Here is a 230686-nt window from a genome sequence, read left to right as displayed (position 1 = left end):
AACCACGCTGAACTCTGCATCAAAATTATTTGTCGCTTCGTACGCAGGTCTGTAGCTCCTTGCGTCCTCCGCATCCACGCCGAAATAGTAATCGGATACTTTATCTTCACGATAGGTAAGCATTAAAGATGGCATCACAATGAAATTATTGATTCGATAGGGTTTGGATATTTCCAGTTCCGCCAAACTGGCACCGTGACCATTCGCGACATCGGTCAACAGGTTCAATTCAAATTCAACAACCTTTACATCCAACATCAGTTGAACCCCACCTTCATAACCAAACCCGGTATCATCTAAACCTTCGTATAGCAAGGAACCGTCTTCCGCATCGGCCACTTCATAGCCGGAATCAGGGTCGATCTTAAACATGGGGGAAATGGCAAAATAGTCGTTTTTCCAGGCATAGTATCCATACCGGGTGCCACGAAACCAAAAACGTTGATAGTTACCAATAATAAGGGGAATTAATTCAGCTTCTTCTGACTGTTGCTTATAAATTTGTGTATCAAGGGAAGCTGCCAGACCAAAAATCACGGGCAACCCGCCGCCTGTTCTGCCGTCATCTTTATAGTTTTCTATTAGCGTACCATCAGGTTTTACAATCGCTTCATATTCCTCACCATTAAGGACGTACTCAATTTCATAGACCTGCGTGCCTTTACGTTTGTATTTTCTTACCTCAGTAGCTTTACCACCAAGATTCAAAGCATCAATTATTGACTGTGCTTCTTCCAATGACATAGCGAATGATTGCAGCGGTATTAACAACATGTTCGCCAAAATCAAACTAATCAAAAATTTCATGATGTCGCTCCTAGTTTTTTCTTATTTTGTTATCACAGAGGTGACAAAACGGTAATAAAAAACAAATAAAAACACTAAAAAGAAAGTCGATATTGCAGGATCAAAAAGTGGTTAAAAAATAGCAACCTGACTCTATTCAGGTTCATCGAGCAGTGCCTGATGTAGCAGATTAATGAATGTGGGACAGGACCACAGAAGCCCCCTTCCCGACAAGAAGAAACCTTTAATGCCAAGAATGAAGAAAAAGAACTAGAAGTGAATAATTAATAGGCTGCCGACACCGCATTCACTACGAACATCAAGACGCCAACCGGTCAACTTACAAATTCGTTTAATAATATTCAACCCAAGACCAACCCCTTCGCCGTGAAACGTCTCATACGGCATGGACAGGCGATCGATTGCAGACTGATCAAAACCCCGTCCCGTATCCGCAATCGAGATAAACTCCTTATTGCCTCGTATAGTGACATTGCCCTCATCAGTATATTGAAAGGCATTACGTAAAATATTGTCTATCACAACCAGTAACAGTTTTTTTGGTTGTTTAACTTCGATTTTTTCATCCACATGACTCACGACATCCAACTTTTTAACGCCAATCAAATACTGGTTTCGTGTTATCGATTCATGCACCACATCATACAAATTGGTTTGAGTGACAGAATCTTTGGGGATGTTTTCACGGCCGATTAACATAAAGGTTTCAATCAAGTGAATCATATCCCGATTCGCATCGCCAATACGTTGCAACACACTTCTCAGTTTGGTATCACTTTCTTTGGTCATTTGCATTGCCAGTTCCAAAGACACCTGACTACTCGTGATGGGCGTCCTCAGCTCATGGCTGACATCTCTTGAAAAAGCTTTTTCCCGATCGATAAAACCACCGATCCGGGCAACAAGTTGATTAACCTTACCAGCCAGAATACCCACCTCATCTGGGTAATAGCTATTCAATTTGGTTCCAACATCAGCTTTAGCCACTTCATCCGCAAGCTGTTTAAGCGGTGAGATAACTTTTTCCGAAATGACTTTACCGCTGACAATGGCGATAATAAAGAATAAAAACAGTAAGACAGAAAGACCGAAATAGGTTCCCTGAACAGCGGAAACGGCATAGGTGTTATATCCGCTGACATCAATTATGTAGTAAAAAAACTGATTTTTATTAAAGCTATCCCGTAACGGAATTTTAACCATATGGTAGTTTTTGTCTGGTAGCGTCAGCTCATAAACCTCATAACGACCACTGTCGCCGCGGGAAACGTGCCGCACATGATCCCAGTCATCAAGAGACATTGAATCAGAGATCGTGTTTTCATGATTATCGTGTTCCGCCAGAACTTTTCTGATGACTTGGGCATCCGTACCGACAAACATTTCGCTATCTGCTATATAAAAATCGGTTTGATGCAGTAAATCGTGTTGGTTATACAACCCTTCGGCGAGCCGAACGATGTACCAGTTAAACAGCTCGTCATCGCTTATTTTTAATACTGTAAGAGCACAGATCGAATAGCATACCGTAGTAACCAGGCAAAAAATAACATAACCAGCATTGATTCGAAAACGCAGGCTCTTACTTATATTCATTTTACAGCCATCCTGAATCCCACGCCCTGAACAGTATGAATCAGGGCACTATCAAACGGTTTGTCGATTTCCTGTCGCAAGCGATAGATGTGACTCTTAAGTGAATCACTATCTGGAAATTCGTCTGCCCATAATTCATGATTTAATGTTTCGCGAGTCACAACCGCTGGAGCATTTTTCAAGAGTATTACTAACAGTTTGTAGCAACTCTTGGTCAGGGAAATATTTTTGTTATTTCTCTGCACTTCACAGGTATCCAAGTTAACATGAAGGTTTTCCAAAGTAAGAACTTTTGTTCCCGGCCCGGTACAACGGTTATATATAGCCTCGATTCGGGCTTTAAGCTCTTCCAGGCGAAAAGGTTTGACTAAATAGTCATCCCCACCACAGGAAAAACCAATCAACTTATCTTCAAGCGTATCCCGGGCGGTCAAAAATATTACACCAGGGTTTCTGTCACTGATTTGCTTTAGTTCTTTACATAGATCCAGACCATTCATCTTTGGCATGGAAATATCCAGAACATATATATCATATTCATTTTGACGAGCCATTTGTAACCCGGCCAGCCCATCATAAGCAAAGTCACAGACATAACCAAACAAGTTCAGGTATTCCGAAATGCTCTCAGCAATAGCGCGTGCATCCTCAACTATTAAAACTCTCACCCTACTCCCCTTTTAATTCGCCTTAGCCATAACACAACATCGCTTTGTAGACCGTATAGTATAAAAAAGCGTGTAACAATATTGTGATATTTCATACAGTTAAAAAGGTGCCACCGTTTTATTAAAAGCATAGAAAACAAACTGCGTTTCAAAACAACAATGCGAGGCCACAAAAAAGATTTATACGTCAAAAAGATGAATTTGTTCGGGCTTAGATATAAACCCGAACGATAAGTTAAGCGGGTTCTGAAATTGTTACATCATCCCAGTAGGTCTTTTCAACCATTTTCCCATAGAGCGCTGTATCAACTTCCACACCCAAACCCTGCGACTGAATAATATTTGTATTAAGAATACCTCTTCGGCCAAACATTAGCGGTTGGCATGTCAGGTCATGAGATAAGAGCATTGTGCCAAATGCACCTTCATGATAGACACAGTTACCCAAGTGATTGGCAACGATGATTCCTGCACTGGTTAATAAGGATGTTTCCCCAACCTGAGATCCGAGTTGACAGGACAGTCCTGCCTCCTCCGCAATCAACCCCAGAGAAATAACATTGAGTATCCCACCGTTTTTAGAAACACGCAGATTAAAAATATCCGCGCCGTCGTTATCCACAAACCAATGCGCGTCTTCGATGGTACAAAGAGACTCGTCAATGCAAATATTCATGGCTGAATCCAGGGATTTTTTCAGCGCAGGATAATCATGCTTTTTTTCTGCCGGCATTGGCTGTTCGCAACTGGTGACACCCAGTTCGGCTAACGCAGCTAAACGCACTTGAGCGGTAGCCAAATCCCATGCCTCATTTGCATCAACCCTTATGGCAATATTCTCGCCACAAGCATCCTTAAGCATTTGAATATTGCGTAGATCCTGCCCCCAATCGCCACCGACTTTCACTTTAAACTGCCGAAGGTCAAGTTTTGCATAGGCAGTTATGTATTTTGAAACAATGTCAGGGTTACCTGCGGTAATAACACCGCTATATACAATATCGCGACCGGTGTTACCACCTAGCAAGGTGGCAACAGGTTGTTGAATTGTTTTACCGTAAGCATCGAGCAAAGCCAAATCAAAAAGAGTTCGAACACATTGTTCATGCTTTAACACATCAGGAAAACGCTGATAAAAAACAGACAGCCAGGTGGCAATCTCGGAAAAGTCTGCAAACTCGGCCTCCGTCAATGCAGGTAGTACCGATTGCACGGCATGTTCAATTACGGATTGATTCGTTTCCCCGGTAACATAATCCCGGGGAAGAACTTCACCATAACCAATCACGCCAGCGTCCGTATGAATCTCAAGAATCACCGCTTCAACATGGGCCCGGCTTTTGGTTGTATGATTAAAAGCGATGTTGAACGGAAGACTGGTTTCATGCAGTCGAAAGCCAACTATTTTCATTAAAATACCTCTGCACCAGCAACAGTTTGCCCGGTTAAAAACACATCAACATCATTCAACACCTGTTGGGCATCTTCGGTAAAAGTCAGAAAATGACGATTATCTGCACCACCGTTATATAATTTTAGTGTTGCATTCGAAGCATGCTGAGAAACATAATCGATGGTTTTTTGCGTGCTCATCATTGGATCACCGTTAACAACCAGGTAGAAACGCTTTGTCTTATCCAAATAGGAACCCGGTTGGGCAGCTTTACCAAAATGGTAGTTTTGTATACCCAGAATATTAAAATAAAATTCCTTAGTAAAATCTCTTTGCGAACGTCTATCCCGTGTAATGGCGTTTTGATACTCGGGAATAGAGGTAAAGAGATACGCGCCCTGATCACCATTTTGCTCCGGGATAGTGGTAGGAAAATAGGTGCCAGGTTGGGAGTTAATTAGATCATCGATAGGAAATGGCAGCGGCAAAATGGAGAAAAGGCCTGGACTTGTGAAAACGTAAGCGGAAACATCTTCCGGTTCATATTGCAGGATATACGCGGTGACAATATTCGCCGCATAGCTGTTTGCCCAGATGTTGATCGATTTTCCCGGATTTTGTGCTTTGGCCAGCTGTTTCATCAAGTGAATAGTTCGGGTATACACTTTCCAGTTACCGGTGTGACCAGCACCCCGGTTTAACATTGTCATTCCCTCATCTGTCTGGTCGGCCGTCAATAGAGATTTACCATCACCGGAGGTGCCTGTGCCAATACGATCGAAGGCATAAACCGTATAACCTAAAGCTGACAGTTTTTCCGCCGTTTCATTAAACCAACCGGAATGACTTTGTAAACCGTGGTTATATATCACAACCTGATTGTTCGATGTCATTGGTGTCCATTTGGTGTAACGAATTTTGTACTTAGTAAAATGAGGCATTCTGGGATAGGAGATATCAAGAGTATCTGTTTCCAAATCATGAATAAGCCCGCCTTCCCAAAAAATATCTTCATCCTGCTGAATGAAACGATGGTGCTCTCCCGTCAAATTATATTGATCGAATACATTGCCAGCTGAAACCAGCAGTGAAATCTGCGCCAGAAAAACGAAAACAGTAATTTTTATTGCCTTTTTCATTGTGACATCCTTATTTAATTTCAATTATTTTTGTTACTGATAAAGGTTCTACCAAACTGATATCTGACGAAAGAGGTACATTTTTTATTTGAGCCTCACGCACACCATTTTCAACACGCCATTTTCTGAAAGACTCAAATGAATTTTCGCCAAGAACATGTAGCTGCATAGGACTCAATCGCAAAGAATCTCTCTTGGTTTTATACTCGAGATTCATTTCCCGCATAAACAACTCGACTGTTTCAATAAATTCTCGAAGCGTTATATCTTCATTTACTACCGGCCGTTCAAATTCACAGAAAAGGTCGTAACGGCTCAACTCAACTCTCGCCTGCATTTGGAAGTACACCACTTTGACGCCCACCGCTTCCGCCGCCCTATTCATGACATCCAACACTTGCTGTTCGTATAGTTTTTCTCCAGTAATACTGGTGACGCCTTTTCCTTTTTGAATAAAATCTATTTTTGGTATGCCATTAAAAAAGCCTTTGACCTGTATAATGTCGTTAATATCGTAGCGATATAGCCCGCCTCGATTTGTGAAAAATAATCGATAACGTTTTCCCACTTCCAGCTGATTGATTAATTTATAGTTTTCGTTGTATAAGGTGCTCTCTCCCTCTTCAACAAATTCAAAGAAGTTTTCATCAACGGTTAGCACACCCTCACTTTTATTAATATCCAGAGGCACAGAGCCACGAATTTCTGAAGCCAGGTAACCAAGGTCTTTGATATTGACCTGGCCATACCATTGGTGCATACGGTCAAGGAATACCTGAGAATTCCCCCCGGTCCAACACGCCACGACAACCAAGTCACGCCAGTAGTGTTTTGGTCTTAACAAAGAATCCGGGTCTTTTTCGATACAGGAAAGCAGATAATCCGCCCGCTCAGGATTTGGCGTTAAGCGTGATTCCACCAATTGTCGAATATGCGGTTCCAACTGCCACCTGGCATTCAGTCTTCCATATCGAATATCTTCAATTAATTCATCACGATGCTGGTTACCTTTCTCGCCAAGCAAGCTAAGTGTTGAAGGATTAGTTGACGAGAGCATGGTGACATTTTCAGCAGCCATACCTAATAGCAAAATACAGTAGTAGCGGGTTTCGTAATCCTTAACTTCATACAGTTCATAGGGAACCGCATATTTTGAACGAATATTTTCATTGAGGTTCTTTATATACTGGCCAGATATTGAACCAAAGGGCACGCCCCCTTCGGTATACCCCTCCACCGCAGGCGAAACAATCACAACAATTTGTCCGGAATAGGATTTGGACTCATTCTTATACAATGAATAAGACCAGAGCCGCGCACTGCCTTCATGCGCATCTTTTTCAATTTGACGGGTAACGGGAATAAACTTTGGTTTACCGGTGGAACCGCTGGTTGTGGCGTAATAACAAGGGCTTCCTGCGATAAGCGAATCCGCTTTACCCTGAAGATGCGCTTCAATATACGGCATTAGATTTTCGTAGCTATTTATCGGAACTTCATTGCGATACTGTTCAACAGTTTTTATCCCGCTAAAGTTATGATCTTTTCCATATTGGGCACAACTGTTCTCGGTGATAATCTGCTTTAACAAATTCAGTTGGGTTTCCATGGGGTGTTTAGATACCAACATCAACTCGGAAAATAAACGTTCTCCACCAATCACAAAAGTGGTCGCTTGCCGATAACGCTGAAAAAAACCAGAGATATAACCCCGCATTTCGCCTTTCATCAAAGCAGAAGGCGCTCTAAATAACTCCATCAACAAAATTACTCCGTACATACATCCAGATTTTGCAGCAAACAGCACTTGAGATATTAATCTTCTGAATTTATATCCTGTGCTATACCCTTCTGGTAAAACAACTTCACTCTGACGCTCATCAAACATCGAAGATTCAGGCTTATCAATTATTATCGAATTCTTTTCCATAAAATGTATCCTCAATAATGTTTTTTCTCGCTGTATTCAATCCGCAAACTGACTCACAATCGAAAAAATGCTTTCCGGTGGTGAATGAATATAAAAGTGGTCACCTTTAACACTGTGTAATTCAAACGATAATTGCGTGTAGTCTCGCCAGGCACTAATGCTTTCAAAACTAACCAAGCTATCCTGTTCAGCACTGATCGCAGCAATGGGGCTATTGATTTTTATTGGCTTCACCATGTTTTGAGCACTTTCCAGCACACTGAAATCGGCTCTTATGGTTTTCATAGCCCGATCTAACAACGCCGAATCGTTAAAAATCGACTCAGGTGTACCCCCCATTCGTTTTAACTCTTGAATAAGTTGAATTCTGGGCAAGCTAGAACGTTTTTTTTGTCTGGAAACGTGGGGAGCTGACTTTGCTGAGACAATCAAGCCTAATGAAGGTAATTCGTAATTCTCCAGCTCCTGCTGCAGAGAGTACGCCAAAACACTGCCAAAACTATGACCAAATAAAATGAACGGTCTGGCATCCTGAAAAATAAACGGCACAATATTCAGAAGCACATCATCAACTGACTGACACAATCGGTCATTGCTTCTATCTTCTCGTCCGGGAAGTTGAATGGCCGCCACCTCGATATTATCAGTCAAATGACGATGCCAGTCTTTATAGGTTGATGCGCCTCCACCAATATGCGAGAAACAATACAAGCGTACTCTCGCATTTTTTCTCGGTTCATATATTTTCAACCAGGGCGAATTTGTCTCTACGATTGTGCTCTCGGAATGCAACTCATCATAAGGGTCGATTAGATCGTACATAGCATCACTTCATTCAATTACTTTTAAGTAACATGCATGATGTCGACGCAGTAACGTATATATTACCGTCGTCATCACGTAATCGACCGCTGGCAAACCCTATTTGTGCAGTCATTTCATCAACCTGACCTTCCGCGTAAAGATCCATATCTACAGGAATAGGCTTCACATATTTAAGGCTGAGATCAATCGTACAGACACCCGAATTGGAATTAAGCATGGTATGCACCGCACACGCCATCGCGGTGTCCAGTACCGTTGACGCAAATCCACCGTGGACGGCATTCTGACTATTAAGATGATTTTCATTGGCACGCACACGAATTGACATTTTTCCTCGGGCGGCTTGTCCATCCAGCATGGGAACAATGTTCGCAATATTGGGCAAAGGAATTTCTCTGTTCGCCATGGCTTTCATTAATTGTAAACCGTTCATATCACTCACGTTCATATTCATCGCTCCTTCTTATGTTCATTTGAATATCGGTTAAATATAAAAATCAAAAACCCCCAAGCCAGGCATCTACGATATTTGTCGTAGACGCCTAGCTCTGCATTAGATGCTAAATATCAAAGAATCAGGTGGGTTCAGCTTCCATTTCATCTTCTTCAGTGAAGTTCATTCGAACCAACTCGAAAGATAAAGCCGAGATAGATGGGCTATTCAGTAGTGTCATGCTGTTGACACTTAAACCGTAATCTTTTTTCAATTTACCACTGAGTTCACCAGTAACAATTGAATCAACCCCCAAATTAGTCAAACTACTACCGGAATCAATCCGATCCATCGGCATGCGTAACAACTGGGAAATTTTTTCTTTAATGACATTTTCAATGGACGACTGGCGCTCCTGAATCGACAGCTCTTTTAATGAGATTAAAAACTCATTGAGCCCTTCTTCTTCGCCTTCCGTAGCCAGCCCTTCAATTAGATATTGATAACGCGGTGAGTTTTTGGAATTGGGATTGGACTTAAACCACGCATTCCAGTTGATATCCAAAATGCCTACCTGGGTAAGCTGCTGTTCCAGCGCGTTTTCCATTTGCTGTAACGCATAGTCGTTGGCAATACCAAATATGCCCTGCTCTTCCAATACGGTTTTCACGCCAGCATCTCTCGCCACCATACCGGTTTCAGAAAGTGCACCCCAATTAATGACGGTAGACGGTAACCCCAATGCACGTCGGTAGAAAGCAAAGTTATCAAAAAATGAGTTTGCAACAACGTAGTTAGCCTGCTGTTGGTTACCCATCATCGAAGACACAGAAGAAAACATGACAAACAGTGCCAACTCAGAATGCTTGAGACTTTGTGTCGCATAGTGCAGGTTCCATGCACCTTTCACTTTAGGTTTGATCACTTTATTAAAGCGTTCAGCAGTCATACTAAGTAACGGGCCATCATCCAGAACACCCGCGCAATGGAATATGCCTTTTATAGGTGCAGCCACTTGATCGTATGAGGCGACAAGATTCGCAACCGAGTCTTGGTCACAAATATCTGTTTTCTCGACAATCACCTTACAACCTGTTTGTTCGATCTGATCAATAATTTTTTCTTCAGAATCACCAGGTATACCACTGCGACTGACCAGTATTAATTGCTCAGCACCCAATTCAGCTAACCGCAATGCAACAGATAAACCAAAGCCACGAGTACCGCCCGTCACAATAAAACTACCATTTCGCGGTAGCCAGGTATGGCGCTTAACGACATTTACCGGAATGCGTTTATCTGAATATTCAATACGCACCACTTCAGCGCGTGCTCTGCCATCCTGAAAATATTCGTAGGCATCATTCACGTTACTGGCATCATACGGTGATTGCATAAGCACATTCAGATTGTTGTTTTCACATAGCGACACCGAACTTGTAAGACATTCATGAACAGAATCCGGCTGTGAAGCCAACCATTGACCGAGATTGACAGAATGGTAATTGAGCTGTTTAGCCAGTACGGACTCAGGTATGGTTTTGTTTGCGTTGTTTGCCACAACATCCAGGTCAATAAATCGTCCAAATGGGCTGAGCACTTTGAATACGTTATGCCTAAGCGAACCTGACGCCAAGTTGACCACAAGCCTCACACCTTTCCGGTGCGTACTATCGAGCAGCTTCTCCACATACTCCAGACTATCTAAATCGTAGACGCCACCAAGATGTTTGTTTTCCAGTAGATTTTTATTTGATTCATCCACAGTCGTTACATGAACGTTTGCCCCCATATTGACTGCGAAATCAATTAAGTACATTCCCAAATAGCTATCTGCATTGTGGATAAGGATGTCGTCGCCCTGACCTAGCTGCCCCAAATTGTTTAAACAATAAAAAGCACAGGTAGACCAAAGCGGATTAAATGAATGAATACCAGCAGGTTTTAACGCGACATAGTTCTGCCAAATGACAAGATTAGTTTGCGCAGCTTCAACACCGGATATTGCGACGACCCTGTCACCCACCTTAAATTGACTGCTCTCACCAACGGCCACGACTACACCCTCACACTCGTAGGCAAGTTGCTTATCTGAAAATAACGGTAACGCAGCATCTTTCATCTGGTTAATCAGAGAGAGTTGGTTATCATTCAATAATGATGCCTTAACGGCGATTTCAACTTGTCCTTTCTTCACTGAAAGCTTGGGCTGGTCATAAAGTTCAAGAGTGGCAACACCGTCACGTTTTACTTCTCGCGCAACTGCTGGTGTGGAGGTAGAGGATTCAATTATCGTATATGGGCTGGTATCCGCGTGACGACGGGTAACTTTGCGTAGATATCGCGCTCCATCCCGATAAACCACTTCCGTTTCATTTGATTTGTCAGCCAGTTCACTGAGAATGATGTCCGGTTCATTGCCTCCGTGATCAAAATCAAAGTCAATCATTCGGCATAAAATGTGGTTAAACTCATTGATAACCAAAGGCCCAAGTCCAAGCAATGGCGCAACGGCAATATTTTGCTGCTGAGTTGAACTCGACATAGATTGCGCGCCACGGGTAAACTTCAACCAATTAATTTTTTGTGTCTGAGATTTCAACACATCTAACATATTTCTTAACGACATGCTTTGTTCAGTAAGATAATCGGTTGTCGCATCGACCTCAGCAAAAGACTCACAAGACCATAGGTCAATCACGGTATTAATTTTAATATAATCGAATTCGGCAATCGCTTTCTCAAGTTGCTGCACATTCAGCGGATCCACTATGATGGTATTAAGGTCGATTTTCCGATACTTGGCACCACGATATAACACAGCATAATTCAGCGAGGCATACTCTAACTCTGAAACCAGAGATTCGGTCAACGAATTATCATTTGCCAAGACCAATATTTGTTGATTGTTTTTCAAACTTGGATCGCTAAAATCAATTTCACTGGCTTGCCATTCAAAGCCGTACAACCATTTTTGTTCTTCATCCTGTTGACTATTCTGGCCTATGCTCTGGCAGGTGAGATTTTTTATTTCTGCCAGGGTTTCTCCCTGTTCATTAAATAACTGTACCCGACACGTTATGCTATTTCCTGCCCTATGGGTGATCTCGCCATAACTCCAACAACGCCCTTCAGGTGCCCGATAAAAATCCAATCGCTCAAAACCAACCGGAACAAACGCTTGGTTGCTATTTATTAAGGTAATAAGTGATTGAAAGCTGGCGTCAAGAATCGTTGGATGAAGCAAGTAGTCTTTAGGCTGAGAGTCGAGTTCCTGAACAGGAATAATTTCGGCCAAAACACAATCGGAGTTTACAAACAAGGATTTAATCGGTTGAAAATAATGGCCATAGGACAGACCTCGTGCCTGCATATTTTCATAAAATTTCTGCGTATCTAACGCTTGGCTAACCTTTGTTTTAATATCAACAATGTTCACAACCGGAGAAGTCGAGTGGAATTTTCCATCGATCACCCTGCCCGACACATGTAAATTCCAGTTATCCGATATGCTTCCTTCATCAGAACTGTAGATGCGAAATTCATTGCTTTCTCTATCTAACGAGGAACGCATAACGGGCACTTGTCCAGGCTGAACAGCAAGCATTTTATGTATGGCAAAATTTTCGATTGAACATGCAGTACTCTGATATTGTTCATCGTGCATGACCAAAGCAACATCGATATAACCTGCTCCAGGGAATACCACCAGACCTTCAACTTTATGGTCTTCCAGATAGGGCAATAAGTATTTATTGACCTCCATTTTCCAGGTTGGAACAGGAGATCTGACCTGTTCGTTGAGGTAAACATAACCCGCACGCCCGAGACGCTTCTCCATAGAGGTTTCCGTTTCGTGCCAATAGTGTTCCCGTTGCCAGGGGTAAAGTGGCAAATCAAGAAACTGGGGATTGTGATCGAAATAGTTTTCCCAGAAAATTTCGATACCGTTAGCGTGTAGCCCCGCCAACGTTCGATAAAAGCAGTCCAGCTCCGGAAGTTTTCGATTTAACGTGGAAACAATTGAAGAACCGGTAATACCGTGATGATCCAAAAATTCTTTAATCGATGCTCGTAGTACTGGATGCGGCCCTATTTCAATAAAATGATAGTCACCAGAATCGGTAACTGATTTGATTCCCTGAGCAAACCTTACAGGTTCTCGGACATTTTTACACCAGTATTCTCCATCGACCGCCTCTCCATCGATTAACTCACCGGTCACGGTTGAGTATAGTGGCAGGTGCGTTGAATTTGGTTTAAGTGAACTGAGTTCCGCCAACAGATCAGCCATGATGGGATCCATTTGACTCGAATGGTAGGCAATATCGACGCGAAGGAAACGATTAAAGATTTCCTGATGGGTTAACTCTGTAGCAATCAACTCCAGTTCACTGCTGTCCCCCGACAAGGTGACTGCGGACAGGGAGTTGATTGCCGCAATAGCCACATTAGGGTAATTTTTAATTAGGGCTAATGCTTCTTTTTCTGCCATACCGACGGCGAGCATACCGCCACCCATGTTGGCACATCGTTGTTGTTGCTGACTGCGAATGCAGCTTACCAATACAGCATCTTCCAGAGAGATTGCACCGGAGATATAAGCCGAGGAAACCTCACCGACACTGTGTCCGATAACACAATTTGGCGTTACGCCCCAGTACTCTAGCAACCGGGTCAAGGCTGCTTGAATGACAAAATTTGCGGGCTGAGCAATGGTTGTAGATGCCATATTGGATTCGTCTTCCGGCTTCATCATCTCATCCAGAATTGACCAACCATTTACCTTTTTAAATACGGATTCAATTTTATCAACTTCCGCTTTGAACACCGGTTCGGAGGCATAAAGCTCTCTACCCATTGCCCACCACTGGGGCCCCATCCCGGTATAAACAAAACACAATTTCGTTCCAGACTGGTGCGCCTTGGCTTCCACCATATCTTCATTAAAATTACTTTTTGAATAATCCAGCAACTTACGTGATAAGTCTTGCTTGTCTTTGACAACAAAAACTGTTCGCTCAGCAAGCTGAGTCCGCCGCCGACTTAGCGAGTAGATTAAATCCTCCATAACAAATTCAGGAGTGGAGCTCACGTAATCGTGATAACGTTCTGCCAGTGCTTGTAAGGCATCCATACTTTTAGCTGAAACAGGCACCAACCAATGAGATCGTACTTCACCTTCTTTTTTTACAAAAATACTGTCTTCATTTTCCTTGGGTGAACGCAAAATGACATGACCATTGGTGCCACCATAGCCAAAAGAGTTCACACCGATGTAATGAACTTTTGATTTGTCCAGTTGAATCGTTTCAGTGGGAACCTGCAGCGGAATAGAATCGAAAGGAATGGCTTCATTTGGTGTATTAAAATGTAAATTCGCCGGAATGGACTTTGTTTTTGCAACCAGAGCCGCCTTCATAATACCAGCCATGGCCGAGGCCGCTTCCATATGCCCGATATTACTTTTTACAGAACCGACATAACAGGTGTTATCCAGGCTTCTTTCTTTCATGGATTCTGTTAGCGCTTTAATCTCAATCGGATCGCCGGCCTTGGTTCCGGTCCCATGTGCTTCAATAAAACTCACATCACTGGGAGCGATATTGGCCTTACCGTAAACATAACGAATTAGTTTTTCCTGCGCTTTTGCATTGGGTTGGGAAATGCCATTTGTTTGGCCACCATCCTGGTTAACGCCCGACTCAATAATAACACCGTGAACTCTGTCACCATCTTCCAACGCTTTACTCAGTGGTTTGAGTAACAGTACCCCGGCACCTTCAGCACGAACATAACCCGCAGCTTCATTTGAAAAAGCTTTACACCGACTATGGTGTGATAAAAATTGACCTTTACACATAGCAACAGGATACCCTGGTGTCAACATCGCATTCGCGCCACCGACAAATGCCATTTCGCAATCGCCATTTCTTAAACTTTGAATCGCATAATGTGTCGCCACCATTGAGCTGGAACATGCCGTGTCGATGGATAAACTTGGCCCTGTCAAATCGAACACGTAGGACAAACGATTGGATAACATAGCCAAAGTTATTCCAACCGCAGAGGTAGCATTAATAATCTTTTGATTTTCAGAGTCCAGTTGAATAACTTTGTTATCCTGAGCAAACCCGCCGACAAAAACACCCGTTTTTACTTTCTGGAATTCCTCTAACGGTATTCCTGCATGTTCCATTGTTTCCCAGGTAACTTCCATGAGTAGACGCTGCATGGGGTCTATGACATCGGCTTCACGGGGAGAAATGCCAAAGAAAAGCGGGTCGTAAGTTTCCAGGTTTTGCTTTAAAAAACCCGCCTGTTTTGTGTACATTTTCCCAGGTTTTTCTTTGTCTTCATCGTAGTATTTGCGAATATCCCACCTATTCACAGGCACATCCGATATCCCGTCCACTTGGTTTAATAAACTTCGCCAAAACTCTTCGGGTGAGGTTATATCATTGGGAAAGCGACATCCCATACCAATAATTGCTATCTCTTCACTACCAATATCAACTTGTTTTTTTGAGGCTAGGATATTCATAATCGTCCTTTTTTTGACATTTAGACAACCATCTCCATTACGGCCACGAGACCAATTGTCTTTGGGTTGACACAAACTAATACGGAAAAAGTCAGGTCTTGCATTAACAAAAACTAATACATGACTCTTGATATACGGATATAAGACCTATTACCCGCACAAACAGATAAACTAGAAATCAATTCATTAAAATCCCTTAATTAACGCTTGTGCAATCACTTGCACACAATTAAACACATAAGAATTCTCATCTAGAACAAAGAATACCGAGCAACAAATAGGTGAACTTTTTATTTTTAGTTTTTTGTATTTCACCAAACTCTTATATTTACAAAAAAAATAGAGTAATATCTATCACTCAATTTTCACCGGCAATTTACTTTTCAAGAAGTGACAAAATAGTGAAAAAAAATCCTTTCTTAAATTATTCATAAAACAATAAAAAGAAAATAACGACTCAAAAATATTTGCCACGCCAAGGTAATTAAAACTTTATTTTATTTTTACCAATTTATAATTAAGCTGAGAAAAATCTTTAAATAAGCACACAAAAAACAGGCGAAAATCACTAAATAGAAACGTCACCACATTATTTTTTTGACGAAAATCAACTATTTTTCAGATAGGTTATTTATCACAAAGAAGTGAAAACAAACGATTGACCAATATTAAAAAGGCGAACGAGATGGACTTGATAACCAAAACACCCATTTGGGTTTACCCACTATTTATCGGGCTTTTTTTCTTAGGTATGCAACAAAGAAAAGATAGAAACGTACCAATAGCGATGGCATTTTTATTTCCAGTACTCATGTTTCTATACTCTGCCTACGAATCAACCAACCTTATTCAACTGCGGCTGCAATCCATCACACTCTGGACTGTTGGCTTCGCTGTTGCCTGGTTTGTTAATGATCGTTTTTTTCTTAGTAAGGAAATCAGTTACAGTAAAATAACTGGAAAGTTTTTCATCCCTGGCAGCATTATTCCGTTTATTCTTATTATGGCTATTTTTACATCAAAATATATCCAGGGTGCGATACAAGCCTTGTATCCAGACACTTTGAAAACGACAGCATATATAAGTGCCTACACCCTGTTAAATGGTGTTTTCTGCTCAGTTTTTCTCTCTCGAATTCTGCACTATCTCAAAACTATACGACGCTATATGTCTGAAGAATTTGACATAGTAGATAATGAAGCTTAACAAGGTGACAATCTACTTACAGAAAAGTGACGGGATGAAGTGATGGAAACTTATGGTTATGGTGGTAACTTACTTAAGCACAACCACATCCAATTTCCATCAAATTGAATCCTTAACACAAAAGAGTGAACGGGTGGAAATGGATGTTTCAGCAGGATAACCATACGCGCTATTAATATAGCGTACACCGCCAATGGTGACATTTCTGTTCACATGACTGTGCCCATAGATATGAATTTTCGATCCTGCCCGCCGAAGTTGCGCATCTAGACGTTCGCACCCTAGGACCGGGTACACCATTCGGTGCTTTTTCGGAATAAAAGACGGCATGATATCCAGCCTTGGCAAAAAATGAGAAAAGGAAATGACATCTACTGCGGAAGGCATTAAATAGTCACAATTTTGTTCTAAAAAGAATTCTGTGATTTTATTGTGACAATTCAGTTCTTCTGGCCATTTACAGGCCCGAAAGTCCATCCAGGATTGATATAAATTATTGCATGGCTGACCAAAACTCATATCGTACCAGGCATAAAGAGGGAGAATATCTGTTTGCCCCACTCGTTCTCGACGGGTACGGACCTGATATTGATCCGCAAGCGCGATCACTTTTTGAAACTTGTCTATGGAGTGATCTGCTTCCCCCTTTAACACCCACAAATCATGGTTGCCAGGTACAAAAAATATGCGGTTAAACTTTTTACTCAGTTGATAAAAGCACTCCTCAAGTAAGGACAAGGAATCCGAAACATCACCAGCAAGAATGACGCAGTCGTTAACATACTCACTATTGGATATTTGCTGCAACCATCGAAGGTTGGATTGGTAATCAATATGAATATCAGAAAAAGCAAAAAGTCGCATACACACTCAAAAACAATGATTAAAAACCACATATCCCATATAAGGGATATATGGCCAAATTACGGCATATATGGCTTTTTATATCTTAAGACTGCGTGTTAAGCAACTGCAGCGCGCTCAGATGAGAGATTATGCAAGATATGAATCACGTCGTTTATGCGGTTGGTTCGGGTAAAAATGTCCAGAGAGTGCTGTATCTCAAGGTTACCCATAACCATAGACACCACTTCGGCATAATCAATTGAGTTAATACCAAGGTCAATTAGGTATGTATCTTTTACTACGTCCTTTTCCTTGTTTTTAAGAAACTCGGCAGCATAAGGTGAAACCTCCTTAATTGCCGACTCAACCAAACTATAAATATCACTCTTATCCATGAAAGCCTCCTTATTATGGCTACAGTACCTTGCAGATTTTAACTGGCAACTATGACAAATTATTAAAAGATGGCGAGAATTATGATGCCTTTCTTGTTATAAAACACAGTTTTGAAAATTTCATCCTCTATTCTGTGAGAATGAGTGATTACGTGTTTCACATCAAGTTTTTTATCGTATCAGCGATGCATTTTTATAAAACACAGCCTGCTTCGACACCCTATACATCACAATGAATTATATGAAATATTTATTGTAAATATGAATTCGTATCCATCCTTGCAGACATCATAACCACTGCAGTAAAACCAAAACCATATTGAATTCACTAACGCGTACTACTGCGCGCATTTAGTCACACAGAAAAACACAAAAACAAAGGCGTCATTTTTACGGGGGAACTGGCATTGTAGAGAAATAACCATGTCACTTTGATGACGAGACTTAAGATTAGAAGAGTCTAATTTTACTTACCGAAAGTAGCACATTATTGTTTTAGCATGGTCTTTATTGATTTTATATTCCACCCGACATTCCGTGCCGGCATTTACAACGGTCTCTTCGCCAATATCTTTTAATAAGTGAAAGACGAGCATGGACGAGTCCTCGTCCCAATGCGTTAACTCAGCATCCAAAAAATCAAAATACACCTTAACACTTGGGTAAAGCGCTTTAAATAGCGCTTCTTTAGCAGAAAAAATAAGCGTAAGGATTTGCTCTTTCGAAAAGGATGATGAATTCATCAATGCATGTTCTGCATCTGTCAGTATGTGGCTGTTGATATTATGGTAGGTTTCTTCCTCGACCCAATGCTCAATATCAATTCCTATGCCCTTGCATTGCGCGGATTTGGCAACAACGGCACTGGCCATTTTCACCGTGTGTGTTATTGAACCGATTACGCCCTCAGGCCAGATTGGCGCTCGGCGATTTCCCACAGGAAGAGTAAAACCAACTGATTCATGGTTTAACAAACCAGCGAATTGAAGGCAGCATTTTGCCGCGATACGACCACATAAAAAATCCGCTTTGCGTTTTGCAACTGCATTGCTTAAATTCTCGGGGAACGATACACCATACTCATCGTATAGCGAATCCTGATAGTGTTGAAGATCGTAGTGAATTTCACATTCATAATATTGATCGAACTGGCGCTGTTCCATCTGTTGAATAAAAGCCTGTTGCACAATTTTCCCCGATTTTTACGCCTATATAAAGATCGGGGATTTTAAACGATAACTCAGTTGCACAACAGGCTTATGTTTTTACTTATGAAGGTATCGTTTTTTCCATAAAAAGTAGATAACCGGTAACACCATCAGCGTAAGAAGCATAGCACTCACCATGCCCCCAACCATAGGCGCGGCTATTCGGCTCATCACTTCGGCACCCGTACCGGAACCGTACAATATCGGCAGCAAACCAATAATCACCGATATGGAAGTCATCATCACCGGTCGCACACGCAACCCGGCACCGGCAATAACCGCCTGATTTAACGCCTCCGTATTCAGCGTGCCTTTACTCGTCAGTCGATTCCATTCCTGATTAAGGTAGACCAGCATAATCACACCGATTTCCACCGCCACGCCGGCCAAAGCAATAAAGCCAACGCCCACGGCAATGGAGAAGTTAAAGCCCATTAAATACATGAGCCAAATACTGCCTACCACGGCAAAGGGTAACGTACCCATTAAAATAATCACTTCGGTAACACTTTTGAAGTTCATATAAAGTAACAACGCAATAATTGCGAGTGTCAAAGGCACCACGTAACTTAATTTTTCCTTGGCACGCTGCATGTATTCGTATTGGCCAGACCAGTTTATTGAATAACCTGCCGGTAGATTCAATTGTTCTGAAATTACCTCCCGCGCATTATTGACATAACTGCCAATATCAACATTTTCAATGTCAACAAATACCCAACCATTGATTCGAGCATTTTCGCTTTTTATTCCCGGCGGCCCATCTTCGATATACACATTCGCCACATCACCAAGCGCAATTCGCTGTCCGGTTTGGGTCACGATAGGCAACAAAGCAAGTTGTTCGGGCGAATCACGATAGGATTGCGGATAGCGAATATTCACGGGGTAACGCTCCAAACCTTCTACGGTTTGGGTCACATTCATCCCCCCGATTGCCGATGCAATAACCTGTTGTACATCAACGATATTCAAACCAAATCGGGCGGCTTTTTCCCGATCAATGTCCACTTTAAAATAGCGGCCTCCGGCAACCCGTTCAGAGTAAACAGATGCCGTACCAGGAACATCTTTTAGAATTTTCTCAATATCCAGACCGATATTTTGAATCACATCCAGGCTGGGTCCGGCTATTTTAATCCCCACCGGGGTTTTTATGCCTGTTGCCAACATATCGATGCGGGTTTTAATGGGCATGACCCAGGCGTTGGTGACACCGGGTAATTTAACCAACCCATCCAGTTCCTTTTTCAGGCTTTCCGTAGTCACCCCTTCACGCCACTCATTTCGAGGTTTTAATTGAATGAAGGTTTCGATCATGGTTAATGGTGCCGGGTCGGTTGCTGTTTCCGCTCGCCCTATTTTGCCAAAAACACTTTGCACCTCAGGTACGGTCGCAATTAATTTATCTGTTTGCTGCAAAAGTTCCCGTGCTTTACCGATGGAGATGCCTGGGTAAGTGGTAGGCATATACATCAAGTCACCTTCATCTAAAGGTGGAATGAACTCGCTGCCGATCTTGCCCATTGGCCAGTATGTTGACAAGGTGACTAAAACCGCAATGAGCAACGTTGTTTTAGGATAAGCCAAGGCTTTTTTCAACAGCGGAACATAAATAGCGGTAACCACTCGGTTAATTGGGTTTTTATGCTCAGGCAATACATTACCACGAATAAAATACCCCATCAGAACCGGAACCAATGTCACCGCCAACGCCGCAGATGCCGCCATCGCGTAGGTTTTAGTGAAAGCCAATGGGGAAAACATTCGCCCCTCCTGCGATTCCAAACTAAATACCGGAACAAAACTGACGGTAATAATCAGCAAACTAAAAAACAGCGCAGGGCCAACTTCGGTTGCGGATTTGGCCACTATTTTCCAGCGATTTTCTTCCGTTAACGGCGTTTTTTCCATGTGCTTGTGCATATTTTCAATCATGACGATTGCGCCATCGATCATTGCGCCGATGGCAATTGCGATGCCGCCGAGAGACATGATGTTGGCGTTTATACCCTGAATATGCATCACAATAAATGCTGCAAGAATGCCGACTGGTAAGCTGATAATCGCCACCAGTGATGATCGAACATGAAAAAGAAAAACCACACAGACTAGAGCAACAACAATAAATTCTTCCAGCAACTTATGCCATAAGTTATCGACTGCTCGCTCGATAAGTGCGGACCGATCATAAACTGGAACAATCTCCACGCCTTCCGGTAAACTATCTTTTAATTGTTCCAGTTTTTCTTTCACTCCGTTAATGGTTTCTTGTGCATTTTCGCCAAAGCGCATAATGACAATACCACCAACGGTTTCGCCCTCACCGTTTAATTCAGCAATACCGCGACGCATTTGCGGCCCGGTGCCAATATCAGCAATGTCTTTCAAAAGCACAGGCGTACCGTTTACATCGGTGATTAACGGAATATTTCCCAGATCTTTTTCACTCTGAATATAACCGGATGCGCGAACCATATATTCCGCTTCGGCCATTTCGACCACCGAGGCCCCAACTTCCTGGTTGGCCCGCTTTATTGCCATTTGCACATGAGCGAGCGGAATACCAAATGCACGCAGTTTTTCCGGGTTAACAATAACCTGATACTGCTTGACCATACCGCCAACCACCGACACTTCCGATACACCAGGCACGGTTTGTAATTCGTATTTTAAAAACCAGTCCTGCAAGCTGCGGAGTTCACTGATATCCATGTTGCCGGTTCGATCCACCAGAGCATACAGATATATCCAGCCTACTCCGGTTGCGTCCGGCCCTAACTGCGGTTTGGCGTTCGAGGGTAACGAGGGAGCAACCTGACTCAGATATTCCAGCACCCGGCTTCTTGCCCAATATAAATCCGTGTCTTCATCAAAAATGACGTAAACATAGGAATCACCAAAAAATGAATAACCGCGCACGGTAACCGCACCAGGAACCGACAGCATTGCGGTGGTTAATGGGTAGGTAACCTGATCCTCCACCACTTGCGGTGCCTGTCCTGGATAGGAGGTTTTAATAATAACCTGAACGTCTGATAAATCCGGCAGTGCATCGACGGGGGTTTTCTGCACTGAGTATAAGCCCAATGCAACCAACAATATGGTGCTAAGTAATACCAAAAAGCGGTTCTGAATCGACCAGAGAATGATACGCTCAATCATGATGACCTCCATGATTCATGTTCTGCATATCATGGTTCATATCCGGCATATCGTGATTCATTTGGTGTGTATCATGATTCATGTGCTCGTCAGACATACTTTCCTGCCCACCAGACATCACATGAACATTATGAATCACATAATCACCATCCGTATTTTTTTCAATAGTGATATGGGCATGCATCCCTGCGGATAAAACTGACAAATCCACTTGATCGGATACAAGAAAATTCATTGTCATTTCCGGCCAATTCCATTCAGGAATGGATTCATGTTTGGCTTTTATCATGCTCATGTTTGGCATCACATCGATTAAATCGGCAAGTACTCGCACTTGCTTTGGCATATTTTCCTGACTATTTAATCGTTTAAAATCCGATGTTTTACTGGATTCCGAGTCCAACAAAAATTGAGCGGAAGACACAATGCTGTCTCCGTCATTTAATCCTGCAAGAATCTCAGCATAGTCCTCGGTTAACCGCCCCAATTTAACTTCGACAGATTTAAAGGCACCCTTCCCCAAATTTAAAACCACACGATCCTGGCGACCGGTTCGAATCACAGATTCTCTTGGAACAATTAATGCGTTTTCGACACTGTTTGCATGAATGACAACTTGAGCAAACATGTTGGGTTTTAACTGGTGATCGATATTTTTAAATCGCAACCTAACCCGAGCCGTCCGGGTTTTTTCATCCAGGGTTGGATACACGTAACCCACTTCTCCCGACCATACTTTACCTGGGATATAATCCAGCGTCATGGTCACCGGCAAACCAACGTTAAGCAATGATGTTTGCCGTTCAAAAACTTCTGCCTCAACCCACACTTCATCCAGGGTTCCAATGGACATCAATGTGGTGCCGGGTTTTACAAAAAAACCTTCTCGAATATTGAGATTATCCACAACACCAGATTTAGGCGCATAAAAAGTAACACTTTGTTCCACTTGACGATTACGCTTAAGTGTATTGATAAATGCACTGGGAAGCTGCAGCGCTTTTAATCGATCCTCTGCCGCCTGAATAAGACGCTGGTTATTTCGATTCAGGGCCAGAATCAGCTCCTCCTGAGCATTCACCAACTGTGGCGAATACAAGGTGTAAAGGGCCTGCCCCAGATCCACGGGATCACCCGATGCCGTGACATACAGTTTTTCAATCCACCCCTCTACTCGCGGGTGAATATGTGTGAGTTGATCTTCGTCGTACTTAACGTAACCCACAGTACGAATTTCCGTATTTAATGGTGCTCGCCTTGCCTGCACACTTCTCACCCCAAGGTTATTCACCACACTGGGGTTAATCTGAATGGTGCCGGGGCCTTCATCGACACTATCGTTACCACCAGCATAAACAGGGATTAAATCCATGCCCATTGGCGATTTACCCGGTTTGTCCCGCTTATAGTTTGGATCCATAGGGGCAACCCAATAAAGAATTTCTTTTTCTTGATCCGTACCCGATGCGCTGGAGGTTTCATCTTTACCTGAGAATAAACTCGTGCCGACAGCAAGCCCCAACAGCAGACATACGGCACCAACAATATAAATAGAATTAATTTTTTTCATCATGCTCTCCAGCGTAATTCACGGCCTCTGCCCCCGCCAAAAAATAATTGAGTTCTGCAATGGTTTTTAATCGATCCACGTCGATATTCAGCGCATCAATATGCGCATTCAGTTCCGCAATTCGTGCTCGTACCACTTCGGAAAAATCACCATCGTCATTGGTGTAAGCCGTGAGCGAGGCCTCAGCCTGTTCGTGCATTTCTTTCAGCAATCGAGCGGAATACAATGTTTTTCTTTGCTCCATTCGTTGCAACTTCGCCTGAGCCGATTCAAAACCGGAGACTAGCTGACGTAACTGCAATGCTTTTTGTGTTTTGATGGATTCGGTTTTTGTTTGCGCAGCTTTTACTTTTTTGCTCTTTTTACTTCGGGAAAAAATAGGCATATCGAAAGACACACCAACAGAAAAGAAGTCTGCCCTATCTTGTCCTGTCGGATCAGTATCGCGATACCCATACCCGGCATTGATTCCCCATTGGGGTTTGTATGCTTGTCGGGCAAGTTCAATATCGGTACTACTTGCCTCAATTTGCGTATCCAACCCCATCAGTACAGGATGTTGTTGTATATAGTGTGCCAACAGATTTGAATTTTCTGATGTTGCTGAAACGGATTTATAATTTTGCGACACAGCTATTTCTGGTAGTTGATCGGTAAGTTTAAACACCTCACCTGTTACACCGACTTCCCCCGCAGATAACCACTCTTTTAACCGCGCCTTTTTTTCATCCTGATGCTGGTGTAAACGAAATAATCGGTCTTCCAGACGGGTGAGTTCTAACTGAGCACGCACCAAATCCTGCTGTTTAGTATTTGCCATTGCTGTGGAATAGCTGGACTGAGCCACATCCACCAAGTGCTCAAACAAACTGCGGTCTTTTTCAATTAATTGAATCGATTTGGCCGCCCGAAATGCTTCCAGCCAAAGGTGTGTAACCGTCACCTTCACTTTCTGTTTGCGATCTTCCCGTTTAAAGGGTTCTTGCTGACTCATTCGCTGCAGCTTTTCTTCCCGCAGGCGCAAAGTCGCTCCACGGGGAAACATTTGAGCCACGCCAATTTTTGCCTGAGTCATCGCTTCCTGGGAAAAATCAAAACTATCCAAAGGTAAATTCGCAACACCCACGGAGACAACCGGGTCTGGCAAAGCACTTACGAATTCACTCTCCGCTTTCTGCGATTGTTCAAGTAAAACACTTTGTTGAAGCCAGGGGTCGATTTCCTGCGCCCGTGCAACAGCCTGCTCAAGAGATAACACCTCAGCAGCATGAACAAAACCGGTAAGCAGCCAGGTAAACACCAAAGGCACACTAAAAAGATACTGCCGTTTCATTAATACTGATCCTTAGCTGCATGAATTTCGGCATACACCTTAGTACTGCCGTCAGTGTTTATCTGGTAGATGGTGTAAGCAGAGAAGGTGTCTCCATACTCCATACCAGGGCTGCCCATCGGCATATTGGGCACCGCCAAGCCTTTAGCATGTTCGGGCACATTGGCTAAAAACTGACGAATAAATTTGGCTGGGATATGGCCCTCAAAAATGTAGCCAGACTGGGTTATTGCCGTGTGACATGACCAAAGGTCGCTACTCACCCCCTGCTCCGACTTGAACAAATTCAGGTCTTGAGGGTGATGAGTACCCACAGTAAAGCCGGCATCTTTAAGGTGATTAATCCACAGCTCACAACAACCACACGTGGGACTTTTGTAGACGGTAATATCTGTTATCTGGGTTCCGTCTTCTGATTTTCCTGCCTCTGGTGATGAAGAAATAATGGAAATAGTGACTACGGACGCCATACCAATAATAAGAATGACGAACCCTAACCAAGTCATAGGTTTTACTTCTTTGCGAATAAACACGCTGCCTCCCTAATCCCATGGTTATGAAATATAAACCCTGGGCAAAATAGCGTTTGAAGAGTTAAGTATATGATTTAAAAAGAATTATAGCGGCTCAGGGAAAAACCCCAGGCGCAACTTGGGTGTGTTAGCAAAAAACGGGGGGACGAAAGAGAGCGGAAGCGTCAGACTCGTTATCGGAAAAACGGTACAGATCAATTTTGCTTTTGTTACAGCTAAAACCATTTTCCCTGGAAGATGACACAACGGAAATCAGGGACAAGCAGCCCTTCATTGTGCATACGCCAGCATCATCACAGCAGTTATCCACTGCATCATCATCGGCTTGATCTACCATCATCTGATGCATAGCCGCCATATCACCGCTATCCATTTGACAGGGCATCTCCGCCGCCAGAGAAACCTGGGTAACCAGGCTAAAAAGCAGCAGAAGGATAAAGGTGTATGCGGTTTTGCTGGATCTCATCGGGATAACGGTTTATGAGGTTACAAGAACTAGGGCTCAGACTACTAGATTATAGGAAAAGTTCAAGCCCTCTACACACTTCCAAATCATATGGGCAAGCTCCGCGTGAACAAGAACAATATCAGTACAACCATAACCGGCAAAACAAGGGAACCATTTAGTCTGCACTAAAGAAGAACTAGCGTTAATGTAGACTAAATAGCGAGCTTATCTGAGTTTTCTATGCTTGGTAATATAAACACCTTCAGTTGCCACTATAGCCCAACGCCGTACTTTTGAGCTTTTTGCTTGTCGAGCAACTACTTTAAGGAACTTATAGTTTTGGTCGAGATCTCCACCAAGATATTTGCATGCCCACGCTTGAAATTCTAGCGCATCATGGTCATATGTTTTCGTCTTATACATGCCCTGCAAACGATCCCGAACCAGTTGAGAAAAAACTTCATCTTCATAGCTAAAGGCATTATAAGCACTACGAATTGCATGGGCCCACATTGCCGGGTCATCTTGATGCAGAAAACGCATCCACAACGCCTGCTCTTTTGTTCTGTCATCAGTCAGAAATTCGTCACTGACGATAACAGGGTTCCATTTTGAAAACTTAACCAAGTCCTCTCTTGACGCTTTCGCCACACGTTTTACTTTAGTGTCTTTTGCCTTTTCCGCCAACATATCCAAAGTGTTTTGATATTTTATATTTCCAGAAGAGGCTAAAGCTTTAATCCCCCAAATAGTCTCTATCTGCCTACGATCATCGGAAATTTTTCCATAACCAAACTTTTTTAAATCTAGTTCAACCAAATCAAACAACTGCGGATCCGAAACGCCAGACATGTCGGCAAGTTCTTTATACAGATTGGTTTTTGCAGCCCAATTATTTCCCTTTACAATATCAAGGTACCTGAAAAGGTCATTCTGCTCACTTGCATGTATAAAAACACTTATAAAATAGAGCACAGAAAATAAGAAATACTGTTTTTTCATTTTCCCCCCAAAAAAACCACCCAAATTTATGGATGGTTTTCTGTTAACCGACTCTTCAGTTTATTTAAGCACTTTTTTAGCCCAACGTTGCACCGCAGGGTTAGGGCTCTTGTTTGCGACACTAACAACAAGTGGTCGATGTTTCTCCGCCTCGATATCAAGCATCAAATACTTACACACCCACGACTGAAACTGAACCGCATATTTTTCATTTGTTTTATGAAGATACATATCCGTTAACTTCGTTTTAACAACGTTAACAAACTCTCTATCGTCAAATTTCAAATTTTTATATGCCTGACTGACCGCCATTGTCGCCATTTCAAAATCACCGTTATGAATGTATCTCATCCATAGGGCTTCATCTTTCGTTCTATTGGGGGACTCATATTCTTTGCTATTAATAACAGGGTTCCATTGACTAAACTCTGGCAAACGACGACTGGCCAGTACGGCATGACGCTTTGTTTTATTACTATTGGTAGTCGATGCTATTCGATTTAACACCGTTAAATATTTTGGATTGCCTGAAGATGCTAAAGATTTTATTCCCCAGTGAAACTCTTCCTGCTCAGGCTTCGTGACAAGTGCAACACCTATGCTTTTTTCGACCTGCTTTTGAATTTCATCGAACAATCTTTCGTCAGTTACGCCGGAGAACTCATAAAGCTTCTTGTAAACAACTACTTTCTCAGCCCAACTACCGTTTTTTACAATATCGATATATTCATCAATATTGTGGTTTTGGCCGAAGGAAAACATACTGAAACACACCAACACTATAGCTAAAAGCACCCTACTCATTGGACCTCCCAAATAAAGCCACATATTTTTTAATACCAGAGGCACTATGCCATAAGTCAAATGTAAAGAGAATAAGTAGCAACGAACAGGTATTAAAAGCGAATGAGTCGCTTTTAATACCTCACATTCCACTACTTTAATTCAAAAACAGGCAGCCTTAGAATAGTTTTTAAGCGCTCTGGAGGAACACGCCTCGGATCAGAAATGTACACTTCACAGTGCTGAGGTTTTACCTTTAGATTATTTGCTTGCGCAAACTGTATCATTTCATTAACAGTACGGAGTTCGTCTTCATAAGCGCCAATGTGGAGCATTTGAATACAGGGGCCCAACTCAACCTGCTTTAGCTGCACATCAGCCACTTTAGGTGTTTTCTTTTTTGACAACAGAGCTTGTCGTGCTAAAAACAGGTCAGCACTTTCTACACATTCAGGTGTTCTAATCATCAACCTCCACTGCCACTGATCCTGAGGGATCGCCTCCAATATAGTACCTTCGTCAAACTGATATACACACTCCAGTTTACAGACAACATAATCTCCCTTGCCCTGTTTTTTCCTAGTCATTTTGACGGTATAAGCAACGCCATATAAAGCCTCAATTGCGGCGATAAACTCACTCTCACCCGGCGCACCCACGCCATCAATGGCGAGGTAAGTCGCCATTGACACATCGACTAGCTGGGGACGTTTTGCAGCCACATACTCGTCTTTATGTAGCTTAAACAAATCCAGCTTTTCCATTACTTTTCTCCAAGAGGAAGATAGATATCCGTGACTAAATCTTCCGGCGCTGTCGACTCAGGGTCGTTCATGTAGATTTCTATACAAGGTTTATCGGCAGCTTCATAGCCACTGTCTTTTAACCATTTACCATAGAGCGCTCGATATGTATCCGATAATTTTTCATAAGGGCCAAAATGTGTAATGGTTGCGTAACGTCCGCCTTCTAGAGTTTTTACATCTACTCCCTCACCAGAGGCTTGGTAATTCTGCGGTACCGTGACACAAGCGTCATAACGAATTTCTTCACTCGGAGTTTCATCGGGGTCGTCATAACAAACCCCCAGGAATTTTATATCGCCCGCCAGCATGCCTTCAGGACCCAACACCGAACACAGTTGATCCCAAGCTTTACTGCATTCTCTATAGGGGCCGGTGTGGCGTACACAAGCCACATGGATATCGTTCATTTCTTTAATTACTACATTCATTACTGCGTCCTCATATTGAATCGGTTTAAACGCGGTAATTCGCTCGGAAGTACGATAGCGAATACCGTTGTCGATCAAACAAGGAAACATCCACTGTGAAGATGCACGGTATGCGGAAGGTGTTATGCCGACAATTGCTTTAAACGCACGGGAATATGCCATGTCACTTTCATAACCCGCGCGCTGAGCAATATCCAAAATCGTATCCTGGGTTGCCCGAAGTTCAATTGCTGATCTTTCCATTCGTAAGCGCCGAATCAACTCCTTGACTGACTCCCCGAGAAACCCTTTAAAAATACGATGAAAATGATAACGAGAAAAACAGGCGACGCTGGCCAACTCCTCTAACGCTAACGGCGAGTCCAAATGCGAATAGATATAATTCAACACGTGAATTAAACGTACCTGATAATTTTTCTCTGTTGCCAATTTCAAACTTCACCTCTACCTGAACCATCACACAAATGTTGTTTAACCTTGCTGTGTACACAGTAAGGAAAATCGCCTCTAAGAGCCTGACCGTTTTTGCGCATTTTTGTTAAAAATGTTTTTTCCAAGAACCAATATTCATGGCAAAAAATGACATAATCAATTATTCATTGTAAATTTATTCGACAAAAATATTTTTGTTTTAAAAAAATTTTCCAATAATAATTCCAGTTTAGATAAACAATCTGTAAAAGCCTTCGACACTTAAAATTCATTAATAAAATGCCTTTTTTCTACGCTAAAAAAACACGCAAAATAGTGTGACACAGTTCAAATTTGCAAGGGTTTAAAACGCTCGCTCCAACTGCATCAAAAACAAACTGTGATACATTTGACGACGTATTTCACACTCCATGTGAACAAAATTTAATCGGCACAAAAGCTCTCTTTTTGTCACCATGCTAACGGAACGTATTACCTGGATCTATGACAGCTCAAATTCGCAAGGAAGATAAATCCTACACACTGCTCACACGGAAAAACCTATCCAAAGCCACTGACGGCTGGGAGGTAGCACCGGACAAGTTGGCACACTTGATCAATGGCGCAAAACCGGAGTCTCCCTCCAATTGGAAAGCCATATGGTTAGCCCTGCAATTCGACGACGACCCCACGCTTACCGAGCAACACATTAAACGTCGCCTGCAGGAAGAGCTAAATCGCAAAAACCTGTTTGCCCGACGAGTCCGTATCGTTTCCACTGAAGCCCTCACAGGCAACACCAACTCCGGAGGAAAGCAAGGTTCTGGCGGCGGCGCAGGCGGTGGTAGCAGTAACAGCGAACAACAAACAGAAAGCGTCAGCAAAAAAGATAAAGAAATTGCGCCACCACCACCGGCTGACAATAACAAACAAAAGCCGGTAGAAAGCAGCAAACCCGCGAAGACAGAAAAAAACGCAGAAACCGGTGCGGCACCAGAATCCGAAACCGAAACCCGTGGCTGTCCCATCAGCATGGTATCCGGCGAAGAGCTGCTATCCATTAACGATGCCAACCTACCCGGCCCAGTCCCCTTTACCTGGAAACGCACCTACCGCTCCAGCCATGCACGAGATATTGGCCTTGGTTGCGGTTGGACTCACAGCGCATGTGAACGCCTGACCGTTACCGCCACCGATGTAGAATACTATGATGACGAAGGTCGATGTGTCCCCTTTGCTCGCCCGAGAGTTCATCAAGACAGCCGCTACATTCCTGGCGGCATGACACTGGAACACCCGAACGCCGAGTGCTTTATTCTGAAACAACCCGGCAAACCGGATTACGTGTTCACCACCTACGGCGGCACCACAGCCTTCCGCCTCAGCCAGATACGGCACCATAACTATCAACCGGCCAATAGCGAATTAAAAACCCCGGCACGGGGTTACGCCATAGACCTGCACTACGACGCGCAAAACCGTCTGCGCCGTTTAGCCGGCAACTGGGGCAAAACACTTTACATAGAACGAGATCACCAAGGCCATATCAGCCAGGTTGAACTCGTCAATGAAGCAACTGGCGACCGCAAGCAGATGGCGGAGTACCACTTCAATGCCAACGATGATCTGATCGCCCATCGCAACGCCAATAATCTTGGCGAAGATTACAGCTACGACAACCACCTGTTGTTACAACGCACCTTAGTGACCGGCTTCAGCTACTACTACCAATGGGATGGTAATGACCACACCGCCCGCTGCCTGCGCAACTGGGGTGATAATGGCATCTACGATTATAAGTTTGAATGGGACCCGGCCAACAACACCAGTAAAGCCACCGATAGCCGAGGCTACACCACCACCTTCAAATACAACGACTACGGTCAGATAACCGAAGAAATCGATAACGAAGGCGCGCTACATCAATACCGTTATGATAACGGTCGAAAAGTCAGTTACATCGACCCGGAAGGTAATGAAACCCATTACTTCTACGATGGCGACAACAACCCGCTGGGCTACCGAGACCCCTTAGGCAACCGCGAAAGCTACTCTTACTTCAAAGGTAAAGTCACCGGCTATACCAATAAAGAGAAAGCCCACTGGAAACACGAATACAACAACCTGGGCCAACTGGAAACCACCACGGACCCTTACGGGCTAAAAACCCATTACAGCTATAGCGCCCAAGGCTTACTCAGTAAAGTGGTCGCCCCCGGCAACAAAACCACAATCTACCAATGGAATGCTGAAGGCGATCTAAAAAGTATTACCGACCCGCAAGGCCATAAACGACTCTTTACCTACAACGGTTTTGGTCAGGTGGTGGAATCCGAACTCCGCCTCAAAGGCGCCATTCTGGCTGGTGTAACCCGCTACACCTATACGGCGACCGGTTTAGTGGACAGCATTACCGGCCCCGACGGTAAAACCACCCACTACCAGTACAACGAAAACGATCAACTGGTTAAGCATACTGACCCGCAAGGTCGTATTACCCGTTTTGAATACGATGGTTTAAGCCAGGTCGTTAAGCGTATCAACCCAGAAGGCCACAGTCTCAGTTACGAATACGACAAGGAACGTAACCTCACCGCGTTGATTAATGAAAACGGTGAACGTTACGAGTTCAAATACGACGGCAACGAGCGCCTGATTAAAGAAACCGGCTTCGACGGACGCATCCAACACTACAAATACAACCAGGCGGGTCAACTCATTCGCCATATGGATGCCGGTTCCGTTATTACCGAGTTCGAACGCGATGCCCTCGGCAACATGCTGAGTAAAACCAGCCGTTCCGTCACCGGTGAAAACAGCTACCAGGAACAAAACCGCTACACCTACGACGCCCTTGGCCGCTTAAAAGAAACCTACAACAATCATCAGTACCTGGCATTTGAGTACAACCTGCTGGGCAACATCACCAAAGAGCACAGCTCAGAACTCAACAACCAAAAGCAGCGCATTAAATCGTCTATGCGCGATATTGCTTACCAGAACGTATGGCCGGGCCAGCGCTCCCAAATCGCCCTGCCCGATGGCCAACTCATTGATTACCACTTCAATGAGCAACACCAACTGGACAAGGTATCACTTAACGGCCGAGCGATTACCCAAATCGAGCGGGATGATTTCGGACGGGAAGTTTCGCGTACACAAGGGGCGTTAACCACACACACCGAATATGACCCAAGTGGTCGATTGCAAAAACAATACGCCATAAATAAAGGCAACAAACAACCCTCACCGATACTGCGTGAATACGGTTACGATGAATTCGGTAACCTCAACCGCGTACAAGACGGCCCGGTAGAAACCAAGTACGTCTACGACCTGCTTAACCGCTTAAAACAAACCGAAGCGGTTAACGATGGTCAACTCAGCAAAGAAGAATTTCACTTCGACCCCGCAGGGAATTTGTTGGATAGCCCGAACAACCAAAACACCGGCAACCGATTAACCATTCAGGGTGACCGTAAATTTACCTACGACAAACGCGGCAACTTAATACGAGAAAATCGGGGCAAAGACGGCAAACTGGTTACCCACTACCACTACAACCTGAACAACCAGCTGGTTAAGGTAGAAAAAAACGGCCAGAGCATCGAATACAAATACGACCCCCTTGGCCGGCGCAACAAAAAAATCGACGAATTTGGTACCACCACCTACCTATGGGCTGGCGACCAACTTATTCAAGAGGAACGCAACAACCTCAAGAAAACCTATATCCACGAACCAGAAAACTTCAAACCCGTGGCCATGGTGCAGGATGGCGAAGTCTACCACTACCACCTAGACCATCTGGGCACACCGCAAGAACTCAGTAACGCCAAAGGCAAAATTGTCTGGAAAGCCCGATACAAAACCTACGGTAACGTCGCCTACAAAGAAGTCGACGACATCGACAACAACATCCGCTTCCAGGGCCAATACTTCGACGAAGAAACTGGACTACACTACAACCGACACAGGTACTATGACCCCAGTGTTGGGCAGTTTATAACCCAAGACCCAATTGGGTTGTTGGGTGGGGTAAATAATTACCAATATGCGCCGAATCCTACTGGATGGATTGATCCGTTTGGGTTGTGTAAGGAACAAGGCGACAAACCCGCTAGAAAAAAACCAGATTTTTATGTTGGGCCTGCCGGACCAGAAGCGACATTACCAAGCACTGGTTACAGGTACATGAGATATAAAGACGATGATGGGAAAGTTAATAAATTCGCCCCAATGACAGTGGAAAACAAATCTGCCCCTACCACCTATTTTGGGTTTGAGAAGTATGACACAGGCACTGAAGCCAGAGATGCTTTTCAAGTAAAAGGACCTGAAATAGGATCAGATCACACAGGTGAAGGATCTTGGAGTGATGCAAGGCTTAGGGGAGAATTTGACACGCTACAGCTGTATGAAAATGGAGAGCCTCTGGTTAGAGTGCCTTATATGTACGGAGACACAGACAAAACACAGCTAGAACCTATTGCAGAAGCTTACCCCGAATATGGGAAAGGTGGAGCAGCCCAACTACATGCTGAAGGGAAAGTAATTCAGTTCGATAAGGTCGACATTTTGCCGGAAAAACAAACATGAAAGATAGTTACTATGTCATTGCAGAAATAGATAAGAGGCGGCCAAACGAATCTAATAGTAGTACCTGGCCCAAGTTGGTTGCATACTCACCTAAATGGAAAAAATTGTATATCGAAGAGGGCTATGGACATGGTTTAATGGGTGGAACTATTTCCCTCTCTAACTTCAACGTATCTGACTGGCTAATAACTTTTGAAGAATCAGGGTGCGAGTGGTTTGGCAGATGTATTTCCAACGGCACTTTAGAAAAAATACAAACAGAAAAAGAATTAGAAAAGGAGTTAATTGCTAACGGGTGCGAAATAAAAAAAATAATTAAATAATTGTCGACATATAAATAATCCAATTCAATAACACGCAGATAGAGTCACATACATATTCAGATAAGCAGCACATAATTTGAGGCCGACATATCTGTTAAGCTCTCTGAGGATAAAATCAGTAGTATAAAACAAGAACCTGAGTAGGTATCAGGGCTTATGAAATTATTTAAGAGTGATCAATCTTTATACGACAAAAGAAGAGTTATCCCATCCAAAAGACCGAATAGAAGTAAATAAAGATCAATTGGAAAAGCAATACAATAAAAACCCATTATTATTAGATTATTGGGTTGGACAAATAACTACTAAATATGCGCCTAACCCTATCTCCTGGATTGATCCTTTTGGATTGACATGTAAGGAAGAACAAATAACAAATTCCTCAAAGAGGTGACCAGATCCAAAATCATTCTGGATAAGGGGTATTGATTCAATACTTCAAACCCTAAACACTAATGATACCGATGCTTTAAAAAAAATCGTTTAACACATATATCAATATGAGTTCAGGAAAAGAAAATTTTACAGACTACTTCTGTTGGGATAGCAACAAAGCGCTTATGCAACAACATAATCAAAGCTGGGATCACTTAAAATAAAAATAAGAGAGACATTCTCTGTTTGCGTAAAAACGTCGTAACATTGAATTAGTTGAGCTTAGGGAGCTGAAATAATGGATATATACATAGAAAACAAGGCCGTGTCATTTCTTGGCAATATAACGGGAAAAAAATAGAAAAAACTACACTGAACCTCTTATGGGGTATGAACTACTTCCCGACAATTCCGGCATTATTTTACTAGAATCATACACAGTAGTTGGCAATAGAAACGCTGTCATAATTAATCTAAATGGGACAGAACGTTGGAGGCTTGAATATACAAGAGAATCTGGTGAGGGAAAATTATTTGACCGTGTTGGCTTGTCAAACGGAGAGTTAATTGCAATAGCAATAATATCAAATAGAGATGTGCTCTTTTCTATTGATTATAACAACTGCAAATATAACAAAATTTCTGCCACTAGGTGAATCCGGCATAAAAAAGGCAAGCTTTTAATTAAATCCGTTACGCTCGCAAAACTTGCTGACTTTTGTATAGATGTGTTTATAGTTCGTTGTGAAATCAACTGGGACGTACCCAAAAAAATCTGGGACGTATCCCACAAAAACATGGATGTTCGCATAGTGCCAGTGGTGGTACGGCATAATTATCAAACGCCTAGTCACCTGCCTAGTGGTGGTCAGCCACAGGGAGGCTAACACTGACTTAACCCCGCAAGCTGGATTGGCGGTGGCTCACTAATCACATTTAAAGACAACAAAGCATGGGAAAATGCTCGACCAAACAAATACAACAGTAATACGATAGATCCGTTTTTAGAGGTGGAACCAATAAAACCACTATAGTTAAAAGTATGAAAATTTATTTAAGAAAAAACCAGACCACCAATGAATACGACACTATTTCATGGGAATCGAGTAACAAAGATATTTCTCTTTCCTTTCCATTTGAGATTAGCGCTGTATACGCAGACAAGATATCCAAAGTAATTGTAGAAAAATATGAACTGCAAAAAATCGGCTTTTACGTCCTTAACGGCGAACTGGAGTTTGAAACAGACATACCAAGCATAAAAGGGTACAAGTTTAGAGGGTTAAATAAGAACTTATCCTCTAAAACAGGAGTTTCCTTACTCTTTTACCCAGATGAACCAGGGAAAGGAAATCAGTGGGGGGATATAGAGCAATATGAATTAGTTGAGGGAGCTGATTGCTTAGGTAAATACTTAGATATTTATAGATAATAATATACTCAAATCGTTTACTAATACAGCGCGCACAATTCCCGTCATATCTTGGCGGCTTCCACGACACACCTAATCAGGAAAAATCATAGACTGGTTTTACCCCGCTCTAGCGGACACTTGGTTAAGAGTGGATAATCCACATTAACGAGGTGTTACATGACAAGAACAAGAAAACAATATACTCGCGAGTATAAACAAGAAGCGGTTGTGCTGGTACAGCAATCCAAACAATCTATTGGTCATATAGCCAATAGTCTTGGTATCAATGACAACTTGCTAAGGCGCTGGGTTAAAGAATTTTCTGAACCCACTAAGACAGCTTTTCCTGGTCATGGCAATGCAAGGGATGAGGAAGTCACTCGCCTTAAGCGTGAGTTAGCCGAAGTAAAACGAGAACGGGATTTTTTACGAGAAGCGGCAGCGTACTTCGCGAAACACCCCAAGTGAAGTACCACATGATAGAACGCTGCCGCGATGCCTTTCCTGTCAGAATGATGTGTCGCTTACTTAAGGTTTCTCATAGCGGCTATTACGATTGGCGAGATAGAAAACCAAGCGCCAAAGCCCAAGATGACGCTCGCTTATCCAGAAAGATTGCACAAATACACCGTGATAGTGATGGCGTGTTTGGCAGCCCCAGAATTTGGGAAGAATTACGTTACGCAAGCGAACGCTGTGGTCTAAATCGCGTTGCTCGTTTGATGAGAGTGAATGGCCTGAAGGGTATTCCTGCTGTCAGACAATGGCGCAAACGCCCATCAGCAGATCGACCAGCCCATGTACTCAATCACTTAAATCGTGACTTCAGTGCATCAGAAGCCAACATAAAATGGGTAACCGACATTACCTATATTCGAACGGGTGAAGGATGGTTATATTTGTGTGTTGTCATTGACCTGTTCAGCACAGTGGTGGTCGGCTGGTCTATGAGTCATGTAATGGAAAAGCAATTGGTTCTTCAAGCGGTTTTGATGGCAATGTGGCAGAAAAGTCACGATCGACCGGCAGTACTTCATTCTGACCGGGGCTCACAATTTACCAGCCACGAATATCAGAAATTCCTGAGGGACCATAATCTGATATCAAGTATGAGTGCAGTTGGCAATTGTTACGATAATGCGGCAGCGGAAAGTTTTTTCGGCCTGCTGAAAAGAGAAAGAGTTAATCGGCGACGATATCTGACTCGATCAGAAGCCCGAGCGGACATTTTTGATTATATTGAGCGGTTTTACAATCCAAGAAAGAAACGTAAACTGGGGTTACCCCATCAAACTGCTCTTAACTGACTGTCCGCTGGATCGGGGTAAAACCATAGATCTTGGTGAAGACGAACATAAGCATTCATCTACTCAACTGACACTAAATCGCATTCTTCCCGTCCTTGTTGTAACACAGAGAAAACCACCCAAATCTTGAGCCTACAGAACACTCAAGCTATATTATGCGACAAATCAAGAATAATTAAAGGAGAGGTATATGCGAAAAGATATTGCGGAGGAACATATCATCCAAAAATTGAATAAGGATGATACCTTAATCGGTTTCTTTCAGGCAATTACACCAATTCGGTTTTGGATGTTTTTGGTTATCGGCCCCTTTGCTGCACTAGGGATACGCACATACTTCGTGGCTGTTTCTGAGCAAGGTATCTACTTTCACTTACTCAGTATGTTTGGCAAGATTCGACACATGGACTTTTTCACTTTTGATGAGATACACAACCTAAAGATTGGAAAAGGAATGATCCAACGCCCCATGCAATTTAGTTTTTTTAATGGTCGCCAGTTAAAAGTCAAAGCCCAACTTAAAGGTTTAGACAGAGTTGCCAAGATAAAGCCCGAGGTCCAAGCATATTTAGAAAATAAGGTGAGGATCGTTCAATGATTATCTTCATCATATTCCTATGCCTGTTCACTGGATTACTGTGCTTTATTCGGCCAGCACCAATACAGCTAAGAGCCCCCATGCCTTCATACTATGAGAATAGTAAGCAGATAGTGGGCACACTATCGCTTGGCATATTGGTTATGGGTTTATTTTGGTTCATGACGGATTTCACCTTCCTAAAAACCAACCACACCCTCTATACTCTGCTTTGTTTGAGTATTCACAAAGAGCTTTTGACCTATTTGCCTTTACAGCTAATCAGTCATAGTTTTGTGCATTTTGATATTTCTCATCTTGCATCTAATGTTTACCTTCTGGCTTTACTATCTGTTTATGAACGACGTGTCGGCACAAAACGCTTTTTAGCTGTTTTTATTGTTGCTTGCATAGCAGCCACACCCTCTGTGCTTTTTTATCCATCAGGCACCGCAGCAGCAGGGATGTCAGGCGGTGTAATGGGGTTACTCGCAGGCTACTTTACAGATGACGAAAAAATGGACTTTAAAGAATGGTCTGTAGCTTTAGCCACTCTTTCACTAGTTTCCATGTTTCTAACATTTAGATCCATATCCCATGAGGAACTTTCTTCCAGCATGGAAGCTATAGGAAAAATTGACCATATAGGTCATGCTCTTGGAGCAATTGGTGCTGTAATTTATTGTCGATTTATATCGGCAAAGAAAAAACAAACGGTGAAAGAACATAACATTCCGTCCTCCCCTGGCGCCGAACCAAAGCAAATGGCGAGCAATGCGCAAGCAACTCCCAGTAGTATTATCGACACACATCCTATTCAGACCAAAGTAGCGAACAAACCGTTAGTACAGAGTAATACCCAAGGCCAAGCTTCAGAAGATATTAACGACCTAGTACCAGAACTCTCGCCCCCATTACTTAAAGCAATGGAGCGACACCAAGAAAACGGTAACGAACATCAATTAAAAGAAGCTGTTTTAAACATGTTTTTCAGGTTGGAACACAGACTAAACAACAATAGAGAGAATAAACTTAACTATAAAGAAGTGATCGACCTGTTAGAACAAACAGAATTAGCTATGCACGTACCATTGTTTAGAAAAATTCTCCTTTAAAATAGTAGCGTTAGATATATATTCACTGTGCTAGAGTTTATTTCTCTAGCACATGTCTGACATAAAAAGAGAACAGACAAATGTCATCATCGTTCGATACGGTATGTATACATCTACAACCTATCATTAATCTTTTGGAAAGCAATCAATGTCGGTTTGACTGGAAAACTGGAGTTATCCCAGATCGAAATGACGGCAGCATTTTTCTTAGCGTGGACGAGATTGATTTTGATTTAATAAAGAGTGAAATTGATATACCTAACTTTGTAATACTCTCACCAGATAAAGAACGAGTATCTTGTTTAAAATGCTGGTGCAGTGTAGAAAGAAAAATTCCAGGAAAAATTTATTCATCATCGAAGCAGCCAAAGTAACGTAAAAACTGAAATTCTCGTACAGAAAACACTCTCGCTCTTAATATAACCAGTAGCCAACCCCCAAATTAAAGCTTGCAAGACACTTACACTCTGTCTCCAGCAAAGAATGCATACGATTGAACACTGCGTGACACTTTTGTGGCAAAAACAGGCCATCAGCGTGACATGATCCAACAATAAACAGGCAAGCACGTCAAAATTTGGGCTCTGGGATTATAATTTTTCAATTTATGATTCAAAAACGGCCTAAGACGTGGTTTAATCAGGCGTGACACCTTGTTCTTTTTGCGCAAAATGAAGCCAGATTCAGACAAATCAGTAGCATTACCGGTAAACCGCATTACATTTGTATGCGTAATAAACGAAGTTAGCGCATATATTAGAGAATACTAAAGCCTAAGTTATGGAAAGGCTTTACTGAACTGAAAGGCGTTCGCATGTTGCCTGTTATCGTTACGGCATAATTGCCTAACGCCTGCGCCACCTGCCTAGTGGTGGGCATGTCGGGGGCACCCCGACACCCATTCTCTCGACCCATGACCTTATCGCGGGTTTGCTTGAATATGTATTAACCTCCCCTATTTCGATTCAACCCCAGCAAGTACTTAAGTATCTTTTTTTAGCTCATCCAGACCAGCTAAAAGCAATCTATATTTTGTTCAGACCCCAAGTAATTACCTTACAATATCTTGCCAAAGGTTGGTTGACATCCCCCCATACGCGAGTTCTAATAAAATTCATCGATGCCATATTACAGAGCCGAGGTTACGCGACAAAACAACTGTAAACCGTGCCATATGTTCTGAAAGTATTGCGGTGTAAACGAATAAACCTTTTACTGAAGAAAGTGATTTCGCCTGACGAGAAATGGATTGAACAAGGAAGCTATGTCTGCCGACGACGGAAAAACCACAATTAAGCCCCGCTCTTCTTCCACTGCCCCTGTTGACGAAAAAACACGGTTTCAAGCCAATAATCGTGCAGCAAAAAAACCCGTGGAATCTCAGCAACAAGACGCGCAACTCCCGGCATCCACTTCCACTGAAAAACTTCTCGCTGACGAACAAAAGACGCAATATAAACCGAGAAAATCGACAGCCGCACCAGCAGATAATGCACTTACCCGCATTGGCGAAGCCATTCGCTCCCACCGAGACAACAGTCAAGGCTTTATTAAGGCGAAAAAAGCCGCTGACAAAGCATTAGCCAATAACAAAATTGTTTTGAATAATCGTTTCGTTCTGGAGTCTACCCTTGGTGCCGGTGGAATGGGTACGGTTTATAAAGCCAAAGATTTACGAAAAGTCGAAGCCGAGGATTTAAACCCTTACGTTGCAGTGAAAGTGTTAAGCGATGACTTCAAAGACCACCCGGATGCTTTTATTTCCTTGCAACGGGAAGCCAGTCGCTCGCATTTACTCTCCCATCCCAATATCGTGAATGTGCATGACTTTGACCGGGATGGTGATTCAATTTACATGACTATGGAGCTGCTTAACGGTCAGGGGCTGGATACGGTATTAAATCAGCACCGAACCACCGGCCTCGAAAAAGAAGAAGCCCTAAAAATTATTGCTGAGTTTTGCAGTGCTCTCTCCTATGCTCACAACAAGGATATTGTTCACAGCGATTTAAAACCAGGAAACCTTTTTATAGATAAAAACGGTGCAAAAGTACTGGACTTTGGTATCGCCAGAATTGCTAACGACTCCTATAACGAAGAAGATTTTGATGCAGGAAGCCTGGGAGCCCTAACACCCGCCTACGCCAGCCTGGAAATGCTTGAGCGACAACCGCCTCACCCTGCCGATGATGTCTATGCAGCAGCCATCATTGCTTACGAATTACTTTGTGGCAAACACCCTTATGATCGCCTACCTGCCGATCAGGCTTTACAAAAAGGGCTTAAACCCAATCGCATTGAAGGCTTGAGCAAACAACAATGGAACGCGTTAGACGCGGCACTTAAGCTAAGAAGAAAAGATCGAACCAATAATATTGATGAATTTGTTAACCATTTAACCAATAGAAAACGCATTCCTGTTTTTAAAATCAGCAGCGCTCTCTTAGCTATTATCATTATGGGTTTTGTCTATCAGTACTATTTTGCTCCTGATGAACTCAGCGCCTTAGTAGACAGCACCATGGATAAAGCTGATCGCTGCTATCAAAATCAGAATTACAGTTGCGCCATTGAAGCAGCCAAATCGGTGCTAAATATGGACTCCAATCATTTCTCAGCCAGGCAACTGCTAAGCCAGGCAGAAACTCAGTATCAGAAAGCCCATATTGCCACCATATATAGTCGAATAGAAAACTGCCTGAAAAATGACGAAAGCATCACCTGTGCGGAAGCAGAACTCATCAACATGAGAAAACTAAGCCCGGAAAAACACTGGCTGGAAAAAGCAGAGAGCACCATCAACCAATTTCAAATCGAGCAGGATATTAATAACAAATTAATTCAGGCCGAATCCTGCTTGAATAGCAATACACTGGATTGTGCGATTTCTTATTCGGAGCAAATACTTGAACTAGACGCTGCTCATGAGCAGGCTTTGAGCATACTTCAACAAGCCCAGATTCACAAAGAACAGCAACAGCTTGCAGAACAAAAACAGAAGCAAGAGTTGGAGCAGTTGTTCACACAAGCTGACAACTGTTTTAAGCAGAAAAACTATACATGCAGTATAGAACACGCAAAACAAATACTTCGCATACAACCAAACAACTCAACAGCAGAAGCCTTGTATCAAAAAGCACTGTTCGCCCAAGTTCAGGATGAGAAAAACAGAGAAAAAGCCCAGGCTGTGCTAGAAAAAGGTGAGGCGTGTTTTCGCAAAAAGAATTATAGCTGCGCGCAATCGAATGCGGAATCCGCTTTAGCATTTATGCCCGGCTATACTCCTGCCATACAGTTGCGGGAAAACGCGATATCAGCATTAGAAAAAGTAAAACGGGATTGGTCAATTGAATAAACGTAATAAGGACGAGTTATGAAAACAAAATTACAACTACTATCTGTCGCTTTTCTGTCTTTCTTTTTGCTAACAGGGTTTGGCATTAAAGACTTAAAAGATAATATCAAACCTAAAACCGACAAATGTCAGAACTCGGATAACAAAAAAGACTGCGAGTCACGTAAACAGCTTCAATCTGCAGCAAAAGTGGCTGCCATTGGTATTGCAGCCAAGATGATTTACGACATGGCCATTGACTACAAAAGCGAAACCACCAGCGAAGAGAAAGCAGTAATCAACGCCTATAAGAAGCAAAACAAACGTGTCCCAAGAGACAATACCGTGGTTTCTTATGAGTCCAGTTTAACCCCAGGGCAAGTCGTAAAAGTTGGTAAAAAAGTCGCGGTTGTTTCTGACTTGAAGGTAATTCGGGGTAGAGATAAAAAAGAGGTACTGATTCAAGAACGGATAGAAATCTTCGACAATGAAGACCCCAAGCGTTCAATCAAAACTCTGCTAAAAACCGTTAACAAGGAAACCAAGAAAGGCGGCGCTTTCAAGAACTCATTTGCCTTTGTACTTCCCCAAGGTATGCCTCAAGGCGTCTACCCCATCAAAACCAACCTGGTTATTGACGGAAAGAAATCAACCATAGAGAAGAATGAAATGCAGCTCGTTCTCCACATTATGGAGAACGGTGACTATAGAATCGCGCAAGCAAACAGCCAACAACACTTAGCAAGCTTAAACTAGCTTACCCAGAGAGCATAAACCAACCTCCCCCGGTTTATGCTCATCGCGCCTTTGCCTATTTCCAAAACTGAAAGAGCTTGCCTATCACGCTTCTGTCGTGTGTGGTGCTGGCTCCGCATCGAATAAAATGTGGGGTATACAGTTTATCTTCCGACATGATGTGCTTGGTTAGCCAGTTTTTTAGAAAGTGCAGCAATTCAAAGCCTAGCTTTTTGTTGTCTTTGATCACCTTCTGGTGCATTTCCAGCACTTGATCAATTAATTGTTCATGATGCTCTTTATGTGTTTCAAAATCGGGATAATTCAAGATACGCATCAAACTTTCTTCCACAGCAAAATGTATGCGCGTGTATTCAATTAACCGATTCAAAATCGGTAGTGCCACGTCGTTGCCTCGCCGCTCATGAATTGCAGCATGAAGCTGGTTCAACAGATCCACCAACACCTTATGTTGATCGTCAATTTCTTCAATACCAACGGACAACTCATCAGACCACTCAACTAACAGATCGCCTTTTACTTCTGTTGCGTTTGTATTCATTTTGCCTACCTCAAAGTCTATTGATCAAACTCTATACGGTAAGCAAAAAGACTCTTTGACGGGCGTCAAATTCGGTATGCATGGCACAGGTAGAACAAATTTACGACATCAAAAATGTACGAAATTTGCAAGCAGCAGATAGAAAACGAACTCAATACCAAAATTATTCCTGCTGAATATTTTTGATTAACTGAGCGGCAACGTTTTCATTCTTTAATATACCTGTGTGATCGGCCTTATAACCGATAACTCGTCTAGCCTGTTCCTGAGCCTTAGGCTGTAGCATGCTTTCAATGGTCACCACACCATCATTGCTCTCAAATACCAAAGTGCTTTGTGGTTGATAACCAAACATTAGATAGTGAGGTAAATGCGATGGGTAAGGTTGGTCAAATAACTCAGTTAAAAACTGACTGTTTGTGGCCATATCTTTCCATACTGGAAAAACAAAGGGAGAACGACTTGCGCCCTTAGTCGCATCCGCATTGCCACCCCAAGGTGTTGAGATACTGGTAAAAGAATGCACCTTGTTGCAGTTATCATAGACATTACAGCGGTTAATATAATCTCGCACCACTAACCCTCCCATGCTGTGGGCAATAACATCAATCTTGGGAATACCATAACGTTTTTGCAACTGCGTTACTTGCGTAAACAACTCCCGGCCATTAATGGCTATCGACTCCCCTGATGGGTAAAAGTAAAACCATATCTGGGCATGTTCGTTCTGTAGTTTTTCAGCAAAATAATTAAACGTCAGTGGGGAATCATTAATCCCATGCACAAACAGAATTACGGGTTTATTGGTGTCTACTTCAGAGGTTGAATAAATCCCCCGCATACCTTGATGAACAAAATGGACAGGCTTCCACATCCCCAGCTTTATTACTTCGGCATTAAAGATTGAATGGTGTGGCGACGCTTCGTATACAAATTGTTTGACTGATAGCTGCGCAAAAGGATTATGAGATTGATTGACTCGTGCGTATTTCTGATCGACTTGATAATTAGGCTTTTCCCTATGAAGCTGCAATACTGAGGTCAGAGGTTCATCCGTCTCAATCGACTGATCAACGCGAACCAGAGCATGGGGTTCATTCAATTGAAACACCATATCCCGGTTTTCATCACAAAAGCCGTGAACCCAACTCGGCACGGAATGACTGCGAAATACTGTGTTTTGCACTTGCTCCAGGTACACTGGCGTGGTCACAACATGATTTAACTCATAGCTGTAAAACGTTAAGCCGAGAGGTGAATCACAAGTGTCAGGGTTTGCAACTTCAACTTGAAGCTCCAGACCAAAGTCGATAATTTCGTTAATCACACCATTTTTTATAAACTTAGGCGTGCAAGATATAAGAAAGACCGTAATACAACTCAGTCCGAATAGCGCTGCCTTCTTAGGCAAAGAATTTCCCATCGTCATAAGTTTCCTGAGAACCAGTAGGTATCTAGGGAGTATATCCAAGTTCTCAGGAAGATGAATATACCCGGCTCGCATTATTCAAGAAAAGCGTACTGTGTGTTCACTACCGCTTTCATTTCCTTAAGAATATTGGTTAAGCCCATGTATCCCCGATCATAACTTAACTGCTCTTCCCTGAATGCCTTCATAAACCTCGAATATTTTTTGCCTTCATTTAAGGTATGACTTGGATGACTGACCATATTGGTAAAATCAAATGAAGAATGAACATACGGCTCAATAAACCATTCACACACTTCCGCCATCATTGGTTCTAGGTATTGATTAAACGTTGCAACATCCAGGTCGACCGCCAACATATTGATCTTTTTTAACCCATCCAGAAGCACCTGAGCATTCTTATTCAGGTGATACTCTTTAAATGAATGAAAGAGTTGCTTGAGTAAGCCCCGATATTCTTGATCAAAACTACGGACAAAACCAAAGTCCAAAATACCTAAACGACCATCCGCCATAAACAGAAAATTACCCGCATGAAAATCCGCGTTAATTTTTCCATGCACAAAACAAGTTTCATGAAAATAATCAAACAATAATTGACCAAAGTGATTTCTATCGGACTGACTTGGATTGGTTGCCAACCATTCTTTCAGATGTTTTCCATGAACAAATTCCGTTGTTAATACTCTCTGTCCACTGTATTCGGAATAGATTTGAGGAATACAATATTTTTCAGCACTCAGCTTTTTCTTAAACCACTCCGTCTGCTTAGCTTCCAGCGTATAATCCACCTCTTCATACAAGCGTGTTTCCACCTCCTTGAGCAAATGATCTAACACCTCTTTTTTGGGGACATAGCTGGTGGTGGTAGCCAGAGTTTTTAGCAATCCCTTCAATAATGAAATATCACTGGCAATTGCAGTAGCAACACCGGGATACTGAACTTTCACTGCCACAGGCACATATTCATCGTTAATAACAACAGTAGCCTTGTGCACCTGACCAATACTAGCCGCAGCAAAAGCATCCGCTTCAAATGTGTGAAATAAATGACTAGCGGAATGACCAAACTCCTGAACAAAAACTTTTCGAATATGCGCTCGGTTAAGGGCAGGCACTTCATAACAGGCTTTAGCCAATTCAGACCTTACTCCTTCAGGCAAAAACTCGGCTTCGGTACTCAGAATTTGAGATATTTTTAATGCCGTCCCCCGCAACTGGCTCAGCACGGAAAAAACAAGTCGCCCCAGGTCTTTTTCATGAGAAAGTTTCAACGCCTCGCGCCGTTCAGGCGCACTTAAGGCCACGCGGCTGACATAACTCAGGTGCTTAACACCGGTTTTTGCTGCACCGACACCCGCAATCATTCCCCGAGCAAATCTACGCTCAGGTAACGTGCTTTTATCGCTTACTTTTCCCATGTATTCTCCGCCTCCATTGAATTCATCTTGTCGGCAAAACCGCGAAACATATGCCCACCATTTTGGATAAATTGAAATAGATGACGCTTAACAAAAAAGCCAACAAAATCCATCAACTGATTAGCAATACCACTTTGTAGAATATTTACTCCAAGGTTTAATGACATATCCACCATTTGTGTCGTATTACTGAACTCTTCTGAGTCATCTTTAATCCAGTACAGTAAAACCCCAATTAGAAATTCATTCATCAACCCAACCAATGCTCCACGAAATGGAAAGGCTGGAATCTCCTGATCAAACTCTGCTTCATCCAGAAATCGATTGATAATTGGCGCGAACTCCTGCCGAATGGGTGCAACTTCCTGCCACATAAACGACTGAGAAGTAAGAATATACTTGGCAGAGGATGCCACAAACTCCCGATCCGGGAGCAGTTGCTGCAGATAGATGTCGACTAATAGTTGGAGCTTCTCCCTCAGGCTATACTCATCAATCTCTTCTTCCCAGAGCTCCGCCAGGGTGTCATCAGCTTTAAGCTTGTAGTACCCCAGAATCAGCTTTTCTTTGCTCGGGAAATACTTGTAGATAGTCGCATCCCCTATTCCCGCCTTACGGGCAATTCCTTTCATCGTTGCCTTATCAATTCCTTTCTCAACGAACATGTCTATAGCCGTATCGACAATGAGCCGGCGGGTTTTCTCTTTTTGCTCTCTTGATACTTTCATCAGCCACCTCCTTAATTTATATACATACTATCCTTTAGGTGCGATTTTTTCAAACATTAATAGATAGCCAGTATCGTTTAACAAGAAAAAAATGATAAATTTCACCATTAGGACGACCTTGTTTCATGCTTATAGCCCTGCTTCTTAGGAGGGCCGTTAAACAGCCAGTGAAATAGATACGGCTGCTAACAAAGAGACTTGCGATGGGTCAAAGTATGCTCAGGGCTAGCCCCATGATTACCTGGGCTCGGGTATAATTGCCGCCGACGCGTACATGACTAAAACCAACCATATTATCTTTGAGTATTCTGCAGTTGATTCTACGCAACTTGCCCCCATACTAAGGTTGACGTTTGGTTCTATTACTGTACATTAGCGACCGAATTTTTTAGCTCCAATCACACACCTAATATAGGGGATTCTAATACCATGACCATCAAACTAGGTATTAATGGTTTTGGCCGAATTGGCCGTTTTGTTTTCCGTGCTTCTTGTGAGCGTGATGACATTGAAGTTGTTGGCATCAACGACTTGATCGACGTTGAATACATGGCTTACATGTTAAAGTACGACTCTACTCATGGTCGTTTCAACGGTACCGTTGAAGTGGATGGTAATAGCTTAATTGTTAACGGCAAAAAAGTACGTGTAACTGCTGAACGTAACCCAGCTGACCTAGCATGGGGTGACATTGGTGTAGACGTAGTTGCTGAAGCAACTGGTATTTTCCTAACTGACGAAACTGCACGTAAGCACATTGAAGCTGGTGCGAAAAAAGTTGTTCTTACTGGTCCATCAAAAGACGCAACTCCAATGTTCGTTATGGGCGTTAACCACGAATCTTATGCTGGTCAGGAGATCGTTTCTAACGCTTCTTGTACTACAAACTGCTTGGCTCCAGTTGCTAAAGTATTGAACGACAAGTGGGGCATCGAATCTGGTCTAATGACTACTGTTCACGCTACTACAGCAACTCAAAAAACTGTAGACGGTCCTTCTGCTAAAGACTGGCGTGGTGGTCGTGGTGCTTCTCAGAACATCATCCCATCTTCAACTGGTGCTGCTAAAGCTGTAGGTGTTGTACTTCCAGAACTAAATGGCAAACTAACTGGTATGGCTTTCCGTGTACCAACTGCTAACGTTTCTGTTGTTGACCTAACTGTTAACCTTAAAGAAGCTGCAACATACGAAGAAATTAAAGCTGCTATGAAAGCCGCTTCTGAAGGCGAGCTTAAAGGCATCCTAGGTTACACAGAAGACGCTGTAGTTTCTCAAGACTTTATCGGTGAAACTCAAACTTCTGTATTCGATGCAGACGCTGGTGTAGCGCTTACTGATAAATTCGTTAAAGTTGTATCTTGGTACGACAACGAAATCGGTTACTCCAATAAAGTATTGGACCTTGCTGTACATATTAGCAAGTAAGCTTCTAGCTCCGATAAAAAAACCCAGCATATGCTGGGTTTTTTTATGCCTGCATAAAATGCTATTGCATACTTGTCGTACCAAAATCAAACTCAATATTTCCAGTAGAAAATTCAAAGACTCTCCCATCATCTAAAGAAATATTTAAAGTTAAATTCAATGGACTTGTCTCTGGAAATTCAATAGGAACTATACGCATTCCCAGAGAAATTGTATTTTCATTGGCCACAAACTCTATTATATTCTCACCAAGATTAGGGTATTTATTTGTAATAACTGAAATCAACTTTAAAAACCCCAGCCAACTCATTTCCAGCAAGGAACTGAGCCGAATAATCAGTATTACTTGTAATAGAAAACCCTGTCACAACCTGATTGCTGTATGGTAAAACCGATGAACAGGCATAAGCCTTTGGGAACAGAGAAAACTCTAACTTTGACTCAATTTTACTATTTTGCGTGATAACAACCTCCTTATTTCCATTAAGCTCAATAACCAATAGCTTTGGATCAAACGCTACATCCCCATCTCTCCAGAGAGTATTTTCAGCATGAACATCCGCTTTCAGTGAAGTAACAACATACTGCGGATAGTAGTCTCCTTCTACACACGAATCCATGCTATCACTTTTACACCCAACCAAGACAAGAACAACGTATCCAATTGAAGCAAATTTTACTATTGAGTTCATCCACAAATCCTTCCTATGAATATAATAATACGTAACTGATTCTAACAAACATCAATATTCAACACGAATTATTATTCTAAAGCTTCGACCAACCAAGCTACTCCAGTTTCATACATCATGATTTAATGTACAGCCTACCTTGTCGTATCTATATAGTTCAGAAAAAACTAACCAAAATAGATATAGCTATAGTTTCTTTGAAGATCGAGAAGAAATTAAACAGGAAAAATAATCAAATGTACTAACAATTTAACTTTAGGAAAAAGTATTAAGCTTGATAGCGCCCTCTCTAAAGAAGGCGCTTATAGAAATTAGCAACTATCAGCACCAACAGATGTTGTACCAAGAATTGCTTTAAAGTTATTAAAAGAATTAATCCGACTCTGAACCTGAGATGGGTTACCACCATTGCATTCCAACGCACCATTAATTGAACGAATGGTACAACCGAACCCATTATTGCCCACGATACATTGATGCGCAGGCATCGTGCCGGGTCCATTTTGCGTCATCCAATACCAAAGCGCGGTTTTCCATGCAACAGCGGGATCTTGTGCGACCAAGTCAGGGTTACCCCATAAATCAATTCCCAACGCTTGACCCGCTGAACAGTAGTTGTAGTTCCAACTTAACTGAATAGGCCCACGGCCATGATACTGCTTACCGGATGCGCACACACCACAAGGTGTGCTGGTTCCAGAACAGTATGTACCACCGGCAATTTCGTTAATGTAAACCAAGTTTCCTGTTTCGTGGGCAAAGTTAGCCATCGCAGCAGCCGCTTCACGCCTTCTCATGGCTATATCGCCGGTGCCAGCGAACTCAGGATAAAAAGCTGCCGCCTCAACTAAACCTTGATAGGTATAGAACGGATTCCGATTCGGGAACATCTGATCAAACTGCGCTGAACTCACTACATCGGAAAACCCACCCGTGGTACCGCCAGAACTTGAAGAAGAACTGCTGGAACTGGAAGAGCTACTGGATGATGACGAGCCACTTGAACTACCACACTGTGCTGCTGAAATATCGGTCCAGGCGTATTGGTAGGCCCAACCAACGCCAGGCTCATACGCAGCAGAGCCAGAGGAACACCAACCGGCAACGGTACACTCATAATTCCCGCCCGCGTTCGTTACCTTATCGCCAACGGCATACGTCGCACCCGGAGAATACGCAGCGCAGTTACTGGAGCCTCCGTTAGAAGAGGAAGACGAACTTGATGAAGAGCTGGATGATGAACTCGACGAACTACTGGAAGAACTTGAAGAAGAACTGGATGATGAACTACTGGTACTGGAGCCACATACACCCAGATTATTCCACACCTGCCAAGGGCCCGAGTTATCAGACGGATTAGCATTTTGATTCCACCATCTGGCTTGGTACTTGGAGTTGGTATGCACCACTTCCTGACCGCCAGTATACACAGCCGATGCTGACCAATTGCTTACGCCTGTGCAATCAACAGCATTCACCAGAGGCGAAAAAGTCATTACAGAAAAAAGGCCCGTAGCAAAAACGGCGATCTTTTTCTGTCGAGAAAAAAAATCATTATTTATTCGGAACATCGTTATACCTCGTAGCTTATTGTTATTGGTTTTGGATAAACGAATAGAAATATATTCAAAAAAGAAAAAAGCAGCCCACGGATAAATTACCATTTAGAATATAAACCGTTACGGCTGACAAACCTTACCGTGTAACCTTCAACATGTACAGCATGTTCAAATTTTTACTGTCTCCAGAGCCAAATAAATATTACAGAGAATAGGCAAGCTAATAACCATACAGATGCTAGACTTTTAATAAGCAAGAACAAAAAGCGGGTATCTATGATCGAGCGCTCGGTGATCAACGGCCTGACGGAAAACGAATGGCACTTCATGTATTTTGCTGGTGTAAGCGAAGTTTCACCAGAACAACTCACCATCAGTCAAAATCAACTATGTGGTCTGCTTTCTGTACTTGATATCCACTCAGGTATTGGCTGTGGTGCAGCCATAAATCCACTCTATTTGTACAACGAAAAAAAGGCTACCCCATGGCATGCCGCCTTTGCTCTTATTTTTTCACATCAAAAAACCGCATTAACAAAAGCCGCCAACTGCAATGCTCTGCTATATATACCGCCCGATTATTTTCATAAAAGCTTCCATACTCATATCAACTGGCCGAATGAAGCAATTCGTAAATATGATCTGCATTTAGAAAATAAATATTTGTTTCTTATCCCATTTATGGTTCACGCAAATATTCCGGCTATCGCTAACTTGGCGCAACCATTAAAAACGGCGGATGAATTATTTGAAATCTATGGTGCATATGAATTTATTGAAGAGGAAGCAGATAAGTTACTTGCCGAGTTTGCCCAAATAGCCCATCAGCAAAAACAGTGTTAGCACTTGGCCTCATTGTAGAGGCCAAGTTTGTGCCCTAATCAAATCCACCACACGCGCAAACCTTTTATTTCCGTAGACCAACTTGCAGGAGGATTACCATGCGCTATTGCTTCACCAATTAGCCAGCTATCAAAGTATTGTGGATTGCCAAACACAGAAGTGTCATTACCTTCCCCAATAGGAATGGACTGAAATCGATACCCGACCAAATTTCCCCAGGTATCTTTTATCTGATACGAAATCCAGGTTTCATGAGATTTAACCACCACGCTATACCAGGTATTATCTGATAAAGATGTACAAGTATTCGGGTATAACTGACGAGGCAGAGGAAGCGGGTTGCCATTGGGATTGGTAACGTTTCGGTAGGCGTGCTCAACTTGACTGATTGTACCGTATTTACATGCATCAGGGCTCGGGTGCATAGTCAGGCCACCAATAATCAGACCGCGATAATTATATGATGCATTCAAGCGGGCATCTTCATTACTAAAAGGTATGTGCACATATTTTCCACGTAAACCAATGAAAAAGTGCGCATTGCTATTGTCTGTAAAATAATTATTGGACCGAAAACGAAACGACATCACCTGAACCGTTTTACCAGAAGGCTTAGGTGTCCGACCTTCCAGCGTTCTGGATGCAGGAACATGTCCCGTTGAAATTCGCTCGTAAATAGGCTCAGACGGGAAATCGTCCCCGTGAAACACTTTCTGCGATACCACTTCCAGGTAATGATGTTTAAATACTGCATCGACAGGAAAAGCATAATTCGGTGTCGAAAAATCCGAAAAGCTTTGACTACTAAACATCAATGTAACCGCTAAGAAAAATATTTTCTTTAACATGCTGCAATCTCCATAAAACCAATAAATGACGGAACTAATTTCTGTCGACCCAGTCTTTCAACTTAAGAGTTTGGTGGGAACCACACGTCCTCGTCGACAGTATGAACATCGTCTCACAGCGCTCAGAGTAACAATTGATACATCGTCTAAATGAAAATACTCAAGGTCTACAATAATGACTGAACTAATCGATCATCTACTGAATGATATTGAGTTATCTGCCAGGATTATTCAGAGTGGCCAACTCAATCATTCAGCAATCTACGATGCCAAAACTGGATTCAGTTTTATTCATGTATTAAAACAAGGCAGCATTCGATTTCAGTCACCGAAACATAAAACCATCCACCTGAGCAAACCGACTTTAACCTTGTACATCCGGCCATTAACTCACAGCCTAACGCCCGTCTCCTGCGGTGCAGAGCTGCAATGTGCATCGTTTAAAATTATTAATACCCAACACCCGATAATCCAACTCCTACCCGATGTAGTGTGTATTGAGTTAGATGATCTTAACCAGCTATCACCAACATTGGCACTTATTGAAACAGAATCAAAAAATACAGGTTTTGGCGACAAATTTATCTGTGATCGCGTCATTGAAATACTGATAGTCAAAACCCTCAGACTTTTAATTGAACAGGGAAAAATCAGCACACAAGCCCTGGCAGGATTTTCTCACCCCAAACTTGCCAAAGCCTTATTGGCCATTCATCAAAATTACGAAGAAAATTGGACACTGGAAAAACTTGCCAACTTGGCTGGCATGTCCCGCGCCAGCTTTTGCAAATGCTTTCATGAAGTATTAAGCGACACACCTAATATGTATTTAGCGAAAATCCGCCTATCACAAGCGAAAAACCTATTAAAACAGGGCATATCACTAGAATTAGTGGCGGAAAAAACAGGATATGCTACGGCCAGCTCATTATCCCGCAGCTTTAAAAAGCGCTACCAACACACTCCAAGCCAATGGATAAAACAATCGCGAACGTTAGCTTAATTTACTGCGCAAAATAAATCATATTGTCGCGATATTTATTTTTTAATCTACCCTAAATAGATATATCTACATTAGACACTTATAACATAGTGTTTTTTTGCGATTAAACCTCAAGTATTCATTTTGATTCTTTGACAAAGAAAGAAACACAAGGAACAATCCCTCTTCTGGTCTTATTCAAAAAAATCGGGCATTAATTACCTGGCTCGACATGAATAGTCTCTATCGCAATAAGGAAGGTTCACTGTGTTATTCCGCTCATTATTTTCATACATACACCTGATAACGCTTTCTGTTTCCTTCTTTTTCCGATCACTCAAACTACGCAACCAAAACCGTGTGCATTCACTGGGTGTCAAAGGCAAACTTATCGTCCCTCCAGGCACCACTTCAGATATATTCAAAGGCTTCGTTTCGTCAAAGTTTAATCCAGATGGGTTACAAGTACAGTTTCATCGAAATGAACGAGGCGGCGTCTGTTGTGACTGGAAAAGTAAGCGTCAATTTGAAGGCTATCCCAACATACTGCATGGCGGCATTGCAATTTCTCTTCTCGACGAACTCAGCGCTTACGCGGTGTTTGATGCGTTTGACGCCTACGCCCTGTCCGTCTCCTGTAAAGTTAGATGGCTAGGTAAAGTTCATATTGGCAAAATCATTCACGGTAAAGGCCGTGTTCGTAGACGCCTTGGAAGATTGATAGAAGTGGACAGCGTACTGATGAATTACGATGGACGGGAGTTGGTAACCATGACCAGTGTTTTTATCATTCCGACCAAAACACAATTTAGAAAGTTTATTGATATTTCAATTCTTCCGGAAGAATCTCATCCCTATTTTGGCATAGATCGTTTTTAATAATAATTACTGAGCTGAGGAGTAGAGAAATGCAGGGTGTTTTTGAACGTATTATGACTACGCCCCACAAGCCACAACATCTGTATCCTAGATACAGTCAACGAGACAAATCCGAAACCAACTCTCCACGCTTTGTACCAAACCCACACTTTTTCACCACCATCGTTGGAGGACAATGGCACACCTATTCCTGCTCTGTCTGGCACGGTGCCAGCACAATTACTCAGGCACAAGAAAACAAATTAAATATCTTTGCCAAAAAAATGCAGCTGAAAAAAGGGGACCGGATACTTGATGTCAGTTGCGGTTGGGGTGGGCCAATTAGCTATTTTTGTAAGCAATTCGGCGTTGAGGGTGTTGGTATTACCACTGTCCCGGAGCAATACATCTATGCGGAACAAAGGGTAAAAGAAAATCGGGTTCAGGCTGATATTCGTTTTCAGCATTGGCAAGAACTACCTGAGGATGAAATCTACGATGCGATCTATGCCGATGAAGCCGTTGTTAACCTGGCCGATGCACAAGGTTTCTTTGAAAAATGTAAACGCCTGTTAAAGCCGGATGGAAAGCTGGTCATTAAAGAACTTCACTTTACTCATTCAACCCACGCCCCCAAAAAGAACAAACCAAGATGTTTGGCTAATGCCATTTACGGTTTCACAGGTAAGTATCGAACACTTCATGAAGAACTGCAGTTAATCGATAATGCCGGCCTGCAGCTAGAAAACATTGATCAGATTCCAATACAAAATTATTGGATAACCGTTCACGACCAGTGGTTGCGTGCACTGGAAGACAATAAAGGATTTTTATGTCACCTTACCAACGCGAAGTATGTAAAGAATTTCTCGCTTTGTCTGTATGGCTATTTACGACGCTTCAATAATGACGTATTTCGCCTTCATATGATAACCGCCTCCCCCAAAGGGCAAGCAAACTAATATAGAGAAAAACCACCCAGCTACACCGGGTGGTTATGTCTAACGCTTTTTATGTTGTCGAATCCGATGCTTCCCTGACAAACCAAAATCCCCTACTGTTCGATTCACTCAACCTCAGTATTAAAACCGATACACACCCCATAGCCGCGCACAAAGCAACGCAGAGCATACCGTATTTAATGGAAGAGGCACCGGAGATAAAACCAATCACCGGAGGCCCAGCAAGAAAGCCTGCTGTCCCCATTGAGGCAACAGTTGTCAGCACAAACGCGCTTCGTTTTGCCGCTGCAGCGTAGACACAGGGTGTGACTGGTGCCATCCCCAAACCGACTAAGGCAAAAGCGATGAGCGCCGAATACAACGTGCCTAGGCTAACACCAACCAATAAACCGATCGCGGCAATAAAACACCCAGCTGAAATCATCGTATGATCGTCAATACGATCACGAATTCTATCGGAAAACAATCGGCCTATTACCATCGAAAGGGAAAAAATTGCAATACCAAAAGGCATCAAAAACGCGGAGGCTTCCACTTCGCGAGCAAGATACAACGCTGACCAGTCATTCATCGCCCCCTCTACGATAGTGCCAAAGAACATCACTGCTCCCAATCCCAATACAGCGCTAAAAGCGGATTTCTCTGAGGGAGAAACACGCTGCTCTGAACTTGGTTTTTGTGGCAAAAGCCCTCGAACGCCAAAAATCAACACAATCATTAGCAGGGCCACTGAGGAAAAATGAATTAACAAATCCGAAAAGAAATAGACAACAAAAGAAGAAAACAGTGCTGACGCGAGTAAACCAAAGCTAAATGCGGCATGCAAAATCGACATCCGTTTGCTCTCCGTCACCTCTTCCAAACGCGCTCCCTGTGAGTTCATGGCCGCGTTGAGGAATGCACAGGCAACGCCTTCGAGAAACATCCAAATAATGCCGACATAAAAGCTATTCACAAACGCCAAGCCGCTGAGCAATAACGCTAAGGTTGCTACGGCAAAATAACAGACGATATGACTCCCCCACCGGTTTAAAGAAAACGCAATAAGCGGGAAGGAAACCACTGCCCCAATACCACATGCAAGTAGAACCATCCCCATTTGCGCGGTATTAATGCTCATTGCATCCATTAATTGAGGAATACGCGACGCCCAGGTTGCAGCGTTCATCCCCAAAATAAGGAAAAGCAATAAAATTGAATAATGTGTCCGTCTATACCGGCCACTAATTGATTGAAATTTCATAAAATATTCCGAATGATTTATTGTAAGGTTAAGGTCATGTAATAAGCATTACTGCCGTAACCCAAACTTTTAGATGCTTGTTTTTCCAAACTAAAACCTTGCTGCTGCCAGTATTTTTTTGAGTTATTCACAGACACCAGAGAGGCGGTTAAAAAGCCATTTTGCTTTGCTTGAGAAAGTGCATTAGATAACAAGCCTTTTGCCACACCCTGCTGACGATATGACGTCGCCACCACAATATCGTGAAGATGCAGATTGAAACGCTCATCGATTTGTCCACGGTCAGTCAGATGTGGAATCTCTCCCCGAGGAAACGGGTACGCAATCAGATAACCCACAACATCATCCGCTTTTTTTGCAACAAAACATCCCGGTGGATACACCAGAGTTTTTCTTGCTAAAGCAGATTCACCTTCCACCAAGTCTGTCGGGTAAGCCTTCGTTTCCAGCATCGCTATGCCAGGCCAATATTTTTTGTACATTGGTTGTATATCCCAACTCATACCATTACCCCACACTCGCAGCATATTGTTCACTAACAAATGGAGACTGCAGAGATGACGGAACCGATGAGGTGTCCTGAGTAACAATGGGTAACTGAGTAAAGGAGATAGGTAAAGGCGCAAATCCGTTAAAGCCTTGTGTTGAGTAACTTGAAGCATAGGCACCGCAAGACAACACCCACACCGGATCGCCCGATTGAATCGACGCTGGCACGTCAATTAAATTGTGCTTAAAACAAAATACATCATCGCTGTCACAAGTTGGTCCGGCAACAACAGCCGGTAACATTTTTTGATCGCTGTGATGTGGAAAAACCAATCGATAACGCAACTCATCGGTTTCGTATAATCCATTAAATTTTCCGCAACTTAGATATAACCAGTACTGATGACTGCCATCCAGTTGTTTACGTAACGTTAATCGGGAAACATGCGCTCGAATTGCGCCCTGATCAGCCACCATAAATCGGCCTGGCTCGACAATAAACTTAAGTTGTTTTCCGGCAACACTATTCAACCGCGCCATTCCCTGCTGCATAGCCTGAAAAATACAGTTGAGCGATGGGGTTAAAGGCGACCCGGTTTTATCCAGATAACCCAACGCAGGTAAACCGCCACCCAAGTTAATATACTCCAGCATAATTCCCTGTTGCCTTAACTGGCCCACCGTTTCTTCCAAAACCAAAAAGGTCTCATCCCAGGAGGAAGCCTGCATTTGCTGGGAACCAATATGAACCGACAACCCGGCCGGATTAACGCCCAACGTTTTGGCTTTCAGCATGACCTGAATTGCCTGCTCTTGGGAACAGCCAAACTTTTTGCTTAACCCCCATAACGCACCGCTACCGGTTGTCGACAAACGACAAAATACATTAACACCGGGCGCATTTCTGGCGATGGCAGACACATCCTCCATCGAATCTGTGGCAAAGTCTCTGATCCCCAACCAGTACGCATGTAAAATCTGCTGGTCGGATTTAATGGTATTGCCATAATGAACACGATGTATATCCGCACCGTTACTCAGCGCCTGAATAATTTCATTTGGACTGGCTGCATCGAAGCCCGCCCCCTTGCGCCTTAAACACCGAACAATCTGATCGACCGGCCCAGCCTTCATGGCAAAACGAATATCCACTTCAGGTAACGCGTTGTGTATTTGGTCATATTGTTGTTGTATACCACCAAGATCGTAAATAAGACGGTCTTCGTCGGCCAAGGTCAACGCCTCTTTCATTGCTGCTGAAATCATAATTTTTTCCTCTTAGCTGACAGCTTGTAGTTCTAGTTTTAATGCATAGCTTTCGGCACTGGACATCAATCCGCGCCAGGATAAAATCAAGTGAATATAGTCTTTAAAACCCTGCTCGGTTTTTTCTTGCCACGCCTCACAAAGTGCAGGAATAGTTTTAGCAAACTCCGCATATCGCCCACCTAACCTTTGATAGGTTTCATAAGCAACGGTGAGTTTTTTGCGATTTTCCGCATCACCTAAGCGCAACGACTGCTTGATAAAACGGGTTAACCTGGGAATATCAATTTGGCCCGACTCAGTAAGCAGCTGTTCACCACACCTCTCCAAACTTGAATAGATGCTGTGAAAATATGGCATGGACATAAGAAAACGGACATAACGAGTGTGATACTTTATAAAACCCTCATCGGTTTTTCGTTCTTTCGTATAATAATTTTCGATATGACGATTGTGGTACACACCCGGTGTTTGAGTGTGCTTTAACACATGCATCAAAAAGTAATCACTACCAATGGTTTCGGTTACCGGCGGCAGAGGCAGCTGTTCCTGAATATCAAAGAAACAAATATTGCACATATCGATACGCATTGGGTCGACCACGCCAAGCAGACTGTAGTCCTGCTTAAAACGTTCAGTTCCAGCTCCTTTAAACGAAACCGAAACCAACTCATTTTTTTGTTCCTCTGTTGTTTCAGAGTCCGCCCATAAGGCCACCAAAGTACGATAAGCTTCTGCATCAATACTCTGTATATCGGCAAGGTCAACAGACATCTCACCAATAAAAGAGCCAGCCACCATGGCAACACGTTTATCGTTAAGTGAACCAGATAATGTGTGCTCAGTGACGTTATCCACACAGGTTGCGGCAACTTTCCCAATCGAATTCAGTTCATGATAAATGGGAAACATATACTGACCATTGTGCTTTTGATAATGACTGTCTGAATCCCGTCGGTGTACACTGCAACAGCCTAACGCTTTAGCCAATAAAAAAACGCGATTGGTACAAGCTCCATACGATACGGTTTGCGGCAACATTAACTGAATTAACTCTTCCGTTTTTAAACCACACCTCTGTGCGCCTTCAGTCGCATCAATAATTGCTCGCAAATGTGTTTGCTGTTCTTGTTCATCCATATGAATAATTTGCAAGCCCGGAATGCTACTCGTACTCAAAACTGCATTGCGATTATCGATCAGATCATTCCCCTCTGATGTATCCAAAACCAGTAAACAAACTTCTACGGCAAAGGTATCGATCGCGTATTTTGCTTCTTCGGCTAACAAGGCAATTGCTTCGACACAACGCCGATTAGTTGGTAAACTCAAGCATATTTTTTTCATTATTAGCTCCTCAACCTGCCAACTTTTCTTGTTCAACCCAGGAATCCAGCCCCAATATTTTCCTGCCAAGCGCATTCAATGATGCCCTGCCATATCGTTCGGATTCATGAAGTCGGGAGTCACCAATAAGTGTTTTATTCCACTCCGGGGTCTGCAGGTTTTGCCAGGAATTGATTCGGGACTGTCGCAAACCATGATGCGTTTCCAGTGCAGGCATCATCGACAAATACTGCACAGAGCGTACTTTTTCATCGGATACATTTTCACCCACTCCGTGAGCAAGAAGTCCGTTAAATATCAGTAAATCACCGGCTTTAAGTTGAGGAGCAATAACCGGGTATTCATTCCAATCTATTTTTGGACGAATCGGATCTCTATCAGCCGGCTGGTTTTCCCGCCATTGCTCAAACTCATTAAACAATCTTGGGCAGCACTGAAACCCACCGGTTTCAATACAGGTATCATTCAGCGCAATAATTCCCTGAACCCGCTGCGGCGGTATGGGTTGAGAAGTGTCCACGTCCCAGTGCAGATTTATATCAAACCCTTTTTCTGTGGTTGCAATAAGAGATCGACTTCGATTGTGACGATTCGGCGGATTAAGATTCAACCTATCCAGTGTTGTCCAAAGTTCTTCACAATCCCAGATATCAACAAATGCGTCATAAACTCTTTGGCTCTGACGACTATCCCAAATTAATTGGTGATGATAGGCCTCAATAAATCCATAGATGTATAACTCACGTTCCAGATCACCAGTAAAGGACTTCTCCTCATACCATGATGCAGGATCCTCCCGTCTTAAGCCTTGAAACTCCCAAGCGAAATCAAATAGCTTATTAGCGTGTTCAGTGGAAATAGCATTGCGAACGATAACGTATCCATCATTAATCCATTGATTCCAGTCGCTCTCAGAAAGAACTCTCAGCGGCAAACTTTTTTTTATTTTGTGCAAATAAAAATCACACGCATAAGTTTCACCATCACTACTGTAAAATTCACGCTCGGTGCAAGCACGATGCTTTTTTTGTTTTTCGGTATTCATAACCTTTTCCTAATTAATTAATTTTTAGAACTTTGACAGCCCTACCATCAAAGCCCCGCAGCAAACGCCACAAATTAAGAAATACCGACACACTTTTTTTTAAGCGACAAAACAAGGACAAAGCTAGCACTTTGTATTTGAAAAAACACTTTTAAAAACAGCACAAAATAAGTAGGAATAAAAAATAAAACTACCAACTTTGTATCAATTAATTTAATAAAAAGAAAACTGAAAAAAGAAAAAATAAGACAATTTAATTACTGAACACTCATTCAATAAATTAAAAAACACACAAACAAGACACAAAAGATTCAAGCAATAAAAAACCAACTAAAACAATCAAAAATAATTATGCGATTTTTGTACAATAAGAATTAAAAAAACATTAACCCTGGCAGAGAAAAATTTATTGATACCTATATACGCTTAGTCAAATAAAATAAGCGATATCTAAAATACTGCCTTTAAATTTGCAGAAAAGCTTTAGCGTAAAATACGTAGGAAGAGCAGAAGAAATATCGTCCAAAACTGAGTCAAAAAAAAGCCCGCTATAGCGGGCTTTTTTTACGGGTTGTTAAGGTATTCCGGCACTATATAAATAGCAACATAACGCCGAGCACCATGGCAAAAGTTGCTACACCGCCGATGATTGCGCTGAGTAGCGGATGCTTGGTATAAAATTGGCTAATGGGTACAGGAATCCAATCTTTTAATGTAACTTCGGCACTCATCTGCTCCGACCTTTTCGATTCAACATCGGTACGGAATTGGAAATTGACCCTGCCCAGTAAAATCTTATCTTTATGGCGTAAAGCGGATTCAGTCTTTTCCACACCGTTTATCTGCAGTCCGTTGCTCGCATCCAGTGCAGTGATCTGATACCCCTCGAACACACGGGTAATTTTTGCATGGTGACGGGATACTGTACTAACATCAACCTGGCAATCGGCATCCTCTGCTCGCCCAATAACCCAACTGGCACCATGATCGGTACCTTCCAGGTTATATACCTTGCCACGTATAGGCGCAGTCATCACAATCAAACGTGGACCGCTGCCCAATGTAAGTTCACTGCCATATTGTTCATTGATTGAACGAATACTGCTGCGCTGCCCCAGACTTAACATCTCTGTTTTATCCGAATCGTCTCCCCTTGCTTCCATACGGGCAGAAACCTCGCCAGAAGCCACCTTGGAACGAAGCATCTCAGCGAAAGGATCAATATCCTCATCCAAAGATGTTTCAGGCTGGGCAACCGGGGACGGTTCTGGCTCAGGTACAGGCACGGGCGCTGGGATCGCTTCCTTTCGGTTTCGGGAACTCTTAGGTGGCGTAATTGCAGGAATAACAGAGGAAACGACTTCGTCCGTTTTGCGGCCTTCAGAAGACAGGTTCATCTGAGTAATATCGGCATCCCCTGCGATTGCAGTGGTAATGCGAAATTCAACAGAATCGAAACGAATCTGGTCTCCCACGCCAACCGGTGTACGTGAATGTACTCGCCGTCCGTTGACAAAGGTACCATTAGAAGAGCTTAAGTCCTCGACATAAATGCTGTTTGGTGCAACCAGAATCTTGGCGTGATAGCGGGAAATATTCAGGGATCTCAAGACAACCGTGCAATCGACCTCCCTTCCTATCAACATCTCTCTCTGGATGGCAAAAGACTCTCCCGTCTCTGACGACCTTAAAAACAATGACGTGATCATAAGTTTTTTATGTATATGTCTGAGTGTTGCTGTTCTGAGAAGGCTCTCAGGGCTTGCGCGCCATTAGAGCATATCTTTATCGAGGTGTCATTTTTGTCATCCAAGAAAGCAGACAAGGAACACTCAAGACCCGGCACATGAATAAAAAACGCTCAAACATACCCTTTGGAAACCCGAATGGAGCAGCTCCAGATTTTTGCTGTTTGTCTATTGACCAGTCTTTCTGCCTAGCAGCTTTTGATTAGAGAGGTAGGATAAAGCCTATATCTTTAAAGCGCGCACAAAAAAGGCCACCCGAAGGTGGCCTAGTCAGGAGATACCCTGCTAATTAATCGTCATCACCTTCGAACTCTAATAGAGTACGACCGTTCAAATCTTGAACAGGACGGTAGTTATTGTGATAAAACTCGGTGAATTTTGCCAATTGCTCAGCAGAAACTTCGATACGGTCTTTCATCACATACCACTTCACACCCTCTGTACATGGAGGCGTTGTAAGAGAACCGTCGAAGTGCACATAGCCCTTCTCTTCAGGAAGAAGCTCGCGCGCGTTAATAAATTCACCAGGGACAGTCACTGTTTCACCATGATGGTGAGGCAGGTTATTGAAGAAGGCTTCCAAAGCTTTATTGTGCTGACCAACTTCAAATAGCACACCCACAACAGCCAAGTTGGAATCTGCATCAAAGTGGACGATATGCACTTCTAAAGGATACTGAACACCGTTAACTGTGTTCTCACTCATAGCGTGAAAGTGGAACTGCAATACCTGATATTTCTCTTTACTGGAAACCTTAAGATAGCTGCCAGGCTCATAGTTAACTTGAAACGTGTGACCGTTATTTACAATACCAAGAGGTGTTGGCTTATACTTGAATTTTAAAGCTTTAAGCTCATCGTCATCAGCTTCTTCAGTATAAGAAATATCAATTGGTGATTGCTTGGTACCAATAGAGCACATTTGATAGGAAGGATCCAGATCTCCCCAGTGCTCAGGACCTTCTTCTCCTTCATATCCCCAATGTACACCAGTACCAGCAAAAGCTGCGGCAGATAATGAGAAAGCTAAGGTACTTAGCGTTGTTTTTATTATTTGATTTTTCATGAAAAACTCCCAATTTCGTATTAACACCGAAATCAACATATGTTCCCGGTGCCCAGATTATGATGGGTAGTTTTTTTTTGACAAAGGAAAATAGATTTTTAAAATTTGACGCACAACAAAAAACGGAGGGAATAGTCGCCGCATAGGCGGTTCATTTTGATTGAAAAACACTTTAAATGAAGAATTGAAATAAAAAACAAAATACCGTGTTTTACAGGCTAATTTCTCACAACGGTTGTATTTTTTCTACTCCTTTTAAACTCTTAATGATTTCCCCGACCTCATTTATTTCTGTGACAAAACGCACACTTATCACAATGTAAATTAAATTTTACAAAGCAATGAGCCAACCGAATAATGCACCAAAAAAAAGCATTTAACCACAATTAATCTAATATTTTTTACTGTGGACTCAAACTTTATAACCACAAAAAATAGAAAAACATCCCAGGTACAGCATCACATATTTTTAATATTTATCCACTCAACTTCACATCAGCACTCAACCATCAATAAAACAACTGTTTAAAAATTGATAATTTATAGAAATTTTACAAATGAGAAAACAACAAACGATCAGACATGAATAAGGAAAAAATCACTGATTGAGGTGAAACCAAATCGGCACAAGAAAACAAAACAGCGGAAAATAACCGAAAAAAAAGCCATCTTACAAGTAAGATGGCTTTATCAAAAAAGAAAGCAATTCTAGAATGCCAGCTTAGCCGTAAACTGCACTCTGGTCATACTGCCTTCTGCGCCTGTTTCTATTTCGCGGTTCGCCAGTGCGAGCTCGCCACCAAATGATAAGTTTTTCACTGGGCTGAAAAAGATATTGGCCCGATAGCTTTCTGTACTGCTAGTGACAAACTCTCCGGTTAGATCCGTATCATTGTCGATATCAATGGCTGAATAGGTAAAGTTACTGCGCCACTTGTCGCTCCAAAAATGACGATAAGCAACATAAACCGCGGTGGAATCAATCGCTTCAAGGTCACCGTTATCATCGATCACCGCACCATTAGCGACGTTCAAACCAATGTAGCGCCCCATACCCTTACCGGTGTTGATACCAAAACGAATATCGTCTTTACCGAAAGCATATTTTCCCGAAACACTTAAACCATAGGATGTGGTAGTGCTGTCAATTTCTTCATCACCAACAGCCGTTGCTTCATTGTTATATGCCAACTGTCGTACCAATACCGCAGTCGTTAAATTCAAGCCGCCAGCAGTCAAGTTATGACGTGCAACAAAATCCGGCAATGGATTATCGTCAGCCACGATACGGGCACCACCGTCATTCGGCGTAATGGTTGTTTCCGGATTTTCGATAGAGAACTGGAAATCCCCTGCGGTATAACGAATTTGTGTTTGACGAACAAAAATACCAAAATCGGTGTTGCCAATAAAATCAACGGTTTCTGGCAATGCACCAACGTTCTGGAAGGTAGACCAGGTTTGACCGAACAACCAATTATCGTAGGTTAAAAATGCATGACGTAATCTTGGCGAGTAGGAATTCGAAACTCGTTCATTACCATTACTGGTCGTCATAAAATCCATTTCGATGTAGGTTTTTAATGTATGCCCGTCAATTTCGGTTTCTGTTCCCAGGTTAAAACGACTTTGGCGAGCATGCATATCAAATGTCATACCTTCAGATTCTGTCGTATCACTTTCAACAGGAACAGTAGAAGGTACGTAAAAATCACGATACCAAGCGTTTGCTGGCCAGGTTCCCTCATCCAACTCGGTAAACATTGCATCCAGTTTTAAGTAGCCACCCACTTTTACTTTGGTATTATTATAAGTGCCAAGCTCAACGGCTTGTGCAAGCGACGCGCCGAGCATTCCGGCTGCGATTAATCCCCCGTGAAGCACAGTTTTTTTGATATCAACCATTAGTCGATTCTCCTGTTGTTATTCTCAAGGCCCGAGGTTCCGCTTTCACGGATTCCCTCACAATTAGCTTTTAGTCTATGTTCTACTAAAGTCGAACCAAAAAACTGATTTAAGTGCCAGCTTTTTGTATTTTTGTGTTCGACATAAATTGATGAATGTCGATATATGTGTCAGTGGAACTATGATAAAATTTGCCACCGGAATATCGATCTTCTAGACAATAGTCTAATTGCGCAAAAAGTGACAATATTCTTAAATTAAATATATCTTGCACGGTGTTTTACGCAGTGCTTTACCAGTCTCCGATAGTCACAGTAACTATCGATGATGCGGCAGTTCTTAGGAGGAAAGCATCACCATGTACCATTTCCACGTGGCAGACGATCACCCACTCTTTCGCAATGCCATCTTGGAAGTAATCCAGCACCACTACCCGAATTCAAAAGTCAGCCAGTCCATTAACCTGGACAGCACCATTACTGAATTGGAAAAAAACGAAGATATCGACCTTCTGTTGCTGGACTTACATATGCCTGGAAGTACGGGTTTGTTTGGTTTGATTATGGTTCGGGAAAAATTTCCAAGTATTCCGGTCGCCATTATTTCCGCAAGCGAAGAAATTAATACCATTAGCCGGGCCATGGGCCACGGTGCCTGTGGTTATATTCCGAAATCCTGTTCACCACAGGACATTCAACAAGCCATCGAAGCCATTATGAATGGCAACCGCTGGGTGCCGGAAGAGTTCAAAAACAACCTCACTCCGGTTAACCACGAAGAGAAAGACCTGGCCGCCAAAATAGCCACCCTGACACCACAACAGTATCGAGTACTGTGTTACATGCGCGAGGGTTGGTTAAACAAGCAAATTGGTTACGAAATGGGTGTAACGGAGGCCACAGTCAAAGCACACATTACCGCAGTATTCCGCAAACTGGAAATCAGTAACCGCACTCAGGCGGTTATCCTGATGAAAGATTTTTAGAACGCTTAGCCTATTTAAGTTACAACGACTTACGTTGACGATACCGCTCCATTAACGCCCTGAGCTTACTGGGTTTTAATGGCTTGCGGAGAAAATCAAATCCACGCTCGTGCACGCCTTCCGTCAACGCATCATCCGGTGCAGCAGAAACCAAACATACCGGCAGCCGCCCCCACAATTGCACTAATGCGCTCGCTACATCCAGGCCATTAATATCCGGCCCCAACTGATAATCCATAAGCAGTACGTCGGGCGCTTCATTGTTATTAGCGTAGTCTTTCGCGGTTTCAACATCCGTTACACCAACAAACTCACAGCCCCAGTTTTCCATTAGCATTTTCAATGCGTGAATGTTTTGCTCATCATCATCAACATAAAAAACTTTAAAACCGACCAAACCAGATTCAATATTGGTCGTAATCGAAGTCGACGAGGTATCCAGGCGTTTTTTCCGTCTGGGCACCAATACCGAAAACATACTCCCCTCTTTTTCTTTCGAGTGAACATTAATTTTGTGATGCAACAGTTTTGAGAAACGCAGTGCAATACCTAACCCTAACCCAGCACCTTCCAATTCAGATTCAATACGATAGAAGTCTTCAAATATACGTTGCCTGTGAGTTTCTGAAATACCCGGCCCGGTATCCAAAACACATATTTCAATTAAAGACCCTCGGCGTTTACAGCCTAATAATATTTTACCTTCCCGAGTGTAACGCACCGCATTCGACAAAAAGTTTTGTAGAATTCTACGCAAATATTTGGGGTCTGACTCCGTCCACAAATCAGTGCTTAACCAACGTAACTCCACCTGTTCTGCTGTTTGCACACGAAATTCGTTTGCCAGTGGTTCAAGTATTTCCTTTAACGCAAAAACACGAACTTGCGGCACTAACGCACCGGTATCCAGGCGCGCAATTTCCAGCAAGTTGGAAATAATCAGTTCGGCGGAGCCAATTGCGTTGTGCAAATGCCCTAAGTTCTGTTTTAACTCCAACTCCAGGTTAGGTTTTTCCAATAATGCACTGGCATATAAACTGGCGGCATTCAATGGTTGCAAAATATCATGACTGGCAATAGCCAAAAATTGGGTTTTATTGGCATTGGCAGACTCGGCCACAGATTTCGCTTTAATTAACTCCGCTTCGGTTTGTTGACGCTTAATAATTTCTTCACGCAGGCTGGCATTTATTTTTTCGATTTGCTCGGTACGCTCCTGTACACGTTGTTCAAGGTTTACGTTGGCCCGTTCCAAGGTGTTTTGTGCATTAATAAACTCACTAATATCATCGTAAGTCGTGACATAACCGCCGTTAGGCAACGGCCGCCCTTTTATTTCAATCACGCCTTGATTGTGTTTACGTACTACACGGTAAGGTTTACCCGCCAGCAAATGATGCAAACGAATTTGCACTTGTTGTTCAACGGCACCCGGCCCCAACATTCCCCGCTCAGCATTAAAGCGCACCAAGTCTGCAACGTGACGACCAACCCGCAGCATGCCTTCGGGATAATTAAACATTTGCTCGTAACGTTTATTCCAGGCGACCATTTTCAAGTCTACGTTGACGACGCTAATGGCAGACGAAATACTCTCGAAAGATGCGAACAACATGTCCTGATTAAATTGTAAGGTGCGCGTGGTTTCCTCAAATATATTCACCACATCAGCCACATCAAGGCTTTCACCGCTGCACAAACTCAGTAACATCGCCCGGGTGGATGCCACACCAATCACACCGGCTAAAGCCTGTTCAGCGTGAGCCAACATTTCCGAACTGACAAATAACTCATCAGGCTGAGGGTCATTTTCCAACAAACGGTTGGTTGCAGACTCCCCCAAGAACTGGACAAGCAACGCAGTAAGGTCACTGCGATTCACTTTGAGATCCTGAACTGCAGTGTCCTGTTTAACCCGTTCACGGTGAATAAAAGCCCCGGCCTGAATTCGGTCAGCCAGACGCGTTTTATCCCAGGTAGATACCCAATACAGCGCCGCAATATTCGCCGTAATACTCAACACCACACCACGGGTGTACGAATCACTATAAGTCAAACCAAATAATTTATCGGGAATAAGAAATTCCATTCCCAAAAATCCGTTCACCAGTATATCTGGCGAAATAAAACCGGAATTCGCTAACAGCGGAATCATTAAGGTGATAAACCAAATCAGTGTTCCTGCAAATAACCCGGCAAACACACCAGTTGCATTCGTTCGCTGCCAATACAAACCGGCAATCATTGCTGGTGCCAATTGCACAACCAGAGCAAACGCAATCAAACCTATTTCAGTCAATGCAGCATGTTCGGCCAAGCTGTGCTGATACAGCCATGAAAGCGCAATGACTGCAGCCGCAGTTGCTCTTCGAGTGAATATTAGCGAACGGGAATAATCAGGAATTGGCCCACGACTTTTACTGGCTCGAATTAACAACGGTAATATGACATCGTTACTAAGCATTTGGCTCAGTGTTAATGTGGACACAATAATCATAGCGGTCGCAGCAGAGATACCGCCAATAAACGCAAGAAGCACTAGAGATTTATTCGACTCGCTGAGTGGCAACGCCAGAACATACTCATCATTTTTAACGCCGGTTCCCGCCAGAGCTTGATTACCTACCCAGGCGATAATAAATACTGCACACGCAATGGCAATTAGATAAAAACAAAAGCCTTTACGGGCGAATATCAAATGCTTATCGCTAATACATTCAACAAAGGTCACCTGGAACATACGAGGTAAACACAAAATAGAACAAGCAGACACCAGAGTCATCACCCAAAAAGATGGTGTAAGTGTCGAGTTGGAAAACACCACATTCGCACTATTGCTTAATTTTTCCGGATCGAAGCCTTCCGAAAGTACCAGTGCAAAAATGGCAATCGCAATAAGCGCAATCACTTTGATAGCGGATTCAAACGCAATCGCCACCATAATACCGGAATGGTAACTGGCGACATCCAAACGATTTGCGCCAAATAACCAGGCAAATAGCAACATACTTCCCGCAACAGCTAAAGTAATATCCTCACTGGCAAACGCTTGAACATCAACGCTGATTAGTATGGCGTTGGTGACCGCTTTTAGCTGTAATGCAATATATGGAACCGTGGCACACAATAATAAAAGCGTGACAACAACCGCTACTGATTGACGCTTACCATAACGGGACGATAGAAAGTCAGCCAAAGAATGAATATGTTCTTGACGACAAATGCTTGCAATACGTTGCAGTAATGGAAAACCGAAACTGAATAAAAGTAACGGACCGAGCAAAATTGGTAAATAATACCAACCACTGGATGCCGCCGTGCCCACCAAACCAAAGAACGTCCATGAGGTACAGTAAACCCCCAGGGCAAGCGTATAAATCAGCGGATGTCTAAACCAACCGGATAAACTGTAGCGTCTTCGGTCGGCCAACCGTGCTACCCAAAATAAAGCGACAAGATATGCGGCGAGAGTCGTTATTAATATTATTGGTGACAAGGGAGAACCTCTTTGTGTTTATGCCACCATTTTATAACCAGGCGACTAAAGCATTCCAGATAAGAGTAAAAATAAAAACAATACTGACGTCAATATTGGAATATTTGCGACCTTGGTCGACGTTTAGACTAAAGTAGCAGATCAACCCCCTTGAACACCTGCTAATCTCTTTTACGGATAAATCCCAGGAGAAAACCATGGCAGAAAATAAAACAGATATAACAAAAGCCTACTGGCAAGCCAACTTGAAACTAATGGCTGTCTTGCTGGTTATCTGGTTCGCGATTTCCTACTTGTGCGGTATTTTGCTGGTTGATCAGCTTAATGCCATCAGAATTGGAGGGTACAAATTAGGGTTCTGGTTTGCACAACAGGGTTCCATGTACGGTTTCGTGGCCATCATCTTTTTTTATTCGTACCGAATGGCTGCGTTAGATCGCAAGTTCGGCGTAGACGAATAGGGAGGCACAAGCATGGATTTACAAACACTTACCTTTATCGTAGTTGGTTTCACTTTCGCTGTTTACATCGGTATCGCCTTTTGGGCTCGCGCCGGTTCAACTAGCGAGTTCTATGTCGCTGGTGGTGGTATTCACCCCGTTGCGAACGGCATGGCAACCGCAGCCGATTGGATGTCTGCAGCCTCATTCATCTCAATGGCTGGTCTTATTGCATTCTTTGGTTATGGCGGTTCGGTTTTCCTGATGGGATGGACCGGTGGTTACGTATTACTGGCAATGCTTCTTGCACCCTACTTACGTAAACACGGCAAATTTACTGTGCCGGAATTTATCGGTGACCGATACTATTCTCGCACCGCACGTATCGTTGCAGTTGTTTGTTTAATTGTCGCGTCGGTTACTTACGTTATCGGCCAAATGAAAGGCGTTGGTGTTGCCTTCTCCCGCTTTCTGGAAGTCAGCTATGAAACCGGCTTGTTGGTTGGTATGGGCATCGTTTTCGTATACGCCGTAATGGGTGGAATGAAAGGGATTACCTATACACAAATCGCACAGTATTGTGTCTTGATTTGCGCATACACCATCCCCGCCATATTTATTTCCCTTCACCTGACAGGCAATCCAATTCCACAATTAGGCTTAGGCAGCACCCTTACCGGTACCGATACCTTCCTGCTGGATAGGTTGGATCAAGTGGTATCGGAACTCGGTTTTGCCGAGTACACCACGGCCAAACGTTTAAGTGGCTTGAATACCTTTGTCTACACCCTGTCGTTGATGATTGGTACTGCGGGTCTTCCCCACGTCATCATCCGTTTCTTTACTGTATCGAAAGTTAAAGACGCGCGTACTTCTGCGGGCTGGGCTTTGGTGTTTATCACCATTCTGTACACCACAGCTCCTGCAGTTGCCGCGATGGCACGTTTAAACCTGCATCAGACTATCGAACCCAATGCGGGCGAAAACCTGGTGTACGAAGAGCGTCCTAACTGGTTCAAAAACTGGGAAAAAACCGGCCTGTTGCAATTTGAAGACAAAAATGGCGATGGTCGCATCACCTACTCTGCGAACAAAGAAACCAATGAAATGGTGAAAGTGGACCGCGATATTATGGTACTGGCCAACCCTGAAATTGCTCGCCTGCCAAACTGGGTAATTGCTCTGGTTGCAGCGGGAGGGCTCGCAGCAGCACTCTCCACAGCAGCAGGATTATTACTCGCTATTTCATCGGCGATATCCCATGACCTGATTAAGGGGGTGATAAAACCGGATATTACCGAGCAACAGGAACTCATGGCCAGCCGCTTGGCGATGGCAGGAGCCATTATGCTCGCCGGTTACCTCGGCTTTAATCCACCGGATTTTGCCGCAGGAACGGTTGCATTGGCCTTTGGTTTAGCGGCCTCTTCCATTTTCCCTGTACTGATGATGGGCATCTTCAGTAAGTCGATCAATAAGGAAGCGGCGATTGCCGGTATGATCGCAGGTATATCGGTAACACTACTATACGTATTCCAACACAAAGGGATAATGTTTGTTGCCAGTACTGCGTTCCTTGGCGATATGCCTGCGAACTGGTTCTTTGGTATTGAACCCAACGCCTTCGGTGCGGTTGGCGCACTGGTTAACTTTGTCGTGGCCTTCGGCGTGTCTAAAGTTACCTCTGCACCGCCTGCCGAAATTGAAGCAATGGTGGAAAATATTCGCATCCCTGCTGGCGCAGGCGCGGCAAGCGACCACTAATTTCTTTTTAACCCCCAAGGAAAAAACACAGCGTACTTCGGTGCCTGTGTTTTTTCCTCCCTCCTCCTGCAATAAGAGGTACCAACCTTGCAGTTCTTAAAAAATAAACACATGATCATAGCGATGTTTATCGCTCCGGTGCTGGCCATTGTTGCCTATTTCGCAACGGATCATATGGTGGCTGAAAAGCCCCAGGCGGCAACACCTGGCCACAGCTACCCGCTTGCAGCGAAATCCAACTGCCGCTATCAAAGTGGTGCCTGTACACTCAAAAATGGTGATATTGAAATTCATCTGACTGCCGACCGCATCGCAAGCAATACAATTAGACTCTCACTGAGTTCCCAACTTCCGATAGAAAACGCGTTGATCGCACTCTATCTCGAGGGTCAGGAAAGCGCCCCGGTGTCAATGCAGCACACAAATACTGATGCATCCATACTCGAAGCTGAGCTACACTTAACAGATCCGGAAAATACTAAAATGCGCATTGCAGTCAAAATTAATCAAGCAACGTATTTTGTTGAAACGAGTGCAATTTTTGTTGACCTGGAAACCAGCTTCTCCAGAGAGAACTTTTCTTCATAACACTTTTGGGCAAAATGATCTCTGGCCGTAGGAGGCAAATTTAAAAAGTAACAAATAGAACAATAATTATAAAAATGAAAAACGAGAGCACAACATGGTGAATGAATCGGGTGAGGTAAAAAAATTTCTCTCACAGCAGGCCCTATTCCAACACTTAAGCGAATCCGATGTTGATGCGCTTTGTGCAAATACATTTACCTCCTTTGCCAAATCCGGTACACAGCTTATCCCCCATAACGAAACCGAACCACTCGCACCCGGTTTAATTATGGTTCGTACAGGTTCAATCGAAATTCGCAACACCAATGGCGTGCTCCTGGATCGTCTCAGTGCAGGCGACTTCCTTATACCTGAAGCAGTATTCAAACAAAACCCTGCAGAAAATTATTCTGTTACCGTTCTGGAAGACTGTCTGTATTATGAATTAGAAAAAAAAGCATTTAAGAATTTACGTAAACTCGATCGAGATATTGAATTCTTATGCGAAAGCTATACCCGCCGTTTTACAACAGAAAACAATCCACAAAGCGTATCGTTACGGCACAGCTTACGAGAAAGCTATCTGGACCAGAGTGTATTGGATTACATGTCCAGCCCGGTTGTTTGCGCTCCGCCGAATTTCACTATTCGGCAAGCCGCGCAACTGATGAAAGAAAAGAAAATTTCTTCCTTATTAGTGACAGAATACGATCAACTCATCGGCATTATGACCGATAGAGATTTGCGTATTCGCGTACTAGCAGAAGGCGTTTCGGATCAGGAACCGATATCCAGTATTATGACCACCAACCCCATCTGCATTGGAACCAATAAAAAACTGCATCAAGCTCAATTGATGATGATGTCGTCCAGTATTCATCATTTACCCATTATTGAGAACCAAAAACCCATAGGCCTGATTGGCGTTAGCGATATTATGCGCGCAAACAATCTGGAACCGGTTTCATTAGTTCGAGCGATTCATAATGGCAGATCAGTTACGGAATTAAGCAATATATCAACACAGTTTCCCAGTTTGGTCGCCAGTTTAATTGAGCGGGAAACGCCCGCTGTCAGTATTGGTGAAATTATCACTTCTCTAACCGATGCATTAACCAGGCGTTTGCTCATTTTGGCTCAGGAGGATTTCGGCCCAGCCCCCTGTGAATTTTCCTGGCTCGCATTTGGTTCACAAGCCCGCCAGGAACAAGTTATTGGTTCAGATCAGGACAACGCCATTATCGTAGAGGATGGCGCACTTCCTGAACACGCAAATTATTTCCGCCAGCTAACAGAATTCGTCAACCTGGGGTTACATAGCTGTGGCGTTGTTTTGTGCCCTGGCGATGTTATGGCTCGCAATCCGAAATGGAGATTAACGCTCGCCGAATGGCAGGCCTGCTTTGCTCACTGGATAGAACACCCCACCCCCAAAGCCTTAATGCATGCCAGTATCTTTTTTGATATGCGCCATATTGCCGGCAATGAAACCTATACAGAAACCCTACGCCAATATGTATTAAGTAAAGCGAAACTCAATACCATATTCCTCGCCTTGATGAGTGAAAACGCATTAAAGCATTCCCCTCCTTTAGGCTTTTTCAAAACCTTTGTTTTGGAGAAAGACGGCGACCATAATCGCACGCTGGATTTAAAAAAACGTGGCACCATTCCCATTGTCGATATTGCCCGGAATTATTGCCTAGGAGCAGGCCTTAATCCCGTCAGTACAGTATCGAGACTGGAAGCTATTGAGGAACAGGGCTTGATGTCAAAAGCATTAGCTTCAAGCCTGCTGGATGCCTTGGAATTTATTTCGGAAATACGCCTGGAAGCACAAGGGGCAAAATACCGTAGCGGTAGTAATGTTGACAATCAACTGGACCCCAACACCCTATCTCCACTGGTGAGGCATCAACTTAAGGATGCATTTCACTTGGTCAGACAAGCCCAGTCCGCAATGAAAGTAAGGTTTAGCGGTGGTCTTATATAAACTGCAATTTCTTTATCGCAAGTGGCAACATAAACAATACGCACAAAAAACGGCGTTAGCCAACTTATATCAACAACGCCCTCTATCGGGAAAAAGCACCGTAAAGTCAAACCGGTTTTTAGTGTTAGATTGTGAAATGAGCGGCCTTGACCCCAAAAAGGCGCAACTGCTCAGCATTGGCTGGATTTTAATTGAACAGGGAAAAATCATTAACAACAGCGCACGCCACATACTTGTTCATGCTGAAAGTGGTGCAGGAGAAAGCACCAAAGTACACGGACTGTTCGACGCCGAAATCGCTGGAGCAAAAAGCGTTGCCTCGGCTTTAATGTCACTGATTAAGCTTATACCTGACAGTATTTTGGTCTTTCACCACGCCCCCATCGATATACAATTTCTACAAACCGCCGCCAGAGATATTTTTCGCACGCCACTATTATTTAGCTATATGGATACCCTGGCCATAGAACAAAGTCGAATGGCGTTACAGGGAAAACAAAAAAGTCTGCGTTTACCAGAATGCCGCAAACGCTATGGACTACCACCCTCACAAGAACACAATGCGTTAACCGATGCAATTGCCACCGCAGAACTATTTCTCGCACAAATCCATTATTTAACCAACTCGACAAACCCTAAATTAAATCAGCTGCCTTTGGAATCGAGTTAGGTACTCGCATGGATTGAACTACACTGAGGAGGTATCCAAAGAAAAATACTTCCACATGAAAATAGCGCCTATACCCGAAAACGAAGCGGAACGATTACAATCCCTGGAAAGCTACAAGATACTGGATACGGACCCCGAAGCCAGTTATGACGACCTGACTCAGATCGCTGCCGAAATATGCGGCACCCCCATCGCTCTGGTGAGCTTGATCGATGGAAAACGCCAGTGGTTTAAATCCAGAGTGGGTCTCGATGCCCACGAGACACACCGCGACCTCGCCTTTTGTGCTCACGCAATATTGGAAGAACATATTTTTGAAGTAAGCGATGCGTCTCAAGATGAGCGTTTTTTTGACAATCCTCTAGTAACAGAAGATCCAAACATACGTTTTTACGCAGGAGCACCCTTAATCAATACCGAAGGCTTAGCGCTTGGCACCCTTTGTGTGATTGATTACGTTCCCAACCAACTCACTGATGGACAAAAAACAGCGCTCAATGCATTGGGCAGACAAATTACCTGCTTAATGGAGTTGCGTCGTCAAACGATTCGACTGCAACAGATGAATCAACTTCGTGACCGTTTGTTGGCATTGCTATCTCACGATCTCAAATCTTCATTCAACGCCGTTATTGGTTTCTCCACGCGCTTAAAGCAACGCGCTAAAGACATGGACACACACGCCATTGTCCGATCTGTGTCCCATATTCAGCAAGCCGGGCAGCGTGCGCATCAGCTACTTATGGCGATTTTGGAGTGGAGTGCGGAACACCTGGAAGAAAAAAAACATGCACCTGAGCGAGTCGATTTAAAACAAGTGTGTGATGACACCGTTATTATGATGGGCGATTTGTCCGACCCGAAAAATATTCGTATTCAAGTTCAGGCCGATGAAGGAGTAGAAGTTTTCGTTAACCGCTGTTTGCTGAATTCCACGATTCAAAACCTGCTCTCTAACGCAATTAAATTTTCCAACGAAAACACCACCGTCACACTACAAGTTGAACACTCTCCAACCCAGGTTAGCGTTACAGTTGAAGACCAGGGTGTTGGTATGACACAAGAAAAAGCGAATAAACTTTTTGAAGGAGGAAGTAGCAGTAAAGGCACAGCAGGAGAAGAAGGATCGGGCATTGGCATGCTGTTAGTTAAAGATTTTATTACCAGTGCCAACGGCACCATGATAGTAAAATCAGAACTCAACAAGGGCACAAGTGTCAGTTTTACCCTTCCCCGGCTTTTACTGGAAGACGGTAGATAACCCCCCTGCTCCAAGCTTGCTCAGCGTGACACCCTGCCCGCACCTATATCAACATCCTTGTTGTAAAAATACTATTCAGTAATTTTTGCCATAGTTTGCCGGGCGATTTCCGTAATTGCCTGCCAGTCTTTATTTTCAACAGCCGCTGGTGGTACCAACCAGGTTCCACCAACACAGGCAACATTTGGCAGTGCCAGAAAATCGGTAAACGTATCCACAGTCAAACCACCGGTTGGACAAAAACTCACTTGAGGCAAAGGTCCGCCAATGGATTTTAGTAGCGGTAAACCACCCACAGCGACAGCCGGGAAAAGTTTAAAACAACTTAAGCCCAACTCCATACCCATCATCACTTCCGATGGACTGGCCACACCCGGTAATAAATCCACACCTAAATCTTGCGCCGATTTAATTAAATTAGGCGTGTAACCTGGAGAGACCGCAAAGTCCACACCGATTTCAGCAATGTCTTCCAGGTTTTGTGTGTTCACGACGGTACCCACACCAACAGAAACACCTTCACACTCATTTTTAATCGCGCGAATCGCATCCAATGCACAAGGGGTACGTAACGTCACCTCGACAGCATTAATACCGCCGGCTTTTAATGCATTAGTAATAGGTACGGCATCTTCCACATTGTGAATCACCACTACCGGCATAACACCAAAGGGTTGAAGAAATTCTTTTGTTATCGCCATAACGGAACACTCTTACTCAAAATAATTTTTCGTTTCTGAAGAAGGAGTCACTTCAGAACGTTTTCGTGTTTTTAATTTTTTAGTGAAATTAAACATGGTCGCACCATGTAATGAATCACCGGAAAGCTTACGAATCCCGGAAAACAAATTACGACCAAGATTTTGCGAGCGCTTACCCTGTTTAACCGGGTCCCTTCTCGCCAGCACTTCTTCGCTTACTTCTAATGCCAGCACACCTTTTTCGGCATCAAAATGAATCAAGTCGCCCGTTCTCACCTTAGCTAACATGCCGCCGTTTTTGGCTTCTGGGGACAAATGAATTGCCGCAGGCACTTTGCCCGAAGCACCTGACATTCGGCCATCGGTAACCAAAGCGACTTTATAGCCTTTATCTTGCAATACACCAAGAGGTGGCGTCATTTTGTGTAACTCAGGCATGCCATTTGCTGAAGGCCCCTGGAAGCGCACCACTGCAACAAAGTCTTTATCCAACTCACCTCGTTTAAATGCCTCAATGAGTTCGTGCTGGTCTTCAAAAACAATACACGGAGCCTGAACAAAACGATGCTCTTTGGCCACGGCAGAGATCTTAATCACGGCATCACCGAGATTACCTTTCATCACCCGCATTCCACCTTCTTCATCGAATGGATTATCAACACCACGTAAGACTTCCGTATCACCGCTGGCTTTGGGTGCGGTGTTCCATACAACGCCAGCCTTTCCATCCAGCTCAGGTAACTTGTCGTATTGATCCAGCCCCTCACCCATGATGTTTACCACATCTTCATTCAGCAACCCACCAGAGCGCAGTTCTTTTACCAAGTAGGTCATGCCTCCAGCTTCATGGAATTGGTTAACATCCGCCTGACCGTTTGGATAAACACGAGCGAGTAATGGCGTGGCACTGGAGAGATCATCCATATCCTGCCAATTAATTTCGATCCCACAGGATTTGGCAATCGCCACAATATGCAAGGTGTGATTAGTCGAGCCCCCAGTTGCCAATAGGCCGACAATCGCATTAACCAAAGACTTTTCTGTCACCACATCATAGAGCGGACGGTATGTACCCGCACTTGCGGTTAGCCCAATGACTTTGCGCACCGCCGCTCGGGTTAATGCTTCACGCAAATCCGAATGCGGATGCACAAAGGAAGAACCCGGTAACTGAACACCCAGTAACTCCACCATCATTTGGTTGGTATTGGCAGTACCATAGAAGGTACAGGTTCCTGCGCTGTGATAAGAAGCGGTTTCGGCTTCAAGCAACTTGTCCTGCCCAACCTCTCCCGCGGCAAACTGCTGACGAACTTTAGCTTTTTCTTTATTGGGTAAACCGGAATGCATTGGGCCAGCAGGAATAAATACAGCGGGTAGATGACCAAACTGCAATGCCCCCATCAACATTCCAGGGACAATCTTGTCACACACACCTAAAAAGACATTAGCATCGAACATATTGTGGGTCAGGCCAATTGCGGTAGACATGGCCACAATCTCACGGCTGAACAAACTCAACTCCATACCTGCCTGCCCTTGCGTCACACCGTCACACATGGCCGGAACACCACCCGCTACTTGCGCAGTACTTCCCATTGAACGCGCTTCATCTTTAATGATATTGGGGTAGGTTTCGTAGGGCTGATGGGCAGAGAGCATATCGTTGTAGGAAGTGATAATGCCCAGGTTGGCACTCTGCATTAAGCGAATAGTTTGTTTATCTCCCTGCCCGCATGCGGCATATGCATGGGCCAGGTTACCGCAGGAAAGCCGTTTTTTGGGAGGGTTTTGCTCCATCGTATCCCTCATAGATTTTAAATACGCTTTGCGCTGGTCCTGACTGCGTAAAATAATCCGCTGAGTAACGGCTTCAATGAGGGTATTCATAGGGCAAACCTTAAATCTCTAAATTACTGGGTAGAGGCACGTATTGTTAACAGGAAAAGCCGGCATTACTGACCGGCTTTATCGGAATTTGCACACCGCTAAAACCAGTTTAGGCAATAGCGGCATTAAACGTGGAGAACGTCTAGCAGATGTCGTTGTTCCAGGAACGACAAGGTACTTTGCCGATCATATCGTCCGCAGCTTGCGGGCCGAAGCTACCCGCTTCATATGGTTCAGGTTTTTGGTCCACCGCTTTCCAGCTGGCAAAAATCTGATCGATCCACTTCCAGGCTGCTTCCACTTCCTGTGCACTGACAAAAAGTGTTTGGTCATTGCGTATTACATCTGACAACAAACGCGAGTATGCATCATGCTTCTGCTGCTTATTCTTCTCGAATGACAAATCCAGAAAACCGTCTTCCAACGGAATACCCGCATCCAAGCCAGCCACTTTGTTCATCACACGCAAACGAATACCTTCATCTGGCTGCAACTGAATAATCAGCTGGTTAGGCTTGTGACCAGTGTGTTCCTGCTTATCAAAAATCTGATGGTTTCGTTGTTTAAACTGCACAACAATTTCAGAATGACGCTTGTTCAAACGCTTGCCGGTACGTAAATAAATTGGTACACCCGACCAACGCCAATTGATAACCTCAGCCTGAATTGCAACGAATGTTTCCGTCTTACTGTTTGGATCAATTTCGTACTTATCTGATTCTTCTTCTAAGTAGCCAGGTACCGTCACGCCATCAACTTCACCCGCTTGGTATTGACCGCGAACAGTGAGTTCCTGCACACATTCCGGAGTAACCGGACGCAGGCAATTAAGCACTTTTAATTTCTCAGTACGCACAGAATGTGCATTCATTACCGCTGGCGGCTCCATCGCCATTAGACATAACACTTGTAATAAATGATTTTGCATCATGTCCCGCGTTGCGCCGGTTTGGTCGTAGAAACTCCAACGGTTACCCACACCCACAGTTTCGGTCACAGTGATCTGTACGTGATCAATGTATTTAGAGTTCCACAAAGGCTCAAAAATATCGTTAGCAAAACGCAATGCAAGCAGGTTTTGTACAGACTCTTTGCCAAGATAATGGTCGATACGGAATATTTGCTCTTCAGGAAAAACCCGGGCTAACTCATTATTAATGGCCATGAAAGATTCACGACTATCACCTAATGGCTTTTCCACCACTAGGCGGGTTGTCGGTTTTGCCAGCCCACAAACTTCGAGTGAAGTGGTTACCTTGCCAAAAATCATGGGAGGAATAGCAAGATAAACGATTAATACACTGTCCTGATCAAGGTGGGAATCTTTAAAATTTTCCAATGATTCAGGGTTGGTTGCGTCCCCCTGAATAAATCGCATTTTTTGCGAGAAAGCCTGCCACTTTTCATCAGAATACAATTCATCAGCAACATTTTCTTTCAACCATTTTTGGACTTTACCCAAGAATTCTTCTTGCGTCTGACCGGTTCTTGCCATACCAAAAATACGTGTATTTTCAGGCATGCAATTATTTAGTTCTAAGTAGTACAAAGAAGGATAAAGCTTACGTAAAGCTAAATCCCCGTCTCCACCGACAATCAAGAAATCTGTGTTCATAACTGAATGGCACCTTCAGATTTTTTCAAAAATACACATTGCTACTTACGTGTCCACACAGGGACAACTATTATCTCTGCAAAACACACTATTCCAATTCGATGATGTATTTATTAAAAACACACATCCGCTTTGAACTAGGCGCTTTTACATCTCTTCTGCAGCCTACATTCTTACTGAACGAGATTTATGAAGATGATTGAAGAGAGTAACGGCACTCACCGCCACGTCTTCATATGAGAGCAACTCGCCACCATTTCACCTAAAGTTCAGGATAGCAGTTGCTGCGATTGATTGAGCAGTATTGCCCTGTAACACTATGGGCCAGCCCTCAAATGCGGCGTATTTTAGACCGCGCACGGCGTAAATTTCAACTATGAAGACGCCCCTACACCGGAAAACGAGGGCTCCTGTGCCATATCACTAGGCTCATTCGAGCCATATTGATCAATTTACACCCAACCATTCAGCAGGCCTTCTCCTTAATTTAATACGAAAAGGCCGGCCCCCCGCCTAATTCAGTTTGAATTCAGCTCCTGTAGTATACTCTGAGGCTAATATGAATAAACAACGAGCCAAATTGGAACCATGAGATTTCTGTTAACACTTTTCGTTCTTCTCACCTTTTCCAGCAACCTGTTCGCTAAAAATCAGGTTTTGTACTCCGCACAATACGAAGGTGAAATTTCCGGTTTTCCCGTTGACTTAACACGTACTTTGTATAAAACCGGTGTCGATCAATATCTCTCCCAATCGGAAGCATCGAACCTTCTCGGCTCAATTAAAGAAAAAAGTGAGTTTTTTATAAAAGAAGGGATTCTTCACCCAAAGTATTACGAAGAAAGAAAAAAAGCCCTGGGCATTTCTCGCATCGAACGAATTCAGTTCGACTGGAAAACACTCACAGCACAATACACCAGCAAAAAGAAGCCAGAAAAAAATACCACACATAACATATTCAGTGGCGTACTTGACCCAGCAATATATCAATTGCAACTTCAACGAGATGCATTTAATCAAAAGAAAAAGTTCAACTTCAAATTTGTAAAAAAGGAACGGATAAATGAAAGAAATTATGTATTAATTGGGCAAGAAGAAATTTTGGTGAAGGAAAAAAAATATCTCGCTCTAAAATACGAAAGAATTAACCTCGATGATGAAAAACAAACCCGAATATGGTTTATTCCTGAACTTAACTATCAAATAGGCAGGATTCAACATCAAGAAAAGGACGGTAAAACATCTGAATTAAACTTGGTCAACTATAACGGTTCCAAGCAGCTCACAGATGAAATCTATAAACGCTGAACACGAGCTCAAAGCAGGTAAGGTTATAAAAACCACTCAGCTATGCCTTTTGGTTATTACTATTACCCCAGCCAGTAAATATGCCGAAGAAGCTACCCACAAACAAATTAGACATTTTCGTTATCATGTCGCCAAAATCGACAAGGAGTAATGCATAAAAGAAAATATTAGACAACGCTTACGTTAGCAGTCGCTAACCTTTAGATAATGAGCCAAACTGATCTCCTTACCCACCCTCCTCGTATATTAAATGAAGCTGCCATTTTTTATCAGAATTCATGACAATTTGATCTAATTCTCACCACCAAATAAACCTAGTTTTTCGATAAGCTTGGACCATACTTTTAATACCGGAGGTGCAAAAATGGTTTTATTTCGCGCACTAAAAAAATGTATATCTCATTGTTTGGCATTTGGTTTGCCAATTGTGAGTATTGCATTCTCTTCGGTAACTTATGCCGCGCCAGCATTAACAGAGTTCGGGGTAACACGCGATAATTGCAGTGAGATTCCACTCACCCCAATACGTATGATGGATAACGAAACACTTTTTCTCTCTGCAGCAGCAGAAAAAGATTCGAGCATGTCGTTATCCCAAAAACTGGCTAATAATCGATGGCTAGCCAATACACATGGGAACAATTATTCAGGTACAGAAGCACTACGTAAGTTCCTTAAACTAAGCGTGGATAGCTATTGGAATGCAACTGGTCATACCAGTAAAAAACCTTATCGAGTAACTCGCTTTTCATCCCCTAAAAGAAGTGCATATACACAGTTCACCGAATTAAGAAATTACGATCTGCATTTATCCGAAAATAAAGTAAAAGTGAAATTTTCGTACGCTTTTTAAGCTTTAAAAAATAAACGCCATCCTCCACCAAATTGCAGGGATCATAATCTTTTATTTGGCATGCAATGATCTTTCTATTGTTCATTACATAAATAGTTAACAGAAAAGCAATAGGAATGTCACTTCTTATTAATCTTCAGGCCGTACAAAACTGCTTCCACTTATTTCGGAGCAGTTTTAATGAGAACATCAAAGATTTTTTTTATTGGCATTTTTTTATTTCTGGCAGTAAATGCTTTTTCCGAGGCCCCTTCTAGCTACTACAACAGTGCAAATCCATCAAGTGCTTCCAGCCTTAGATCATCGTTGCATAACATTATTGATGACCACACCCGATACCCTTACACCTCATCGGCAACAGATACCTGGGACATTATTGCCGATGCAGATGAAGACCAAACAAACTCGGGGCAAGTAGCCGTAATATACAAAAATTCTGCCTACCCCAAAGCCTCTGGTGGCAACACAAACTACAACCGCGAGCACTCCTGGCCAAAGTCCATAGGTTTTCCCAACGATAACAGCAGCAACTACCCCTACACGGACGTTCACCACCTGTTTGCCGCCGATGTGTCTTATAACTCTTCTCGCAGTAACAAATACTTTGACAACTGCACCAGCGGATGCAGTGAAAAAGCAACCGCATATAACGACGGTCGTGGCGGCTCGGGAGATTCCAACTGGACGGATAGCGATAGCTGGGAAGTCTGGGACGAACGCAAAGGCGACATTGCCCGAGCCATGTTTTACATGGACATTCGCTATGAAGGGGGTTATCACGGAGTTACCGGTGCTTCCGAGCCCAATTTGCAACTCACCGACAACACCAGCTTGATACAGGGTACTGGCTCTAATGCTTCATTAGCCTACATGGGCAAGCTGTCCACGTTAATTCAATGGCATAACCAAGACCCGGTAGACAGCAACGAAATGCTACGTAATGACAAAGTCTATGGTTACCAAGGCAATCGAAACCCTTTTATTGATCACCCGGAATGGGTTGCCTGTATTTACCAAAATAACTGCTCAGGCAGCAGTTCATCCTCCAGTAGCAGTAGCTCCAGCAGTTCAAGTAGCAGCAGTTCATCTGGTGGCACAGGAACAATAAGCAATGGGCAAACAATTGCAGGTTTATCCGCATCTACGGGCAATTGGGTGGAATATAAAATCAATGTTCCCTCAAATGCCTCGGATTTAAACATCGCTATATCTGGAGGGACAGGCGATGCAGATTTATATATCCGCTACGGCAGCAAGCCCACCACATCCACATACGACTGCCGACCTTATGAATCCGGTAATGCTGAAAGCTGTTCAGTCTCTTCGCCCAGTGCGGGAGACTATTATATTGGTGTGAGAGCTTACGAGAGCTTTAGCAACCTCAATCTGACGGCAAGTTTCATAACTGGTGGTTCCTCTTCCGGGCAGCCCGTAGGAGAAAGTCACACCAATATATCCGGCTCTGCAGGTCAATGGCGTAATTACACGATTCAAGTTCCATCGGGCACAACAAAACTGGAAGTATCAATGAATAGCGGGACTGGTGATGCCGATTTGTATGTACGAAAAGGTAGTTACGCGACACTCAGCACATACGACTGCAGACCATATCTTTCTGGGAACAATGAATCCTGCACAATCAATACGCCAGCTCAAGACACATGGTGGATAAGTATTTATGGTTATTCAGCATACAGCGACGTTAACCTCGAATACTATTACCAGTAATCTTTCCATTCAACATGGAACCCTGCTTTTTCGCAGGGTTCTTTTTAAGATTAAAAACGCCACAAAAACCGAGACGAAGAAATAACACTTTCCATCAATTATTTTTTTCACTATCATAAAAAACAAATAAATATGGACGAACGTAAAAAAATAATCCTCAACAAAAAAATACCGTTGAAAATGGTTTTTTTATTTATTACATAAATTAGATGTACTAAATAAAAAGGTAAAACCTTGTAAAATTCAGCACCAGATTGATTCACGTCTAAAATCCATTACACGCAATAAAAATATCACTCTCACGCGTATTGATTTTTTCCTCCCAAAGAAACAACACTAATCAACACCTCAAACTGGGAGATAAAAAATGAAATTTAAAATAATTAAATCCTCAATAAAAAAATTAAAAAACATACCTTTTTTCCTTCTTGCCATCAGTCCCCTATCACCATCCTGGGCACAAGACACTATTCAAACAAGGGTTATTGGAGGAGGCTCATCCAATTTCTCTCAGAGAAGCTACCAGGTTTCCCTACAGGATGGATCGCAAAAACATAAATGCGGTGGAACCTTAGTTGGAGAACGTTGGGTAATTAGTGCGGCACATTGTATCGATCAAATAAGCGGTTTAAGCATCGTTGCAGGAACTGGAGATCTAACAAATGGCGGCCAACGTTTTCAGGTTGCCCAAACAATCACTCACCCTAATTACAGGAATAGTTTTTCCGGCTACGACATTGCCTTAATTCAGCTTAACAGAGCGCCTAGTAGTCAACTGACACGCTTATCCATCCCACCTGAAAATACAATACGAGCCGGTCAAACTGGTGTTGTTAGCGGATGGGGGTTTTCAGGCTTTGGCAACCCGAACCCAAGTAACACCCTACAAGAAGTCAATGTCTCGGTTGTCAATAAAAACATTTGTGTCGACACATTTTTCACCCCATTTGGTTTTTCAGGCAATAACAGCATTTTATGCGGAGGCGAAATTGGTGCACCTGGCCCCTGCGGTGGTGATAGTGGCGGCCCACTGATGATTAACGCGAATAATACATCTTACTTAGCCGGTGTTATCGCCTCAGGTAATCAATGTGGAACCGTTAGCGGTATTGGAATATACGTTGATGTACAACACGTTCGTCAATGGATTATTGATTCTACCAACGGTGAAGTTGGAGGAAATGGCAGCAGTAGTTCTACAACAGATTGTGGAATTCCGTCATTTACACTAGGTAACTCATACAACACTGGAGATCTCGTGGTAACAACAGACAATACCATTTACAAGTGTTTACACGGTCCCTGGTGTTCGTTAAATAACTCAGCTGTCATTTTTCCTGGCAGCGGCAGTCATTGGCGACAAGTGTGGTCCTATACTGGTGTTTGTTTTTAATAAAAGACTTTAAACATAAACGGCATGATATAATTTCGCACAGTTGAGCCCACCCAGTGGGCTCTATTTATATACGTATATAACATATACCAACCTGACTCTGATTAATTAAGCCAAACGAGCGCCATTTTGAATTTCTGCGTCAGGCACAGCCAATACAACCGCCCCATCCTCACGATGAAAACCTGTAACCAAGCACTCGGACATAATCGGTCCAATTTGTTTTGCCGGAAAGTTAACAACCGCCACAACTTGTTTACCGACTAAACTTTCTCTGGAATACAAATCTGTTATTTGTGCACTGGATTTTTTAATGCCAATTTCGCAACCAAAGTCAACTTGCAATATATAGGCGGGGTTTCGGGCCTCGGGAAAATCCTGAACTTCTATAACAGTACCAATTCGCAATTCAACTTTCTGAAAATCGTTCCAACTTATTTCATTCATTTTCTTATTTATACCTGGAGTTTTAGAAGAACACTGACCAAGTATCAACGTAGAAAATCACCGTATTCTTCAATTTTTTTTCGTAACCGGGAATGTAAAATGGCATTACATTCTCCCAGCTCCGACAATATGAACTGAGATTCGTCACGGTAATATGAAATTCGCTCCTGATCCCAGAAAAATGGAGGACGATATAAGTTGCTCACTCTATCGGCCAACTTCACGATCCAGATTTCTTTTGGCTGTTGCTGAATTCTCTTCACAGAATCCGCCATCTGTTCGCGCTTTGTCGTCAGTTGAAAATCTTTCGTTAATGCCTGAACACCATCAGCAACAGATAATCCAAAGCTATCTACTAGCTCATGGTATCCAATGGAAGTATCCTCCACCACATCATGCAATAACGCACACTGTACGGCGAGATTGGCATCAAGCTGCTCATCAGTATGAATCAACGCACATACCACTTCCATCGCCACGCTCGCCACATGATTGATATAGGGAACCTGCACACCCTCCTCGGCTCCGCCGTACGTTTGTCCTTCATGCGCTAGAGTTGCATAGTCCCACGCTCTGGAATAAATATCCGGGTCCCAGGAATTCGGCACAAAACCTCCGTTAGGTCGGTGATTATTTAACGTTGTATTTCTTATTAGCTTAGGAATGAAAAAAGACTCTAGCAATGATAATTCGGTTGCGTTTCCCTATTTCCTTCGACAATCCCCAACGACCGCATTGCGATCACACGTTTAATAAACCAGGAAAATCGGTAAAATACCCGCCTCACTATATTCCGGGTTCAATATGTATCAGTCTCCACACTATCAAATACCTCTTCCCGTCGCGCCAGTCTGGCGACGTATTGCTGCGCTAGTATATGACAGCTTGCTGTTATTGGCCCTGAGCATGGCATACGGTGGTATTGCACTCGCGATCCATGTCGCTTTGTTTGGTACGGGCTCGGAAGAGTATCAACCTCGACTGACACACCCGCTCTTCCCAATCGGCTGGTATATTTGTCTCAGCAGTTTTTACGTGTTTTTCTGGTGCCGAGCCGGCCAAACGGCAGGTATGAAAGCCTGGCGACTCACTATAATTGGCGAAGAAAACCGACATCCATCAGTTAAAGCAGCCTATATTCGAGCAGTGCTTTCTTCATTTCTTGCCCCTTCCCTGATTGGCTATGTTTGGACATGGCTGGATAAGGACAAGCTCTGCTTACATGATCGCTTATCGCAAACCAAGGTATTACTAGAACCACCCAGGAAGAAAAAGAAAAAAGCGAAGTGAGTTACTTCGCCCGTTTAATCAAAGCGCCACCAATAACAAAACAGCAGGCAATTGGGATCAAGACCGCAAGCATGGGCGAAAACCCCCAGATAATACTCACAGGGCCAAGTAGCTGTTGTGAGGTCTGAAAGACGAGCCCAATCAGCACGCCAACAAAAACCCGAAAGCCCATTGAAACCTGACGCAGAGGGCCAAGGATAAATGATATTGCAATGACCACCAGACTAATGGTGGCTAGCGGCTGCAGAGCTTTTTGCCAAAACGCTAACCGGTACTCACTGGAATCCAGATTTTGCTTGTCCAGGTAATTAGAGTACGAATACAAACGCTGCATGGGTAACTCGTCGGCGTCTAAAACCAGAATATTCAGCAGATTCGGTGAGACTTCAGTACGCCACTCCCGAAAGGTAAACCCGGAGTTTTGAACAGAATCCTGATTGAAATATGTCACCACACCATCCTGCTCAATCCACAACCCTTCCCCCTGGTAAATAGCAGAATCAACAAAACTCGCTTCGATTAAATTCTTCTGTTCATCAAAGATATAGCGTGTCACCCCATACAATTTACCGTTGGGTAATACCGCGTTGAAATGCATGTATTCATTACCTTCGCGGTTCCATACCCCACGCTCAATCCGCATGGCACTTTCGTGTCCCTGAGCCAAAGCCCGGCGGCTGTCGGCGTATTGGTCGGTATATGGTGCAACGTATTCCCCTAGCAGAATACCCCCGGCAATAATCAACAATACCGGCCGGGTTACAGCCCAAATGACCTGTAGAATGGATACACCAACAGAGCGCATCACCACCAGTTCACTGGTGTTGGCTAACGAACCCAGGCCTAACAAACATCCGACTAATGCGGATAATGGCAGAAAATCATAAGTACTGGATGGCACATACAAACCAACATAAATAATCGCTTCCAGAAAGTTATACCCTCCTCGAAGCTGATCAAGCTGGTCGATTAACGCGGATAACACATCCAAAGAAAGGATGACAAATAATACCCCGACAATGGATTTAAGAATGGTAGTGGCAATATATCGCTTTATTTTTTTCATAGGTTACCGGTTGCCTATACTGCCGTTTTAACGTTTGCTGATTGGTTTTTCTTCTGCAACAGACGCTTGATACTGGAGGCTTTATACAAAAATATGCCCAACAAGAAAAAGCCGGAGTGCACGTACCATATCACGCCGGAAAAAGGCGCATCACCACCTTCCTCCATTCCCCGGGCCGCGTTGATAGCAACCAGATACAGTACGTAGATGATAATTGCAGGCAGCAACTTGCCGTAGCGCCCGCGACGAGGTTGGGTTTTACTCAACGGCAGCGCGATTAACGACACAATCATCACCAAAACGGGTAAGGAAATACGCCACTGAATGGCCGCCCGTGCCTCTTTGCTATCGCGCTCAAGCAACTCAAATGTGGATAAACCATCCGTTTCCCGTTTGGGTTTGACGTTATAGTCCGGCTCTGGCAGTTTTTGCGCATAGCTGTTAAAACGGATTATCTGGTAATCCTTATCGCCGGGTCGTCCGATATACCGACGACCATTTTTCAATAACAGAAACTTGTTGCCGGTATCCTGATCAATGACAGTTTCACCCGAGGAGGCAGTCAATACTGTTAAGCGCTCGTCGGTATCGTCCAGAGAAACCTGAGCCATAAACACCTGAATCAGCTCGGTTTTGTCCTCCGATACCGATTCCGCATAACTGATCCCACGACCGTCATCCAGTTCATGAAAACGTGCAGGTTTCAAAGTTTCAAAATCCGTTCGATTACGTTGTTCTGCAAGCAGAGCCTCTGATGCACGCACACCAATAGGGCCGAGATAGGTGCTGAACAAGGCGACCAGTAGTGCAACAAAGGAAGACGTCATCAGGGTATAAACCAAAAAGCGACGCTCACTGAAGCCGCAAGCGGAAAGCACTGTCAGTTCGCTGTCCACATATAAACGGCCGTACCCCATAATAATTCCGATGACCAACCCCAACGGAAGAATCAACTCGAGATACCCCGGCAAACGCAGGGCCATGAGTGTCAGAAGCACACCGGTATCCAAACCACCTGCTGCAGCTTCTGCCAGATAAGAAACAAATCGTGCACTGATAATAATAAGCAAAAGTACAAAACTGACAGCAAATAAACTGCCCAGTAATTCTTTTGCAAGGTAACGGAAAATAATCAAACAGCTAATCTCAATTTTAATGAGTATTTATTAGTACCTGCTGCCGGAGCGCACGTTATCCCCAGCCACGCGAAATATGCGTAGTTTAGTGACTCCCAAGGTGTCTGAACAGGTCTGATCACAAGCGGCGCATTTTATCAGTTTTCACAATGAAGGCGATGTGCATCTGTTCTTGTGACGATTTTTCTTTACAATTGCCACTATAGTAAAAGAAAACATCGAAACTCAACTCTTCGCATCAACAACAGGTTGCCAACTACTTATGGATTTGATCGTAAAACGCGCAAATGCTAACTCTCTAAAAACTCAATGTGCCGTGGTATTTGCCTTGGACAACACATTGCAATCAAGTGCCCAACTCATCGATAAAGAAGCTAACGGCACCCTATCACACATACTAGAGAGCAAAGCGCTTAAAAATAAAGCAGGCAGTCACTGCTGGGTTCATCTTGCCCCCAATAAAAAACGCGCATATGAACATGTGTTACTGGTATCACTTGGGCAAGCAGAAAAGAAAAGCAAATCCAGCATTTCAAGCAAAGACTACATTTCCAGCATCCAATCTGGGTTGAAAGCATTAAAAGGCTCGCACATTAAAAACGCTGCGGTTTATTTGGATCAGGTGAATCTGTCAGACACAGACAACTCTCCATCAACCATTGCACAACTATTTGCCACAGAAGCCAAGAGAGTCGATTACAAATACGCCACAACCAAAGCTTCCGATAAAGATTCCTCCAAGTTAGAGAAACTCACATTGGTTGTTGATGACGCAAAACAGGTCAACGACGCAAAAAAAGGCCTCAAACTGGGACAAGCACTGGGTAACGGCATCAATACCACTCGGGAGCTGGGTAACCTGCCCGGCAACATCTGCACACCGGAATATCTGGCCAACCAAGCGAAAAAACTGGCAACTTCTTCGACCAAACTCACCACCAAGGTGTTAACAGAAAAACAAATCGAAAAATTGGGCATGGGTGCCTTTCTCTCCGTGGCCAAAGGTAGCGCCCAGGACGGCAAACTCATCATCATGGAATACCGTGGTGGCGCAAAAACAGCAAAGCCCAATGTTATTGTGGGTAAAGGCATTACCTTTGACACCGGCGGCATCAGCTTAAAGCCCGGCCCTGCCATGGATGAAATGAAGTTTGATATGTGTGGTGCGGCTTCTGTAATGGGTGTGATGACAGCCCTGGTTGAACTACAGGCATCCGTTAATGTGGTTGCGATCATCGCTGCCGCAGAAAATATGCCATCTGGCCGCGCGTCCAAACCTGGGGATGTGGTTACCTCCATGTCAGGGCAAACAATCGAAATTTTAAATACCGATGCCGAAGGCAGGCTGGTATTATGCGACGCCCTGACCTATGCCGAGAGATACAAGCCTAAATCAGTAGTGGACATTGCCACGCTAACTGGTGCTTGCGTGGTTGCGTTGGGTAATCATGCAACTGGACTATTCAGTAACGACCAAGCCCTCGCTGACAAATTGTTAGCCAGTGGCGAAAAGATGCATGACCGCGCGTGGCAAATGCCTTTATGGGATGAATACCAAAAACAACTGGATAGCAATTTTGCCGATATGGCAAATATTGGTGGCCCCCAAGCAGGAAGCGTGACCGCAGCCTGTTTCTTATCCCGCTTTACCAAAAAGTACCCTTGGGCACATTTGGATATCGCAGGAACAGCGTGGGTACAAGGCGGAGCCAAAGGGGCAACTGGGAGACCTGTCGCACTGCTTTTGGACTACCTGCTGAACGCTTAATACGATATTGCCATGACTTTAATTGATTTTTACGTACTGCAAAGCCAGGACATTAATGAGCGGCACCGTTTTGCGTGCCGCTACATAGAAAAAGCTGTGCGTCAGGGCAACAGAGTTCTTGTGGCCACTCAAGACCAGAACATGAGCCAGGCCTTTGATGAATTGCTCTGGAGTTTCCGACCTGAGTCATTTATTCCACATCGCGTGCTGGGAAATGAGCCTTCAGCGGAAAACCTTGAACCAGTTGTCATTAGTCATGATCAAGATGATATTGAACATCACGATGTACTGGTAAACTTAACGCAAGGGCGACCTGCTTTTTTTAGCCGGTTTAAACGGATGGCAGAAATTGTCGTACAAAACGAACCTATACTTAGCTCAACGCGAGATAACTTTAAATATTACCGCTCGCGAGGTTACCCACTAAAAACCCATACAATGAAATAACAGTAACGAGATCCTTTCCTTGGAAAACGGCAAACCAAATAAGAACGACCTGCTACTTGAACTGGAAGCAATTCATGAGTCTCTTATCAATGGCAGCATTTTTTCCGACCCGAACAAAACACTGATAAGAGACGCCATACCGGATAACTCTGATCAGGCTGAAAAAAAACCAAATTTTATAACAAATAAGGACCTAGGTACCCAGTCCATGCCACGTACACAGCCGCCAAAAGTGCTTCCCGGCCAACGTTCACTATTTGAAGAAGCCAGCGCCACTCTGGATAACATCTCAGAAGATGACCTTGACTATGAAATCACCATTGATGGTAAGGAAGACGATTCAGAAATAAAGCTGGAACCCAAAGTGGAGTTAACCCCAAAAAGTGAAAACCCTTTTTTGCCAGCCAGTATTCGACAAAAACTGAATCAACACCGCTCCAAGTTAGTTAACGACCTGAATATGGTGGGTGAAACTCTTTCAAGGTCAGTTGAAGACTCCAAAACCCTGCTCAAGTCGTCACAGGCAATCCACCAGAAGCAACTGGCTCAGTCAGCTAGTCAGCAGAACAACAATTCGAATGAGGAACTAGTGGATAAACTGGTTAAGCAATTCTTGCCGCAAATTGAGCAAGAACTGCGAAAAGAGCTAAGTAAACGTCTTACGCAAAAAAAATAACGGTATTTTTCGCCCTTTTTCCATACTCCCCCCACATAATTCAGCATTTCCTGATAAAGCCCAAAAAATCAATAGCTTGCGGCGCTGCAGAATGCAGCGCTACAAGGTATAATTCGGCGCTTTCGACCTAACTAACATAGATTCAATAGAGAAAGGCTCCAGAATACGACTATGGATAAAACCTACCAGCCGTCATCCATCGAACAAAAGTGGTACCAAACTTGGGAAAACAGCGGTTATTTTGCCCCCAGCGGTGAAGGCGACCCATACTGCATCATGATTCCCCCACCCAACGTCACTGGTAGCCTCCACATGGGACACGGTTTCCAGGAAAGCATTATGGACGCTCTGGTTCGTTACCATCGAATGAAAGGCAATAACACTCTTTGGCAAGTGGGTACAGACCACGCAGGTATTGCCACGCAAATGGTTGTTGAGCGCTTGCTGGATGCCGAAGGCAAAAGCCGACATGACTTAGGTCGCGAAAAATTCATTGAACGCGTTTGGGAATGGAAAGAAGAGTCCGGCGGTAATATCACTCGCCAGCTTCGTCGTTTAGGTGCATCACCAGATTGGAGCCGCGAACGCTTCACCATGGACGACGGGTTTTATAAAGCCGTGCAGGAAGTGTTCATTCGCCTCCATGAAGACGGATTAATCTATCGTGGCAAACGTCTGGTTAACTGGGATCCGAAACTCCATACCGCCGTTTCCGATCTGGAAGTCATCAGTGAAGAAGAAAACGGTCACCTGTGGCACTTCCGCTACCCCCTAACGGACGGCTCAGGCCACTTGGTTGTTGCTACTACCCGCCCAGAAACGATGCTGGGCGATACCGCAGTTGCAGTACACCCTGAGGACGAGCGGTACAAAGACCTCATAGGCAAAACCATCACGCTACCGTTGGTTGGCCGTGAAATTCCGATTATTGCCGACGATTATGTAGACAAAGAGTTCGGTACCGGCTGTGTAAAAATCACACCAGCCCATGACTTCAACGACTACGACATGGGCAAACGTCACAATCTGGATGTCATCAACATTCTTACTGATGATGCAAAACTCAATAACACGGTTCCAGAAAAATACCGTGGCATGGATCGTTTCGATGCGCGTAAACAAGTGGTGGAAGACCTGGAAGCTTTGGGTCTGCTTGAGAAGATTCAAGATCACAAACTGAAGGTCCCCCGCGGCGATCGAACCGGCGTGGTGATCGAACCCTATCTCACCAACCAGTGGTACGTAAAAACCCAATCCCTTGCCGATGAAGCCATCAAAAACGTTGAGGATGGCTCCATTCAGTTCGTGCCCAAACAATACGAAAATATGTATTTCTCATGGATGCGTGACATTCAGGATTGGTGTATTTCCCGTCAACTCTGGTGGGGACACCGAATCCCAGCCTGGTACGACAATGACGGCAATGTTTATGTTGCTCGTAATGAAGAAGAAATTCGACAAAAGAACAACATTGCAGCCGACGTAGAACTACGTCAGGACGAAGACGTACTGGATACCTGGTTCTCTTCCGGTTTATGGACATTCGGCACCTTGGGCTGGCCTGAAGATACCGATTTCCTTAAAACATTCCATCCGTCCTCGGTTCTGGTAACCGGCTTTGACATTATCTTCTTCTGGGTTGCACGCATGATTATGCTGACCCTTTACTTCAAAAAAGAAGTGCCCTTCCACACCGTCTATGTTCACGGCTTGGTGCGTGACAGCCACGGCCAGAAGATGTCGAAATCGAAAGGTAACGTACTCGACCCTATCGATCTGATCGACGGAATTGATTTGGAATCTTTAGTACAAAAGCGTACCGCAGGCATGATGCTACCGCATCTGAAAGAAAAAATTGAAAAGATGACCCGCAAGGATTTCCCCGAGGGCATTGCTTCGTACGGAACAGATGCCCTGCGTTACACCTACTACTCACTGGCCTCAACCGGCCGTGATATTAATTTTGATGTGGGCCGTATTGAAGGCTTCCGTAACTTCTGTAACAAACTTTGGAATGCGTCCAACTACGTGTTCATGAATACAGAAGGCGAAGACTGCGGCCAAGATGGCTCTGATGACTATCAATTGAGCCTTGCTGATCGCTGGATTATCGCCCGCTTGCAGCAAGCCGAAAAAGCCGTTATCGAAGGCGTGAATACTTATCGTCTGGATTTAGCCAGTCAGGCGCTCTACGACTTCGTATGGAAAGATTACTGCGATTGGTATTTGGAACTGACCAAACCTGTACTCTGGGATGAAAACGCTTCTGCCGCAATTAAAAAAGGCACACGCCGTACACTGGTTCGCGTACTGGAAACCACATTGCGTTTAGCACACCCACTCATTCCGTTTATCACCGAAGAAATCTGGCAACGAGTGAAGCCGCTGACCGGCGCCGAAGGCGACACCATTATGCTGGCTCGCTACCCTGAGCCCGACGAAAGTAAAGTGGATCAGCAGGCACTGGCAGATATTGAATGGGTGAAAAATGTTGTCGTGGGTATTCGTAATATTCGCGGTGAAATGAATATTGCTCCATCCAAACAATTGCCAGTTTATTTCCAAAACGGCAGTGTGAATGACAAACGCTGCATGGAAGAAAACCTGCAATTCCTCAAGAAACTTGCATCACTAGAGCAGCTTGAATGGTTAGACGCTGGTCAGGAAGCACCGCTTTCCGCGACGGCCATTGTTGGTGAAATGGAAGTACTTGTGCCAATGGCTGGACTGATCGATAAAGATGCAGAATTAGCTCGATTAAACAAAGAGCTGGAGAAAACGCAAAAAGAAGTAAAGCGTTTGGAAGGTAAGCTAAATAATCCCAAGTTTGTCGATAAAGCCCCAGCGGATGTAGTGCAAAAGGAAAAGGACAAATTAACGGAGTACCAATCTTCGGCACAAAAACTGGAAGAGCAAAAGAAGAAAATCAAAACACTATAAATGATAAAAAAAAGCCGCCTTATCAGGTGGCTTTTTTTATTTCCCTCTACTTTAATACACTTCTCGAATTAACCGCATACACTGTTGACCAAGAATAATTCATATCACAGCGTATTTTTGAATAAGCAAAATTTTAAGCATTCCCTTCCTATAAAAAACTGATGACCAGAATACAAACCGTCGAGTTTTATGTGTATGGTGATAAATCAGAATACTTTTTTTAAAATCAGATATAAGCAAAGCTTACAGACAATCGTCATTTATTTGTGGCTAACAAAAAAACCCGCCATAAGGCGGGTTTTTTAGAGGTCTTACTTTTTGGTATTAACTTACAGGCCAGATTTCATCGCACTGATCAGTTCACCATTTGCAGTATCACCATTAGTCTCCCAGAAGAATGCACCGCCCAGGCCACGACCGTTAGCATATTGCATCTTCGCACGGATGGTCGCTGGATCGTCATAGGACCACCAGTTGTTGCCACAGTATGCGTAGTTGGTTCCCGCAATTTGGCCGGTGATAGGACAACTACCTTTCAACACTTTGTAGTCTTCAATACCGGCTTCGTAAGTACCTGCTGCTGCACCGGTTGCCGTTCCACCAGGCGCGGCTTGCGTAACACCCGTCCAACCACGACCGTAGAAACCAATACCTAACAATACTTTGTTCGCTGGTACGCCCAGACTAAGTAGAGTGTCGATACCGTGGTCTGTGCTGAAGCCTTGAATTGGCATGCCAGCCCAATCGTTCAATGGTGAGTGAGGCGCGGTAGGACCGTTCTTCGCCCATGCACCGAAGAAGTCATAGGTCATGATCATGTAGAAATCCAGGTACTGAGCTGCACCGCCGTAGTCTGCTGCCAATAGTTTGGATTCACCCGCACCAATCGCAGAAGTCACAAGCTGGTTGCCGAATCGAGCACGCAATGCTTGCATCAATACGCGGTAGCTGTCGAAACCAGACGTGTCACAGGTTAGACCACACTCGTTTGGATATTCCCAATCGATGTCGATACCGTCGAATACACCCGCCCAACGTGGATCATTGACCAAACCATAACATTGATCAGCGAATGCTGTTGCGTTTGCTGCTGCTTGACCGAAACCACCAGACCAGGTCCAGCCACCGAAAGACCATACGATCTTCAAGTGTGGGTACATGGCTTTCAATTTCTTGAACTGACCAAACAGACCACGTACTTCAGTGCTGTTCCAGTCATCGCTGGTGCCGTCTACAGATTCTGCAGCAGAGTAGAAACGATCGTAATCGGCATAGGAATCGCCAAGTACACACTGACCGTTAGTCACATTACCAAACGCGAAAACAATGTGCGTTAGCTTCTCGGCAGAACCGCTGGTGACCAAATTTTTAGGATGGTAGTTACGGTCGTAGATACCCCACTCGGTGAAGTAACCCGCTAGAAGCTTGCCACCAGTACCACCAGAAGAACTTGAAGAAGAACTACTGGATGATGAAGAGCTTGAAGAACTGGACGATGAGCTTGAGCTGCTAGAACTTGAAGAAGAACTGCTTGAGCTGGAAGATGAGCTTGAGCTGCTTCCACAATCCGCAGGAGAAGTCCAAGCATATTCCCATGCCCAACCTACGCCAGGCTCGTATGCACCGCCAGAAGAACACCAGCCCGCTACTGTACACTCGAAGGTGCCACCAGCATTACTTACTTTATCGCCGACTTGGTAAGTTGCGCCAGCTTGGTAAGCTTCACAAGTACTGCCACCAGAAGAGGACGAAGAGCTAGATGAGCTGCTTGAACTTGAGGACGAGCTTGAGCTCGAAGAACTGCTAGAGCTGGAAGATGAACTGGAAGAACTTGAAGTTGAACCAGAGCATACGTCGTTAAAAGTCCACTCTTGCCATGGACCAGAATTTGTTTCGGGATCAGATTGAGTCCACCAATTAGCTGTGTACTTACTGCCATTTCTCTGAACGGATTGACCACCGGTAAATGTATCGCCGTTTTGCCACTCCGGTAAGCCAGAGCAGTCTACAGCTGCCATAGCTTGTCCAGAAAGCATAACAGCACCAGCGGTGATAGCTGTAGCCATTATTTTTTTCATTATGTATTTCCTCTTGATCAAAAGAAGCACATTGGGTTTCATTTTTATTATCTAACCTCAATGCTATTGCATTTTGGTTCTCGCATGCGTGACTTAACCAACCACATTCACGCGGACCAAAATTCTGACCCTTCAGCTCAGGGTATAAACCTTTTAGTATTACTACACGTTTTGTGATAGTTAACGCATTTTAATTTTTTTCATGCGTCGTAACGTGTCCAATAAAGCTCTAGTCGCATCCTTATGTTTTTATACAGCCACTCAGAGCAGACGGCTTTCGCCAACGATGGTTGCCAAACCAGTAATAGATTTTTTCTGTTATATCGATTAGTAAAATCTATATTAGCCCGCAACAATTAAAACTGAAGTTATCATCGGATTTTTTTTCCGTCAATGTGATTTTGCACGAAAAATCCTCAATTACTGTTATTTTCTGAGAAATAAAGATTCTTATTATTCTAAATTGAACTAAAGTCTGAAATTTTAGACGACTATAGAATTTAATTGGATTCGTTTAATACCTCTTTGAAATAAGGTAAAAACGGTCAATTTCTTATTATTTCTTTTGTGGCACAAAAAAGCCCTGACTAAAAGCAGGGCTTTTTAACATTAGACAGGACAGAGTTTAAAATTTTATTTCTAACCCTACACCAGCATAATCATTTTCTACGTCAAGATTCCCGTTCTCATATTCCTCATGGGTAAGATAAGCAAAAACTTTTGATTTCTTACTAAGCTTATAATCCACGCCAACGTTAGAAGTTACTGCATCTTGATGAAGGATATCGGATTCACCTGCCTGAAGCTTAATAAAAGTTTTATCTGAGGCTTTAAACATAACAGAAACCAAAGAACCATCTTCTGAATTATCATTTTGTTCGTCACGCTCAAATAGTGCGCCCAGTTGCACAGGACCAAATGTAAATTGGCCAACAACACGCAGGACATTAATGTTTTCGCCCTCAACGTTACTATCGTAAGCTACAGCAACATAAACATTTTCCTGCTCATATGACAAAGATGAAGAGACACCGTTTTCAACGTTTTCTTCTTCAGAGTTCAAAACATTTACTTTTGCTTTAAATCCGCTGAAATCTGGAGAGGTATATTGAACACTGTTTTCTCCGCGATTTTCGCTACGTGTAATGACGCTTTTAATATCACCTTCAAGGTCATTAAACAGATCCACTTTTTTCTGAGCCTGCTTTAACGGAGTATCAAAATACCCTGCGATAAACTCACCAAACTCACCCTCGACGCCAATATAGGTATTTCTCTGCTTAAACAAGTCGTCAGAGTCACCGTCTTCGTCCACTTCAACTTCGACCTGATAAATACCGGTCAAACCACTGTCCAGACTGACACTACCCTTCACACCCAAGCGAGAAGCATTAGAAACCAGTTCAGTATAATTATCGTCATTTTCGGAAACATACTGCCAAGACAAATTAGCTTTACCGTAAAACTGGGGTTGATTAAGTTCACCTGCATTGGCAAAAACAGGCATTAAAGAAACAACAGCAAGAGAATGTAATATTTTATTCATTTCGCAGTAACAAATTGTCGGTATGATTAGGATAATGTAGGGGTAAGTTTACCCCTACAATTCGGCGGGCGAGGTTACCATAAATCCGCCCTGAAAATGCTACTTGTTTAGCAATTAGCTAAAAAAAGCAGACATTGAGTAAATTATAGACAAACTATGAAAATGTTGTCGGTAGGATATTTTTAAATCGTTGCTTACGTTCCACAACGTTGTTTGCCGACATAGTTCCAGGAATTTAACCCCTTCTGAATAAATCGGCCTGCTTCTTCTGGTGAGAACTCGCGCGTCAGAACCTTCTTAAACGCCTCAGCCACTAAGTCATTGTAACTTGGCGAGCCTTTATTAAGCCGGTCGGAGGTAAACAGACTCACAGTATAAGAATTATCTGCAAGCAAACTGGACATACGCCTGAGTATTGGGTTCGATATGGATATACTGCCACCGTAGGCAGGAATCTCTTTTACATATTCAGCAAATAATGTGGCAAACTCTTGAGTCGCCGTAAATTGAAGAGCTTTGTAGGCGGCCTCAGCACGAGAGGAGGTATGGTTCACCTGATAAGTGCCGTCACCCAAAGCATAGACTTTGGCAACTTTTCCAGGAACCGCCCAAAAGTCAAATTGAAAATCCGCATCAACCTCCCAAAAATTCGATGCAGGCCCGGTTTTCCAACCACCGTCAAAAGCCATCGCAGAGTTTCCAAGAGCAACACTGTTATTCATCCCAGCATAGCCCTCTTTCTCCCATTCAGTATTGAAATACCCTTTATCCCGCCAGGTTCCCATTACTCGAAAAATCTCGGTGTAGTTCCTATCGGTAAAACATGCCTGCCCTTTCTCCAATCGATCTGCAAATTCTTCTTCAACCAAACCGGCCATCATCACTTCGGATACAACTTGATTGAGCAGCCAGTTAGCCGATCCGGCAAGATGTAACGGTGTTACACCGTTTGATTTCAACTTCGCAAAATTTCGATCTAGCTCATCCAGACTACTAGGTTGGCCATCTATTCCAGACTTATTAACTTGTTTACGATTAACGAGCAATGACTGCAATTGCAGGGCAAAAGGTACACCGTAATACCGCCCATCCGGCCCCATAGAAGCCAGTAACGCGGCTTTATTGATGTCACTTACGTCGGCTTGGTTTGGCTTAATCAAGCCTTTGTCGATAAGCGGTTTTAAATTAGAGGCACCGGGAGACCATTGAAATAAATCTGCTTCGTCGTGCAACATCTCTATCGTAACGTGCGGTTTAAAAGACTCGTGAGCCTGGTAGCGCACCACTCTGACATTGATCTTTACGCCAGGAATCAAATTACGATTAGAGATCTCTTCCCACAAAACCTGCTCTTGAGCACGCCATGTGTAATAGTTAATCGTTGTTACAGCGCTAGCCTGTATGCTTGCAAAAATCAGTATCAGCAATAGCAAAGCATAGTGTCTCATTCAAACTCTCCCACCAAGCCAGGTTAGTCCAACTTAAATTTCTCAACAATGGATTCTAATAAATGGGCTGATTCAACCAGCTCATTCATACGGCTTTCATTTAACTCCGCACCCTTCTCGGTACTCTCAGCCAAATCCAATATTTTGGTAATGTTTTTCGTTACTTCTTCCGTAACAGCACTTTGTTCTTCGGATGCTGTGGCGATCTGCATGTTCATATCTTTTGTTTTTGTCATTATCTGCACAATATGTTCAATTTGTTCATTAATCGCTTGTGCTTTCTCAACGGATTGACCCGTTTTTTCCTGTGAACGGTTAATTGAAGTGACGGCTTGTTCTGAGCTTTCAAGCAAGGTTTCAATGTTCTGTTTTATTTCTTCGGTCGACTCTTGGGTTCGGCTCGCAAGCGTTCTCACTTCATCAGCCACAACCGAAAAACCACGACCATGCTCACCCGCTCTCGCAGCCTCAATTGCAGCGTTGAGCGCAAGTAAATTGGTTTGCTGGGCGATCGCATCAATCACTTGGAGAATTTCTTCAATTTTTCTCACATCATGATCAAGCTGTTCAATAACGGTTGAAGCGGAATCCATATCGCCTTTCAAAGTAACGGTCAGCTCTTTATTTTGTTGAATATGCTCCTGACCATGACTGGCATAATCATGAGCTTCAACCATTTCGTTAAAGGTATCCTGTGCAATATGGGAAACTTCTCGAATCGTCGCGGTCATTTCCTGCATTGCGGTAGCCACCATATCAATTTCTGACTTTTGCCCGGAAATGGCAGACTTGGTTTCTGTGGTCACAGCTTGGGTTTGTTCAATAGACTGCATGATGAAGTGAGACTGGTTTTTAATTGCTTCAATCATGTCTCGTAGATAGTTGCTTAGAGTATGAGCTGATGATCGTAAACGACCAAACTCATCATCAGAATGCTTACTTAAATCTTCCGTAAGATCACCAGTAGCCATTCGTTGTAATGCATTGAGAGTGCTGTATAACCCTTTACGAATACTTGAGATCAGTAATATGGCAATCACCACACCAAACAATATAGCGATGATACTAATAATTATAATAATTCGTTTATTCTCTGAGACCGAATCACTGGCATCCTCTGCAACGTTAGTGGAGAACTGCTGAGCAAACTCGTTCACGCCCTGCAACTCCTCACGTATTTCACCCAAAGCCTCCTGATTACTGGCCAGGTTTTTTGACAGAGTATCTTTTGTGGAAAGATGGAGATCCTTAACGTTTCCATAGCCTTCCAAACTACCAAACAGCCCTATTAAATCGCTGACTAGTTTATTCTGCTCTAATAGAGCACTACTCACATCAGGGGAACTTCTTTTTATTAATTCTCTTAACTTAAAAGCAAGAATGACATGTTCATCTAACCAAGCAGTATATTCATCGACAAATAAACGAAACTGCCCTATATCATTGGTGGTACTCACCAGTTTCACCAGAGATATCCCTTGAGAGACAGAAAACACACTGTCATCAACAATTTTTTTATCATTCCCGGTTATATTTAATGCACGAACTTTTTTAAAGATAGGAACACTCTTTTCCTGCAATTTTTTGACTTCGATATCCAGCGCTTTAAGCTCGTGCGCCATATCAAACGAAGAACGATAGACACGCATGGTCTGCGCAATTTCCGCAAAAACTTCAGGAACCTTAACCAGTAAAGCTCTTACCTGTTCTTGCTGCGCTTCAGTATTTTCTGTTTTCCTTAAACGCTCCATCAAGTCGTTCAAATTATTTTGATAATGGGTATTTACCCGGTTAAAGATTTCTTCTGATTGGTCTAACTCGTTAAGATCGGATGCATTGTAGTGACGGTACATTGCAAGGTTGACAGCGGCGAACGCAGTAGCAAGTTCAGTAGTATCTGAACTAATGGGCATAGCCTGACTAGTTACTTTTTGCAGGTTGTCATTGATACCTATAACACTGGCGATTCCGGTGTAGCCAATCCCAACCAAAAAGACTATCAACAATAAAAAACCGACACTGATACGCTGGATAACCGTTAATTTCATAGAAACTCTCTATTACCTAATGATCATTTGGCCACAGAGCAGCGGCACCTCTCCTGCTTAACTTCTCCTGTAAAGCTTTTCCAGTCGCTTTTTTAAACCATGCCTTATTAATAAGGTTTAGCACAGTTTGCCTATTACCGTCTTGCACGAGTCTTGTAGTCTCTAATCCGGTTATCGGCGAAATATCATAAAACATTATTTTGCTATAACTTTTTCGATTAGATTTTGTACAGATTAAATTAACTAAGGACAGATTTGGGTCAACATAAAGTATGAGAAAAAGAACAAAAAAGAGGAAAAAACGCTCAGAAAAACTAAAAAACAACCAATACTGACAGGGATTGCGCATTTTGTATGGCACTAAAATCAACATAAACCAATTTTATATAGCCAGACAGTCTAAAAAAAGTTGGGAATAAGGATTAATTGGCGAGCTTCCCTGCCCCTACACACGTAGAAGCAGAGAAAAGAGAAACGACTACTTACGGACACCTTCAACTGAAAGCATCAGCTCTACTTCAGCCGCTGTTGGACCAAGTTGAGGAACCAGGTTCAAACCAAAATCTGCCGGCTTAATCACTGCTCGCCCTTCAAAGCCCTCACGGTGCTCTTTCGGATCCCAGGGGGCAGCACCACCACCAATATGCTCAACGTCAATAGTGATCGACTTGGTGGTTCCGTAGAACGTCAGGTCACCGGTTAACTTGGCAGTTTTGTCACCGGTTGGCTCATAGTGTTTGGTCACAAATTTCGCTTTAGGATACTTTTTTACATCCAGATATTTGTCAGAACGAAGGTGTTTGTCCCGTTCAGCGTGGTTACTGTCTAAGCTCTCCATGTCAATTTCAACAGCAAAACGGGTGTCTTCCGGTTTTTTCGGGTCGTAGGAAAACTCGCCAGAGAAATCATTGAAACGACCATATAGCCAACTGTAACCCAGATGCTTAATTCGAAACTGGATAAACGCATGCGATCCTTTGGTATCAATCACATAACTTTCTGCCCAAAGTTGCGAAGAGCTCAGAGTGAGCAACACCAAAGCTATTCCAAATATTTGTTTCATTGTTATTTCCTCTTAAAGTTTTTGTTATAAACAAAATGAGACATTTTTATTCACGTGCTGACGAGTCACCTTTCGCCAACATACGCAGTAATGTCTTATCCCGATCAATAAAGTGATGTTTGACTGCCGCTAACGCGTGAAGTGCTGCCAAACCTATTAAAGAAAAAGCAATAATTTCATGAAATTCACCAGCGTAGTCTTCGAGTTGATCTATGCCGGTTATTAAGGCCGGTATTTCAAATAGGCCGAAGACTTCGAGACTCTGGCCTTTCGCTGTAGTAATGAGGTATCCGGTTGGAATCATGGTAAACATTAGCAAATATAAAAACACATGCACTGCTTTCGATAACCGTTTCTCCCAAGGTTTATGGGTTGTAATCGGTGTCGGCTGTTGTGATGAGAGGCGCCATATTATTCGGGCAAGTAGAACTGCCCCGAAAAGAATGCCCAGGCTTCGATGTAAATCCGGCCCTTTACGATACCAAGGATCGTAGTAATCCAGACCCATCATCCATAACCCTAAAATAAACAAGGTTATAATCATGCCCGCTGATACCCAGTGAAAAATCAGGGACAATATTCCATAGGAAGAAGAAGTGTTTTTTAGATGCATAAAACCAACAACGCCTCAAAGTTCTCTGAGGCGTTATTGTGCTTAGATTTCGTGATGTTTGAGTGAAATAGTTCTAAGAATGAATACTCTTTGTCACAACTTCATACACATCTTTTGATAGATCGGGAAGCTGTTCAATTTTCTGTAGTTCCGCAAGCATAAGTTTCTGCCTCCCTTCGTCAAACTTTTTCCATTTGGTCAACGGAGTTAACAAGCGTGCGGCAACTTGAGGGTTTTGACTATTTAGCTTACGGATTTGCTCACCCAAAAATCGATACCCTGAGCCACTCTTATCATGAAAACAAATCGGGTTTCGCATCGAAAAACCACCTATAAGCGCACGAAGTTTATTCGGATTTTTCAAATCAAATGCTTCATGAGTAAGCAGTTCGTTTACAGTTTTGTTGGTTTCTGGAATCGGTGCTGTTGATTGCACCGCAAACCACTGGTTGACAACCAAGGGTTCGTGTTTCCATTTGGCATAAAAACTCTCCAGCACTTCCTGTTTTAAATCTTTAAGTGATGCTTTGGAGGAATGCACAATTGCCTTTAACGCGCCATACTCATCCGTCATATTATTCGCGGTATAGAACTGCTCTTTACACAACTCAACATGCTCCGCAGAGGCATGTACCATTAAATAATGTAAGGCTGCATTTTTTAAACTGCGCCTGGCAATGGATGCCGAATCAACAGCAAATTCAGTTTGCTCATTCATACGCAGATAAGTAGACATAAATTCGTCTTTCAATGCTACGGCGAGCTTTCTTTCCACACGAGCACGGGCATGATGGATCAAATCCATATCTGCCACCGTTTGTAATTCAGCGATATAGCCTTCCGAAGGCAGCTTTAACATCAAAGCAACCATAGCCGGGTCCAGCGTTTCGTCCGTAAGTAAGCGTTTGTAACCCGTTATAATTTTTTCATCAACGGAAGGGGCCGGTTCCGTCGTTAATTCAGTCATAACTTCCTGGATAACCTGGATCGCCAACTCCTGACAGGCATCCCAACGACAAAAACCATCTTCATCACGACTCATCAGAGTCAGCAACTCATCACGGGAATAACGATAGCGCAGTTTTACAGGAGCAGAGAAATTTCTCAACAGAGAAGGCACGGGACACTCTTGCACATTCTCAAAGGTAAAACTTTGTTCAGCTTCAGTGATTTCCAATACACAGTGGGTGTTGTCATTGGTTTCCGGCGATACAACGCCATCACATTTAAGAGGTAATGCCCCGGCCTCACCAAGTAACCCCATAGCAACAGGAATATGGAACGGCTTCTTCTCTGCTGATTCAGAAGTCGCTCTACAACTTTGTTTAAAATTCAGAGTGTAAGTTTTTTGTTCTTCATCGTATTTCGATGTTACTCGCAGGTCCGGCGTACCAGCTTGTCGATACCAATTCATAAATTGGTCGAAGTCCCGCCCGGACACGTCACGCATCGCGGCCACAAAATCCTCAATCGTGACAGCCTGGCCGTCATGTCGTTCAAAATATAAATCTGAACCTTTGCGGAATAATTCAGGGCCAAGCAACGTGTGGATCATACGCACCACTTCCGCCCCTTTCTCATAGATGGTCAAGGTGTAGAAGTTGGATATTTCAATAAATGACGAAGGCTGAACGGGATGCGCCATAGGACCAGCATCTTCGGCAAATTGCATACTTCTAAGCAAAGAAACATCTTCCACTCGCTTAACCGTTCGTGACCCCATATCGGCAGAAAACTCAGCATCTCTGAAAACGGTGAAACCTTCTTTCAAACTCAGCTGAAACCAATCCCGACAGGTCACCCGATTGCCAGACCAGTTATGAAAATACTCATGGGCAACCACACCTTCGACGCGCTGAAAGGCTTCATCAGTTGTAGTTTCCTGAGCCGCCAAGACACAGGAGGTATTGAAAATATTTAACCCCTTGTTTTCCATCGCCCCCATATTAAAGTCGTCGACAGCAACGATCATAAAGATGTCCAGATCGTATTCTCTACCATAGACTTCTTCATCCCATTTCATCGCATTCTTTAACGAGGTCATGGCATGAGCACATTTTTTCTTATCTTTTTCTTCAACAAAAATCCGCAGTAAAACCTCTCGCCCGGAAGCCGTCACAAAGTGATCATCGATATGGATTAAATCCCCTGCGACCAGAGCAAATAAGTAACAGGGTTTTAAATGCGGATCGTGCCATACAGTTTTATGTCGACCATCAACTAATTTTTCTTCCTGAATTTTGTTACCGTTTGACAATAAAACAGGATATTGTTTTTTATCAGCAATAATAGTTGTTGTGAATTCACTCAATACATCAGGACGGTCAAGATAATAGGTAATCTTACGAAAACCCTCTGCTTCACACTGGGTGCAATACATCGTATTGGATTTATACAAGCCTTCCAGCGAAGCGTTATTTTGCGGATAAATTTTTGTTACACATTCAAATTCAAAGACATCCGGCACATCAGCCACAGTAAGAAACTCATCATCCTGATCGTACTCTTCCTGGCTAAGCAACCTGCCTGCAACCTTGACCGATACAAGTTCAAGTTCCTGACCATGCAAACGCAAAGGCTGGCCCGCTTGCTCCCGCTTTATCGAGAGAGTTGAGGTGACCAGGGTATATTCGTCTTCCAGCTCGAAAGTAAGCTGCGTTTTTTCAATAGAAAAATCAGGCTTCTTATAGTCTTTAAGGTAAATCGTTTTAGGTTGATTTTTTGACATGATAGATTCCGGAAAATTAGTCATCCGCCCACTTTAATGGCTTTTCTTGTTCTTCAGACGAATCACAGGGACTTTCTTTGGGAGGAACGTACCCTATTCTTTGATCTTCAGCGAGATACTTTGCATCATAGGCAATAATGGCCTGCAGACAAATTTCTTTTTGTTCTGCGGATAGCGGGTTTCCATCCGGCCACTTACCAATTTCAACTGCTGTTTTAAACTTTTCGTATATATCTGGCGTTACCGCCTCAAGCATTTTCTCTATGTACATACTCACCCACTAAACTTGTCGTTGAGGCCAGATAAGGCTGTATATTTTGGCTAAGGCAACCCCTCCAACCAAACCACCGAGGTGCGCCCAATTTGCGACGCTACCAGGAATAAATAAATCGATTAAACCGCTGAAGCCAAGCACCAGCCAAACAAACATAAACATGAAGATCCCCTGGGGAATCATTCTGTAAAAAGCCACCTGATGGAATTTGGCCATGTACCAGACAAACCCCATATAACCGTAGACCACACCGGATAAACCACCAAAATAGCCTGGCTCTTTCATCGAAAAATATTGAATCAGGTTTGATGTTAAGGCAATTAGCAAAAATAAAACAAGCGACTTAAACTTCCCGATATGCGCTTCGATCTTACTACCAAACTCCCAAATCCACAGGGTATTGAAAATTACATGCATCCACGAGAAATGCACAAATGCAGGCGTAATTAGCTTCCAGTAGTGATGAAAATGTGTCACTTCTGCAGAATGCACAAATAATAAATGCTTGGCTACCCACTCGCTTGAAACGAAATTTAAAATAATAAAACCGGCCCATCCAAGCAAGACAGTCAAAATACATATGGGAGAATGGAATAGTGTTGTTAAAAAGTTGGCAAAGAAGTTAGATGAAGCCCCTTGTCCACTGCGCCCAATAATATCAGAGGATGCAGCTTGAACTTCACCCTGCAAAATCTGGTTAATAAGAGGAATCGTATTCGGATCAGTAATCCAAAGAAGCTGCTCGCCCTGCTCTTCGGTAAAACGATGTGGAATATTATGCTGTGTTAACAACGCATCAATATCCGATAAATTCGCATCAAGTGGAAACTTGGCGTAACAAAACCATTCCATAATAAAAAACCAATCAGTTATTAACTGGGATCAACGTAAACCCATTCAAATTTTTCATCCCGCAGCTCGGTTTCACCATCATAACGATAGGCAGCCAAACGACCATATTTTACGGCGCTGTAATCCAGGCAGGCCACGTTCTTACGCAGGGGTTTGGGTTTACCGTGCAACCAGTAGTGCCCGATGAAAACGGGCGGTTGGTCAGCGGCATAAGAAAGGAGCGTACCGCGCTCACGCTCAACAAGCGGCTGGTCTAGCAAATCTTCCGGCAACGGATCTGGCTGAAAAACAACATCCTTATAAAATTCCGGCTGATGTGCCCAAAACTTGGTACGGAAGAAATTCCGCTCAATGCCATCTTTACTGCGAATAACGCGGTTATCCGGTAATTTAAGATCCGTTCCACGGGTTAAGCGATCGACGCACTCAAACTCAAAAGACTTTCGATCCAGACACGCGAGAATATAATCTTTATTTATCTGATTACCGTTATATTTCTCTTTAAACTGAGAGATATAGCGTTCATCCCAGCAAGCATGCACAACCCGAAAACCCGGCATTTCTAAAAACAAAGGCAGTGTCACAAACCAATCGAGAAAAACCCGCCACTCTTCTGGATATGGGGAGAATTGGGTAAGAGTTTCTGCAACCAAACGGTTATTTCGTACATTGTGTGGTCGAATAAACCGGGTTTCTTCCGACTCATGAACTTTAATTGGAGTTGTGTAACAGAGGATATTAAATTCGTGATTTCCCATAACACATTGAGCGGTGCCGGCATCCACCATTTTTTTAACAATGTGTAAGGTTTCCCGGATATGGGGGCCGCGATCAAGAATATCGCCGACAAAAATCGCCTGCCGCTGCTGGTGATGGAAGACACCGCTATCCAACCGATAGCCGAGTTTATCTAACAGTTTCTCCAGAGTGTTTGCACACCCATGAACATCACCAATTATGTCATAACCACTAAAGTTCACTACTACGCCTTTCGGTTATTTGGCTGCCTGACTAGCCCATCCTAATTTGGTTCGGCAAGTATCATAAAAATTATGGCCGACAGGATGAATTAATTGTAATTTTCTATCTGATTTTTTTACCAGAATTTCGTCCTCTGGCTGGGAAACAACGTGGGTTTGTCCATCACAGGATACATGTGGATTCAAATTGTTTACCTTACTGACCAATAACCTTACCTGACTATCGCCTGATACCACAATAGGACGACTGGTTAGTGTGTGGGGGTTCATTGGTGCCAAGATCATCGCGTTCAATTGCGGATGCATAATGGGGCCACCACAACTCAATGCATATGCCGTTGAACCTGTTGGTGACGAAATAATCAAACCATCAGAACGTTGCCGGTAGACAAACTCACCATCGATATAGAGTTCGAATTCGATCATACGGATAAACTTGCCCGGATGGATGACAACGTCGTTTAACGCCAAATCTTTGGATATTAACTCGCCATCCCGGTACACCTCGGAATTAAGCAAAAAGCGCTGCTCACTGGTGTACTCTCCTTCCAGGACTTCCCCGACTTTATATTCAATTTCATCCGGGCTGATATCCGTTAAAAAGCCAAGCCGACCACGGTTAATACCCAGTATTTTGACATCGAAGCCCGCAAACGCTCGTGCCGCTGCCAATAAGCTACCATCGCCACCAACAACAATAATGAGATCGCATTTCTTCGCCAGCACACTGCGTGGTTGAATTTTAAGCTCAGTTCCCGGCAAAACAGAGGAAGTTTCCTCGTCCAGAATGACTTCCACCGTCTTCTGCTTTGAAAGGTAGCTTACCAGGCGCTGAAGGGAGTATTGCGTACTCTCGCTCGCCAATCGCCCAATAAGGCCTATACACTTAAATTCACTCATTCCAGGTTCTCTGCCAAAAAATTGCTATTATAGAGCGCATCCGAATATCTGTCTGTGCCTAAAGTTCATGCCTATCATTCCCTGGCCACATTTTCCGTTTTCCATTCTCACTGTTGTTGATCTGGCATTTATTCTCTCATCTAACAACATTATTTACGATCTGGGCGGCATTCCCAGCCTTGAATACCCATTTAACCAAGACCAGAAAAGATGGTTGAGTGAGTTGGATACACACAAAAACGCGCAATTCCCAGAGAGAAAACACTTTTCCCGAGTGGGGTTATATTTTGAAGCCTTAATTGAATTTTTAACCACACGGGGTTTCGAGGATGGCATATTTCCGTACAAACTCATAAAAAAGAACCTTCAGGTTCAACACAACAAAGTGACCCTAGGTGAGTTTGATTTTATTTTAGCCGATAAAAATAACACACCTATACACTTGGAAACCGCGATTAAATTTTATTTGCTCAACGACCGGGTTTCACCAAACGAAACTGCACACTGGCTTAATTGGATAGGCCCCAACAGCAAAGACCGACTGGATTTAAAACTGCATCGCATGCAGAATCATCAACTACGATTGTCTTCGCACCAAGCCACCAAGGATGCACTTCATACGTATGGCGTCGACAGCGCAAACTTACAGATAAGGCATTTAATTAAAGGGTGTTTTTTTATTCACTTAAATCAAGCTACGCAACGGGAAGATTTGTTTCCTGAGAAATGTGAAAAATCTTGTGTGAGTGGTTATTGGTTGCGAAGATCCGAGCTTCAGCAAAAGCTCAAAACCAACGTGTTATCCATTTGCTTTTTACAGCGTACTGCCTGGATCACGGGGGACAAGGCGGCAATATTTTCTAATAATGCGGAAAACGAACTAATCCCGAATCAATGCATGGCGAGATTAACCCGCCAACCACATGTCATATTTCGTTTAATGATTGTTCCAGATCATTGGCCATCCGCCAATTAACTTGCCGCGGCCAGCTCACCGCCACGTAGAATGTGTCCTTCCTCAACCACCAGTTGATCAGACATTTTGGCACCGATATAACCGCCTTTTAAGGCCATTACGTTGTATCCTTGCTTGCCCAATAAAAAGGCGGCGGCCTGACTTCGTCGACCGGTATCGCAGTAACAGATATACAGTTTTTCCGGCGATAAAAGACGCTTTTTCATGCTCAACAAATTCAGTGGTACATTGGCTGAAAAAGCCAAATGTCCCAAAGAGTATTCATCGTCTGTTCGTACATCAATTAAAATAGGAGATTGCAGCATTTCTGCAATTTCCTTTTCGGTGACTTCCTCTATGGCGGGTTGTTTTAATAGCAGAAGAAAATCACTTTTCTCCAAACGCATCAACACCCCATCAGTTTTCATTTTAATGCTGGCATTACGCACGGTTTCGTTGACCAAAGCGTCTTCACCGAAACAACGTCCAATACCAATTTCCGCCACTTTTTCCGGTGCACTCTTTTCGTCATTTCTGACAAGCACATCCGCATCACCTTCTTTAATGAAGTAACAACAATCACCAATTTGCCCCTGACGAATAATTACTTCATCTTTATGCACAACCATCGGGGTCAATCGCGAAAATATCTGTTCAACATTGACGGGTGGAACTTTGAAAAATAAATTGGAATTTAAAACGGTTTGCATCCATTCAACATCCTCATCCAAATCCCGCTCTATTGCGATTTCTGACAATAAGTATTCGGCAATCTGACTCCAGCTTAAGGTGCGATCCAGACGCTCGCTGTCGATACGCAAGATTGTACTGTCTCTGTCCACAACCGCCTTACATGGTCGAGGCTGCTGATGGGCAATGGGTAACATGGTGTCTCTCGCCCGTACAAGCTCCTTGTAGCCATTTTCATATTCCAGCATGACTTGGCCAGAGATAAGAAAAATATGCTGCCTGTCGTAGCTGCCGTACTCAAATAAGGTCTGACCGGCAAACACGCTTTGCACGGCGATATGATTAAACAGATCCTGTAAGAAGGACGGTTTTAACGCTTTTAACGGCACCAAAGTACCCGCGGTACTCAAGGCATCCAGATCCTGCTGACTCTTCATTCTGGGGGAACTCATATCATTAAACATCGCTCATCCTTTGTTCTAGCTGTGGAACGCCTCGCCGCCCTTGCAAACCACCGGAATGCAGGGCCACAATTTTGGTTCCCTCCTTCCAATAGTCCTGTTCAGCAAGCTGGCAAATAGCCCACATCAGCTTACCGGTGTACACCGGGTCCAGTAGAACCCCTGTCGATGTTTCAAAATCTCGCATAAAATTCATTAAGTATTGCGGAAATTTGGCATAACCGCCGCAATGATAACCATAGTTAATTATTAGATTAGTCGAAGATAGCCCATGTTGAGCAAATACCGAGCTCAAATAAGCATCAAACATGCCCTCGCCTTTTAAGGCGGAAACCCCCAACAAGGGTATTTCCTCAGCCATACCAATTCGCACGCCGGCAAGGGTAGTTGCTGTTCCACACGCCATACACACAACACCATTCTTCCCCTGTAGGTACTCACCCAGGACGCGCCCTAGACCGATACATCCTGTAATCCCCTGAGATCCAGAACCACCTTCCGGCACCCAAAAACACTTTCCGAGGCGCGATTCTAACGTATCTTGAAAAAAAAGCTCGTGGCGATTCTGGTAATCCGACCGAGAAACAAACTCCAGGCGCATTCCCATTTCCTCTGCATCCTGCAAACTAGGGTTTAATGGCGTTGTTCTCTCACCACGAATAACCCCGACGGTGGGTATTCCCAACAGTTTTCCAGCTGCTGCTGTGGCGTGAATATGGTTTGAATAGGCTCCACCAAATGTCGCCAACGGCGGCTTTGTCCTGGATTCAAAACAGAACTGCTTATACGCCTGGAGATGCCCCCAGAGCTTATAAAATTTATTCCCACTGATATTGGCGTCCAGCTGGTCTTCTCTTTTAACCACCAGCGACAGGCCACGCTTCGCCAGCACAGGAAAGCTAACCTCCTGAAAAGGGGTACATCTGGAAATAACATCTGGTTCAATATCTAACCAGTCTGGAGGGAGAAAACTTTTATGCACCTGCACGAACGAGCTTGGTAGCCCCTTGAAGGTCTTTGTGCGTTGCGCAACGGTCACCGTCACCAAGAATAAAGTCTACGGGAGAATTAATACGTGGAATATTGGCACCACAGATGGAACCATCCGCCCCTTTACAGTTGCAGACCGGTGCTTGGTAATGGGCTAGCCAAGCGATGTAGTGCTGCTCATTCACGCCACAGTGTTTTGCCGCATAGACAGCAGGGCTTTCCATAAAAGTAGAGACATCGGTTGCAGGAATGGTGATATGGCCAGCCCCAGGCTGATAGGTCACAAAGCTAATGCCTTTAGAGACCATCTTTTCCAGAAGCTGGTCGCCACTATTGGAAATCAGACTATGATTTTCTTCTCTCAGGTGAGCAATCTCCACCTGAAGATGGGCTTCCTGCTCGTTACGATAAAGCAATTCGACTTCTCGCATCTGCAAAGTCTCTTTTACTTCTTTTACCGCCGACTCGATTTTGGCCGCCATTTCGGCTTCGTAATTCTCTCGTAAGCGCTCGATATGAAACTCTTCCGCGCCCTGAGCCTGCTCAAGCTTATGCTCGAAGTACTCTCTTAAACCTTCGATCTTCTTTGCCTGCCCGTCGATGGTTTCTTTCAACTGAGCATTTTTTTCTTTCTCTTCATGAAGAATACGGTCTTTTTCTTCCAGCATTGCCCGGTATTCGTCAAGCCGTCGAGTATGCTCAGCTTTAAGTTCCTGAATGCTCTTCTCACTTTCCGTAGTTAAGGTGGAGGCTTTTAATCTCTGCTCTCGCAGCATCTGCGCCATATGATCGCGAAATTCTTTTTCGTATTCCTTTCGCAAACGGTCAAACAGGCTCTTCTCGAGAAGATCACTACTCATGCCCGATTTAACGGAGTGGCCGGCGGGAAAACCCACTTCGTGATCCGTTCTGTATAGGTCTGGCTCACGGAACTGAATGGCAAGTTTATTTCGCTTACAAGCAGTATGAAGTTGTTTGAGCTGCCCCTTCCCCATACGCAGGTCGGGATCCCATAAGAAGTCACGGAAGTGCTGAATTGGGCATTGACTGGAGCAAGCCAGACGAATTGGGCCTGATCCCAAATCTGGACCCGCTGTAGCAGCCCGCGCCAGTTGATCTAAAGGCAAGTTCCAGGAAGGATCAACCTCCCCCTTTTTAGTGAACGACACATGGAAGAAAACCGCAGAACGAACTTCGAAGTCAGAGTCAATTTCAGCATAAACAGCTTTAGCCGACCGGCCAGCCCATTCAGCTGCGGGAACGTATCCGTCCAAAACAGCTTCAAACTCTGAATAATGCATCTCCTTCGCGACCTTACCATCATCGCCAAAGAAGAAAATTCCGGGTGCAAGTTCGTCGTAATCGTGAACCAAAAGAAACGCCTTAATCTAAGTGAGATACACGTACTGAACTAAATTATCGGACATTATTTTTGTTTTAAATGTGACGGGCTCTCAAATATTAAGATCAAATGCTAATTAAAAGGTATTTTTGTTATATTTCGCACATCTGGAGAGAAAAAGTTTCGCGAAAAAAACTTATTTTTAGCGAAAACAGGAGGGAAACAAGCGTTTAAATCTATAGGTCAGAACGGAATACTATAAAGGGGTTAGTTCGTCTTACACTTCTGCATAGTCATCAACAAAACGATCATCATCAAAATCATCATCAAATTCGTTTTCCAGCATACCTATCTCAATCAGCTCTTCCAAATAATCTTGCATAAAGCACCTCAAATAATTTTTTTTAAAACGTTAATTAGATTTTAGATGCATAAAATGACTGTTATTTGACAAATACTAGAATAATTGGTGAAGTCGCAACTTTATGCATTAACTCCAACGCCATTCAAATTCAGGTTGTGCCAACTCTTCCCAAAAAACCTTTGTAAAAATGACAGTATTCCCACATCGCTCTTTGAAGTGGACACCAGATAAGCCAAAAGGTTTTTCAAAAAACTAAAATGGAGAAGGGACAAGTTTTATCATTGATAAAATATTGAACGTACCTGACTACACGCCCCACTTCTATCCAACTCAGCCTATTCAATGTGATGAGCCATCACCTTACAAACAAGCTGTTCCCCTTGAAATTAGCTTTCAACACGACTGGAGTGTGGCCTGGAATGATTTTTAGGTTGTGCGCCAGACATAAAACTCAAAACGCTAAAACTGAGCAGTATTAACGTCTCTGTTTTTCAAATTGCAGGCAATAAAAAAGCCTGTACTGTAAAGTACAGGCTTTTTTTAATATGGCGACCCGGAAGGGACTTGAACCCTCGACCTCCGGCGTGACAGGCCGGCATTCTAACCAACTGAACTACCGGGCCGCAGTAGTTTCTTCATTACAAATTCCTAACGGAATTTGGTGGGTGGTACAGGGGTCGAACCTGTGACCTACGGCTTGTAAGGCCGTCGCTCTCCCAACTGAGCTAACCACCCATTGTGAAGAGGGGCGCATTCTACCGAAATAAGACGCCATGTCAACAATTACTTTCAGCTATACATACCAAGCCATGACCTGATTAAAAACTAATCGCTACACCCCCATATCGAGAAATAACCATTATGACGATCGAACATTTTTTTGCTCATGCAAATATTACCGATCAACCTCGTCTTATCATCAAATCAAGTAAAAGCTTGATACGGCCGACACCAATGTTAACCCCCAGCTCTCGAAGAACAGATTACCGGCTGTGAACCCGCGGCGACACCTAAAATTTGATTTTGGCACTTAAGTATTAATTGTTTTATATTACTGCTTTACATAGAAACCCGAGCCACCTAATACCAACCGCGAGTACCGGAGATCTCATGCTGAATAGCTTACGAGTGAAACACTTCCCCCTGTTGTTAGTTGCTATAACGATATCCACCATCTTAGGGTGTAAAACAATCAAGCAAGAAACGGTAAAACCGTTATCAGTCGGCACATTCCTCACCGATACAACAGGCAGTAAACTGGTCGATGGCGGACAAGTAGATCTCGAAAATGCAAAAGTCTGGAACATTCCTCTAGACCAGAAACCACAATGGTTACTGTACACAACGTTAAATGGCCAGGCGGTTTTGGTTGCGACATTGGAAGATGGGTCTGCCAAAGCATGGGTCAATAATGGAGGGGAGCCTCACCCCCTGGAACTGACTTTCCAAAGCAGTGGAAAGCACGTAACTGAAACAAAAAACGCCTTTCTACTCAATTCTGCGGTTGTTCCACCGGTAACGTTTGTCAAAAATTCAAAAGTGCATATTGAAGTTCCCCCCAAGGACATGTCTCCTCATTCCGTTCATGCGCTTTTACCCAAAAGTGGTAAGACAGCGTATATCCGTAAGGACGGAGCTTTAGTCATTCAGGGTAATGGAACCAATAGCGAGCTAATGGTAAATGCCCTTCCCGATGCCCGAATCCTTGTCGATCAGAATGACAAGATTGCGCTTTACGCTGCGCCTACCAACAGGTACCAGCATGCGGTTCTGGGCGATGATATCGAATCTGCGCGTTTACTCGTGATAGAAACGGGGACTGAAAATAAGGTAGTCACAACGATTGAATTGGAAAGCCCTTATGTTTTTGAAGGCTTAGCGCCGCTTTGGGCGGATATTCACGAATCAGAAGGCCGCGAACTTATCACCACCATCAGCCATATTGATATGGGTTCCTATCTTGCAGTGTACAGCGAAGCTGGAGAACTGCTTGCCAAAGGGCCAGCTATTGGAACGGGTAACCGATGGCGGCATGTTATTTCTGCAGATACAAAAAGCAATTCTATTGGCGTTGTTTCCATGCCTCATGGGCCAGGGGACGTGGAACGCTATGAAATGAAGGACACCACCCTTGAAATTGCTCAAGCGAACTGGACGCAATATACCTCACATGCAATGCACTCACGCAATCTTGGCAGAGGCTTGGGGTTCCACACCCCCAAGGGCGAGTTTGAAATGGTGCTGGTCAACCCCACTCGAGATACCATTGCACTGCATAGTATGAATCCCGTCGAAGTTATCGCAACAGCTCCCGTAGGTGGAGAGCTTATTAGCAACATTGTTGGCGTGGTTGACGCAGGTGGAAACACATTTTTGGCGGTTGGTTCGGACTCAGGGATACGAATTTGGCAAAGCGCCCCGAATAAGATCATCCCCAATTAAGAGTCTCCCGAATAACTGACTGATTAGACAGAACGAATTATGGGGGATCTACGTCAAAGGTAATTCAAACATCTTTGCTGTTGTGGCTTTCCCCCAGATATCCGTTGAACCGCCAAGAACATAGAGCTTGCCATCGACAAAAACCGCACCGTGGCCATGCCGAGGTGAAGGTGTGCCATGGTCATTCAAACGTTGCCATTGCTGTGTTTTAAGTGAATAGAGCCATAGCTCGCCGTAAGTTTTGCTAACAAGCTTGGGTTCATTATTATCGTCCATGTCATAACGATAGTACTCCCCGCCGAATACAAATAAGTCGTCGTTATAGGCCGCGCAAGCTAATCCTGCGCTGGGAATGGGCATTGGGGGTAAGGTCTCCCACGAATCCGTTTTGGGGTTATAACACTCGAACAAACTCTGGTTTTTGGGTTCAGCGCCATCTAATCGCCCTCCTGCAACATATATTTGCCCATTAACAACGCAACTGGCAGCAGAGTTCCTCGCTAACTTAAGTGGTGCTGCTTGGTACCATCTGTCTCCATCCAATACCCAATGGCTTGAAGTATCCTGCAGCTTCCCGTTTTTAATTGCACGCCCACCAATAACATGAACCTTGTTTTCATACGCGGCATAAACCGATTCGCCTTGAGCTTGTGGTAATGGTGTATGAGAAAGCCAATCCCCAGAAAGGGAATCCAGTACAAAACAGTCCGCTTTGATTTGCCATGCGTTGCTAGCATCTGCGGCAAAGCCGCCTACCCCAAATAAGTTCGAGCCTGTTGCCGCAAGGCCTAAATGATGCCGTGCGCTGGGGAGCTCTGGGCCGGATGTCCATTGAGCACTGCGAGGATCAAAAACATGCATATGCGACGATGCGCTGAGCGGCCCCATGGTTCCTACTCCATCTCTGGCAACTTCAAGAGCACCCGCTACGCAAATGTGATTTTCAAATAGCGCGGGATACATTTCCTGCATAGCGTTGGGTAACGAAGGACTCGCTTGCCATTGGTATCGTCTTGTGTTGCCGGATAACGCCAAGTGGCATGCAGGGAAAGCGGAGACAAAGCTTAATCCCGCAATGGATTTTAAAAACGTTCTTCTGTGCATAGATGTTTTATCGGGCACTTGCATAAGTGCTGTGCAGTGTTTCGTGTCTTACGCTGGCGTGTAAATTCAGTGGCGGGATGATAGATGAATGGGGTGAAATTTGGGTTAAGTCAAAGCGAGGAGACGGGGGTTAAAAATTGCATTTTCATGGCCCCCTTACTTAAGATCTCATGGAGAGAGGACCATTGATTTAGACGAAACAAAAAAATTAATCACGAAAATTTGTGATGTTGACATATGTCTTTTTCTTAGCCATCTAGGCCAATGTAATAGTCGACAAGGATGCATTTTAAAAATCTAAAACTCGACCGACATAAAAAGCTGAAGCCCATCTATTTAAGCTTAGAAAAGCCTTAAAAAACCTTTATGAGGTAATTAAAACTGAAAAATTAAAAGAACAGTCTCTTACGACGAACAATTCACTGATCCAGGTTTTGTTCTTTAAGTAGTCAAAAACTGCATGTTTGGCTTTTTAGATTTTTTGTCTATGTTTGACCAAAGTTGAACACCGATTTTTACCCCCCCCCAATGCACATACCCCTATGAGCCTCACAGAGGACCAAACTGAATTTTTAAACCTAACCAGTTTCGTGAACAGAATAAAGCTATGGCCTCAACCCCTTATAGAGTTATACACTAGGTGTCAGTTGCGAACACAAACAAGAATATGCGCTACTCAAAACGAAAAACGGTATCAACCAATGCTTCATCCCCCGTCTTCGCATGGTTGGGGATTAGCCTGCCTTTTTTCCTGTATCCCTCGCCCTCGCATGCTGACCCATTCATCCGAGAAGGAATGGCATACACTCTACTGATCTGTGCGTTGATTCTGATTGTGCTTCAAGCAGGAATCATCATGCTTTTATCCAAACGTAACAGGGAGCTGGAAAAAAAGCCTGGCAGCAATAACCCACAACCCCAAATCCTGGCGAAAACGAAACAGCAGCTTTACCGGGAAATAGCCAGGCATGAAGCTACCGAAGAACTCTTGCGCGAAACGCAAGAATATATGCAGTGTATCGTCAACTCCATGCCCTATGTTCTTGTGGGAATCACCCCCGATGGTTATGTCACCCACTGGAATAACGCAGCAGAAAAAGCAACTGGCCTCCCGGCAGAGGAAGCGCTTGGCGCTCATGTGAATCAGGTTTACCCCAATCTACCCATAGATGTGGAAACCATTGAATCCATATTTTCCAGCGGCCTCCCCTTCCATAAGGAAAACGTCCAGGAAGGACAAGGCTCCAATGCCACATTTATCGACATCACTTTATTTCCATTAAACGCTGTCGACATCGCCGGAGCAGTAATTCTGGCGGAGGATGTAACCAAGCGTGTGCGCGTCGAAAGTATGATGATCCAAAATGAAAAAATGCGAAGTCTTGGGGAGCTTGCAGCTGGCCTTGCCCACGAGATCAACAACCCGCTATCGGGTGTTCTGAATAATGTACAAAATATATTTCGCAGAACATCTCTTGAATTGGAAGCGAACAAACGAATTGCTGACGAACTGGGTATTGAGCTACCCAAATTGCAAGCCTATCTCGAAGCTCGCGGAATATTTGGCTTCCTGGAAAAAATTCGGGAAGCCGGTGATAGAGCCGCCCAAATCGTTACCAACATGCTGGAGTTTTCCAGAAACAACAATAGCACCCACGTAGCAACCAACCTCCTCCATCTGGTAGAGCATTCATTACAACTGGCACAAAACAACTTTGAACTTGAAACCGCAGAGGGCGTAGAAATCCCCCGCGTTGAGCTGAATGCCCAGAAGGACCTTCCCCTAGTAGTCTGCTCATCCAGCGAAATCCAACAGGTGTTGCTCAACCTGCTATCCAATGCCGCCCAGTCATTTCAATCAAACGAATATGGTCCACCACTCGAACCAGTTATTCGAATCAATCTTTCAACACAGAACAATACAGTGATACTGGAGGTTTCTGATAATGGGCCAGGTATTCCTGAACCCGTGCAAAAGCATATTTTTGAGCCTTTCTATACAACAAAGGATGTAGGCAAAGGCACTGGATTAGGTTTATCTGTTTCGTATTTTATTATTACAGAGCATCATCAAGGAACGATTCAGGTTGAATCAAAAGCAGGAGAAGGAACCTGCTTTACTATAAAACTCCCTATATCCCCATCCCCAAATAGGCTCCCTCATATACATCCAACACAACATTAGGATTAGACGCTCTTTTTAACACCGCAATAACCACCATCAAGATAAAGTAATGGTGCGGCTTCACGATCAGTAACCTGCACACCACATATATCGCCAATATAGATGTTATGAGTACCGTAGACATGTTTAGCTGATAACGAACAAATAAATACAGACTCAGCATCGGCGAGATATGGCAACCCTGACTCCGGCGCAGTATGCCAATCACCAACAGAGAATCGCTTGTCACTGTCTTCCGACGAAGCACAAACCTGGGAGATTTGTTGCTGGCTTTCGTGCAGAACGTTTACTGAAAAAAAGTTGGATTCCGCTATAACACTATTAATTCGAGCATCTTTATGAATGCAAACCAATAAAGATGCTGGCGTATCAGATAGAGATGTCACCGAACTAGCCGTCATGGCACACTTTCGCCCATCACTTCCACGAGAAGCGATAATTGACACGCCTGACGCCAACCGTCTCATACCGGTTTTCATAGCTTGTGCTAAATCTTGAGTAAGCATGCTATTCATAGATAATACTCATTTGAACCAAAATGGCCGCCCATTATAACTAAACGAGACATAAAACCTAGCGGATTGACCTGCATCAATCGAGTTAATATAGGTGCTCTCTAAACTTGCAAAAGAATCTAACTAACAGAAATGAATATTCAATGACTATACACTCAAACACCCTACAAAATCTGTGGAATGCTGAGTTAATTAAAAAATATAACTTGTCTGGCCCCAGATACACATCGTATCCAACCGCGCCCCAGTTTTCGGAAGACTTTGACGAAAACAAGTGGCTTGAGGCCGTATCTAGAAGCAATAAAACCAAACAACCATTGTCGCTCTATTTCCACATCCCTTTTTGTGACACGGTTTGTTACTACTGTGGTTGCAACAAAATTGTCACAGCCAACAAAGAGCGTGCAACACCGTATTTGAAAGCACTTCATAAAGAAATGATGCTGCAGGCAGACTATATAGATACTCGACGCGTAGTAGAACAACTCCACTGGGGAGGTGGAACACCAACCTACATTAACGACCAGCAAATGGCCCGGTTAATGGAAGTCACTCGTGATATTTTCACCCTCGCCGATGACGAACAAGGGGAGTACTCGATAGAAATACATCCCCACGGTGTAACCCCTGAGCGAGTTGCATATCTTCGCAACCTTGGATTCAACCGCATAAGTATGGGTGTACAGGATTTTGATCCAACGGTACAAAAAGCCGTAAATCGCTTTAACTCAGAATCAGAAGTTCGGGATCTCGCCGATGCGATTAGGGCAAACAACTTTAAATCGTTTAGCCTGGACCTTATTTATGGCCTCCCCCACCAGACTAAGGATTCTTTTTTAGCAACGCTCGATAAAGTCATACATATATCGCCAGACAGGCTATCTGTATTTAACTACGCCCATATGCCTCACCTTTTTAAAACGCAGAAACAAATCGACGCACAGTATCTGCCAGAACCTCAGGAAAAATTAAAAATCCTTCACGCCACGATAGAAAGACTTCTTGAGGCAGGCTACGTGTATATTGGTATGGATCATTTTGCTAAACCTGACGATGAACTAACGCTTGCGCAACAACATGGCAGTTTGAATAGAAATTTCCAGGGCTACGCAACTCGTGCAGAGTGCGATCTATTTGCTTTTGGCGTTTCATCAATTAGTTTTTTTGGTGACACTTATTGCCAGAACCAAAAGAATATTGATAACTACTATACGGCTATTGCAGATAACCGTTTACCACTTACGAAAGGTATTCAACTTACGCAAGACGACCTGATCCGTCGATACATCATTAATCAACTTATCTGCAACTTTGAACTGAACTTCAAAAAAGTTGAAACCCATTTCAATATCCAGTTCGCAGAATATTTTCAGTCAGAGTTAACTGCCCTGAAATCTCTTGAGGAGGATGGATTGCTAATTTTGGATAAAAACGGAATTCGAGTCGAGTTATCAGGCAGACTGTTGATCAGACACATATGCATGACTTTTGACGCCTATATCGATAACACTACAACCACTAGCCAACCCAAATATTCTCGTATCCTTTAAAATGCAAATCGTGGTTGCCTCGCTCTCGGAATGCAACCACGATTGATTCCACACGACCTAAATACAACTTCCAACATACAACTCCGTTGCAATATCTAACGAATAAAAAAACCAGTCATCAAACGATTCCTTTTGTCTTCTAACAAATCGAAATAAAGAATCTTGTAGAAAAAAGATAAATGCTTAGAAAATAAATCTATTAGAATGGAGGTGGATTAGAAACGAAGCCACTCCTTTACAGCACGCAATAACTGACTATTCTATTATTTGATTTATACTACTTATGCGCTCAAATCTTGCCCAGAGGTAAAGGACAACAAAGGAACACCCAGTGTTATATAAACAAAGAGCATATTGGTATCGGTGCGAACTCCGAAGAGAAACAGCAAGCGGAATGATTGTGGAAAAGGTGTATCGAGAAATTTGCGTCACCAAACCTCTCGGAACATTAAACAGCTTAAAACAAGCTAAGCGCATGATACTCGGGGAAGATGCAAACTTATCCGATTGGCTAATTGAAATTGACTTAATTAATATTGTAACGCTGGACAGCAGTGATACCGCGTAAGAAATAATCCTCAATCAGTCGTAGATATGGATGTCAGACTACTTCATAATGCGCTCTTATTCGGATGCACTATAATAGAGCACAACTATGACGGCGAACGAAAAAAAACTCCATATTGCGAACTGCCTTGGCTGTGGCAAACCCCCATTCCTAGATCTTTCCTTGAGCGATACAAGCGGTGAGCAGTTATATAAGCTAATCTGCCCCACACCTAACTGTTGCGGAAGAACCGCGACAAACCGCTTGAACCCTGTTGACGCTTTATCAAAATGGAATCAGGAGAATAGTCAAAAGTAGATTGCCGTCAAGAAGCTTCGTTCACACACACCTCCTCTCAAGAACCACATTACGCTATTCCGTCAACCAACCTCTCTGCAACAAACACACAACAAATACGCATACATTTGGCAAATGATAAGTTCGACTAAAGTCTGCTACTAATTTTTGGCGCCGTATCGTTGCATTACTGCCATTTCTGCCAGTTAATTAGAGTGTGTATTACGCAACTAATTAACCTCGGAGAAAACATAATGAAAACAAGTAGTGGATCAAAAATCACTGGAATTGGCGCGTTTTTACCAAAAAGCATTGTGACGACAGAAGAACTTATGCACGAAGCCCAATCCAGAAAATTTGGCGTATCCGAAAGTTTTTTAAGTCGAGCGAGCGGTATAAAACAACGACGCTTTTCCGACCCAAATCAATCCTACGGATATCTTGCTATCCAGGCAGCTAGAGATGCAATTATTGACGCAAGAATTAACCCGCTGGATATCGATCTCATTTTATTTTGCGGAATTGACCGGGATAAGCCGGAGCCCTCTACTGCTCACGAAGTACAAGCAGAGCTGGGAGCATGGAACGCAGCCTGCCTTGATGTCAGTAATGCCTGCATAGGTATGCTATCTGGTTATTCTGTTGCTCATGCCTATATTAATTCGGGCATGGCGGAAAACATTCTTATCTGCACAGGAGAAAAACCCAGCCAATTATCAATCGACGCGATAAGGCAATTACGGAAAAGCAATGACAAGTCGCTTTTCCGTAAACTCCTGGGGGCTTTCACTGTCGGAGATGGCGGCGGTGCCTTTGTTGTCAGTAAATCCACTGACGATACGGGGTGTAAATATATTCATTTTAAGGCTGACGGGAAGTTCCGTAATCTCTGCTATTACAGGCATACCCCAGAAGGCATTGACTTTGAGATGCGAATGGAGGAAATCAGCGGTGCTATGGTGGAAAACCATCAGGAAATGATTGGCGAAACCTATAAAAAAATTGGCTGGAAATCTGAGGAAATAGACCACGCCTATTTCCATCAAGTCGGCGAAAGACCCCATAAACAAATGATAAAACTGACGAATTTGGCGTCAGAAAGAGTATCCAGAAGCTATCATTTGTTTGGGAACTTGACTAGTGCTACACATGCTGTAAACATGTGTTTTGATCGACCTAAAAAAGGAGACAAAGTATTGGTACTCGGGGCCGGAAGTGGGGCTTCAATGTGCCAAGCGGCTTTTCAATTCTGATGTCTATTGTATATTTATTTGCAGCAATTAGTATCCTGGCTATCTCGTTGAAGGTGCTGATACTAATTCAGAGTGGTAACTTTTTGAAGAAAGCCAGCCCTTTTTTTCTGGCTTTCTTCACGGGTCTTTTCTGTGCAAATATTCTAGAGATTTTGGTTTTCTTCAACCTTCACAATACCTCAGGCTCTCTACCTTTTTTAAAGACTTACTATTTCCTTCTGGTACTGACCTTCAACGGTTACTTCCTTCTAACATTGGAAACCGCTAATTACCTCAACAAGCTGATATTAAGAATCGTTGGAACCCTATTCTCCCTAGTTACAGTTTCAATATATTGGCCTGACTTTGCCATAGTCGGCGTAAAAAGCCTCGGCTACTCCCTAACACGCGAGCCAGGCAAAGGCTATTGGGTTATTCAGCTAGGCCTGTTGCTTCCTTTGGTTCTAAGCTTTCTGATTGGATACTTTTCATGGCAGCGAAATAACGATCAGCTGTTACGACGCAAGTCGCTCAGCTTATTGGTCGCCGGCCTCCCCATTATTGTATCGATTCTTGCTATCGTGCTTCTTATGGCTGTTGGGATCAAAGTTAACGCAACGGGTATATTCTCATTATTTGTATGTGCCAGTTTATGGTTCCTCATTTATATCGAAACTCGCGAAAATCAATACAAATTCATGTATTGGCTACCGAAGTCCCCGCAAAAAGAGTTTATGAAATCCTTTGCAGAACAGATCTCCAACCCGTCCGGCAACATGAAAGAAATAACCCGCCTGGTGGAAGCTGAGATAATTCGCGAAACCCTACTAAGAACCGAAGGAAACCGTCAAAAAGCGGCTGACTTATTGGGGATATCAATCACTACCCTAGGAAGAAAGATCCAGCACAAGCAAGAAGAAACCTGATCTTTCAACCCGTATTTATTTTCCGTTTAGCTCGTTCTTTACTTGACGAATAATGTCCGCGTGCCTATTGCTAAAATGACGATTCTCCGCCTTGCTTAGGATTTCGCGCAAAAGCTGATCCGCCCTTTCGCTCTGCCCCTGACACCTTAGAAACATCGAAAAATAAAACGCAGCATCCGGACCGGGGTAATAGGTATATAAAACTTCGTATTCATGCAACGCTGAATCTACCTCACCAAGCCTCTCTAACGACCTAGCATAAAGAAGATGTGCTTCGGCATTCTTATAATCTGGATTGCTCTTTATAAGCTCATCCAGAACCAGTTTAACCTGCTCAAAGTTACCAAGCCCAAACTCTGCTTTAGCCAGACCAAACATCAAGTTTGGATCGTCTGAATACGCCCCACTCAAACTCTTTTTAAAAAGCTTCTTAGCCTCTTCATACATCTTTCTATCTAAACAAGCCTCAGCTAAACGCATAGAGGTCTCTACAGTATCGGAAGAAGCGTAGTTGCTGGCCGCATGCTTAATGTCTTTATTTGGGTTTATGGCGGACTGCAGTTTTCTATTTGCGTTTCGCCCCACTCGGGAATTGGAAATATCCGGAAGAACCTCAAGAAAAACATAGGCAATAGCTCCTGCAAGAGGAAGCATTAAGACAATCCATATCCAAGTTGTACTTCTACCTGTTTTGACGATATGAACAATAAAACATACCTGTATAAATATGGATATCAATAAAATCGGCACAAATCCCTCTCTTTATCTTAATAACACTATGAACACGCACATCAGAGGATGTTACATCAGCAGACCAGCCTCCCAAGCGACATAAGGCACAAAAGATGCAGCCCAGGCCATTTTCTGGAAAACGATAAAAGTGTACACCGACACAAGAGTATAGAAAGAAGTATGGAGGGAATAATGGGGTGACCGACCGGGATCGAACCGGCGACAACTGGAATCACAATCCAGGGCTCTACCAACTGAGCTACGGTCACCATTGTAGGTGAGCTTTACTTTACGCTTCTGGGAACCTTCTAGGATGGCGCGCCCGGCAGGATTCGAACCTGCGACCCACGGCTTAGAAGGCCGTTGCTCTATCCAACTGAGCTACGGGCGCATCGTAAATGCAGGCCCGAAAATGGTCGGAGTGGAGGGATTCGAACCCCCGACATTCTGCTCCCAAAGCAGACGCGCTACCAGGCTGCGCTACACTCCGACAACTGTGGTATGCACCACGTTTCGAGGGCGTGCATAATACCTTCGAGCTAAGGGATCGTCAACGAAAAATCGATAAGATTTTTAATAAAATCCTTAACGCTCAAACGCTTAGCCCCTATTGCTCATTTTATTAACACCTATCGCCGATTTTTGCCTCAATTGTTTGGCCAAATGCCTCCTCTATGGGAAAATAACGCCCCATTTATCCAGTACCTCATTAGTAATCAGGAATATCGGCCTATGTCTGCGCTCATTCTCGACGGCAAAGCTCTCGCAAAGAAAACTGAAGAAGAACTTAGTCAACGTGTAGCCAAGATTAAAGAAAAATCTGGCAGCACCCCAATTCTCGCGACCATTCTTGTAGGAGGCGACCCCGCATCGGCTACCTATGTAAAAATGAAAGGCAATGCCTGTGAGCGCATTGGTATGGAGTCCCTAAAAGTCGAGTTAGCGGAAAGCACCACTACAGAGGAGCTTCTGCAAAAAATACAGGAGCTCAACGATAATCCGAATGTGCACGGCATCCTGTTGCAACATCCCGTCCCATCACAGATAGACGAGCGCGCTTGCTTTGATGCAATTGCACTGGACAAAGACGTAGACGGTGTAACCTGCCTCGGCTTTGGCCGAATGGCAATGGGCGAGGAAGCATACGGCTGCGCTACCCCTAAAGGCATCATGCGCCTGCTAGAGGCCTACAACATCGAACTGGAAGGCAAGCACGCTGTAGTAGTTGGCCGCAGCCCTATTTTGGGTAAACCAATGGCCGCAATGCTGCTTAACGCAAACGCCACAGTAACCATATGTCACTCACGCACTAAAGACCTGGCCAACTATATTCGCCAGGCAGATATTGTGGTTGGTGCAGTTGGACGCCCTGAATTTATCAAGGCAGACTGGATCAAAGAAGGAGCCGTCGTTGTCGACGCAGGCTACCACCCTGGTGGTGTCGGTGACATTGAACTTGGCCCCCTGGCTGATAAAGCCAGCGCGCTCACCCCTGTACCCGGCGGTGTTGGCCCTATGACCATCAACACGCTTATTTACCAAAGTGTTGACTCTGGCGAAAAGAAACTGGTTTAACTCTAGCGTAGGGGCTTATAGCCCCTGCCTTGCCCCCTTCCTATGCGACTCGATAAATTTATCAGCAACAATACTGATCTGACCCGCTCTATTATCAAAAGGTTTGCCAAAGATGGCCTTATCTCCGTTAACGGCAAAGTGACCAAGGATACATCAATCCATATTAGCGACCTTGATACCATTCTTGTCCGCGGCACCGAAATCCGCCCGGTTGGCAAGGCGTACTATATGTTCAACAAACCCTCTGGGATTGTGTGTGCGAATAGTGACGGAGAACATCTGACGGTCATCGATTTGGTCGCAGAACAAGAACTGCAGAGCTACGAAAAAAACACCCAGGCTCCCTCCCCTTATGATCTCCAAATTGCTGGAAGGTTGGATCTCGATACAACAGGGCTGGTGCTACTTACCAACGATGGTGACTGGAACCATAAAGTTACCTCTCCCAACTTTTCTTGCTTAAAGTGCTATCACGTAGAACTGGAACAGGACATTTCAGATGAGGTTAAACAGTTTTTTACAGACGGCATCCTGCTGGAAGGAGAAAAGAAAAAAACCAAACCTGCCTCTTTAACTATTGAGGCTCCTCGAAAAGTCCTGCTCGAAATCAGCGAAGGCAAATATCATCAGGTAAAACGCATGTTCTCGGCTGTCGGCAATAAAGTGGTAAAACTACATCGCCAATCAATAGGTGAGATACAACTCGACCCGGAGTTACCTGAGGGAAAATTACGGCGCTTAACCCTGGAGGAAGTCAACTCCGTCTACGCCTTGAAAAACCAATCTGACAACAATACCGGGAGCAATAAATGATGACGCGGGCGAATCAAAACAACTTACTGGTTGTTGGAGAAACGTCAGAAAGCCAACTCGCTGAATGGGTTCGCCTTTACCAAATTACCCATTTATTAAGTAACCGCTTTGATACCTGTCAATCTGCGCAAAAGGCTGGCATAAACGTCACTCTGGCTGATTTCAATTTATCGCTATTGGATACACACGGTTTCGATTCAATACTTTTCCCAGTGTCAAAAGAAAAAATGGTTAGTAACCATGTCCTCAACCAATGCGCCAAACACCTAACCCCATCAGGACACCTATTTCTATTCGGGAAAAAGAACCAAGGCATCAAAGGCTATTACGACAATTGCCGGAAAAAGCTGGGGTACAGTGGGCAAATAGTTAAAAACAAAGATAACTACACAGCGAAACTCGCACCACCAAAAGACGAACACCCCAACCTTCGAGACGACGACTACCCTCAATTGAAACAAACTTTCTCCCTATGGGGGTACGACGTATTCAGTAAACCCGGCATTTTTGGCTGGAATAAAATAGACGCTGGCAGCGAACTGCTTGTTGAAACGCTCACAAATCACATTAAGCAAAATGATGCAGATATAGAAGAGGCGCTGGATTTAGGCTGCGGCTATGGCTACCTCAGTTTAGCGTTAGCACATATGGGAGCAAAGCGTATTACCGCCACAGATACAAATATTACGGCACTGAATGCGTGTAAAAAAAACCTGGAACAAACTCAAGTGGAATTTAGCGTTGAAGCTTCCGATGCAGGCATGCAGTTAACAAAAGCTCACGACCTTATCATTTGCAATCCACCCTTTCATCAAGGTTATGATGTAGCAAATCATCTTACAGAAAGATTTCTCGCACAAAGCCACAGACTATTAAAAGAAAACGGGCATGCCTACTACGTAGTGAATGCATTCATTCCGTTAGAAAAAAAGGCCCAGTCCTTCTTTTCTAACGTTCAATGCCTAGCAAACTCAGGTAGTTTTAAAGTGATTCAACTATCCAAATAAACAGACGTTACTTGTTATTCGCACTTTCAGCTTTCTTTACAGACTTCATCACTTTATTAACCCCGCCTTCATTTCTAACATTGGTATAACCCATATTTTTTAATGTCATTTGGGCTATTCCGGAACGTCGACCAGAGCGGCAATAGAGACGAATATCCGCATTTTTGTCTTCGGTTACTGAAGCAATTTGGCTAGCAATAACATCGTAAGGAATATTCACTGCTTCTGGGTGATGACCGGTACTAAATTCGCCAGCGGTACGAACATCGATCCATATTGCAGAGGAATCCTGCTCGGCATAACCTTTGTTGAACAACGACATAAGAAGCACCAAGATAAACGATATTTTATACATAATACGCATTATTAATTTCTCCCCCTCTGGATTATTTTTAACTCATAGGCAAGCCGGATTTTAACGGCGGCTTTACCCGCAAACAAATAAGACTGCAGGTTATCATCGAACGTTCTTTTTGAGATAGCGACTTTGGTAAAAACTGCAATGCAGTTTTCATATTTTGGATGCTTTAAAAAAGCAACACCGCCCAACTTACCTAACCGACACAGTTCTTTAGCCTTACGGCATGTATCACTACGCTTAAACTGCTTTTCACTTTCAAAATTCATCACCAGAATACCTCGAACAGAGAGCTTCTTTAGCAGAGTTTCAAACCAAGCGGTAGATGGTTCAATCGCTCTCACCGCATCCTGGCTATCCGTTTCTGGTAAAAACAAGTCCTCCAGAACAAAGTCATATTTTGCCCTACCGGAATTTGAAACCCAGCTCTGTGCTTCCGCCCTATGTAAATAGGTGTTACTGCCGTTAATACCAAAAAACCGTTTCGCGATATAAATATGTGTCGAATCAAGGTCCACACCATCAATACAATCCAGGGATAAATATTGATTAAACAAATTGATTATTGCTCCACCACCGACACCTAAAATCAGAGCCTTATTAAGTCGATCAACCTGAGGAGAAAAAAATACAGGAAGGAAAAGCAAATCCCAAAGGCTGCCCGCTATTGGAGTGTGTGGGTTCCATTGGCTATGAAACACATTATTTGAATATAAACGAATAGAATGGCCTGCAGTTCGAACCTGATATATCTGATTTGCCGTTTTCTTTTGCCAAATAATTGCCATAACATCAGGCCTTTACAAATATTTACTTGGCAACACAGGCCACTTATATTCTTCATTCTCCCGAATTTTCGCCGATATGGCGTCATGGAAAAACTCAACCCCAACTTCCGGTAAACAGGAAAAATGGAACTTCTCTCCACTAAAAGTAAATGCCAACCGATAAGCATGTAGGTAAACACGATCTGCCTTTTTACCAGAATATAACGTATCTCCCAATATTGGAGATCCTACAGACTTTAAAGCAACTCGAATTTGGTGGGTTTTCCCTGTATACGGCTTCAACAAAAAACCTCTCAAAGGCTCCCCATTCTCCGTCTTCACCCCCACCCCAAAACTAACAAATTGAGTAACGGCAGGATTATTTTCCGTGCGCAACAACTTCCAACCACCATCCCGGCTTTTTTCCATATCCCCCGCAAGTAGCCCCATTTTTTTTGCCGGTTTTTTATGGGACAAGGCAATATACATTTTATCCACTGTCCGCTGCTGAAAGGCTTGCGACAGCTCAGAGTTTGCTGTCTGAGTTTTCGCCAGCACCACCAGGCCAGATGTAACTTTATCCAGTCTATGTACAGGAAACAAACACGGTAATGACAAAGCTTTTTTTACCAGAGAGACCAGCCCTTCTTGAGATTGGTCTCCCTGAACACTGACGCCGGGATATTTATGTACAACTACAAAGCAATCATTTTCAAAACAAACTTTAAACATAGAGCGTTATTTAAATAGCCCTTTCAGTTCTTTATAAGTTTTTTCCGCTTTTTCGCTCGCGCCCTCTCCTAGTTCCTCATTTACTTTCTTACTTACTTCGTCCTCTAGTTTATCTCCCACCTCTTTCTCAAACTGTTTTTTGGCTTCTTGCTCAATTCGTTTTTCCACTGCTTTTTGTGCTTGCTTCATTAACGGTTTTAACACCGCACTGCCAAACTCTTCTGGCGTTAAGCCTTTTTCAGGATCACCGATATTATTCAACTGAAACTCGGGAAGAGGAACCGTATATTCGCCATATTTTTCTGTGATTAACTGGATAGAGCTTCCAGAGAAGTTGAGATATTTCAAAGCCAAACGAACATCTGAGGCTGCCGAATCGCTGGCAGTTTCTGTTTTTGAGGAATCAGAAGGCTGCTGCTTGGAGAGCGTTTTCAAAAGGGTCTGAATATTTGTGGTCAAACCCTTTTGTTCAGCAACAATTTTTACGCCTTGTATATCCAGCTTATTGATCACCACCACCTTGTTTTGAATCGATTTTGGATCAATCTCCATCGCCAATTTTTTTGATTCAAAGAGATAAGGCGATTTATAACCAGGAGGATTATCAATCACCAGATTATTAAACTCACCACCACCTTTTAAAAGCTGAATATCAACAGACTGTAAATCCACTTTGGTTTCAGTTACTTTTGGACCAACAGTTTCCACAGCATCTTCGACGATACGGTTAATATTACTCAGAAAAAAAACGCTGACACCGGCAATGATAAGGACGAGTAACAGTAAAGGTATAAAAATCCACTTTAACATTTTCATAATATAAACCTATGTTCTTTTTTGGCCTGGTTGAATCTGAGGTTCTTTCCCTGGTGTTTTCTCCTCAGGCTCCAATTGAGACTCTAGCTCTTCTTTGATCAAATCGCCAAACTCACCAAGTTGATTTTGCAATGTGTCAATGAGTGTATCCCAGGTTTGTAAAGCCTTGCCATTTGCTTCGTGAATAATATTGTCAACACTTTTTCCCTCAGCAATTTGCAGCTGCTGCTTTAAGGCGACAACACTTTTCTCCAGCTCTTTCGCGTGATCTTCCATTATCGACAATTTGTGAGACAGCTCTTCAGCCCGCTGATTGGCATGTAACCAGCTAAACGCCAGAAAAGCACACAGAACAGAAAGTACTCCGATGATCATTTTGTTTTGCATATTTTTTACTCATAAACAAGTCAAGCAACAACGCGGTAGATTCCACCCAGGCAGTCAGATCAGTATACTTAACCAAACGCTTACACTGCCAGGTTAACCGCTACAATGCTGGAACACACTACACAACTTATCTCTGACATTTTATCTACAGTTTTTCTCCTTGGTCTGGCTCTAATTACTATTGCCATTATGTTTTTATACATAAAAGATTCAACACAGGTCAAAAGCGCGATTCGCCGCAATTATCCTGTCATCGGTCGTTTCAGAACACTATTTGAACATTTAGGCGAATTTTTTCGCCAATACTTCTTTGCCATGGACAGGGAAGAAATGCCATTTAACCGGGCTCTGCGCACATGGGTATATCGCGCCAGCAAGGACAAAGACATCAACATTGCATTCGGCTCAACTCGCAACCTGGACAAAACTGGCGAGGTGTATTTTCTGAATTCCGCCTACCCAAAACTCAGCACCGAAACCACTGCGTCGTCTCCGCTGGTCATTGGCCCTGACTGCCCTCAACCATACGCAGCACCGTCGTTCTTTAATATTTCAGGCATGAGCTACGGGGCTCTATCTGCCAACGCAGTCACCGCCCTTTCCATGGGAGCCGCTATGGCCAAATGCTGGCTCAACACTGGAGAGGGTGGCCTGTCCGAGCACCACCTAAAAGGAAACTGTGACATTGTTTTTCAAATCGGCACAGCGAAGTATGGAGTAAGAGACGAACACGGCAACTTATGCAAGCACAAGCTGCAGGAACTGGCCGCCAACCCACAGATAAAAATGTTTGAAATCAAACTAAGCCAGGGTGCTAAACCGGGTAAAGGCGGCATACTACCGGCGGAGAAAGTCACCGAAGAGATTGCCCAAATTCGAGGTATACCTGCGGGCCACGCATCCCACAGCCCTAACCGCCATCTGGAAATAGAAGACAATACCGGGCTATTGGAAATGATTCAGCTGGTACGTAAAGTTACAGGTAAACCCGTTGGTTTCAAGTTAGTCATCGGTGACACAAGCTGGTTCAGCGGTCTCTGTGAAGACATCGTTAAACTAGGCTCCGAAGCAGCCCCGGATTTTATTACCATAGATAGCGCCGATGGCGGCACTGGCGCGGCTCCACAACCCCTGATGGACTTCGTCGGGTTGCCTCTCAAGGAAAGCTTACCTTTTGTGGTGGACGAACTCTCTCGGTTTGGCCTAAGGGATAGAATCAGAGTAATTGCATCAGGCAAGCTCATCACCCCCTCATACGTTGCTATGGCCCTGGCTACTGGAGCCGACTTTGTCACCTCCGCAAGAGGATTCATGTTCTCTCTTGGCTGCATCCAAGCACTGCAATGCAACAAAAACACCTGTCCTACGGGTATCACCACACACAACAAACGCCTGCAAAATGGCCTCAACCCCATAGAAAAATCTGCCCGTGTCGCAAACTATCACAAGAACATCATCGAGAGCGTTGATATAATTGCCCACTCCTGCGGCGTTGCTGAGCCTAGAGGCTTGAGCAGAGAACATGTTCGAGTTGTCACTCAGACCGGCTACTCTCTCCCTCTGAATGATATTCTCAGCGCTCGGGTAAATTAACACTTATTTGGTTTTATTGGTTTTCTCACTCATGAAAGTATTCCCCGTTGTATCTCTCGTACTCACCCTGACACTATCGATCCAGGCCAGCGCAGACTCGTCCATTTATGCTAATGACGAATCTGCCAGCCCCATAAGCGAATTAAACTGGCTGAACCAAAATTTCTTGGAGAAGCAACGCAAAAAGGCCAATGAGATAACCCGTTCAGAATTTGGCAGTCAGTTTCACGGCAACCTTAGTGACTTGAGTTTGCTGCAACGCGTAGTCGATGAGAAAGTCATTAAGCGAGATGATACCGATTCGCTGCAAGCAATCGGTGTAATTTTGGGTGATGTATACGCCAGTCAATACAAATCGCTGGAGTGGAAAGTCTACGAAGACGAGCTTGGCAAGTCCCACGCTGTGTGCGTTAAAGATACACAAGAATGCATTTTCCCCATCACAATGCTATCTCGTCGTCTGGAGGCAGGCCTAAACCCGAACGTTAAAATAGTATATGAAAAAGGCTTAGACCTTGTAAAAAGTCATATGCCAACCCTACCGTTCAGCGATGACCCCTATTAACTTGTCGCCGAAATTAACACATATTGCACCCACGGACACAATTACAAACACATCCACAAATTTGTATTGTTTTCGTAATAGAAGACTCCTAGAATCCAGTGTACGTTATGTAGGAAGCACCCAAGTTTATCTGTATTTCTGCTGTTATAGCTAAACCTTACGTGACTGTAATCTAGCAATTGCGTAGACGACAAAAGCACGTAGAGCCTCCAGCATAGCTCAGTGATTTCAATAGAATATAGAAAGGTCGTTAGTACAAAATGTCAGACAAACTTACTGGAACTGTTAAATGGTTCAATGAAAGCAAAGGTTATGGTTTTATTAGCCGAGAAGGCGGTTCAGACTTGTTCGTGCACTTCAGCAATATTCAAGGCTCGGGATTCAAAACATTGAAAGAAGGTCAGTCCGTCACCTTTACTGAAGGTGAAGGTCAAAAAGGCCCTCAAGCAGAAAATGTTGAACCTGTTTAAATAACGTAAATTTTCTCTCCTTTTCGCCCGCTCTGCGGGCGAATGGTTTTACCCTCGCTTAACACGGCACATACTACGTATGTGTCATTGGGTTTCTCTGTTCCCTGACATATACTCTTATCTGAACCTTATAAACCGATGTTGAGGTTAGATGAAACGTATTTGCTTAATTGGTACCGGCTGGTTATGTGTTGCTCTGGGCACCCTGGGCATTTTCCTTCCCTTACTGCCCACGACAGTTTTTCTACTCATCGCCGCCTGGTGTTTTGCACGCTCATCCAGCTCTTTCCACAACTGGTTAACAAGTCACCCCAAACTGGGCCCGCTAATAAATGCCTGGAGCTCTGGCCAACCCATCCCCAAAAAAACACGCAATAAAATTCTTCTCAGTTTGTGGTTATGCTTGGCGATTTCTGCATTCATTGTGCAAAAACCGCTGGTTACAGCCATATTGATTGTCATTGGTTTAAGCGTAAGTATTTATATATTACATCGCTCGCGCACAAGCCCGACAGTGGTGCCAGTTGTTCCGAATAACAATCCAACCATAAATAATACACATGAAAATGGAGAGTAACGCCTAGATAAAAATATCAAGTGGTACCAGGCATATACCGAGAACAAAAGAAACTCTTTCAACATCAGCTGCCGCTTTCGTCATCGCTTGACTCATAGTCCAAGCCGTCTGATGGTGGTAGAGGGAATGTACCACCATCTGGTTTTCTCGCGTAAAGGGATGGGGCTCGCCCTGGTGTGCTGGTGGATAACTCGAAAACATCTGCATTTCCCATTCCAGTGGGCACAGTACGGCCTGTAGGTCGACCATGTCCTGCCTTTAACCGTGCCATATGGCGTTGTAAGGTGGAGGCGTTTCTTACCGTAGTATTCACCATTGCACTTGGTTTACCGCGCCTTCCTTTTACTTTTCTTGGGACTGTTGTCTGTTTCTCTTCGGCTCTTTTTGTGTGCTTGTTCAAACCACCCATTCCCATCATAAAATCTGTTTCTGGAGGTGGAGCCATTGCTCTAGGTGAAGGGTGAGATGCCGCTGCAGCTGAACTACTTGCCGCTGCAGCGGATCGGACTCTTGGTGACGACGGTGGTGTTGATAACGCAGATGATAGCCCAGCGGCCGCTGGGCTTGGCATAGGGGAAAGTGATTCATCAGACGAAGAAGCCCTTCTGGGAGATGGTCTGGGCTCAGGTGTTGATGGCCGGCTTCGCGGAGGGGAATCAGACATTGCAAGCTGCTCATTGTTGTTATTTTTATTCAACATAGCCCAGCAGCCGGCGTATGCAATTGTATGGCGTAAATTACATCAAAAAAATACAACAGAGTAATTTTGAAGAGGAAGCAGTAGAAAAAGAAAGTATTAAATAAACTCTGATGTCATTCCCACCGGGATCAGGACTTAACAACCTTCAACAGCAGTTTATCCATTTGCCTGTAAGAAAGAATGTGCCTTAGATAAGCAAATAGGTAGGTAGGAAAGGTTACGTAGTAACGTACCTTGGGCCTGGGCGACTCCAAAGCATGGATCAATTTATCCACCACCACCTCAGGCATAAGGGTAAACTTTGAACTCGGCCCTTCTTTGGTAAGGCGAGCCAAGGCTTCTTCGTAACGCTGGCGATGACGACTTTTAGAAAAATCAATATGACGCCTCATAGCCGCAAGTGCGTTTTCCCGAAAACGGGTATGTATTGGGCCAGGTTCAATCAAACTGACTTTAATATTGGTTTCAGACAGTTCAATACGCATGGTATCGGTCAAGCCTTCCAGCGCAAACTTGGAAGCATTGTATGCTCCACGCATCGGCATAGCCGCAAACCCCAGTACAGAACTGTTTTGAACAATCCGGGCATCCTTCTCCTTAAGTAAGGTCGGAATCAACTTTACAGTCAGCTCATGAGTTCCAAATAGATTTGTCTCAAACTGCGTTCTGAGCGCTTCACGACTTAGATCTTCAACCGCCCCCGGGATACCATATGCCCCGTTATTAAACAGGGCAAATAATTTACCATCGGTAATTTCGAGTACCTGCTCAATCGCCGAATCAATGGATGCACTCGACTCCAGATCGAGTTGAACAACATGTTGCAAGCCTCTTTCTTTTAGCGCTTCAACATCTTCAGGTATACGAGCACTGGCGACAACTTTATATCCTCTTTTTTGCAGGATCTCAGCCGCACTAAGCCCTATTCCACTGGAACAACCTGTCACTAAAATAGGTTTGCAATGAACCGTCATTAAAAGCCTCTTGGGTTAGTTGGCAAACGAGGTTTTTCACTCTCGTCCTGCAAATAGGTACGTAAATAAAATGCAATTCTTTCAACAGCCAGGCGAGTACGAGTGGTAACAATAAGCTCAGCCACTTCCTCGTATTTTTTGCTGGGTTTAACCCCTTCTTTCAATCTATAGACATCTGAAGCGATATCATAGGATTCCTGAACCCATAGCTCGGGCTGGAACCAAACACGACGCAGGAACTGATCACCGATGTTATCTGCCAGCGGTGCATCTTTATCAAAAACACCAAAACCGCCATCCCAGAGTTGATGTAAATTCTGCTTACATCCAGATTTCTTTTTGACCACACAAAAACCATTGCCTCCTCGATCATGCTTTCCTGGAGCAGTCATTAAACTCATGGCATGCAAAGGCTGATGCGCATCTGCTATCAAGTGAACAAGAAAGGCAACAACCAGAATTTTTTGTTTCTCGTTAATCGGTTCCTGCAAGGCTTTATCCAATGCAATTAATGCTTGAACCAGGTTGCCTTTTTCCTCAATTTCGCAGGCTTGTTTTTCACAGGCTTTAGAACCGTCCTTGATATAAGGAGTATTGGAATAGTGCCAATCAGAAGTGGAGCTGTCAGCATATGATTTCAAGGCGTTTGGCACTGCCACATCATACCTGGCAAAGACATCACCCAAAGGTTCTTTACGTACTTGGTCTGGCAACAAAGCGAGGTCAACGACGTCACACTTTTCACTGACATTTTTCTTCGTCTTATCTCCCTTTTTTATTTCTTTACCCGAATCGTTCCTGAGATTTTCTGCCCATTGGTGGTAGGTTTTTTGATATTTCTCAGGTAATAGATGCATTGCATCTTCAGTAATTTTTCGATGCCCTTTTTCTGACCAGGCAAGCACCTGAGTTGATGCCAGTGCAAAAACAGTGGTAACGATAATAATCTGTATGTTTTTTATCATAGGTTTCATATCAGACCTCGATTTGAATAATTATTGTTATTTTTTTCTGGATTTTTTAATCAGGTCATAGGCTACCTGAATTTCTTGAGATCTTTCTGTGGCAAGCTTCACCATATCATCGGGAACCCCCCGGCCGGCCAGTTTATCCGGGTGATACTCACTCATCAATTTGCGATATGCCTTTTTCAATTCAGCATCAGTTACCGATTCGCTCACACCAAGAGCATCATATGCGAGCTTTAACTCATCTGCGCCAGTGGCACTGTAGCCATGACCACCCCGAGCTCGCTCCTGATAATGGTAACCACTCTCCTGCTGCTGCCCACGGTAAAAATGAGCCTGGGCTCGAATCATGCCCAGTAGATGGTTAAAGGCAAACCGCGAATAGCCAAGCTTTTCGGCTGTTTCGCCCAAAATTCGTTCTTCAGCTTCATGCAAGTGGCCGTCTGCATAAGCCAGGGTAATCAGGTATACCAGGAATATTTGTTTTAGCTCTCTGCGTCCACCACATTCAGAGTTGAACAACTCAAGCGTCCGCGACACATCAAAATCAGGGCCAGCGCCTTCCTTAAAAAGGTTGATCGCCACCTTACGCTGTTCGGAGTGCAACCCCATCTGGGTCATTAGGTCTTCGGTGTTCTTGATTTCTTCCTCAGAAATTCGGCCATCCGCTTTTGCTATATGGCCTAAGATAGGAAACAATGCTTCAAAGAAAGCTTTTTCCACACGCGCTTTTTCTTCTGCCGACATACGATTTGGTACGTGTTTAATCCCTTTATCCAAGAAGTGTCCTACCACCAAACCAATCAGTACCCCCCAGAAACCGAGAGAGAAAAAACCGATTAACGCCCCAATTAATTTACCCATGCAATTATTTATAACCTCGATATACTAGGGCGAAAAAGGCCTCAGCAAATATGATCCAGCACGAAGATTGGAATCCCATTCTGCAACAGCTTTCCACTGCTTCAGATTCCCCCATTCAAATAAACAAATTAACCCCGGTAACCGGCGGTGATATTCATAACAGTTACATACTTATAACAACGGATGGTAAGCGCTTTTTCATCAAAACCAATACCGTTGATTGTGAACCCGTGTTGGCGACGGAAGCTGAAGCACTTGAAGCCATTCGCGAAACACAATGCATCAAAACTCCCTGCCCCTTTACCTACGGCACAACAAACCAGTGTGCCTATTTGGCGATGGAATACCTGAGCTTTACAAGCCATCCACAAAACCAGTCCACCCTTGGCAAACAGGTGGCTATGCTACACCGTAACCTGTGCAAAAAATATGGCTGGCAGGGAGATAACTATATAGGTAGATCCCCTCAATTCAACCTCTGGCATACAAACTGGTGTGAGTTTTGGATAACACAAAGGCTGATACCGCAGCTAAAGATGGCATACCAAACTGGGTTCAGCTCGCAACTGGCCCCTTTTGAGCAACAATTAACCAAAGCGATTCAATCTGTATTACAGGATCACCAACCTGATCCTTCACTCCTTCACGGAGACTTATGGAGCGGCAACGCCGGTCATCTAGAAGACGGAACGCCCGCCATCTTTGACCCTGCAAGTTACTATGGTGACAGAGAAGCGGACATTGCCATGACGGAATTGTTCGGCGGCTTTTCTCCAGCGTTTTACCAAAGCTACCGTGATCAATGGCCAATTGACGGGGAGTACAAGAGAAGGAAACCAATCTACAATCTTTACCACATGCTAAACCACCTCAACTTATTTGGTGGAGGCTACCTGAATAGTTGTTTATCATTGATCAACACGATTATTCATTCAGCTTAATAGAGTTAGAGCAATTTCGGTGCTCAAAAAACAAACTAGGAATAGCAAACAAATGGAAATACGTTCTTTACTTTGTGCCTGTTTAATCACCATCCCACTCACCAGTCAGGCTGGCGAGATCTACACCTGGAAAGATGAAAATGGCAAAGTGCATTTTGGCGACCGACAACAACATAAAGAAGCCCAAAAAGTTGAGCAAACCGAAACAAACTCGTCTGAAGCAGTAGAATTTCGCCCTCCTCTTTACAATACCGTCACCACTAAACCTGCCCAGCCAGTTGAACAAAACGAACTCGTGGAAATCTGCAAAAAAGCAGCGGAAGACTACAGGAAATTGTCCAGCTCTGAGTTTAAAGAAGGTGTCCGTCACGTTCTGGTATTAGAAACAGATGATGGCAAGATGCTTACACGACGGGAACAAAATCGGTTGGCAGAAGAATTCAGAAAACGACACAACGCAATGGGGTGCGATATAAAACAAGCGGAGAAATTAAAGCTTTAATCCTCCGCTTTTAGCTTTGATGGCAATTCAGTAACCAGATAAAAATCTAAAGATTACTGAATACGTCGTAAAAACAAACACAGAGCACCAATAAAAAACAACCCCCACGAACCAGGCTCCGGAACACTGACACCAGATGTTGACATGACTAACGACGTGACATCAAATGTTGCGCCAATACGTGGAATTGTTTCCATAATATAGCCATTAAAAAAATGACCACTTGAACCAGTTAACTGATTGGCATCGTCAACGGATATCACCCCATCTCTGAGTAGATCCGCAGAAACCAAATCAAGAATAGAACTGGTAAAGGTTGTAAAAATGGAGACAAATGCCAAGTCGTCCCCATCATGACGACCATCATAGACCTCAATGGTGTCGCCCGACGAACCGTTATCCGCAATTCGAAAACTATCGAGGTTAGTGGCCACCTCAGGCTTACGCCCACCAACATAATCGGATTGAACCAACCATTGGGTATACTCGGAGCTATCAGAATACTCAAGCCAGTTTGATCCACTCTGTAAAAAACGGTCGTCCAGAGTTATGGTATAGGTTGACGAAAAGACATCTCCGACAGACCACTCTCTATCAGCATAGGTATCATAAGGAAAGTATGTATCCGGCCCTTCAATATACTCGACATCAACAGAAGTAATTACCCCTTCGTACTGAATCTCAACAATCCCTGAGTTCGATAACAGAGGCAAGAACAAAAGAAAGCATCCCAATAAAAATGACTTTTTCATTTTCGTATCCCTCAAAAAATCCACAAAAAAAAGAAAAAACGACTTACCTGTCATCCATACTAAAGACAACAAATAGACAAAGCAAATTTGTAAAATGTAAATAAAATCGACTAATAAATTATAAAGAATGTGAACCAGGCTTTAAAAAATAATTAGATACGCCAGAAAAAGCGTGTTCCATGTAAACAAAAGGCATCATCAAAGCGAAATAAAACTCATTCCAATCATAAAGATGTAACATTTTCCGACGAAAACTGTGTTTTATTTTTTTAAAATTTTTGAATTTTTTGTCATCTATTAAAACAAAACTTCATGAACCACCAATTCTGACGCAGATTTAATTACTTATTGATATAACGTAGAAAGTATAGCCTCTAACGCTTTCCAGATAGAGGCTCTAACCATAATTAAAAAAACAGCTGCATCAATTGCATGACAAGAAAAACCATTATTCAGCTTTTAGAGCTTAAACCCCGATGCCAAGTTACTTAACTCACCTGCCATAGATTTAACTTGGGCGCTGGCTACTTGTGCGTTGCTTGTGCTCTCGGCAGTATCATCCAACGTGTCTGATATATTCGCCATGTTTTTTGACATATCCTGAGCCACCGCACACTGCTCCTCAACAGCAGCGGCAACCTGAGTGTTCATATTCGAGATTTCGCTAATTACATTATAAATTGCGGCAAGCGCGGTATCTGTCGCCTCGGCTTTCTCGACTGTTGATATGGCTTGAGTCGTACACTTATCCATTGAACTTACTGTATTTGCCGTACCGGTCTGAAGACTCTGAATAATGTCCTGAATTTCAGTTGTCGATTCTCGTGTGCGCTGAGCCAAAGTACGAACTTCATCAGCAACCACAGCAAAGCCTCGACCTTGCTCACCCGCACGGGCTGCCTCAATGGCGGCATTTAATGCCAATAAATTTGTCTGTTCGGAAATACTTTGAATAACTTCCACGACGACACCAATCTGCACACTTTGTTGTTCCAGATCCTTAAGCACCTGCATTGAGTTATTTAGGCTCGAGGACAAATCGGAAACGGAAGTGACAGTATGCTTGACTGAACTACGTCCCTTTTCCACTTCCTCCATACCCGCATCGGATTTAGCAGCAGAATCGGACGCATGCTTTACAACCTCATTAAAGCTTTGTGACATTTCTTCGATTGCAACAACAACTTGGTCCGTCATCAATTTTTGTTGATTAACCGTTTTCACATTTTGTTCGGCCAAACTTGAACTCACTTCCGCTGACTCAGAGAGCTGCCTGCTCATGGAAACCATCGAACTGATCAAGCTTTTTAGCTTCTCTGACATTTCACATACAGATAGGTAAATACCGCTATCCTGATTGGAGCATTCGAGGTTCTGACTCAAATCACCGTCAGAAATTTTATGGACAATGCTGGCGATTTCCGCTGGTTCTCCACCTATTGGGCGACGGATAATACGTGCCATAATACCGGAAACAAGAATCCCCGAGATAATGGCAACAATAGAAACAAAAATTACCATAGTCACAGCCATTCTCGATTCTTCCTGCACAATAGGACCAAGTCTGTCCTGTTCTTCTTTTATCGATAACTTAACTTCTTCAATTTTATCCGCCACCTCGGGGCCAATCCGACTAAGAGAATTTTCGATCAAACCATTTCGCTTTTGAATAATTCCTTTAATTTGATCAAAGGTCTGTTGATAGGACTGATGATACTTGTCTAATGAGCTTAACAACTCCCTTTGCTCCCGACTTATCAGCTCCTTATCAAGCAAAGCAATATACTTAGGCATATTTTTACTTAGTTCTTCATTCGCTCGCGTTGCATCTTCATCCTTATTGCTCACCAGATATTTAGTGACATAAAGCCTTCCTAATAGCAGATGCTCCTGTAACTCTCCAGAATAATTCATTGCCTGGACGTTATTTTCCGAAAAAGTGGACTCCCTTATCTTGGTAACGGTTTTCCTCATTGCCAGGCCAGCTGGATCCAGCTGTTTAAACACCAAATCATTTCGCTGCTGAAATAGGCTCACAACCTGCTCAAACGAATTCTCATATTCATCAACACCTGTGGCAACATCACTAATAAGCCCTGCACGCTTAGGGTCAACAATTTCACTTTTCGCTTCAGACAAAAACTGCTTCATTTTATCTTTACGCGAGTGGTATTGAGCTACGGATTCCTCTGAACCTGTATTGATAAAACCCAGTACTGACAGTCGCATCATCAGCATATTCGCCTGAACCCGACCAGCCAGATTGGTATCCGTAGCCAAGGATCGGTACTCTACGAAATTGCTATATCCATTAGAAAAACCATTGTAAGCGATCAATGCAACGATAATTAACAACGCCAATATCAGGCCAAAACCAACATTCAACTGTTGAATCAACTTCATTTTAGAAAACACAGCACTATCTCGCTCAAGTAGAATTATTACCAGCCCTAATAGGGCTCAGCGTTAAAATGAATACTTCGAAAAGAACATAACAGTATGTAATCCTGATACATCACTCGTGCAATACGAACGATCTACTCCCGAGCTTCAGGCAAACGAAATGCAAGCAAACTCGCTTTGAGTATAGATGAAGTGGCACAAATAACTTCCTTTAAAAACAAACAGGAATTAATAGACAATGAACAAAAATCGAGATTTTTATAACCGAATAATCATCTTAATAACCAAAACACAAACACATCCGAACCACCTATTCCGTTTACTCCTGACATATTCATAAATAGCTTATAAAGAGAAGGGCTTTATCACATGTAGCACATAAACCCAGTTCACAATAAACGTAAAAAGACATGAGAAATATTTCATATGCAGGTAGTTAAGAGGGCACAGGTGAGAACATAAAATAAATCATTAAATCAACTTGGCCATATAGATTTCATTAAAGAAGCGGCCACCGATTTTGAGTGCATCCCGCTTTAAGCCTTCTTCAACATACTGACACCGACGATACAAAGCACGGGCAGCAAGATTCTCTTCTACCACGGTGAGTTCAATTCGATGTATGCCATGATTCTTTGCCCAATCTTCCATAAAACCTATCATTGCTCCGGCAATTCCCTGTCGCCAATAACGTTTCTCAACACCAATAACCATATAAGCAGAATGCTGGTTTCGCTGGGCAAAACCGCCAACAGCAACAATAAAACCGGCGACATGCCCTTGAATTTCAGCCACAGCCATCAGTTTGGATGCGGTATTGGCAAAGCTCTCTATCTGTTTCTGCTGCTCTTCCAAACTGGTCTTTCTTTCCCCTGGTTCCATTAGCATGAACGATGTTTCTGAATCCAGCTTTTTAAACAGTTCAAGCATTGCCGCGGCATCATTCACTTCAGCTTCTCGTATTTTCATTCCCTAATCCTTTCTAAAACGTTTTCGGTTCCTGGAGATAAAAACCAACGAATACCCTACAAAAAATCCATTCATCCGTTTTGACCGCGGTACTGCCTCGGGCTGACTTTCCAATATTTCTTAAATCGAGCGGAAAAACCGGCCAAGTCCTGATACCCCACTAATTCGGCCACATGTTGAACTGGCATATCCGTATCGGCCAGTAACTTACTGGCCATATTCATTCGCATTTGGATAATCTTTTGCTGTGGGCCCATACCGTAAAACTGCATACACAAACGGTGTAAATGGGCTTTGGACCAATGCACCCGGTCAGTGAGATCTTCAATAGACCATTGACACTGCAGCTGCAGGCACACTTCATCAAAGAGCCTGTTCAAACGTCGTAAATTATTAGATTTAGTACTATTTTTTACTCCATCTTCTTTCGTTAATGACGTGGTCAATATATGTCTGCACACATCAAGTTGTGAAGCAAGCAACTGCTGCATAACCGTGTCTGTGAATTCTGTTGCAGAGTAAATATTTTCTACCGAAGTTTTAAATACCTCGCCCTTGGGGAAGTCCAGCATGTTAAAAACGTCAAATAAACTATTCCAGGTATCCCCCGGCTTGAGCATGGCCCACACCAAATGCCATTCCTTTTCAGCGACCTGAATTTTATTGGTTGTGCCACTGGGAACACAGACTAAACTACCTGGCACCAGGCTGTGTGTGCAGTTATCCAGAGTTAAGGTACCAAGGCCACCAAAGGTATAAATCGCCATATGGTTTTCCGATGAACGTCGGGACACAGTGAAAATATCAATCGCATTGCACACCCCAAGCTGCATAAAGCCCATTTCCTCCATACCACTGACATCACTGCGATTAACGATACGTTGAATGCACGGCGAGGAAATTTCTATCTCTTCGTATTCCATCTCTCCTCCGGGAAGAATGAGCGATTCACACAAGTTTTAGAGATACTAGCATAAGACATCACTCCGGTTTAACCAGATAATAATTCAAAGGCTATCGGAGGTAATATGGCATCTGTATTTCGTTTATGGTTATGGGTTGGAGGAGACTTTTGGCGCAAGCTGTTAAGCCTCTCCACTCCCATCATGGCTCATTCACTCACCTTTGCCTGCTTTGGCCTGGCCGACGCATTTATGGTTGCCCAAGTTCACGAGACCGCCGTCGCCGCTACGGGGCTCGCAGGCCGAATGATGCTATTCAATATTATGCTGGTGTTTGGCGGTGCTGCTGGCGCTGCAATTTTTGCCGCACAATTGTTTGGGGCAGGCAAAAAAGATCAAGTGTGGTTTCCCCTGACTCAGGCCATTTTATTTTCGTTGGTACTCACCACACCATTTATTCTTATTTATAGTTTCTACCCGGAACAGATTGTTCGCCTGGCGTCAGATGACGGTCGTTTTGTTGCTGACGCATCGCTGTATATTCAAATTACAGGGTGGACATTAATTGGAACTGTTTTCGTGGTGCCAATTGAATCTGTTCTGCGCTCCCTGGAAAAAACCAAAATTATTTTACTCATCAGTGCGGCTTCCGTTTTCGTCAATTTAATATTGAACTACGTTCTGATTTTTGGTCACTGGGGTGCCCCGGCTATGGGATTAGAAGGTGCCGCCTGGGCCACCGCTATTTCCAGAATGACGCAAACTCTATGGCTGGTTATACATGTTGTTATCTTTGATAAGTACCTGCTGCCCAAAAGACAACAACTGTCATCGCTATTCAACCGAACTCGCTGGCGAATTTTCCTCAATATTGCAATACCACAATCTATTCAACAGTGTGCCTGGGCTGGGGGCGCATTAACCTACGGTTTTATTATTGCCCGCATGGGCGTGGATGTTCTGGCGATTGTCTCTATCGTCTTTCCACTGGAAGTCGTATTGCTTTCTCTTTTTATTGGTTTGCACACCTCCAGCGTGACCATGCTTGGTCAGTTGCTAGGGGCGAATAAGCTTAAGCTCGCGTGGTTGCACTCTCAGGTTTTATTATCCTTCAGTAGCGCATGCGGCTTTCTTATTTGCCTGTTACTCTGGTCAAATATATTCGATTTAAATCAGTTTTATTCTCTGTTAAATCTATCGGACACGGAATCCGCCAAAAAAGCCACTTTGGTTATGGCACTTGGTTTAATCCTAAAAGCATATAACTTAATGGCCATGGAAGGCGTATTAAAAAGCGGCGGAGACGTTCGTTTTTCCATGAATGCCAGTTTGATTGCCTTGTGGCTGGTAGGCATTCCAAGTGCACTAATGGGGGCGCTCTACTTCAAGCTCCCATTACACTGGGTAATGCTTTTGATATTAAGTGAAGAGGTGGTTAAGGCGCTAAGCTCACTTGTACGCATTAAGAAAAAGAAATGGATAAATAATCTGGCAATCGACGCATAATCATTGACCGCACAGGCCAGCTCCTGTGCGGTCAAAATAGATTAAGACTCTTTCACCTCATCTTTACTTGTATTCTCACCTTCCGGCTTTTGCTTTTTTTCCGTTGTCGGCCATATTCCCTGATAGCTCAATTGCGTCCAGGCCCACTTTATCCATTTCATTAAGGCAAAAGCCAGCCACAAAGACCACAACAACATCGCCAGACGATATGCCCACATAGGTAAGGAAAACACCCAGGCGGTTGGCAACTGGTCCAGTGCGACATCTTGATACCACTGCAACGCATAAGCCGTGGAGTCATTGCCAACGATATGCATATTCGGGCTGGACAAGAGCCCATGAGGAACCGTCCCCAGTAATGCAATCAAAGCTAAAGCAGACAAACCAAACAAGCCGATCTGCATAAGCTTGTAGTACCCCGCCTCCGGCAGATGGGTTATGCCCCCTCTCTTGGTCAACAATAAAAGCCACACGACCACAATTAACGGCGCATAAACATTGGCTGTGCCCATACCAATACCAAGTAATACCCATTCATAGGTTTTTAACGGCATTCCCTGAACACGCCCCAGTCCCACGGCCACAGCAATAACCACAAACAGCACCCCCCAAAGCAATACAGCTGGCCCCATAGCCGGGCCACCCACAAGCAGCGGCCAGCGATCGCGAGGCAATTGGATTTTCAAGGTTGCGTTATGAATATGCTGCTCCAAGTGCAACAACGGCGTAGTCACCAATGTGGATATCCCCTCACTCGCCTGCCAACGCAACTGCACATTTTGCTGACCAGGTTGTATCGGGATCTTTATCTCGGTCTCCTGCTTCGGTAAAGGTTGTACACGACCATTCACTGTCAGCGACTGCAACGTTGCCCCTTCCGGCAAAGCAAAAGGCAGCTCTCCACCTTTACTGGATCTCACTGACAATGACACATCCGCCGTATTTGACCGTCGCCCAAGGTTGTATTGCGCTTCCATACTTTCGATAGTCAGCTGCTTGCCTTCCACCGCTTTAGGCTGGCTGACATGAATGGTAAGTTGCTCCCCAGGCCAGGGACGCCAAACGGGGCGCGCACCCTGTTCTTGCGTTAATACGGGAATACCGGAAAACTCCGTATGCCATTGACTGGAACTGGACAGCCGCCAAACCTCAACCCAACTGTCTCCCTCTGCGGCGGTTAACTGAAGTGTGTCCGTTTTACTCAGCAACGAACGCCATTGCACCACCTGCTGGTTCGGTGAAAAATTCACTTCCACCTGATTCTCCCGCACCGCCAATTCATTGATTGGCGATTCGCCGGCCATCATGGGTACACGGAGGTTGATCGCTCCATTCACCGGAGTTACACGGCGTACACGAGTCACCACATGCCAGTCCATATCCAACTGCAACTCTCGCTCGATCATCACAAAAACAGGCATAGGGTCAGGCAACATTTTTTCCCGCGCTTGTTCCACACTGGGGTTAACCCGTTGCATTAATAACGTGTTGCCTTTTAGTACGCCCTGTTCAAAACCGGTTACCTGCCAATGCGCAATTTCGGTGGCCAGGTTGTGAACATTCAAATGGAAACGTAGATTTAGTGAGTCAAGATGACGGACATCCCCAACAACATCGACAAGATGTCTCCCCTTGTCCAATTGAATTAACCAGATACCCTGTTCATTCTGCTGCAACTTGGCAGGTTTACCATTATCGGTAATATTTTTCGGCGACCAACTGCGGCCCTGCAAGGGCAGTGGCACAGCGATATCGGCCAACGCGTGATAATGTACACGGATAGCTAACTGATCGTTGTCAGCTTCAACTTTCGCTTTTTCTATACTCGCGCATTGCGGCAAACACTCTGCCGAGCGGGTTAGGCGCTGTTCAAGTGCGCTCAGAATTTCTGAGTCAATGGCCACTTCCGCATCTGCGGGTTGCGGTGTAAACATCGCAGGTATCATCAGCAAAGCCATTGGAAGTGCATTGGCCCGCGACAGCAATAACCACTTCGGTAAAGCAATACCGGGAAAGCTACGGGCAAACAGTAATACCGCAAACCCCATACAAAACAACACAGAGATCACGTGCCCTAACCGATTCAGAACCGGCGGCACCAATGTGAGCCCAACTGTTTCACCCGGCTTCACCGGGCCACTCCAATTCAAGTATGCCTCTCGCCAACGCCATTTGGGTACGCCGGGGCCAGTCTGAATGATCTGATTAGAGTCGTAACGTTTTTTCTCAATCGGCGCACTGGGTGCCCAGGATTTCATTTTGGACACAGGCATTCGAGAGGACACCAGCACTTCTTCCTCCGCCAGCATATCGGCTTCAACGGCTTGATTTAACGCATATTCCTCAACTAGAGTATTCGACGAATGACCATATGACCACATACTCTGATTCGGCTGCTCCAGCTGAACGTAAACAGCCTGACGCAAATAATCCACGGAAAACGGCACCAGCATAATGGCCAAAATAACAAAGCTGACCATTTGATACCGCTCTAACCAGGTTTTAAATTTGCCGGAAACAACAGGCAATAACGCCATTACAGCAATAATATTCAGCCAGATAAATAACGGCGCACCATAACGGTGGTAGGTAAATAAAAGCGTCACTAACGCCACTGCACCAAGTAACTTACTGCCGACTCGGCTGGCCGAAACAGTAATAATCAACAGTAGAAAAATATCCCATAAGGACCATTTGGAAATCCAGGAGTCACTGACGGAATCGGCTCCGGAAACATGGAACAGCGACCAACCGGGTGGTAAATGTAAAACGGTTCGCACCCTGTCAAAATCTTCCTGCCAACCGGTTGATGGCATCACCGATGTACGCTTCAGATTACTAATTACATCAGCCTGAATATCGGTCCTTCGTATTTCAAACCCTTGTAACCCCCCTTCCGCTATGCGAGAAATCATCTGTGGCTCACCATTTAAGGTTACTCTACCCAGCTCATATTCAGGTTCTGCATTAATACGCCAATGCCGGTGAACCTCGCCGGCAATTTCATCTTTTACCGTAAACTGCTTGCCATCAAAACCTAACCACATATCTTTGGTTAACGAAAGTTTATTTGCAGATGGTGATGTATTGCCTCGATACTGCTCTTCAACCTGTAATACGGTTTCTTTATCCAGAATGTATGCGGGCAAATTTTTCCACTGCTCCGGTAATTGAGTTCGCTGTGGATCGACAGTATCCGCACCGGAAATACGCACCATATGCAATTGAGGATTGGCCTGGAAAACCCATAATTCCTGCTCGGGCCAATTATCCGTCATAGCCTCAATAGAAAAGGTCTCCATTTTTTTCTGCGCTCGTGCACTCAAGGTCACTTCCCAGAACCCAGGCTTAACTTGAATACGCATACTGCCGTCTTTTTCGATACGCGCCGGCAGAGGGCTACTCAACTCCATGGGCTTGAACCCATCCAGCAAAGCCCGTCCCAATATAATTTCGCGCTCACCACCACTGACATTGAGATGAATGCGGGTTGTCTGCATCAAGGGAACGTCATCTTTTAAATGACGGTACACCTGTATATCCAACGCATCCTGCTCCTGAACTTTTTGCGTTTTCTGTTCTCGCCCCAACCACAGTTGATGTTGTTCATCGACAATCGGCGCATGAATGCTTTCACCATTGACTCTTACACTGAGTAACCCCGTTGCTGCGGGCAATGGTAATTTACGCGGCATACTCTGCCATTCAATCTCGCCTCGCACATGGTAAGTGCCAGCAGACACATATATTTGTGGTTTCTCATTTACTTCACGAACATTAACCGGCTTGTCATTCAGCATCACCTTTTGAGGCCAATACCGGTTACTGCCAGGCAAGTTAATCCAGCCTTCCTGAAAAGCACTAACCTCAAGTTCAAACCGTGCAGAATGGGCTTTTACATCGAAAGCCAAACTGGATGGCCATACACAAGAGTAATTCGCTTCGTTATAGAGAAACGGACAACGTATTTGCCCGTGGTCTTGCAACACCCACTCTTTCCAAGGCTGCAGCTCTGGCGGGATATACACCTCTTTAGAAAAAGCCGCAGGGGAAAACAACATCACTCCCACGAAGTAAATAACAATGGGAAATTTGGCAATGTGGCTCAACATAAGCGCTTCCTTGGAACATTTTTTTCACTGATCCAGCTATTAAAGAGCAAAGCCCCGTTTCTGTCCAACATCGCACACTCTTTTTGCGAATGATGTATACAACGCCGGAGCGAGTAAAAAACATCCAAAAGCAATATAGCCAGATAAAAACAAAGTAAAAAACGCATCACTATGATGTTAAGCTTGCACACAAATTAAGCGTACCCAAAGGGTTCGATAAAATAGCAGCGAAAAATAATCATGCTTTCCATTTCAACAGAACACACCGTTATCCAACGCACAACCCTATTTCTAAGTCTGACTCTAATCACGCTGGGAAGCATATTGTGTTTTTTGGGGCAGCTACCCTATGCAGTATTAATCGCATCCGGCTTGTTATTTATCTGCTGCTATTTCTACACCATAACAAAAGGCGGATTACATTATTTATTATGGGGTAGCGTTATTATCCTAAGTGTTGGTATTGGTTTATACCGGCCAGAAAGCTTTCAATACCCTCTGCTATTTTCAGTCGATTCCTTACATCATAATGGCAAGCCTTTCTCGCTTGATCTTAACTGGGCGAAGGCCGTTGCTGGCTACGGATTATTGATATGGTTTTATACCAGACAAAAAAGTCTTTCCTTACCGAAGATAAACCCCATACATAGTACAGGCATGGTTATCCTCGGTGTAACAGTCACGCTTATTGCAGCTATTTACCTTCTTAATCTGGAATATCAAATCAAACAGCCGCAATACATCTGGTATTTTTTATTACACAACTTTTTTATTACCTGCGTGGTTGAAGAAGTATTTTTCCGTTTAGTCATACAGCAAAAGCTGGAAACTATCGCCAACAAACAATTTAAAATGCAAATTACCATTGCCAAACTACTTGCACTCTCCTTAACCACTCTGCTTTTTGTTCTTGTGCATCAACTGAACTCGCTGAAGCTTATTGTGGTTTATGCGCTTGCTAGCCTGTGTTACGGCTTGGTATTCACATTCTCTCGACGCCTACATTTAAGCATTGCCATGCATTTTCTGGTCAATGCTTTCCATTTCAGCCTGTTAACTTACCCGCTATAACCCCTGGGAAATCAAGTACTTAGATAACCAAAACCACAAATTGCTAAATTTGTAGCAATTAAGGGTTGCTTTATCGTTTTTCATCTGCTAATTTTTTAGCATGTGCTACATATTTAGCATCACAACAAAAACGACGTATCACGTCGAACTTTAGAGAAGAAATAATGCCACCAGAAGAATACGCTCAATTAAGCCGCAGGGAACGCCAGATAATGGACGCCCTATATGAAATGGGCGAAGCATCAGCGCAACAAGTGTTGGAGAATATGCCAGAGCCTCCGAGCTATTCCGCAGTACGAGCATTAATTGCCCGACTGGTGGACAAACAGGTTGTTGCTTTCAAGCGTGATGGAAATAAGCATATTTATTTTCCTATACAGAAAAAGACCAATGCATCCAATACCGCCATTGACCGTCTAATTAAAACTTTTTTCAAAGGCTCAAAAATTAATGCCGTCAATGCCCTACTGAACTCAAAAGGCAGCGAACTTACTTGGCGAGAAATCGAAGAGCTGGAAAGAACCATCGCCAAAGTAAAAGAAAAGCAAAACAACAAAGGTAAGTAATTGTGGTAACGATTGACCTAATAAACACGTTCTTGGCACTATGGGTAAAACCTTTTATTGTGCTATCCGTTTTTTATTGGTTTGTTAAGAACTCGTTTCGCAAATCTGCTAGTTCCAGCTATTCATTTTTGCTTTTGGGAATAATTACCTGCCTGATCGTTTTGTTATTTGGCCAAACATTACAACCTATTTATTTTAACTTTTTGCCTCAATTTCTGATTCCCGGTTTAAATTCGACTATTTTTGACGCAACATTAAGTTTTTTTAGCGGTCCGAATATTGTGACATACACGATATTAGCGGTGTATATTTTTGTTTGCCTGGCTCACTTGTTTAACATCTGGCACGACTGGCGTGTTATCGAGCGACTTATTTCACAAAGTGATGCACCAATTAACAATCACGTATTTCCAATACTCGACGAGCTGAAGGAAAAACTGGGCATTAAACGCAAGGTCGTGATCTGGGTTAGCCACGACGTGGCCTCACCTCTGACCTGTGGTTTTTTTACACCCAAAATTCTGCTTCCATACCAATACATTACCTGGAATTCAGAAAGATTAACCCGAGTACTAACCCACGAACTTGCCCATATTAAAAGACATGACTGGGCGCATAAAATACTCGTCAAAATAGCCTGCGCCTTACTCTGGTTTGTACGCCCGATCTGGACAGTGGCAGCAAAGCTAAACTGGTATGCTGAAATTGCATCAGATGATTTAGTCATCAAAACTCACAACTGCAATGCCGAGTATGCAGAAGACCTGCTCGAACTCTCTGCCGACCACTCACACGGCGATTACGCTCTGGGATTTATTCGAAACTCCGAATTATACGAAAGAATTCTATTTGTACTGGACATTGATAAGAACCGGAAAGATATTTCCCAAACACGAAAAATTAATGCGCTGCTGGGTTTTATTGTTATTGCGTTTTTTGTCTCAAAAATCCATGCCACAGCGATACCAACATACTCCGAAATGGATGCCAAACAACATGATCTCATCGTTTATGAAATTGAAGATCAAGGAAACCCGGAAGATAAGAGATCTGCGCCCACGTTCAAAAATATCCATGAACTGAGAAAAGCGATAGAACTACAAAAAGACAGCCCTCTGCCTTCGGAAGAGCATTTAATTAGCCTGTATGAAATTCCAGAAGTACCACAATACAGCGTAGGGCTCGCCCCTAAGGAGCTTCCGCTAGCAGAAGACTTTATAGAATCTCCCTCTGTTTATATCCGAGGGTATTTACCCCGCTCGATCGTAACGCCGAAATACCCATCGAAAGCGTTAAAAGAAAATATTGAAGGCCGGGTTATCGTCCAGTTTGATGTTTCAAGTACAGGAAAGGTTATTAACCCACGCATAGTCAGTGCAGAACCAAAGGAGCATTTTGATAAAGCAGTGTTAAGTGCAATCAAGCGTTTTCGCTTCTCGCCCTTAACCATAAACGATACACCAATAATAACGAAGAATGTGACGGAAACGTTTGTTTTCACACTATCAGGCACAACGGAACCTAAAAAAACAACGACAAAACCAAAAGCGACCAAACTCGCATTAAAGCAAACTCATTAACGTGAGATTGTCTCAGGAGGCTGTTATGCATTATTCATTGTCACATCATCAAAACCCCATTCCAAAATGGCTAGCGCTAGCGCCTATTGGTGCTTTGGTTACACTACTAATGTTTGTCTTTATGACAAAACTCATTGCCTACTCCTTTATTGAACCCGTGGATGTTGTACCACCAAAGTTTCCATCAATTATTTTTGAAAACAAACCGTTAACACCACTTCGACCAAAACCGATTGAAAAACCAACAGACATTGAACCACCACCTGAAGTGCCACCACAAGCACAGGTTGACAATAAATATACAGGCCCAGGAATTACGTTTAAAAAGTATGTGCCACCCAAAAACACAGACCCAAGTATTTTCGGTGACGCCTTCCTACCTGTTCCCCAAGTTCGAGTGGCAGCAAGATATCCGATAACAGCGTTAAATAGAGGAATTGAAGGATTTGTCGATGTGAAATTTGATATTACATCAATAGGTTCAACGGAAAACATTGAAGTGCTCTACGCCGAACCTGAAGGAATATTCGAAAACGCCGCGATTAACGCTGTAAAACGCTGGAAATATCAGCCCACAACCAGCAATGGCAAGGCCACTCGTTTTAATGGTCTTACCCAGCGAATACGTTTCGAATTACAAAAATAACGAGTTCTAGTTGTGCCTTTCGCCACTTCGGTGGCGTTTTTTTTATTTTCGTTTTCTTCATACATAAATACGATTTCAACAAATGTGTACGAAGTGTATAGAAAGCAATGTTTTCCTACATCAACACTATTTTTAGGTATCCCCCAATAAAAAACCGCCTTTATGGCGGTTTTTTATTTATACAAAGCGTTGCGACTTACTAGTCTTTCAGTTGTTCAAGCTCTGTCGTATTTTTACTTTCCTCTTCTTTACTATTAGAAGCAAATTTATCAGCCAGCCTGAACACGACCACAAAGAACACTGGGACAAAGAAGATCGCCAGTACCGTTGCAGAAAAAATACCACCAAACACGCCGGTACCAATGGCATTTTGACTACCCGAACCCGCTCCAGTACTTATCACCAGCGGCGTTACACCAAGCATAAATGCCATGGATGTCATAATGATGGGACGCAACCGCATACGCACCGATTCCATAGTCGCGCTGATTAAATCCTTACCCTGCTCGTGCAATGTTTTGGCGAACTCAACGATCAAAATCGCATTTTTCGAGGACAAACCAATAGTGGTTAACAGGCCAACCTGGAAATAGACATCGTTGGAAAGCTCTCTGAACATGGCAAAAAGCACAGCGCCAATAATACCGAGGGGAACAACCAAAATAACGGCAAAAGGTACAGACCAGCTTTCATACAGCGCAGCCAAACACAGGAACACGACAATAATCGAGAGCGCATACAACATCGGTGCCTGATCGCCGGAGGCTTTTTCCTGTAATGACATTCCAGTCCATTCCAACCCGATCCCCGGCGGTAATTTGGCAACGAGCTCCTCCATTATTTGCATAGACTCCCCCGAGCTTACACCCGGAGCACCCTGCCCTTGAATACTTACGGAAGGCGTACCGTTATAGCGATCCAATCTTGGAGAACCATACACCCAACGACCATCCGTAAAGGCGGAGAAAGGCACCATCTCACCTTTATTGTTACGCACGTACCAGTCACCAACGTCTTCCGGCATCATCCTGAATTGCGCATCACCCTGGACATAAACACGCTTGATACGTCCACGATCAGTAAAATCGTTCACATAGGTTCCGGCCCATGCTGTAGAAAACACATCGTTTAGGTCCTGCAGACTGACGCCAAGTGCCGCCGCTTTTTCCTTATCCACATCCAGCTTAAATTGCGGGCTATCCTCCAAACCATTAGGTCTCACGCCTACCAGACGGGGATCACTTGCCGCCATACCAAGAAGCTGGTTACGCGCGTCGATTAACGCATCGTGCCCCATTCCCCCCAAGTCTTTCAATTGCATATCAAAACCTGAAGCGGTACCCAAAGAAGGAATAGATGGCGGCGTAAAGGCAAACACTAACGCTTCTTTTATTTGCGAGAAGTAGCCCATTGAACGGCCAGCAATGACCTGAGAGCGTTGATCTTCACGCTTACGCTCATCCCAATGTTTCAGGTTAATAAAGATAAGACCATTATTTTGCGCTACACCACTAAAGCTCCAGCCTATTACCGAGAAAACAGACTTAACATTCTCTTTTTCCTGCTTGAGGTAGTAGTCCTCGATTTGATTCATCACTTCAACCGAACGGTGCTGGGTTGCACCCACAGGCAAAGTCATTTGCGTAAAAATAATACCCTGGTCTTCTTCCGGTAAAAAAGAACCAGGAAGACGATTAAATAGAACACCGAGCAATACAACGATAAGCCCGTAAATCAGCATATAACGACCGGTTTTACCAATCATTTTCTCGACACTGAACTGATATTTATTTACTGCACGGTCAAAGTTACGGTTAAACCAACCAAAGAAACCCGTCTTTTCGGAATGATCCTGATCCGGCTTTTTCAGTAGCGTTGCACAAAGTGCCGGACTCAAAGTCAGTGCCACCAATACGGACAAGGCCATTGCCGATACAACCGTAATCGAGAACTGCTTATAAATAATCCCGGTAGAACCACCAAAGAAAGCCATAGGAACAAATACTGCGGATAACACCAGAGCAATCCCCACCAGAGCTCCTGTAATCTGCTTCATGGATTTTTTGGTTGCTTCCCGTGGCGATAAACCTTCGTCGTGCATAATCCGCTCGACGTTTTCCACTACCACAATGGCATCATCCACCAGCAAGCCAATGGCGAGCACCATACCAAACATGGTGAGTGTGTTAATCGAGAAACCAAAGGCATATAAAATGGCGAATGTACCTAATAACACAATCGGAACGGCAATGGTGGGAATCAGTGTGGCCCGGAAATTCTGCAAAAACAGGTACATCACCAAAAATACCAGGATCACTGCTTCTACCAGCGTCTGTACTACACCCTCAATAGAAAGCTTAATAAACGGTGTGGTGTCATAAGGGTAAACAACCTCCAAACCTTCCGGAAAGAAAGGACGTAAATCCTCAATACGGTCCCGGATAGCCTGGGCAGTATTCATTGCATTTGCACCAGCAGCCAGAGTAATTCCCAACCCTGTTGCAGGTTGCTGATTGAACTCAGTTTCAAATTGATAGCTTTCCCCACCGATTTCGACACGGGCAACATCGCCCAGGCGTACCTGAGCCCCATCAGGGTCTACCCGAAGTAAAATATTCTGGAACTCTTCAGGTGTTTCCAGGCGGGTTTGAACAACAATACTGGCGTTTATGTCTTGCCCCGGCAGAACCGGTGTGCCACCAATTTCCCCCGCAGCAATCTGCGAGTTTTGCGCACGAATCGCATAAACAACATCATTGGTTGTCAGGGAATAATTCGCCAACTTGTCGGCATCTAACCAAACACGCATCGCATATTGCGAACCAAATAAGGTAATCTGCCCAACACCGTTAACACGGCTAAGTGGTTCCCGAACATTGGACGCAATAAAGTCTGCAAGGTCAAACTTATCCATACTGCCATCGCCAGATACAAACCCCAGCACCATTAAGAAGCCAGCGGAAGATTTGTTCACCGTCACACCGCGCTGTTGCACTTCTTGTGGCAGTAGTGGCATAGCAGACTGGAGTTTGTTTTGTACCTGTACCTGAGCAATATCCGGGTCTGTACCCGCAGTGAAGGTCAAGGTAACACTACCGCCATCACTGGAATAACTGTTGGACCCCATGTACATCACATTATCGATGCCCGTTAGGCTCTGCTCGATAACCTGAACCACAGACTCTTCAATGGTTTTGGCTGAAGCGCCAGGATAGGAAGCGAAAATCGTTACCGATGGTGGAGCAACCTCTGGATATTGGGCTACAGGCAACTGCCTAATTGCCAACACCCCGGCCATCATAATAATGATTGAAATAACCCAGGCGAAAACCGGGCGATTAATAAAAAAACCGGCCATGATGAATTATTCCTTATTAGCAATCTGCGCTTGAGTTTGCTCAACCGCCTTCACCAGCGCCCCGGGAGACACTTTTTGCAGACCAGCCACCACAACCGTGTCACCACTGGATAAACCTTGTTCAACTAACCAGTCCTGCCCAATAGTACGGGACACGGTGATTGAACGAATCTGAGCTTTGCTTTCTGAATCAACCACCAATACGGAAGCCTTACCGGATTTATCCCGTGTAACAGCTCTTTGTGGCACCAATACAGCATTGTCCAGCATACCCTCTTCGACTTCTGCCCGAACGAAAGTACCGGGAAGTAATAGGTAATCGGGGTTGGGGAACAGCGCCCGTAACACCACAGTGCCAGTCGACTCGCTCACGCTCATATCGGAAAACTGCAGTGTTCCCTGATGTTCATAGACACTGCCGTCTTCCAGTATCAAATTCACTTTGGCACTTTCCTGCGCCGCAAGTGTGCCGTTAAGCAATTTCTTTCTCAGGCCTAAAACATTTTTTGCTGACTGGGCAACGTCCACAAAGATAGGGTCAAGTTGATGAATAGTCGCCAATGGCGCAGCCTGTTCAGCAGAAACCAGTGCACCCTCAGTGAAATCAGACTTACCAATTTGACCATCGATAGGCGCATGCAGACGTGTATAGCGCAGATTGATTTCCGCCGTGTTCACAGCGGCCTTTGCCACAGCCACTTCCGCTTTCGATAACTGCATGGAAGTATTGGCATCATCATAATCCTGCTGGCTCACCGCTTTGCGCTTAAGCAACCCTTTAAAGCGTGCTTCTTTCGACACCGCCAATTCCAGGTTGGCATTGGCTTTCGCAAACTGAGCTTTCGCATTACGTAAATTTGCTTCGTAGCGGGAATCGTCAATTTGATAAAGTTCCTGCCCTTGTTTAACTCGGGCACCTTCGGTAAATAAACGCTTTTTAATAATCCCACCAACCTGAGGGCGTAACTCAGCCTTGCGATATGCAACTGCGCGCCCAGGTAACTCCGTCGTCAGCATTTGAGGTTTCGCTTGTATAGTGACAACGGAAACTTCAACTGCCGGTGCAGCTTGAGCCTGAGTATTGGATTCTTCTTTGGGACCACATGACGACAAAATAAATGGCAAGAAAAGAATACATATCTTGATAGTCAGTCGATCGGAAAAACGTAACATCCTTTAAGACCTCAAAAAAAAAGTCCCCGAAGCAAGCAACTTCAGCGACCAATATGGAATAGAGAAAGTGCTATTTTATTGCCGAGTCAGTGAAAGCAGCGTAAATACTAACGCGCCATCCACCCACATATTTAACGGAAAGAAAATATTATTAAATTATATCGATCAAGTAACCGTTAGTACTTGACTAAAGCACGACAACTGTGAACAAAGAGAATCAAAAAACGACGATTTGAAACATGAATACAACCATATCAACCCCAATTATGTTTGCCTTATATATTAGCAAAAATAGATGTTTAATCTTATTGTAATCAGTTGCATTATTGTTATAACAAGTTCACATGCCAGCAACCAAATAGAAAACGACTCCTGGCCTTGCTTTGTCGGAAAATTGTAACAATTTCTGTAAAAGCCCGATAGGTTATCGTCGCCTGAAAGCTGATAGTAAAAACGAAACCAGTTTAATATTTAAAAATATTCTGTCAGTAAGTTCCCAATTTTTGACACACAAAAAAACCGCACATCTATCAACGTATAAATAACTCACACACCGACAAATTCCGTAAAAAAAACAATGTATTCGCACACATACCAGCCAAAAACCGAGTAAATGGATTGGCATGACAACAGATAAATATAACCATCACGCTAAAATACCTCTTCCCCCTCCAAAAGAAATCCAGTAGTATCCGCTCCAGCTCTCGGGGTGCCTTTAGGCTGAGATGTAGTTTTACAAACCCGCAGAACCTGATCCGACTAGCATCGGCGTAGGAAAGAGCTGAAACCTTACCGGCCTAAGCCTCGCTTATCCCTTTCTGGTTCAAGGTTTTTCCTACGCAAAAAAATAAGGTAGGAATAACAGTGAAACAGACACCACCGCAGTCATCATCAAACAGCACCATTACAACCGTCCCATTAAGCGGCAGCGAAAAGATTTACGTCACATCGTCAAATACACCGGATGTTCGTGTGCCAATGAGAAAAATTCACTTAACTGACGGTTCTCATTTCACTTTATACGACACATCAGGCCCATACACAGATAAACAGTACGATATAAACCTATACCAAGGTTTAACCCCATTACGGAAAAACTGGATTGAGCAACGCAATGATTGTCAAACACAATCACTTACGTATAAACCATCCCATAATGTCGCTGAAATATCGCCGGAGCAAAGTCAGTGGCTAAACAACACAGGTTTACAACGAACGCCGCAGAAAGCGAAAACAGGAAAAAATGTTTCTCAACTGCATTACGCCCGAAACGGCATCATCACCAAAGAAATGGAATTCATTGCCTTACGGGAAAATCAGAAACGACAAGAACTTATACAAAATACGCAAGAACGTGCTCAGCGATTAAAAGGAAACCCCTTCGGTGCCAACTTAAAATTCATTACACCGGAATTTGTACGTAAAGAAGTCGCCGAAGGTCGAGCAATTATTCCCGCCAACATTAACCACCCAGAAGTTGAACCGATGATTATCGGCCGAAATTTTCTGGTAAAAATTAATGCCAATATTGGTAACTCTGCGCTGTCCTCTTCCATCGAAGAAGAAGTGGAAAAACTCGTATGGGCGATACGCTGGGGTGCCGACACCGTAATGGATTTATCCACCGGTAAATACATTCATGAAACACGGGATTATATTATTCGAAACTCCCCCGTCCCTATTGGCACCGTCCCAATTTATCAAGCGTTGGAAAAAGTGAATGGCATTGCCGAAGATTTAAACTGGGATGTATTCAAAGCCACACTGATCGAACAAGCTGAACAAGGTGTCGATTATTTTACAATTCATGCCGGGTTACTGCTTTCTCATATTCCGCTCACCACCGAACGGGTAACCGGAATTGTTTCCCGTGGCGGCGCCATTATGGCCAAGTGGTGCATCTCCCACCATCAGGAAAATTTTCTATACACCCATTTTGAAGACATTTGTGAAATCGCCAAGGCATACGATATCAGCCTTTCTCTGGGTGATGGATTGCGACCTGGCTCGATTGCTGACGCGAACGACCAAGCCCAATTTGCCGAATTAAAAACCTTAGGCGAATTAACCAAAATTGCCTGGCAGCACGATGTGCAAGTCATGATTGAAGGCCCCGGCCATGTGCCCATGCATATGGTTAAAGAAAACATGGACAAGCAACTTGAATACTGCCACGAAGCACCTTTTTATACTTTGGGGCCACTTACGACAGATATTGCACCGGGCTACGATCACATTACCAGCGGCATTGGCGCTGCCATGATTGGTTGGTACGGTTGTGCCATGCTGTGTTACGTCACCCCCAAAGAACACCTTGGCCTGCCGAATAAAGACGACGTAAAAAGCGGAATTATCGCTTACAAAATTGCTGCCCACGCTGCAGACATTGCCAAAGGCCACCCGGCCGCAAGGGCAAGGGATGATGCATTATCCAAAGCCCGTTTTGAATTCCGCTGGGAAGACCAGTTTAATCTGGGACTTGACCCAGATACCGCACGGGAATACCACGACGAAACCCTACCCAAGGACTCGGCAAAAGTTGCCCATTTTTGCTCCATGTGTGGTCCGAAATTCTGTTCGATGAAAATCACTCAAGAAACCCGTGAATTCGCCCAAAGCATAGAAGCTGGCATGCAACAAAAATCTGCCGAATTTAAACAGTTAGGTTCTGAGCTCTATGTGGCGGAGGAAAATTAAATGAATATTGCCATTGTTGGCGCTGGCCTAATGGGGCGAACCCTGGCCTGGCAGCTGTTACAAGACACACAAAATACCAATCAAAAGATGACGCTCACTCTCTTCGATAAAGACCCAATCGAAAAAGGTGGCGCAGCAGCGTACACCGCTGCCGGCATGATCGCGCCCTACAGTGAAGTGGAAAAAGGTGATCCAGAAGTCTTTGAGATGGGTGTTCGTTCCCGCAACATGTGGCCGCAATTCGTTGCCTCGTTAAATGAAGATGTGGACTTCTCTCAATACGGCACGCTGGTCATTGCGCATAAGAATGACCGCCCGGATTTTCAACGCTACAGCCACCAACTTTTCAAAAAACTGGGGGACAAAGCTGAAGGTCGAATTGCATATTTAACCGAGGACGAACTAAAAGCACATAGCCCAGAGTTGGTTCCGCAATTTAAAGAAGCGCTCTTTTTAAAAGAAGAAGCGTTTGTCGACCCGGAAAAATTTATGGCGGCGCTCGCCAAGCGGTTAACGCAAGCGGGAACCACCTGGCATACAGAAACTGAAGTGCAATCGATCTCAACCATCGAAGAAAATGGCATAAGCCGATCCGCAGTAACCTCTAAATCCGGTACTCAACTATTTGATTGGGTAATCGACTGTCGGGGAATGGGGGCAAAAGCAGATATCCATGACTTACGCGGCGTTCGCGGCGAAATTATTACCGTACACGCGCCAGAAGTTCAGTTAAGCCATCAAGTTCGATTAACCCATCCTCGTTACTGTATTTATATTGTGCCGAGAAAAAATAATCGATTTGTTATCGGCGCCACTCAGATTGAAACTGAAGACGATAGTCCCATTAGCCTTCGTTCAACATTAGAGCTTCTCTCCGCCGCCTACAGTGTGCATTCCGGGTTTGCTGAAGCCCGCATACTGACAACAGAAACCAACTGTCGCCCCGCATTGAAAGACAACGTGCCGAGAATTCAGGTTGAAAACAAAACTATGCGTATTAATGGTTTATTTCGGCATGGATATTTAACCGCACCCTATTTTGCCCAACAAGCCAGTCATATGATTTTGACGAACAACGGCGCGAGTGTCACTCAACACTCGACTGAAACAGTGAGCGAAACATGAAAAATATCCATTTAAATGGCAACGCCACACAAACCTCGGCACAGACTCTGGCGGATTTATTGTCTGAAATAAATATGAACGACGAGTCATTTGCTATTGCCATTAATCAACAGTTTATTCCGAAAGAAAACTACGCCAACAAAATAATCGATCATGGCGATACGATTGAAGTCTTATCACCTATGCAAGGCGGTTAAATATGACCTGGAAAATTGCTGACACACAACTACAGAGCCGCTTTATTATCGGCTCTTCGTTATATCCCTCTCCGCAAGTAATGCAGAAGGCAATACAAAGCTCTGGTGCTGAAATTGTTACCGTCTCACTACGCCGACAAGCTATGGAGGCAACCAATAAAAATATTTTTTGGCAGCATCTACAAGAATTGAATGTCAAACTTCTGCCCAACACCGCCGGTTGCTATTCAGTAAAAGAAGCCGTAACCACAGCACAAATGGCCAGAGAAGTATTTGGCACCCACTGGATTAAACTGGAAGTACTTGGCGATGAATACAATCTTCAACCTCACCCCATTAAACTACTGGAAGCAACAAAAGAATTAATTGCCCAAGGCTTTGAAATATTTCCGTACACCACTGACGACCTGGTTATTGCAGAACAACTTGTTGAATCCGGTTGCAATATTCTTATGCCCTGGGCGGCACCGATAGGTACGGGGAAAGGAATTATTAACCCTTATGCCCTCAATGTACTTCGTCAACGACTCCCGGATACTGTATTAATTGTTGATGCTGGTATAGGTGCGCCCTCCCATGCGGCACAAGCAATGGAAATGGGCTATGACGGAGCCTTGTTAAACACTGCAGTGGCAGAAGCCATAGATCCGGTTGGCATGGCAAAAGCATTTAAGCTGGCAATTGAAGCAGGCAGATGCGCCTATGATGCTGGTTTAATTCAACAACGGGAAATGGCCAAACCCTCCACCCCGGAAATCGGCAAACCGTTTTGGCACCAGTAGAATTATGATTCACTCACCCGCTTTAAACACCAAACCCAGCGTTATCGCAATAGGCGGTAGCGATTCCTTTGGCATGTCCGGCATACAAATGGATAATCAGGTAATCCGCGCAATGGGCTGTCATAGCCTTAACGTGATTACGGCAACCACGGCACAAAACAATCAGTCGGTTTTGGCTTTTCATCCGGTTGACGAAAACACGCTCCAAACACAGGCACAATCGTTATCGTGTATGAAAAACTGGCCAATAAAATCCGGTTTAATATTACCGGAACATATTCTTTGGCTTGCACAGTGGGTCAAGCAATCCCATTCACTTTATATATGCGACCCCATTTTCACGACCACATCTGGACTGAGTATCAAAACCAATCAGCATCTCCAGTTACTCAAAAAACACATACTTCCTCTGTGTGACTTAATTACCCCCAATATTGATGAAGCAGAACTGCTGACAGGCAATACCATACACACTCAGGAAGACATGATAGATGCCGCAACGGCCTTGACCGAACTTGGTGCCAAAGCAGTGTATATCAAGGGTGGACATTTACCTCATTCCAAGCCTTACATTCAGGATTTTTATTTCAGCAAAGAAAAACAGTTTTGGTTAAGCCAAAACAAACTGGATGAGCGAAACAGTCGCGGTACAGGCTGCGCTTTTGCTGCTGCTGTGGCCAGTGCAATTGCGTTGGGATATAACATGCCGGATGCGGCTGTTATCGCACGAATGGCGATAAGTCAAGGTTTTCGGCAAGGTTACGCCATCAAAAACCAGTCAACCGGGGAACTGGAAAAAGGTCCTGTATTGATAAACCGTTTCCCAAACAAGCAGGCAGATCTACCCTTTTTAACCAAAAAATACAATTTTGATTTAGATAGCGATGCATTTCCAACCTGTAAACACCTTCCGTTAGGCCTGTACCCTATTGTTGGCAGTTTCAGTGAACTAGAACAGATCATCAACTCTGGAATTAAAATCGCGCAATTACGAATTAAAGACGTAAACCAGGAAGAACTGGAAAACGAAATAAACCGAGCCGTGAATTTAGCCCAAAACTACCAATGCCAATTGTTTATCAACGACCATTGGCAGTTAGCAATTAAGTACGGCGCTTACGGTGTCCACTTGGGGCAGGAAGACCTAGAATCTGCGGATATTCAAGCATTAAAAAACGCTGGGCTGCGGTTGGGCATAAGCACCCACTGTCATTACGAAGTCGCCCGAGCCCATAGCTTTAAACCCTCTTATATTGCTTGCGGCCCGGTCTTTCCAACACAAACCAAAATCATGCCGTGGACACCCTTGAAGCCAGAAGGATTAAATTATTGGACCAAGCTACTCCACTACCCAGTGGTCGCCATTGGCGGTATAAAGAAAAACCAACTGCAAAACATACAAAAGCAAGGAGCATCTGGCATTGCCATGATTACGGCGATTAGCCAAAGTGAAAACCCACTCCACACTGCAACCCAATTTGTTGAATTACTTAACGATCATGTTTAACGGCGAATTCTCAGCCACCGAATGGCAACGGTATCAACGGCAAATTCAAACTCGCTCGTTTGGCGCCCGAGGGCAACATGCGTTAAAAAAAAGCACCGTTGCGATTATCGGGATAGGCGGATTGGGCTGCCCGGTCACACAAATACTAGCATCGGTTGGTGTAGGCACCCTATTGCTGGTGGATGATGATTTGGTTTCCAGAAGCAACCTGCACAGACAATTTTTATTTAACGAAGACGATGTCGGGCGTTCAAAAAGCGACACAGCGGCAAAAAAAATACAGGATATAAACCCGTTTATTAACGCCATATCGATTAAGGAAAGGTTATCGGCAGAAAATATTACTGACATTGGCCAACAGTGTGACTTAATAATCGACTGCACTGACAATATGGCAACACGTTACTTAATTAACGATTACTGCCAACTTAAACAAAAAAGCTGGATTTTTGGCAGTGTTGAAGAGTTTGCCGGGCAAACCAGTTTTTTCTCACCAGAAACAGCGTGTTATCGGTGTGTGTTTCCTGAGGCCCCAACTGAGTTAAAGGATTGTAACAGCCAAGGGATCGTTGGCAGCATCCCGAGCCTATTAGCCAATATTCAAGCTAATGAGGCCATTAAATACTTATGTGGTTTGCCTCTAGCCTTCCAGAATAAGTTATTTATTCTGGATGCTTTACACCACAAATCGCAATCAATTTCACTCACCCGTTCTGCGAATTGTATTTGCAATACTCCCCATTTAATTCAGCTGTCCGCTGCCACTTACAATACCTGTGAAACAGACCTGTCTGAAAAAAAAGAGCTTACTGTAGAACAGTTCCATAAATTGAAAGAGCAAGAAGATGTAACCCTGATTGACCTTCGTTCAGAAGAAGAGCACCGAGCCTTAAATATAGGCGGGAATAACCAGCCCTATGATACATTTATGGATAACTTCAAACCCGATGAGAATAGTATGACCATTCTTTATTGCCATAGCGGGCAACGTAGCCGTCTGGCACTACAGCAACTAACACAACGTTCACATAATATCTATGCGCTTAAAGGTGGGTTGAGTGCCTACCTGGAATACATCCATATAATACAACAAACTCGCTAAAAGCAACCTGACTAAAACTAACCACACTTACAGGTAAAAACTTTTTTCTAAATAGTCAGGTTCCTTTTTATTCGCCCGTGAATGATCAAGAAGAAACAGAAACCCAAGTATTTACTGCCGAAAGAATCATTAACGTCTTTTCCAGCCTTGCCTGATCGTTTTCGTATGGTTTTTCTGCTTGATAGATTTTCTGCATTTCTCTTTGAACTTGATCAAAGGTTCCGGATGAGCTTGGAATCACGCTGAGGAAAAAATACACCTCGCCCAACCACTGCCTGACGGCTCTTTCTGATGAGGGTTTTACCAGTAAAGCTTGTCCTTGTTTTTTGTATGAGGTCAATGCTTGCGACAGTTTTTTATTGACTTCAGTTTTTTGGTTCGCCACAGGCTGAGGAGCTGGCACCTTAATATTTGCCACCCTATCGGACAAACCCGCTATTGCGACGTTTTGATTTTCTAACTCGCCCTGTATTTGATCCAGAGCAGCCCAGCGCTCGACTAGCGACGAGTTAAAATCCTCAATTCGATTTAACGCATCTAAATTTTGCTGCTCCATAGAAATCTGTTTTTGGCTGGACTCCAGGTTTTGCTGTATTAAATCGCGGCTATCACTTTCTGAAACAGCCGAACTTAATCTGGAAGATAAACTGTCAAATTCATCAATCAACTGATACTTGACCAAGTAAGGGGTAAGAATAGCAACCACAGTGGCGACCAACAGCGCCATCACCGTCCGCCCTATTCGCTCAACCTGTTCATTAAACCACTCAAAAAATATGGTTTTAAACCCTCGTTTAGGTTTCTCATCCATCGCCGAACGAACGCTCTCTGCAGTATCCCGCGCTATCGACCTGAGCGTTTCTTCAGTAATTTCAACCGCCGCCTGCCTGGCCTGGTTTATCTGCTCATCCGATGTATCCGATGCAGACGCGCGCTCCATATTGAATTCAACGTTAGACATGATGCTTCCCCTGGAATTATTGTGTTTCTCCACCGAAGGCTGATTATCAACAGAAAAGCAGGCGAGTAAATAGAAAACTATGTAATACGCTAGATTGACGTCTATAATTTTTTAATGGCGCCAACAAAACAATAAACATACGTATGTAAACCATTTAATTATTTCGGAACTCGCCTTATAACCCGTTAGGTTATAGATGCGTAGCAACCCAAAGCTCATATGAAATGAATGCTATATTTAAAATACACACGTAAATTTTTAATTGTAACTTGTTTGGCATACGCAACTACCAAATAAGAGGCATATGGAAATTGCTTAATATTGATTGAGCGATAACGATGTTCCACTACACCTTGCTGTTCATCCTCCTGTGTGCATGTTCATACAGCTATTCTACAGAACAGAAACCTGCAGAAATTATCGCCCGTATTTCAACTGATGCAGACAACCTTCCCGATTATTTAAAATTTGTAGACGGCAGAAAAGTCGCTGATATAAACCATTATTCCGGCCCAGGATCGCGTAGAGATGTAATAGAAACAGTGCTATTGCTACAAGCACTGGACTTAGGAGGGTTTAACCATAAAGTCGAAATCGTCACAGACACCAGTTATAAACGTATCTTACGTAGCGTTGAAACCGGCTCGATAACAGCTGCCGCCGCAACAGTCTGGGGAGTGGACCTCGATAAATATGAGTCCTCAATCTGGAAAACAGCACCACTGATTAGAAAGAATGAGTTCATTGTTGGCTTTTATACCAGCCCCAAGAACGTGCAAGCACTTTCTGCTAACTCTCTTGAAAAGCTATTACGTTTAAGCGTGGTATCCAACCCTCACTGGGTAAGAGATTGGGAAACCTTGATAAAACTTGGATTTAAAACGCCTTTTCGATCAATCTACTGGCCACAAATGGTAAAAATGGTGTCTTACAAGCGCGCGGATATGACTCTAGCCCCCTTCCAGCCTACAGATGATATGTACATACATTTCGACGGTTTTGACCTCATTCCCATCCCTGGAGTAAAAGTGGCATTAGATGGAACCCGACACTGGGCCGTTAGTAAAAAAGATCCGTTAGGTGAGGCGTTTTACAACGCATTGGAAATCGGACTAAAAGCCATGCGAAAAAAAGGCACGATTGTCCGTGCCTATGAAGAATGTGGTTTTTTTAATACCAAAGTAAAAGACTGGAAATTAATCCAACCCGCTACTCCATAGATAAAATAACTGTATTTATAAATACAAAGTGAAATAACTCTCGCGGTACTTTAGTAACCATCCACAACGGGAATGCTTTTCACCTGTTCAGCCGCATCCTCTCTTGACTTATAAAAGATTGCTGAGCGTTTTTGTCCTTTTAAACCTCGTTGCTGAACAACATCATTGTAATTCACAAAGTGAACACGTGACTGCATAGCTGCCAGTTGCTCATCAGTTAAGGCTTTTAATTCTGCCGCACGATGTTTCGACATTGTGGACAGACCAGAAAGTGGATCACGCATTACCATGCTGTTCATATCCAACATGCCTTGCAGCTCCGGCGTATCTCTACCGGGATGCATCACAAACATATTAAGCTGATTTAAAGGTAAGTCTTTTAAATTTTCAAAAAAGGCAGACGCTTTCTCTTCTGCTTTGTAGTGAAATAAATCAAAAGGCTCTTCGTTATAATAACGGGACACAGCAACATTATATTCTTTGGCTACCTTTTCAACGACAGTAGCAATTTCCGGGGTTGCTCTGGCGATTCCCATATGGTGGTCAAGATAACGCACTTTCAAACCAGCCCGAAGAGCAAGCTCAACCTGCGCTCTGATTTCTGTTTCTATTTCCGACAGGCGATAATCACTTAATAAAAAACCACGCACGGAATGACGAAAGTACCCCATATCGTCCACCAGGCTAGGCACTTCGTTACGACCAGCAATGGGTCCCCAGCGATACTCCTTAAATTCCGAAGTCAATGTTAAATGCACCCCCACAGCCACATTATCCTTACCTTTTAGCATTTCAACCGCTTCACTAAACCAGGGAGTGGGCACCATCACTGAAACAGAAACAGGTATACCGGTTTCAATCACCTCGCTCATCGCCTGATTCACACTGTGGGACATTCCTGCATCGTCCATTCGTATCAACAACTGCGGCTTGGCAGAAGCAAAGGCCAATTCACAGAAAAAGAGTAAACTTACAATTAAAGCCTTGTGCATATCATATGTTCCTTGCTGTTAATTTGAGCAAACAAGTGGATAGTATGCTGAAAAGACAAGAATAACAAACGCCTTACATCACTTAATGCATTCGCTAAGTACAAAAATCAACAAGAGCCCAAAAGAAGCTTTGTACAGAAGGTGAAGCCCGAACGGGCTATCAGGTATACGAACCAAGATATAGCCAAACAAGCACAAACTAAACTGGGAAGGATCAATCAATATAAAGCCGAGACTGATTTAGATAAAAACTACATGCATATCTTTGTTACGTCGGAGGAAATACTATTGAGGTATACCATATCAGAACAATAATGCGGTATTACCGCATGCTGCTTTATTGTTCTGATAATTAGGGTACTTACATAGCATCGATATCGGATAGAAAACGAATGACAATTTCTTTAATCGCCGTTCGCATAGATAAATCAATGGCGTCAGCATTTTGTTTTAGCTTGTCCAGCTCTACACCTTCGTAACTAGAATCTGGAAACTCTTCCGGGTAGGCATATACCTTATCGACTTCTTTGGCAGTAATCTTTAGACGGATTTGCGGAATCGCCAAATCATCCTGCCCAATCTTGGCGATATAACCATAGGACTCAACATCAATATTCACCTGCCCGAGTTTAGCATCCACACTACCAAACTCCTGCTCAATAACATTAGCAATAGAAAACTGCCCATTGTCTGCGGCTGTGCGAATATCCTTCGCAATCCCTTCATCAATCGCCACGCCAATCGCGATTCCCATTGGCCCCATTGCTGACATCAGCATCATGCCTGCACCGGCGCCTTTGCCTTTGTAGGTTAGCTGGCTGGAGTTATTTACTAGTATGGAGGTTCTATTATCAGAAACATGCACGCAGGATAATAGAAACATCGTAAACAAAAAAAATAGACACTTTTTCATCCTTCACGACCATCCTATTTCAAAATTAAAAAAAAGCAGCCTTCAAGCGTACATTCAGAAAACCACATATAGAATGTCCAAATATTATACGCATATAAGGCTCTACTCAAGCAAGTAGTTATAGCAAATATCAACGACTACAAGCAAACAAAATAAGGTATCAACAGTTTGTTTATAAGACCGATAGTTACATGAGATTAACTTTACCACCGACAGTCAGTACCTTGTCGAGCAGCAAAGCAATAAATTGATTATTACTTTGCTGAAGAAGAAAGGTGAGTAAATATCCGTAACCAAAAACAAAAAGCCCGGCATCACACCGGGCTTTTTGTTTAATTAGGGTCTGTCCCGTATATTTCGGAGTTTAACCCAGAGCTTCTTGTTTAATTAGAGTCTATTCTCTATTCTTTGTAGATTTCATATATTCAAGAACCTCTTCTCCATTTCTCAGCCCACAAATAGTAATATTTAGCTTCTCTCCAGAACCAAAAAACTTCATAAAATCAAACATTCCGTCGCCGATGATCAAATCCATTACACCATTTTTTCGATGTAAGGGAGTTAAATGTTTGTTTCTATATGAAAATTTAAAGTTGGGATTAGATTTTTTTAAAATCATTCCATCCTTGATAAGAAAACTCTCTTCACTCAAAAGGCTTTTAGCTCTGTTATGCGCAGGTATAAACCCAAAGGAAACTACAGGGATCAAAAACACACAAACCAAAACCAGCAACTCAATATAAGCCCGAAATAAAATAAGCGGCAAAGCTAATACCGATGCTATAACCAAGATAACAACCAAAAATACTTTCTCTTTTGGCAGAAAGTACAAAGAACCACTCTTTGTAATATGTTCAGTTAAAACACCATCATTATTTTTATTAGTCAAAATTAAAACTCCCTATTAGTTAACTGCCAAGTATGAGTTAACTCCGCTGAGATGGAGAATTTTCCTCCAAACGCCCAACCAACGTAAGCACCACTGTTTCCACCAGAAAACATAAACTCCCCTTCAGCTCCGACTAAACCTGATACTGCCGATGCATTTATAGAACCGCCCCAGCCACTCAAACTATTTCTTGAACCAGCGTACTCGATTACTCCCACAGTCAATGCTCCCCCAATGCTTAACCCCCCTTCCATACCGGCAAAAGCATAGGTCGATGCACCCGTTTTATCTACTGCGAACATTCCTCCCCCAACAACACCAACTCCAGCAGCTAGAGCAGCTTCAAACAAAACCCCATATGTATAACCGCCATCCATAATTTTATCTATGTTAGCCGATATGGTTTTCATTGCTGTTGAATAAAACTGTTTGGAGTGATCACCTAGAGCAGATTTGTTTGTTTCAATAAACTCCTGGAGAGCTTTACCAGCATTACTTAGGAATCCCTCTTGTGACCCAACTGTTGCCAAATCACTGCTAATCTGCGCAGATTCGACGGCGATATCTTCTGCGACAGAAGCAAAGTCTCCTACCGACATATTTCCAGGATTTACCCACGTACCATTTCCAATATATATCCATCCATCGCCTTTTGGCCCCCCCAACCACTCCATGCTATCCGTTGTATTTGGATCATTTCCTTCATCACTATCACTTTGACGTTTTAACTCCTTTTTTAAAGCTTCAAGAAGCTTTTTCCAGGCCTCGTTCACCGCGGCCTGCTTCTTTTTTAACTCCCTGATTTTTTCTCTTAATTCCGATGTATACAGAAACATCTTATGCCCAACTTCTGAAGAGGTGCGAACGGCCTCCAACATCCCCCACTCCAGCGGTACACCTCCACAAGAATAACCACTGGGATCCGTTAAGCTCAGAGGGTTGTTCATAGTGTAAGAATATCGATTATAACTTTGGGTATTATTCGGTGCTTGAATAAATATATCCGCATTCAGAAAACGTCCGATATTGGGGTCATAAACGCGGCCATTCATGTGAATGAGTCCCGAGTTGTCCAACATTTCATGCCCGGTAAAGCCTTTTGTCGTAGGTAACGAAACTAACTCCCAAATAGGAGGAACCCCTGGCTCCCAGTTTTCCTGACGGCGCTGCCCCCAAGGGTCAAAACTCATCCTTTTCACAAATTTGCCTAACTCATCCGTAATGGCGTCTACAGACCCTAAATGATCGCGGTGTAAATAACGGGACTCGATTTGTTGTCCTTTTTTTGTGTAAACCAAGAAGTCCCCAATATATGTTTTTTCCTCAGTGACACTCTCCCCAACAATCTCTTCATAGGAACCTGCGCCAAAGTAATATGTTGTCTTACCTGCACTTACCTGCTTGAAGCGTTTATGATCTGGCCCATAATAAAATTGATCGCTTCCAACTTTACTCAGTTTATTAAAAACATCGTATTCCAATTGAAGACCTTCACGAAGGGTCATATTTCCATATGCATCATACTGAAATACTTGATTCCCAGCTTTTGTCACAGCATGGATGCTCGCCCCATTTATCTGCTCATACTCTAGATTACCTACTGAACTTTTAAACGTAAGGTTCCCTAAATTGTCGTAACGATAGGTTTCTGTCTCTACTATACCCAGAGCATCAGATGTATTTAGGCTTATCAGGCGATTTAAGGCGTCATAACCAAAATCTTCTGTTATATATTCAATTGCATTTCCTTGATTGTTTGTGCGCGCTGTTCGGCGGAGAACCAAATTACCAATACTGTCGAACTCATAGTGCAACTGCTGTACATCGCCAACTAAAGTAGAAATTGTACCGCCAATAGAATGACCGGTAGTAATACCACTCAGCATACCCGTTTGTGGGTTAACAGAGGTTTTGGTAATAACGCCATTACCAAAAGCTTTGTACGTATAAGTTCCACGCGAATCTTGTACATTACCTAACCCAAAAAGAGTTTTGGGGTTCATTGGATCTGATGTATCAAGCGTTTTTACTGGCAAACCAGCTGCATGATATTCAGTTTTTACAGACAAACCATTTGGATATACTATGGTTTGAGGACGGCCAAACTTATCGTAGAAATGATAAAAATCCCTACTCCCCAAACCACTGATGTTGGTTTTTGTTTGATCGAGCTGAGAATGTTCATTGTAGTAATAATTTTCTGCAAAACCATTCCCACTTTTACTTGATAACAATCCGATTTTTTGCGTATCCCAAACCCAAGAGAAACTTAAAGCTGTTCCTGTTGTTGGACTATCTACGCGAGAAATCTTTCTACCTAATATATCGTAATCATAGGTAATAGACTTTTCATCTACGGTATTTTTTTGCCAAATTTGCTTTCTCAACTCTCCATAGCCATTATATTCAAAATTAAGTATTCCAGCGCTTGGGTCATCAATAAAACCCCTCTGCCCCGCAATATTGTATCCAACATGAATGGTCGTATCCGGATCTGAGTTCACGGTGGTAGACGTTAGATTTCCCCATAGGTCGTAACTGTATTCCACGGGAATAGACAATGCATCAACCACTTTTGCTAATTGTCCAAGTTTATCTTCGTATTTGTAATGCGGACGTTCCGCATTGCCCACGCCACCAACTACGCTGATTGTTTTAGTGGTTTTAAACATACCGCTTTCAACACCATAGCTAAAACTCGCCGCCCCTCCTCCTGGCAAAGATACATTCCTGGCCCTATTTAAAACATCAAAATTTGAATAGTAACTCCAATATTCTGCAGTTGCAGTGTACGGTTCGGATACTCGAATTACCCGCCCTAAAACATCGTATTCATGATCAACTTTGGAACTTCGACCGGCGAAACCAAATGATTCTTCTCGAACCACCCGCTTAAACTTATCTAAGTATTGAATTGAGACCGGGGAACCATAAGCATTACTAACAGATGGATTTTTGTGTGTTGCTGTAACCGCCGTAATGGCGTTTGAAGGGCAATTAACAGCTGTAGATACCGTACAGTCAAGTACATATTGGGTCACAACTGAATTATGTACATCATTCAATGTGGCTGCTCTGGCAAAAGCGTCATAGCTAGACGTTAGTGGCAATCCATTCGCATCGGTTACACTTGTTGCTCCACCGAAGCGATCATCAAACACAGTGGATATTATGTGTCCTTTAGCGTTTTTCACACTTGAAGGATATAACCCATTTTGAAAACTTAGCACCTCACTTGCTCTTTCCGCTAACGCCGTTCCGTCAAAGTCTTTTGCTAGTGTTCTGGTTTTTACAACCTGACCCCGACTATTACGTTCATTTATTACTATTGTTTGAAGTGCGCTACCTTCGTAGTTTGTTGCCTGTTTAACATTCAGTGTTCCCGGTTCTGCCACAAAGCTACTTGATACAGTTTCCGTTCCAAGTTCAGGCGTACTGCTCGTAATGTCATTCTTTGTAACAAAACACAGCAACCATGTTGAAGGGTCCGACGCAATAATATTATCTTGAACTACAGTTTTAATAGCATTGGTAACGGAACCACTAATTTCATTATCTCCAACAATAGTGGTTTGTTTTGCTAAGCAACCATCGGAATCATAATCACTTTGAGTGCTTGTCACAGAAAATGGTTGATTCATATCTATTGTTAATAAACGATAATCCTTCGATATTTCCTTATTCTTATATACATAACGTGGATTTTGACTGTGAACTTGATATGTATATTCAGACAAACTGATAAGCTCGCCTGTGGTTGCTTTTGAAATCTCTTTCTTTAACGTTCCCGTATATGGAAAATATTGGTTAAACTCTCTCGAAACTTCCACCCCTTGTGCTTCATTTACGATATCAACCTGCTCATACCCTAAGAAGCCTCGACCTGTAAGGCTCTCTTTCCCGCCACGATAATAGTAGTAGGTATTGTTATATGAGCCAGCATTGTTTTCTACGGATAGCTTTTTAACAACATGGCGCTTACGTGATGCGTGAGCATAGGGATATACAACCGCTTCACTTGAAGGTAGGTAGAGAGGACGGCCATTATTATCTGCACCAGATAAAGTACTAAATTCCAGCTTAGTCTCCACACCAAAACTATTGATGACAGATTTTAATAGGCTTGGCTTTTTAGCTTTAGCAAGTCGGATATAAGTACTGCCAGTCCATATTTGTTCGGCCGTATATCCTTGATAGTCAGTGTAACCATCATTATTTACGTCACCTGCAAACATTTTGGCACCAGGAAAATTATGGTACACAGTGGAAAGCCATTTACTCCCTCCATTAGTAGGATCGATACCTGAGTCAACAAGACGAACCTGCCCTTGGTCATAAGTCGATAAGAATAGCCTCCAATCACGATCACGACTCCCTTCTACACTTGTGGCAGACTCTTTCAAGAGAAGCAAATCCTCAAGCCCATCCTGGTTATAATCGTAACCGTATAAATACTGAAAATACCTTTCTCGAAGAGGATCCATTGGCGACGGATTGCCAATCGCAACGGGTATTCCTGTGGAAACCTCATCGGTATAAAACGGCGCCTCATTTCGCCCTGTCATTAACCTAACTTGCCACCCCGATTTGGGGTATATAAGGTCTAGCTTTCCATCATTGTTTATATCAATATCTTCTTTTAGAAAACCAGGTAACCCCATTGTTCTGCCACAAGCCCCAGCAACAACCGCGTACGAAAAGCCATAGGCTAATTCATAAACAAAAGCCTCGTCGCTAGAAATAGTTTGGCCTGTATTAATATGTCCAACAGCCAAATTATGTATTGCAGCAGAGTCATGAGATTCGGCAAGATTCAGCGCTGCGGATACGTCTAGTAATCCATCACTATTAAAATCAGTCAAACATGGACTCGTCAGATAATCCACTGGTTCACCCCACTCTGAACCATAGGTCACGGAAAAGGAGTCAGTGTTATTCTGATATCGAGTTAGATGTATATGAATATCTGAAAGGCCATCATTATTAAAATCAGCAACTACGGGGGCAATAGTTTGAGCAGAAGGCACTCCAAGATCTGAAACCTTTGTTTTAGTAATACCTCCAGGTTCTTGAGATAAGTTTACAAGATAAACCCCATCACCTCCGACAACATGTAGTGCTTTTTGCCCATTGGGAGTCGTTATGTATTGAAGTTCAGGGTCGTTGTACTCCAAAGGCCCATTATACTGACCGATGTCTCCATTTACTGCCCGATTAAAACACCCTTCAGCTGTACCCCACGCACCAATACCATATGGCAAAATAATATCTGTGTAACCATCACCATCTACATCACTATATGAATTAAAGAAATGTGACAGATTTTCTCCGGTAGAACACTCTACAGCAGTGAAAGTAGTATCTTCAAAACCAAGCTCCGACACTTCGTTACTTTTTGACAGTTGCCAACTAAATTGAATCGGAGCTGCACACACTCTTGTATTGAAATTATCAAATCCACATTTACTAACTGAATCCATCAAATAATGGCCAGTTATTTCACTTCTAACATGCTGAATATCGTATTCATAAACAGGCGTACCCGAGCTCGGCATAGACCTATCTGTAACATTAACAAAGGTATTAATTTTCTTCAGTATTTTATCTTTAATATAGGTTTCACCATTATCATACCCCCAAGGAATACTCGGTATACCTGAAAAATTAAAACCACTGGCAAAGTCACCGCTTCCAGTTTGAGCACGATCGGTATAAGTAAACACAATAGAGCTTGCAGACTGGGAGACACCTAAGTTATACAGGATATGAGATACGTAATAATTATTAACCGTAGAGCTCAAACTATAGTAGACCAACAAGTAATTTCCGTATCTATCTTCAACCTTATCCAACAACCATTCTTTTATAGTATTGTCATTTTTCCCTGGGGCCAAATGGCGGCTATTCTGTTCCGTGTAGTGTGTTCCATAATGATAGATAAGCCCATCTTTTCCATAGACAGTAAAGTGACTATGCCCACTTCCTGAATTACCATGAGCCACTATCTTTTTAAAGCTTTCTGCTTCTGTTCTATATTCGGAGTCAATAGCCCAATATACTGCATCCCCTTCACTACCATCACCATTTACCAACTCCAATCTTGAGCTACCTAAACATAATCGATCCGAATAGGTATACCGTGGATTCTTATCTTGGGCGTTTGCACCTTCATTGGCAAATATGGGAGAACATCGTGATATTGAATCTAATCCAGTGATACTCCACCCAAAACCTGCAATACCGTCACCGGCATCACTACTGTATACCAACTCAATTCCCGGTTTTATATTTTCAATCGCAGGAGGAGTATCAATTGGAACAGAGTATACTGCCACACCATTATTTACAGATAAAACCCCTTCTGTCTCCACCCCTGCCACATAACCATTTTCATCAAACCTTGAAGCTCCAGAAAATTCAGGCAAACCACTAGTATCAGATAAACTATATTTAAACTCATCAGGTACTACTTGATCGAAAGGATAATCAGATTCGATACTTCCAACCTCTACAACTTCAGTTGGTAAAGTTTCTGAGTTACTACCATAAACATTTAAATCGTAGCTTTCATTTGTAAGAGAATTAACACGGACATCAATCACCCCATCCGAGTTTATATCTTCAAAGAAAAAATCAGTATTTAAACTGGCTTTTTGATAGGAGGTAAGTAGAGCTTCTTCCAGGTTAAAAGGGTATGCAGTATTTCCCTCGCCCGCATAATACACAAACCCGTTATCTTTATTTAACGAGATAGGTATAACTATGTCACCATGAATTAAAACAAATTGCTCAAGAGAATGAAAATAAATATCACCACCATTTCCATCCCCATTAAAATCGCCGTAGTAAACGTCGTATTTATCCTGATCAAACTCTACACTTAACGTAGAACCAGACAATAAAACTAACGCACAAACACCTAAAAAACGGCCTGCGTTCCCCAACATGATGCCACCTCATGCAAACAAAAAGCCCTATACAAACACAAAGAAAAGCACCACGACCTAGGGAGAAACAAGCAGACAGAATAAGTGCAAAACCTAAATTATCGTATATCCCTCAAATCTTTAAATTATTCTACTTTCCTTGCGTCATTATACGAAACATTGTACCAACCCCGATTATGCACTCCAGTTATTGACAATTCAAGATCAGCTTTTTACGGAAAAGCTGATCAACATCAAAGATAAAAATAATTTATTCTTTGGTATTTTTTAATACTTAGACCGTCCAGACACATTTTTTCCCGAAGCCCGCAATTTCCTTGCATGCCTTTCCTGCGCTTTTTTAATTAACGGTGAGAATTTTTGTTTTCTTGGAACATCCAAACTGGCGGTTTGGTAGAGTGCGCGAATTTCTTTGTCGTTGAGTTCGATCCATTGACCAACTCGCACATGGGAAGGGATAAAGATATTGCCAAAACGGACACGTTTCAGGCGACTGACGCGAACACCTTGTGATTCCCACAGGCGACGCACTTCTCGATTGCGACCTTCCATGACCACACAGTAAAACCAGGCGTTACTGTGTTCTTCCTCTTCGTTGTTTCCAGGTTGGATATCGGTAAACTTGGCCATACCGTCTTCCAGCATAATGCCGTCACGCAAACGTTGCATCATGTCGTTATCGACTTCACCTTGAATACGCACTAAGTATTCTCGATCAATATTGGAAGACGGGTGCATAAGCTTGTTAGCCAACTCACCATCATTGGTAAATAACAATAATCCACTGGTATTGAAATCAAGACGGCCAACAGATATCCAACGTCCATTTTTAAGACGCGGTAAATTTTGGTAAACGGTGCGACGCCCTTCCGGGTCCGAGCGAGAACAAATTTCCCCTTCGGGCTTGTTATACAACACTACTCGCAAGCGTTGAGATTCTTTTTGTGTAGCGCGAACTTTTTTACCGTCGAATTCAACAGCATCTTCAGGAGACACTCTATCCCCTAATTTCGCCACTTTGCCATTAATTTTTGCTTTGCCAAGAGAGATTGCTCGTTCCATTTCTCTGCGCGAGCCAAAACCGGCGCGAGCCAAAACCTTTTGTAGCTTTTCGCTATTGTCGAAAGCTTCGGTTTCAGGAAGGTCTTGTTTTTTAGTCATTTAACTCTCGGCTTTTCTCGTTATCTTGTTCTGCTTCTGCTTCTGCTTCTGCTTCTGCTTCTGCTTCTGCTTCTGCTTCTGCTTCTGCTTCTGCTTCTGCTTCTGCTTCTGCTTCTGCTTCTGCTTCTGCTTCTGCTTCTGCTTCTGCTTCTGCTTCTGCTTCTGCTTCTGCTTCTGCTTCTGCTTCTGCTTCTTCTGCTTCTGCTTCTGCTTCTGCTTCTGCTTCTGCTTCTGCTTCTGCTTCTGCTTCTGCTTCTGCTTCTGCTTCTGCTTCTGCTTCTGCTTCTGCTTCTGCTTCTGCTTCTGCTTCTGCTTCTGCTTCTGCTTCTGCTTCTGCTTCTTCTGCTTCTGCTTCTGCTTCTGCTTCTGCTTCTGCTTCTGCTTCTGCTTCTGCTTCTGCTTCTGCTTCTGCTTCTGCTTCTGCTTCTGCTTCTGCTTCTGCTTCTGCTTCTGCTTCTGCTTCTGCTTCTGCTTCTGCTTCTGCTTCTGCTTCTGCTTCTGCTTCTGCTTCTGCTTCTGCTTCTGCTTCTGCTTCTGCTTCTGCTTCTGCTTCTGCTTCTGCTTCTGCTTCTGCTTCTGCTTCGTCAGTGTTATCGTTATCTGCGTTTATGTCATTACTTTCTTCTGACGATACATCATTTTGTACGGACTGTTCTTCGCTATTTTCAGAAACAGTTTCGACATCACCCGATTCTTCAACTGATGCTGATCCCTCATCTGTTTGCGCCTCACCTTCGGCATTTTCACTGCCGGCCTCTGGCGAGGTTTCTGCCTCATCGAACTCAAGTGATTGGTTTAACCCATCAATATCTTTTAGCTCACTTAACGTGGGCAATTCTTCCAGGCTTTTTAAACTGAAATAATCGAGGAACTGTTTCGTCGTGGCATATAGAGCAGGCCGACCCGGCACATCACGATGACCAACAACCTTTACCCATTCTCTTTCAGTAAGTGTCTTAATAATGTGAGAACTTACCGCAACACCACGCACGTCTTCAATATCGCCACGGGTTATTGGTTGCCGGTATGCAATTAACGCCAGGGTTTCCAAAAGCGCCCTAGAATATTTTTGCGGCTTTTCTTCCCATAACCGGTTCACCCAAGTGGCCAGGTCTTCTTTCACCTGAAAACGCCAACCACTGGAAACTTCTTTCAGTTCATAGCCTCGTGGTTCACAGTCCTGCTGGATTTGTTCCAACGCCTGTTGCACGTCTTCTTTTTCAGGCATGACATCTTCATCGAACAACGCTTGAATACGGTTGATCGATAAAGGTTCTCCGGCAGCCAGTATTGCGCCTTCAATAATTCGTTTTAATTGGTCTATTTCGTAACTCATAGTATTCGAGTTATGCTCTATTGAGATTTAGCTTTAACGTGGATAGGCCCGAACGCTTCAGACTGTACAATTTCCACCAGGGATTCTTTTATTAATTCCATTACGGCCAGGAAAGTTACCACCACACCTAAGCGACCTTCTGACACATTAAACAAACTGACAAAGGGGACAAATTGTCGACCGCTGAGCTTATCCAATACCTGCCCCATGCGTTCGCGGGTGGATAATTTTTCTTTTTCGATATGGTGACTGACAAACATATCCGCACGGCGTAATACTTCCGACAACGCCAGCAAGACTTCTTTTAAGTCCACATCCGGGTCAGGTCGCGTCAGGTTTCTGTCCGGCCCTTGCGCTTTGGCGATTTGCACATCACGGTGCATCCGCGGTAATTCATCAATGTCCTCAGCTGCCTGCTTGAAACGCTCGTATTCCTGCAAGCGACGAATCAAGGTTGCCCGAGGATCTTCTTCGTCTTCATCCTCTTCTTCTGCTGCACGAGGCAACAGCATGCGGGATTTTATCTCTGCCAACATGGCAGCCATCACTAAATATTCCGCAGCCAGCTCAAATTGCATGGCTTCCATCATTTCGACGTAAGTCACGTATTGCCGTGTAATTTCGGATACATCAATTTCCAGGATATCCAGGTTTTGCCGACGAATAAGATAAAGTAGTAAATCCAGCGGGCCTTCAAATGCTTCAAGAATCACTTCCAATGCATCGGGCGGAATATAGAGGTCTTTCGGAAGCTGAGTGAACTCTTTCCCCTGCACAATAGCAAAAGGCATTTCCGATTGCTGAGGGTGGTGATCAGACTTTTCCGCGGCAGGTTCTTCTTTGGCCTCACTGGCCTCGACGCCAGCCCCTTCGGTCTCATCAACTGAAGGCAAGCCTTCAGACACAGAGCTCTGAGCTTCAGCGTCAGGCTGATCAATCATATCTGGATCTGTGTCTACTACGGGTTCAACGTCGGACAAAATGTCGCCTCAACTAAAATGAATACTGCCTGCACCGCTACGCTCACGGCATGAAACCGCGCATTATACCGGTACCTAAGCCAGGAAGAATACACTCAGCAGAGATTTTTATGCTTCGAAAGGAGCTGGGTCACCACAACCGTGACGGGCAATGACAGGCTCATCGCCCGTAAGATCAACCACCGTAGTGGCTTCAAGGCCACAAAAACCGCCATCGATGACCAGTTCTAACTGGTGTTCTAGCGTTTCACGGATGTCGTAAGGGTCGGTCAAAGGTTCAACATCTCCAGGCAGAATCAACGAGCTGGTCATAATTGGCTCACCCAACTCTTCCAATAAAGCCAGAGCAATAGGGTTGTTGGGTACACGCATTCCGAGCGTTTTACGTTTTGGGTGCTGCAACCTGCGAGGCACTTCCGATGTTGCGTTGAGGATAAAGGTGTAGGCACCAGGAGTATGGTTTTTGATCAGACGAAATATGGTGTTATCAACCCGCGCATAATTCGCTAACTCTGAAAGGTCACGACACATTAACGTGAAATTATGACTTTTATCCAACTGTCGAATAGCACGAATACGATCCAGGGCAAACTTGTCACCAATATGGCAACCCAGGGCATAGGCGGAATCAGTAGGGTACGCTATCAGTCCACCGCGCCTGACAATATCGACAGCTTGTGAGATAAGTCGACCTTGAGGGTTTTCGGGGTGAATACTGAAAAACTGCGCCATAAGTAAACCTTGTTTTTGCTGCTGTGTCCCGTCAGCTCACGTTAGAGCCCACGGCATGGATAGTTTCCAACCGGAAAAAACGGCCGACTATTCTACCCTTATTTTAGTCTGGTTATGACAGGTTTTAATAAAAAGAATGGCTTAGACGATTATTGCCAAAGATCCCAGACGGGTTTTACCCCTCGAGCCATGGAGCCAAAGGCACCCAGTTCCTGCCAGTGCTGGCCAGGCACGTGAAAATCACTGCCGCAGGATGCATGTAGCTTCATGTTGTTGGCAAGATTGGCCATATCCTTGGTGATGTTTGTCGCCTGCTTACCACTGATAATCTCCATAGCCTGGCCACCAACATCGATAAAGTCATCCAGCAAAACTCTTAACTTGGTCCGCGTCATTTTATATTTCGCCGGATGTGCCAACACGGCAACGCCTCCCGCGGTGCGAATCCACTCGGTAACATCGCCTATTTCCGGCCACACCTGTTTGATATCCCCAGGTTTACCCGCACCCAAATAGCGCTTGAACGCTTGGTTTATATTGGCTACCACACCCGCTTTCACCATATATTTAGCAAAATGCGGTCTCCCCAACACCTGCCCGGCTTGATTGCCCCCCTCTTCCTCAGCTATCGACATCGCACCTTGCAGGGCATTCTCAACCCCATTTTTCTCTAACTTCTCTGCAATTTTTTCCGCTCTCCACAGTCGAAGTCGTGCCTGATGGTCGACCGCGTGCAACATTGCATCACTGTGAATATCAATATTCAGACCAACGATATGTATACCCCGCCCTCCCCATTGACAGGAGAACTCAATTCCAGTGATTAAATGAATGCCTTCCCTCTCAGCCTGAGCCTGAGCCCGCTGAACTCCCGCTAGAGTATCGTGGTCTGTTAATGCTAGAGTGCGCACAGACTGCAATTTTGCTCTCGACACCAGCTCTTCAGGGCTTAAAATACCGTCAGAAAGGTTGCTGTGACAATGAAGATCGTAAATATCTGTCATGAAAACTACTTTAAAATTAACGTCTTAGCGTGAATATAGGTGGGCAAAGCGCTCGGTCAAAAGACGACTAAGATACCGAAAAGATGTACTGTAATGAAACAAGATAACGAAAAAAAAGAAAACTTATTACTGAATCTACTACTAAACATCGTGATTCCCACGGTCATTTTGACCAAATTCAGCGGCGAGAATTATCTCGGCGTAAAGATGGGAATTGTGGTTGCCCTGGCCTTCCCCATTGGTTATGGGGTAATGGATTTCTTCCGAGCCAAGAAGGTTAACTTCTTTTCCGCTCTCGGGGTAATCAGCATCCTTCTCACTGGCGGTATCAGTTTATTGGAACTGGACCCCAAATATATTGCGATTAAAGAGGCTGCTATTCCGGCTATTCTCGGTCTTGCAACCATCCTTTCTTTGAAAACCAAATATCCTTTGGTGAAAACACTTTTGTTTAACGACAAAATTATCCAGATTGACCGGGTAAACCAGGCACTGAAAGAACATCAAAACGAAACGGCATTTGGCCGAACGCTGGTCAATGCATCTTATTTAATTGCCACGTCTTTCTTTTTTTCCTCCTGCCTGAATTACATCCTGGCTAAAGTCATTATCGTCAGTCCTCCGGGTACGGAAGAATTTAATGCCGAGCTGGGAAAAATGACTGCGTTGAGTTATCCCGTCATTGCTATTCCATCCATGCTGATCTTAGTCGGTGCACTTTTCTACCTGTTTCGCAGTATCAAACGCCTAACTCAGCTACCCTTGGAACACGTTTTTATTGAACCCGAACCGAAAAAATAATGACAGGAATCCCCATGCTTTACGCCATTATCAGTCAAGACGTTGAAAACAGTTTGGAAAAAAGAAAATCCGCACGGGCAGACCATCTGGCCCGTTTGAATGAATTGAAGAACCAGGGCCGTTTAATTCTCGCCGGGCCGCACCCAGCTGTTGATTCCAATGAACCAGGGGAAGCCGGTTTTACCGGGAGCTTGGTCGTGGCGGAGTTTGATTCTTTAGATGCTGCGCAAACCTGGGCAGATGCAGACCCGTATATTGCAGCCGGGGTTTATGCCCAGGTCACGGTAAAACCGTTTAAATTGGTTCTTCCTTAATTTAATCATTACATTAGCATTTTACCCAGGTCAGTCATGTCAAAGTTTCTTATCACACTTATTGCATCCGGCTTAGTTTTACTAACATCAAATCTTCAAGCTCAGGATGGCGGCAACCAAAAGCGCTATGTTTCCGATATGCTCTATGTCCCATTGAGAAGTGGACAAGGTAACGAGTATCGGATTGTACATAAAGGCCTTAAAAGCGGAACCGAGATGACTCTGCTGGAAGTCAGTGCGGATCAGGAATGGTCGAGAGTCAGATTACAGAATGGAACAGAAGGTTGGATTCGCAACCAGTACATCATGGAAGAGGAGTCCTCACGTACTGCCCTCGCCAAAATGATTGCGCAAAATGCCGAGCTTAAACAAAAAAATAAGCAACTTACCCAAGCCAATAACGTGTTAACTCAAGCGAAGCAAGCGACAGATAAAGAGCTGAAGAAAACCAGCCAGCAGGGTGAAAGCCTGCAGGAAAAATACGAGAACTTAAAGAAACTCAGCGCAAACACCATTGACCTCGACAGACGCTACCAAGAGTTACTTGAGAAGCACCAGATAATGCAGGCAGAAAACGAAAGCCTCACCATTGAAAACGATAAGTTAAAAGACGACAAAAGTGCCGACTTCATGTTCTATGGTGCAGCCCTGTTAATTCTGGGGATGATACTGTCTTCATTACTGCCCATGCTAAAACCCAAAAGACGCTATTCTGACTGGGCCTAATATAAAATTCCCACACAATAAAATCGGATGAAAATTGAATGAAAGCGATAAAATCTGTGGCTTTACTGGCCGCTTTTAGCGTTATTTTTTCCTTTGCAATCAATGCATTTGCAGAGAAAAAATCCAACACTGTAGAAGTGATGCTAGAAACCGACCTCGGTACAATGAAGATTGAACTCTATGCAGACAAAGCACCAATCACCGTTGAAAATTTTCTAGAGTACGTCGATTCAGGCTTCTATAACGGCACAATTTTTCACCGTGTTATCCCGGATTTTATGGTTCAAGGTGGCGGACTGACCTATGACTTCGCCCGTAAGCAAACACGCGATAACATTAAAAACGAATCCAAAAACGGCTTAAAGAATAAAGTCGGCACTCTTTCTATGGCCAGGCTTAATGACCCGGATAGCGCCTCAGCTCAGTTCTTTATTAACGTAAAAGATAACCCCCATTTGGATGCCACCACGTTTGGACCCGGTTACACAGTATTCGGCAAGGTGGTTGAAGGTTATGAGGTAGTTAAAAAAATAGAAAAGGAACCACGCGGTCTTTATAACGCCTACCCGGAAGCCCCGAATTACCCGGTGCGTATCCTTAAGGCTTACCGAGTTAAACCCGTGAGTAATACAAACACGCCTAAAGCGCCAGCTGCAGTAAAGGTACAGTAAATCGATGGCAATCCAACTTAGCGTAAACCTGAACAAAATCGCGCTATTACGCAACTCCCGAGAAGGCGATTTTCCCAATGTTGAAACCTACGGCAAGTTAGCGCTTGATGCCGGAGCCAACGGGTTAACTGTCCACCCTCGCCCGGATCAACGGCATATACGACCAGAAGACACCCGATCACTGGCTGAGCTGGTAAAAGCATACCCGGGAACAGAGTTTAATATTGAAGGCAACCCCACTGCCCCCGCAAGCGGCAGTTACCCTGGGCTGATCGAGCTAGTCAGAGAAAGCCAACCAGATCAGTGTACCTTTGTACCAGATAGCGATGGTCAGAAAACATCGGATCATGGGTTTGACCTTAAAAAAGATGCCGAGTTAGTCGCCCCATTAATTCAGCAAGTGCAAAATCTGGGGGTACGGGTTTCTTTGTTTATGGACCCGGACCTAGAACAAATTCAACTGGCCAAGGACATAGGAGCAGACAGAATCGAGCTTTATACCGGCCCATTTGCCTGGGCTTTTGAGCAATCTGAAGCTGAAGGGCAAGCCGTATTCCAGGTTCATAGCGAAGCTGCCGCCTTTGCACAAAGCATCGGCCTGGGTATTAACGCAGGCCACGACCTGAACCTGGAAAATATGGTGCTTTATAAGAATTTGCCCGGTTTACAGGAGGTCTCCATCGGCCATGCCCTGACCGTTGATGCGCTAAATATGGGCTTTACCCCCGCAGTTCAGGCATACAAGAAGGTTTGCAGCTAGACTCAAAATAGAAGACAACTATTAGGAGGCTGGTGTCATGCAATCGATATTGATTAAAGATTTCATGGATAGCAACCCTCATGCCATCCATCAGGATACAAGCATCAGTGAAGCAGTAAAAATGCTTGTTACTCAACAAATTACCGGCGCACCGGTTATTGATGATAACAAGCATCTAGTGGGGTTTGTTTCTGAGCAGGACTGTATAAAAGAAATGCTCAATGACGCGTTCTATCATAACGAATCTCCGTCCGTTAAAAACGTGATGAGCACCAACGTTAAAACAGTCACACCTGGGACGTCACTGCTGCATGTAGCAGAAACCATGGCCAAATCGCCACCCAAAAACTACCCGGTAGTTGAGGAGAGCAAACTGGTTGGCGTGATATCAAGACGTCTGGTGTTGAAAGCACTCTGCGAAATCAGCTAACACACGGTATTAAGCCTGCAAGATAGCGATAGTTGGCAGCTCAAACCTATGGCTGCAATGCAGGCCCCCTTTTATTCCGGGCCCCAATAATAGCGGCCCGCACTCAAATATTTGGCTTAATTCCATAGCTCTGACATAATCCCGCCGCAAACAGTTTGGCCTTTATTGAACACTCCACACCTTAAAACCGGATATTTCATGCCCTCAGACTCCGATAAATATATCGAACGGAAGACGTTTTTTAATAAGTTATTGACCATCTATGGGCGAAAACCAGTACTAGAGGCGTTGCAGGATAAGGACTTATCAGCCTACAAACTGCACTTGGCAGATTCCAACAAACCGGCTTCCATTCTGTCCGATATTCTGGCACTGGCAGAACGTAAAGGTATTGAAATTCAATACCACGATAAAAAAGCACTGTCACGTATATCCAAAAACGGCAAGCAAGACCAGGGCATCGCCCTGGATATCCATATGCCCGGCTTTATGGATTATCGAGAGTGCCTGGAAAACCCTCCGGTCGCCGCCGAATTTATCGCTGTCGATTCAGTTACCAACCCTCAAAACCTGGGCATGATCATACGCTCTGTCTGCGCCTCATCGTTTGCAGGCCTGATTATCCCGGAGAAAGGGTGTGCCAAGCTCGACTCCCTGGTGATAAAAGCCAGTGCCGGCACGCTTTTCAAAACCCCGATTATCCGCTGCGATACCCTGGCCTCCTGCCTGACGGCTTTCCGGCAAAACGGGTTTGATGTGTTGAGCTTAATGGTAGATGCACCAACGCCATTACGAGAATGGCGCAATACTAAAGGAACGGTTTACGTACTGGGGAATGAAACTCAGGGCGTATCCGATGCCGTACAAAAACACTGTAACCATGCCGTAAGCATCCCCATGAATAACGGGGTTGAGTCTCTCAATGTCGCGGTTACGGCTAGTCTTATCTGTTTTCGTAACCAAGTCTGAGCCGGGTTATCTCGGCAAATACTGCTAAGTCGCTATTTTTTATCTTTTCTGGTCATAAGAAAAACACGCTCAAATTCAAATTTATTCTTTTGCTTGAGAATAAACAGCCTCCTTTAAGAATTTTTTAGCATTAACAGAAGAAAAGCATCTCAGCTTTCGAAATTTCGAACAGAAAAGACAAAAAAGATCAATATTTTGACGTTTTAATGCGTCTTTCGAACATTTGTCCTAAAACGCTCTTCTACAAAGAAAAATAAGATTTACCCGCCACAATTCGTGACATATATCACACTTTATATGCTTTAAAGCTTTATTCGAAATAAAAAATAGATTTTTTTATTCTTAAAAAACATCCAACTCCACACATTGACGGGTTGAAACAATGATTGATATTTTGAACACCTCTTTGCGAGACGGTCAAAAAACACACAAAATCATGAAGGGTTTGTGCTGTTTTTGATTAAACAACATATAAATACAACAGAGGGTAAAACCAATGTCCAACAAATTGACCCGCCCCGCTTTTCTTCTGGCAACTGCGCCGCTTTTATTCTTAACTAATAACGTTTTTGCTTACGACTGCTCCAACCTGCCAGAGTACGTAAGTGGCAGTACCTATTCCACTGGCGAAACTGTTCAAGCTAGTGGCAATGCATATACTTGCACTGTTGGAGGATGGTGTTCTTCCGGTGGTGCCTACGACCCCGGCACAGGCTGGGCATGGAGTTACGCCTGGACCGACGAGGGTGCCTGTACAACATCCAGCTCTTCTTCCAGTTCCAGCAGTTCATCTTCAAGCTCCAGTAGTTCATCTTCGAGCTCAAGTAGTTCCAGTTCCAGCAGCTCATCATCAAGCTCCAGCAGTTCCTCCAGCTCAAGCAGCAGCTCAAGTTCATCATCCAGCAGTTCTTCCGGCGGAACCGTTGATGGTCCAGCGCCGGCAAAACCCGCAATAGCCTGGATGGCCGACCCCAACTCCGTCACATTCTCAGTAAATTGGAATATGTGGTCTGGAGAGAATGGCAGCTCATGGAAACTGCTCGACAATGGCACCGTGATTCATGAGGCCAGCCTTACTGCAAATTCCCCCTCAGCACAGAGTGGCAACGCGACGGTGACGGTATCCACTGTCGGTAGTCATACGCTAATAGTCAGCCTCTGTAACGGCAGCGTTTGTACTGATTCAGACCCCAAAACGGTCAACGTCAGTGACCCGAATGTTGCGGCCTCTCCGTGGGATTACCTCGACAATGCCGACTGGTTAACCCGTAAAGCCAATGGTATGGGTGGCCTTAACCAGCCATATAACAACACCTCCGGCAAGATGGTTGGAGCCTACTTTGTTGAATGGGGCGTGTATGGTCGTGCGTTCTACCCCAAAAACATTCCTGTAGAAAACCTCACTCACATTTTCTACGGTTTCATTCCAGTTTGTGGTCCGAATGACTCACTTCAGGACTCCAACCCCTCAGGCTACGGCGTGCTTGTACAGCAATGTGAAGGTAAAGCCGATTACGAAGTAACGGTACACGACAAGTTTGCAGCATTGGAAAAAGGTGATATGGATGGGACCGGTCAATGGGATGACGAGGTAGCCGGTCTATTCGCTGAAATGTATCGCATAAAAATGACCTACCCGCACGTTAAGATCCTTCCTTCAGTTGGCGGCTGGACGCTATCAGACCCACTATTTGAGATCGGTGTGAACCCAACAGCTCGTGCAACCTTTATCGCATCCATCGTCGATTTTATTAAGAAATATGACTTCTTTGACGGTGTGGATATCGATTGGGAATTCCCTGGCGGTGGCGGCGCAAACCCACTACTGGGTACAGCTCAGGACGGTGATGGCTTCGCAACGCTCATGATCGAACTACGCGCAGCACTCGACGCTCTCGGTCAGGAAACAGGGCGTACCTATGAGTTGACCGCCGCCGTTAACGCAGGTGTTTCCAAAATCAGCAAAATCAACTGGGAGCAAGCTGCCCCGGCCATGGATTACATCAACTTGATGAGCTATGACTACTACGGTGCCTGGAATACGCAATATGGTCACCAAACTGGTATCTACGATACTAACGACCTGAGCACACCCACTGATGGCAACAACATTCACGACACCGTAACCCATCTACTAGGTCGCAACGTTGCCGCCAGTAAGATCGCAGTTGGTGTCGCCATGTACGGTCGAGGCTGGGAAGGTATTCAAGGTGGTGACGCTACCGGCCCATTTGATGGCACGGCAACAGGCGGTACAGCAATCAAAGGCACGGGTGCGCAAGGAATCTGGGAAGACGGCATCATCGACTATAAGAGTATTGAAGCCGATATGATGGGCGGTGCAGACGGAACTGGCGTAAACGGTTTCAGTGTCTTCTTTGACGACTCCGCCAAAGCCAGTTATGTCTGGAACCCCAGCACAGGCACCTTTATCACCATGGATACCAAAGCATCTGTAATAGAAAAAGGTACCTACGTGAATACGCATCAACTGGGCGGTGTGTTTGCCTGGGAGATTGATGCAGACAGCGGCACCATTCTCAATGCTATGCACCAAGGCTTGGGACACCCCCAACAATAATAATCCATAATATCCAAGCCTCCCCTAAGCTACGCCCCGTACACAGTGCGGGGCTTTTTCTTTTTCCTTGAACGATTTTCCCCAACGACGTCACAATGTCGCAAATAGCTCCGGCCAGAAAGGTGCCTTAAGAGAGATTAGTACCTCTTCCTCCCAAGTCATCTGGACGCTATTCTTCACTTCACGCGCCCCTAAATTTACCGCTTACAATCGCACCAATAAAAAAGAATATTCAGTCCACAATATGTCACATAACCACTCAAAGCCGCTGTCATTCCACAGTTTAAGTGTTAAGCTGAAATAGTCTTTTCTTCCCGGTGAGGCCTCTAACATGAATAGCGATAATATACTCACACAACTCTTTTTCTACGAAGAATCCAATGAACTGGTTGCCATTGAAAACTTACCACCTCTCAACGATACCGGCCTAACGCGTTACAACGATTGGATTGAAGGCAAGCGAACTTTTGCTTTAGAAGAAATATGTACTCAACACTGGATTAAAACCTGTTCTGCTGGCTACATTACTGAAGTCATTTTCCACCCCGATGGCAGCTTGGAAGAATTTACACTGTTCGAACGAAATAAAACCACTGGACAATGGTTTTTGGAAGAAGGCATTTTGCATTTAGAAATCAGAAAAAATGAATCGCTTTATAAAAGCGCGGTAATCGCCGATTGGAGTTCGCCTATACACACAGCCATTGAATACAAGGATGACGAACTACACAGTTATCTAAAAGTTATTCAAACACGTCCGCATTTAACCGACGACTAAGACTTACAAAAGCGCTGGAAATCGTAAAAAAAGCCACCTTAAAAAGGTGGCAGTTTCTTTTCTCTGAGCCAATCCAGAAATCCCTTTTCTTATCAGGCGTGCTCCCGACTCCATGCTTTATTATTTTTTATTTCCCTACGACTGGACTGAATGAGAAAATATTTTCAGCTGACCAATTTATGAAGTACGGCCGCCCTCCCTTGGCTTGTATCTCCTTCACGCGACCATTTAGCCCACTCCCTCGGACAAACAACCGCATTTGATTACTCCCAAATAGAACTCGTCAGACCTGAACCTTGGGAGCGATAAACCATACTTTAGATATAGGTGCGCTCACCTACCCCTCTCATACATTGATTACATGAGAACATCCAATCTGTTCCATTCACTTCCTGTGTTAGACAGTATATAAACGCCCTGTCTCAAATCATGAGACACTGAAAAAAGAACGGGGAAAATATGTAATACCAAAGACACTAACTTCGAATATCAATATATTCTGGATGTTTTTTAGCGGCTCTAAGAAGGATAAATGCAGGGAAAACGAAAGTGTGTTCTGAATATAGAACTACGTTATAAGATCTACCGAGTATGACCTTCCAAAATTTGAATGGCCTGTTTTAGCACAGGGCCGCTGCCGTCTAACCAATGAATGGTAATGCCGTTGCGCTCCATACGCCGAAACCATTTCTCCTGCTGCTTGGCAAATTGACAAATCGACGAGTTCAGCTTTTGATACATGTCGTTTTTATTTAACTCACCCTGTAGATAGCGAGCCACATAACGATATTCCAAACCGAAAAAATGCAGCTTTTGCCAACTCACGCCTTGTTTATACAGGTTATCCACTTCCTCAATCAAGCCACCATCAATCCGTTGTCTGAGACGCAAGGCAATCCGTTGTTGCAATTTTGGACGGGGCCAGCGAAGCCCTAACACAATAGGCGAAATCGTCTGTAATCGTTTATCGCAATCCATCTCTTCCATTTTCGTCTTGGCATAAGCAATTTCTATCGCTCGTAACGTCCGATCTCTATCCAATAAGTCCGTTGTGTTATGTAATGTCTGGTTTAATTGCGACAGATACTGCGCTAACTCGTTGTCGCTATAGGGTTGCAACCTTTCTCTTAAAGACGTGTTCCTAGGTACTTCAAGAAAATTGTAAGCCTTTAAAACAGAATCCAGATACAAACCTGTGCCACCAACAAGCAATGGCATTCGACCACGTTCCTGTATGCAGGTATAAGCATTAAGAAAATCTTTTTGAAACTCATAGACATTGTATTCGTCTTCGGGGTCAGCAATGTCTATCAGGTGGTAGGGAACGTCACCATACTCTTCCAGATCCTTTCCGCTGCCGATATCCATACCACGGTATACCTGCCGGGAATCCGCAGAGATAATTTCACCGTTCAAAAGTTGTGCGAGCAATACTCCCAAATGGGTTTTCCCACTGGCAGTAGCTCCGAGAAGGACGATAAGGTTATGTTTGAGCTGTTGCGTCATTTTTCGCCGAAAAAAGTTGCTTTGTATTTAGGGCCCGTTACGCGCAACAGCTATTCTGGCTTCGATTAAGCAAAAACGGTATGCTACAAATCAAATATAAAGTTTAATTTCTCTATTCAAATCGACCAATCCAGCATACGGGCTTATAACATCAAGGTACTAAACAGCCTCCCATGAAAAAACGCCTCACATGCAGTCACTGTCATCGACCTGTAGTTACCTGTATCTGTCGTCTGGTAAAAAAAATAACGAATCAAACCCAGTTGATTATTTGGCAACATCCATCGGAATATGGGCATCCGAAAGGCAGTGCACAATTACTCCACCTCTGCCTGCAAAACAGCGCAATATTTGTTGGCGAAAAGTTCTCGCCATTAGAACTCGGCATTGTTCCCGAACAATGCGCTTTGCTCTACCCCAACGAAAATAACGCAGTAGAACAACAAGAAACAAAATTACAGATCAGACAGTTGTTACTCATAGATGGAACCTGGAGGAAAAGCCGGAAAATTATTTACACTAACCCTTGGCTAACACAGCTCGCAAGAATCACCATACCGGCGGAAGAAAACGATTATCGAATACGTAAATCGGAGAGCAGCCAACAGCTTTCCAGTTTTGAAGCTGGGGCCATAGCCATTGACTTATTAGACGAAATGCAAAATTACAATATCACCCTCAAGCACGTTTTTGAGGAATTTGTGCAACAATGGGAGCATTTTTTACCTAAATAAATGCTCCCAAAATAGGAAGATTATTCTTCGTAGCCTTGGGGTAACGAATGCACAACACCTTTATGGCAGTCTATACAGGTTTCACCTTTTTTCAGTTTTCGTTCGAGTGTATGCCGCTTGCTCGCACTTCGATCCTGCATGTCTAAATTCATGGACTCCAAGGCATGGCAGTTTCTACATTCCCGTGAATCGGTTTCCACCATTTCATGCCAGACTCTTTCTGCCATCTCTAACTTTTTCGCTTCGAATTTTTCTGGGGTGGAAATTGTACCCATAATTTTGGCTGGAATTTCGGTAAAACCTTTTTTGATTTTTTTTACCACTTTAGGCCCCCAGGCATGAGGTAAATGGCAATCTGCACATTCGGCCCGGACACCGCTGGCATTTTTAAAATGCGTACTCTGCTGATACTCCTCGTAGACGTATTTTTCCATTTCGTGACATGAAATACAAAATTCCATACTGTTAGTTTCATGCAACACATAATTAAACGAACCAAGAAAAATAATTCCCAGAATGAACCCAGGAATTACGGCAAGAGGAATTCCCCAATACGCTCTTGCCAACCATTTCTTCCATTTGGATTGTTCTTCAGGCATGGCACTCACCCCCAATGGGATACGGTTTAGTTAGTTCAATTACTGTAGACTGCCGTAATAGTTCAGCAATGCTTCCACATCTTCCGCAGAAAGCTCTTTCATTTTGGGTTCCATTTTTTCAGGCATCGCCCGCTTACCGGAGAGATAATCATCAAACTGAAGCTTTAAGTACGGCATCCACTGTCCAGCAAGCATACCGGCGTCATCATCCGGGGAACTACCGCCATCTTCATGGCATTTTTCACATTTAGCCTGATGAAGTTTTTCACCCTTTGCAGCGAGGTCTGCTTTGGTTTCCTGCTTGGCAGGAACAAAATCTTTTTCCTCGTAATAGGCTGCAATGGCTTCAAAATCATCTTCAGAAAACCCCTGACTTTCCTGACACATCGTGGTTTTCTGGCCTTTTTTGCTTCCTTCAGGATACGTAATTTCTGGACATGGCCGCTCTTTACCTTGGTATAACGCCAGGGTTTCCGCCAGGTAATACGCCGAATAACCGCCAATTGTGGGAACATCCGGGTGAGAAGAAACACCGCCATCACCATGGCAGCTGTTACAGTTTTTAACGGCCTCATCAACACTTCCCGCCGAGGAAAACAACGCAATTGAAGTGCCACTTATAAATATCAAACACGTTAAAAAATGACTCAATCGACCAAACATGACCATACCCCATTCCCCTAGAATTGGTTGTTAACAAACATTCATAAGTATTGACCATTAAGTAGACAATTTCCTTTGCGGAATCAGTATATTTTTTGCTGTTTATGCTTTACCCACTCCTGTTTCTTGCCTATACCTTTACTTGATCCCTTATTTTATCTAACCGTTTTGCGTGAAAACGATGCTTAATCGTAGATATGGGTCGCATATATCGTCTCAACTGGCTAGCTAACTAACGGTCTGCCCATAAAAAAACAGGAGACAACTCCATGGCATTCACCACACTTCGCAGAGTCAACTCGGTGCTATTCCCTCTTTTTCTTGTGACGCTATTTGGCTGTAGCGGTGGCGATGACGGAGCTCAAGGGCCAGCTGGACCTCAGGGACCGGAAGGCCCTCCAGGGCAATCCGCTACAGGAACAGATGAAGCAGAAACCCTTGCAATTACTGTAACTGGTGTCGAAATCAATAGCGCACCGGTTATCAGCTTTACCGTTGAGAATGAAAAAGGCCAAGGCTTCAACGCCATTGGAGACTCCGATTTACGTTTTAACCTGTCCAAGCTAATTCCCTCAGCCAACGGAAACCCAAGCCAGTGGCAGAACTATATTGTTCGGGCAAGCTCTGGAGCAATGCAGGGTTCCCAGGAAAGAAATCGCACAGGCTACCCTTGGGGAACGCTGACTAATAACGGTGATGGCAGCTATGTGTATACATTCGGGACTGACGTAACTGCTGTAAGCTGTCCTGCGCCTTGTACCGATTTAGACGGTAATGCGTTGGATGTCAGCTATCAACCCAGCCTGACTCACCGATTAACCATCCAACAGGGAAACAGCGCAATACCACTGGTGAATGCGGTGCATGACTTTGTCCCCAGTGGTGGTGATGTGGTTCATACCCGGGAAATTACCAAAACAGAAAATTGTAATGAGTGCCACGACAAAATTACCGTCCATGGAACACGGTTTGAAATGCAGTTATGTGTAACCTGCCATAACCCCGGAACCTGGAATGCAGGAAGTGATTTAACCGTAGACCTTGGACCAATGGTCCATAAGATTCATATGGGTGAAGACCTTCCCAGTGTTCAAGCCGGCGGCAGCTATGTAGTTCGCGGCCACGACTTTTCCAATGTGGTCTTCCCTCAAGACATTCGCAACTGTACGAAATGTCACGATGGCAATGACACGGCAACTCCCGACGGCAACAACTGGATGACCCCCAATATCGCAGCCTGTGGTTCCTGTCATGACAATATCGATTTCTCACTTGACGGCGCAGTCGACCCCAACGGCCACTCCGGTGGTGTGGTAACAGATAACAGCGAATGCTCAACCTGTCACGCTGAAGGACGTATCGCGGGAAGCGTTGCAGACTCGCATATCATTCCTGACAAGGTTGCTCGGGATTACTTCCAATTCAATATTCTTGAAATATGCGGTACCGCAGTGGATCAAAACCCGGTTTGTGCTCCCGGCGCTAACCCAACGATGAAGTTTTCCGTTACTGACCCAAGTGGAGCAACAGACCACGCATACGGTAATGCTTACAATATTCGCTCAACCAGTACAGATGGAGAGTTCAACGCTAGCGGCGCATCATTGAACATGCTGGTCAGCTGGAGTACTTCAGATTACACCAATGCAGGTGGTTCCGGTTCACGACCTTCTCGTGCAGACTCGGTTAACCTCAGAACATCTGCAGCGGTAACCGACAATATGGACGGTACCTTCTTTGTCGATGGCGCTCTGGCCTCACTCACCATCCCTGCCGGTGCTACAGGTTCCGGCGCGGTTGCCCTCGAAGGTCACCCTGCTGCCGAAGATGAGTCCGGTGCCTTTAGTATCCGCGTTCCGGTGAACAGTGAGGTGGACTATTTTGCCATCACAGATACAGAGCCCATGCCCAGACGGCAAGTGGTTGATGTCCCAACCAAATGTGACCGCTGCCATGACATCTTAAATATTCACGGTAGTAACCGAAATAATAACGGACAGCTGTGTGTGATGTGCCATAACCCAAGTGGCACGGATGTCAGCAGACGGCCTAAAGATGGGGTAACCGGCTTACCTGACGCAATGGCGACTGTAGATGGTAAAAAAGAAGAAACCATCGACTTTAAAGTACTCATTCACGGTATTCACGCCGCGGCTGAAAGTAATTATGACGGCACACAAGCGCATGGCTTCCGCGAAAAAGGTCTGGTGGTTTATGGCTATGGCGGCAGTGCGAACGACTACAGCCATGTTCGCTTCCCTGGCGTACTGTCCAAGTGTGAAACCTGCCACTTGCCGGACACCTACACCCTGGATGATCGCTCAGAAGACGGTGGTGGCAACTGGATGCTTCCTTCCATAAGCGGTATCCACGGCAGCACGGTTGATTCCTCACCGCTGGCCGCACCTGACGGTTCCGACTTTAGTGCTCAACTGACTGATCAGACAGACGACTGGAAATATTCACCAACAGTATCCGTTTGTTCATCCTGTCACGATGGCCAATTAGCGGAACAACATATGGCCACGAATAACGGTATTTTCGGTGGGACCGGTTCCAACCAAGCGGCGCAAGAAGGAAATGTGGAAGCTTGCGCAGTGTGTCATGGGCCAGGAAAACTCGCCGACGTTAAATTTGTGCATGACCAAGCATTTGCCGAGTTCCTTGGGGAATTCATCCCCGACTAGTAGCTAGTAGCCCCTTGTCTGCTAACACAAATTAGCAGGTAAGGGGCTCTTCTCGGCCGGACACAATAATTTCTTACCAGAAGCTGCGCATATTACTTTTGGTAAACAATGTAAGATCATTAGAAGGAAGCCACTGTGCGGCACGTAACCCTATCGCTAATTGTCTTTTCGCTTATACCTATCAGTTTATTTTCCCTTAATGCCCTGTCTGCGGAAGAAAAACGAGTTGAGCTACCCGCCGCCGCTATGCAATCAGTAAGTGAAATCGAATACACCCGAAAAGGGGCCGACACTTGTATCAAGTGTCATGATCAAGACTCTGAATTCCCGGTTTTTGATATTTTCAAAACCAAGCACGCCAATATCGGCGACTCACGCACACCTTTTTCCGGCTTACAATGTGAAGCCTGCCATGGGCCTGGTGTAAAAGGTATCAAGTTCATGGAGGAAGCCCTCGAAGCCGGTAGTCACGTTGGACGAGTAAAACCCGGAGAAAAGCGTCCACCAATTATGAACTTCGGCCCCAAATCGAATGAATCCGTGGAAGCACAAAATACCATGTGCCTGGAATGCCACTCAGACGATAAACATATTCAGTGGCAAGGCAGTCCGCACCAATTGGGTGAAGTCGCCTGTGCTGACTGTCACCGTGTACATACAGAACACGACCCCGCGCTGACCAAAAGTACACAAAACCAGGTTTGCTTTAACTGTCATAAAAAAGAACGCGCGGACTTTTTTAAATACTCCAATCACCCAGTGCGCTTCGGAGAAATGGGATGCAGCGATTGTCATTCCAGTCACAGCTCAAACAACAGTGGCTCGCTGGTTCATGCCACCATCAATGACACGTGTTACTCCTGCCACGCAGAAAAACGCGGTCCGTTTATTTGGGAACATGCGCCCGCAGCAGAAGATTGCAGTTTGTGCCATAAACCTCACGGCTCATCACACCCCGCTCTACTAACAAAGCGCGCTCCGATGATATGTCGTGATTGTCACTCACAAGATGGTCACCCTAGTCTTTCCGATACCCCTGATGGTTTGTCAAATAGCAACCCATCTGCAATGTTACTCGGTAATAGCTGTACCAACTGTCATTCACAAGTACACGGATCGAATCATCCATCCGGGGTCAAAATGATGCGCTAACAGAAAAGGTCTTTTATGAGCAAAATTCTTTATAGATCGCTTACATTTGGCTTTTTAACAATGAGCTTTCAAAGCTCGTTTGTTTTTGCCGATACCAGCGCACCCCGTTTTCCAGAAGGCTTGGATGTTTCAAAATGGCAATGCAAATATTGCGTTTTCCCCAAAGGGCTGGAAGGTGAAATTGAGCTCGGCGTTGGTATTCCATCAGATTCCTCCTATAAATTTGGCGAATACAATGGTCTGGAGGAAGACGACCCCTACGCTGTATTTAATGCCTCTCTCAGTTACCGGGGAGATAACGCACTTTTCTATAACCTCACCATTCAGGATCTGGGTTTAGAAACACGGGAATTAACACTGGAGACGGGTAAGCAAGGTAAGTATGAGCTTAGCTTCGCCTACGACAAATTAACCCATCATCTCAGCGATGCGGCGACACCATTCGCGTTTAGCGACAGCAGTCATCTGGTTTTGCCAACAGATTGGACTGCAATTGCTACAACTCAGGAAATGGATGAAGAGTTGTCCTCGGTAGAAATTAAAACTGAACGGGAGCAAATAAAAGTCAGCGCTTTATTTATTCCGGCCCGTAGTTGGGAAACATACTTAAATGTGAAACACGAGATCAAAGAAGGAAATAAACTCACCGGAGGGGCATTTTATTTTAATTCCGCCCAGCTTATTGAACCCATTGATTACGTTACAGATGAAATAGAACTAGCTGCAACTTACACCCTAAAAAAATGGCAATCGCGCATTGCTTATTATGGTTCCAAATTTACTAACAATACCAATGGATTGAATTGGCAAAACCCTTTTCACCCCATAGTCGACGGTGCCGACATGGGGCAACTGGCATTACCCCAGGACAACCAGGCTCACCACTTCTCCGCGGTCACTGGCTACCAATGGGGCAAAACCCGCTTGGACGGAAGTTTATCTGTCGGCCAGTTATCACAGGATGCGACCGATATTGCTGCAACACTGAACTCCGAAATTGACCCGTTAACCAATACAGCAAACATCAGCACCAAAGCGAACACTCTAAACGGGCATTTTCGCGTAAATTCGGTAATCAATCGCAAGTTTCAACTGAAAGCCAGTTACCGCCAGAATGAAAGGAAAAATAAAACAGAAAGCCACACTTACGCCTGGGTGAGCAGCGATAGCTTTGTGAATGCTCCAAGAAGGAATTTACCCTACTCCTTTAAAACCCAACTAAGTGATATCGAAGGTATCTATCGTGTCACATCAAAAATAAAACTTCGAGGCGGATATAATCATGAAGAGAAACAACGATCTAACCAAGAGGTAGAAAAATCTGTTGAACAATCATACTGGGCTAAACTTCGTTTTCGTTTAAGCAATATTGCTGACTTACAAGTAAAAACGGTGCAAAGTGAACGAGATAGCGAAAACTATTCCATCGTGTCCGATATCACACCAGAACAGAATCCATTATTAAGAAAATACAACCTGGCAGACAGAGATAGAAGCTTAAATAAGGTGTCCGCCAATTTTTTTATCAATGAACGAATTACCATTGACCTTTCCTATCAAGACATAGAAAACGAATATTCCAACTCATTGATTGGATTAACTGAAAGCGACGAACAAAGTTACGGCATAGATTTTTCTATGCTGGTCACCGATTCCCTACACCTGCATACATACGTAAATCAGGAAACCATTGAATCGGATCAAGCCGGCAGCCACGACTTTTCCCTACCAAACTGGTTCTTAACCAATGAAGACACCATTGATACCTACGGTGCAAATATCGAATATCGATTTTGGGATGAAAAAGTAAAACTGAATCTCAACTACTACGAAAGTCATTCTGTGGGAAAAACATTGATTGACGTGTACACAGGTACGGAAAACTTTCCCGAATTTTCGACAGACTTATCGTCTCTGACGCTTTCTCTGGATTATAAACTGAGTGACTCAATGTCAGTGAAATTGAAGTACCTGTATGAAGAGCTGGAAGCAGAGGATTGGACTCGGGATAATTTAACACCGGACACACTTAACAACGTTCTCAGTGCAGGCTATGTATCGCCAGATTATGATTTGTCAGTCACCGCAATATCATTTAGCTATCGTTTTTAGTCCATGCCACCCGCATAAGGTGGCGTGGTAACACTAATCCACCGCAAGAGGTTTAACAAACCCCAAGTCTGCCTTAACCTGGTTGCTGCCCTGCGATTTCGCCGCAGCAAGCGCATTGTCTGCTCGACGAATAAAATCACCGATAGATTCTTCAGGGTTCATTTCGGCTACACCAATAGTGCAACTCACTTTTATCCCCAAGGGCCACTGATGGGTTTCAGTTGCCACACGGATTTTCTCAGCCACGATAATCGCTGACTGTACCGATGTTCCTTCACAGAGTAATAAAAATTCGTCATCCCCCCAACGGCAAAAAATATCCGAGTCACGGGTTTTCTCTTCAATTAGCGCGCAAAACTGTATCAGAAACTCATTGCCGATATTCGACCCGTAGCGTTCGCATATAACGTAATAATTGTCGATGTCGATAAATAACAATGATAGTGCTGAGCGTTTAAGTTTGACCAAATCAGTTTGAACATGCAGATGTCCGCGCAATCCAAGCCGGTTATACACACCAGTTAATGTATCTCGAGTTGCCAGAGTCTCCAATTCTTTGCGTTCAATTTCCAGTGCCGCATTGATTTCCACCAGAGCTTTCTTTTGCATTCGCATTCGGGTGACAGCCTTCCTGGCAGAAGTAAAACTAAAGATCAGATATAGGGCAGCAGATGCAACCCACAACATAATAATCAAAAGCTGCAATTGAGCGTAGCTTATCCATTTGCCCATAAACCGCATTGAACGAAAATACAGTTTATGCTCAATCTCTTGTTCTGCTTCATTTAAACCAAAAGCAAAAGCCACCACATTTTTAAAATCAGAGCGAATTTTATCGGGTGGAACCTGAAATTCATTTACCCACCACATGGCAACCTGAAATTTTTCTAAGGTAGCAACAAAGGGATTTCCTTCGATTTTTGGATTGTAATGTAGTTCGTGCACACGAAAAGTTCGGACATCATCGGGGTTAGAATAATCATCATCAAAGGTATGAATGAAAATTCGAATCGGATTCTCGGCCTTGGACGTAGCCAAATTAATTTCGAAGCGATCGTAGCCGGTTAAATCAAAGCTTATTCTTCCTGGCCCAGGGCCCAACATAAACCCGCAATAGGGAAAGGCATAGGTTTTACTGTACTGACAGGTAAGCACCAACTCATTACCTTGCCGAATAATCGAACCGGAACTACCACCACCTTGTTCATTGTCTGCATAAACCCATTTTTTGAGTGGCGTATCGGCATCAATAACAATAACCTTATTCATGCCGTACTCGTGCCACACCAGTAATCCGGCAGTAACTAACACCAAGCCTAACACCCATAGTTTTAATGGCTTCAGATGAGTGGTCATCATTATTGTGAGTTCTCGTAGAATTCTTATCCCAATTTAATAGAGCTATCTCTTTTTTCTTCTAAATCCGCTACAACCTTGTTTCGCCCTGCTTCTTTTGCTTTATACAGGGAAACATCTGCCCGACGAATAAAGCTGCCGATTGATTCATCCGGATCCATTTCCGCCACACCGAAACTGCAGGTTACCTTGACGCCTGGAGGCCATTGATAATCACTTATCACCGTGCGCAGCTTTTCAGCGATGGCAACCGCTTCTGCAAGGGCTGTGTTGTCACACATAAGCAAAAACTCATCTCCTCCCCATCGACAAAAGACATCCTGAGTTCGGGTATTCGCTTCAACCAGACCGGCAAACGATTTAAGGACCTGATCACCAATGGCATGCCCGTGGTCATCATTAATATCTTTGTAATTATCTAAATCGATAAATATGACTGACAAATCAGATTTACGCTGTTTTACCAGTGCAGACTGAGAATGCAGATGTCCCCGTAAACCAAACCGGTTGTATACGCCGGTTAACGAGTCCCGCGTGGCTAGAGTCTCTAATTCTCTTCGCTCCAACTCCAACGCGGAATTGATCTCCTCCAGTTCTTCTTTTTCAGCTTTAACCGCATCAATTGCTCGCTGCGTGGATATAAAGGAAACAAAAAGATAAACCAGCGCTGAAAAAATCCAGGTACCGATAATAATCGACTGTAACGAGCTTCGACTAATCCATTTCCCGCGGAAAGTAATCGATTTAAAACGTAACTCATGCAGCTTTTCATCAGCGTTTTGACTAAAGCCAAAACCAAAATTCACCACATTAGTCAATTCACGCTCAACGAGTGCAGGAGGAATACTGAACTCATTCACCCACCAGATAGCAACCTGGAATTTATCTAACTCGGTAACAAACGGCATAACTTCTTTATTGGGGTCAAAGTGCAGCTCGTTAACTTTTAGCGTTCTGAAATTTCTCGGATCGGCGTAATCGGGATTGTAATTGCGAAGGAATATACGAACGGCGTTGGCTTTGGGCGAGGCGACTAAATCCAGCTCTAATGTCTGATAACCGGAAAGATCATACCCTTCCGTTAATGGATCTGGGCCTGGCCCCAGATTAAAACCACAAAATGGCCAGCGATAACTGCGACTGAACTCGCACCGCAATACATATTCGTCGCCCTCTTTTGCTACGCTGGCAACACTCATGCCACCAGACTCACGGTCATCGTAGCTCCATAAACGTAGTTTGGAATGCGCATCAATGCGCAACTCACGGTTCATTCCAAACTCGTTCCAGACCAGCAATACGCAGCTGACCAATATCAGCATAGCCATCCATATTTTTGTGACTTTTTGCAACACGAGTATTGATTCCTAACCTATTCGCATATTTAGAAACGACCATTTTAGCTATGTCATGGAGAGATACTTAATAAACTATTAAGTAGGACGTATCAGCATTTTAGCTCGATATGGCATAAAGCGCACAACAAAGCAGCAATGAATCTATGGTTAACACACTTATTATTGACTCAATAGGCCGTAGATTGGTACAGATTTTATCCGATTTACGCTTATTTCTGTTCAACAGCCCATAAACTGCGGCTAAACATAAAAATGACAAACAGAATACCACTCGATAGGGCCATGCCCTTGAGTATTTGCTGCAAGGAATAAAAGTTAAGGATATGGCCTGTAGCTAGCGCCCCCAATGGAGCCAGACCAAACAACACAAATTGATAGATCGACATCATCTTTCCCCTCAATTTGTGGCTGACTTTAACCTGCAGAACCAGACGACAGTGGGTAGCAGAGGATCCGGCGACCCATCCCCAGAAAAGAATTAATGTATACAAGCCAATGAGTGTTGGCTCTTGGGCCAAAGCAAAACCCACCACAGCGGAATAAAGTAAACAAAACAACGCCCCCTGCCCCGGAAATTGTATCTTGGAGCGCAGCACAAAGCCCCATTGAGCTGCCACCATTCCTATCACAAAAGAAAGTTGTAATAACCCGTACTGAACGGACGTAAAGCCATACACATCCCTGGCGATAATAGGTAGAACAACAAGAAACACACCCATGTGCATGTAGCCGTTGAAAGCAATCAACACCAACAATTGGGTTAACGCTTTGTCCGCCCTGTATGCTTTTATCGCAATGCGAATATCCGGAATAATTCCGCGCGCCTTATCTCTATGGAAATCCATCTCAAAACGCATAGACAGCACCATAAATACCGCAGCCAACGCAGCAAATACCTGAGCAGCGACAATGTAATACAAACCAAAATGATCAGAAAAAGACGCAAGAACAATGCCGGCACTTTGCGACGAGAACTGAATGATACTGGCGCCCGAAATGCGCCGTTGCAGCTCTCCTTTGGGAAACAGAGCAATAAGCTTTTCTCTTACCGGTTGAACAAAGGCATTGCCGATACCGGCAACCACGGCGTAGCACAGTAATCCCCAAAAGTGCAGTTTATTGAAATACACAACAAGCCCCAGCCCCAAATAAGCAATGGCCAGTATCGAGTATGCGGTCATTAATATTTTTTTGGGTGAATAACGATCAGCGAAAACGCCGGCAACTAATATGGCAAAGACACTGGGGATTAAAGCCGCAGCCTGAACCCAGGCGAGAGCGGAAGGAGAAAGGTGCAAATATGCGACAGATATCCAAGCGATAAGAACCGTATGTATTCCAAGTGCAAATGACGCGCCGCCATGAGCAGACAAAAATAAACTGAGTTGTCGCATCTAAATCTCTAGGCTAAAAAAACCACTTCTGAATGGAAGGATACTAGCTAAAACGCTTGCCATTTGCACTCGTCATATATTGGATGCGTGTACACAATATAATTTAGCCGAGAACCAGCTTAATGTTAGCAATCCAATACACGACCTTTAAAAACTGGGCAACAAAAATGCGTTCCCTGTCGTTTTATGACACCGCGTTCCAACTTATCCCTCTAGAGTTATACAGCTCAATAACAACAGTTAACGCAGTGCCTGGCAATAAAAAGCACCTCAGTAAACTGAGGTGCTTTCTTTATAAAACCGTATAAGGCAAAGAAGGTTACAGGGTGTAGCCGGACTCTTCATGAAGAACAACATCCAACCCCTGAATTTCTTCCTCTCGTTCAACACGGATACCCTTGGTAACCAAGCCTGTTAACTTGATAATAAGGAAGGTTAAAACAGCAGTGTAAACTATACCAAAAGCCACGCCGACGAATTGCGCCCAAAGCTGTCCACCAATAGACTGAATGCCCTCCGCAAACCCGTGACCGGAAAAAACACCCAATTCTTTGGAAGCAAAAACCCCAACAAACAACGTGCCGATAATTCCGCCAACACCGTGAACAGGAAAAACATCCAGTGAATCATCAATTTTAACTTTACGCTTAATAAACTGAGTGGCATAGAAACAGACCACACCTGCAGTCAAACCAATCACCAGAGCTCCAGCGGGGCCAACAAAACCAGATGCAGGAGTAATAGTGCCCAAACCAGCCACCATTCCCGTTACGATACCCAAAACCGAAGGTTTACTAAATTTCACCCACTCCATTGTCATCCAGGCCAGTGAACCAGCAGCAGCCGAAATATGCGTTACTAACATGGCCATGGCGGCGTCGCCGTTTGCAGCCAGAGCACTGCCAGCATTAAAACCAAACCAGCCGACCCATAGCATGCCCGCACCTGTTACGGTCATGGTCATATTGTGCGGTGGCATGGCCGTTGTCGGAAACCCCTCTCGATTACCAATCATGACAGCTGCAACCAACGCAGCTACACCCGCAGTGACATGCACAACAATGCCGCCAGCAAAATCCAGCGTTCCCATTTCCGCGAGCCAACCGCCACCCCAAACCATGTGGCAAATGGGCGCATACACCAAGGGGATCCACAATACGGTGAAAACCAACACCGAAGAAAATTTCATCCGCTCGGCAAAAGCACCGACGATCAACGCCGGGGTAATAATTACGAACGTCATTTGAAACATCGCAAAGAGAGTTTCTGGAATATCTCCGCTCATTGCATCTTTGGGCATGGAGGCAAAAAAGACTTTGCCTAAATCACCAACAAACGCATTCCCCTCAGCAAAACTTAAGCTGTAGGCAAACGCAAACCAGGATATTGAAGCGACACAGGCAATGGCAAAGCATTGCATAAGTACTGAAAGCACGTTTTTTGATCGAACCAAGCCACCATAAAATAAGGAAAGACCCGGCAGAGTCATAAATAAGACTAAAGCCGTTGCGGTTAATATCCAGGCGGTATTTCCACTATCAATGCCTTCTGCTTGAGACAATGCAGGCACACTCAATAAAAGAAAAGCGAAGAATGCTTTGAACACAACTCTATTCATAGAAGCCCCTGAACCATTTAGTATGGTTTTTCTTATGTAAACCGAAGTTTTTATTATTCGATGTATACGACAAATCCGATGAATTGTCGCCCCTGATTACGGATTGAAAAGATACCAGTATTACAGCAACAAGCAAAGCGGTATGAATTGACAAGGCCGTCCCATCGTTTTTTTACAACTTTAGGTGCAGAACTTTAAATTGACGTACGGACTCATGTAGCTTGGGTAAAAGCTCTGCTTTCCCGGCATAACAAATTTCAGTATACAAGTGTGTAATATCCCGAATTAAGCGTTGATGATAGGGAAACACCTGCACGGCCTTGTCTGCAATCACAGTAGGCGTATCGCCTTTTTCAATTTTTAAACTACCGTTTGCAACAGAAGATAATTTCGCTAAAAAGACTTGATAATGTTTGTCGACAGGATAGGCATATTTTTTTTTGGCACGGACACCACCCCACCACAAATAAATAACACTCAGACAACCGGACACTCCTAACAGGAACACAGCAATGCGCCACGCATCTACACCACCGAGCAATCGGGAAAGGAACTTCTGCTGTTCTTTATCTTCGTATTCAATTACCCAGCGGTGCCAATGGTAGTTGAAAAGATCCAGATTCTTCTGCAAAGAATAATAAAGCCGACTGAACCCGCCCCCCCAGTACATCGAAGCATCAGCTCCGCTTAAGGTTTCGGTAAAACCCTGATCTATTCTCAATGGAGAGACACTCGCTGTCGGGTCGACTCTCACCCAGCCCTCGCCAGCCAACCAAACTTCCGCCCAAGCATGCGCATCAGATTGACGAACAATCAAATAACCCGATTGCGTAAGCTCTCCCCCTTGATAACCGACAACCACGCGCGCAGGAATACCATATGCACGCATTAAAAAAACAAAACTGCCGGCAAAATGCTCACAAAATCCTTTCTGGGTATCAAATAAAAACTCATCCACAGAATCCATACCCAAGGGAGGAGGATTGATTGTGTAAGTAAAACTGGACTGGAAAAAACTGAGCGCAGCTTGTACCGCATCGAAAGACGATAGATTCTGCCTGCGCCAGGATGCAGCAAGTTCTCGTGCTTTTGGGTTTCCATCGTCCGGCAGCTGGGTATTAATTCCCACGTCACGGTTCGAAAGAGTGTATTTTGCTAGAGAATAATCAGGAGAAGACGTCACACTATACTCAATTCGGCGATTTACCCGAACGGGTGACTTAACTAAATAGTTTTCCGTAAAGGTAACCTCACCAATTCCAGTATCGGCTGAAAACGGGACTCTCATGGAAAAAAGCCAACGGTAATTATGAGGCTCCAATAAAATAGAATAGCGGTATTCTCTTAGCTGATTTAACGCTTCCAACTCCCATTCATCCGGTGGGCGATCAGCACCAAATACTTTTTCCCTATTCATCCACCCTCGATGAAAAGGTGTCCACTGATTGGCTTCGTAATGATCCAAAACCAACCCCCGCCAATACCATTCAGATTTCGGAGGAACAGCAATATCACCGTGTCGATTGGTATCGAAAGTAACCCGAAATGCAATATCGCTGGATTTTATCAATTCACTAAAACTGCCTGGTGACATTGAATCACTAAATCCAGTGGACGCATTCTTTTGTAAACTCGGCATATTCCACAATGGATTTAGCCGCGGCATAATCACAAACAGCAAAACCATTATCGGTAACGCCTGAAAAATCACCTTGATATTTACCCAGGCCGGAAACATAAAACGTTTATGACGGTTATGCTGGACTGCCGTCAAGCATGCCATGATAAAGACAAAACAGAAGGCAACATAAGCCCCGGCAAGAACATTTGTAGAAAACAAAAACAGTAGTGGTAAGGTAATAAAAGCAACAAAAATAACAAGATATAAATCATTTTGCTTTCGCACTTCCATTAATTTCAAAACAAAAGCAAAACACAGCAATGTGGACATCGAACCGACATTAACCCGAAATCCATAGGACAATAACAGTAAACCAAGACAACCAAAAGCCACACCCGTTTTAATGATGCTCGCCGGATACGGCCATACACCCCGATACACCTGAACCCGCCAGGCCAAGGTTGTAAACCAAATGACAGGCAACCATTTTGGCAGATAGAAAAACAACGGAAAGATTGCCAACGCCTGAGCAATCAACAGCCAGATTAATTGAAATCGAGTTAAATCGGCTTCTGACTTCATGCTTCCTTTTCTCACGAATAGTCAAATGTTGCAATGGCAGTTAGCAGACGATGCATATGTTCATCACCCGAGTCAGGTTGAAATGCCTGATTGGCCAATTTCAATCCGTAATCAACGCCTTGTTGGTGATATCGCATTATCCAATACGCGACACCGCTGAGTTTTAACTCAAGGTTCGGTGCCACAATACTGTCAAAATCAATCCAAAGCTCTTTTGATACCTGCTGATCGAATTCCTTGGTGTAGAGCCCTTTACCTTTTGCGTATATTTTCCAGGCCACTTTTTTTAACGAATCACCAGATTGATAATTTCTTAAGCCACTAAAATCTTCACCGCCGGATACAGGGTGATTATCAGTTCCCGCCTGCGCAATAACAATGGATTCGGGCTCCGGTACTTCAACAGGCTTGGGGTAAACCAATATATGCACATCCCAATTTAACCATGTCCAACAACGAATCAATCCATGGGGGAAATAACTCTCTAATAATAGTCTCTTCGGTTTTACCCACCCTCTTTTTTTAGCCTGCATAGGTACAGAGATCGCCGCTTTACGAACATAAACAGATGATTCTTCTGCAACAACATCAACTGAAGACCAGCGAGACTCATCTTGCCAACGAGCTTTAATACCATAGTGATTTTTATCTGCAGCCAATTCGAAATTTATTTCAACCGTATCACCAACAAAAACAGGGCTGGCCCCGGTGTACCGTACTGATATCCGGTTTAAATTAAGAAAGGTATGAAGAATGGAAACAATAAATACACTTATCATTAAAAAGACAAATGCTAGAATCAAATTATTTTGATAGTTGGTTCCCAGAACCCAGACTAAACATGCAACCAGTAAATAGGCTAAGCCGAGCCTGGAAGGAAATACATAAACATTGTGTAAAGTAAGCGTGTGCTGCGTAACCTTGGGGACATGCTTGTCTATCCAACGAAAGAAGCGCGCTTGCATAGCGGTCTGGATAGACATGGAATCACCTGTCCAATACGTCCACTTGTTGTAGTAGATATTTTACTAAGTAGCTGTGTTCGTTATCTGATTTGAGTGCTGCAGAAGCTTCGACCCCCGAATTAAGGCCATGTACTCGATGCCCAACAACAGCGGGTAAAACAACCTGAATATCATCTGGCACAAGATGAGATCGACCTTCGATAAACGCCCAGGCTTTTGCTGCATTCAATAACCCCATTGCACCGCGGGGAGATAAACCATAAGTAAAGTTTTCATCAAATCGCGTGGTATCAACCAGACGCTGCAAATAATCTAATAACTGGGAAGTTGCTTGTATGTCTTTTACTTCTTTTTGCATTGCTTCAAGAGTTTGCAAATCGGTAACCGGCTGTACAGAGCTAAGTTTCTCTCGCGGATCCAACCCTTGATAGAGCATTCGTTCCGAAGCATTAGAGGGATAACCAAGAGAAATGCGCATTAAAAACCGATCCAATTGAGACTCAGGTAAAGGGTATGTACCCGCCTGAGAAAAAGGGTTTTGTGTGGCAATCACAAAAAAAGGATTCGGCAACTCTCTCGTTTTGCCATCAATCGACACTTGTCGTTCTTCCATTGCCTCAAGTAAGGCACTTTGCGTTTTTGGGGTGGTTCTGTTTATTTCATCCGCCAACAGTACCTGACAAAAAATAGGACCGGAATGAAAAGTAAAGCTATTGGTATTCGCATCAAAGATAGACGCGCCCAAAATATCTGCCGGCAGCAAGTCACTGGTAAATTGCACACGCTCGTAACTCAACCCCAACGTTTTTGCCAAACACTGGGCCAGGGTTGTTTTACCCATTCCGGGTAAATCTTCAATCAGTAAATGTCCCCGGGCTAACAAACACGCCAGAGACAGCTTCACCTGTTGCTCCTTGCCAAGCAGAATAGTTCCCACCTGCTGAATGATATCTTGCGCAATTTTATTCATAGAAGCCTTGTTTTCTGCCGCACTTAATTCAGAGCGATATTATCAAAGTATAGAGTGTGGCTTTCTTTTGGCCTGCTCATGTAGAAAAAAACCTGATGGATCATCCCCATATTCATGTCTCGCTTTTTTGGAGCATGTTCAACGTCGTCCAAACTAACAGAATAGGAGTGAACACCAGGTGCAATATGGAATGTTCGATTGAATCGGTCACTGTGTTTGTGATTATGCAAACGGTCATGTATACGCAGAACCAATACCAGCGTCTGGTCAGAGGGGTTATACACCTCAAAATTAAAGTTCTGGTATCCCCGCCAGTTTTTTTCTACTTCAACAAGGTAAAGTCCCGGCCAGGAACCAGGACGAAAATCCAGTTTGGCAACGGAGCTATGATTACCTTCCCACTCTTCTGGCGCTTTTATAAAAGACAAGCGTCCTGAATAACGGGAATGAACATATTTGTTCAACCAAAAATTATCGAAATTGGCGATAGAAGGAAAAAGTTTTTTTCTTTGAATTTCTGCATGTTTCCACGTCAGCGGTTCAAAGAGACTGATAAACAATGGTATCGCAGCTAACAGTAATAATGCGTATCTTATTCGACCTCGAATACTGACGGCGGAAAATAACAACAAACCAGAAAGCGTGCCAGCCGTGTCTAACCAAAAGTCAGACCAACTTGCCTGACGACCGATACGAGATTGAATTAGTTCAACCAGAGCACCAAAAAGCAAACAGACAACGAAAGAAATAATAAACGTGTTGCGCAAACTCAATGTGCGTTTTATGCGCCGCAAACAATGAGAAAACAGAAATGAAAATAAGGTAAAAAGCAGGGAGTGGCCGGAGTCCTGTAGAGCTCCCCAATAGGCGTTATTTCCCGGTAAGCGGTAAAAGAATAAAACCCAAAAGCTAAAAAGGAACAGTGACATGACAGCCACTATTCCTATAACAGTTTCTATGCGGTGTTGTGATTGATACGTATCCATTATTTTATCCGCATATCCGTAAAATAATATGGGTTAAATCAGATCCAAACCTCGGCTTAAATCTTTTTGCAAATCCTCTATCGCTTCTAAACCTACTGCCACCCGAATCAGGTTCTCGCTAATCCCCGCTTCGCGCTTGGAGTCTTCATCCAAACGGCCATGCGTAGTGGTTGCAGGATGCACAATGGTGGTTTTTACATCCCCCAAATTCGCTGTCAGGGACATGATTCGGGTTGAATCAATAACCTGCCATGCTTCTTTTCGTCCACCATTTACTTTAAAAGATAGCACTCCACCAAAAGCCCGTTGTTGCTTCAACGCCAATTCGTGCCCAGGGTGGCTTTCCAAACCGGAATAATAGACCCGTTCGACATTCTTGTGCTGATTTAACCAATTAGCCAACGCCAACGCATTTTGAGAATGAGCCTGCATACGAATACGCAGGGTTTCCAGGCCTTTCAAAAATACCCAGGCATTAAATGGACTCATTGTCGGCCCACAAGTTCGGATAAAGGCCAAAACTTCCTGAATATGTTCACTACGCCCAACGACAGCACCGCCTAAACACCGACCCTGGCCATCAAGATACTTGGTTGCAGAATGCACAACAATGTCCGCGCCCAACGCCAGCGGTTGCTGTAAAGCCGGAGTACAAAAGCAGTTATCCACTACCAATAAACTACCGCTTTCTTTCGCCAGTTGTGACATTTTTTCAAGATCAGCGACATCACATAAAGGGTTGGATGGCGTCTCCAAAAAGAAGAGTTTGGTATTCGGCTTAACAGCAGCAGTCCACTGAGACAAGTCAGTCAGGTTCACCAGGTCAACCTGCACACCGAACCGTTCCATGTATTTGGTAAACAGCATAGTGGTGGTACCAAATACACTTCTTGAACAGATCACATGATCGCCAGATTTGAGTAAAGCCATGCAGGTACTCAAAATCGCCGCCATACCTGATGCGGTCGCCACTCCTTCTTCCGCCCCTTCAAGTGCTGCAATGCGCTGCTCAAAGGTTCTAACCGTAGGGTTGGTATAACGGGAATACACATTTCCCGGCTCTTCACCGGAAAAACGGTTTGCAGCTTGTTGGGCTGACTCAAAAACATAACTGGACGTGGTAAAAATAGGTTCGCCGTGCTCACCTTCCTGCGTCCGTGTTTGACCCGCCCTGATTGCCAGCGTATCCAGCTCAGCACCAAATAATGGGTGGTTCTCGTCGAAAAAATCCGTCATTGATTAATCACCATTTTGAATGCCAATAATGGCGTTATCACTTTCCCCGATCAGCTTTTCACGCTTGCTCTTGGATAGATCGTTACGCTCGGCTTCAATTCTCGCCAAATAGGCGTCATCAACATCACCGGTGATATAGTCACCATCAAAGACCGCACAGTCAAAGCGGGAAATACCCGGACTACCTTCGCTTGAGGCGGCAATCAGATCGTCAAGATCCTGGTAGATCAACCAATCAGCACCAATGGCTTCACACACTTCTTGTTCGGTTCGACCATGGGCAATGAGTTCGTTGGCAGACGGCATATCAATGCCATATACGTTCGGGAACACAACTGCAGGTGCCGCCGAAGCAAAATATACTTTTGCCGCGCCCGCTTCACGAGCCAACTGGATAATTTGTTCGCAGGTTGTACCACGAACAATGGAGTCATCCACGAGCAGTACGTTTTTGCCACGGAATTCCAAATCGATAACATTCAACTTTTGTCTTACCGATTTTTTTCGTTGCTGTTGACCCGGCATGATGAATGTGCGACCGATATAGCGGTTCTTAACCAGGCCTTCACGGAATTTTACGCCCAGAGTTTGCGCCAGAGCCTGGCCTGCAACACGACTACTATCGGGAATAGGCACAACCACTTCGATATCGTGATCAGGTTTCTCACGCATGATTTTTTGTGCCAGTTTTTCCCCTTGACGTAATCTCGCCTTATACACAGAAACGCCATCAATAATCGAATCGGGACGAGCAAAATACACATGCTCGAAAATGCAGGGGCTTAATAGTGATTTCTGGCTGCATTGTTTTGCGGAAAACTCTCCCGAGTCGGAGATGAAAATAGCTTCGCCTGGGGCGACATCGCGAATGACTTTAAAACCAAGTACATCCAACGCGACACTCTCTGACGCCACCATGTACTCCACGCCCTTATCCGTCTGACGACTACCGAATATTAATGGACGAATGCCATTGGGATCGCGAAAGGCCACCACACCGTAATTGGCAATCATTGCCACCACAGCGTACCCACCTCGCACACGGCCATATACCCCCTTCACCGCTTCAAATATATCGTCGGCACATGGCACCAATTTGCCCTGCTCTTGTAACTCATGGGCAAACACATTCAACAACACTTCAGAATCCGAATCGGTGTTTACGTGTCGAAGGTCTGTTTTAAAAAGGTCTTCACTCAACTCTTTGGTATTGGTTAAGTTACCGTTATGCGCTAAAGCAATACCATAGGGTGAGTTTACGTAGAAAGGCTGCGCCAAAGCCGGGCCGGAGCTACCCGCAGTTGGGTACCGTACATGGCCTATGCCCATGTTGCCGACCAGCCTTTGCATGTGGCGGGTACGGAAAACATCTTTCACCAAACCCACCGCTTTTTGCTGTGCCAGCTTTCCATTGTGGCAAGTCATAATTCCGGCCGCATCCTGGCCGCGATGCTGCAAAATAGTTAGCGCATCGTATAACGCCAGGTTTACATCTTGTCGCCCAACAATGCCAACAATACCGCACATAGAGTCATTACCTCAGATAATACCGGCTTACAACCAGCCACGAATAAAAGACAGAATCTCACTCACTAAAGAACGACAAAAATCCTCAAACTGGAGTAAATGAGGAATTAACGCCGATTCTTTCCACCAGGGGTCTTGGTCGATTGAAATGATTCCAGGTACAAGCAACAGTACCGCCATAACGATAATAAAACCACGCACAAAACCGAAGATAACTCCAAAAGTTCGATCGGTTCCGGATAATCCGGTAAGACGAACAACCTCACCAATAAGGTGGTTAACCATAGCACCAACGATTAACGTGACCGCAAACAGGACGGCAAATGCCACCATATCTCTCAGGGAGGGGACATCAATTTGCGATTGGAGCAGTGCAGAAAGCTGGTCGCGAAAGGTCATGGCAATAATAAAAGCGAACACCCAATTGGCCATTGAGAGCGCTTCTTTGACAAAACCCCGCTTGAGACTGATCAGGCTTGAAACACCCAGAATGCCCAATATGACCCAATCCGCCCAGTTCATGCGTGAATAGTTTCTCTGTCGCTGAAATAAGAGCGGCAATTCTACCAGAGCATGTCACCAAATCGAAACACTCTGTTCCCCTCTATTGGAATTCTTTCGGTCAGCTAAACAATCCTCACGGATAATCAGCGTATAAAAGCCCATTTGATCTACACTTAGTGTAATAAAAGCCGGACTTTTTCGTTACAGAGAATGTGCAGCAATACACGTTTCTAAAAACCTGGTCACAATTCAATCAATGAAGCAAATTGAAATAATAAAAACGTATAGCCAAAAACGTTGCCTTGTTGTAGACGATGTGCCTGATATTCGCGCTTCTTTGAAACGCACTCTGATCGATTTCGGCAGCACGGATGTGGACACCGCCGGCAATGCTGAAGAAGCCATAGATCTTTGCCGCAAATATCAGTACGACATTGTGCTTGCCGATTACAATCTCGGCTCAGCCCGTAACGGACAGCAACTACTGGAAGAGCTGCGTTACAACCAGTTACTAAAAAATACCGCCCTGTTCGTCATGATCACCGCAGAAACCGCGGGCTATCGTGTCTTACATGCTCTGGAATACCAACCGGATGACTACCTGAATAAGCCAATCAGCCGGGAGTCTCTGCGCCCCCGCCTCGACCTGGCCCTGCTGCGAAACGAAGCACTGATCAAAGTCAAAGAAGCACTGGATGAAAAGCGCATCAATAAGGCAATTGCCGCTTGCCAAAACGTGATTGAAGAAGGCGGCAAATTTCAGAATGACGCGCGAAAAATGCTGGGCGAACTACTTTGTAGCGAACAAAAATACAGTGAAGCCTTAGGCGTTTACGATCAACTACCGCTCAACAAGCAACCACTATGGGCCAAACTGGGCATTGCCAAGGCTATGGCTGGGATAAAAGAATTCACCCAAGCCGAAACCATTTTGAAAAAAATCATTCAAGGAAATAACCTCTGTATTGAAGCCTATGATTTACTGGCCAAAATCTATGAGTCGCAACACAAACTCAGCCTCGCACAACACAATCTGGAAAAAGCCATTCATATGTCTCCCATTTCCACGGTGAGACAAAGGGAACTTGGCCGTGTTGCTGAGTCAGCCGGCGATCTCAATGCCTCAATCCACGCCTATCGAGCGGCAGTAAAACACAGTAAAAACTCCAGCCTGGAAGATCCCGAGGATTATATTAACCTGGCAAATGGCCTGACCCGCCTTGCGACCACCAAACCCAGCGAAGCTGCCAAGCTGGCAGAAGAAGCCATGGAGCAAGTGAAATACCTGGAAAAAAAATATACCAAACACCCGGTGGTTCACGCCCACAGTAAACTGGTCAGCGCCGATATATACCAACTGCGAGAGGAACCGGAAAAAGCAGAACAGGCGGTGGAACAAGCACGTAATATTTCCGAAACGTTTAAAATATCAACCATTGAGGACTCCCCCGTCAGCCTGTGTATCAACTGCGCAAAGGCCTTTATGGCTCACGGTAAATATGACGAGGGTGAAGCCCTACTGCAAAAAATTGCCGAAGTAAATGAAGACCCACAACTCGCCATAGAGATCGACAAACTGTTAAGAGAGCCCGTTACAAAAGAAGGAATACAATTCGCGGCAAAATTAAACAAACAAGGAATAGAACAGTACCAGAACGGTAATCTTGAAGAGGCTATTCGCGCATTTCAGGCTGTACTACTGGAGTTACCCAACCACGTGGGGTTGAACCTTAACTTAATTCAAGCACTGATAAGTAAAAACAAAGAACACTCGCTGTCAGAAAAAGAAATCGCCATAATCGAAAGCGGATTTCAGCGTATGGGAGAGTTGAAAACCAACTCAGACTACACCAAAAGATACCTATACCTCCAAAAAAAATACCAAAAAATAGTGAAAGAATAGTTATTCTGTCATCATTTAAGGGGTTTACTTTGCAACGGGTTTTAGTTTTAAATGAGCCCCACTGACCCCTGGCTCTATCAAAAGGGTCTTTTTTACGCCACAAAATAATAAAGATTTCTTTTAATCTACTAATCGAGTCGCTGGAATTCTCTTGTTACATCATCTTCCAATTAAAAAGAAATACAGAATTACTGTATTTTATGCACTGGCACTAACATTGTATTTCGTTCTCTTCGGCGAAAGCGTTGTTCATTTTTTTGCCTATCCCGAATCATTTATTGCTCCGATCATGGCTTTGGGATCCTTTGTTGCCGGTTCGACATTTCTAGGCGGTGGTGCCGTTGCATTTCCAGCGTTAACAAAACTGTTACATACGGACCCAGTTACAGCTAAAACTTTTTCTCTCGCAATCCAGAGCGTTGGTATGACTTCCGCTTCGTTGTATATTCTGGCGAGGGTTAAGTATGTATCAACCAAATTTATTGTGGTTTACATTGGTGCTGCAACACCGGGAATTTTATTTTCGCTTACCGTATTGGAACAAGCGATCTACCCAACGGACTTGCGCATAGGCTTCACTCTTTTCATCTTTTGTTTTTTATGTGTATACCTTTGGACACTCAAGATGAAATTAAAAGGGAAATCCAAGCCTAAACTCAAACATGCACCAGAAATTTTTCTTGTGGTGATATCTGGTTTTATTGGTGGACTTATTTCTGGTTTACTCGGCTCTGGAGCCGATCTGGTTGCGTTTTCTGTACTGGCGCTCTACTTCCGAACCAATATTAAACTGGCGACACAAACTTCCGTTATCATCATGGCTGCCATGTCTATTATTGGCATATTTATTCAGGGCCCGATACTGAATAAGATCCCGGATTATGTCACACCGCTATGGTTAATTGCAGCTCCGGTTGTAATGATTGGTGCGCCCCTTGGGGCGATGTTCTGTCGACGTGTCGCACCAGAGCGCTTACGTATTTTTATTCTTGCAATTATTTTCGTAGAAATTACCACGACATTTGCACTGATCCCGATCGAGACCTACAGAATACCTTATTATATTTGTATCTTTGTGGTGTCACTTTCCTATCTTCTGTATCTTAAATACAGTTCGCATAGGAAACACAGCTAAGAGAAATCGGCCTCAGCAGAGAAACTAAGGCTCGTATTTTAAGATCATCGATGAGGTTTTATGTTTCTTTTCGATGGCTTCTTTATCTTTCAGCAGGCTCGATTTATTCATTTTCGGGCCAACAAATACTCGAACCATTTTCCCGTGCTTTGTTTGCACAACCTGAGTGTAGGCTTTATAGCCATCGGCATTCAGTTTTTCTTTAAATTGCTTGGCATGCCCTTCAAAACGAAAGCTGGCAACCTGTAATACCCAAGCGTTAGGTACGCCTTTTTCATTCAATCGTGGAATATCATTTCGATCATCAACCGGCTCGGAATCGTCTGGTAGAAACATTTTTTCTGCCGGTTTGGCTTCTTCTGGAGCCTTAGTGGGTTCCGGTTCCTGAATAATAATGGGTTCAATATGAGGTGCAGGAGGAAGCTGGGTAGTTCTATCCAACGGTTCGATACGCTCTTTATCAAACAATACCGGTACAAAAATAACAGCGATTGCAAGCAACACAAATGCACCGATGATTCTTTGTTTTAGACCGTCATCCATTTTTCACCTCACTGTTACTACGTTTGTTAATCCAGTTCATACTCTCTGCAACGGTATAGAATGAACCAAACACAACCAAACTGGCATCATCAGCCAACGCCATAGTAGAAGCCTTATCCATACCAGCATCCACAGTAGCAAATACATGTATCTTATTTTCCTCAACACCTAAAGCAACTAGTGCATTTTTGATTTCATCAGCACTGGCAGAACGAGGAATTTCCGGTAGATTACACAGATACCATTGATCAATTTCTGCTTTTAACGGGCGTATCATGTGTGTAATGTCCTTGTCTTTCATTACGCACATCAACCCATATTTTTTTCCTTCCAGTTTAGACAGTCTATCCGCCAGTAAGTTGGCTGCATGAGGATTATGCGCAACATCCGTGATACACGCCAAGACGCCCTGCTCATGTTCTACTCTGTGCGTTTGAAAACGCCCCGGTAAACTTAATGCTTCAAGGTCAGCTGCCATTTTTTGTGGATCAAATAAATTGCACAGAGCAACGGCTTGCACTGCAGCTGCAACACTAGGAAGCGGTAGATCGATTTTATCTTTTAGAATCAGCTCCTGTTTTTGCATCCCCTCACCAGTGAAACCTAATACCGTTCCGCCCTCAGAGTCATAGGCATAAAAGGCTTTGTCTCTCCCCCAGAAGTAGCTCGACTTGGCTTGACTAGCTATTGCTTCCACGACACTAGCTGGCGGCTCCGGATCTGCACATAACGCTATACAACCTGGGCGAAGAATCCCTGCCTTCTCGGCCCCTATTTTCTCTCTGTCGGAACCTAACCAAGCTTCATGATCAATGGCCACAGGCGTGATAATAGCTATGTCTGGATCGATTAAATTTACTGCATCGAGACGACCACCCAACCCCACTTCCAGCAGCCAGTAGTCAAGCTTAGCCTCTTGAAACAGGTAAAAGGCCGCCAGGGTACCAAATTCAAAATAAGTGAGTGATACATCCTGACGGGCCGAATCAATAAGGCTAAAGGCATCGCAAAGCGCTTCGTCCGTAACCGCTTGTCCGTCTATTTGTACTCTTTCGTTGTAACACAGTAAATGCGGCGAGGTATAACTGCCAACACGCTGTCCACTCGCACGTAGAAGAGTTTGCATTGTCGACACGCAGGAACCCTTACCATTGGTGCCAGCAACGGTAATGACTTGAGCAGTAGGAGTAGTGACAAGCCCTAAACGATCAGCAACGGCTTTTATGCGGTCTAAACCAAGATCAATTTCACTTGGATGGAGTTGCTCCATCCAAGATAACCAGTCACCTAGATTGGTAAAACGGCCTTTAAACTTCAAAGAATTCGTTTTCAGGTTGGTGGGTAAGTTTTGCCAATAATGAAGCAAGCGTATCGCGCATATCTTTACGATGAATAATCATATCAATGGCACCATGATCCAGCAGGAACTCGCTCCGCTGAAAACCTTTGGGCAGCTTCTGACGAATGGTTTGTTCAATGATATTCGGCCCAGCGAAACCAGCACGAGCGCCAGGTTCAGCGGCGTTAATATCACCAAGCAACGCCAAGCTTGCCGAAACCCCTCCGTATACCGGGTCAGTCATCATCGAAATAAAGGGAATGCCCTCTTGCTTCATACGCTCTAACACCGCACTGGTTTTCGCCATTTGCATAAGCGAAATAAGCGCTTCCTGCATACGTGCACCACCGGTAGCAGCAAAACATACGTATGGAATACGGTTTTCCAATGCGACGTTGGCTGCGCGAGTAAAACGCTCCCCAACCACATAGCCCATGGAACCACCATGGAAAGCAAATTCAAAAGCGCTGGCAACAATCGGCATACCCTTCAATGATCCCTTCATTGCCACCAAGGCATCCTTCTCACCGGTATTCTTTTGCGCTGTAGAAAGTCTGTCCTTGTACTTTTTCAAGTCTTTAAATTTCAAGCGATCAACTGGCAAAACATCTGTTGCCAACTCCTCTCGACCATCAACATCCAAAAAGATGTCTAAACGACGGCGAGCACCAATGCGCATATGGTGATCACATTTGGGGCACACATCGAGGTGTTTTTCCAGCTCAGGACGATAAAGGACAGCGCTGCATTTAGTACATTTTTTCCACAGACCTTCTGGTACTTTACTTGCGCTTTTTTTGCCTTCGGAACGAATTGCACTAGGAACAATTTTTTCTAACCAACTCATGATTTACCCGTTTATCTGCGTCAATTATCCAATCCGGCACGGATCGGGTGTACGATGTTTTTCAAAGATTCCAATACCTTCTTCTGGCTTCCGGAGTAACTTTCACCCATCTCCTTCACCAAAATACTACCGACAACAACACCATCGGCCAACTCGCTGACCGCTTTGGCGGATGTGGCATCTTTAATACCAAAACCAACCAGAATAGGCAGAGACGTATACTTACGAATGGTATCTACCTGGGACTTAATGGAGGAAACATCCAGGTGCCCTGCCCCTGTTACCCCTTTCAACGATACGTAATAAACAAAACCACTGGCTGCTGCAGTGATTTCCTTGATGCGCTCTTCCGTCGTTGTCGGCGCGACCAAAAATATATTTTTGATATCGACAGCCTGCAGTTCTTCGTCAAGCTTACCCGCTTCTTCCGGCGGCAGATCAACCGTTAACAGACCATCAACACCGGCTTCAGCTGCATTTTTTGCAAACTCGGCAAACCCCATACGTATGACAGGATTGGCATAGCCCATCAGCACAACAGGCGTGAACTTGTTTGTTTCTCTAAACGTTCGAACAATGTCCAATGTTCCCAGAAGAGAGGTGCCATGAGTCAAAGCCCGTTCGTGGCCTCGTTGAATCACTGGTCCTTCCGCCATGGGGTCTGAAAAAGGAACACCAAGTTCGATGATATCTGCACCGCTTTCTACCAGCGAATGCATGGCGGGAATGGTAATTTCAGGTGTTGGGTCACCATTGACGATATAGGAAACCAACGCTTTTTTGTTTTCTTGTTTCAGCGTTTCCAAAGTCTGTGTTATTCGGTTCACTCTATTTGCCTTATTTATACTTTGATGCCATCAATTTCCGCGACGGTCAATATATCTTTATCCCCACGGCCCGATAGGTTTACCACAATGACTTCATCTGGACGCATTTCTGCTGCCAGCTTGTCGGCATATGCAATGGCGTGACTTGATTCCAATGCTGGCATAATGCCTTCTTCTTTGGTCAGCATTCGGAATGCTGCCATTGCCTCATCATCATTAATAGTCACATATTTTACACGACCAATATCTCTTAACCACGCGTGCTCTGGTCCGACACCAGGGTAATCCAAACCGGCAGACACTGAGTGCGTTTCGATAATCTGACCGTTTTCATCTTCCATCAGATAAGTGCGGTTCCCATGCAGAACCCCAGGGATACCATCATTCAGTGGCGCAGCATGCTTACCGGTTTCCAACCCCAGCCCACCGGCCTCAACGCCGTACATTTTAACAGTATCGTCTTGCAAAAACGGATGAAATAAACCGATTGCGTTTGACCCACCACCAACACAGGCAACAAGGGCGTCCGGGAGCTTTCCGGTCATCTCCTGGCATTGCACACGAGCTTCACGGCCAATAACACATTGAAAGTCGCGCACCAACTGCGGATAAGGATGAGGACCGGCAACCGTACCGATAATATAAAAGGTGTTATCAACGTTCGTTACCCAGTCGCGCATGGCTTCGTTCATTGCATCTTTTAATGTACGAGAACCCGATTCCACAGGCACCACAGTCGCGCCAAGAAGCTTCATACGGTACACATTAAGCGCCTGACGTTGAACGTCCTCCGCACCCATATAGACAACGCATTCCAGCCCCAATCGAGCTGCAACAGTAGCCGAAGCTACCCCATGTTGTCCTGCGCCGGTTTCAGCAATTACACGAGTTTTTCCGGTATGTTTGGCCAACAAAGCCTGGCCGATTGTATTGTTTACCTTGTGAGCACCGGTGTGGTTCAAGTCTTCCCGCTTTAAATATATTTGCGCTCCTCCACGACGTTTTGACCACCGCTCAGCGTGATACAAAGGAGAAGGTCGACCAACGTAGTGGGCCAGGTCTTTATCAAACTCAGCCAAAAATTCCGGGTCGTTTTTTACTCGTTCGTAGATGTCTTTTAACTCATCGAGAGCATGCATCAACGTCTCTGATACATATCTGCCACCAAACTCACCAAAACGACCTTTCTCGTCCGGCATAGCAGAATAATCAATTTTTGCGCTCACTGTTGACTCCTCGGTCATTAATCGCAGGTATTTGCGTTAGTAACAAACGCCTTTATTTTATTGTCATTTTTGATACCGGGAGAGTCTTCCACTCCCCCACTAACATCAACACCATAAGGTGCAATAGTGCGAACAGCATCACCTACATTTTCCGGGTTTAAACCACCGGCCAAAACAATAGACTTTCTCAGCTCATGGGGAATGACGCTCCAATCGAAACGGCTTCCTGTTCCCCCCGGCACTCCCTCTTTGTAAGCATCGAGCAATACGCCCGATGCTGAAGGGTATTCGGCTACTTCAGCAACTACGTCAATACCGGGCTTCATCTGTATTGCTTTGATAAAAGGTCGATGAAACTGATGGCAAAAACTATCGGTTTCAGCCCCATGAAACTGGATAAGATTCAAAGGCACCTTGCTCAACACTTCCTCAACGTAATACGGCTCAGGATCAACGAATAGACCAACAACAGTTATTAAAGGACCTGCAGCAAGGGCTATATCACGTGCCAGGGACAAATCCGGGAGATACCGCGAACTCTTTGAAAAAAAGACCAAACCGATTGCATCTGCTCCGGCATTTGAAGCCGCAACAGCATCGGAGGGTCGGGTAATCCCGCATATTTTGACTCGGGTTCGAACACTCATGTGCAATAAATAACCGGAATATATTGTTGTTGAGCACAGCTTTTTAGCAAGGGCGAAATGGTAGCAGATTTTTTTGTCGGAAGTGGCCTCGGTGGTAAAAATAGTTTGATAAGATTTTGAACTACAACGCCAGGAAAAACGGGCCTGGCACGACCTCTGGCAGGTCAAAATGCTCGGGGTAAGCTACCGAAACCAAATACAAGCCATAAGCGGGAGCGGTTGCAGGCGCCAGCATCCGGTTCTTTTCCAACAATAGCTCTTGTACCCACTGCGGCTCATACTTGCCTTTTCCCACTGCCAACAGCGCCCCTACAATATTACGCACCATATGGTAAAGAAAAGCATTCGCCTGAATATCCAGTACAACAAATGCACCATGACGGGAAACCCGAGCAAAGTGTATACAACGAACCGCATGGGCCGCTTGGCATTGTGCCGCCCTGAACGAGCTAAAATCCTGCTCCCCCACCAAATAGCCTGCCGCCTGGTTCATTTTCTCCACATCCAACACGTCGGTAATATGAGTCACCTGCTTATTTAGTACCGCAGGCCGAGTGGGGTTCGAGTACAAGATATAACGGTAACGTCGGGACGAGGCGCTAAAACGTGCGTGGAACTGTTCTGGAACTACACGCCCCCATTGCACACGCACAGAATCCGGTAGACGTGTATTAACCCCATGAACCCATGCTTTATCAGGCCGTCTAGCCTGCGTATCAAAGTGCACAACCTGACCGGTTCCGTGTACTCCCGCATCGGTCCGACCAGCACAAACCAGAGTTATCTCTTCATTTGCCACAAAGGACAATGCTTTTTCCAAAGCCTCTTGAACGGTATTCGATGCAGAGGTTTGCTTTTGAAACCCTTTTAGTTGAGAGCCGTCGTATTCAACACCTAATGCCACACGATACATATTATCCGGAAAGACCATTCCCGGTTTTATTTCGCAGTTACGGGAGTATTCCGTGACATTAACATTAGACATAATCAATTATTCACAGGGTTCGGCAGAAAAGAAGCTCCCAATATAAAAGAGTTGAATCACTTCCTACCAAGTAATTTATATACACAATTAATCCGGGTAAATGATACCGCGTTGAAAGGGCGTAAACAGCACAATATGAAATGATTCTAAGCTGGCCATAAAAAAAGCCTTGTTTACCGATGGCAAACAAGGCTTTGTAGATATGGGGGGATCTTTAACCCTCTAGTCTGGCAATCAGGTTTTTCGCTTCTTGCTTCTGCTGATCATTACCTTCTTTCATGATCTCTTCAATGATGTCACGAGCGCCTTCGGTATCGTCCATATCAATATAAGCGCGGGCCAAATCCAACTTTGTTGCCACTTCATCACTGTCACTCAAGAAGCCCAGGTCTTCATCATCACCCGCCGCTTCCGGATCAACTTCAGGTATCTCAAAATCAAGATCTGAATCAGGTACTTCAGCAATTGCCTCTTGGAACATGGTGTCTTCACCCATTTCCAAATCAGACTCATCAAACTCAACGGACTCAGTCTCACGAGGCTCATCCAAATCGTCTTCCAAATCGAAATCCACCTCAGGCTCTTCCATTACCGTTGCTGTAGGAGGAGCTTCTGGGGCAGGCTCAACGTCAAAAGACAATTCATCATCAAGATCAGCCAGATCGCTATCGATGTCGCTGGTAAGCGCATCCAACTCTTCGTCAAGTGCGGACAAATCCATATCATCTGCGGCAATATCCAAATCGTCTTCTTTGCTGCTCTCAACTTCTAAATTTATAGCTGGGGAAATTAACGTTTCTTTTTCAGACCATGAACTAATAGGCTCTGGTTCAGATTCAGTTGATTCAAGTTCAAGTTCATCTTCCAAATCAAGAGAAATCTCATCTTCAGATTCAGCAATATCTTCAGCTGTTTCTTCAAGATCAAAAGAACCATCCAAAGCAACATCTAACGCAGCCAAATCAGATTCCAGAGACTCAGGTTCAGCGACTTCAGCTTCTGGTTCCTCAATATCAAAGTCAATACTCAAATCAGAAAGGTCATCCTCGGCTTCTTCATCACTGGATTCGTCCTCAAGAGAAAGGTCATCACCCAAATCCAGATCACCAAGATCAAACTCTTCTTCTGCCTCGTCGTTCTGACTCTCTTCAGGTAACTCCAGCTCCAGCTCGCTATCCAAGGCGGACAGGTCTGTCTCACCTAGTTCATCCAACCCCTCTTCGAGGTCGAAGTCGATAGAAAGCTCGTCTTCAGCTTCTTCTGATGAAGGCATTTCAGGGCTTTCAAAATCAATCGAGAAATCGTCTTCATCATCTTTGGACTCTGGTTTTTCAACAGAGTCAAAATCAAGATCTAGCTCACCAAGTTCATCTTCGAGATTGGTTTCCGTGTCGAAATTTAAATCCAGGTCATCGCCTAAATCGACATCGCTTTCATCGGTCGACTCCAGAGAAGTTTCCAGATCAAAACTTAAGTCATCCTCTTCGGCTGGCTGACTACTCCCTAAATCCAATTCCAGGGATATTTCATCATCCTCGTCAGAGTCTAGGGATAAAGACTCCAGCTCGGCCTCAAAATCTATTTCATCTTCACCACTGTCAGAGACATCTAACTCATCATCTGATTTTGCATCAGACACATCGAATAAGCTCTCATCAAACTCGCCCGCACCGGAAATGGTTTCACGCAGTTGGTGTGCGCGACTGATGGCGCCCTGGTTACCAATTGCGTAGAGCTTGGCAAACTGTGGATCGAAGCTTTCTGCATCCTGTTGGTTTGCGTAAACCTCAAGTAGCTTTAATCGTATATCGGTGTTTTCCGGTTCACGCTCCAAACCTTTAAGCAGCATATCTTCAGCTTGGTCATATTTACCGTAAGCAATATAGATATCCGCTTCCGCAACCACATCCCCCGTTTCCGGTTCAGCTGCTGTGTCATCTTCACGCTCTACGGACTCTTCCTCAGCGGCAGCCGCTTCTTCTACAGGTTCAAAGTCTTCTTCTGGAGCGGTTTCAACTTCCTGCTCTTCAAACAGTGGAGTCTGCTCAAGGAAGTCTTCTTCAAAATCATCTTCTTCAGAAGAACGCTGTTTAAGGAAATAGAAAGCAGCCCCCAGAATAGCGACAACCAACAATCCGATATAAAGGATATTGTCGAGAATCAAATCAAGGATTCCTGATTCCTTCTTAGGCGCAGAAATCACAACTTTATTTCGATCTGGTGCAGCTTCAGGCTTCTCTTCTACTGGAGCAGTCTCGGCAACAGTTGTATCCGTTGCAGGCTCTTCCACAACAGACTCAGATACATCCTCATCAGATGTATTGCTATAGAGGTCATCAACTTCTGGCGCAGTTTCTGTCGCCAAGTCAGCTTCATCCAATCCCATTGATAACGGGTCTTTGGTTCGACCAGCCATTTCACTTTCCGCAGCATCGTCAGTTTCTAATGTTGCTTGCTTTTCAACTTCAGCTAACGCTTCTTGCTCTTCGCGTTGTTTCGCCGCCAACTCAAGCGCCCGCATATCTTCATTATTTAATGCGATCATGCGCTCAAGGGTTTGAATTTGCTCTTCAAGAGATGCAACCTTGGATTGCAAATCAGAGTTTTCACGATTGGTTTTATCTAACTGCTCAAGCGTTATCGCCAGTTCATTTTGTAAAGCTTCAGTACTACCACCAACACCAGTACCTCGCCCTTGGGAACTACCTGACACATCTTCAGGAGATGACAAACTCACCCGCCCTTCTGCTCCTGACGACTCAGACTCATAGGTCGAGTAAGACTTGCTACCTTCCAACTGAGGTCCTGAATCTGCCGGTAAACTCGCACCGCCCATCCAGGCGTTATTCTGTACAGCCACCAGCTCAACAGCTTGCTGCCTGCCGGTGTCTGTTATTTCGCTGATATCAGGAATGCGTAAAACCTGCCCTTCTTTTAGCAGGTTGATATTGTTATTAATGAACGCCTGAGGGTTTTTCCGCTGAATAGCCAGCATTGTCTGCTGTACCGTTACAGATCGATTAGGCCGGACACTAGATGCAATTTCCCATAATGTATCGTTTGCATTAACGAACACCTCATCACCTGCAGTGGCACGAGGCTGTAGGGGTTGGCTTGAGGATACGCCGGAAGGCCGAGCAGATTGACCACCGGGTGGAGTGTATGCTGAACGAGGGTTGTAACGAGAACCGGAGTTATCTACTGTCGCTTTAGGTGCTGGCTGTACAGTACTGGCAGGTTGCTGCTGAACAGGGGCAGGAGTAATAGGCTGAGCTGTATCACCCGCATAAACAGGCAGATCCATTAATAAGGTATATTCTCTCAACAATCGACCACTTGGCCATTGCACCTGAACGATGAAGTTGAGGAAAGGTTCACGAACAGTTTTTCTAGAAGAAACCTGGATACTTCCCCCACCGTTGCCGTCAAGAACCACCTTAAAGCGGAGATCGCTCAAGAAGAATGGCTTATCAACGCCTACTCGCTGGAAGTCTTCGTTGGTCGCCAAACCGACAAGAATCTCCGACTCAGAGAGATCTTTTGCCTGTAACAGTTCAATTTCAGCCTGTAACGGCTCATTTAAATTCGACTGTAAGTTAATTTTGCCAAGCCCTAAAGCAACAGAGAACTGCGACACCAGAGTGGTCGACAAAGCAATAACAACAATCAGTAATCGACGGCCCATAATAGGAAGATCCTTTATTTGATCCCCAACCTGAGCCCATTTCAGTTCTTGTTGTAATTTGCTCAAGTTGTAATCAGGTTATTTGTTAGCGATATTCGCCGGCAAAAACCTCGAATAATCTTTCAGTATTGGTCGTAAGTATTCATTATAAATAGGTTTTTTTCAACTTATGCCCAATTCATTTAAGGAAAAAATCAAGTAGAAATGCGACTTTTTTATCTAAATTAGACGAAATCCCCCTGTCGCATTGGGAATTACACCTGCAGGCATAGCAAATGAATGCATAATATCGACGGCAAAGATCGGGAACAGAAGGACAACCTAGGCACCCGCTTCACCACTTAGAGCTTCAACCGAAGCACTGCCCCACACCAACGAGTATAGGTAACGAAGCGACAGAGAACCCTGCCGCACGATTTCAGCACCTACAAAAAAGCCACGGAACGAGGCATCCCGCCTTCATAGTTGGCCGTGTACCACTTTATAGACCACGCTTGCTCCCTCTCCGATTACCTGGACTATTGCTGACCAAACTTGTTTGCAAGATCTTCCGCGCAAATACCAGCAACGTGCGTATAAATTTCATTCATACGCTGGGTATCTTTATCCTTAACCTTAGTAAACTTGATTTGCAGGTTTTTATCCGCTCCCAGAGAGGCCACTCCGCAGGTTTGTCGCCATAGAACCTCACCATTCGGAGCAATTAGCTCTCCACGAAAAGCGGTGGAATATTGGTATGTCGTCCAGGCCATTGGACGGTACGCCAATTGATTGGAGACCATACCAACAGCCAA

184 protein-coding genes, 5 tRNA genes and 1 riboswitch (2 of these 190 running past the window's edge) are annotated in these 230686 nt (G+C 44.0%); of the genes, 73 read left to right on the top strand and 116 right to left on the bottom strand.

What is annotated here, in order from left to right; genetic code table 11:
- From P5V12_RS08225 to P5V12_RS08185, 9 genes are all read right to left on the bottom strand, one after another.
- A protein-coding gene (locus tag P5V12_RS08225) for a MipA/OmpV family protein (RefSeq protein ID WP_316956871.1) crosses the window boundary here: on the bottom strand, positions 1–807 show its 5' portion. Its footprint begins 141 nt before the window's first position; only the first 807 of its 948 coding nucleotides appear in the window; its start codon is at positions 805–807; the stop codon falls past the left edge of the window.
- A gap of 249 nt (positions 808–1056) precedes the next feature.
- The gene (locus P5V12_RS08220; protein ID WP_316956870.1) at positions 1057–2403 is read right to left on the bottom strand and encodes a HAMP domain-containing sensor histidine kinase; all 1347 of its coding nucleotides are present in this window, start codon (positions 2401–2403) and stop codon (positions 1057–1059) included.
- Complete coding sequence (locus P5V12_RS08215) at positions 2400–3071, bottom strand: response regulator transcription factor (protein ID WP_316956869.1); 672 nt, start codon at positions 3069–3071, stop codon at positions 2400–2402. Before P5V12_RS08215 ends, P5V12_RS08220 begins: the two co-directional genes overlap by 4 nt.
- A 235-nt stretch (positions 3072–3306) precedes the next feature.
- Positions 3307–4482 carry a mandelate racemase/muconate lactonizing enzyme family protein gene (locus tag P5V12_RS08210; RefSeq protein WP_316956868.1) on the bottom strand — a complete coding sequence of 392 codons (1176 nt, stop codon included), beginning with the start codon at positions 4480–4482 and terminating at the stop codon, positions 3307–3309.
- Positions 4482–5603 (bottom strand): alpha/beta hydrolase, encoded by a 1122-nt coding sequence (locus P5V12_RS08205; protein ID WP_316956867.1) that lies wholly within the window; start codon positions 5601–5603, stop codon positions 4482–4484. Before P5V12_RS08205 ends, P5V12_RS08210 begins: the two co-directional genes overlap by 1 nt.
- A 10-nt stretch (positions 5604–5613) precedes the next feature.
- Positions 5614–7533 (bottom strand): GH3 auxin-responsive promoter family protein, encoded by a 1920-nt coding sequence (locus P5V12_RS08200; RefSeq protein WP_316956866.1) that lies wholly within the window; start codon positions 7531–7533, stop codon positions 5614–5616.
- 36 nt (positions 7534–7569) lie between these two features.
- On the bottom strand, positions 7570–8355 hold the full coding sequence (locus P5V12_RS08195) for a thioesterase II family protein (protein WP_316956865.1): 786 nt from the start codon (positions 8353–8355) through the stop codon (positions 7570–7572).
- 13 nt (positions 8356–8368) lie between these two features.
- Entirely contained in the window at positions 8369–8806 is a 438-nt protein-coding gene (locus P5V12_RS08190) for a PaaI family thioesterase (RefSeq protein ID WP_316956864.1), read from the bottom strand.
- Positions 8807–8933: 127 nt separating this feature from the next.
- Positions 8934–15335, bottom strand: coding sequence for an SDR family NAD(P)-dependent oxidoreductase (locus tag P5V12_RS08185; RefSeq protein ID WP_316956863.1), 6402 nt, complete (start codon positions 15333–15335; stop codon positions 8934–8936).
- Between the two features lie 685 nt (positions 15336–16020).
- On the opposite strand from P5V12_RS08185, the gene P5V12_RS08180 reads away from it, so the two are divergent.
- The gene (locus P5V12_RS08180; protein ID WP_316956862.1) at positions 16021–16542 is read left to right on the top strand and encodes a DUF6622 family protein; all 522 of its coding nucleotides are present in this window, start codon (positions 16021–16023) and stop codon (positions 16540–16542) included.
- Positions 16543–16641: 99 nt separating this feature from the next.
- On the opposite strand, the gene P5V12_RS08175 is transcribed toward P5V12_RS08180, so the two are convergent.
- The 12 genes from P5V12_RS08175 to P5V12_RS08120 all read right to left on the bottom strand — a co-directional run bounded on the left by P5V12_RS08175 (position 16642) and on the right by P5V12_RS08120 (position 29494).
- A complete protein-coding gene (locus P5V12_RS08175) occupies positions 16642–17406 on the bottom strand; it encodes a metallophosphoesterase (RefSeq protein ID WP_316956861.1) in 765 nt (254 codons plus the stop codon).
- A 98-nt stretch (positions 17407–17504) separates the two neighbouring features.
- Complete coding sequence (locus P5V12_RS08170; RefSeq protein WP_316956860.1) at positions 17505–17783, bottom strand: phosphopantetheine-binding protein; 279 nt, start codon at positions 17781–17783, stop codon at positions 17505–17507.
- A gap of 470 nt (positions 17784–18253) precedes the next feature.
- Positions 18254–18970 carry a 4'-phosphopantetheinyl transferase gene (locus P5V12_RS08165; RefSeq protein WP_316956859.1) on the bottom strand — a complete coding sequence of 239 codons (717 nt, stop codon included), beginning with the start codon at positions 18968–18970 and terminating at the stop codon, positions 18254–18256.
- A gap of 78 nt (positions 18971–19048) precedes the next feature.
- A complete protein-coding gene (locus tag P5V12_RS08160; protein WP_316956858.1) occupies positions 19049–22156 on the bottom strand; it encodes an efflux RND transporter permease subunit in 3108 nt (1035 codons plus the stop codon).
- The gene (locus tag P5V12_RS08155; protein WP_316956857.1) at positions 22149–23726 is read right to left on the bottom strand and encodes an efflux RND transporter periplasmic adaptor subunit; all 1578 of its coding nucleotides are present in this window, start codon (positions 23724–23726) and stop codon (positions 22149–22151) included. Before P5V12_RS08155 ends, P5V12_RS08160 begins: the two co-directional genes overlap by 8 nt.
- Positions 23713–25059: a TolC family protein gene (locus tag P5V12_RS08150; protein WP_316956856.1), complete on the bottom strand. Its 1347-nt coding sequence runs from the start codon at positions 25057–25059 to the stop codon at positions 23713–23715. Before P5V12_RS08150 ends, P5V12_RS08155 begins: the two co-directional genes overlap by 14 nt.
- Positions 25059–25592, bottom strand: coding sequence for a DUF411 domain-containing protein (locus tag P5V12_RS08145; protein WP_316956855.1), 534 nt, complete (start codon positions 25590–25592; stop codon positions 25059–25061). The genes P5V12_RS08150 and P5V12_RS08145 overlap by 1 nt, the downstream gene beginning before the upstream one ends.
- A 127-nt stretch (positions 25593–25719) precedes the next feature.
- Positions 25720–26058: a hypothetical protein gene (locus P5V12_RS08140; protein WP_316956854.1), complete on the bottom strand. Its 339-nt coding sequence runs from the start codon at positions 26056–26058 to the stop codon at positions 25720–25722.
- Positions 26059–26265: 207 nt separating this feature from the next.
- Entirely contained in the window at positions 26266–27042 is a 777-nt protein-coding gene (locus P5V12_RS08135; RefSeq protein ID WP_316956853.1) for a hypothetical protein, read from the bottom strand.
- A 60-nt stretch (positions 27043–27102) separates the two neighbouring features.
- Complete coding sequence (locus tag P5V12_RS08130) at positions 27103–27846, bottom strand: hypothetical protein (RefSeq protein ID WP_316956852.1); 744 nt, start codon at positions 27844–27846, stop codon at positions 27103–27105.
- Positions 27847–27977: 131 nt separating this feature from the next.
- Positions 27978–28589: a GyrI-like domain-containing protein gene (locus P5V12_RS08125; RefSeq protein ID WP_316956851.1), complete on the bottom strand. Its 612-nt coding sequence runs from the start codon at positions 28587–28589 to the stop codon at positions 27978–27980.
- Positions 28589–29494 carry an AraC family transcriptional regulator gene (locus tag P5V12_RS08120; RefSeq protein ID WP_316956850.1) on the bottom strand — a complete coding sequence of 302 codons (906 nt, stop codon included), beginning with the start codon at positions 29492–29494 and terminating at the stop codon, positions 28589–28591. The genes P5V12_RS08125 and P5V12_RS08120 overlap by 1 nt, the downstream gene beginning before the upstream one ends.
- Before the next feature lie 480 nt (positions 29495–29974).
- Between P5V12_RS08120 and P5V12_RS08115 the strand changes: the two genes are divergently transcribed.
- From P5V12_RS08115 to P5V12_RS08080, 8 genes are all read left to right on the top strand, one after another.
- Positions 29975–34069, top strand: coding sequence for an RHS repeat-associated core domain-containing protein (locus P5V12_RS08115; protein WP_316956849.1), 4095 nt, complete (start codon positions 29975–29977; stop codon positions 34067–34069).
- Entirely contained in the window at positions 34066–34392 is a 327-nt protein-coding gene (locus P5V12_RS08110) for a hypothetical protein (RefSeq protein WP_316956848.1), read from the top strand. The genes P5V12_RS08115 and P5V12_RS08110 overlap by 4 nt, the downstream gene beginning before the upstream one ends.
- A 1417-nt stretch (positions 34393–35809) precedes the next feature.
- Positions 35810–36199 (top strand): hypothetical protein, encoded by a 390-nt coding sequence (locus P5V12_RS08105; RefSeq protein WP_316956847.1) that lies wholly within the window; start codon positions 35810–35812, stop codon positions 36197–36199.
- A gap of 159 nt (positions 36200–36358) precedes the next feature.
- Positions 36359–37488, top strand: a protein-coding gene (locus P5V12_RS08100; protein WP_316956846.1) for an IS3 family transposase whose coding sequence is annotated in 2 segments (ribosomal slippage) — positions 36359–36602 and positions 36602–37488 — 1131 coding nt in all. Because the reading frame shifts where the segments join, the coding sequence is not laid out codon by codon here.
- Between the two features lie 190 nt (positions 37489–37678).
- On the top strand, positions 37679–38086 hold the full coding sequence (locus P5V12_RS08095) for a hypothetical protein (protein ID WP_316956845.1): 408 nt from the start codon (positions 37679–37681) through the stop codon (positions 38084–38086).
- A gap of 80 nt (positions 38087–38166) precedes the next feature.
- On the top strand, positions 38167–39180 hold the full coding sequence (locus P5V12_RS08090) for a rhomboid family intramembrane serine protease (protein WP_316956844.1): 1014 nt from the start codon (positions 38167–38169) through the stop codon (positions 39178–39180).
- A gap of 1249 nt (positions 39181–40429) precedes the next feature.
- Entirely contained in the window at positions 40430–42535 is a 2106-nt protein-coding gene (locus P5V12_RS08085) for a serine/threonine-protein kinase (protein WP_316956843.1), read from the top strand.
- Positions 42536–42553: 18 nt separating this feature from the next.
- A complete protein-coding gene (locus P5V12_RS08080) occupies positions 42554–43270 on the top strand; it encodes a hypothetical protein (RefSeq protein ID WP_316956842.1) in 717 nt (238 codons plus the stop codon).
- A gap of 55 nt (positions 43271–43325) precedes the next feature.
- Here P5V12_RS08080 and P5V12_RS08075 read toward each other — a convergent pair whose 3' ends face one another.
- From P5V12_RS08075 to P5V12_RS08060, 4 genes are all read right to left on the bottom strand, one after another.
- Positions 43326–43811: a bacteriohemerythrin gene (locus P5V12_RS08075; protein ID WP_316956841.1), complete on the bottom strand. Its 486-nt coding sequence runs from the start codon at positions 43809–43811 to the stop codon at positions 43326–43328.
- A gap of 163 nt (positions 43812–43974) precedes the next feature.
- Positions 43975–45138, bottom strand: coding sequence for an alpha/beta hydrolase (locus P5V12_RS08070; protein WP_316956840.1), 1164 nt, complete (start codon positions 45136–45138; stop codon positions 43975–43977).
- A 176-nt stretch (positions 45139–45314) separates the two neighbouring features.
- Positions 45315–46661 carry an AarF/ABC1/UbiB kinase family protein gene (locus tag P5V12_RS08065; RefSeq protein WP_316956839.1) on the bottom strand — a complete coding sequence of 449 codons (1347 nt, stop codon included), beginning with the start codon at positions 46659–46661 and terminating at the stop codon, positions 45315–45317.
- A complete protein-coding gene (locus P5V12_RS08060) occupies positions 46649–47389 on the bottom strand; it encodes a TetR/AcrR family transcriptional regulator (RefSeq protein WP_316956838.1) in 741 nt (246 codons plus the stop codon). The genes P5V12_RS08065 and P5V12_RS08060 overlap by 13 nt, the downstream gene beginning before the upstream one ends.
- 429 nt (positions 47390–47818) lie before the next feature.
- Between P5V12_RS08060 and gap the strand changes: the two genes are divergently transcribed.
- Positions 47819–48814: a type I glyceraldehyde-3-phosphate dehydrogenase gene (gap, locus tag P5V12_RS08055; protein WP_316956837.1), complete on the top strand. Its 996-nt coding sequence runs from the start codon at positions 47819–47821 to the stop codon at positions 48812–48814.
- A gap of 61 nt (positions 48815–48875) precedes the next feature.
- On the opposite strand, the gene P5V12_RS08050 is transcribed toward gap, so the two are convergent.
- The 3 genes from P5V12_RS08050 to P5V12_RS08040 form a co-directional block, all read right to left on the bottom strand.
- Positions 48876–49100, bottom strand: coding sequence for a hypothetical protein (locus P5V12_RS08050; RefSeq protein ID WP_316956836.1), 225 nt, complete (start codon positions 49098–49100; stop codon positions 48876–48878).
- Positions 49078–49506 carry a hypothetical protein gene (locus P5V12_RS08045; RefSeq protein ID WP_316956835.1) on the bottom strand — a complete coding sequence of 143 codons (429 nt, stop codon included), beginning with the start codon at positions 49504–49506 and terminating at the stop codon, positions 49078–49080. The genes P5V12_RS08050 and P5V12_RS08045 overlap by 23 nt, the downstream gene beginning before the upstream one ends.
- 311 nt (positions 49507–49817) lie before the next feature.
- Positions 49818–51077 carry a glycoside hydrolase family 19 protein gene (locus tag P5V12_RS08040; protein ID WP_316956834.1) on the bottom strand — a complete coding sequence of 420 codons (1260 nt, stop codon included), beginning with the start codon at positions 51075–51077 and terminating at the stop codon, positions 49818–49820.
- 315 nt (positions 51078–51392) lie between these two features.
- Between P5V12_RS08040 and P5V12_RS08035 the strand changes: the two genes are divergently transcribed.
- Positions 51393–51908 (top strand): hypothetical protein, encoded by a 516-nt coding sequence (locus P5V12_RS08035; protein ID WP_316956833.1) that lies wholly within the window; start codon positions 51393–51395, stop codon positions 51906–51908.
- A 38-nt stretch (positions 51909–51946) separates the two neighbouring features.
- Here P5V12_RS08035 and P5V12_RS08030 read toward each other — a convergent pair whose 3' ends face one another.
- Entirely contained in the window at positions 51947–52756 is an 810-nt protein-coding gene (locus P5V12_RS08030) for a hypothetical protein (protein ID WP_316956832.1), read from the bottom strand.
- 175 nt (positions 52757–52931) lie between these two features.
- On the opposite strand from P5V12_RS08030, the gene P5V12_RS08025 reads away from it, so the two are divergent.
- From P5V12_RS08025 to P5V12_RS08015, 3 genes are all read left to right on the top strand, one after another.
- A complete protein-coding gene (locus P5V12_RS08025) occupies positions 52932–53759 on the top strand; it encodes an AraC family transcriptional regulator (protein ID WP_316956831.1) in 828 nt (275 codons plus the stop codon).
- Between the two features lie 246 nt (positions 53760–54005).
- A complete protein-coding gene (locus P5V12_RS08020) occupies positions 54006–54617 on the top strand; it encodes a hypothetical protein (protein WP_316956830.1) in 612 nt (203 codons plus the stop codon).
- A gap of 29 nt (positions 54618–54646) precedes the next feature.
- Positions 54647–55558, top strand: a complete 912-nt coding sequence (locus P5V12_RS08015; protein ID WP_316956829.1) for an SAM-dependent methyltransferase — start codon at positions 54647–54649, stop codon at positions 55556–55558.
- Positions 55559–55607: 49 nt separating this feature from the next.
- On the opposite strand, the gene P5V12_RS08010 is transcribed toward P5V12_RS08015, so the two are convergent.
- From P5V12_RS08010 to P5V12_RS07975, 8 genes are all read right to left on the bottom strand, one after another.
- On the bottom strand, positions 55608–56801 hold the full coding sequence (locus P5V12_RS08010; RefSeq protein ID WP_316956828.1) for an MFS transporter: 1194 nt from the start codon (positions 56799–56801) through the stop codon (positions 55608–55610).
- 17 nt (positions 56802–56818) lie between these two features.
- The gene (locus tag P5V12_RS08005) at positions 56819–57304 is read right to left on the bottom strand and encodes a GNAT family N-acetyltransferase (RefSeq protein ID WP_316956827.1); all 486 of its coding nucleotides are present in this window, start codon (positions 57302–57304) and stop codon (positions 56819–56821) included.
- A gap of 4 nt (positions 57305–57308) precedes the next feature.
- Positions 57309–58556 carry a type III PLP-dependent enzyme gene (locus P5V12_RS08000; protein ID WP_316956826.1) on the bottom strand — a complete coding sequence of 416 codons (1248 nt, stop codon included), beginning with the start codon at positions 58554–58556 and terminating at the stop codon, positions 57309–57311.
- A 12-nt stretch (positions 58557–58568) separates the two neighbouring features.
- Positions 58569–59903: a DUF6271 family protein gene (locus tag P5V12_RS07995; RefSeq protein ID WP_316956825.1), complete on the bottom strand. Its 1335-nt coding sequence runs from the start codon at positions 59901–59903 to the stop codon at positions 58569–58571.
- A 10-nt stretch (positions 59904–59913) separates the two neighbouring features.
- Complete coding sequence (locus P5V12_RS07990) at positions 59914–60948, bottom strand: phytanoyl-CoA dioxygenase family protein (RefSeq protein ID WP_316956824.1); 1035 nt, start codon at positions 60946–60948, stop codon at positions 59914–59916.
- A gap of 590 nt (positions 60949–61538) precedes the next feature.
- Complete coding sequence (locus P5V12_RS07985) at positions 61539–62657, bottom strand: FHA domain-containing protein (protein WP_316956823.1); 1119 nt, start codon at positions 62655–62657, stop codon at positions 61539–61541.
- 328 nt (positions 62658–62985) lie between these two features.
- Complete coding sequence (locus P5V12_RS07980; protein ID WP_316956822.1) at positions 62986–63762, bottom strand: carbonic anhydrase family protein; 777 nt, start codon at positions 63760–63762, stop codon at positions 62986–62988.
- A 708-nt stretch (positions 63763–64470) separates the two neighbouring features.
- Complete coding sequence (locus P5V12_RS07975; protein ID WP_316956821.1) at positions 64471–65667, bottom strand: DcaP family trimeric outer membrane transporter; 1197 nt, start codon at positions 65665–65667, stop codon at positions 64471–64473.
- 358 nt (positions 65668–66025) lie between these two features.
- On the opposite strand from P5V12_RS07975, the gene P5V12_RS07970 reads away from it, so the two are divergent.
- Positions 66026–66652, top strand: coding sequence for a response regulator transcription factor (locus tag P5V12_RS07970; RefSeq protein ID WP_316956820.1), 627 nt, complete (start codon positions 66026–66028; stop codon positions 66650–66652).
- Positions 66653–66671: 19 nt separating this feature from the next.
- Here P5V12_RS07970 and P5V12_RS07965 read toward each other — a convergent pair whose 3' ends face one another.
- The gene (locus P5V12_RS07965) at positions 66672–70082 is read right to left on the bottom strand and encodes a PAS-domain containing protein (RefSeq protein WP_316956819.1); all 3411 of its coding nucleotides are present in this window, start codon (positions 70080–70082) and stop codon (positions 66672–66674) included.
- A 263-nt stretch (positions 70083–70345) separates the two neighbouring features.
- Between P5V12_RS07965 and P5V12_RS07960 the strand changes: the two genes are divergently transcribed.
- From P5V12_RS07960 to P5V12_RS07935, 6 genes are all read left to right on the top strand, one after another.
- Positions 70346–70609, top strand: a complete 264-nt coding sequence (locus P5V12_RS07960) for a DUF4212 domain-containing protein (protein WP_316956818.1) — start codon at positions 70346–70348, stop codon at positions 70607–70609.
- 12 nt (positions 70610–70621) lie between these two features.
- Entirely contained in the window at positions 70622–72352 is a 1731-nt protein-coding gene (locus P5V12_RS07955; RefSeq protein WP_316956817.1) for a sodium:solute symporter family protein, read from the top strand.
- A 111-nt stretch (positions 72353–72463) separates the two neighbouring features.
- Positions 72464–72940, top strand: a complete 477-nt coding sequence (locus P5V12_RS07950) for a hypothetical protein (protein WP_316956816.1) — start codon at positions 72464–72466, stop codon at positions 72938–72940.
- A 94-nt stretch (positions 72941–73034) separates the two neighbouring features.
- Positions 73035–74912 carry a DUF294 nucleotidyltransferase-like domain-containing protein gene (locus tag P5V12_RS07945; protein WP_316956815.1) on the top strand — a complete coding sequence of 626 codons (1878 nt, stop codon included), beginning with the start codon at positions 73035–73037 and terminating at the stop codon, positions 74910–74912.
- Between the two features lie 136 nt (positions 74913–75048).
- Positions 75049–75582: a 3'-5' exonuclease gene (locus P5V12_RS07940; RefSeq protein WP_316956814.1), complete on the top strand. Its 534-nt coding sequence runs from the start codon at positions 75049–75051 to the stop codon at positions 75580–75582.
- 55 nt (positions 75583–75637) lie between these two features.
- Positions 75638–76843: a GAF domain-containing sensor histidine kinase gene (locus P5V12_RS07935; protein ID WP_316956813.1), complete on the top strand. Its 1206-nt coding sequence runs from the start codon at positions 75638–75640 to the stop codon at positions 76841–76843.
- Positions 76844–76914: 71 nt separating this feature from the next.
- Here P5V12_RS07935 and eda read toward each other — a convergent pair whose 3' ends face one another.
- The 3 genes from eda to zwf form a co-directional block, all read right to left on the bottom strand.
- Positions 76915–77544, bottom strand: a complete 630-nt coding sequence (gene eda, locus P5V12_RS07930) for a bifunctional 4-hydroxy-2-oxoglutarate aldolase/2-dehydro-3-deoxy-phosphogluconate aldolase (protein ID WP_316956812.1) — start codon at positions 77542–77544, stop codon at positions 76915–76917.
- A gap of 12 nt (positions 77545–77556) precedes the next feature.
- Positions 77557–79434: a phosphogluconate dehydratase gene (gene edd / locus P5V12_RS07925; RefSeq protein ID WP_316956811.1), complete on the bottom strand. Its 1878-nt coding sequence runs from the start codon at positions 79432–79434 to the stop codon at positions 77557–77559.
- 142 nt (positions 79435–79576) lie between these two features.
- Entirely contained in the window at positions 79577–81049 is a 1473-nt protein-coding gene (gene zwf / locus P5V12_RS07920; RefSeq protein ID WP_316956810.1) for a glucose-6-phosphate dehydrogenase, read from the bottom strand.
- A 588-nt stretch (positions 81050–81637) separates the two neighbouring features.
- Here zwf and P5V12_RS07915 point away from each other — a divergent pair.
- From P5V12_RS07915 to P5V12_RS07900, 4 genes are all read left to right on the top strand, one after another.
- Positions 81638–82357, top strand: a complete 720-nt coding sequence (locus P5V12_RS07915) for a DUF3108 domain-containing protein (RefSeq protein WP_316956809.1) — start codon at positions 81638–81640, stop codon at positions 82355–82357.
- Between the two features lie 364 nt (positions 82358–82721).
- Positions 82722–83210 carry a hypothetical protein gene (locus P5V12_RS07910; RefSeq protein ID WP_316956808.1) on the top strand — a complete coding sequence of 163 codons (489 nt, stop codon included), beginning with the start codon at positions 82722–82724 and terminating at the stop codon, positions 83208–83210.
- Between the two features lie 180 nt (positions 83211–83390).
- The gene (locus tag P5V12_RS07905) at positions 83391–84938 is read left to right on the top strand and encodes an endonuclease (RefSeq protein ID WP_316956807.1); all 1548 of its coding nucleotides are present in this window, start codon (positions 83391–83393) and stop codon (positions 84936–84938) included.
- Between the two features lie 367 nt (positions 84939–85305).
- Positions 85306–86331 carry a serine protease gene (locus P5V12_RS07900; RefSeq protein ID WP_316956806.1) on the top strand — a complete coding sequence of 342 codons (1026 nt, stop codon included), beginning with the start codon at positions 85306–85308 and terminating at the stop codon, positions 86329–86331.
- Positions 86332–86439: 108 nt separating this feature from the next.
- Here P5V12_RS07900 and P5V12_RS07895 read toward each other — a convergent pair whose 3' ends face one another.
- Positions 86440–86778, bottom strand: coding sequence for a tRNA-binding protein (locus tag P5V12_RS07895; RefSeq protein WP_316956805.1), 339 nt, complete (start codon positions 86776–86778; stop codon positions 86440–86442).
- 44 nt (positions 86779–86822) lie between these two features.
- Positions 86823–87386, bottom strand: coding sequence for an HD domain-containing protein (locus tag P5V12_RS07890; RefSeq protein ID WP_316956804.1), 564 nt, complete (start codon positions 87384–87386; stop codon positions 86823–86825).
- A gap of 196 nt (positions 87387–87582) precedes the next feature.
- Here P5V12_RS07890 and P5V12_RS07885 point away from each other — a divergent pair, with 196 nt between their 5' ends.
- The gene (locus P5V12_RS07885) at positions 87583–88068 is read left to right on the top strand and encodes an RDD family protein (protein ID WP_316956803.1); all 486 of its coding nucleotides are present in this window, start codon (positions 87583–87585) and stop codon (positions 88066–88068) included.
- A 1-nt stretch (position 88069) separates the two neighbouring features.
- Here P5V12_RS07885 and lptG read toward each other — a convergent pair whose 3' ends face one another.
- Together lptG and lptF are read right to left on the bottom strand one after the other, a co-directional pair.
- A complete protein-coding gene (gene lptG / locus P5V12_RS07880; protein WP_316956802.1) occupies positions 88070–89134 on the bottom strand; it encodes an LPS export ABC transporter permease LptG in 1065 nt (354 codons plus the stop codon).
- A gap of 14 nt (positions 89135–89148) precedes the next feature.
- A complete protein-coding gene (lptF, locus tag P5V12_RS07875) occupies positions 89149–90270 on the bottom strand; it encodes an LPS export ABC transporter permease LptF (RefSeq protein WP_316956801.1) in 1122 nt (373 codons plus the stop codon).
- 262 nt (positions 90271–90532) lie between these two features.
- Between lptF and P5V12_RS07870 the strand changes: the two genes are divergently transcribed.
- The 4 genes from P5V12_RS07870 to P5V12_RS07855 all read left to right on the top strand — a co-directional run bounded on the left by P5V12_RS07870 (position 90533) and on the right by P5V12_RS07855 (position 96101).
- The gene (locus P5V12_RS07870; protein ID WP_316956800.1) at positions 90533–92038 is read left to right on the top strand and encodes a leucyl aminopeptidase; all 1506 of its coding nucleotides are present in this window, start codon (positions 90533–90535) and stop codon (positions 92036–92038) included.
- Positions 92039–92050: 12 nt separating this feature from the next.
- Positions 92051–92485 carry a DNA polymerase III subunit chi gene (locus P5V12_RS07865; RefSeq protein ID WP_316956799.1) on the top strand — a complete coding sequence of 145 codons (435 nt, stop codon included), beginning with the start codon at positions 92051–92053 and terminating at the stop codon, positions 92483–92485.
- Positions 92486–92504: 19 nt separating this feature from the next.
- On the top strand, positions 92505–93161 hold the full coding sequence (locus P5V12_RS07860; RefSeq protein ID WP_316956798.1) for a hypothetical protein: 657 nt from the start codon (positions 92505–92507) through the stop codon (positions 93159–93161).
- A gap of 171 nt (positions 93162–93332) precedes the next feature.
- Positions 93333–96101 (top strand): valine--tRNA ligase, encoded by a 2769-nt coding sequence (locus P5V12_RS07855; RefSeq protein ID WP_316956797.1) that lies wholly within the window; start codon positions 93333–93335, stop codon positions 96099–96101.
- Between the two features lie 329 nt (positions 96102–96430).
- On the opposite strand, the gene P5V12_RS07850 is transcribed toward P5V12_RS07855, so the two are convergent.
- The 11 genes from P5V12_RS07850 to P5V12_RS07800 form a co-directional block, all read right to left on the bottom strand.
- Positions 96431–98179, bottom strand: a complete 1749-nt coding sequence (locus P5V12_RS07850) for a glycosyl hydrolase family 18 protein (protein WP_316956796.1) — start codon at positions 98177–98179, stop codon at positions 96431–96433.
- Positions 98180–98804: 625 nt separating this feature from the next.
- Positions 98805–99725, bottom strand: a complete 921-nt coding sequence (locus P5V12_RS07845) for a porin (RefSeq protein ID WP_316956795.1) — start codon at positions 99723–99725, stop codon at positions 98805–98807.
- Positions 99726–99919: 194 nt separating this feature from the next.
- The gene (locus P5V12_RS07840; RefSeq protein WP_316956794.1) at positions 99920–101173 is read right to left on the bottom strand and encodes an ABC transporter substrate-binding protein; all 1254 of its coding nucleotides are present in this window, start codon (positions 101171–101173) and stop codon (positions 99920–99922) included.
- Positions 101174–101196: 23 nt separating this feature from the next.
- Entirely contained in the window at positions 101197–103221 is a 2025-nt protein-coding gene (locus P5V12_RS07835) for a methyl-accepting chemotaxis protein (protein ID WP_316956793.1), read from the bottom strand.
- 478 nt (positions 103222–103699) lie between these two features.
- Positions 103700–104284: a YceI family protein gene (locus tag P5V12_RS07830; protein WP_316956792.1), complete on the bottom strand. Its 585-nt coding sequence runs from the start codon at positions 104282–104284 to the stop codon at positions 103700–103702.
- Positions 104285–104330: 46 nt separating this feature from the next.
- The gene (locus P5V12_RS07825) at positions 104331–104897 is read right to left on the bottom strand and encodes a cytochrome b (RefSeq protein WP_316956791.1); all 567 of its coding nucleotides are present in this window, start codon (positions 104895–104897) and stop codon (positions 104331–104333) included.
- A 73-nt stretch (positions 104898–104970) separates the two neighbouring features.
- Positions 104971–107625 carry an aminopeptidase N gene (gene pepN / locus P5V12_RS07820; RefSeq protein ID WP_316956790.1) on the bottom strand — a complete coding sequence of 885 codons (2655 nt, stop codon included), beginning with the start codon at positions 107623–107625 and terminating at the stop codon, positions 104971–104973.
- A gap of 16 nt (positions 107626–107641) precedes the next feature.
- Positions 107642–107896 carry a YeaC family protein gene (locus P5V12_RS07815; RefSeq protein ID WP_316956789.1) on the bottom strand — a complete coding sequence of 85 codons (255 nt, stop codon included), beginning with the start codon at positions 107894–107896 and terminating at the stop codon, positions 107642–107644.
- 9 nt (positions 107897–107905) lie between these two features.
- Positions 107906–108751, bottom strand: a complete 846-nt coding sequence (locus P5V12_RS07810) for a rhomboid family intramembrane serine protease (RefSeq protein WP_316956788.1) — start codon at positions 108749–108751, stop codon at positions 107906–107908.
- Positions 108752–108771: 20 nt separating this feature from the next.
- Positions 108772–109731, bottom strand: a complete 960-nt coding sequence (locus tag P5V12_RS07805) for a metallophosphoesterase (protein WP_316956787.1) — start codon at positions 109729–109731, stop codon at positions 108772–108774.
- A 15-nt stretch (positions 109732–109746) separates the two neighbouring features.
- Positions 109747–110631: an NAD(+) kinase gene (locus P5V12_RS07800; RefSeq protein ID WP_316956786.1), complete on the bottom strand. Its 885-nt coding sequence runs from the start codon at positions 110629–110631 to the stop codon at positions 109747–109749.
- A 67-nt stretch (positions 110632–110698) separates the two neighbouring features.
- Between P5V12_RS07800 and P5V12_RS07795 the strand changes: the two genes are divergently transcribed.
- Positions 110699–111607 (top strand): DUF1853 family protein, encoded by a 909-nt coding sequence (locus tag P5V12_RS07795; protein WP_316956785.1) that lies wholly within the window; start codon positions 110699–110701, stop codon positions 111605–111607.
- Here P5V12_RS07795 and P5V12_RS07790 read toward each other — a convergent pair.
- The 5 genes from P5V12_RS07790 to P5V12_RS07770 all read right to left on the bottom strand — a co-directional run bounded on the left by P5V12_RS07790 (position 111604) and on the right by P5V12_RS07770 (position 116168).
- A complete protein-coding gene (locus P5V12_RS07790; RefSeq protein ID WP_316956784.1) occupies positions 111604–112740 on the bottom strand; it encodes a cyclic nucleotide-binding domain-containing protein in 1137 nt (378 codons plus the stop codon). The two genes, P5V12_RS07795 and P5V12_RS07790, sit on opposite strands and share 4 nt — an antisense overlap.
- Positions 112733–113629 carry a 1-aminocyclopropane-1-carboxylate deaminase/D-cysteine desulfhydrase gene (locus P5V12_RS07785; RefSeq protein ID WP_316956783.1) on the bottom strand — a complete coding sequence of 299 codons (897 nt, stop codon included), beginning with the start codon at positions 113627–113629 and terminating at the stop codon, positions 112733–112735. The genes P5V12_RS07790 and P5V12_RS07785 overlap by 8 nt, the downstream gene beginning before the upstream one ends.
- Before the next feature lie 82 nt (positions 113630–113711).
- Positions 113712–115100 carry a sodium:proton antiporter gene (locus P5V12_RS07780; protein WP_316956782.1) on the bottom strand — a complete coding sequence of 463 codons (1389 nt, stop codon included), beginning with the start codon at positions 115098–115100 and terminating at the stop codon, positions 113712–113714.
- Between the two features lie 879 nt (positions 115101–115979).
- Positions 115980–116056: transfer RNA gene (locus tag P5V12_RS07775), tRNA-Asp, on the bottom strand.
- A 36-nt stretch (positions 116057–116092) separates the two neighbouring features.
- A tRNA-Val gene (locus tag P5V12_RS07770) sits at positions 116093–116168 on the bottom strand.
- A 375-nt stretch (positions 116169–116543) separates the two neighbouring features.
- Here P5V12_RS07770 and P5V12_RS07765 point away from each other — a divergent pair.
- A complete protein-coding gene (locus P5V12_RS07765) occupies positions 116544–117875 on the top strand; it encodes a hypothetical protein (RefSeq protein WP_316956781.1) in 1332 nt (443 codons plus the stop codon).
- Between the two features lie 48 nt (positions 117876–117923).
- On the opposite strand, the gene P5V12_RS07760 is transcribed toward P5V12_RS07765, so the two are convergent.
- Positions 117924–118979 carry a Kelch repeat-containing protein gene (locus P5V12_RS07760; RefSeq protein ID WP_316956780.1) on the bottom strand — a complete coding sequence of 352 codons (1056 nt, stop codon included), beginning with the start codon at positions 118977–118979 and terminating at the stop codon, positions 117924–117926.
- Positions 118980–119646: 667 nt separating this feature from the next.
- Here P5V12_RS07760 and P5V12_RS07755 point away from each other — a divergent pair.
- The gene (locus P5V12_RS07755; protein WP_316956779.1) at positions 119647–121164 is read left to right on the top strand and encodes a two-component system sensor histidine kinase NtrB; all 1518 of its coding nucleotides are present in this window, start codon (positions 119647–119649) and stop codon (positions 121162–121164) included.
- A 2-nt stretch (positions 121165–121166) separates the two neighbouring features.
- On the opposite strand, the gene P5V12_RS07750 is transcribed toward P5V12_RS07755, so the two are convergent.
- A complete protein-coding gene (locus P5V12_RS07750) occupies positions 121167–121679 on the bottom strand; it encodes a flavin reductase family protein (RefSeq protein ID WP_316956778.1) in 513 nt (170 codons plus the stop codon).
- Between the two features lie 143 nt (positions 121680–121822).
- Between P5V12_RS07750 and hemN the strand changes: the two genes are divergently transcribed.
- From hemN to P5V12_RS07730, 4 genes are all read left to right on the top strand, one after another.
- Positions 121823–123229 carry an oxygen-independent coproporphyrinogen III oxidase gene (hemN, locus tag P5V12_RS07745; protein WP_316956777.1) on the top strand — a complete coding sequence of 469 codons (1407 nt, stop codon included), beginning with the start codon at positions 121823–121825 and terminating at the stop codon, positions 123227–123229.
- A 331-nt stretch (positions 123230–123560) separates the two neighbouring features.
- Entirely contained in the window at positions 123561–123797 is a 237-nt protein-coding gene (locus P5V12_RS07740; protein WP_316956776.1) for a hypothetical protein, read from the top strand.
- A gap of 530 nt (positions 123798–124327) precedes the next feature.
- Complete coding sequence (locus P5V12_RS07735) at positions 124328–125326, top strand: ketoacyl-ACP synthase III (protein ID WP_316956775.1); 999 nt, start codon at positions 124328–124330, stop codon at positions 125324–125326.
- A gap of 83 nt (positions 125327–125409) precedes the next feature.
- Positions 125410–126231 (top strand): helix-turn-helix domain-containing protein, encoded by an 822-nt coding sequence (locus P5V12_RS07730; RefSeq protein ID WP_316956774.1) that lies wholly within the window; start codon positions 125410–125412, stop codon positions 126229–126231.
- Positions 126232–126246: 15 nt separating this feature from the next.
- Here P5V12_RS07730 and P5V12_RS07725 read toward each other — a convergent pair whose 3' ends face one another.
- The 4 genes from P5V12_RS07725 to P5V12_RS07710 form a co-directional block, all read right to left on the bottom strand.
- Positions 126247–126981, bottom strand: a complete 735-nt coding sequence (locus tag P5V12_RS07725) for a tetratricopeptide repeat protein (protein ID WP_316956773.1) — start codon at positions 126979–126981, stop codon at positions 126247–126249.
- Between the two features lie 175 nt (positions 126982–127156).
- Positions 127157–127232: transfer RNA gene (locus P5V12_RS07720), tRNA-His, on the bottom strand.
- Positions 127233–127277: 45 nt separating this feature from the next.
- Positions 127278–127354: transfer RNA gene (locus P5V12_RS07715), tRNA-Arg, on the bottom strand.
- Positions 127355–127376: 22 nt separating this feature from the next.
- Positions 127377–127453 (bottom strand) — tRNA-Pro (locus tag P5V12_RS07710).
- 242 nt (positions 127454–127695) lie between these two features.
- Here P5V12_RS07710 and folD point away from each other — a divergent pair.
- From folD to P5V12_RS07695, 3 genes are read left to right on the top strand one after another with little or no spacing between them, the layout of a single operon-like run.
- Entirely contained in the window at positions 127696–128538 is an 843-nt protein-coding gene (gene folD / locus P5V12_RS07705; RefSeq protein ID WP_316956772.1) for a bifunctional methylenetetrahydrofolate dehydrogenase/methenyltetrahydrofolate cyclohydrolase FolD, read from the top strand.
- Between the two features lie 42 nt (positions 128539–128580).
- A complete protein-coding gene (locus P5V12_RS07700) occupies positions 128581–129351 on the top strand; it encodes a pseudouridine synthase (protein ID WP_316956771.1) in 771 nt (256 codons plus the stop codon).
- Positions 129348–130358 (top strand): class I SAM-dependent methyltransferase, encoded by a 1011-nt coding sequence (locus P5V12_RS07695; protein WP_316956770.1) that lies wholly within the window; start codon positions 129348–129350, stop codon positions 130356–130358. Before P5V12_RS07700 ends, P5V12_RS07695 begins: the two co-directional genes overlap by 4 nt.
- 7 nt (positions 130359–130365) lie before the next feature.
- On the opposite strand, the gene P5V12_RS07690 is transcribed toward P5V12_RS07695, so the two are convergent.
- Genes P5V12_RS07690 through P5V12_RS07670 form a run of 5 tightly spaced genes read right to left on the bottom strand, consistent with a single transcriptional unit; the run spans position 130366 to position 133418 of the window.
- The gene (locus P5V12_RS07690) at positions 130366–130680 is read right to left on the bottom strand and encodes a rhodanese-like domain-containing protein (RefSeq protein WP_316956769.1); all 315 of its coding nucleotides are present in this window, start codon (positions 130678–130680) and stop codon (positions 130366–130368) included.
- A 44-nt stretch (positions 130681–130724) separates the two neighbouring features.
- Positions 130725–131504 carry a histidine kinase gene (locus tag P5V12_RS07685; RefSeq protein ID WP_316956768.1) on the bottom strand — a complete coding sequence of 260 codons (780 nt, stop codon included), beginning with the start codon at positions 131502–131504 and terminating at the stop codon, positions 130725–130727.
- A gap of 12 nt (positions 131505–131516) precedes the next feature.
- Positions 131517–132215 carry a TIGR01621 family pseudouridine synthase gene (locus P5V12_RS07680; RefSeq protein ID WP_316956767.1) on the bottom strand — a complete coding sequence of 233 codons (699 nt, stop codon included), beginning with the start codon at positions 132213–132215 and terminating at the stop codon, positions 131517–131519.
- Between the two features lie 6 nt (positions 132216–132221).
- Positions 132222–133031, bottom strand: coding sequence for an AsmA family protein (locus P5V12_RS07675; RefSeq protein ID WP_316956766.1), 810 nt, complete (start codon positions 133029–133031; stop codon positions 132222–132224).
- A gap of 9 nt (positions 133032–133040) precedes the next feature.
- Positions 133041–133418 (bottom strand): hypothetical protein, encoded by a 378-nt coding sequence (locus tag P5V12_RS07670; protein WP_316956765.1) that lies wholly within the window; start codon positions 133416–133418, stop codon positions 133041–133043.
- 105 nt (positions 133419–133523) lie between these two features.
- On the opposite strand from P5V12_RS07670, the gene P5V12_RS07665 reads away from it, so the two are divergent.
- The 4 genes from P5V12_RS07665 to P5V12_RS07650 all read left to right on the top strand — a co-directional run bounded on the left by P5V12_RS07665 (position 133524) and on the right by P5V12_RS07650 (position 136623).
- Positions 133524–135011, top strand: coding sequence for an FMN-binding glutamate synthase family protein (locus P5V12_RS07665; protein ID WP_316956764.1), 1488 nt, complete (start codon positions 133524–133526; stop codon positions 135009–135011).
- Positions 135012–135042: 31 nt separating this feature from the next.
- On the top strand, positions 135043–135576 hold the full coding sequence (locus P5V12_RS07660) for a DUF3806 domain-containing protein (protein WP_316956763.1): 534 nt from the start codon (positions 135043–135045) through the stop codon (positions 135574–135576).
- A gap of 260 nt (positions 135577–135836) precedes the next feature.
- Positions 135837–136046, top strand: a complete 210-nt coding sequence (locus P5V12_RS07655) for a cold-shock protein (RefSeq protein WP_316956762.1) — start codon at positions 135837–135839, stop codon at positions 136044–136046.
- A 151-nt stretch (positions 136047–136197) separates the two neighbouring features.
- Entirely contained in the window at positions 136198–136623 is a 426-nt protein-coding gene (locus P5V12_RS07650) for a YbaN family protein (protein WP_316956761.1), read from the top strand.
- Between the two features lie 64 nt (positions 136624–136687).
- Here the strand turns inward: P5V12_RS07650 and P5V12_RS07645 are convergent, their stop codons facing one another.
- From P5V12_RS07645 to djlA, 4 genes are all read right to left on the bottom strand, one after another.
- Positions 136688–137323 carry a hypothetical protein gene (locus tag P5V12_RS07645; protein ID WP_316956760.1) on the bottom strand — a complete coding sequence of 212 codons (636 nt, stop codon included), beginning with the start codon at positions 137321–137323 and terminating at the stop codon, positions 136688–136690.
- 128 nt (positions 137324–137451) lie between these two features.
- Positions 137452–138297, bottom strand: a complete 846-nt coding sequence (locus tag P5V12_RS07640) for an SDR family NAD(P)-dependent oxidoreductase (RefSeq protein ID WP_316956759.1) — start codon at positions 138295–138297, stop codon at positions 137452–137454.
- The gene (locus P5V12_RS07635) at positions 138297–139271 is read right to left on the bottom strand and encodes a S1/P1 nuclease (protein ID WP_316956758.1); all 975 of its coding nucleotides are present in this window, start codon (positions 139269–139271) and stop codon (positions 138297–138299) included. The genes P5V12_RS07640 and P5V12_RS07635 overlap by 1 nt, the downstream gene beginning before the upstream one ends.
- A gap of 27 nt (positions 139272–139298) precedes the next feature.
- On the bottom strand, positions 139299–140129 hold the full coding sequence (djlA, locus tag P5V12_RS07630) for a co-chaperone DjlA (protein ID WP_316956757.1): 831 nt from the start codon (positions 140127–140129) through the stop codon (positions 139299–139301).
- A 50-nt stretch (positions 140130–140179) separates the two neighbouring features.
- On the opposite strand from djlA, the gene P5V12_RS07625 reads away from it, so the two are divergent.
- Positions 140180–141070: a fructosamine kinase family protein gene (locus P5V12_RS07625; protein ID WP_316956756.1), complete on the top strand. Its 891-nt coding sequence runs from the start codon at positions 140180–140182 to the stop codon at positions 141068–141070.
- A 52-nt stretch (positions 141071–141122) separates the two neighbouring features.
- The gene (locus P5V12_RS07620; RefSeq protein ID WP_316956755.1) at positions 141123–141572 is read left to right on the top strand and encodes a DUF4124 domain-containing protein; all 450 of its coding nucleotides are present in this window, start codon (positions 141123–141125) and stop codon (positions 141570–141572) included.
- Positions 141573–141625: 53 nt separating this feature from the next.
- Here the strand turns inward: P5V12_RS07620 and P5V12_RS07615 are convergent, their stop codons facing one another.
- The 4 genes from P5V12_RS07615 to P5V12_RS07600 all read right to left on the bottom strand — a co-directional run bounded on the left by P5V12_RS07615 (position 141626) and on the right by P5V12_RS07600 (position 146619).
- The gene (locus P5V12_RS07615) at positions 141626–142324 is read right to left on the bottom strand and encodes a PEP-CTERM sorting domain-containing protein (protein WP_316956754.1); all 699 of its coding nucleotides are present in this window, start codon (positions 142322–142324) and stop codon (positions 141626–141628) included.
- Between the two features lie 459 nt (positions 142325–142783).
- Positions 142784–144727 (bottom strand): methyl-accepting chemotaxis protein, encoded by a 1944-nt coding sequence (locus tag P5V12_RS07610; protein WP_316956753.1) that lies wholly within the window; start codon positions 144725–144727, stop codon positions 142784–142786.
- Between the two features lie 471 nt (positions 144728–145198).
- Entirely contained in the window at positions 145199–145696 is a 498-nt protein-coding gene (locus tag P5V12_RS07605; protein ID WP_316956752.1) for a GNAT family protein, read from the bottom strand.
- Positions 145697–145767: 71 nt separating this feature from the next.
- Positions 145768–146619: an AraC family transcriptional regulator gene (locus tag P5V12_RS07600; RefSeq protein WP_316956751.1), complete on the bottom strand. Its 852-nt coding sequence runs from the start codon at positions 146617–146619 to the stop codon at positions 145768–145770.
- A gap of 105 nt (positions 146620–146724) precedes the next feature.
- On the opposite strand from P5V12_RS07600, the gene P5V12_RS07595 reads away from it, so the two are divergent.
- The gene (locus tag P5V12_RS07595; protein WP_316956750.1) at positions 146725–148104 is read left to right on the top strand and encodes an MATE family efflux transporter; all 1380 of its coding nucleotides are present in this window, start codon (positions 146725–146727) and stop codon (positions 148102–148104) included.
- Between the two features lie 41 nt (positions 148105–148145).
- Here the strand turns inward: P5V12_RS07595 and P5V12_RS07590 are convergent, their stop codons facing one another.
- Entirely contained in the window at positions 148146–152216 is a 4071-nt protein-coding gene (locus tag P5V12_RS07590) for a hypothetical protein (protein WP_316956749.1), read from the bottom strand.
- A gap of 240 nt (positions 152217–152456) precedes the next feature.
- Here P5V12_RS07590 and P5V12_RS07585 point away from each other — a divergent pair, with 240 nt between their 5' ends.
- The 4 genes from P5V12_RS07585 (at position 152457) to P5V12_RS07570 (ending at position 156079) form a co-directional block, all read left to right on the top strand.
- Positions 152457–153287 (top strand): CPBP family intramembrane glutamic endopeptidase, encoded by an 831-nt coding sequence (locus tag P5V12_RS07585; protein ID WP_316956748.1) that lies wholly within the window; start codon positions 152457–152459, stop codon positions 153285–153287.
- A gap of 164 nt (positions 153288–153451) precedes the next feature.
- Positions 153452–153853: a BlaI/MecI/CopY family transcriptional regulator gene (locus P5V12_RS07580; RefSeq protein ID WP_316956747.1), complete on the top strand. Its 402-nt coding sequence runs from the start codon at positions 153452–153454 to the stop codon at positions 153851–153853.
- A 281-nt stretch (positions 153854–154134) separates the two neighbouring features.
- The gene (locus P5V12_RS07575) at positions 154135–155433 is read left to right on the top strand and encodes a TonB family protein (RefSeq protein ID WP_410483325.1); all 1299 of its coding nucleotides are present in this window, start codon (positions 154135–154137) and stop codon (positions 155431–155433) included.
- A gap of 25 nt (positions 155434–155458) precedes the next feature.
- Complete coding sequence (locus P5V12_RS07570; RefSeq protein WP_316956745.1) at positions 155459–156079, top strand: TonB family protein; 621 nt, start codon at positions 155459–155461, stop codon at positions 156077–156079.
- Positions 156080–156278: 199 nt separating this feature from the next.
- Here P5V12_RS07570 and P5V12_RS07565 read toward each other — a convergent pair whose 3' ends face one another.
- On the bottom strand, positions 156279–159437 hold the full coding sequence (locus P5V12_RS07565; RefSeq protein WP_316956744.1) for an efflux RND transporter permease subunit: 3159 nt from the start codon (positions 159435–159437) through the stop codon (positions 156279–156281).
- A gap of 6 nt (positions 159438–159443) precedes the next feature.
- Entirely contained in the window at positions 159444–160610 is a 1167-nt protein-coding gene (locus P5V12_RS07560; protein WP_316956743.1) for an efflux RND transporter periplasmic adaptor subunit, read from the bottom strand.
- 695 nt (positions 160611–161305) lie between these two features.
- A riboswitch (TPP riboswitch) is annotated at positions 161306–161404 on the top strand.
- Between the two features lie 64 nt (positions 161405–161468).
- On the opposite strand from P5V12_RS07560, the gene thiC reads away from it, so the two are divergent.
- From thiC to P5V12_RS07530, 6 genes are read left to right on the top strand one after another with little or no spacing between them, the layout of a single operon-like run.
- Positions 161469–163307, top strand: a complete 1839-nt coding sequence (gene thiC, locus P5V12_RS07555; protein WP_410483335.1) for a phosphomethylpyrimidine synthase ThiC — start codon at positions 161469–161471, stop codon at positions 163305–163307.
- Positions 163308–164432 carry a glycine oxidase ThiO gene (gene thiO / locus P5V12_RS07550; RefSeq protein ID WP_316956742.1) on the top strand — a complete coding sequence of 375 codons (1125 nt, stop codon included), beginning with the start codon at positions 163308–163310 and terminating at the stop codon, positions 164430–164432.
- Positions 164429–164629 carry a sulfur carrier protein ThiS gene (gene thiS, locus P5V12_RS07545; RefSeq protein WP_316956741.1) on the top strand — a complete coding sequence of 67 codons (201 nt, stop codon included), beginning with the start codon at positions 164429–164431 and terminating at the stop codon, positions 164627–164629. The genes thiO and thiS overlap by 4 nt, the downstream gene beginning before the upstream one ends.
- Positions 164630–164631: 2 nt before the next feature.
- Positions 164632–165411 (top strand): thiazole synthase, encoded by a 780-nt coding sequence (locus P5V12_RS07540; RefSeq protein ID WP_316956740.1) that lies wholly within the window; start codon positions 164632–164634, stop codon positions 165409–165411.
- Positions 165412–165415: 4 nt separating this feature from the next.
- On the top strand, positions 165416–166918 hold the full coding sequence (gene thiE / locus P5V12_RS07535; protein ID WP_316956739.1) for a thiamine phosphate synthase: 1503 nt from the start codon (positions 165416–165418) through the stop codon (positions 166916–166918).
- Positions 166860–168020 carry a HesA/MoeB/ThiF family protein gene (locus P5V12_RS07530; RefSeq protein WP_316956738.1) on the top strand — a complete coding sequence of 387 codons (1161 nt, stop codon included), beginning with the start codon at positions 166860–166862 and terminating at the stop codon, positions 168018–168020. The genes thiE and P5V12_RS07530 overlap by 59 nt, the downstream gene beginning before the upstream one ends.
- An 85-nt stretch (positions 168021–168105) precedes the next feature.
- Here P5V12_RS07530 and P5V12_RS07525 read toward each other — a convergent pair whose 3' ends face one another.
- Positions 168106–168981: a hypothetical protein gene (locus P5V12_RS07525; protein WP_316956737.1), complete on the bottom strand. Its 876-nt coding sequence runs from the start codon at positions 168979–168981 to the stop codon at positions 168106–168108.
- Between the two features lie 338 nt (positions 168982–169319).
- Between P5V12_RS07525 and P5V12_RS07520 the strand changes: the two genes are divergently transcribed.
- Complete coding sequence (locus tag P5V12_RS07520; protein WP_316956736.1) at positions 169320–170201, top strand: hypothetical protein; 882 nt, start codon at positions 169320–169322, stop codon at positions 170199–170201.
- A 50-nt stretch (positions 170202–170251) separates the two neighbouring features.
- Here P5V12_RS07520 and P5V12_RS07515 read toward each other — a convergent pair whose 3' ends face one another.
- The 9 genes from P5V12_RS07515 to P5V12_RS07475 all read right to left on the bottom strand — a co-directional run bounded on the left by P5V12_RS07515 (position 170252) and on the right by P5V12_RS07475 (position 185155).
- Complete coding sequence (locus tag P5V12_RS07515) at positions 170252–171193, bottom strand: ChbG/HpnK family deacetylase (protein WP_316956735.1); 942 nt, start codon at positions 171191–171193, stop codon at positions 170252–170254.
- Positions 171194–171554: 361 nt separating this feature from the next.
- Complete coding sequence (locus P5V12_RS07510; RefSeq protein ID WP_316956734.1) at positions 171555–172085, bottom strand: hypothetical protein; 531 nt, start codon at positions 172083–172085, stop codon at positions 171555–171557.
- A gap of 415 nt (positions 172086–172500) precedes the next feature.
- On the bottom strand, positions 172501–172995 hold the full coding sequence (locus P5V12_RS07505; protein WP_316956733.1) for a hypothetical protein: 495 nt from the start codon (positions 172993–172995) through the stop codon (positions 172501–172503).
- Positions 172996–172997: 2 nt separating this feature from the next.
- Positions 172998–179942: an RHS repeat-associated core domain-containing protein gene (locus P5V12_RS07500; RefSeq protein WP_316956732.1), complete on the bottom strand. Its 6945-nt coding sequence runs from the start codon at positions 179940–179942 to the stop codon at positions 172998–173000.
- Between the two features lie 267 nt (positions 179943–180209).
- On the bottom strand, positions 180210–181103 hold the full coding sequence (gene rluB / locus P5V12_RS07495) for a 23S rRNA pseudouridine(2605) synthase RluB (protein WP_316956731.1): 894 nt from the start codon (positions 181101–181103) through the stop codon (positions 180210–180212).
- On the bottom strand, positions 181096–182439 hold the full coding sequence (scpB, locus tag P5V12_RS07490) for an SMC-Scp complex subunit ScpB (protein ID WP_316956730.1): 1344 nt from the start codon (positions 182437–182439) through the stop codon (positions 181096–181098). Before scpB ends, rluB begins: the two co-directional genes overlap by 8 nt.
- Positions 182440–182456: 17 nt before the next feature.
- Entirely contained in the window at positions 182457–183419 is a 963-nt protein-coding gene (locus P5V12_RS07485; protein ID WP_316956729.1) for a ScpA family protein, read from the bottom strand.
- 108 nt (positions 183420–183527) lie between these two features.
- Positions 183528–184151, bottom strand: a complete 624-nt coding sequence (locus tag P5V12_RS07480) for an L-threonylcarbamoyladenylate synthase (protein WP_316956728.1) — start codon at positions 184149–184151, stop codon at positions 183528–183530.
- A 149-nt stretch (positions 184152–184300) separates the two neighbouring features.
- Positions 184301–185155: a PHP domain-containing protein gene (locus P5V12_RS07475; RefSeq protein ID WP_316956727.1), complete on the bottom strand. Its 855-nt coding sequence runs from the start codon at positions 185153–185155 to the stop codon at positions 184301–184303.
- A 93-nt stretch (positions 185156–185248) separates the two neighbouring features.
- On the opposite strand from P5V12_RS07475, the gene P5V12_RS07470 reads away from it, so the two are divergent.
- The 9 genes from P5V12_RS07470 (at position 185249) to P5V12_RS07430 (ending at position 193185) form a co-directional block, all read left to right on the top strand.
- Positions 185249–185956 (top strand): VC0807 family protein, encoded by a 708-nt coding sequence (locus P5V12_RS07470; RefSeq protein ID WP_316956726.1) that lies wholly within the window; start codon positions 185249–185251, stop codon positions 185954–185956.
- A gap of 14 nt (positions 185957–185970) precedes the next feature.
- A complete protein-coding gene (locus P5V12_RS07465; protein ID WP_316957411.1) occupies positions 185971–186270 on the top strand; it encodes a YciI family protein in 300 nt (99 codons plus the stop codon).
- Between the two features lie 36 nt (positions 186271–186306).
- Positions 186307–186996 (top strand): TIGR04211 family SH3 domain-containing protein, encoded by a 690-nt coding sequence (locus P5V12_RS07460; RefSeq protein ID WP_316956725.1) that lies wholly within the window; start codon positions 186307–186309, stop codon positions 186994–186996.
- 38 nt (positions 186997–187034) lie between these two features.
- Positions 187035–187667: a peptidylprolyl isomerase gene (locus P5V12_RS07455; protein WP_316956724.1), complete on the top strand. Its 633-nt coding sequence runs from the start codon at positions 187035–187037 to the stop codon at positions 187665–187667.
- A gap of 4 nt (positions 187668–187671) precedes the next feature.
- Entirely contained in the window at positions 187672–188427 is a 756-nt protein-coding gene (locus tag P5V12_RS07450; protein WP_316956723.1) for a pyridoxine 5'-phosphate synthase, read from the top strand.
- A gap of 37 nt (positions 188428–188464) precedes the next feature.
- Entirely contained in the window at positions 188465–188857 is a 393-nt protein-coding gene (locus P5V12_RS07445; protein WP_316956722.1) for a CBS domain-containing protein, read from the top strand.
- A 198-nt stretch (positions 188858–189055) separates the two neighbouring features.
- The gene (locus P5V12_RS07440) at positions 189056–189826 is read left to right on the top strand and encodes an RNA methyltransferase (protein ID WP_316956721.1); all 771 of its coding nucleotides are present in this window, start codon (positions 189056–189058) and stop codon (positions 189824–189826) included.
- Between the two features lie 496 nt (positions 189827–190322).
- Positions 190323–192407 (top strand): glycosyl hydrolase family 18 protein, encoded by a 2085-nt coding sequence (locus tag P5V12_RS07435; RefSeq protein ID WP_316956720.1) that lies wholly within the window; start codon positions 190323–190325, stop codon positions 192405–192407.
- Positions 192408–192738: 331 nt separating this feature from the next.
- Positions 192739–193185, top strand: coding sequence for a hypothetical protein (locus P5V12_RS07430; protein WP_316956719.1), 447 nt, complete (start codon positions 192739–192741; stop codon positions 193183–193185).
- Positions 193186–193767: 582 nt separating this feature from the next.
- On the opposite strand, the gene miaA is transcribed toward P5V12_RS07430, so the two are convergent.
- On the bottom strand, positions 193768–194691 hold the full coding sequence (gene miaA / locus P5V12_RS07425) for a tRNA (adenosine(37)-N6)-dimethylallyltransferase MiaA (RefSeq protein ID WP_316956718.1): 924 nt from the start codon (positions 194689–194691) through the stop codon (positions 193768–193770).
- A 173-nt stretch (positions 194692–194864) separates the two neighbouring features.
- Between miaA and P5V12_RS07420 the strand changes: the two genes are divergently transcribed.
- Positions 194865–195425, top strand: coding sequence for a tRNA-uridine aminocarboxypropyltransferase (locus tag P5V12_RS07420; protein ID WP_316956717.1), 561 nt, complete (start codon positions 194865–194867; stop codon positions 195423–195425).
- 20 nt (positions 195426–195445) lie between these two features.
- Here P5V12_RS07420 and P5V12_RS07415 read toward each other — a convergent pair whose 3' ends face one another.
- Together P5V12_RS07415 and P5V12_RS07410 are read right to left on the bottom strand one after the other, a co-directional pair.
- On the bottom strand, positions 195446–196024 hold the full coding sequence (locus tag P5V12_RS07415; protein ID WP_316956716.1) for a NapC/NirT family cytochrome c: 579 nt from the start codon (positions 196022–196024) through the stop codon (positions 195446–195448).
- Between the two features lie 39 nt (positions 196025–196063).
- On the bottom strand, positions 196064–196687 hold the full coding sequence (locus P5V12_RS07410; RefSeq protein ID WP_316956715.1) for a c-type cytochrome: 624 nt from the start codon (positions 196685–196687) through the stop codon (positions 196064–196066).
- 269 nt (positions 196688–196956) lie between these two features.
- On the opposite strand from P5V12_RS07410, the gene P5V12_RS07405 reads away from it, so the two are divergent.
- The 3 genes from P5V12_RS07405 to P5V12_RS07395 all read left to right on the top strand — a co-directional run bounded on the left by P5V12_RS07405 (position 196957) and on the right by P5V12_RS07395 (position 202638).
- Positions 196957–199374 (top strand): OmcA/MtrC family decaheme c-type cytochrome, encoded by a 2418-nt coding sequence (locus P5V12_RS07405; protein WP_316956714.1) that lies wholly within the window; start codon positions 196957–196959, stop codon positions 199372–199374.
- 135 nt (positions 199375–199509) lie between these two features.
- The gene (locus P5V12_RS07400) at positions 199510–200526 is read left to right on the top strand and encodes a DmsE family decaheme c-type cytochrome (RefSeq protein ID WP_316956713.1); all 1017 of its coding nucleotides are present in this window, start codon (positions 199510–199512) and stop codon (positions 200524–200526) included.
- 60 nt (positions 200527–200586) lie between these two features.
- Entirely contained in the window at positions 200587–202638 is a 2052-nt protein-coding gene (locus tag P5V12_RS07395; protein ID WP_316956712.1) for an MtrB/PioB family decaheme-associated outer membrane protein, read from the top strand.
- 33 nt (positions 202639–202671) lie between these two features.
- Here P5V12_RS07395 and P5V12_RS07390 read toward each other — a convergent pair whose 3' ends face one another.
- The 11 genes from P5V12_RS07390 to P5V12_RS07340 form a co-directional block, all read right to left on the bottom strand.
- The gene (locus tag P5V12_RS07390) at positions 202672–203997 is read right to left on the bottom strand and encodes a GGDEF domain-containing protein (RefSeq protein ID WP_316956711.1); all 1326 of its coding nucleotides are present in this window, start codon (positions 203995–203997) and stop codon (positions 202672–202674) included.
- Between the two features lie 23 nt (positions 203998–204020).
- Entirely contained in the window at positions 204021–205349 is a 1329-nt protein-coding gene (locus P5V12_RS07385; RefSeq protein ID WP_316956710.1) for a GGDEF domain-containing protein, read from the bottom strand.
- Positions 205350–205561: 212 nt separating this feature from the next.
- On the bottom strand, positions 205562–206746 hold the full coding sequence (locus tag P5V12_RS07380) for an MFS transporter (protein WP_316956709.1): 1185 nt from the start codon (positions 206744–206746) through the stop codon (positions 205562–205564).
- A gap of 319 nt (positions 206747–207065) precedes the next feature.
- On the bottom strand, positions 207066–208364 hold the full coding sequence (locus tag P5V12_RS07375; protein WP_316956708.1) for an ammonium transporter: 1299 nt from the start codon (positions 208362–208364) through the stop codon (positions 207066–207068).
- Between the two features lie 172 nt (positions 208365–208536).
- The gene (locus P5V12_RS07370) at positions 208537–210567 is read right to left on the bottom strand and encodes a DUF3488 and transglutaminase-like domain-containing protein (protein ID WP_316956707.1); all 2031 of its coding nucleotides are present in this window, start codon (positions 210565–210567) and stop codon (positions 208537–208539) included.
- 11 nt (positions 210568–210578) lie between these two features.
- Positions 210579–211550, bottom strand: coding sequence for a DUF58 domain-containing protein (locus P5V12_RS07365; RefSeq protein WP_316956706.1), 972 nt, complete (start codon positions 211548–211550; stop codon positions 210579–210581).
- A 4-nt stretch (positions 211551–211554) separates the two neighbouring features.
- Positions 211555–212502, bottom strand: a complete 948-nt coding sequence (locus tag P5V12_RS07360; protein WP_316956705.1) for a MoxR family ATPase — start codon at positions 212500–212502, stop codon at positions 211555–211557.
- Between the two features lie 23 nt (positions 212503–212525).
- A complete protein-coding gene (locus tag P5V12_RS07355) occupies positions 212526–213431 on the bottom strand; it encodes a VanZ family protein (protein WP_316956704.1) in 906 nt (301 codons plus the stop codon).
- A 90-nt stretch (positions 213432–213521) separates the two neighbouring features.
- Complete coding sequence (locus P5V12_RS07350) at positions 213522–214724, bottom strand: O-succinylhomoserine sulfhydrylase (protein ID WP_316956703.1); 1203 nt, start codon at positions 214722–214724, stop codon at positions 213522–213524.
- Between the two features lie 3 nt (positions 214725–214727).
- Positions 214728–216251 carry an amidophosphoribosyltransferase gene (gene purF, locus P5V12_RS07345; RefSeq protein WP_316956702.1) on the bottom strand — a complete coding sequence of 508 codons (1524 nt, stop codon included), beginning with the start codon at positions 216249–216251 and terminating at the stop codon, positions 214728–214730.
- Positions 216252–216278: 27 nt separating this feature from the next.
- Positions 216279–216773 carry a CvpA family protein gene (locus P5V12_RS07340; RefSeq protein WP_316956701.1) on the bottom strand — a complete coding sequence of 165 codons (495 nt, stop codon included), beginning with the start codon at positions 216771–216773 and terminating at the stop codon, positions 216279–216281.
- A 238-nt stretch (positions 216774–217011) separates the two neighbouring features.
- Between P5V12_RS07340 and P5V12_RS07335 the strand changes: the two genes are divergently transcribed.
- Together P5V12_RS07335 and P5V12_RS07330 are read left to right on the top strand one after the other, a co-directional pair.
- On the top strand, positions 217012–218658 hold the full coding sequence (locus P5V12_RS07335) for a response regulator (RefSeq protein ID WP_316956700.1): 1647 nt from the start codon (positions 217012–217014) through the stop codon (positions 218656–218658).
- A 151-nt stretch (positions 218659–218809) separates the two neighbouring features.
- Entirely contained in the window at positions 218810–219793 is a 984-nt protein-coding gene (locus tag P5V12_RS07330; RefSeq protein ID WP_316956699.1) for a sulfite exporter TauE/SafE family protein, read from the top strand.
- A gap of 24 nt (positions 219794–219817) precedes the next feature.
- Here the strand turns inward: P5V12_RS07330 and P5V12_RS07325 are convergent, their stop codons facing one another.
- The 9 genes from P5V12_RS07325 to P5V12_RS07285 all read right to left on the bottom strand — a co-directional run.
- Positions 219818–220336, bottom strand: coding sequence for an SPOR domain-containing protein (locus P5V12_RS07325; protein ID WP_316956698.1), 519 nt, complete (start codon positions 220334–220336; stop codon positions 219818–219820).
- Positions 220329–221654, bottom strand: coding sequence for a bifunctional tetrahydrofolate synthase/dihydrofolate synthase (folC, locus tag P5V12_RS07320; protein ID WP_316956697.1), 1326 nt, complete (start codon positions 221652–221654; stop codon positions 220329–220331). Before folC ends, P5V12_RS07325 begins: the two co-directional genes overlap by 8 nt.
- Complete coding sequence (accD, locus tag P5V12_RS07315; protein ID WP_316956696.1) at positions 221644–222522, bottom strand: acetyl-CoA carboxylase, carboxyltransferase subunit beta; 879 nt, start codon at positions 222520–222522, stop codon at positions 221644–221646. The genes folC and accD overlap by 11 nt, the downstream gene beginning before the upstream one ends.
- Positions 222523–222542: 20 nt before the next feature.
- Positions 222543–223349, bottom strand: coding sequence for a tryptophan synthase subunit alpha (gene trpA, locus P5V12_RS07310; RefSeq protein WP_316956695.1), 807 nt, complete (start codon positions 223347–223349; stop codon positions 222543–222545).
- Positions 223350–223363: 14 nt separating this feature from the next.
- Positions 223364–224593 (bottom strand): tryptophan synthase subunit beta, encoded by a 1230-nt coding sequence (trpB, locus tag P5V12_RS07305; RefSeq protein WP_316956694.1) that lies wholly within the window; start codon positions 224591–224593, stop codon positions 223364–223366.
- Positions 224593–225222 (bottom strand): phosphoribosylanthranilate isomerase, encoded by a 630-nt coding sequence (locus P5V12_RS07300; protein WP_316956693.1) that lies wholly within the window; start codon positions 225220–225222, stop codon positions 224593–224595. Before P5V12_RS07300 ends, trpB begins: the two co-directional genes overlap by 1 nt.
- 121 nt (positions 225223–225343) lie before the next feature.
- Entirely contained in the window at positions 225344–226207 is an 864-nt protein-coding gene (truA, locus tag P5V12_RS07295) for a tRNA pseudouridine(38-40) synthase TruA (RefSeq protein WP_316956692.1), read from the bottom strand.
- A gap of 214 nt (positions 226208–226421) precedes the next feature.
- Complete coding sequence (locus tag P5V12_RS07290; RefSeq protein ID WP_316956691.1) at positions 226422–229958, bottom strand: FimV/HubP family polar landmark protein; 3537 nt, start codon at positions 229956–229958, stop codon at positions 226422–226424.
- Between the two features lie 452 nt (positions 229959–230410).
- Positions 230411–230686 carry the end of a hypothetical protein gene (locus P5V12_RS07285; RefSeq protein ID WP_316956690.1) on the bottom strand. The gene runs 384 nt beyond the window's last position, so only the last 276 of its 660 coding nucleotides appear in the window; the start codon falls outside the window, past its right edge — the gene reads right to left on this strand; it ends in the stop codon at positions 230411–230413.

Source organism: Teredinibacter sp. KSP-S5-2 (assembly GCF_032773895.1).
Lineage (GTDB): Bacteria > Pseudomonadota > Gammaproteobacteria > Pseudomonadales > Cellvibrionaceae.
Note: the sequence above shows the minus strand (reverse complement) of the source record. Positions and strands in the feature narration are given on the sequence as shown.

Coding starts and splice junctions, on each gene's coding strand:
- edd (WP_316956811.1), bottom strand. CDS start 79,434: ATGAATACCCTCATTGAAGCCGTTACTCAGCGGATTATTTTACGCAGT.
- hemN (WP_316956777.1), top strand. CDS start 121,823: ATGACTATACACTCAAACACCCTACAAAATCTGTGGAATGCTGAGTTA.
- P5V12_RS07950 (WP_316956816.1), top strand. CDS start 72,464: ATGATCATAGCGATGTTTATCGCTCCGGTGCTGGCCATTGTTGCCTAT.
- P5V12_RS07935 (WP_316956813.1), top strand. CDS start 75,638: ATGAAAATAGCGCCTATACCCGAAAACGAAGCGGAACGATTACAATCC.
- djlA (WP_316956757.1), bottom strand. CDS start 140,129: ATGGGTAAATTAATTGGGGCGTTAATCGGTTTTTTCTCTCTCGGTTTC.
- P5V12_RS07540 (WP_316956740.1), top strand. CDS start 164,632: ATGACCTGGAAAATTGCTGACACACAACTACAGAGCCGCTTTATTATC.
- P5V12_RS07980 (WP_316956822.1), bottom strand. CDS start 63,762: ATGAAAAATCAAATAATAAAAACAACGCTAAGTACCTTAGCTTTCTCA.
- P5V12_RS07835 (WP_316956793.1), bottom strand. CDS start 103,221: ATGAAATTAACGGTTATCCAGCGTATCAGTGTCGGTTTTTTATTGTTG.
- P5V12_RS07605 (WP_316956752.1), bottom strand. CDS start 145,696: ATGAAAATACGAGAAGCTGAAGTGAATGATGCCGCGGCAATGCTTGAA.
- P5V12_RS08180 (WP_316956862.1), top strand. CDS start 16,021: ATGGACTTGATAACCAAAACACCCATTTGGGTTTACCCACTATTTATC.
- P5V12_RS07855 (WP_316956797.1), top strand. CDS start 93,333: ATGGATAAAACCTACCAGCCGTCATCCATCGAACAAAAGTGGTACCAA.
- P5V12_RS07765 (WP_316956781.1), top strand. CDS start 116,544: ATGCTGAATAGCTTACGAGTGAAACACTTCCCCCTGTTGTTAGTTGCT.
- P5V12_RS07635 (WP_316956758.1), bottom strand. CDS start 139,271: ATGAAACCTATGATAAAAAACATACAGATTATTATCGTTACCACTGTT.
- P5V12_RS07515 (WP_316956735.1), bottom strand. CDS start 171,193: ATGCACAAGGCTTTAATTGTAAGTTTACTCTTTTTCTGTGAATTGGCC.
- P5V12_RS07335 (WP_316956700.1), top strand. CDS start 217,012: ATGAAGCAAATTGAAATAATAAAAACGTATAGCCAAAAACGTTGCCTT.
- P5V12_RS07870 (WP_316956800.1), top strand. CDS start 90,533: ATGGATTTGATCGTAAAACGCGCAAATGCTAACTCTCTAAAAACTCAA.
- P5V12_RS07815 (WP_316956789.1), bottom strand. CDS start 107,896: ATGTACATAGAGAAAATGCTTGAGGCGGTAACGCCAGATATATACGAA.
- P5V12_RS08115 (WP_316956849.1), top strand. CDS start 29,975: ATGACAGCTCAAATTCGCAAGGAAGATAAATCCTACACACTGCTCACA.
- P5V12_RS07380 (WP_316956709.1), bottom strand. CDS start 206,746: ATGCGACAACTCAGTTTATTTTTGTCTGCTCATGGCGGCGCGTCATTT.
- P5V12_RS07865 (WP_316956799.1), top strand. CDS start 92,051: ATGACTTTAATTGATTTTTACGTACTGCAAAGCCAGGACATTAATGAG.
- P5V12_RS07735 (WP_316956775.1), top strand. CDS start 124,328: ATGAAAACAAGTAGTGGATCAAAAATCACTGGAATTGGCGCGTTTTTA.
- rluB (WP_316956731.1), bottom strand. CDS start 181,103: ATGACTAAAAAACAAGACCTTCCTGAAACCGAAGCTTTCGACAATAGC.
- P5V12_RS07895 (WP_316956805.1), bottom strand. CDS start 86,778: ATGAATGAAATAAGTTGGAACGATTTTCAGAAAGTTGAATTGCGAATT.
- P5V12_RS07985 (WP_316956823.1), bottom strand. CDS start 62,657: ATGATCACGTCATTGTTTTTAAGGTCGTCAGAGACGGGAGAGTCTTTT.
- P5V12_RS07500 (WP_316956732.1), bottom strand. CDS start 179,942: ATGTTGGGGAACGCAGGCCGTTTTTTAGGTGTTTGTGCGTTAGTTTTA.
- P5V12_RS08210 (WP_316956868.1), bottom strand. CDS start 4,482: ATGAAAATAGTTGGCTTTCGACTGCATGAAACCAGTCTTCCGTTCAAC.
- P5V12_RS07405 (WP_316956714.1), top strand. CDS start 196,957: ATGGCATTCACCACACTTCGCAGAGTCAACTCGGTGCTATTCCCTCTT.
- P5V12_RS08155 (WP_316956857.1), bottom strand. CDS start 23,726: ATGAAAAAAATTAATTCTATTTATATTGTTGGTGCCGTATGTCTGCTG.
- P5V12_RS07370 (WP_316956707.1), bottom strand. CDS start 210,567: ATGAAGTCAGAAGCCGATTTAACTCGATTTCAATTAATCTGGCTGTTG.
- P5V12_RS07955 (WP_316956817.1), top strand. CDS start 70,622: ATGGATTTACAAACACTTACCTTTATCGTAGTTGGTTTCACTTTCGCT.
- P5V12_RS07600 (WP_316956751.1), bottom strand. CDS start 146,619: ATGGAATACGAAGAGATAGAAATTTCCTCGCCGTGCATTCAACGTATC.
- P5V12_RS07750 (WP_316956778.1), bottom strand. CDS start 121,679: ATGAATAGCATGCTTACTCAAGATTTAGCACAAGCTATGAAAACCGGT.
- P5V12_RS08000 (WP_316956826.1), bottom strand. CDS start 58,556: ATGATTTCAGCAGCAATGAAAGAGGCGTTGACCTTGGCCGACGAAGAC.
- P5V12_RS07850 (WP_316956796.1), bottom strand. CDS start 98,179: ATGAAAAAAATAATGGCTACAGCTATCACCGCTGGTGCTGTTATGCTT.
- P5V12_RS07905 (WP_316956807.1), top strand. CDS start 83,391: ATGAGAACATCAAAGATTTTTTTTATTGGCATTTTTTTATTTCTGGCA.
- P5V12_RS07390 (WP_316956711.1), bottom strand. CDS start 203,997: ATGATGACCACTCATCTGAAGCCATTAAAACTATGGGTGTTAGGCTTG.
- P5V12_RS07620 (WP_316956755.1), top strand. CDS start 141,123: ATGGAAATACGTTCTTTACTTTGTGCCTGTTTAATCACCATCCCACTC.
- P5V12_RS08010 (WP_316956828.1), bottom strand. CDS start 56,801: ATGAAATTTCAATCAATTAGTGGCCGGTATAGACGGACACATTATTCA.
- P5V12_RS07470 (WP_316956726.1), top strand. CDS start 185,249: ATGAAACAAGATAACGAAAAAAAAGAAAACTTATTACTGAATCTACTA.
- P5V12_RS08090 (WP_316956844.1), top strand. CDS start 38,167: ATGCCTTCATACTATGAGAATAGTAAGCAGATAGTGGGCACACTATCG.
- P5V12_RS07845 (WP_316956795.1), bottom strand. CDS start 99,725: ATGAATAAAATATTACATTCTCTTGCTGTTGTTTCTTTAATGCCTGTT.
- P5V12_RS08190 (WP_316956864.1), bottom strand. CDS start 8,806: ATGAACGTGAGTGATATGAACGGTTTACAATTAATGAAAGCCATGGCG.
- eda (WP_316956812.1), bottom strand. CDS start 77,544: ATGGCGATAACAAAAGAATTTCTTCAACCCTTTGGTGTTATGCCGGTA.
- P5V12_RS07660 (WP_316956763.1), top strand. CDS start 135,043: ATGAAAGTATTCCCCGTTGTATCTCTCGTACTCACCCTGACACTATCG.
- P5V12_RS07460 (WP_316956725.1), top strand. CDS start 186,307: ATGTCAAAGTTTCTTATCACACTTATTGCATCCGGCTTAGTTTTACTA.
- P5V12_RS07590 (WP_316956749.1), bottom strand. CDS start 152,216: ATGTTGAGCCACATTGCCAAATTTCCCATTGTTATTTACTTCGTGGGA.
- P5V12_RS07410 (WP_316956715.1), bottom strand. CDS start 196,687: ATGTTTGGTCGATTGAGTCATTTTTTAACGTGTTTGATATTTATAAGT.
- P5V12_RS08170 (WP_316956860.1), bottom strand. CDS start 17,783: ATGGATAAGAGTGATATTTATAGTTTGGTTGAGTCGGCAATTAAGGAG.
- trpB (WP_316956694.1), bottom strand. CDS start 224,593: ATGACCGAGGAGTCAACAGTGAGCGCAAAAATTGATTATTCTGCTATG.
- P5V12_RS07675 (WP_316956766.1), bottom strand. CDS start 133,031: ATGAAAATGTTAAAGTGGATTTTTATACCTTTACTGTTACTCGTCCTT.
- accD (WP_316956696.1), bottom strand. CDS start 222,522: ATGAGTTGGTTAGAAAAAATTGTTCCTAGTGCAATTCGTTCCGAAGGC.
- thiE (WP_316956739.1), top strand. CDS start 165,416: ATGATTCACTCACCCGCTTTAAACACCAAACCCAGCGTTATCGCAATA.
- P5V12_RS08110 (WP_316956848.1), top strand. CDS start 34,066: ATGAAAGATAGTTACTATGTCATTGCAGAAATAGATAAGAGGCGGCCA.
- P5V12_RS07445 (WP_316956722.1), top strand. CDS start 188,465: ATGCAATCGATATTGATTAAAGATTTCATGGATAGCAACCCTCATGCC.
- P5V12_RS07900 (WP_316956806.1), top strand. CDS start 85,306: ATGAAATTTAAAATAATTAAATCCTCAATAAAAAAATTAAAAAACATA.
- P5V12_RS07340 (WP_316956701.1), bottom strand. CDS start 216,773: ATGAACTGGGCGGATTGGGTCATATTGGGCATTCTGGGTGTTTCAAGC.
- P5V12_RS07975 (WP_316956821.1), bottom strand. CDS start 65,667: ATGGTTGATATCAAAAAAACTGTGCTTCACGGGGGATTAATCGCAGCC.
- P5V12_RS07360 (WP_316956705.1), bottom strand. CDS start 212,502: ATGAATAAAATTGCGCAAGATATCATTCAGCAGGTGGGAACTATTCTG.
- P5V12_RS07790 (WP_316956784.1), bottom strand. CDS start 112,740: ATGTTTAATGATATGAGTTCCCCCAGAATGAAGAGTCAGCAGGATCTG.
- P5V12_RS07395 (WP_316956712.1), top strand. CDS start 200,587: ATGAGCTTTCAAAGCTCGTTTGTTTTTGCCGATACCAGCGCACCCCGT.
- P5V12_RS07650 (WP_316956761.1), top strand. CDS start 136,198: ATGAAACGTATTTGCTTAATTGGTACCGGCTGGTTATGTGTTGCTCTG.
- lptG (WP_316956802.1), bottom strand. CDS start 89,134: ATGAAAAAAATAAAGCGATATATTGCCACTACCATTCTTAAATCCATT.
- P5V12_RS08005 (WP_316956827.1), bottom strand. CDS start 57,304: ATGAGTTGGGATATACAACCAATGTACAAAAAATATTGGCCTGGCATA.
- P5V12_RS07840 (WP_316956794.1), bottom strand. CDS start 101,173: ATGAGACACTATGCTTTGCTATTGCTGATACTGATTTTTGCAAGCATA.
- P5V12_RS07960 (WP_316956818.1), top strand. CDS start 70,346: ATGGCAGAAAATAAAACAGATATAACAAAAGCCTACTGGCAAGCCAAC.
- thiS (WP_316956741.1), top strand. CDS start 164,429: ATGAAAAATATCCATTTAAATGGCAACGCCACACAAACCTCGGCACAG.
- P5V12_RS07585 (WP_316956748.1), top strand. CDS start 152,457: ATGCTTTCCATTTCAACAGAACACACCGTTATCCAACGCACAACCCTA.
- P5V12_RS07665 (WP_316956764.1), top strand. CDS start 133,524: ATGCTGGAACACACTACACAACTTATCTCTGACATTTTATCTACAGTT.
- P5V12_RS07810 (WP_316956788.1), bottom strand. CDS start 108,751: ATGGAATGGTTTTGTTACGCCAAGTTTCCACTTGATGCGAATTTATCG.
- P5V12_RS07520 (WP_316956736.1), top strand. CDS start 169,320: ATGTTCCACTACACCTTGCTGTTCATCCTCCTGTGTGCATGTTCATAC.
- P5V12_RS07480 (WP_316956728.1), bottom strand. CDS start 184,151: ATGGCGCAGTTTTTCAGTATTCACCCCGAAAACCCTCAAGGTCGACTT.
- P5V12_RS07450 (WP_316956723.1), top strand. CDS start 187,672: ATGGCAATCCAACTTAGCGTAAACCTGAACAAAATCGCGCTATTACGC.
- P5V12_RS08040 (WP_316956834.1), bottom strand. CDS start 51,077: ATGTTCCGAATAAATAATGATTTTTTTTCTCGACAGAAAAAGATCGCC.
- gap (WP_316956837.1), top strand. CDS start 47,819: ATGACCATCAAACTAGGTATTAATGGTTTTGGCCGAATTGGCCGTTTT.
- zwf (WP_316956810.1), bottom strand. CDS start 81,049: ATGAACACAGATTTCTTGATTGTCGGTGGAGACGGGGATTTAGCTTTA.
- P5V12_RS07300 (WP_316956693.1), bottom strand. CDS start 225,222: ATGAGTGTTCGAACCCGAGTCAAAATATGCGGGATTACCCGACCCTCC.
- P5V12_RS07690 (WP_316956769.1), bottom strand. CDS start 130,680: ATGTCGTTGTTCAACAAAGGTTATGCCGAGCAGGATTCCTCTGCAATA.
- P5V12_RS07560 (WP_316956743.1), bottom strand. CDS start 160,610: ATGTTACGTTTTTCCGATCGACTGACTATCAAGATATGTATTCTTTTC.
- P5V12_RS08185 (WP_316956863.1), bottom strand. CDS start 15,335: ATGAATATCCTAGCCTCAAAAAAACAAGTTGATATTGGTAGTGAAGAG.
- P5V12_RS07365 (WP_316956706.1), bottom strand. CDS start 211,550: ATGTCTATCCAGACCGCTATGCAAGCGCGCTTCTTTCGTTGGATAGAC.
- P5V12_RS07570 (WP_316956745.1), top strand. CDS start 155,459: ATGCATTATTCATTGTCACATCATCAAAACCCCATTCCAAAATGGCTA.
- P5V12_RS07640 (WP_316956759.1), bottom strand. CDS start 138,297: ATGACGGTTCATTGCAAACCTATTTTAGTGACAGGTTGTTCCAGTGGA.
- P5V12_RS07760 (WP_316956780.1), bottom strand. CDS start 118,979: ATGCACAGAAGAACGTTTTTAAAATCCATTGCGGGATTAAGCTTTGTC.
- P5V12_RS07465 (WP_316957411.1), top strand. CDS start 185,971: ATGCTTTACGCCATTATCAGTCAAGACGTTGAAAACAGTTTGGAAAAA.
- P5V12_RS07565 (WP_316956744.1), bottom strand. CDS start 159,437: ATGGCCGGTTTTTTTATTAATCGCCCGGTTTTCGCCTGGGTTATTTCA.
- P5V12_RS07455 (WP_316956724.1), top strand. CDS start 187,035: ATGAAAGCGATAAAATCTGTGGCTTTACTGGCCGCTTTTAGCGTTATT.
- truA (WP_316956692.1), bottom strand. CDS start 226,207: ATGTCTAATGTTAATGTCACGGAATACTCCCGTAACTGCGAAATAAAA.
- P5V12_RS07970 (WP_316956820.1), top strand. CDS start 66,026: ATGTACCATTTCCACGTGGCAGACGATCACCCACTCTTTCGCAATGCC.
- P5V12_RS07990 (WP_316956824.1), bottom strand. CDS start 60,948: ATGAATACCGAAAAACAAAAAAAGCATCGTGCTTGCACCGAGCGTGAA.
- P5V12_RS08015 (WP_316956829.1), top strand. CDS start 54,647: ATGCAGGGTGTTTTTGAACGTATTATGACTACGCCCCACAAGCCACAA.
- P5V12_RS07655 (WP_316956762.1), top strand. CDS start 135,837: ATGTCAGACAAACTTACTGGAACTGTTAAATGGTTCAATGAAAGCAAA.
- P5V12_RS07830 (WP_316956792.1), bottom strand. CDS start 104,284: ATGAAACAAATATTTGGAATAGCTTTGGTGTTGCTCACTCTGAGCTCT.
- P5V12_RS08200 (WP_316956866.1), bottom strand. CDS start 7,533: ATGGAAAAGAATTCGATAATAATTGATAAGCCTGAATCTTCGATGTTT.
- P5V12_RS07670 (WP_316956765.1), bottom strand. CDS start 133,418: ATGCAAAACAAAATGATCATCGGAGTACTTTCTGTTCTGTGTGCTTTT.
- P5V12_RS07375 (WP_316956708.1), bottom strand. CDS start 208,364: ATGAATAGAGTTGTGTTCAAAGCATTCTTCGCTTTTCTTTTATTGAGT.
- P5V12_RS08130 (WP_316956852.1), bottom strand. CDS start 27,846: ATGAGTAGGGTGCTTTTAGCTATAGTGTTGGTGTGTTTCAGTATGTTT.
- P5V12_RS07695 (WP_316956770.1), top strand. CDS start 129,348: ATGATGACGCGGGCGAATCAAAACAACTTACTGGTTGTTGGAGAAACG.
- P5V12_RS07755 (WP_316956779.1), top strand. CDS start 119,647: ATGCGCTACTCAAAACGAAAAACGGTATCAACCAATGCTTCATCCCCC.
- P5V12_RS08205 (WP_316956867.1), bottom strand. CDS start 5,603: ATGAAAAAGGCAATAAAAATTACTGTTTTCGTTTTTCTGGCGCAGATT.
- P5V12_RS07910 (WP_316956808.1), top strand. CDS start 82,722: ATGGTTTTATTTCGCGCACTAAAAAAATGTATATCTCATTGTTTGGCA.
- P5V12_RS07615 (WP_316956754.1), bottom strand. CDS start 142,324: ATGAAAAAGTCATTTTTATTGGGATGCTTTCTTTTGTTCTTGCCTCTG.
- miaA (WP_316956718.1), bottom strand. CDS start 194,691: ATGACGCAACAGCTCAAACATAACCTTATCGTCCTTCTCGGAGCTACT.
- P5V12_RS07355 (WP_316956704.1), bottom strand. CDS start 213,431: ATGTCACTGTTCCTTTTTAGCTTTTGGGTTTTATTCTTTTACCGCTTA.
- folD (WP_316956772.1), top strand. CDS start 127,696: ATGTCTGCGCTCATTCTCGACGGCAAAGCTCTCGCAAAGAAAACTGAA.
- P5V12_RS07420 (WP_316956717.1), top strand. CDS start 194,865: ATGAAAAAACGCCTCACATGCAGTCACTGTCATCGACCTGTAGTTACC.
- P5V12_RS07685 (WP_316956768.1), bottom strand. CDS start 131,504: ATGGCAATTATTTGGCAAAAGAAAACGGCAAATCAGATATATCAGGTT.
- pepN (WP_316956790.1), bottom strand. CDS start 107,625: ATGTCAAAAAATCAACCTAAAACGATTTACCTTAAAGACTATAAGAAG.
- P5V12_RS07525 (WP_316956737.1), bottom strand. CDS start 168,981: ATGTCTAACGTTGAATTCAATATGGAGCGCGCGTCTGCATCGGATACA.
- P5V12_RS08195 (WP_316956865.1), bottom strand. CDS start 8,355: ATGTACGATCTAATCGACCCTTATGATGAGTTGCATTCCGAGAGCACA.
- P5V12_RS07430 (WP_316956719.1), top strand. CDS start 192,739: ATGAATAGCGATAATATACTCACACAACTCTTTTTCTACGAAGAATCC.
- P5V12_RS07995 (WP_316956825.1), bottom strand. CDS start 59,903: ATGAAAAAAATATGCTTGAGTTTACCAACTAATCGGCGTTGTGTCGAA.
- P5V12_RS07915 (WP_316956809.1), top strand. CDS start 81,638: ATGAGATTTCTGTTAACACTTTTCGTTCTTCTCACCTTTTCCAGCAAC.
- P5V12_RS07795 (WP_316956785.1), top strand. CDS start 110,699: ATGCCTATCATTCCCTGGCCACATTTTCCGTTTTCCATTCTCACTGTT.
- P5V12_RS08140 (WP_316956854.1), bottom strand. CDS start 26,058: ATGAGATCCAGCAAAACCGCATACACCTTTATCCTTCTGCTGCTTTTT.
- P5V12_RS07680 (WP_316956767.1), bottom strand. CDS start 132,215: ATGTTTAAAGTTTGTTTTGAAAATGATTGCTTTGTAGTTGTACATAAA.
- P5V12_RS07625 (WP_316956756.1), top strand. CDS start 140,180: ATGATCCAGCACGAAGATTGGAATCCCATTCTGCAACAGCTTTCCACT.
- P5V12_RS07885 (WP_316956803.1), top strand. CDS start 87,583: ATGTATCAGTCTCCACACTATCAAATACCTCTTCCCGTCGCGCCAGTC.
- P5V12_RS08065 (WP_316956839.1), bottom strand. CDS start 46,661: ATGGGAAAAGTAAGCGATAAAAGCACGTTACCTGAGCGTAGATTTGCT.
- scpB (WP_316956730.1), bottom strand. CDS start 182,439: ATGAGTTACGAAATAGACCAATTAAAACGAATTATTGAAGGCGCAATA.
- P5V12_RS08025 (WP_316956831.1), top strand. CDS start 52,932: ATGACTGAACTAATCGATCATCTACTGAATGATATTGAGTTATCTGCC.
- P5V12_RS07325 (WP_316956698.1), bottom strand. CDS start 220,336: ATGGATGACGGTCTAAAACAAAGAATCATCGGTGCATTTGTGTTGCTT.
- P5V12_RS07475 (WP_316956727.1), bottom strand. CDS start 185,155: ATGACAGATATTTACGATCTTCATTGTCACAGCAACCTTTCTGACGGT.
- P5V12_RS07595 (WP_316956750.1), top strand. CDS start 146,725: ATGGCATCTGTATTTCGTTTATGGTTATGGGTTGGAGGAGACTTTTGG.
- P5V12_RS07435 (WP_316956720.1), top strand. CDS start 190,323: ATGTCCAACAAATTGACCCGCCCCGCTTTTCTTCTGGCAACTGCGCCG.
- P5V12_RS08150 (WP_316956856.1), bottom strand. CDS start 25,059: ATGAAACGGCAGTATCTTTTTAGTGTGCCTTTGGTGTTTACCTGGCTG.
- P5V12_RS07700 (WP_316956771.1), top strand. CDS start 128,581: ATGCGACTCGATAAATTTATCAGCAACAATACTGATCTGACCCGCTCT.
- P5V12_RS08075 (WP_316956841.1), bottom strand. CDS start 43,811: ATGAATACAAACGCAACAGAAGTAAAAGGCGATCTGTTAGTTGAGTGG.
- P5V12_RS08135 (WP_316956853.1), bottom strand. CDS start 27,042: ATGAAAAAACAGTATTTCTTATTTTCTGTGCTCTATTTTATAAGTGTT.
- P5V12_RS08060 (WP_316956838.1), bottom strand. CDS start 47,389: ATGAAAGTATCAAGAGAGCAAAAAGAGAAAACCCGCCGGCTCATTGTC.
- P5V12_RS08125 (WP_316956851.1), bottom strand. CDS start 28,589: ATGGAAAAGCTGGATTTGTTTAAGCTACATAAAGACGAGTATGTGGCT.
- P5V12_RS07610 (WP_316956753.1), bottom strand. CDS start 144,727: ATGAAGTTGATTCAACAGTTGAATGTTGGTTTTGGCCTGATATTGGCG.
- P5V12_RS07945 (WP_316956815.1), top strand. CDS start 73,035: ATGGTGAATGAATCGGGTGAGGTAAAAAAATTTCTCTCACAGCAGGCC.
- P5V12_RS08035 (WP_316956833.1), top strand. CDS start 51,393: ATGTATTTTGCTGGTGTAAGCGAAGTTTCACCAGAACAACTCACCATC.
- P5V12_RS08045 (WP_316956835.1), bottom strand. CDS start 49,506: ATGAACTCAATAGTAAAATTTGCTTCAATTGGATACGTTGTTCTTGTC.
- P5V12_RS07825 (WP_316956791.1), bottom strand. CDS start 104,897: ATGCATCTAAAAAACACTTCTTCTTCCTATGGAATATTGTCCCTGATT.
- P5V12_RS08095 (WP_316956845.1), top strand. CDS start 37,679: ATGCGAAAAGATATTGCGGAGGAACATATCATCCAAAAATTGAATAAG.
- P5V12_RS07800 (WP_316956786.1), bottom strand. CDS start 110,631: ATGAGTGAATTTAAGTGTATAGGCCTTATTGGGCGATTGGCGAGCGAG.
- P5V12_RS08080 (WP_316956842.1), top strand. CDS start 42,554: ATGAAAACAAAATTACAACTACTATCTGTCGCTTTTCTGTCTTTCTTT.
- P5V12_RS08160 (WP_316956858.1), bottom strand. CDS start 22,156: ATGATTGAGCGTATCATTCTCTGGTCGATTCAGAACCGCTTTTTGGTA.
- P5V12_RS07440 (WP_316956721.1), top strand. CDS start 189,056: ATGCCCTCAGACTCCGATAAATATATCGAACGGAAGACGTTTTTTAAT.
- P5V12_RS08220 (WP_316956870.1), bottom strand. CDS start 2,403: ATGAATATAAGTAAGAGCCTGCGTTTTCGAATCAATGCTGGTTATGTT.
- P5V12_RS07350 (WP_316956703.1), bottom strand. CDS start 214,724: ATGACGGATTTTTTCGACGAGAACCACCCATTATTTGGTGCTGAGCTG.
- P5V12_RS08030 (WP_316956832.1), bottom strand. CDS start 52,756: ATGTTAAAGAAAATATTTTTCTTAGCGGTTACATTGATGTTTAGTAGT.
- P5V12_RS08105 (WP_316956847.1), top strand. CDS start 35,810: ATGAAAATTTATTTAAGAAAAAACCAGACCACCAATGAATACGACACT.
- P5V12_RS07940 (WP_316956814.1), top strand. CDS start 75,049: ATGAGCGGCCTTGACCCCAAAAAGGCGCAACTGCTCAGCATTGGCTGG.
- P5V12_RS07415 (WP_316956716.1), bottom strand. CDS start 196,024: ATGCCTGAAGAACAATCCAAATGGAAGAAATGGTTGGCAAGAGCGTAT.
- P5V12_RS08175 (WP_316956861.1), bottom strand. CDS start 17,406: ATGCGACTTTTTGCTTTTTCTGATATTCATATTGATTACCAATCCAAC.
- thiO (WP_316956742.1), top strand. CDS start 163,308: ATGAATATTGCCATTGTTGGCGCTGGCCTAATGGGGCGAACCCTGGCC.
- P5V12_RS07580 (WP_316956747.1), top strand. CDS start 153,452: ATGCCACCAGAAGAATACGCTCAATTAAGCCGCAGGGAACGCCAGATA.
- purF (WP_316956702.1), bottom strand. CDS start 216,251: ATGTGCGGTATTGTTGGCATTGTTGGGCGACAAGATGTAAACCTGGCG.
- P5V12_RS07645 (WP_316956760.1), bottom strand. CDS start 137,323: ATGTTGAATAAAAATAACAACAATGAGCAGCTTGCAATGTCTGATTCC.